The organism is Klebsiella sp. JN_Kp126 (assembly GCF_033843325.1).
GTDB classification, from domain to species: Bacteria; Pseudomonadota; Gammaproteobacteria; order Enterobacterales; family Enterobacteriaceae; genus Klebsiella; species Klebsiella michiganensis.
The window spans coordinates 56,151-223,187 of record NZ_JAWXQV010000040.1 but is presented as its reverse complement, the minus strand read 5'-3'; the positions used below and the strand labels follow the sequence as shown (position 1 = coordinate 223,187).

The following is a 167,037-nucleotide window of genomic DNA, read 5'->3' as shown; positions in this document are numbered from 1 at the left end:
GGCGCGATAAGCGCCTGTCCGGGCTACTCGATCTGCCTCCCTCAGGCACCGGACCCGGAAATCCCGGGTCGCGGCGTAAACACCTTACCCGGGCTACTCCCCGCTGACGGCTGGAAATCCGTAGCCCCGGTAAGCGCAGCGCGACCGGGGAGAACGGCCGCTGATGCTTACCGGCTGCTCTGCAAAAACTGCCTGACGCGCTCGGAATCCGGGTTGGTGAAAAACTTCTCCGGCGGCGCTTTCTCAATCAACAACCCCTTCTCAAGAAACACCACCTCATCCGAGACCTGGCGCGCAAAGTCCATCTCGTGGGTTACCACCACCATCGTGTAGCCCTCGGCGGCCAGCGCCTTCATCACACCCAGCACCTCGTTGACCAGCTCGGGGTCCAGCGCCGACGTCGGCTCATCAAACAGAATCACCTCCGGCGACATCGCCAGCGAACGGGCAATCGCCACCCGCTGCTTCTGTCCGCCGGAGAGCGTAATCGGGTAAACGTCGGCTTTATGCGCCATCCCCACTTTCTCCAGCTGCTGCATGGCGATAGCTTTCGCTTCATCACGCTTCATCCCCTTCACGTGCAGCAGCGCTTCGCTGACGTTCTGCTGCACCGTCAGGTGCGGCCACAGGTTAAAGCTCTGAAATACCATGCCAACCCGCTCGCGGATTTTCGACAGCTGGCGATGGGACATCGCGCGGCCATTATGCTCATCAATTCCCAGCCGCTGGCCGCTGATGCGGATCTCGCCGCGATCCGGCTGTTCCAGCCAGTTCATGCAGCGCAGCAGCGTCGATTTACCCGACCCCGACGAGCCGAGAATGCTCACCACGGTCCCCTTTTCTACCGTCAGGTTGATATCACGCAGAACTTCCACGTTATCAAACTGTTTAGAGACGTTTTTGACGCTTACAGCAGTAGTATCAGACATGACTCATTCCTCTTCTGACTCCCCAGGCGCTCAGGCGTTTAATCAGCAGCTCCAGCAGGATGCTGATCGCCCAGTAGAGCCCAATCGCGACGATAAAAGCGTTAAACGGGATAAAATAGGTGGCCTGCACGCTGTTAGCCGCGGCGGTTATCTCCTGGACGGTGATAATGCTGAGGAAAGCGGTATCTTTCAGGCAGATAATCAGCTGGTTCCCCATCAGCGGGAGCGCGGAAGAGAGAATATTGGGCAGAATAATGCGGCGGAATATTTTGTAGCGCGAAAACCCCTGCGCGACCGCCGCCTCGATATAGCCACCGGAAAATACCCGCCGCTGGCTGCGCAAAATCTCAAAGAAATAGGCGCCGTGGTAGATAATTAAGGCAATTAAGCCGGCGGTCCAGGGCTCCATACTAATACCCACTTGCGGCAGCCCGTAATAGAGCAAATAGGCGAGGATCAAAAAGGGAATCGCCCGCATTAAGCTGACAAAGGCAATAATAAGCCGGTTAAGGGTTTTCTTTTGATATTCGCTTAAATAGCACAGGACAACGCCGATAATTAATCCGGCAATTGCCGCGGTAATAAAAAGTTCAAGGGTGGCGAGTAAACCGGCAATAAAGCTGTCGCGCACCGACCAGATAACGGCCCACTGATTCATAGCACCTCCCGTATTTATCGTGCCAGACGCTTCGCTTTACGCTCGGCCATTCCCTGCAGTTTCAGCAGCAGGCCAATAATCACCACGTACAGCAGACCCGCCGCCAGAATCGGCGAAAGCGGTTCATAGGTGACCGAAGAAATCCGGTTGGTGACGCGCGTCAAATCCACCACGCCAATCACCGCAATGGCCGGACTGCCCTTAATCAGGAACGACATCTCGTTAACCAGCGCGGGCAGGCTTTCAATCCACATCTGCGGCAGCATGATGTAGCGGAAGTAGGCCCAGCGGCGCATCCCGACCGACTCCGCCGCTTCCCGCTGTTCGCGGGGAAAAGTGCGAAAGGCGTTGCGCCAGATTTCGGCGTTAAAGGCCGAAGTATTGAGCGTCAGCGCCACTATCGCTGCGACGTTTTTGTCGAGGTTAATCCCGACGGTCGGCAGAGAAAGAAACAGGAACAGCACCAGCGTGACCAGCGGCGTCGCGCGGGCGAGGCTGATATAGACCACCAGCAGCTGATCGATAACCGGAATGCGCAGCATGCGCACCAGCGCAATCAGCAGGCCAATCACCACCCCAAAGGCAATGGCGATGGCCGAAATCCAGAGGGTCGTCCATGCGCCTTCAATCAGTAACTGCCAGGAAATTGCATCCATGAAGCCCTCCTTCACTCAACGGGCGGCGGTTACCCGCCGCAGAACGCATTACAGACCGGCCAATTTATGGAACTGTTCCGGGCTGGTGATTGGCACGTTCGGAAGATCGTCATAGGTTTCGCCAAACCACTTTTTCTGGAGTTCCGCGAGCTTGCCGGTCTCCTTCATGTGGTTCATAAACTTGGTCATATAGGCCAGCAGCTGCGGCGAGTTTTTCGGGATCGGCCAGGCCATATAGCCCGGGCCGGATACCGCCAGACCTTTGGCGAACACCTTCGGCTTGGCCTTCGCCAGGTCGTTGACCGAGATAACCACGTTAATCACGTAGTCCAGGCGTTTGTTGGCAAGATCGGCGTAAGCTTCCGGGTAGGAGGGATACTCCACCACCGGCCCCAGCTTACCGCCGGTTTTCTCCAGCATCGCTTTCAGTTCCGGCAGCCTTGCCAGCAGCGCGCTGCCCGCCTGCACGCCCACCTTTTTCCCGCTCAGTTCGGCAATGGTGTTCAATGAATTATCGCCCGCGCGTTTGACAAAATAGTGCTGCGCTGACGCCCACGGCGGCGTGAAATCAAAGACCTTGAGACGATCGTCGGTAATTACCGCGCCGGTTAAGGCCATATCGTATTGCCCGGTAGAAACCGCCGCCAGTAATCCGGTCCACGGCAAAATGCTCTGGTCGACGTTGAATTTCGCGTATTTGCGTAATTCATCGAGCATATCTTTGTTGAAGCCATCCGCCTGGCCGTTATTCATAAAGTTAAAAGGCGCGTAATCATCTTCGGTTGCGACTTTCAGGGTGCCGGATTTTTCTATTTCCGGAAGATCCGCGGCGGCTGCGTGATAAGAAAAGGCCATCGCCATGATGGCGCCCAGACAAATTGAACCTAATGATTTTTTCATTAATTCACCCCTAATTAATTCGCCAGACGTGTTCACTCCAGAACATGAAAAGGTTTTGCAAAATATGTGCCGACGGAAGTTCCGGTCCGCGACTGATGAATACGTTTTTACTGTAGGGAGCGTTTTAAATTTCCGGATAGAGCCAGATTCACCGCGCGGATGTGTCAGTCATTCTCAGGGTGGTATGGAATTTGCTCCAGTGTCTGTACTGAGCGTTTGAGTAAGGAGCCTGGCATGATCCGACACCTGTTACACGTTGATTTCGACCCGCGCCGCGGTTTGCAGGAGCAGGTGCGCGAGACGCTGATTAACGCCATTCTGGGCGGCATTTTTTCCGCCGACACGCCGCTCCCCTCCTGCCGCCAGCTGGCCAGCCAGCTGCGGGTCTCGCGCAACACCACGGCGCTGGTTTTTGAAGGGCTGGTTAACGAGGGATACCTCGTGAGTCGCCCGCGCAGCGGTTATTACCTGCATCCGGATTACCAGCACGCCAGCCCCTCTTCGGCGCCGGAAGCTGCACCGCAGGACGAGGGTTCTGCACCACGCTGGGGCACGCGGCTGCAAATCACCCCCAGCCAGCAGGAGTCGATTCTGAAGCCGGCCGGCTGGATGAACTACCGCTATCCGTTTATCTACGGCCAGCCGGATACCCGCCAGTTCCCGCTGGCGACCTGGCGCTCGGCGGCAAACTGGCTGCACGGCGGGGTGCGCGACCCGGAGTGGGTGGTGGATCACATCGATCGCGACGTGCCGATGCTGATTGAGCAGATCCGCACCCGGGTGCTGCCCAAACGCGGCATTGTCGCCTCGCCGGACGAGATTCTGATTACCCTCGGTTCGCAAAACGCGCTGTACCTGCTGACGCGCCTGCTGATGTCATCCAGCACGCGCGTTGGCGTGGAGAATCCCTGCTTTCGCGAGGCTATTAACACCTTTCTGCTTGCCGATACCGATATCGTGCCGCATCCGGTGGATGAACAGGGGATCGTCCTCAACGACGCCCCCTGCGATTACTACTACGTCACTCCCGGACACCAGGTGCCAACCGGGGTGGCGATGAGCAAAGCGCGGCGCGATCAGCTGCTGGAGCATGCCGCTCGCCATGATGCGGTGATTATTGAGGACGATTACGACTCTGAAAGTAACTTTATGCTCAACCCGCTGCCGGCGCTGAAGGCCAGCGATCGCTGCGGAAGAGTGATCTACGTGAGCAGCCTGTCAAAAGCGCTATCGCCGGGCCTGCGGCTGGGCTTTATGGTCGCTGACCCGGATCTGATTGACGAAGCCCGGGCGCTGCGGCGGCTGGTGTATCGTCATCCGCCGACCAATATTCAGTATCAGATGGCCCATTTCCTCGCCCAGGGCCACTATGAAACCCACCTGCGGCGCTACCATTACGACTCTGCCCAGCGCTGGGACCGTCTCAACAACGCGCTACAGCAGCATCTGCCGGAGTGCCGCATCATCCCCGGCAGCGAACACGCCAACGCGTTCTGGCTGGCCACGCCGGAGCAAATCAACACCCAGCAGCTGACCTGGCGCGCCGCCCACGCCGGGGTGCTGATTGAGCCCGGCGCGCGGCATTTTCTCAGCGACGCGCCGCCGGCTAACTTCTTCCGGATGGGGTTCCACGCCATTCACCCTGACGCCATCGAACAGGGCGTGGAGGTACTGCGCGGCCAGCTGGCGCAGATGGGCTGAACGCCGGGCCCCGCGCCCTCACGGTCATGACGACAAATAAGGATGAACGGCGGAAACAATAAGACCGACGGCAAAACACACAAACACGATGCCACCGGTTTTATTCAGCTTAACAAAGGCATTCCCGGACGACATTTTCATTTTTACGCTGTGTGCGAAAAGGCCGTAGAGTGAATGAATGACAACTACCAGAATACAGAAGGTTATCGACAGCACGCTGAACTGCGGAATAAAGGGCTGCTGCGGATGAATAAACTGGGGAAACAGCGCCATAAAAAACACAATGGGTTTGGGATTAAACAACGACACCAGTACTCCCTGACGAAACCGCTGGCTGGCGGAAGGCATCGTTGAATCGGCAGAAGAGAGAGGTTGATTCAGCGCGCGGGGCACCGAGCGAAAGAGCTTTACGCCCAGATAGATCAGATAGGCCGCCCCAACCCCCTTGACTATCAACAGCGTCAGCTGAGAGGTGGTAATCATCACGCCAACGCTGCTGGCAGCAATAATCGATATGACGCCCATCCCCACCGCCACGCCGATAATCCCCGCCATTGCATTACGCAGATTATAATTCAGGGTGTTGGTCAGCGTCAGAAGCACTCCTGGCCCGGGGCTGGCAATGGTCAGGCTGGCAATCAGTATATAAAGGTAGAGCTGCTGCATTGAAAAAGGATCCTGTACAGAACAGGGCGCGGCTCCGCCCCTGAAATGATTAACAACGTCGTATCTTCAGGACGTGCGCTCGCTCAGCGTCAACAGCACAACCGTACTTGATGTGTTTTGTACACTACCGTAACAATTTTATATTGTCATCAAATTTAAAATTAACCCTATAAATCATAATAATAAAAAACAAACATTTATTTTAAGACTATTAACCCGCTATTTACCCCATAAAACGTTACTAATAAGTCACCCTATCGCTCGCCGCCGAAACGCTAGCGATATTGCTCATACTCCACGGCTTCGCGAACCTGGACTAGCGCCGCGCGCAGGCTATCGAAGGGAACAGAGCCGAGGGCGATGCGGATCGCCTGCGGAACGTTCGCTGTAACGCAAAAAGGCTCGGCGGTCGACACGGAAATATGGCGCTCCATCAGCGTTTTCGCCAGCCGATCGGCCCGACTCTCCTCGCCCAGAGGCAGCCAGACAAAATACGAATCCGGATGGCTGACGAAGGGAAGCGCGCCGAGAACCTCGCGGGCAACCCCCTGCCGCCGTCGCGCATCCTGGCGTTTCTGCGCTTCAAAACGCGCCACCGTGCCGTCTTCAATCCAGGCGCAGATCAGCGAACTCACCAGCGAAGGGGTGTTCCACGTGGTGGCCCGTATAGCGCGCTCAATCTCCGGCCGATAGCGGGACGGGCAGACAACCGTCCCCACGCGCAGTCCGGTGGCGACGTTTTTCGAAAAACCGGTGATATAAACCGTGCTTTCCGGCGCATAGCTGGCCACCGGCGGCGGCGGATGGCGAATCAGGCTGGCGTAGGCGGCATCTTCAATAATCAGCAGGTCGTGCTGGCGCGCGAGATCCGCCAGCGCCTGCCGCTGGCGGGCGCTGAGCACCCAGCCCAGCGGATTGTGCAGCGTCGGCATGGTATACACCGCCCGTACGCGCCGCTGCTGGCACAGCACGTGAAGCGCCTGCAGATCCGGCCCGTCCGCGCGGCAGGGGATCGCCGCCAGTTCCAGATGATAGAGCGCGGCCAGGGCTTTAAAGCCCGAGTAGGTTAGCGCATCCACCGCCACCACATCGCCCGGGCGCAGGAGCCCCATCACGGTCACCGCCAGCCCGTGCTGGGCGCCGTTGACGATCAGAACATTTTCCGCGTCAGGCGCAAAACGATTGTCGGTTAAATAGCGGGCGATAATTTCGCGCTCGGAGAGCCGCCCGGCATGAGGCTGGTAGCGCAGATGAGCGTCAATATCCCCCGCCATCGCCAGTCGCCTGAGCGCCTCGCGCAGCGCATCCCCCTGCGCCGGCAGCGAAGGATAGTTGAAGTTGAGATCGACAACATCCCCCGCCAGCGCCTGCTGATCGACGCCGTGGCCCGGCGGGAGCGTGATGTCCCGCACGAAGGTGCCGCGCCCGGTTTCGCCGCTGACCAGCCCCATCGCCTCCAGTTCACGATAAACGCGCGTGGCCGTGGCCAGCGAGATCCGCTCCGCGGCGGCAAGCGTACGATGCGTCGGCAGGCGGGTGCCGGCCGCCAGCTGTCCGCGATGAATCGCCTGCGCGTAGCTGTCGACAATGGTTTTGTATCGGGCTTTCATCGTGAAATGTATCTATGACAATAATTTGATTGTATTAGATTACGCACACTACCATCGCCTGAAACATTGCTCAAGCGGGCACGGCACGGTCAATATAGCGAGGTTAGCATGGTAGATTCAGCGGTTCTCAAAACGGCGCCCGGGCCGTGGTCCGGGTGGTTGAATGGTTTACTGGGCGTCATCATTTTTAGCGGTTCGCTGCCCGCGACCCGTCTGGCGGTGCTCGATATGGACCCGTTCCTGCTGACCTTTCTGCGCGCCTCCATCGCCGGGCTCCTCGCCATCGCGCTGCTGGCAGGCTTTCGCCAGAAACGGCCGCGCGCGTCGCAGCTTGTGCCGCTGGCCATCGTCTCGTCAGGGGTGGTGATCGGCTTTCCGCTGCTCACGGCGCTGGCCCTGCGGCACGTCACGTCAGCGCATTCGATCGTTTTTATCGGGCTATTGCCGCTGATGACGGCCATTTTTGGCGTACTGCGCGGCGGAGAACGTCCGCGCCGCGCTTTCTGGATCTTTTCGGTTATTGGCAGCCTGCTGGTGGTGGGATTCGCCCTGACGCAAAACGCGACGGCGTCGCTCAGCGGCGATCTGCTGATGCTGGCGGCGGTGATCGTCTGCGGCCTCGGCTATGCGGAGGGCGCGAAGCTGACCCGGGAGCTCGGCGGCTGGCAGGTGATTAGCTGGGCGCTGATTATGGCGCTGCCTTTTATGCTGGTGGCCTCGTGGATGACCCGGCCAGCGTCATGGGGCGCTATATCGCCTTCCGCCTGGATCGCGCTCGGCTATGTGTCGCTCTTTAGCATGCTTATCGGCTTTATTTTCTGGTACAAAGGGCTCGCCGCTGGCGGTATCGCCGCCGTCGGCCAGCTCCAGCTATTACAGCCGTTCTTCGGGCTTGGCCTGGCGGCGGCGCTTTTGCACGAAACCGTCAGCCCATTGATGCTGGCCGTGACGCTGGGCGTGATTCTGTGCGTTATCGGTTCGCGCAAATTTGGCAGCTAGCCTGTATTGCCCTTGTAGCCCGGAAATCCCGGGTCGCGGCGTAAACGCCTTACCCGGGCTACCGCCCCGCAGACGGCTGGAAACCCGTAGCCCTTGTAGCCCGGAGGCGGCGCTTGACGCGCCTGTCCGGGCTACCCAATTTGCCTCCCTCAGGCTCCGGGCCCGAAAATCCCGGGTCGCGGCGTAAACGCCTTACCCGGGCTACTGCCCCGCAGGCGGCTGGAAACCCGTAGCCCCGGTAAGCGCAGCGCGACCGGGGAGAGCGGCCGTTTATACCACCCGCGCGTACTGCAGCATCACCTGCAGCAGCACGTTCGCGCCGGCCTCAACGTGCTCCGGCGACGCATACTCAATTTCGTTGTGGCTGATCCCGTCCCTGCAGGGGATAAAAATCATCCCGGTTGGCGCCAGGTAGCTCATATACACCGCGTCGTGCCCGGCGCCGGAGACAATCTCCCGCGCCGGATAGCCCAGCCGCTGCGCGGCGTCGGCGATCGCCGCCTGGCAATCCGGGTGGAACGGCGCCGCCGGATAGTGGCTCACCTCTTTCAGCGCCACCTTCAGGCCGCTCTCCCGCTCAACCACGGCGATAAACGCCCGCAGCTGGCGGTCCATCTCATCCACCAGCGCATCGCTGAGATTACGCATATCAATCGAAAAAGTGACCTCTCCCGGCACCACGTTGCGGCTGTTCGGATAGACCTGCACCCTCCCTACCGTACCGCGCCCCTCGTCGCTGCGCCCGGCGATCGCCACGACCTCCTGCATAATGCGGGTCGCCGCCTGCAGCGCATCCTGACGCAGGCGCATCGGCGTCGGTCCGGCGTGGGACTCCTGGCCGGTCACCACGCAGTCATACCAGCGGATCCCCAGCACGCCCTGCACGATACCGATAGTTTTCGCTTCATCTTCCAGAATCGGCCCCTGTTCAATATGCGCTTCGAAGTAGGCGCCAATCGGATGATCGCCCGGCGTCTGGCTGCCGATATAGCCGATGCGCGCCAGCTCCTCGCCCACGGTTTTACCGTCCGCATCCTGCGCGGCATAGACAGTTTCCAGCGGGAATACCCCAGCAAACACCCCGGAGCCCATCATCACCGGCACAAAGCGCGAGCCCTCTTCGTTGGTCCAGAACACCACTTCAATCGGCGCTTCGGTTTCGATATGCCGATCGTTCAGGGTGCGCACCACCTCCAGCGCCGCCAGCACGCCGTAGTTGCCATCAAATTTGCCGCCGGTGGGCTGGGTATCAATATGGCTGCCGGAGACAATCGGCGGCAGCGCCGGATTACGCCCTTCCCGGCGCATAAAGACGTTGCCGATTTTATCGACGGTGACGCGCATCCCCGCCGCCTGCGCCCAGCTAATCACCAAATCCCGCCCCTGGCGATCGAGATCGGTGAGCGTCAGACGACAGCAGCCGCCCTTCGGCGTGGCGCCGATTTCCGCCAGCGCCATCAGCGACTCCCACAGACGCTCGCCGTTAACCCGGCAGTCGGTGGTTTCGGTCATCGGGGTAAAAAGGACATCACTGCTCATTTCGGTCTCCTTGCATAAACGCGGCGGCCAGCTCGACCAGCAGACGATCGCTGCCGCGCGGGCCTAAAAATGACATCCCCAGCGGCAGACCGCCCGTCTGGGCGACCGGCAGCGTCACCTGCGGACGTTGGGTCATCACGGAAATTAACAGCAGGTCGTGAGACAGGCGCCGGACCGCTTCTATCTCTTCGGCCTGCGCCGTCAGCAGCGGCGCGCCATCGGGAACGGTCGGCATCACCAGGACCGCATCGCCCAGCTGCGCGTCCCACCAGGCGGTAAAACGCTCGCGCAGCTGGCAGGCGGCGTCAAACTGCGCGCGGGTGACCGCTTTGCCCCAGAAAAAGCGCTCGCGGACGTCCGGGCCTAGCTGCAGAGCATAGCGCTCAATGGTTTCGCCCTGCGCCTGCCACGCTTCGTAGCCCTGAATCTGGCGGAAGGCGAGATAAATATCGTCCGCGTCGGGCAGCGGCGCATCGAGCGGCGCTAACGGGCCGAAAAAGCGCGCCAGCCGTTGGCGGACCGGCAGCAGCGCCTGCTGGCTGCGCAGCGGCAGGCGGGAAAACAGCCCATCGTGGCAGGCCAGCCGCACGCCGTCGAAATCCGCGCGTTCATCGTCGAACAGACAAGCGGCGACGGCGGAAAAGACCTCCGGCGAGCGGGCAAAGAAGCCGCAGGTGTCCATGGTGGCGCACAGCGGCTGGCAGCCGTCGAGGGAGAGACGGCCGTGGGTTGGACGCAGACCAAACAGTCCGCAGTAGCTCGCCGGCGTGCGTACCGAACCGCCGGTATCGCTGCCGAGAGCAAAGTCGCACGCCGCGTTCGATACCGCCGACGCCGAGCCGGACGACGATCCGCCGGGTATATGATTCGGCGCGGCGCCGTTGCGCGGGGTTCCGTAATGCACGTTGTGCCCGCTCATCGAATACGCCAGCTCGCTGGTATGGGTTTTGCCGATAAAGCGCGCGCCGTTATCTAACAGCTTTTGCACCACCGGCGCGGTGCGGTTTTTAATCCCGGACAGCGCCAGCAGGTGCGGATTGCCCCCGCCGGTTGGGTAGCCCGCCACGTCGAACAGATCTTTGACCGCAAAGGTTAAGCCGCTCAGCGTCCCGCTGAGCGCATGCGCCACCGGATGCGGCGGATAGGGCATAAAGGCGCGAATGTCGTCCTGCATGATGATTTCCTCCTGGCCTCAGGCGTAAAGCGCCTGGTTTTCAACGGACGGGCTCAGCTCACGCCAGCGATGGCAACTTACCACGTGACGCAGCCCGGCCGGTTCGGTCGTCGGCTGGCTTTGCGCGCAGGCGGGGCGCGCGTGTGGACAGCGTTCGGCAAACGCGCAGCCCGGCGGCAGGCACGAGAGATCCGGCGGCGAGCCGGGAATACAGTGCAGCGCATCGCCCTTTTTCAGCCCCTCTTTCGGCCGGCTGCCCAGCAGCACCTGGGTATAGGGATGGCGCGGACGATACAGAATCTCCTCGATCGACGCCTCCTCCACGATGCGCCCGGCGTACATCACCGCCACCCGGTCGGCGATCTCCACCGCCGCGCCGATATCGTGAGTCACAAATATAATCGACAGATCGCGCTGCTTTTGCTGCTCGCGCAGCAGAATCAGGATCTGGATTTGCACCGTGGCATCGAGGGCGGTGGTCGGCTCATCCGCCAGCAGCAGCTGCGGGTTGCAGGAGAGCGCGAGGGCAATCATCGCCCGCTGGCGCATCCCGCCGGACATCTCGTGCGGGTAAGCATCCAGCCGCCGCTCGGGGCTCGGAATGCGCACCTGACGCAGCGCCTCCAGCGCCCTTTCCCGCGCCGCATGCCGCGACAGGCCTTCATGGCGACGCAGCCCCTCGACAATCTGCTGGCCCACGGTATAGACCGGGTCGAAGGCCAGCAGCGGCTCCTGGAAAATCATCGCGCAGCGCGCGCCGCGGTAGCGCCGCAGCTGCCCGGCGCTCATGTTCAACACATCCTCTTCCCCGACCCTCAGGGTACCGGAAAGCACGCTGCTTTTCGGCGGGTGCAGCCGCATCAGGGCGCGCAGAGTGACGCTTTTCCCGGAGCCAGACTCGCCGATCAGCGCCATCACCTCGCCTTTTTGCACATCAAAGGAGACGCCGTTGACCGCGTTGACCGTCTGACCGTCGCGGCGAAACTCAACCCGCAGGTCGCGGATATGGACGTAGGCTTCATGCGACATGGCTGACCTCCTGAATGGCGATATTTTGATGCCAGGGCGACGCGGGCTGCGCCATCAGGCAGGCGCTCTGGTGCCCCTCGCCGACGCTTTCGAGCGTCGGTTTCACCTCGGCGCACACCGCTCTGGCGTGCGGGCAGCGGGTATGAAAGCGGCAGCCGGAGGGCGGAGAAATCGGGCTGGGCGGATCGCCGCTCAGCGGCGAAGTTAAGGTGCGATTGTGCGGGTCCATCGACGGCATCGAGCTTAATAGCGCCCGGGTATAGGGGTGGGCCGAGGCGGTAAACAGCTGCTCCGCCGGGCCAATCTCCACCACCTCGCCGAGATACATCACCAGAATGCGGTCCGACAGCCAGCGCACCACGTGCAGATCGTGGCTGATAAACACATAGGTCAGCGCCAGCGTCCGCTTCAGCTCCTGCAGCAGCTGCAGCACCTGAGCTTCCACCGACTTATCCAGCGCCGAGACGGCCTCGTCGAGGATCACCAGCCGGGGCTTCATCGCCAGCGCGCGGGCAATATTCACCCGCTGGCGCTGGCCGCCGGAAAGCGCGTGCGGATAACGATGGGCAAAACGTTCCGGCTCAAGGCCGACGTGCGCCAGCAGATAGCGGGCGTACTCGCTGGCCTCTTTGGCGCTGACGCCGTGTACCCGCTGGCCGAACGCAATGCTCTCTTCCATAGTCATGCGCGGGTTGAGCGAGGCGTAGCTATCCTGGAAAACCATCTGCACCTGGCGGCGATACGCTTTCATCGGCAGGCGCGATGAACCCACCTCCAGACCATCGAAGATCAGCTCCCCGCTGTCCTGCTTAAGCAGCTGCATCAGCAGCCGCGCGGTGGTGGATTTACCGCAGCCTGACTCCCCCACCACGCCGAGGGTTTCGCCTTTGATCACCGAAAAACTGACGTCGTCCACCGCCTGCACCACTTCGCGCGCTTTGCCGCCGCCGGCGGGAAAATGTTTCAGCAGATTGTTGACCTTCAGCAGCGGCTGCGCCGGTCCGCCGAGGTCGATATTGATAAAGGGTTGCATCGCTTACTCCTTAATCGCCATTGCCGCACGCAGGCGGTCCGCGAGGATATTGAACGAAATGGAGGTGATAAAAATCATCAGGCCGGGCAGCGCCGCTACCCACGGCTGGGTATAAATCGCCGTACGCAGGGTGTTCAGCATCAGCCCCCATTCCGGCTCCGGCGGGCGAACCCCGAGACCGAGAAAAGAGAGCCCGGAGGCGAGGATCATGCACACCGAAATCAGGCCGGTGGAGAAGACGAAAATCGGCCCCAGCACATTGCCCAGCACCTGGACGCGAATAATGGTGAACGCGCTGGCCCCGGTGGCCCGGGCGGCGTCGATATAGTCCATATGCCGCACCTGCGCGGTGACGCTTTCGGCGATACGCGCCACCTGCGGCACGAACACCAGGGTCAGCGAGAGCAGCGCGTTACCGATGCCCGCCCCCAGCGCGCCGGAGAGCGCGATCGCCAGCAGCACCGAGGGAAAGGCGTAAAACACGTCCACGGTGCGCATAATCAGGGTGTTGGTTTTACCGCCCGCATAGCCGGCGATAATGCCGATCGCCCCGCCGATGAAAAAGGCGAACACCACCGGGACAATCCCCATAAACAGCGACAGCCGGGTGCCGAGAATCAGCCTTGATAGCATATCGCGCCCGAGCTCATCGGAGCCCAGCGGAAAGCCGTCGGCGCCAATCGGTTTGAGGCGTAAAAACATCGATGTTTGATACGGATCTTTCACGATTAGCCAGGGACCGAACAGCGCCAGCGCCAGCAGGATGAGAATGATCGCGCCGACGAATACGCCGCCCGGGTCGCGCAGCAGGCGGCGAAACACGCCGCGCCAGTAGCCTTGTCTGGCAACCGTCGCGGCAGAGACGGTAATGCCTTTGGTCGTCACGGTATCCACCATCGTCAGCTCCTCTTAATTCGCGGATCGAGACTGGTTTGCAGAATATCCACCAGCAGATTGAGCAGGACAAAGAACAGCGCCAGTACCCAGATGGTGCCCTGCAATAGCGGCAGATCGCGCTGGAAGATAGCGGTGTTCAGCAGCAGACCGGTGCCGGGCCAGGAGAAGACGGTTTCCACCAGAATCGAGCCGCCCATCAGATAGCCGACCTGCAGCCCCATCACCGCCAGCGCGGTCGGGGCGGCGTTTTTCACCACGTGCAGAAAGATCCGCGACTCGTTGAGCCCCCGGGCGCGCAGGCCGACGATAAACTCCTGGCTGAGAATGTCCGCCACCTGCGAACGAACGGTGCGGGCGATAATGCCGGTCGGGATCACCGACAGCGTGAAGGCCGGCAGCAGCATAAACTGCAGGTGTTCCCAGTTCCACTGCCAGCCCACCTCGCCGATTGGCCCGCCGCCGGTCGCCGGCAGCAGCGCGAATTTGACGCTAAAAACGATGACCAGCAGCATCCCCAGCCAGTAGTGCGGTACGCTGACGCCAAACACGGATAGCACCGAGGCCAGACGGTCAATAATGCTGTTACGAAAGTAGCCGGCGACAAAACCGAACAGGCTGCCCAGCGCAAACCCGATCGCCGTCGCCAGCAGCGCCAGACGCAGAGAGTAGGTGACCGCCGTCATCACTTCATCGATGACCGGGCGCCCGGTGGCGACCGACATGCCCAGATCGCCGTGCAGCGCCCGCCATAGCCAGTGCACAAACTGCAGCGGCAGCGGTTTATCAAAGCCGTAGGCCTGCATTAAGGTCTGACGCAGCGATTCCGAAGCGTCCGGCGGCATCACCGATACCAGCGGGTCGCCCGGCGCTATCTGCACCAGCATAAAACAGATCACCGCCACCCCGAGCATGGTGGGGACGGCCAGCAGGATGCGATATAGCAGCGTATTGATCATCTCTTGCTCCCGTGTCGATTACTCTTTTTTGCTCACCAGGCTGAGGTCGATAAACCAGCTTTGCGGCTGTACCACACCGGTGACGGCTGGCGATATCGCCCTTGGCCCGACATCGTGGGCGACGAACAGGAACGGCACCTGATCGACCAGCGCGGCGTGCAGTTCACCCGCGGCTTTATCCATTTCAGCCGGGGTAAACGCATGTTTCACCGCCGCCGCCAGCTTTTCGGTTTCCGGGGTCGAGAAGTAGCCCCAGTTGGTCGCCACCGGCGGGAAGGCCTTCGCGGTGGAGAAGCGGATCATGCCGAAATAGGGATCGTTAACCGCGGCGCTGACGTTGATCGCATCGATCCCTTTCGCCGACGGATCTTTCGCCCCGAGACGCCAGTTGGTAAACAGGGTGTTCCATTCGTTGACCTTAATGTCAACGTTAAAGAAGCAGCTTTTCAGGCTCTGCTGGATGTACTCGTTCATCGGCAGCGGCTGCATCTGCCCGGAGCCGGAGGCCGAGGTGGCGACCGTGACGTGCAGCGGTTTCCCGGCGCTATACCCGGCTTCGGTCATCAGCTTACGGGCGGTATCCGGGTCATATTTGATCTGGAAGGTGGGTTTACCGTGCCACGGGCTGCCGGCCTCGTAGACGCCGGTCGCTTCGGTCATATAGCCGCCGAGATAGCTTTTGAGCTCCGCGCGGTTCAGGCACAGGTTGGCGGCTTTGCGCACGCGAATATCTTTCCACGGCGAGCCCTCTTCGAAGGAGAACTGCCACGGCCACAGGTGCGGCTGGGTGTTGGCGTAGATTTTAAAGCCCTGGGCTTTTATCTGATCGACCGCGTCCGGGGCCGGGGCTTCGATCCAGTCCACCTGCTTCGAGAGCAGCGCCGCCGTGCGGGCGTTAGCTTCCGGCAGCGGGATCAGCACCACTTTGTCCACTCGCGGAATGCGATCTTTGTTCCAGTAGTCGGGGTTCTTATCGAGGATCAGTTGCTGGCGAGGAACCAGTTTTTCCATTTTGAACGGACCGCTGCCCACCGCGTGGGCGGCGAACTCGGTCCACGCCTGCTTACTACGCGCGGCGGCATCGCCGGCGTTTGCCGGCACTGCGTCATACAGCTTCTGCCACGCCGTCGGCGAAACGATAAACAGGTTGGTAAGGTTGTAAGGCAGCAGCGCGTCCGGTTCGGAGGTGGTCAGCGCCACGGTGTGGTCGTCAATCTTTTCCGCGCCGGTCAGGGTCGGCATGCGTGAGAGGGTGTTGCCTATCTGGCCCGGGGCATACTGCGGCGCGGCTTTATTCAGCACCTTATCCACGTTCCAGACGATGGCATCGGCGTTGACCGTTGAACCATCGTGAAACTTAACGCCCGGGCGCAGGGTGAAAATCCAGCGGCTTTGATTTTGCGGGTCAACGTGCCACTCGGTCGCCAGCCCCGGCACCAGGCCGCTGGGCTTTTCTCCCTGAGAGAGATCCCATTCAACGAGGGCGTCGTAGAGCGGAATGCCGGTGAAGCGGTTGCCCTCAAAGCCCTGATCGGGCTGTCCGAGGGTCAAAGGGATATCGGCGGCGGTCATGGCGATCCGCAGGGTTGAGGCATTGGCCGGCAAAGAGGCGATCAGCGCCAATGCTCCGCTAACAGCAACGGCGAGATGGCATTTACGCGAAAATATTTTTTTCTTCAGCATCACATTGTCCCTGTTAAATAAAAGTCGCTATTTAACAGGCAAGATACATACCAGTTCTGAACGCGCGGGGAATAAGCGTGAAATGGCTTATAAAATAAGAATGACTTATATCATCTATATGATTTTATTTAAAAAATAGAATAACCTTATCTTTTTGCACCACCGGCGGGAATTCTGTTGCAGGATTGCACCAGCCTTACTTTCTTTTTAAAGGGATAATCACGTGGCGTTATTTTCTATAAATTAAATTCATAATGTCCGGCAGTTCATCAGTTTGAGGCGTTCTCTTCTATACCCGTCATACTTCAAGTTGCATGTGCGTTGGCCGCATTCGTTCACCCCGGTCACTTACCAAAGTAAGCTCCCGGGGATTCGCTCACTTGCCGCGTTACTCGGCCTGCGGCCTCGCCCCTACGGGGCCAGCGCAAGCGCTGTTCAAGGCACAAATGCCTTGTCCTGCAACTCGAATTATTTAGGGTATATACTCCTTTATATAGAGAAAGAGGGAGTCGCCATGCCGTTACCTGATTTTCACCGCTCCGAGCCGTTTACCCTCGGTATCGAGCTGGAGCTTCAGGTCGTCAACCCGCCGGGTTTCGATCTGAGCCAGGACTCTTCCGCGCTGATTGACGAGGTGCAGGGCACGCTGAAAGCGGGCGAGGCCAAGCATGACATTACCGAAAGCATGCTGGAGATCGCCACCGGCGTCTGCCGCGATATCCACCAGGCCACCGCGCAGCTGAGCGCGATTCAACAGGCGGTGCTGCGCGCCGCCTCCCGCCATCATGTGCTGATCTGCGGCGGCGGAACGCATCCGTTTCAAAGCTGGCAGCGCCAGCAGATCAGCGATAACCCGCGCTACCTGAAAACCGTCGAGCACTTTGGTTACCTGGCGAAGCAGGCGACGATCTTCGGCCAGCACGTGCACGTGGGGTGTCAAAACGGCGATGATGCCATCTATCTTCTGCACGGCCTGTCGCGCTTCGTACCGCATTTTATCGCGCTGAATGCGGCATCGCCCTGGCTCGACGGGACCGATAGCGGCTTTGCCTGTTCGCGGCTTAACCTTTTTGCCGCCTATCCCGATAACGGCCCGATGCCGTGGGTGAATAACTGGCAGGCTTTTACCGGTCTGTTTCGCCGTCTTAGCTATACCAGCATGATCGACAGCATGAAGGATCTGCACTGGGATATCCGCCCCAGCCCGCGCTTTGGTACCGTCGAAGTCCGGGTGATGGATACGCCGCTGACGATTGCTCAGGCGGTGAATATCGCCGGGTTTATTCAGATCATCGCCTGCTGGCTGCTGACGGAGCGGCCGTTTAAGCATCAGCCCGAGGATTATCTGCTCTACCCCTTCAACCGCTATCAGGCCTGCCGCTACGGGCTCGATGGGATCAATACCGATGTTAACGGCGGCGAACAACGAACATTGCGCGAAGAAATTTTACAGCTGGCGGATAGGCTGGCCCCCAGCGCCCACAAGCTGAATGCCGGCAGCGCGCTGGAGGCGATTGTGCGCCAGGCGAAGCAGGATCGCAGCGAGCCGCAGCAGATGCGCGAGTTTGTCGCCAACGGCGGTTCATTGATCGGGCTGGTACAAAAGCACTGCGAAATCTGGACGGCGTAGCGGCGATAAAACGCTATACTGCACGCTTTCGTCGTCTGTCTGGAACCTGTCGTGCGCTTTTTCTCTCTTCTGCCGCTGCTGCTGTTATCCCTGCCCGCTTTCGCCAGCGGGAAGTGCTCGCTGACCGACCCGTCGCTGACGCTGCAAAGCTATACCGTTGATCCGCAGCGCGAACGCATCGTGATGTACTGGCAAAAAGAGGACGGCAAAGCCTGGGGATCGCTGCGCGCCCTGCTGGCGGATATCGACCACAACGGACAGGTGCAGATGGCGATGAACGGCGGAATTTATGATAAAGCCTACGCGCCGCTGGGGCTGTATATCGAGAAAGGCAGGCAGCTGACCCCGCTTAACCGCGCTTCCGGCGGCGGCAACTTTTTTATTCGTCCCGGCGGGGTGTTTTATCTGCGCGGGCAAAACGCGGGGATTGTCAGCATTGATAAATTCAGGCCGTCGCCGGCCATCCGCTACGCCGTGCAGTCCGGGCCGATGCTGATTGAAAACGGCAAGATCAACTGGCGGCTGAAGCCGTCCGCCAGCTCGCGCAAGCTGCGTAACGGCGTGGGCATCACCGGCGATGGCAAAGTGGTCTTTATGCTCAGCGCGCGCGAAACCAATTTCTATGATTTTGCCTGCTACGCGCAGTCCAGGCTCAACGTGCGCCAGATGCTCTATCTCGACGGTACCATTTCGAAGATGTACCGGAAAGGCGGCAGCGTGCCGTGGCAGTACCATCCGTTCGTCACCATGATCGCGGTGGAGAGCAGGTAGTCGGCAAAACATCGTCTGCGGGGAGTAGCCCGGGTAAGGCGTTTACGCCGCGACCCGGGATTTCCGGGCCCGGTGCCTGAGGGAGGGAGATTGGGTACCCGGACAGGCGTGGCAGCGCCGCCTCCGGGACGGTGTTGAGGGATTCCGTTCACCATCAAGTCGCAGAAAATGTCTCATCGAGGCACGTGAACGGGTAAAAGGGGAGAAAACCGTCTCCCCCTTTACAATCCCCGCGGTCCCGCAAAGAAATCGGTGCTGCGCACTGCGCTCACCTCCCGGACCTCAGCCTGCGGTCGGCTCAACTCGACATTACTCGTCCCATCCCTGGGACTCGCCCCTACGGGGCCAGCGCAAGCGCTGTTCAAAATTGCTCCAGGCAATTTTGTCGTGTCTCGATTCGCCTCTGTCCGCCATCCCTGGCGGCCAGCCCTTGTCTTCGGTCCTCCGGTTCGCCGATTTCAGCGGGGGCCAGGGCATCGCTGCATGACACGTTGTTTCAGAAACATATCCGCAGCGGCATGAAAATCTCCCGGAGGCGGCGCTGCCGCGCCTGTCCGGGCTACGGATTACCGGTAATCTGCAGCCCGGTAGCCCGGCTAAGCGCAGCGCAAGCCGGGAAGAAGCCACAGCAATACCACGTCGCGGCATATTCCCCGGGTTGCGGCGTAAACGCCTTACCCGGGCTACGGGTTATCGGCAATATGCAGTACTGTAGCCCGGACAGGCGCGGGCCACCTACATCCGGCGATGCCCCCACTCGCGCAGCCGCTGGAACAGCACGTACAGCGAAGGAATAAACAAAATGCCGATTACCGTCGCCACCAGCATGCCGCTGAACACCGTGGTACCGATAATCCGCCGGCTCTGCGCCCCGGCGCCGGTGGCGAGCATCATCGGCACAATCCCGATGATAAAAGAGACCGCCGTCATCATTACCGCGCGGAAGCGGCGGGTCGCCCCTTCGCGGGCGGCATCGACGATCGACATCCCCTCTTCGCGCTTCGCCCGGGCAAACTCGACGATCAAAATCGCGTTTTTCGCCGCCAGCGCGATCAGCAGCACCAGGCCTATCTGCACGTACACATCGTTGGCGTAACCGGCCCACCATAGCCACAGCAGGGACCCACCGATAGCGAACAGCACCGACAGCATCACGCTCGCCGGCAGCGTCCAGCTCTCATACTGGGCGACGAGGAACAGCCACGCCATCGCTACCGCCGCCAGCACAATCCACACCGCCTGGTTACCGGTCTGCTGCTCCTGCCAGGAGATGCCGCTCCAGGCGTAATCATAACCGTGCGGCAGGTTCGCTTGTAAAATCTGCTCCATCACCGCCATTGCCGTCCGGCTGCTGACGCCTTCGGCCGCCGACCCGCTCACCGATACCGACGGGAACTGGTTATACTGCTGAATAAACGGCGCGCCCACCGTCGGCGTAATCGTCACCAGATTACTCAGGCGAACCCGCTCGCCGCTGTCGCTGCGCACGTACAGCTCGCTTATCTGCTCTGCCCGCTCGCGCCACTGCATCTCGTTTTGCATCACCACGTGGTAGACACGATTGTTGATGCTGAAATCGCCGGCGCGGGTGCCGCCAAACGCGGTTTGCAGGCTGCTGAAAATCCTCGCCACCGGTACGTTCAGCCGGGCCGCCTGGTCGCGGTCGACGGTGAGCGTCAGCTGCGGCACGTTGCTGCTCCAGGTGGTAAATACCCGGCTCAGCTGCGGGTACTGATTAGCCGTCCGCAGCACCTGATGCGTCACCTGCTCCAGCTCCGCCGGCGATTGTCCGGCCTGGGCCAGAATGCGTAAATTAAACCCGGAAGCGTTGCCCAGCCCCGGCAGCGTCGGCGGCGCAAAAGTCATGATCGTCGCCTCCGGTAGCCCCATCAGCTGGCCCTGCACCTTTTCCATCACCGCCTCCAGCGGCGGCCGCTGATGCCAGTCCTTCAGCATCACCGAGATAAATCCGCCGTTTGAAGCGCTGGTACCGTTGAGAATATTAAAACCGGAGACCTGAATCACATCCTCAACCGCCGGATTCAACAACAGCAGCTCGCGCGCCTGGGCCATCACCGCTTCGGTACGCTCCAGCGAGGCGGCTTCAGGCAGCTGCACGCTGGCAAAGAAGTAGCCCTGATCTTCCTGCGGCAGAAAACCCTTTGGCATGGTGATAAAGCTAAACACCACCACCCCGGCCGCCGCCATCGTCGCCGCCAGCGCCAGCCAGGGGCGACGATTCATCCTCCCGACCAGACGCCCGTAACCATCGCGCACCGTATCCAGACCGCGGTTAAAACCGCGCCAGATGGCGGCTGGCTGCTGCGGCCGCGGACGCAGCAGCAGCGCGCACAGCGCGGGCGTCAGGGTCAGCGCCACCACGCTCGACAGCGTCACCGCCGTCGATAAGGTCACCGCAAACTGGCGATACAGCTCGCCGACGATCCCCGGCAGCATCGCTACCGGCACAAACACCGCCAGCAGCACCAGAGTTGTGGCGATCACCGGCCCGGCGATTTGCCGCAGCGCCTCGGCGGTCGCGGCGCCGCGATCCAGCCCCTCCGCCATTTTCGTTTCCACGCTCTCCACCACCACGATGGCGTCATCCACCACCATCGTCAGGGCGAGAATAATCGCGAACAGGCTCAGGGTATTGGCGCTGTAGCCCAGCGCATAAAGCACGGCAAAGGTGCCGATAAGCGACACCGGGATCGCCAGCGCGACAATCAGCGTCGCCCGCCAGCTCTGGAGGAACAGCGAAACCACCACCACCACCGCCATAAGGGTCAGCGCCAGAGACACGCCGATCTCTTTGATCGTCGCCGCCACAAAGCGGGTGGTATCAAACTTCACTTCCCAGGTGAGATCCGCCGGGAAACGCGCGTGCAGCCGGGTCAGCTCAGCGCGCACCGCGGTGGCGACCTGCAGGGCGTTGGCGGTGGGCGTCGGATAGATACCGAGATAGGCGGAATCTTTGCCGTTGAGCTGCGCGCCGGAGCTGTAGCTGCGCGCGCCCAGCTCAATGGTCGCCACGTCAGACAGGCGTACCAGCTGGCCGCGTTCGCCGCTGCGAACCACAATTTGCCCGAAGCCGGCGGCGTCGCTGAGTCGCCCGATACCGTTGATGGTCAGCGTCTGCTGCTGGCCGTTAAATACCGGCGGCGTTCCCACCTGCCCCGCCGCGCCCTGTACGTTCTGCTCGCGCAGCGCCTGGGCAATATCGTCGGTTGTGATATTCAGCGCGTTCATGCGGTCGGGGCGCAGCCAGATGCGCATGCTGTAGTCGCGCGCGCCGAACATCTGCACTTCCCCGACGCCGGGTAGACGCGCCAGCGCCTCGCGCACCTGAGTGCTGGCGTAGTTGCTGACAAACAGCGGCGATAGCGTGCCGAGCGGCGAATAGAGACTCACGCCCATCAGCAGGTTCGTCGCCCGCTTACGCACCTGCACGCCGTTCTGCTGCACGTCGGCAGGCAGCTGCGCCACCGCCTGCGACACGCGGTTCTGCACGTCGATCGCGGCTAAATCGGCATCGGTCCCGGCGGCAAAAGTCAGGCTCAGGCTGTAGGTCCCCTCATCGGAACTGGTGGACTCCATATAGAGCATATGATCGACGCCGTTGAGCTGGGTCTCCAGCGGCGCGGCAATGGCTTCCGCCACGTCCGCCGCGCTGGCGCCCGGCCAGCTGGCGCTAACGTTGATGACCGGCGGCGTAATCTGCGGATACTGCTCGACCGGGATCAGCTTCAGCGAGACCGCGCCGACAAAGGTCATCAGCAGGGCAATCACCATCGCAAAGCGCGGGCGACGGATAAAAAATGTGAGCATCGCCTCTCCCTTATTCACTCAGCAGCTGAACGGCCGCGCCGTCACGCAGGCGCTGGGCGCCTTCCGTCACTACGCGCTCCCCCGCTTTCAGACCATCGGCCACCACGAAGCTCTGGCCATGCTGACCGGCGGGCGCTAAACGGCGCATCGTCACGGTGTTGTCCGCCGTCAGTACCCAGCAGTAAAAGCCCAGCGCATCCTGCTGTAGCGCAGAGGCCGGGATCATCGGGCTCTCCTTAAGCTGCTGCGGCCGGAAGAAAACCGTGACGTTGCCGCCCGGCAGCAGACGGTGCTGCGGGTTGGCAAACTCAGCGCGCAGCGCCACGCTGGCGGTGCGGCTATCAATACGGTTATCGACGGAGGTCAGGGCGCCGTCTTCACGCCGCCCATCGACATCCACCTGCGCCAGCCACGCCTGCTTCAGCGCGGCGATATCCGTGTGCTGTCCCGCTTTCGCGAAAAAGGCGGTTTCATCCAGCGAGAACGCCACGCGAATGGGATCAAGCTGGACCACATCGACCAGCACGCCGCTGGCGGGATTCACCAGCCCGCCGACGTGAAAAGGACTATGGCCGACGCGCCCGGTGACCGGCGAGGTAATGCGGGTGTAGCCGAGCGTAATCTGCTGGGCGGCAATGCGCGCCCGGGTCTGCTCGACGGCGGCGGCGGCGACATCGCGCTGCATCTGCGCGGTGTCTACGTCGTTGCGGCTGATTGCGTGGTTATTTTTCAGCTGCTGGTAGCGGCTCAGCTGCTGCTGGGCCTGGCGTAGCGAAGCCTGCGCGCTTTTCAGTTCAGCCTGGGCCAGCGCCAGCGCGGCTTTCGGCTGGGCGTCATCCAGCGTAAACAGCGGATCGCCCTGGTTGACGTACTGCCCATCCTGGAAGTGGCGCTGCACAATCTTTCCTTCGGTGCGGGCGCGAATATCGACGGAGTGAATGGCCTCAACGCGGCCGGAGATTTGCCGTTCATCGGCATGCGGCGCGTGTTCCACGGTGGCAACGCGCACCGGAACGGCCGGCGCGGCGGCGGCGGTGAGCGCGTAGCCTGCCAGGCCGCAGGCCAGCAGGGCGGAGCGGATAATCTTGTTCATGGGGAATTCCTTACGACGATGCGGCGTCCCTCCCCCCTCAGGAGAAGGGACGCCGGGCGGGTCAGACACGCTATGCGGCTTTGCGGAAACGACGGGTCAGGCGCTTCTCAACCTCCACCACCAGGAACATCGCGATACCGATGACCAGCGTGATGAACCAGTAGCGCAGCGGCAGCCCTTCGGTGCCAAACATCGTCTGCATCACCGGTACGTAGATGATGACCAGCTGCATCAGCAGCAGCACGCCGCTCACCAGCCAGATGCCTTTGTTGCGCAGCAGTCCCATGCTCAGCGAGAAGCTGTCGCTGCTGCGGCAGTTAATCATATAAACCCACTGTGCGGTGACCAGCATCTGCAGCAGGACGGTGCGGATAAACTCCGGACTGTGGCCGCGCGGCGCCAGCCAGGCTTCAAGCATAAAGGCGGCGACGGCGATCATGGTGCCGACGAAAGCGACGCGCCAGACGGCGAAGGCGTCCATAACGTGCTGGCCGGTTTTACGCGGCGGCCGGTTCATGGCGTTGCGCTCGGCGGCTTCAAACGCGAGGCCGAAGGAGAGCGTCGCGGAGGTGGCCATGTTCATCCACAGAATCAGCACCGGCGTCAGCGGAATGATGTTCCCCGCCAGCAGGGCGATGATAATCAGCAGCCCCTGCGCCAGGTTGGTCGGCATGATGAACAGAATGGTCTTCTTCAGGTTGTCGTAGACCCGACGCCCCTCTTTGACCGAACTGGCGATGGTGGCAAAGTTGTCGTCGGTCAGGACCATGTCGGCGGCCTCTTTGGTCACCTCGGTGCCTTTAATCCCCATGGCGATCCCGACGTCGGCCTGGCGCAGCGCCGGGGCGTCGTTGACGCCGTCGCCGGTCATGCCAACTACTTCGCCGTTATCCTGCAGCGCTTTTACCAGGCGCAGCTTGTGCTCCGGGCTGGTACGGGCAAAGATATCGTACTCAACCGCGGCTTTCGCCAGCTCGGCGTCGTCCATGTGCTCCAGCTGATAGCCGGTCATCGCCTGGCTGCTGTTGGTGATCCCCAGCATCTGGCCAATGCTCATCGCCGTCTGCGGGTGGTCGCCGGTAATCATCTTCACGCGGATCCCCGCGTTCTGGCAGGCGTGGATAGCGTCAATCGCTTCCGGACGCGGCGGGTCCATCATTCCGGCAATGCCGAGGAAGACCAGTCCTTCGCGCAGATCGTCGTGGGTCAGCGTGGTGCTGCCAACGGTGGCCGGTTTGTAGGCGGCGGCGACCATACGCAGGCCCTGGCGGGCAAAGCGCGCCATCTCCTCTTCCCAGTACTGCGGCTCAAACGGCACCGCCCCCTGCTTGCTCAACTGATGGCGGCACAGGGCAAAAATCACGTCCGGCGCGCCGGTAATCAGCACCTGCTCGACGTCGCCCATTTTCTGGTGGGTCGCCATGTACTTGTACTGCGAGTCGAACGGGATTTTCGCGACCAGGCGGGCATCGACGGGCGCAAGCTGCGCTTTCGCCGCCAGCACCTTCAGCGCGCCTTCGGTCGGCCCGCCGGTAATACCCCACAGGCCGCGCTCGTCCTGAATCATCTGGCTGTCGTTACACAGGTCGATGGTGCGCAAATAGGTTTCCAGCACGCTGCCCGGTTTAATCTGCACCGGCTCGTTGCTGCCTTCCAGGCAGATGTTACCCTGTGGCTCGTAGCTGTCGCCTTCGACGCGGTAGCAGCAGTCGGCGGTGATGATCGCTTTGACGGTCATCTCGTTCATCGTCAGGGTGCCGGTTTTATCCGAGCACACCACGGTCATGGCGCCCAGGGTTTCCACCGTTGGCAGCTTGCGGATAATCGCCCGCTGACGCGCCATCGCCTGTACGCCCAGAGAGAGAATAATCGAGATAATCGCCGGTAAGCCTTCCGGCACGGCGGCCACCGCCAGGCTAATCAGGGAGAGCAGCAGCTCGCCGAGAGGAATATCGCGCAGCGCGAGGCTGAAGACGAACAGCGCGGCCATCATCGCCAGGATGATAACGAAAATCGCCTTACCGAGCTTATCCATCTGCACCAGCAGCGGCGTGCGGTGCTTCTCGATGCCCGCCATCATCTGGTTGATGTGGCCGAGCTCGGTCTCCTGACCGGTTGCGGTCACCACGCCAACGCCGCCGCCGGCGCTGATGGTGGTGCCGGAGAAGAGCATATTGGTACGGTCGCCCAGCGGCAGTTCGCCTTCCAGCGCGTCGGTGGTTTTATCCACTACCGTCGACTCGCCGGTGAGAATCGCCTCTTCGACCCGCAGATTATGGCTCTCAATCAGGCGCATATCGGCAGGCACGCGGTCACCCGCGCGCAGAATCACGATATCGCCCGGCACCAGGTCGCGGGTCGGGATGGTTTCATGCTTGCCGCTGCGCTGCACGCGCGCGTCGCTGGAGAGCATATTGCGGATGCCCTGCAGCGATTTTTCGGCGTTGCTCTCCTGGATATGGCCGATCAGGGCGTTGATCACCGTAACACCAAGGATGACGAGCGTATCGACCCAGTGGCCCATGACCGCGGTGAGCGCGGCGGCGGCCAGCAGGACAAAAATCAGGACGTCGTTAAAGTGGGCAAGGAAGCGCAGCCAGGCCGGCTTGCCTTTTTTCTCCGGCAAGGCGTTGGGGCCGAAGGTCTTCAAACGCTCGGCGGCCTCGGCGGCGCTGAGGCCGTCGACGTGGCTTTTTTTCTGCGCCAGCACCGCATCAACCGTCTGCTGATATGCGCGGCGTGGCGCGACATCCCCTGAGGGGGTGGTATTATTAGTTTTGATCGTTTTGGTCAAAATATATCTCCCTTAAAATTCCGTGAGGCGGAAAGCCTGGAATCATTCCGGGCCAATGAGAAAAATTTCAAACAGGCGGGAGATAATTTGAGCTTGCGCAATATTTACTCTCTCGCCAATACAAAATTTATGGTAAGTTAATTCTATAAAACAACTATTGCAGAATATTAATAAACCAAAACTAAACGAGGTCTACTATGTTTGGAATCTATCGCGGACGCCGTCTGGTGCTGTACATCCTGCTGGCCATTATTATCGCTACACTGGTGGGATATAGCACCTATACTTTTGTAAAAGCGCTGGCTTAATAATGACGTTAATTTACATTGCAATGTAATTAACTTAATCACAAAGATTACCAAAATAATTAACATGGGAATAAGCGAGGGCGTTTAAATATAATATCTGATGCGTATTATAATTACGTACGAAACGATATTGCATTGATTCTCTTTTTACCGGACAATATGTTTTTAACTGATGATTAACAAATAATGAAACATCCGCTAGAAACGCTCCTCAGCGCCGCCGGCATTCTGCTGCTGGCTTTGCTCTCCTGCCTGCTGCTGCCGGCGCCCTCGCTGGGCCTGACGCTGGCGCAGAAGCTGGTTGCGACATTCCATTTGATGGATCTCAACCAGCTTTATACCCTGATCTTTTGCCTGTGGTTTTTAGCGCTGGGCGCGGTTGAATATCTGCTGCTGCGCTGGGTCTGGCGTCGCTGGTTTTCCCTTGAGCGCTAAGCCGGTCAGGTCGCGCATGCCGTTGACCAGCGCTTCGCACCAGGCGGCATAATCGTGGCCGCTGGAGGAGGGATGGAAGCTCACCGTATAACCCTTCTCTTTTAGCACCCGCTCAAATTCAAGCGTATTGGCATAAATGCCGCCGTCCGGCCCGCTGGTTTCGAATTTCCCCGCCTGCAGCCAGAAGCGCACCGGGTAGCGCGGCGACTGCTGGTACTGGCGGGTCAGCCAGCCGGCCTCCTCCCCTTGCGGCGCCCACCAGTATGACCCGGACAGGCTCAATACGATGCCAAACAGCCGGGGGTAGCGCAGCGCTACCCAGGACGCAGCCAGCCCGCCGTAGCTGGAGCCGGCGACCACGGTTTTTTGCCGGCTCAGGCTGAGTCCCTGGCGGTTCAGCCAGGGCAGCAACTCATGGGCCATAAAATCGGCAAAATGCGGATTTGGCGGCAGCTCCTTCGCCCGCCGCGGATGATCGAGGCTATCGATAAACACCACGTTAATCGGCGGCAGCCGGTGGCTGGCGATCAGGGCATCCAGCACGTTGGCGAAGCGGTATTCGTGCTGGTAAGTTTTACCGTCAAAGAGCAGCAGGGTCCAGCGCGCGGGCTGCGGCAACCGCGGGCGATAAATCAGCACTTCCCGCGTATTTTGCAGAAAGTCGCTGCGCAGCTGATGGCGGGTTAAGGTTCCGTAGCGTAGCGGCTGCGCCATACGCTGGGTGGTGCAAAAACGCACGGCGTTGAGGGCCAGCAGAGAGTGGCGATTCCAGCGGTCGTGGGCGGCATTGATGCTGTTCGGGTTGAGCGGGTCAGCCTGGGCGCTGACCAGAATCGCCCGCCGCTGCTCTCGCGCGCTGCCGGTTACCTGCGGCACGTCCGGGGCCAGCTTATACTGCATGAGGGTATCGGCGGGCACCACGTAGCTGCGAAACCAGACGTCAGAATCCCCGAGGCGAAACAGCGGATCGTGATCCCCCGCCGGCGAACCCAAAATAAACACGTTGCGGCTCGCCCCGCGCCACAGGAAAGTTACCCGCTTATGGCCGGCGTCCACCGGTTCCACCATTGGCGTCCCTTCCCGCTCGCGCTCCTGCCAGAAATGCGCCGTTGAACCTCCCGCCGCCAGTTCACGCTTCAGCCGCAGCAGGCGCGGGCTGACCGGATCCAGCGGCTGAATTTTGGCCAGAGCGGTGGTTTCCCGCATCTGCCACTGAAAGCGCCAGCGTGCCCCCTCTTCGCCGTGCAGCACCAGCGAGGAGGCGCGATTTACCGGCAGAGAAAACAGCAGGGTTTGCTCGCCGTCCGCCGGACCGCCCGTCAGCAGCGTGCGCAGACGGCGGTTATTGTCATCCAGCAGTCGGGCATCGGTGACGCCGGAGAGGGTCGCCGCGACGTAGTTCTCGCCTAATGTCGGCAGGTCAAAACAGACCTCGCCGCTGGCGTCGAACTTCCCCTCCAGTTCCCCCTGTAACGAAGGAGATTCGCAGTTCATCGCCGCCGCCGGTAGGGTACTCATGCCAATCAGCAGGCCGCTCCACGCCGTCTTCATTAGCCAATAGTTCCTTGTAAGAATTTGTTAATAACGCTAATGCAAATAATAACTATTTGCAATAACATTAACGCCGTTAATGATAACCGCCGGTCGATTCCCCTCGATGCGGGCGTTTTTTGATGGCGATTCAACCAAGGATAAAAAATAAACATGTTTAAATATAATAAGATAACAGCTTTCTGGGCCGCGGGCGTGGCGGCATCTCTGTTTGGCGGGCCGGCGCTGGCGGCGGAGGAAACGATCGTCGTCACCGCTGGCAGCGGCGAGGATCCTACAGCGCCGCTGAAGGGAATAGTGGCGACAAAAACCCTGTCGGCAACAAAGACCGCTGCGGAGATCGTCAAAACGCCGCAATCGGTATCGGTGGTCACCCGCGATCAAATGCGGGCGCTGGACGTCACCTCGGTTTCCCAGGCGCTGCGCTATAGCGCGGGCGTTTTTACCGAATACCGAGGTTCATCTAACCGCAACGACGAGGTATTCGTACGCGGCTTCAGCTACGTGCCCAAATTCCTCGATGGCCTGAGCTACGGTGCCACCGCCTCGTCACAAACCGGCACTTTCGACCCGTGGCTGCTGGAACGCGTCGAGCTGGTGCGCGGCCCGGCCTCGGTGCTGTTTGGTCAGGTCAACCCCGGCGGGCTGATTAGCATGACCAGCAAACGCCCGACCAACCAGCCGATTCATGAGGTACAGTTCCGTACCGGCAATAACCACCTCGCCGAAGGGGCTTTCGACGTTGGCGGCCCGCTGAGCGATGACGGCCACCTGCTCTATCGCCTGAGCGGGATCGCCCGCACCCAGAATAACCAGATCGATGACTATAAAGAGACGCGGATGGCTATCGCCCCTGCCCTCACCTGGTATCCTGGTGACGCCACGCGCTTTACCCTGTTAACCAGCTATCAGAAAGACCCGGACGCCGGCTACCGTAACTTCCTGCCGCGTTACGGTACCGTGGAAAGCGTCGACGGCAGCTACATTCCTCGCGATTTTAACGTCAGCGATCCCAGCTACAACAAGTCGTGGCGTGAACAAACGATGATTGGCTATGAATTTGAGCACCAGCTCAACGATACCTTTACTCTGCGCCAGAACGCCCGCTACGCCACCATCAAACAGAAGTATCGCTACCTGGTTTATTCCACCAGCGCCGCCAACAGCTCGGTACTCTCCCGCCGCGCCCAGCATGAACAGCGTCAGACCGATGAGTTTGGCATCGATAACCAGCTTGAAGCGCAGTTCGCCAGCGGTCAGGTGGCGCATACGGTGATTGGCGGTGTGGATTACAAAACCAGTAAGGATAAGCAGTACCTTGGTCGGGCCGGCGGCTCGCAGTACGATATCGACTGGCGCAGCCCGACCTACGGGGTTAGCGTCGATGAAAGCGCCTTCAGTCCCGCCACTAATGAACAGCAAAATCTCGACCAGGCTGGGGTGTATGTTCAGGATCAGCTGAGCTGGCGAAACTGGGAACTGTTAGTTTCCGGGCGCTACGACTGGGCGGAAGTACGCACCACCGATTTTACCGACGCCAGCAGCACCCAGCAGAATGATAATAAGCTCACCTGGCGCACCGGCCTGCTGTACGCCTTTGATTCCGGTCTTTCCCCCTATATCAGCTACAGCACCTCCTTCGAACCTAACCTGCAAACCAACCGCGCGCCGGGCGTCGGACCATTCGATCCCAGCGAAGGCAAACAGGTAGAGGTGGGTCTGAAATACCAGCCTGACCCAAACGCGTTAATGACCCTCGCGCTGTACGATCTGACGCAGAGCAACGTCGCGACCTACAACAGCGCGGCCGGGTGGTTTGAAAACAGCGGTAAAGTGCGCTCGAAAGGCGTTGAAGCCGAAGCGCACGCGACGGTCTTCGATAACCTCAATCTGATCGCGTCTTACACCTACACCGACGCGGAAACCGTCAATACCACCGTCGTCGGTACCGAAGGGAAAACGCCGGCACGCATTCCGACCCATATGGCTTCGGCGTTCACCAGCTATACCCTGCCGGACGGCGCGTTAAAAAGCCTGACCGCGGGCGTTGGCGTACGCTATATCGGTACCAGCTACGGCGATGCGAAAAACACGTTTAAGGTACCGGCAGTGGATCTGTACGACGCCATGGTCAGCTATGAGTTAGGCGAGCTGAATTCGAGCCTGAAAGGGGCGAAAGTGCAGTTCAACGTCAACAATCTCGCCAATACCAAATACGTGGCCTCCTGCGCCAGCGATAGCGCCTGCTTCTACGGCATTGGTCGGACGGTGACGGCGACGGTCAACTACGCCTGGTAAAAAAGCGTCCCCCCGGCTTGCCCCGGCGGCCGCTTTTCAGTGCGCGCGGCTGTGATTTTCTTTACGGTAGGCACCCGGCGGCTGATTAAACGTGCGGGTGAAGATGCGGGTAAAGGTTTGCTGCGAGTCAAAACCGTATTTCAGGCAAATATCGTAGACCCGCTGATCGGTATCGCGCAGATCGCGGGCCGCCAGCAGCAGCTTACGCTCGCGGATATAGCGCCCAAGACTCTCCCCTTTATACTGTAAAAACAGTCGTTGCAAATGCCACTTCGAATAACCGGCGTGGCGCGCAATATCGTCAATACGTAGCGGCTGATGCAAATTATCATCAATCCACTCGACGATAGTATCAATGACCTGAGCGGAAATAGTCATATGTCCTCTCTCCTCCTGAACCACTCTCATCGTTAGCGCCACCAGGCGTTAAATGATTGCGTTTTATCGGCGACCCAAACCGGCTCACCCAACATTGGCGTCAGCAGTCGCCACGGTCGCCCTGTGCTGGCCTCCGCCAGCCTTTTGTACGGATCGTCCCATGTGTGTTTTGCCAGCACGAAGCGCCCGGCGTGACCCGGCAGTACCGCGCGTGCATGAACATCGTCAGCGGCTTGCGCCGTCTCTTCCGGCATCATGTGGATGTACTTCCAGTCCTGGTCATACTGACCGTTTTCCATGATCGCCAAATCCACTTCGCCAAACTGTTCGCCGATGGCTTTAAAGTGCGGGCCGTAGCCGCTGTCGCCGCTGTAGTAAATTTTCTGCTGCGGGGTAACGAACATAAAGCTGGCCCACAGGGTCTGGTTGCGCTTGAGGCCGCGGCCGGAAAAGTGGCGCGCGGGCAGGACGTGTACCGTCAGCTCATCGCTCACCTGCAGCGACTGATTCCAGTCCGCCTCGCTGATGATCGCGCTCTCCATTCCCCAGTAGCGCAGGTGCGACCCCACGCCCAGCGGCGTCACCACGCGCTTGACCTTCGGCATCAGAGCTTTGATGGTGGCGTAATCGAGGTGGTCGTAATGATCGTGCGAGATAATCAGCAGGTCGATATCCGGCATGCCCTCTGCGTGCCACGGGTAATCCCCGGCAAAGGCCTTATTGATAAACGAGAACGGCGCGGCATAGTTGCTAAATACGGGATCGATCAGGATGCGTTTGCCCGCCAGCTGCAGATACCAGGAGGAGTGACCGAGCCAGACCATCACGTCCTGCCCTGACGGCAAGCCCGCCAGATCGGTGTTCACCAGCGGCAGCGGCTGGGCCGGTCTGGCATTTTCACGTTTGGCGACCAGAAACTCCCACCACGCGGCCAGCATATTTTTTTGCCCGGTAAAGCCAGGCGTCGGAAGCTGATTGTGAAACTGACCGTCGTGATAGTGCGGCGACTGCTCCACCAGGCTGAGCTGCGCGCCCTGCGGCGCCTGACCAAATCCGGCATTTAACACAAACGGCAAAGTTGTTGCTGACGCTAATAACATGATGGCGACCACGCTGAAAGTGACACGGTTCATATCCTGACCTGGCGAAATCCCCCTTCCTGGAGGTTTTTGTTATAAGGCTTGATTATGAGTGAGTAAGCACTCATTATTAGGAAGAAGCTGAAAGTCGTCAAGACGATTTTCAAATTTTGACAGACAGCGTTGCAGCGCCCATGCCGGGCGTGCTTAGATCGTGGTTTTATTATGAGTGAGGTAAAGTGTAGTGGCTCGTCCTAAGAGTGAAGATAAAAAGCAAGCGTTACTGGAGGCCGCAACCGCCGCCTTTGCCCAATCGGGAATCGCCGCCTCAACCTCCGCCATCGCCCGCAGCGCCGGGGTTGCCGAGGGTACGCTGTTTCGCTACTTTGCCACCAAGGACGATTTGCTCAACGAGCTTTATCTGACCATAAAAGCAGACCTGGTTCAGACAATGATAGCGGGTCTCAACCCGAACGAAACCCGGCCAAAAGAGAACACGCGCAATATCTGGAATAGCTATATCGGCTGGGGCGTACGTAACCCCATGGAGCATAAAGCGATTCGCCGGATGGCGCTGAGTGAACGGATCACCGACGAAACCCGCAACCGCGTCCAGGAGATGTTTCCCGAGCTCAATGAACTGTGCCAGCGCTCAATCAAACCCGTTTTTCAATCCGACGAGTACCGTACCTTCGGCGATGCGTTGTTTCTTTCGCTGGCCGAAACCACCATTGAATACGCCAGCCACGAGCCGGAGCGAGCCGTCCGTTTTGTCGAGCTGGGCTTTGAAGCCATGTGGCAGGCCCTTGCCGAGGACAATAGCTGATGGATCACCGCTCGCTGCATGACAACGCGCATCGTATCGCGCTGGAGCTCCCCTTTACCGAGCACTGCTGGCCGTTTGGCCCGGAGTACGATGTGTTTAAAGTCGGCGGGAAGATTTTTATGCTCACCGCGACGGTACGCGGTCGCGCGCTGGTCAACCTGAAGTGCGATCCGCAAAAATCGCTGCTTCATCAGGCGATTTACCGCAGCATCGAGCCCGGCTATCACATGAACAAAAAGCACTGGATCACCGTGGTTCCCGGCGAGGACATCAGCGTCGAGTTACTAGCGGAGCTGATCGATGATTCGTGGAATCTGATCGTCGATAAACTCAGCAAAAAAGAGCAGCAGCGCCTACGTCCGGGGTGATTTTCAGCGCTGCGCGATAAGTGTTATCGCATTTTTGCCCCTTATCATTTGCCCGCCATCGCTGTACTCTTCCTTCACGAAACGCACCCGCAAGGGGTTGTAAACAGTGAGGAAGAGTATGGATATCGTATCGGTTGCCTTAAAGCGTTACTCCACCAAGGCATTTGACGCCACCAAAAAGCTAACTGCCGAGCAGGCGGAAAACCTGAAAACGCTGCTGCAGTACAGCCCGTCAAGCACCAACTCCCAGCCGTGGCACTTTATCGTTGCCAGCAGCGATGAAGGCAAAGCGCGCGTCGCCAAAGCGGCGAGCGGAACCTACGTGTTTAACGAACGTAAAATTCTCGACGCCTCCCACGTGGTGGTGTTCTGCGCCAAAACCGCGATGGACGACGCCTGGCTTGAGCGCGTGGTCGATCAGGAAGAGGCCGATGGCCGCTTCGCTAACGCCGAAGCCAAAGCGGCAAACCATAAAGGCCGCACCTTCTTCGCCGATATGCACCGCAAAGAGCTGCACGACGACGATCAGTGGATGGCGAAGCAGGTTTATCTCAACGTCGGCAACTTCCTGCTGGGCGTGGCGGCAATGGGCCTGGACGCCGTGCCGATTGAAGGCGTCGATTTCGCGATTCTCGATGCCGAATTCGACCTGAAAGCCCAGGGCTACACCAGCCTGGTGGTGGTGCCGGTCGGCCATCATAGCGTCGAAGACTTCAACGCGACGCTGCCGAAATCACGCCTGCCGCAGGCGACGACCATTACCGAGATTTAATTCCCTTCAGCCGGGAACGCCCGGGTCATGGCGCAGCTGCGCCTCGCCCGGGGCTTTCTTCCCCCCTCTCTTTCCCCCCTCTTTTTCTGCCGTTTGTGCCAGGTTTCCGGCGCTAATAAGCCCGCTTGTGCCAGGAATAACACCTTTAGTGTGAACCAACCTCTTTAATTAATTGATAAATAATATTTTTTATTTCTGGCATGCCCTTTGCTCTTAACAGATACCACTATCTGGATGAAGGAGAAACCGGGTGAAACATATCTATGTGGCCAGCCACGGCCATTTTGCTCGCGGACTGGTGAACAGTTTGTCGCTGCTGATTGGCGACGAACACGGCGTTATCCCGGTCTGCGCCTATGACGAAGATATCGTGACCACCGAACAGCTGGAGCAAACCCTGGAGCATCTCATCGTCCAGGCGAATGGTGATGAAGTGGTGATCTTTACCGACCTGCTTGGCGGCAGTATCAACAATAGCGCCGTGAGCGTCTTGATGCGCCATCGTAACGTTTTCGTGGTCGCCGGCATTAATCTGACTCTGCTGCTGGAGTTTCTGCTGTGCGAAGAAGCCACTACCGAGGCCGCGATTGTCTACGCCACCAGCGCGGCGCGTGAATCCATTGTTTTCATCAACCCTCTAATAACACAACCATCCTCTGACCCACAGGGAGAATCTCATGATTAAACTCGTGCGCATTGATTATCGGCTGCTGCACGGCCAGGTGGTTTTTGCCTGGACCCGAGCGCTGGATATCGACCATATCATCGTCGCTAACGCCAAAGCCGCGGCGGATGCCTTCATTACGATGTCGCTTAACCTGGCCAAGCCGGCGGGCGTCACGCTGGACATCGCCACCGTTGAACAGGCGGCGGAAAAGCTTAACGGCGGCAAGTTGGATCATAAAAAAGTCATGGTGGTCCTTGGCAATACTGCTGAAACCCTCGCGCTGGTGGAAAAAGTCCCGGGAATTAACGCCATTAACTACGGCGGTCTGCCGCAGAAGGAGGGCGCAAGACAATTCGGCAAGGCCATCTATCTGACCGAAGAGGAAATCGCCGATAGCAGAGCGCTGAAAGAAAAAGGCATTCGGCTGGAGATGCGTCAGGTACCCGCCCACTCGGCCGAGCTCCTCAACGAACAAATTTAACTTCGGAGGTCACTATGTTGCTCACCGCAACGTTACTCGGACTGATTGCCGCCCTGGGGATCCTCGATGGCCGCCTGCTTGGGGTATCGATGATCGACCGGCCACTGGTGATGTGCGCCCTCACCGGTCTGGTCTGCGGCAATCTGCATGAGGGGATTCTGATTGGCGCTACGCTGGAGCTTATTTTTCTCGGCAACGTCGCCATCGGCGCCGCGCACCCACCCGATATCGTGACCGGCTCCGTACTGGCGACCGCGTTTTCGATCATGTCCGGCCGCGGTCCAGAGGCTGCGCTCACCATCGCCATCCCCGTCTCAATGCTGGCGCAAACGCTGGGCATTCTGGTACGCGTGGTGAACGCCCGCTTCGGTCATCTGGCGGACCGCTATGCGGCGCAAGGTAATACCCGGATGGTCGGCCTGATGCACCTCGGCGGTCCGACGCTGCTCTATTTTTTAAACGGATTTCTGCCGGTTTTTTTCGCCATCCTGCTCGGCTCTTCGGCGGTTAGCTGGTTCCTTGAGGCGATTCCGCCGGTGATCACCAACGGATTGATCGTCGCCAGTAAGATCCTGCCGGCGCTCGGCTTCGCCCTGCTGATCAGCATGATGCTCAGCAGCAAACTTATGCCGTACCTCGGTCTGGGATTTCTGATAGCGGCCTACACCAAGCTGGATATTATCGCCATCGCACTGTTCGCCGTGGTGTTGGCTTTTATCATCAGCCAGTTTCTTAATCTTAAGCAGCAGGAGAGCTAATCATGAGTGAAATGATGCAGACCCTGTCAGGCGCCACCCAGCCGCAAAGCGATGACGCAAGCCGGGTCACCGCTCGGGATTTACGCAGCGTGTTCTGGCGCTCTTTTACGCTCCAGGGCTCGTGGAACTACGAGCGCCAGCAGCATATGGGCTACGCCTTCGCAATGTCGCCGGCCCTGAAGCGCATCTATCAGGACCCGACGGAACTGGGGCGCGCCCTGCAGCGCCATCTGGTGCTGTTTAACACCACGCCGCACCTCTCCACCTTTATCTTCGGTTTATCGATTGCTATGGAAGAGGAGAATCAGCGCAATCCCGAATTTAATGAAGAATCGATAAACGCGATTAAAACCAGCCTGATGGGGCCGCTGGCGGGTATCGGTGACTCCATATTCTGGGGGTCATTAAAGGTGATTGCCGCCGGGATGGGGATTTATTTCGCCCAGCAGGGCAGCCTCCTGGGACCGATAATGGCGTTGTTAGTTTATAACCTACCTCATCTGCTATGCCGCTGGTATGGGCTGAAGCTCGGCTATCGGGCTGGCACCACCTGGCTGATGCGGATTTACCAAAGCGGCCTCATGGATCGGGTGACCTATATCGCGTCAATCGTTGGCCTGATGGTCGTCGGCGCGATGACCGCCAGTATGATAGATATCACCACCCCGCTCAGCTTCACTGCCGGGCAGACGACTATGAAGGCACAGGAGTTTATCGACAAAATACTTCCTTCGCTACTGCCTCTGCTTTTCACCCTTGGGATGTACAAGCTGATCCGTAAGGGAGTCAACATCAACTGGATCCTGTTAGGCACCATCGCGTTTGGCATGGCGGCCAGCGCGTTAGGCCTGCTTTAAGAAGAGGAATATTACCCATGCACGTAGAAGACTATATGAATGAAACCCCCGCTCGCCTGCTCGCTATGCTAACGCAGACGCGGGCAGATCTCTGGCAAGCGGCGAAAGCGCTGGCGGATCGCGGGATCTCTCGAATCATCCTGACCGGTTCCGGTACGTCTTACCACGGCGCGCTGACCGCGCGGTCGTTTATGCAGCAGTGGTGCGGCATCCCGATCGATGTGTACTGGCCCTTCCTGCTGGACGAGATGGCACTTTCCCTCAGCGACAAAGCGCTGGTCATCGGCATTTCTCAGGGAGGCGGTAGCCTCTCCACTCTCGCCGCAATGGAGCGCGCCCGGGCAGCCGGGCACCTTACCGCTTCCATGGCCGGGGAAGCGCCAGCTGCCATCGACCAGGCGGCAGATTTGGTCCTGACGGTCCCCTGTGGAGAAGAGCGCGCCGGCGCCAAAACCAAAGGTTATCACTGCACCATACTCAACCTGATACTGCTTGCGCTTGCCGTCGCCAGCCGCCAGCAGCGCCTGAGCGATGAGGAGCGCAAGGCGCTACTCGTCCGCATGGAGAGGACGTTTAATCATTTGCCGACGCTCATTGAGGCCTCGCAGGCGTGGGTTCTCAATCACGCCCGGCCGCTTATCGACAGCGCAGATATTCGCCTGACCGGCCCGGCAGGGCTGTTTGGCACCGTTCAGGAAGGCGCGCTAAAGATGCTTGAAACGCTGCGCTGCCCGGTGGCCGGCTATGAATTTGAGGAATTCATCCACGGGATCTATAACGCCTTCGATGAACGTTCAACCCTGATTATGCTCGATCCGCATCCCGATGAGCGCCAGGATCGTCTGGCGGAAATACTGTCTGGTTGGACGCCGCATATTTATCGCATTGGCCCGCATGTTGACAATAACGGTAAAAACATGCCCTTTACGTTTATTAACGATCCAGACTTTGCAATCTTTGAATATATTATTCCATTGCAAATGGTTTGCGCCAGGCTACCGCCAGTGAAGGGTGTCGATCCCGCAATACCTAAGGATCCGCAGTTCCACCAGAAAATGATAAGTAAAAAACTTAATTAAATAATGCCCTGTAATAGTTATCCGCCATGCAGCGGAGGACCCTTTACATCTCAAGGAGATCAATATGTCTATAGCTCAGAAAAACGCCCACCATATTATTCGCGATATTTTAACCAGGCAACGTATTGAACGCGTGTGGTTTGTTGGCTGCGGGGGTTCGTTGACCGGCTTCTGGCCGGGGAAATATTTTCTCGATTGTGAAGCGAAAAAGCTGGCCGTCGGCTATGTGACCAGTAATGAATTTGTCCACGCGACGCCGAAAGCATTAGGGGAAAATAGCGTGGTGATCCTTGCCTCTCAGCAAGGCAACACCGCTGAAACGGTCGAAGCCGCCCGCATCGCGCGTCAAAAAGGCGCGGCTACGATTGGGCTGGTATATACCCCCGGCACGCCGCTGTGCGAACACAGCGATTACACTATCGAATACTGCTGGGCCCGCTATCCCGAAACTGTCGATCCGACACAGCAAAAAGCGGCGTACAGCCTGTGGCTGGCGCTGGAGATCCTGGCGCAAACAGAAGGATACGACCATTACGCTGAGATGGTCAGCGCCTTTGCCAATTTTGAATCCGTGGTGCGCGGCGCTCAGCAGCAGGTGCAAGCGGATGCGCAGCATTTTGCCGAGGCCTGGAAAAGTGAAAATGTCATTTATATGATGGGTAGCGGCCCTTCGTTCGGCGCCGCGCATCAGGAATCCATCTGTATTCTGTTGGAGATGCAATGGATTAACTCCGCCAGCATCCATAGCGGCGAGTATTTCCACGGCCCCTTTGAGATTACCGAACCGGGAACACCGTTCATTTTATTAAAAAGCAGCGGCCGCACCCGTCCGCTGGACGATCGCGCGATCCGCTTTATCGAACGCTATCAGGGAAAACTGCAGATTATTGACGTGGAAAAAGTGGGAATTGATACGCTTAACGCCAGCGTGCGCGAATATTTCTGCGGCCTGCTGCACAACTGCGTTCTTGATGTGTACAACCTGGCGCTGGCCACCGCCCGCAACCATCCTCTGACCACCCGCCGCTATATGTGGAAAGTCGAATATTAATTCGCTAACTCTCTGCCAGCCCCGGCGACCTGCTCCGGGGCTGCGCTGAGGATTACCAGCGAAAATCGTCAATGCGTAATTCAAAAATATCGTGAATATAACCAATTTCCGCTACCGGCAGCGTCACATTATAGAGTATTTTCAGGCGCTGAAACGAGTGGTTCACCATAGCAATAAATTCTCCGTGCTGGCGAGAAAATTGCTCAAGATTTTTATAATGGGTAATTTCATTACGCATTACCAGACGCTCAATCATGCAGCTGAGATGCACATACAGGCTAATAATTAAATTATTATTAAAATTAAAGCTAAGCGTGTTTTGCCACTCTGCAATAATAGTCTCAATATGGCTCATCGTTTTTCCGGCATTCAGTATCGTCAAGGAGTTGACGACGTTATGCAGCGAAAACTCACGAACCATATTTTTATTAATCAGCGCAATTTGCTTCTCATTGAGATAGCCGCTTAAGAGCTGACTGAGATGCCGATGCCCCTGCTCGCCCAGCAGCTCTTCAATACCTACCCATGGCACCCCCGCCAGCTGTGGGTCGTGCGTACCCACAACCGCAATCACTTCATACTGGTGGAGCAACGATATCGCCGTGCGGCTATTTTTTAAGCGCGTATACTCGCAGGCGATAATGTTAATATCAAAGTCGCTGAGCAGGCTCTTCTCCATCAGATTTTTAAATTTAAACGCAGTACCGATTCCGGTAATGCAGGTCACCAGCAGAGCACGCTCTTTTTTTTCTGTCGGCCAGAAGACATCCCAGCGCGACTGATTGAGCGGCACGATCTCTTCGGCAATATGTTCGATATTTTTCCCCAGCGCGATCTCGCTGGCGACGTTCAGCGCCATGCGCGTCGTGACGTTATCCACCACCACCAGCGGGCCGTTAATCACCGACAAAAGCGCATCGGCAATCTCTTTGGTATAGCCCATATCGATAAGCACCATGACTCCGGCTCGGGTATCGGTATGCTGGAGATAATCAACCACGGCGCGGCTGACGTCGCTGAACGCCACCTCCATCGGCATGTCCATCGCCTGGTAGATCTTCTCGCCAATCAGGCGATTGGCGACTCCCGCAATGCTGCTGGCGGTCGAATAGCCGTGGGCGATAATCACCGCTTTCACTTTTCCGCCGCTGGTCGCATCAATCGCATTGCTGACGATAGCGGCAACCGCCAGGCGGTCAAGCGTATCGATGAGCAGATCGTATTTGTTATTGACGACATCCAGTAGTTTCCCCGCGATACGCTGCGCCAGCCCCGCTGAGGACTCCAGCCAGCGCTGCATCACCAGACGCGCGGGCTCGGCAACGCTGCGCGGAGCAAGAGGCAGGCTGGTCAGGTAGCGGCCAGTAAGATAGGCGAATTCTGCATTCAGCTGGAGATCGTAATTGGCGGCGATCGCCTTGCCCACATCCTCAATAAAGCGCAGCCGCTTGTCCTGAAGAGAGACCGCGCTCTCCTGATTCATCAACGCATCGAGATAGAACGTCACGTTTTGATAAATGAGCTTTTCAAAGGTCCTTGCGCTGATATTGTCCTTCCCGAGTTCCTCGCACAGGCTGCAAATATTTTCCGTTAGCCGTTGATACTCATGATGACGACCGGAAAACAAAGGCTGCGCGTCGCCATCGCGGTAAATCATGACCCGTTCGCTATTTTGCTGAAGAGAAAAAGGCGCATCCGCCAGCAACCGGTCGGGCAGTAAACCCGCTTTTATCTGTAAAAGATCGCTATCCCGCTCGCCAAATGTCCAGGCGCTGGCGCAAATATTGCGGATCAAATTCTCTAGTCCGCCGACGTTACCCTCGAGCGTTTCGCGCATCAGCTGGCTGATGATATCGCCGTCCAGCGCCAAATCGTGATGTAATCGCTGCGCTTCACGGCGAAAAAAGTGATGGATAAACGCCAGTCTTTCATACTGTCCACGCTCGGCGATCGGCAGGATTTTGACGATCACTGGAATACGACGAATAAAAGTTGCCAGGAAGTGCTTTTCCAGATCCTCCGTTGAAGCAAAAATCAGCCGTACCGTGGCGCTGCGCTCCTCGCTGCTCTCCCCCAGTCGCCGCCAGCTACCGTTATCCATAAAATGGAACAGTTTCTCCTGTCCTTCGGGGGGCAGACGATGAACCTCATCAATAAACAGTACCCCGCCGTTGCTGGTCTCGATAAGACCGGGGACTGATTTATCCGCACCGGTAAAGGCGCCCTTCGCGTGACCGAATAATTTCGAGGTCAGCAGCTCTGGATTATTCGCGTACTCAGCGCAGTTAAACACGGTAAAAGGCGCATCGGTAGGCAAAACGCCCTGTTCCATCGCATAACGCCAGAGCTGGCGCGCAAGGAAACTTTTCCCCGTGCCGGTGGGACCGCGCAGCAGAAGCGGTAGACCTGCGCCGGGGTAGCTGATGGCGGCCTTACACTGCCGTAAAGCTTCCTGCAGGCTGCCCTGAGCGCCTATCAGCTGCGCCAGACTATCCTGGCGCTCAGCGCACAGGGCCTGAAGGGAAGCGTATTCGCCGTGTCGAACCGCGAGGCGGTGGTGGTCGCGCAGCGCGGCAATGGGTAAAAACAGCACCGGGCGACCATTTACTTTGACCACCCGCTGCTCGCGATGGAGATTATTCAGATGATGGCTGATGATACTGCGTTTTTGCTTCAGGCTATCGGCAATCGCCATCGCATTAAACTCGCCAAGCGCTTCCGCGGTCAGCGGTCGCCCGACGATCCGTTGTTCTAGCTGGCGAAAAATCGACTCCTTATTCATCTTGCGCCCCTGTCAAAAGCGTAAAATTCGCTTATACGACAATTCGCGTAAGACGTCGCTGCCCCCTGCCACACTTCTTAAAAAAGCTTAATTATTCATGGGTTACCGTGCAGCCACGCCAGCGCCCGCTCGCCCGTTTCATCCATCGGCAAATAGACCAGCAGGCGCGAACCGTTGCGCGGGGCCGAGTACCAGTACATCTGCTGCAGGCTGAAGCGTCCGAGCTGCGGATGGTTAAAGTGTTTCACCTGATTCTCCACCCTGCGCACCTCATAGCGCTGATGCCAGAGCGCCTCGAACTCCGCCGACGCGGCGAAAAAGCGCGCCAGCTTATTCTCCCACAGCGGATCGCCGCGGTGCTCCGCCATCGCCGCGCGGAAATAGGAGACAAACGTCGCCAGCACGTCGCGATTCTCGATGCGGCTGCGCCAGGTTTCATTGGTCAGATACAGATAAATGCAGTTGCGATCCTCTTCCGGAATGGTGGCGAAATCGATGCCCATCAGGCGGCAGAAGCTGTCGTTCCACGCCACAATATCAAAGCTCGGCTTCTGAATACTGGCGGGCTGCGGCATCAGGCTATCAAGCATCCGCCGGGTGCCGGGGCTGATGCCTTCGCATACCGTGACCTGCGCGGCTTCCGGCGGCGTCAGTCCGGCCAGGACAAACAGATGTCGGGTCTCCAGCGGGCTGCACTGCAGCGCGTTCGCCACCGACACCAGCACGGCCTCGGACGGATTCACTTCCCGCCCCTGCTCAAGCCAGGTGTACCAGGTGACGCCGACCTCCGCCAGCATCGCCACCTCTTCCCGCCGCAGGCCCGGCGTGCGCCGCCGGCCGACGCGAGGTAACCCCAGGCGCTGCGGATCGAGGCTCTCACGCCGGGCGCGCAGAAACGCCCCCAGCTGTTTACGGCCGTCATCGGGCGCGGCGATCGTCGATTCACGTTGCGGCATGGTCGTCATAAAACCTCCAGCATGGTAGTGCCAATACCAGTATAAGCAGGAACTGGTACCCGTTTAATTTATCGGTGATGCTACGGCCATCCGCTGAATGACGCAATGGAGAGATCCGATGAATTCGTCTGCTGTTTCACCCGGCCGCGCCGGTTTATTCCTTCTGTTGACCGGCCAGATGCTGCCGCTGATCGACACCTCGATCGCCAACGTCGCGCTGGACTCCATCACCCAGTCGCTGAACGCCAGCGCCACCCAGCTGGAGCTGATCGTCGCGCTGTACGGCGTCGCCTTTGCCGTTTGCCTGGCGATGGGCAGCAAGCTTGGCGATAACTATGGCCGCCGCCGTCTGTTTATGTGGGGCGTGGCGATTTTTGGCGTCGCCTCCCTGCTGTGCGGGATGGCGAACTCCATCTCCACGCTGCTGGCGGCGCGCGCGGTCCAGGGCGCCGGCGCGGCCCTGATCGTGCCGCAGATTCTCGCTACGCTGCATATCACCCTCAAAGGCACCGCCCACGCCCGGGCCATCAGCCTCTACGGCGGCATTGGCGGAATCGCCTTTATCGTCGGTCAGATGGGCGGCGGCTGGCTGGTCTCGGCGGATATCGCCGGTTTAGGCTGGCGAAATGCCTTCTTTATTAACGTGCCGATCTGCCTGCTAGTGCTGGCCTTCAGCCCGCGATACGTCCCGGAGACCCGGCGCGAAGCGCATTCGCGCATCGACTGGCAGGGCACCTTCAGCCTTGCGCTAATCCTCTGCTGCCTGCTGTTTCCGATGGCGCTGGGGCCGGAGCTGCATTGGCCGTGGACGCTGCAGCTGATGTTAGCTGCGGTACTGCCGCTGCTGGTCTGGATGCGGGCCAGCGCGCTGAGCAAACAGCAGCGCGGCGAGCAGCCGCTATTGCCGCCTCGCCTGCTGAAGCTCACCAGCATTCGCTTTGGCATGGCCATCGCCCTGCTCTTTTTCAGCGCCTGGTCCGGGTTTATGTTCTGCATGGCGCTGACCATGCAGGCCGGTCTGGGGATGGCGCCGTGGCAGTCCGGCAACAGCTTTATCGCGCTCGGCGTGGCCTACTTCATCTCCGCGCTGTACGCGCCGAAGCTGATTGCCCGCTACAGCATGGGGCGCATTTTGCTGACCGGCCTGTCGGTGCAGATTGTCGGCCTGCTGCTGCTGAGCGCGACCTTTTATCGCCTTGGTATCCACACCACCACCCTGGCGCTGGTCCCCTCCACGGCGCTTATCGGCTACGGGCAGGCGCTGATCGTCAACAGCTTTTACCGTATCGGGATGCGCGATATCAGCGCCTGCGACGCCGGGGCCGGGAGCGCGATTCTCAGCACTCTGCAGCAGGCGACGCTGGGCCTGGGCCCGGCAATTCTCGGGTCGCTATTCTTAACCCTTGCCCAGCGCAGCGGCGGCGACTATCCCCGGGCGCTGATCGATTTCCTGGCGGTGGAAGTGGTGATGATGCTGGTACTGGGCGCCATCGCGCTGTGGCTACGCCATCACCTTAACGTCCGTCCGGCGGTAGCGACCCCATAATTCACAACGGCGTAACCTGCGATTTGCATAATAGACATCCAGCGGTCATGATAACCGCTGGATGTAAAGGAGACGTTATGCAGGAATTCATATCGCAAATCGCCGCATTAGGCATCAAAATTACCCCCACCACCTCACTCATTATTATCTTCGGCATTATTTTTCTGACGGCGATTGTCGTTCATCTTATTCTGCACAAAGTGGTGCTGCGCACCTTCGAAAAGCGGGCGAAGGCCAGTAGCCACCTGTGGCTGCAAATTATTACCCAGAACAAACTGTTTCATCGTCTGGCCTTCACCCTGCAGGGGATTATCGTCAACGTGCAGGCGGTGTTGTGGCTGCAAAAAGGCAGCGAGGCCGCGGAAATACTCACCACCTGCGCGCAGCTGTGGGTGATGATCTACGCGATGCTATCCTTCTTTTCGCTGCTGGACGTGGTGTTCAATTTATCGCAGAAATTCGCCACCGCTTCTCAGCTGCCGCTTAAAGGGATATTTCAGGGTATTAAGCTGGTCTGCGCGATTATTGTCGGCATTCTGGTTATCTCCTTACTGATTGGCCAGTCGCCGGCGATTCTGATTAGCGGACTCGGCGCGATGGCCGCGGTACTGATGCTGGTATTCAAAGATCCTATTCTTGGCCTGGTGGCGGGAATTCAGCTCTCCGCCAACGATATGCTCAAGCTCGGCGACTGGCTGGAGATGCCAAAATATGGCGCCGATGGCGCGGTGATTGACATCGGCCTGACCACGGTGAAGGTACGCAACTGGGATAACACCATCACCACCATTCCAACCTGGTCGCTGGTTTCCGACTCGTTTAAAAACTGGAGCGGTATGTCGGCATCCGGCGGTCGCCGCATTAAGCGCAGCCTGAATATCGATACCACCAGCATTCATTTTCTTGATGAACAGGAGCAGCAGCGCTTAATTCAGGCCAGGCTGCTGAAGCCGTATATGGATTCACGTCATCAGGAAATCAGCCTGTGGAACCAGCAGAACGCCGCCGATCAATCGATATTGAATCAGCGCAGGATGACCAATATCGGCACCTTCCGCGCCTATTTGCAGGAGTATTTGCGTAATCATCCGCGCATCCGCAAAGATATGACGCTAATGGTGCGCCAGCTGGCGCCGGACGCCAGCGGCCTGCCGATTGAGATTTACTGCTTCACCAACACCGTGGTGTGGGCGGAATATGAAAGCATTCAGGCGGATATATTCGATCACGTCTATGCCGTGGTTGACGAATTCGGCCTGCGGATCCATCAGTCCCCTACCGGTAACGACATTCGTTCGCTGGCGGGCGCGGTGTCTCAGTAATATCCTCAGGCACTGGCGCGGGAAATGACGCGCCAGTCCATCATCACCCGCTCGACCGCGGCGTCGGGATTGTCGATTCTTTTCATCAGCAGCGTGACCGCCGTACGGCCAATCTCGCGCGAAGGCTGTTCCACGGTGGTCAGCTGCGGCGATACCACTTCAGCCAGTTCGGTGCCATCAAAACCGACCACCGCAATATCTTCCGGCACCCGCATTCCGGCCTGAGCGATAGCCCGCAGCGCGCCCGCCGCCAGCGAATCAGAGACGGCAAACACCGCGTCCGGCTGCTCTTCCTGCGCCAGCAGCATCTCCATCGCCTGTTTACCGGCCGCGGCGCTCAGATCGCTGGCGTAGATCACCTGTTGATACGCCAGTTCGCGAACGTGCAAAACGCTTTTATAGCCGCGCTCGCGCAGGCGCGAGTAGCGATAGCTGAGATCGTGGTTGATTAAAGCAATGCGTTTACGCCCGCCGTCAACCAGCCGGGAAACGGCGCCCTGCGCCGCGTCGACGTCGTTGATGCCGACGCAGGAGATGCTGCCGTTATCGGCATATTCCGCGCACTGCACCCAGGGCGCGTCGCCGATCATGGTGGTGAGTTCCGGCAGGCTGGAGAGCGCGTTCATGGTGATGATGCCGTCGACCATTTTGCCGGAGAGCAGCTGCAGCCCCGAGGTTGAACGGGCTAAATCCGAACCTGAATTACACAGCAGGATCCGGTAGCCGTTCTTTTCCGCCTCTTCTTCAATGCCCTTGACCACCTCGGCGCAAAAGGGGTTGGCGATATTAGAGACCATCACCAGAATCATATTGCTGCGGGCCGTTCGCAGCTGGCGGGCCAGCAGATTAGGCTGGTAGTTACTCTCTTTGATCGCCTGCAGCACACGTTCGCGATTCTTCGCTTTAACGGTATCGCTGTTATTCAATACCCGCGATACCGTCGCTACCGAGACGCCCGCCAGGCGAGCGATTTTCTGAATTGACATAGAGGCTGCACTTCCCGCATAGACGTTATATTTCGCAGGCTATCATAAATGAGCCCCGCCTGCGCCGTCAGCAGGTTTTGCGATAATCGACGGGATTGATTAGCACGCTAAGGTCGCTATCATGATAGCGCCGGCGTTGTTTCGCGAGAGATGAAACGTACGCCGGCCGTTGAACATCATCGGCATATAACTGGGGTATCTCTTGAACACAATAAAAAATATTCATATCGCGGCGGCAGTGATCGCCGACGGCCAAGGACGCTGTCTTTTAGTACGCAAACGAGGGACTGAGTACTTTATGCAGCCCGGTGGAAAACCTGAAATCGGGGAAGCCCCGGAAGCGGCGCTGATCCGCGAGCTCGAAGAGGAGCTCAACTTCATCGTCTCACCTGAAGAACTGGTCCCGTTAGGCCGCTTCACCGATACGGCGGCAAACGAGCCGGGCCATACGGTCTCGGCGGATATCTTTCAGATAGCCACCAACAGAGCGAGCTTTACACCGACGGCAGAAATAGAAGAAGTTATCTGGTATACGCCGGGCCAGGATCGGCATATTAAGCTTGCTCCTCTTACCGAGAATCACCTGCTTCCTCTGCTGAAAGGGGCGTAAGCGCCCGGGGCGCATCGAAAGTATTGGCTAATTTGTCTGTACATTCACGCTGCCATCGTCCCGGTGGCGCTACGGCGGCCTGCAGGCAGAGCCCGTTCAGGCTGCAGCGCCCCGTCTCCCCGAGAAGCATTTGTCCGCTTCTTCCGGTTAAGATTTAGCACATCCTTCTGATTCGCTCCTTTTCAAGCGCCGGCGCGTTTTAGTTCTTAAAAACGCCCTGTTTTGTACGCCAGATCATATTTCGCCAGACAGTCCTTTCCCCCATAATCCAAAATATCGCAACTTTCCCTTACAAAAAACAGGTGATTACAGAATAAACACCACAAAATAAAACAAACCAGAAACATAAAATCAACAAACAGCGATGAGATAGCATTTTTTTTGACTTTTTGTGCTGTTTTTTTTTAACCAATCCCCACTCATTCAGCGAGAAAATTCCTGGTCACCATGGATAATTCTTAAGGAGCGATCGACATAAAATCCTGCCCCTTAAGATTTTTCTTATTCAGAATAGTAGGTTAGTATCAATCCAGTCAATTTCAGCTCTTAAGAATTTACACATTTTTCATCTATATAACTCTCCAGAAATTAAAGTTGTCACATTTATTAACTAGCCATAATATAGCCACATCATTGAACGATAGGGTAATACAATATAGGGAAATAAATCGACATATGGCTCCGCAGAAATATGAGAAGGTATACTGCATAAGCTGTCAGTATCAGTGCGAAATCTATCCACGACCTACGATAAAATCGATTAACTGCGCTGAAACCCGCTATTGCGTATGGCCCGATAAAAACATCTATTTAAAAAATGGTGTGCATTATTTTTTAATTAACAAGCACTACAACTTCTCTAATTCTGGATATATTTTTGTTGATTTTTCTCGCTACAACATCAGATTATTCACCAATGACAAATGGATTGAATATCTTCTCAAAACAGGATTACGGGTAGTTTTGATTGCCGACAGATTAGCGCAGCCGCTGGCGCTGTACTGGAAACACCGCTGTCAGCAGATAGTTTCGATTATCAATACCAGCGATACCCGAAATGAGATTGAAAAGAAAATACAGCTTTCATTTCTCGGCCAAAAAGATGGACGAGGCTATCGCCAAAAACTCAGCGTTCAAGAGGTATTGGTGCTCGATCTTTTACTCGCAGAGAAGTCGGTTAAAGAGATAGCAAAAGAATTGCAGATGGCAGAAAAAAGGATCTACGCAATCAAGCTCAGCTTGCAGAATAAGATGGGAGGCAGAGGGAAGTTAAACATTATTCTATCTGGATAAAGTCATTATCAGTATTTGTAGCAATAACTCCATAAATGGAACTAACTTAATTATTCTCAGGAAATTTAAAATGAAAAAAATCGTATTAGCGGGTGTTGTAGCTGCGGCTCTTATCTCTACCAACGCAATGGCTAACGTGACCACTTCCGCCACTGCCAGCTGGGATGCAAGCGCAACTAAAGACACCACCAGCGCGCTGGTTGTCACTCCGCTGAAATCCCTGAACTTCCAGTACGCTGAAGGGATTAAAGCGTTTAACTCTCAGAAAGGCGCTTTTGACATCACCATCCAGGGCCAGTCTGGCGCGACCGACTTCACGCTGACCTCTCAGATCGTCAGCAACACCCTGAGCCGTACCACTGATGCCTCTACTCTGGCCGTCGGTGTGAGCTGGAACGGCAACGCGTTGAACAAAACCACCCCGGTAACGATGATTGATACCGCCAACAACATCTCCGCGGGTCTGGATGCGCTGGCTGTCGCTACCGCCTTCGCAGGCGCCGATCGCGTCAGCACTCAGGGTAACTTCGATTTCACTATCGACTCCGCGACTTCTGACGGCAGCACCGCCGCTGAGTTCAAAGATTTAACCGACGGTTACTGGAGCGGCGACGTTCGCGTTCAGTTCAACGCGGAATGGACTATCTAATCAGGTGTAGCCAACACCTGTCCGGTATGACAAGGAGGCTTCGGCCTCCTTATAAGGATGCGCCATGAAACTGAATCCATTATTACTCTCTCTCTTCTTATTCACCGTGACGCCCTCCTCCCATGCAATTAATGTCGGAGACGTCACCTCAATAATGGGGCCGGATGCCTCGACTCTGGCAAAAGAAATCATTAATACCACCGATACGGCGCGTTACGTTAGCGTCAGCGTGGAGCGTATCTCATCGCCTATGGCCGGCGGCAAGGTTATCCCGATGGCGAGCAGATCGGAATTATTATCAACGCCAGCCAGCCTGATATTACCCGGAAATGCCAAAGAGAACTTTCGTTTTTTTTACAAAGGACCTCAGGACAACCAGGAACGTTATTACCGCATATCCTGGACCGATGAGCCGGTGACCGAATTCGAAGCCAGCAAGAAGAAAAAACAGGGTGAGGCAACGACCTCTGCCATTATTGGTACCATTCTGGTGGTCGCGCCGCGTGAAGAAAGATTTGACTATCGTCGCGATAATGACACGGTCACCAATACCGGCAACGCTTCATTCCGCGTTATCTCCTACGGGCCCTGTCGTGATAAAGCGAAGGATGAGGGTCAAGGCTGCCGTGAACGCTATTATGTCATGCCTGGTGTCAGCGTAAAAATAAAGCATACCGATCTCACCAACAAACAAACGCGAATTGGAATATGGCACGGTGAGCAATATATAAATGTAAACTGAGTAACATTATGGATAATCTTGGTTATGTCAAAGGGACGTTGTTCGCTGGGTTATTGATCACGGTAAACCAGGGTTGGGCAGCTAATGCTACAGCGCCAGTGAAAGTCAGTAACTATGTTATTCCTTCGGTATTTGCTAACGCGTTATATCAGGGCATGACGGTCCCTGTTTTTATTCGTTATGAAGGCGATAATAGTACCCAACGCAGCCAGCAAAAAATCGCCGATGCTGTCCTCACAATCAAGGATAATGAGTTTCGCCTGAACCAGATCGCGCTGAGCGATCTCCCTGAGCGAACCGAATTATCACCGCAGATAAAATCGTTGCTCAACGAGATGCAGGACAAAAGCATCGGCGACGGTCAGCGCGTTTATATCAACAAAGACGCCTCACTTTCACTCGATACGCGTTCCTTTTATCTTGAGCTGACGGTTAACCGGGCAGCCATGCAGGCCGCTATTTTGCCGCGTACCAACATGCTTGGGGAATCCACTGCTCAGAATCTCTCGAGCGTGCTGAATTACTCGATGGGGAGCTATTACAACAAATATGAGAATACCGATAACGCCAGCAGCTACCTGACGCTGGACAATACCTGGTCGCTGCGCGAGCACCATCTGAACTTTAACGGTTCCCTCTACGGAATTGGTACCGGCAACCAGCAGGGTAAACTGTATCGCTCGATGTACGAACGTGACTATCAGGGACGCCGCTTCGCCATGGGAATGGTGGATACCTGGAATCTGCAATCGATCGCCAGCATGAGCGCCCTGAACTCCAGCCGCATTTACGGCATCAGCTATGGCAATAAAAGCAGTTCCCAAACGCAAGACAATACGCTTGCTCTGGTGCCCGTAACGGTGTTCCTGCCGGCCGCCGGTGAAGTGCACGTTTACCGTGACGGTAAACTGCTCAGCATTCAAAACTTCTCCATGGGCAGCTACGAACTGGATACGTCGCGCCTGCCGTTTGGCATCTACAACGTTGATATACAGGTGGTCGTTAACGGGCGCGTGGTCAGCAGCCGGACGGCGAACATCAATAAAACGTTCGCCCGGAAATCGAGCGTCACCGGCGATCTCTCGTGGCAAACCTTCGCGGGCAGCCTCGAATACAACAAGATGGACTATCGTCACAACTACAACATCAATTATGGTACACGGAATACGTGGATAGCCGGGATCGCCGCTGCAACCAGCCAACCCTGGCTTTCCGGCGTGAATCTGAAAACCACGCTCTACGGTTTTGACAATAACGGCGTCAATGAAACGGAAGCGAACGTTATTTTCAACAACGCGTTCAGCTTTAACCAGCAGGGGCTGCTCGCTACCGACGGCAGCTGGCAGAGTACCTCCACCTTCAATATGAGTTTACCGGACGGGTACGGCAACCTGTGGGGATCGCGCCAGTACAGTTCCATCGGTAACGCGCTACCGATGCAGCAAAACGACTATGTGACCGTCGGCGCCAACGCGAACCTGCGCAAAATCGCGCCGTTCCTCGGTACGCTGAGCGTCAGCCGAACCAATAACAAATATACCGGGAGCACCTATACCAACGTCGATTACGATCAATCGCTGCTAGCCAATCGCTACGCGACGATTTCTCTGCGCGCCGGTATTCAGAATTATCAGTACAACACCCACGAAAATCTGCGCGATAAGTACGTCAATATTGACGTTTCTATCCCCTTCTCCGCCTGGCTTAGCACCGGCGTGTCCAGCCAGAACGGTAACATGCTGGCGAACGCCACGCTGCGCAAGAGCTTTGACAACAGCGCCATTACTCAGGTGGGAGCATCGGTTTCAAAACAGATTAAACAGAACAAAAATGACGATAGCCGCTATCGCACCGACGATTACGCCGCCAATGGTTACGTCAGCTATGACACCAAATATAACGCCGGCACCGTCTCCGTCAGCCGCTCATCGCAGCACAGTTCAAACTACAGCCTGAGCTCGCAGGGCAGCGTGGCCTGGACGGAAAAAAATATCTATGCCGGAAAAGGCACCCAAACCGCGGGCCTGGTGGTGAATACCCATTTCAGCGGCAAGGGCAGGATGATGGCGCAGATCAACGGCCAGAACTACCCGCTGACCGGCAAAAGCAACTTCATCAGTCTTCCGCCTTACGCGGAATATAAAGTGGAGCTGATGAACGACAAAAATTCGGAAGACAGCGTCGATATCGTGACCGGCCGACGTAACAAAGTCGTGCTCTATCCCGGCAACGTCAGCGTGCTTAACCCGGAAGTCAAACAGCTCGTCACCGTCTTTGGCCGGGTGAAAGACCGTCGCGGCGGTTACTACGCCAACGCCGATATTCATAACCACATTGGTAAAACGCGCACCGACGAACTCGGCGAGTTCGCCATGGACGTCGATAAGCGCTTCCCGGTAATCACCCTGGTCGATAAATTCGGCGGCATCTGCGAAGTGGATCTGGATCTGACAGAGGCGAAAGGCGCCGTATGGGTCGGTGAGATCCCTTGTGAGATCCAACAACAAACGGCATCAGTGACTGGAGATGTTAAGAATGTCTATTAAACCCCAGGCCATCATGCTGCTGGCCGGCTGGCTGCTGGCCGCGCCGGCTATGGCGCTCACCGCTACCAACGACGGGAGCGGCAGCAACACCTATATGTTTATCGACAATGATGTCGATGATGAATATTTCATCACCACCAGCTCCCTCTCCCCGCGCTTCACCGGGGCCAATATCTGGACGAAATATAAAACGAACCAGCGTAGCCTGGGGTATTTGGGCAACTCGGGCTGGAGTTACAGTAACCGCTATTTTGATCTCTGGATCGACAACTCCCCCATTAACCAGCCGTTTCTCGGGCTCCGCTGCATGTCTACTGGCGCAAACTGCCCGGCTTCCGGCTATATCCCTGCGGATGTCCTCGACAAAGACGGTTACTATCACGCGATGTCCGGCAACAGCGTAGCAAACGGGTACTACGGCGCCGGAGTGCTGAGCCAGTCGGCCTATGAGTATTTTCGCAATCAGCCGGTGGGAACCATCGATAGTTTGCAGCTTAATCTCTGCTATATGGACTCCAAAGCCGATTATGACTTTGCTTCCGGCGTTCGCTGTAAAGATCTCCCCAGCGGAGGAAAGTGGGTTTACTATACGATGAACCTCGAAAAGGTGTCGCATCTGACCTTAAACAGTACCGGATCTATGGCGGAAGTGTGGATTGCCAGCGACGGTACGCCAAGCGTTAACCTCGGCTCTGAATTGTGCCAGATGGGCGTAGTCGGGAGCGCTTCCGGGATCATTTGTAAAATGGTGTCTTACAACTTTCAGGAGAGCAAAACCCTCACCACCTCACTTGATTTCCGGATGGTTATCGACACGGCGATGCTGGGATTTTCCCCTTCTTCGTCTGACGTAAAGTACAGCGGTGATGGGGCTAGCTGGACTAATTTCGGTACTGCCATTACCTATAACAAGGTTTTCAAGCCGTCAGGCGAGTACGTCTACGTATTCCTGTCCAACGCCTTTTTCCAAAAAGCCCTCAAGGCAGGAACGGATTTAACCAACAAGAATGAACTGTTTACCTTCTATTTTGATAACTCCGTCACCCCGCAATCGGGTTATTATCAGTTCACGCCTTCCACATTAATTAACATCATCCCGCGGGAATACGGCATCAGCATTGTTGCCAGCGACGGGCGTTCTCATCCCAAAGCATCCGGCAAGATCGGTAGCGAAGAGCCCATCACTTTTGAATATAAAGTCACCACCTCCGCGTCGCGTCAGGCCGACAGTATTACCGCCCAGGTCATCGGCGACTCCATCAACATATATGGTCTGCCGTACTGCCTGTTTACCTCAGCGGACGAGACGCTAAAAGTCCCCATCCCGGCCTACCTCGAATGGACGTCCGCTGCCGGTAAAGCGGTAAAAGTCCGCAACAGCTGCGGCGAAGATCCTGTCGATATGACCAACGCCGCCTGGGTACAGACGGCCTGGAACGCTAACGTCAACGATGGTTTCTTTTTTACCACCACGCTGAAACTGCTGTTTCCGATGGATGACCCGCATTCACAGTTCACCACCGATGGACATGACTGGATGGGGACCGTCAGCGCCACCGGGGATGTAAAAGTGACCGCCACATGGGTCGGCGTCGATCGGGGGGTATGATGCAAAAAATCCTGGCCATCGGATTGTGCGGGCTGTGTGTCCAGCCCGCTTCCGCGGTGTACTTTGATTCCATCATTTATGATATGGATGCCAGTAAAGATTTTATCTCCCGGCCGCTAGTCAACGATACAAAAAGCACTAACTTATATACCATTTCGGCTTACAAAATCTCCCGGCCGGGCAACGGTGATGAAATACCGGTGCCCGGTCAGAGCAAAGACCTGGTCTGGTCGCCGCTGCAGTTCACCGTACAGGCCAAAGGTCAGGAATATTTTAAACTCTATTATCGCGGGCCCAAAGATGACGTTGAGCGATATTATCGGGTGATCTTTAAGGAAACGCCCGTCACGGTTTTCCCCTGGCGCATGGATCAGAAAAAAATGGCGGTTGTCCCTTCGGTGTCGATGAGCACGATTCTCATCGTGCGCCCCCGCAAGACGCGATTCCAGTATGAAATTAACGAAGCCACGGGCACCATTAAAAACACCGGCAACACCTATTTTAGAGTCATTCTGCAGAAAGGCTGCAATGGTGACGATGAAAGTTCAACGCAATTTTATATGCTACCAGGGGAGAGCTGGACAGGCCCCGAAGCGAACAATAGCCACAGGAAATATATTGTCGCATTAGGCCGCTATCATCAGTTAGGAAACGGCTGTTTTATAGATTCGCCGGGTTAAGCGCTGCTAATCCAGAGCGGGTATGGTATGCCTGAAGCGCAGCTCGCGCAGGCGATTGAGTCCGCCGAACTTCTTGCATAAAGAGTATTGAAAGCGGTAGACGCTGCGGGTATCGCACGCCATGATGCGGGCGATATCCTGACTGGAATGCCCGTCTGCCAGCAGGCGCAGCGTCTTCATTTCATGCTCAGTCAGCGACGGGGTGCGCCGACAGCGAAGATTCCGCCCCAGCATGATGCGTTTTATTTTCTTGATTAAGCTGCTCAAGCTATCGTTGACCTCCACCACCGACCATAATAATCCGGAGCGCAGCATCCAAAAATTAGCCATGGGCAGCATGCTTTTATCCGCGAGTAAAATAATCTTCAGACCGGTCTCCTGCAGTTTTTCAGCCCAGCCCTCATGCAGAAAATACAAGATATTGTCGAGGGAGAAGTCCACCACCACCATTCCTTCAGGCAGAAAACAGGTGAGTTCACGAAAAACCAAATCATTGACCGCTCGCTTAAAAAAATAGTTTTTATCCGGCCATACAGAAAACTTCCTCTCTCCGCAAAGGGATCGCTCCATTTTATCTTCCGCTTCAATAGGGCAGTTTAAACCACACGCCATACATTTAATCTCACGGTTACCTGCCGGCATTACATTTACCTCTTGAGTGGCTAAAAAATACTTTCAAAAAAGATACATACGTAATACCAAACATACTATAAACAAAAAAAATTGCTGCTATTATATTTACTGTAAACAAAGAAAAAAAAGACTAATCTATAATTCCAGACCTTAGGGAAAATAACATTAACACATTTCATTAAATATTTTAATAAAACACCCACTGAATTTAACCATATCATATTACATAGAAAAATATATCCCATACTGTAAGCGGGCGTAATATTCATTGTTACTTAATTTATAATCACACGATGAATATTTTTCACAGGCTGCCATTATATGTTGGTTCCTCTCATTTAGCCCCCTTTTACCGCTGCCGGAAATGCTTCCGCCAGCCAGTCGATAAATACGCGTAGCCGGGATGTGACGTGGCGATTTTGCGCATAAACCACGTGAAAGGGATAAGGGGCCGGGCGCCATTTGCTGAGTATTTCCACCAGTGTTCCGTTCGCCAGCGCATTTCTCAACGAATATGAGAAGGTCTGCACAATACCCAGCCCAGCCTCCGCAGCCGCGATATGCGCGTTGCTCTCATTTACGCCAAGGTGATGTTCCGTTTTGATCTCCTGACTGATGCCGTTATCCAGAAAGCGGAACGGGAAGGCTCTTCCGCTGGCGGGAGACAAATAGCTGACCAACCGATGTCCGTTCTTCAGCTCATCGGGATACGCGGGAACACCATAAAGCCTGAAATAGCCCGGCGTAGCGCAGGTCACAATCGTTGCTTCGCCGATTTTGCGTGCGATCAGCGTCGAGTCGTCCAGCGGCCCTCCTCTAATCGCGCAGTCGATATTGCCGCTGATAAGGTCCGAGGGGCTGTCAGCGACCGCCAGATCGATGCGGATATCCGGATAGGTCGTCATAAAATCAGCCAGCAGCGGGATCAGCACGTCGCGAGCGGTGGAGCCGCCTACCGCGACGCGCAGGTGGCCCTTTGGCTTATTGCGGGAAGCGCGAAATGAGGCATCAATCTCGTCCAGCTCTTTCAGAATCCGCACCGCTTTTTCATAGTATTCACGCCCTTCCGGCGTGACGGTAATGCGTCGGGTCGTGCGCTGCAGCAGGCACACGCCCAGATGCGATTCAAGCTGTTGAATGGCTTTACTGAGGGTGGCGTTGGGCATATTCAGGGAGTCTGCGGCCCGGGTAAAACTGTTGGCTTCGACAACGCGCGTAAAAACTTTAAGGGCTGAAAACCGATCCATTATTCATTTTTCCTGATAATAGCCGCTGATTATTCACCGGAGTGAAGAGTGTTTTTCACATTACTCCGTTTTTTGCATCCGTGGCTGACGGTAGAGTGACTCCCGTACTCAGTCGCCAGGTGGTCACGGTAAGTGGATGACTCAATTGGCATATTCATACTTTAGTTAAGGAAGTGCACCATGAGTAAAAAACTTTCGGCAAAAATCGCGTTAGTCACCGGCGGCACCTCGGGCATCGGCCTGGCATCAGCCCGGGAGCTGGCCTCGCAGGGAGCGACGGTCTATATCACCGGTCGCCGTCAGGAAGAGCTTGACGCGGCGGTCGCGTTAATCGGTCCCGCCGCCAGCGGGATCCGCGCCGATGCCTCGGTATTAAGCGACCTCGATAGGGTGTTTTCGACCATTGCCAGCGAATCAGGGCGAGTGGATGTGCTTTTTGCCAATGCGGGCGGCGGCGATATGATGCCGCTGGGCGCCATAACGGAAGAGCACTTCGATCGCATTTTCGCTACCAACGTGCGCGGCGTGCTGTTCACCGTCCAGAAGGCCTTGCCGCTGTTGACCCAGGGGGCTTCCATCATCCTTACCGGCTCGACGGCGGCGGTGAAAGGCACCGCGAACTTCAGCGTGTACAGCGCCAGTAAGGCCGCCGTGCGTAACCTGGCCCGCTCATGGGCGCTGGACCTGAAGGCGCGCGGTATCCGCGTGAATGTGGTCAGCCCGGGGCCCGTCCGTACGCCCGGTCTGGGGGGACTTGTCACGGAAGAGCAGCGTCAGGGGCTCTTCGATATGCTGGCCGCCGACGTCCCGCTGGGCCGCATTGGCGAGCCGGAAGAAGTGGCTAAAACGGTGGCTTTCCTGGCCTCTGACGACGCGAGCTTTATTAACGCCGCTGAAATCTACGTTGATGGCGGGCTGGCGCAGATCTAAAAAATGCTGCCTGAAGACCCTTGGATTCATGGGTCTTCAGGTGCTACCGTACAGGCATAATTAGCCGTTTTGTTCTGTAGCCGAATGATCGGTGTACCTGTTCTAATAATTATGGATGATGATATCAATGAAACTAAAAATAGCGCTTATCGCGCTCGGCTGTTCGCTTGCCGCCCTTTCCGGCTGTACCTCCTCAAAATCTTCCCCGGAACGCCACGCTTACTATTTTGTCTCACACCGCAGCGATTTCGTCGGCGGTAACTTCGTTAGTAACCGTCAGGAAAACTACCGCTTAAATCTGCCGAACTTTACCGACATCTATGCCCGCGGCCAGCAGGACAGAAAGTCGGGGATGAGCGAAAGCGACGCCCGCCGTACCGCCGACGCAATCAGGCAGCAGGTGGCAGAGGGCACAAAAACCCAGCACGCATTTACCGGTAACGTCAGCGATAAATGGGATAACGAAATGGAAAATAAAGACGCCGTGCTGTTCGGTAATGAACTGGCCGGAACGTATCTCGACGGCTATTTTGGCGTGAAATAACCCAGCGGGTGCGCGAAATGCGCACCGCGCCTTCGGCTTACCTTTCCACCTTCACCCAGCGCTGCTGCTGATGGCTTTTCACTATCGCCGCAATGATGTACATCACGTCCGCCCCCTCGTAGAACGAAGCGAAACGCCGTGACGATGCCGGCGGCATCTCACCGGCGCGCACCGCCTGATAAAAGCTCAGCATCATATTTTTAAACGCATCGGGCCAGCCTTCATTATGCCCGCCGGGGAAGTGGGCGCTGGCGGCGGCCTCGCCGAGCATCAGGCTCGGATCGTCGCTCAGCAGCTGGTTTGGCCCCTGGCGATGGCCAATCCACAGCCGCTGCGGCACTTCCTGATCCCAGGCCAGCGAACAGCGGCTGCCGCCGATCTCCACCGTCAGGCCGTTTTTTCTCCCGGCGCTGACCTGCGAAACGATAAAGCTCCCCTTGCTGCCATCGTCGAAGCGAAACAGGACCGACCCCAAATCTTCGGTATCGACGGGCCGCGCTTCATACGCGATATCATCGCGATGCTGGCTGAACGTCGCGTCGCCGGCCACGGGCGCCTGGCGCGTCGGCCAGACGATGGAGAGATCCGCCATCACCTCCACAATGCGTCGGCCGGTCATAAACTGCACCGTATCGCACCAGTGGGAACCAATGTCGGCCATCGCCCGCGAGGCCCCGCCCTGCGCCGAATCCACCCGCCAGTTATAGTCGGTCTCCAGCAGCATCCAGTCCTGCAAATAGCTGCCGTGCACCGCAAACAGCCTCCCGACATCGCCGTTGCGCATCATCGCCGCCGCCTGCTGCACCATGGCAAACTGGCGATAAACAAAGCTGACGCCATGAATCACCCCGGCGCTTTCCGCCAGCGCCACCAGCTCACGGGCCTCCTCCGCGGTCATGCAGAGCGGTTTTTCCGAAAAGACGTGCAGTCCGGCGGAGAGGATCTGTCGGTTAATCCGCGCATGCAGATGGTTCGGCGTACAGTTATGCACCACCTGCAATCCGGGATGCGCCAGCAGCGCCTCAACGCTACCGTAGGCGTGCGCCACGTTGAGCTGGCGCGCCTTCTGCTGCGCCATCTCCAGCGAACCGTCGCACAGCGCCACCACCTCGATGTCGCCCACCCGGCGCAGCGCTTCCAGATGCGCCGGCCCGATAAATCCGGAGCCAATAATGCCGACCTGAATCATTATTCCCCCTCCTTGCCTGTGGCGAAATCATCAAACGCCCGCCCGGAGACCGGGATGATATGGCGGCGGATAAACTCGCTGCCTTCGCGCGCGCCGACCTCCGCGTCCTTCAGGCAGCACTCCCACTCCAGCACCGCCCAGCCGTCAAAATCATACTCGGTGAGCTTGCTGAAAATCGTTTTGAAATCGATCTGCCCATCGCCCAGCGAACGAAAACGCCCCGCCCGCTGCTGCCAGTTCTGATAGCCGCCGTAGACCCCGCTGCGCCCGTCGCGGCGGAATTCGGCATCTTTGACGTGAAAGGCTTTGATTCGCGAATGATAGATATCGATATACGCCAGGTAGTCCATCTGCTGAAGATGAAGGTGGCTGGGGTCATAGAGCATATTGCAGCGCGGATGGTTATCGACCCGCTGCAAGAAACGCTCGAAGGTCACGCCGTCATGCAGGTCTTCGCCGGGATGGATTTCGTAGCAGACATCCACGCCCTGTTCGTCAAAAACGTCCAGCAGCGGTCGCCAGCGCCGGGCCAGTTCATCGAAGGCCTCATCGAGAAGTGGCTGATTATGCGGCGGCCACGGATAAAAATAAGGCCACGCCAGCGCCCCGGAAAAGGTGGCATGCGCCTTCAGCCCCAGACGCGCCGAGGCCACCGCCGCCTGGCGTACTTTTTCTACCGCCCACTGCTGGCGCGCCTGCGGGTTACCGCGCAGCGCGGCGGGCGCAAACGCGTCAAAGGCCGTATCATAAGCCGGATGAACGGCCACCAGCTGCCCCTCAAGATGGGTGGACAGCTCGCCGATCGCCAGGCCCTGTTCCGCCAGGATGCCGCTCACCTCATCGCAGTAGGTCTGGCTCGCGGCGGCGCGTTCAACGTCGAAAATCGCCGGATGGTTACAGGGGATCTGCAGTGCCTGATAGCCCAAACCGGCGGCCCACTGCGCCAGGCCCTCCAGGGTATTAAACGGCGCCTGCGCGCCGATAAACTGCGCCAGGAAAATGCCCGGTCCTTTGATTGTTTTCATACCACCTCCTGAAAAATTAACGCTGCTCTTTCTCGTTGTACTGGAAAGAGAAAAGGAAAATCAGCGCGATAACCGCAGCGGCCACCGCCGGGATCCACCAGAAGGTCACCCACGCCTGCGGTACGCTCTGGCCTGCCACCAGATGGTTGTACAGCGCGCCGGAGATCTGCGACCCCAGCAGCATGCCGATACCGTAGGTGAACATCACGATCATGCTTTGCGCCTGGCCCTTCACTTTTTCACCGGCCACGCGGTCGGTATAGATAAAGCCGACAACAAAGAAAAAGTCATAGCACACGCCGTGCAGCAGGATGCCGAGATAGAGCAGGAAGCGCCCCTCTTCGCTGACCCCCAGCGCAAAGAAGGCGTAGCGCACGAACCACGCCGCCATGCCGATCAGCAGCATGTATTTCACCCCGAGGCGGCGGAACAGCAGCGGGATCACCAGCATAAAGAAAATTTCTGACATCTGACCGAACGACATCGCGGTGCTGACGTCCGCGATGCCGGCATCCGCCAGATAAGAGGCGGTATAGGCGTAGTAGGTCCCCAGCGGAATCGAAATCAGCGTCGCGCAGAGGGAGAAAATCAGGAAGTGGCGCGTTTTAAGCAGCGCGAAAGCGTCGGCGCACAGCAGATCGCGAAACTGGACCGGCGTCCCTTTCGCCGGCGCCGGCGTGTGCGGTAGCGTCAGGCTATAAACGGCCAACGCCGCCGAGCAGAGCGCCGCCAGGGTAAAAATGCCGGTGGTATCGGAGATACCGGTGACGCCGATGAAGATACCGGCGATAATCCAGCCGATGGTGCCGAAGACGCGCACCACCGGAAAGGTTTTATCGACGTTCGCCAGGCTGTGGAAAGCGATGTTGTTGGTCAGCGCCAGCGTCGGCATATAGCACAGGGTGTAGCCGAACAGCAGGCCAATCAGCAGCGCGCCGTTTTGCGCCACCAGCGCCTGCGGGACAAACCACAAAATAACCGCTCCGGCCAGATGCATCACCGCCATCACCTTCTGCGAAGCGAAAAAGCGATCGACCAGCATTCCCAGCACAAATGGCGAGAGAATAGAGGCAATCGGCCCGGCGGAGAAAGCATCGCCGATCAGCAGCGACATCTCGTAGCGGGTCATCACCAGCCCCAGCGTCACCGACCAGCTACCCCAGATAAAGAACTGCATAAACATCATTAACGACAGCCGCGGCACCAGAAAACGGTGGGCTACGCGGGGACTTTCACGACCTTCGGTTGTTGTGACCATTTCGACCGCCCTCAAAAAGTAATCGATTACAAATACGCTCAAATAAAAAGTAATCGATTACAAAAAGAAGATCGCGGGCAAAATACGCTAAGCGCGAAGAAGATCACAATAAAAAGAGATAATGCCCCGCCGGACGACGGGGCGATCGTGCTACGCCGGACGGCGCAGGGTTTTAAAGGCCACAAACAGGAACAGGATCCACACCGGCAGCAGAATCGCCGACAGGCGCATCCCGTCAATGGTGCACATCAGCACCAGGATCAGCCCCAGAAAGGCGATACAGATATAGTTTCCGGCGGGCGACAGCAGCGCTTTAAACTTCGACTCGCGCCCCTTGCGCCGCTGGGCGGCGCGAAACTTGAGGTGCGCCAGGCAGATCATAATCCAGTTCAGCAGCAGCGTTGCTACCACCAGCGCCATCAGCAGGCCGAGGGCTTTCTGCGGCAGCAGATAGTTAAGCAGCACCACCAGCGAGGTGATAATCCCCGAGAGCAGCAGGGAGTTAACCGGCACGCCGCGCTTGCTGACGCGGGCGAGAAACTTCGGCGCATTGCCCTGCACCGACAGACCGAACAGCATCCGGCTATTTGAGTAAACGCCGCTGTTATAAACCGACAGCGACGCTACCAGAATCACGAAGTTCAGCGCGGAAGCCACCACGTTGCTGTCGAGATTATGAAAGATCATCACGAACGGGCTGCTGTCGGATTTGATTTCCACCCACGGATAGAGCGCCAGCAGAACCACCAGCGAACCGATATAAAACAGCAGAATACGGTATACCACCTGGTTAACCGCTTTCGGGATGCTCTTTTCCGGGTTCTGCGCTTCCGCGGCGGTAATGCCGATAAGCTCCAGTCCGCCGAAGGAGAACATGATCACCGCCAGCGACACGATCAGGCCGTGCCAGCCGGTGGCGAAGAAACCGCCGTGTTTCCACAGGTTATCGATTCCCGCCTTGCTGCCGCCGTGTCCGCCGAACAGCATCCACAGGCCAAAGCCGATCATGCCGATAATCGCCAGCACCTTAATCAGCGCGAACCAGAACTCCGCTTCGCCGTACAGGCGCACGTTCACCAGGTTTACGGCGTTGATAATGATGAAGAACGCGGCGGCCCAGATCCACGTCGGCACATCCGGCAGCCAGTACTGCATATATATCCCGGCGGCGGTCAGCTCCGCCATCCCGACCAGCACGAACATCACCCAGTAGTTCCAGCCGGAAAGAAAACCGGCGAACGGGCCCCAGTATTTATAAGCAAAGTGGGCAAAGGAGCCTGAAACCGGTTCTTCGACGACCATTTCGCCCAGCTGGCGCATGATCAGAAAGGCGACGATCCCGGCGACGGCATAGCCGAGCAGTACGGCCGGTCCCGCCATTTGAATCGCCGGCCCGATGCCGAGAAACAGGCCGGTACCGATGGCGCCGCCAAGGGCGATAAGTTGAATATGTCGGTTCTGTAAACCGCGATGAAGCGTCGGGCCGCTTTCCTCTACGGCATCCGACGACGTTGACGCGTCTTTCACGTCGATCCCCTGTGTGTTTATATGAAGGGGCACCTTTTAACACTAAGCCGGGCCGGTCGCAACCCGCAGGAAACGAGCCGCCCTGCCCGCTCCTGCGGTTTTGCCTTAAAATTCGTAGCCGACCGAAACCTTGAACGTGCGCGGTTCGCCGCGGAACAGATAGGTTCCGCTGTCGTCCGCGCCGGACCAGTAGTTCTCATCCGTCACGTTATCGACGCCCGCGCGTACCGTCATCTGATTCTGGTTCTCGTTAAGCGCCAGACGATAGCGCACGCCGAGATCCAGGGTCGTGAAGCTATCAATCTTCTTGCTGTTCGCCTGGTCGGCATACTGCGAACCCGAGTGATTGAGGCGTGCGGTGGCGGTCAGGCCGTCGATAGGTTTGATGTCATACTCTGCGCCAAGCACCGCGTAGAAGCCCGGTACGCCGATGGCTGTTTTACCATCATTGACGCCATCCTTGGTTTTCGACAGTTCGGCTTTCAGCCAGGTCGCGCTGGCGTTAAGGCGCAGGCCGTACAGCGGTTCGCCGAAAACGTTAAATTCCACGCCGCGATTGCGCTGCTCGCCGTTGAGGCCATAGCGTTTCTGGCTATCCAGGAAGGCGGAAGGCATTTTAATTTCAAACAGCGCCAGCGAGCCGCCAATGCGGCCAAAATCCGCCTTCATCCCGACTTCGTTTTGTTTTGAGTGAATAATTCCGACGCTTTCCCCATAGTTAGCGGCGGAGGTTGGCGCATTGCTGCCCGGCTGCAGGGCTTCGGTATGGTTAGCGTATAAAGAGAGAACCTGCCACGGCTTATAGACCACGCCATAGGTCGGCATCCAGCGGCTGTCGTCATACGCATCGCTTTGCAGGCCGGTGACTTTATCGTAGTTGCGCACCACCACTTTTTGATGACGGGCGCCGACGGTGAACAGCAGCGTATCGTCCAGCACGCCGAGGGTGTCGCTCAGCAGCCAGCCCTGGGAACGGGTGCGGCCGCTGGTGAGCGGATCGCCATAGTCGCCGCCGAATGATGCGTTCGCCGGGGGCGCAACCGGACGGGTATCGTAGATATTCACCAGCGGATTATCCGCCGCCTTCGACATCCGCCACGCGGTTTTGTCGTTCTGGGTTTTCGCCGAATAGCCGACGTTGACCTTGTGCGACACAAAACCGGTGGCGAATTCGCCGCGTATCCCGGCCATGCCGCTGGCGGTATCCATATAGCGGTTGGTGTCCAGGCGCCCCGCCGTGGCGTTGCCCGCCCGGTCAATCAGCTTCGAGGCACTATAGAGACCGATTTCATGGGCATGCTGCGCCCCCAGAGCGGCATAGGCGGTCCATTTATCGACAATGTCGTATTCCATTCTCAGCATACCGAACTCATTTTCGATATCGCTGTAAGCCCATTTTTGCGTGTAGTTGTGGGTGTTATCCGGCAGGCGCGGAATAAAATCGACGCCCGAAATGTTGATGCCCATCGGGCTACCGTGGAAGGTTTTTTTCTGATAGCCAAAGTCAAACGAGCTGCGCATCCGTTCGCCGCGATAATCGAGCCCTATGGAGGCCAGCGTGGTTCTGCGCTTATCACTCTCCACCGCCGCCTCGCCTTCGCGGTGCACCAGATTCACCCGCGCGCCGAACTGGTTGTCGTCGCCAAAGCGGCGGCCCAAATCCAGCGTGCCGCCGACCTGAGAATCCGAGGTATAGTCGACGCCCACGCGGGCGGTCGGGGTATCTTCCGCGCGCTTAGGCTCCAGGTTGATCATCCCGCCGACGCCGGAGCTGGCCGCACCGTTAAGCAGAGCGTTGGCGCCTTTAAAAATTTCGACCAGCTCAAGCATGGCGGTATCCACCACCTGACGCGGCACCACGCCCGCCAGCCCGCTCAGGGTCATATCATCGCCGTCAAATTTAAGGCCGCGAATGCGGTAGGTCTCGGCGTAGTTACCGTAGCCCTGCACCGGCTGAACCCCGGCATCGTTGCTGACCACATCGGCGATGGTTTTCGCCTGCTGATCCTCGATAAGCTTCGAGGTATAGCCGATGATGCTAAACGGAACGTCCATCGCGTTTTGTTCGCCGAGCATCCCGAGACGGCCGCCGTTGGCTATCTGACCATCGAGATAGGCGGGCACTATCAAATCGCCGCCGGCTTTAAAATCGCTGGCGGATGCGGCCTGAACGACCATCGTTTCTTCGCTTTTCTGGCGTTCGGCGACGTTTTCCGCCGCCGTTGCCGAATGGGAGATTGCGCCAATGGTTAACGCCAGCAGCGTTTTCCGCAGCGGGAAAGCCGGTGCGGCGCAGCCGCTTAAGTTGGCAGAGACGGCCAGCGCCGGGAGAGTGCGTTTCATAAGATCAGTCCTGAACAAAATCAACGATCCGATAGTGACTCCGCCGCCGAAATTCGCGTTTCCGGTCTTGCGCCTGTGAGCCCCATCCAGTGCCTTCGCCGTTTCCCTGTGAGCCCGCGACGTACGCAGGTTATCTCCTGATAAAACCGCAAACAAGAAGAAGAATGAGAACTATACTCATTATCTTATCGTAATCAAGCCTGGCTTTTGCCGTCTGGAAAAACGTTTCATTTTTCGCTGAAAGGGATTCGCCGCAGAGGTTTGGGCGGAAGGTGAGGAAGCGAGCGCAGCAAAACGCGGAGAGACAAAAGGCCGGAACCCGACAGGCTCCGGCCTCAATCACTACGCGCTGGCGGTATCCAGACGCGCCAGCTGCCCGGCGCTCAGGCTCAGCGCGGCGGCGCGAGCAAAGCTCTCCACCTGAGCGAGGCTGGTGGCGCTGGCGATGGGCGCCGTCACGCCGTCGCGGCTCATCAGCCAGGCCAGCGCGACTTCGGCAGGTTTAGCGCCGCTTTGCTCCGCCACTTCAACCAGGGTATCGACAATACGCAGCCCGCGAGGATTGAGATATTTGCCGATGCCTCCCCCGCGCTGGCTTTGCGCCAGGTCGGACTGCTGGCGGTATTTGCCGGTCAGGAAGCCGGACGCCAGGCTGTAGTAGGTCACCACGCCGATATCGCGGCTGATGCACAGGTCGCAGAGCGCGCCCTCAAAAGCCGAGCGATGATAAAGATTGTATTCCGGCTGCAGCACCTGCCAGGCCGGCAGGCCGCTTTTACGCGACACCTCCAGCGCGCCTGAAAGCTGCTGCGCATCGAGGTTCGAGGCGCCCATGGCGCGGATTTTCCCCGCCTGCTGTAGGGCATGGAAGGCGTCGAGGGTTTCGGCGACCGGCGTTTCCGGGTCCGGCCAGTGGGCGAAATAGAGGTCAATATAATCGGTATTCAGGCGTCGCAGGGAGTCGTCCACCGCCTGCTGGATCCAGGCTTTTTTCAACCCTTTATGACCGGGAAGGCCTAAATCGGAACCCACTTTGGTGAAGAGTTTTACCTTATCGCGCATGCCTGGCCGCGCCTGTAGCCAGCGGCCGATAATGGTTTCAGACTCGCCGCCCTGGTTGCCATCCGCCCAGCGGGAGTAAACATCCGCCGTGTCGATAGCATCGAAGCCGTGGTCTATAAACGCATCAAGAATGGCAAAACTGGTTTTTTCATCGATGGTCCAGCCAAAAACGTTACCGCCAAACACCAGCGGGGCGATGGAAAATCCGGTTTTGCCCAAGGGACGTGTCATCATGCCGTTCACTCCTTATCGCTTATATTCAGTATCCTTCGGAACGCCGTGAGGGCCAGAAAAGGACAATTACGGGATAGTAAGAAAAGGAAGCTTGAAGCGGGCTATCCGTGCCCGCTGAATGCATAACAACATTATGTCCCGGAATAGACGTCAAAGCTAAAATATTTCCCGGCTAACTTTTTATAGGTGCCGTCGGCGAGAATAGTGGCAATCGCGCCGTTTATCTCCTGGCGCAGAGCATCGTCCTCTTTGCGCAGGCCAATCGCCGCGCCGGCGCCGAACAGCTTGTCGTCCTTCAGGTGGCCGCCAACGAAGGCAAAATCTTTACCCTGCGGCTGCTGCAGGAAGCTGTAGTCGGCCATCATCCCGGAAAGCACCGCGCCGTCAATACGCCCGGACTCCAGATCCTGAACCACGCGATCCGCCCCCTGATAGGCGACGATATTGATCCCCGCCGTGCGCCAGTGCTGGTTAACGTAAGTCTCCTGCGCCGAGCCCTGCTCTACGCCGATGGTTTTGCCCTTCAGCTGCTCGACGGTATTCCCGGCCAGGGTGTTTTTACGCGCCACGAGGAACACCGGGCCGTTGTACAGCTTGTCGCTAAAGCCGATCTGCTCTTTACGCTTCTCGGTCATATACATGCCGGAGAGGATCGCGTCGAACTTACGCGCCTTCAGCGCCGGAATAATGCCGTCGAAGTTGCTTTCCACCCACACGCACTTCGCCTGCAGCTGGGCGCAAATCGCGTTGCCGAGGTCAATATCAAAACCCGCCAGCTTACCCTGCGGATCTTTCCATTCAAACGGCGCGAAAGTCGGATCGACGCCAAAGCGAATTTCCTTATTTTCTGCGGCCAGGGCTGAAGTTGAGGCCATCAGCGCGACCCACAGCAGAAGTGATTTTTTCATTATTTACGGACTCCAGAGATCAACGGCAGTGTGTTTCAACTAACCGGGCGAACAGCGTCGCGCCGGTAGAAATAATGTCATCATTAAAGTCATAGCCGGGGTTGTGCACCATACAGCTGCCCTTCCCGCCTTTCTCGCCATTGCCCAGCAGGAAGTGGCAGCCGGGGCGCTGCTGGAGCATAAAGGCGAAATCTTCGCTGGCGTTCATCGGCGAAATGGATTCCAGCACGCCCTCCTCGCCAAAGACGTCCAGCGCCAGCGCTTTGGCGAATTCGGTCTCTTCGACGCTGTTGGTCAGTACCGGATAGGAGTCAAAAACCGCTACCTCGCTGCTGGCGCCGTAGCTTTTGGCGGTAAAATCAGCGAGCTCCTTGATCCGCTTAATCAGCAGGTCGCGAATTTCCGGCTTCATCGCCCGCACGCTCAGCTCCATCACCACGTTCTCAGGGATGACGTTGGAGGCGATACCCGCCTGGAAGGTGCCGACGCTCACCACCGCGGTTTCGCCCGGCGGTACGTTACGCGCAACGATGCTTTGCAGATTCATCACCAGCGCCGCGCCGGTAACAATGGGATCGACGGTGCGCTCGGGATGCGCGCCGTGGCCGCCGTAGCCGGTAATGGTGATTTTTACCGTATCCGCCGAGGCCATAAAATTCCCGGCGTAAAAGCCGATTTTCCCCACCGGCAGGCCCGGCATATTATGCAGGCCGAAGATGCGCTCGCAGGGAAAGCGCTCAAACAGGCCGTCTTTGATCATTAAATCCGCGCCGCCGATCGCTTCTTCCGCGGGCTGGAAAATCAGGTGTACCGTGCCGTTGAACTGGCAGGCCGGCGAGGCGATATATTTCGCCGCCGCCAGCAGAATGGTGGTGTGGCCGTCGTGGCCGCAGGCGTGCATTTTTCCGGCCACGGTGCTGGCCCAGGGGAGATCGGTCGCTTCGAAAATCGGCAGCGCGTCCATGTCGGCGCGCAGGCCGATAGTGCGCGGCGAATCGCCCTTGCTTAACGTTCCTACCACCCCGGTTTTCGCCAGTCCGCGGGTCACCGTATAGCCCCACTCGGTCAGTTTTCCGGCCACCAGCTCGCTGGTATTAAACTCTTCCAGGCTTAATTCCGGATGGGCGTGCAAATAATGACGGATCGCAATCATTTCATCTTCGGTGGCTTTAATTTCAGGAATTACACAGTCGGTCATGCCGGTCTCCGGGATATAGAATCAGGTGCTAAGCTTTAATAACTTAACGTGCTAAGGGTTTATTGCAAGCAGGATTTCTTATTCCGCGCGGGGTTTTCATCTGATTTATTCATAGCGATTTAACGGCGAAGCGGACGAGTTTTACTATCACCTGAACCAGGAAACGTCTTACATTCTCTGCCTTTTATTAATCATGAAGCACAATACTCATTTATAAAGCCTAAATAAGCAGATAAAACATCAAAGAAGAGGCGCAAGGATGATATTTTCAACTTTGCGGTTTTTAAGCGGATTTGATGTGAGAACAGGGGCAGGTGGGCATCGCCCGATAGCGCCAGGCTGGCCGGACTACCGTCCCGCAGACGCGGAAATCGGTAGCGCGAACAGGTGCACAGCACCGCCTCCGGAGGAGGCGGTTGCGAGGTTAAAGCAGAAAAGGTTAGTGGCTCAGCGCGCCGTTAATCAGGATCGACGTAATAATCCCGGTCGCGGCGGCAATCAGCACATAGTTACCGTCAATATAGGACCAGTGTTGTCCGTGCGGCGGTGCCGGTAATCCGCGATCGTTCCAGTCGTTTATCCGGTAATCATTGCCGCGATAATGTTCCGGAGCCGGCTGACCTTTGCGAAAATCATGGCCGTTCCACGCGAAATGGTCCCGCTCATGGCGCTCCTGATGAGGATTGCCCTGCGGCCCCTTGTCACCGCGCGACGGGCCACGGTTATCGTCGTTACCCTGATGATTGTTGGCCTGCGGCCCCTTGCCCGGCCCCTGCTGACGGTTGCCGTCCGGGCCACCGCGGCCGGCGTCTTGCTGCCAGACCTGCTGCTGACCGCGGTTGTTGCCGCCAGGACCATCCGCCCAGGAGACGGAAGTCAAAGCACAAGATAGAATAATCGCCAGTGAAAGAATCTTTTTCATAATACACCTCCTGATATATTTCCTTTGTACCGGGAAAATGTGGAGGAATAGTGAGTAACAATATAACCAGGACAATTCCTGGCTTATACCTTTCATCTTTTAAGGCGCATGTCCTGGCTGGATGCATTCCCCCGTTCACCTGGCGACCGGTGCTCCCGGGGACTTATAAATTCGCCGCCGCAGTGCGGCTAAAAATCCAGGGAGAGAGCATGATAACGTTTTTAAAATATTATCCCGACGCTGAACAAAGCGCACCAAATAACAAAAAAGGCCGCTTTCGCGACCTTTTTTAGAAAATAGCCAGAGATTACTCAGTGACTTTGGTTTTTAGCTCTTCGGCACCCTGCTTGGTTTTATCCCAGCCTTCTTTGCTGACCTCTTTGGTCTTATTCCAGCCTTTTTCGGTGCCTTCTTTGGTCGCGTTCCAGCCCTTCTCAGTCCCTTCTTTGGTCTTATTCCAGGTTTTCTGCGCGCCTTCGCTGACTTCGCTGCCTACGCTGTCGCTTTTGCCTTCTGCCGCGTGTTTGGCTTTCAGCTGCTGCTCTTCACCCTGGTGCTGGGCCTCGTGCAGTTTTTCTTTCGCGGTGTTCGCCCCTTCATGGGCCGCCGCGACGGTATCGTCGGTTGCGTGTGTCGTTGTTGCAGCAAAAACAGGAGCTGCTACCAGAATCGCAGATAACGCAATCATTGCTTTTTTCATAATGTCCTCTCTCGCTAACGAACTTAATGTTATGAGTCGCATTTAGCATGGCACAAGATTTTACCGCCTGGCTTTAGGGATTGTTCTTAAAACTGATTTCGGACTTTTCTATCGACTTTTGGTCTGCCGCGTCCCGCTTCTGAATGCGCGAATAAATTCCAACAAATTTGTTACATTTTAAGTCATTTGCCGTTGATATACTTGCCGTTTATGTTTACACGAGAATAATTCTCAGAATCATTATATTTATAAATTAGCAAACGGAACGCATATTATGGCAAGAAAATCAGTAGGTTCGTTCATCCTTACTGCCCTGATTTCCACTCCTCTCTGTAGCTTTGCCGCGCAATATCCGCTCACCGTCACCGATCTCGACGGCCGCGCGATTACGCTCCAGCATGAGCCACAGCGCATTATCCTGCAGGATGGTCGCGATATTATGGCCATGGCCCTGCTCGACCGCGACAACCCCTTCAGGCGCGTCGTGGCATGGAATAACCTGGCCAGAAAACAGGACATCAATACCTGGAAAATGCTGCAAGAGAAGTGGCCGCAATCCGCTCAGATCCTCGATATGGGCTTTAGCGATAAGGGCAACGTTGACCTTGAGAGCGTCATTTCCCGCCAGCCGGACCTGATGATCGCCCAGCTTCGCGCGAAGCCCGCGCTGGAGGAGAGCGGTGTCATCAGCAAGCTCAGCGCGCTGAATATTCCCGTGCTGTTCGTCGATTATGAAATCAACCCCGGCAAAGACACCGCCCCGAGTATCGATCTGCTGGGGAAAGTCCTTAACCGTGAAGAAAACGCCAAAGCCTATACCGACTATTACCGTCAGCAGCTGGACGCCATCCGCCAGAAAACCGCGAACATCACGCCGAAGGCTAACGTTTTTGTCGAGGCGCTGGCGGGTAATAGCGATGCCTGCTGCTTTACCCACGGCCACAACGGCTGGGGCGGTCTGGTCGAAGCCGTCGGCGCGAACAATATCGGCTCGCAGCTGCTGCCGGGCGCTTCCGGCTTTGTGTCGCTGGAAAAAGTGATTAGCATGAAGCCGGATGCCTATATTATGACCGGTTCAAAACGCGGGAATAGCCAGGTGCTGCCGCTCGGTTTACAGGCCGATCCCCAGGAGGTCAATCGTCAGGCGGAGCGGCTGCTGTCGCGCACCGGCGTGAGCAACATCCCGACGATTGAAGCAAAACGCGCTTACGGCATTTACCACCACTTCTACAACCATCCGTGGAATATCGTCGGTATGGCGTATCTGGCGAAGGATATCTATCCCCAGACCTTCAGCGACCTCAACCCTGACGATAGCTGGCACTACATTGTCCGTCATTTCACCACCCTTCCCGATCTGCCGTTTGTTTTTTCCTGGCAACAAGGTGAGTAATTAGCCATGAGTCTCTCTCCTGAATCCGATATCGTCGCGTTCGGCGTCGATAGCCGTGACGTAATGGCAAACTACCGTCACATTGTGCGCCGCCGCGCCATCATGCTGCTGCTGCTGACGCTGTTGATTGTCGCCTCGCTGCTGCTCGACTTCGTGATGGGACCATCCGGCCTGTCGCTGCAGGCGCTTTGGCAAACCCTTACCGACCCGGCCAGCGCCAGCGCCGGGACGCGGGCGATCGTCTGGGATATCCGCATGCCCTATGCGCTGATGGCGATCGTCGTCGGCCTGGCTCTCGGCCTCGCCGGGGCGGAAATGCAGACCATCCTTAACAATCCGCTGGCGAGCCCGTTTACGCTCGGCGTCTCCTCGGCGGCGGCATTCGGCGCGGCGCTGGCTATCGTGCTGGGGATAGGGATTCCCGGCATTCCCGGCCAGTGGTTTGTCTCGGCCAACGCTTTTATCTTCGCTCTGCTGGCGGCGCTGCTGCTGGACGGCATTACGCGCTGGACCCAGGTCGCCACCTCCGGCGTCATTCTGTTCGGGATCGCGCTGGTGTTTACCTTCAATGCGCTGGTATCGATGCTGCAGTTTGTCGCCAATGAAGATACCCTCCAGGGGCTGGTGTTCTGGACGATGGGCAGCATTGACCGCGCCTCATGGCAAAAGGTGGGGATCCTGCTTGCGATACTGGCGGTCGTCATGCCGCTATCAATGCGCAGCGCGTGGAAGCTGACCGCGCTGCGCCTCGGCGAGGACCGGGCCGTCAGCTTCGGCATCAACGTGCGCCGCCTGCGCCTGACCACCCTGCTGCGCATCAGCGTTCTGTCGGCGATTTCGGTGGCGTTCGTTGGCCCAATCGGTTTTATCGGCCTGGTGGCGCCGCATATCGCCAGGCTGGTTTTCGGCGAAGATCACCGCTTTTACCTGCCGGCCAGCGCGTTAATCGGCGCCCTCGTCCTGTCGCTGGCTTCGGTTGCGGCAAAAAACCTGATTCCCGGCGCAGTGATTCCGGTGGGCATCGTCACCTCGCTGGTGGGGGTGCCTTTTTTCCTGAGCATCATTTTGCGCCATCGGGGGCACGTATGAGCCATGTTGTATCCGGACTGGCGCTGACCCATTTCAGCGCCGGTTATCCCAGACGTCAGGTGATTCGCGACCTGACGGTACCGCGGCTGCAGCGCGGTAAAATCACCGCGCTGCTCGGCCCCAACGGCAGCGGGAAATCCACCCTGATGCGGGCGATGGCCGGGCTGGGGCCGTCCGCGGGCGAGCTGTCGCTGGACGGTGAGAATCTGCTTGCCCTCCCCTTTGCCCGGCGTGCGGAAAAAGTGGTCTACCTGCCGCAGACGCTGCCCGCCGGCGTGCACTTGCGGGTGCTGGAGTCGATTATTGTCGCTCAACGCGCCGCCGGAGGAGCGCACAGCCCGGAAAATCAGGCGCAGGTGATGTCGCTGCTGCGCCAGCTAGGCATTGAACATCTGGCGCTGAGCTACCTCGACCGGCTATCCGGCGGGCAGAAGCAGCTCGTCGGCCTGGCGCAATCGCTTATCCGTCAGCCAGCCCTGCTGCTGCTGGATGAGCCCCTTAGCGCGCTGGATTTAAACTATCAGTTCCACGTGATGGATCTGGTGCGTGAGGAGACGCAGAGGCGCAACATCATCACGCTGGTGGTGGTTCACGACATCAATATCGCCCTGCGCCACGCGGATCACGTGCTGATGTTGAAAGAGGGACAACTGCTGGGGGACGGCGCGCCGGCCGAGGTGATTACCCCGCAGGCTCTGGCGGCGGTTTACGGCGTGCGCGGGCGCATCGAGCCCTGTTCTCAGGGGGTGATGCAGGTGATTATCGACGGTCTGGCGGCGGGGGCTTAAGCGGCTGCGGCGTTGAACATCAAGCCCTGAGATCCCCTCTCTCCAGGGCTTTGCCGGAGGCGGCGCGCTGCGCCTCTCCGGCCTACCGCGTTATGCCGCCATCTCGCCCGCCGCCACCGGAAGCCCCTCCCGCCTGGCCGAATCATCGCTCTTTTGCTAACCAGCTCACGTTTTTATGCCCTGATTGGCACTTTTCCGCCCGTGACGTTCCCCTCATTCTGTCGCTATGCTTTAATGTGCTAAACCGGTTTAATTAAGTTTAGCTATGGAGAATTTTCAACATGAATGCAAAAGTTTGGGTTCTGGGAGACGCGGTAGTGGACCTGCTGCCGGAGAGCGAAGGCCGCCTGCTGCGCTGCCCCGGCGGCGCCCCGGCTAACGTGGCGGTCGGTATCGCCCGCCTTGGCGGCGACAGCGGATTTATCGGCCGCGTCGGCGACGATCCGTTTGGCCGCTTTATGCGCCATACCCTGCAACAGGAGCAGGTCGACGTCAGCCATATGCGCCTCGACGGCCAGCACCGTACCTCCACCGTGGTGGTCGACCTGGACGATCAGGGGGAACGTACCTTTACCTTTATGGTGCGCCCCAGCGCGGACCTGTTCCTGGCGGAAGAAGACCTGCCGCAGTTTACCGCCAACCAGTGGCTGCACGTCTGCTCCATCGCGCTCAGCGCCGAGCCCAGCCGCAGCACCACCTTCTCGGCGATGGAAAGCATCAAACATGCCAGCGGCCGGGTCAGCTTTGACCCCAATATCCGCCCGGACCTCTGGCAGGATCAGGAGCTGCTGCACGCCTGCCTCGATCGCGCCCTGCGCATGGCCAACGTGGTGAAGCTGTCGGAAGAGGAGCTGGTATTCATCAGCGGCAGTGATGATTTAGCCTACGGAATCGCCAGCGTGACCGAACGCTATCAGCCTGAACTGCTGCTGGTGACCCAGGGCAAAGCCGGCGTACTTGCCGCCTTTCAGCAGCAGTTTACCCATTTCAGCGCCAAGCCCGTTGTCAGCGTGGACACCACCGGCGCGGGCGACGCATTTGTCGCCGGACTGCTCGCAAGCCTTGCTGCCAACGGGATGCCGACGGATATCGCTGCGCTGGAACCGACGCTCACGCTGGCGCAAACCTGCGGCGCCCTGGCGACAACGGCGAAAGGCGCCATGACCGCCCTGCCATACCAGCGCGATCTTAATCGCCAGTTTTGATCCTTCAGGCCGCCGCGCGCGGCCCACTTTGTTGCATCCATCACATTTATTAAACCGGTTTAGCAAAATCCATTTCAAAATGTTAAGGGTCATGCTTAACATAGCGCCTAAACCGGTTTAGCAAAAAACAACATTTTACATTTTCCTTTCGGGATGCAACCAGCATGTATAAAAAAAGCACACTCGCCGTCCTTATCGCTTTGCTAACCGGCGCCGCCTCAGCCCACGCGCAAACGGATCTCAGCACGATCGAAGCCCGTTTGATCGCCCTGGAAAAACGCCTGCAGGAGGCGGAAAACCGGGCGCAAACTGCGGAAAACCGCGCCGAGTCGGCGGAGAAACAGGTCCAGCAGCTCACCGCGCAGCAGCAGAAAAATCAGGACACGACGCAGGAAGTGGTTCAACGTACCGCCAAACTCGAGAAGAAGGCCGATGAGAAAAGCGGCTTTGAGTTTCACGGCTACGCCCGCTCCGGCGTGATAATGAATGATTCCGCCGCCAGCACCAAATCCGGCGCCTACATGACGCCAGCGGGGGAAACCGGCGGGGCTATCGGTCGTCTGGGAAACCAGGCCGATACCTATGTTGAAATGAACCTTGAACATAAGCAGGCCCTGGATAATGGCGCGACGACCCGTTTCAAAGTGATGGTCGCCGACGGACAAACCACTTATAACGACTGGACGGCAAGCAGCAGCGATTTGAACGTTCGTCAGGCCTTTGTCGAACTGGGTAACTTGCCCACCTTCACAGGGGCGTTTAAAGGCTCCACCCTGTGGGCCGGGAAACGCTTCGACCGCGACAACTTTGATATTCACTGGATTGACTCTGACGTTGTGTTCCTCGCCGGTACCGGCGGCGGTATTTACGACGTCAGGTGGAACGACAGCATCCGCAGCAACCTCTCGCTTTACGGGCGCAATTTCGGCGATATTGCTGACTCGAGCAACAGCGTGCAGAACTATATCCTCAGCATGAACAACTTCATCGGTCCGGTGCAGGTGATGGTCAGCGGGATGCGGGCAAAAGACAACGACGACCGTCAGGATACCAACGGTAACCCGGTCAAAGGCGATGCGGCAAATACCGGGGTACATACGCTGCTCGGCCTGCACAACGACAGTTTTTACGGTCTGCGTGAAGGCACCAGCAAAACCGCCCTGCTCTACGGTCACGGCCTGGGCGCGGAGGTTAAAGGTATCGGCTCTGACGGCGCGCTACGGTCGGGAGCCAACACCTGGCGCTTCGCCAGCTATGGCACCACCCCGCTCAGCGAAAACTGGTCTATCGCCCCGGCGATCCTGGCGCAAAGCAGTAAAGGCCGTTATGCCGATGGCGACAGCTATCAGTGGGCCACGCTCAACATGCGCCTGATCCAGGAGATCAACCAGAACTTCGCTCTCGCTTACGAAGGCAGCTACCAGTATATGGATCTCAAACCCGAAGGTTATAACGATCGTCATGCGGTAAATGGTAGCTTCTACAAGCTCACCTTCGCCCCGACATTTAAGGTCGGCAGCATCGGTGATTTCTTCAGCCGCCCTGAAATCCGCCTTTACACCTCGTGGATGGACTGGAGCAAAAAACTGAATAATTACGCCAGCGATGACGCGCTGGGCAGCAATGGTTTTACCTCGGGCGGCGAATGGTCGTTCGGTATGCAGATGGAAACCTGGTTCTGACGGTGAATGCCTGACGACAGGCCCCTCCGGGGCGACGACGCGCCTTTCATCGCCCCGGACACAATAACGACGCAGAGACTGCGCCCCCGTTAACGCGGGACGACAACACGAATTTTTTTACGCATTCAGAGGGTACTATGGATTTTGAACAGATTTCCCGCTCGCTGCTTCCGCTTCTGGGAGGCAAGGAAAATATCGCCAGCGCCGCGCACTGCGCCACGCGCCTGCGCCTGGTGCTGGTCGATGACGCGCTGGCAGACCAGCAGGCTATCGGCAAAATTGAAGGGGTTAAGGGCTGTTTCCGCAATGCCGGGCAGATGCAGATTATTTTCGGCACCGGGGTGGTGAATAAAGTCTACGCCGCCTTTATTCAGGCGGCAGGTATAAGCGAATCCAGCAAATCGGAGGCCGCCGACATCGCGGCGAAAAAGCTTAATCCTTTCCAGCGCATCGCGCGCCTGCTGTCGAACATCTTCGTACCGATTATCCCGGCTATCGTCGCCTCCGGCCTGCTGATGGGCCTGCTGGGGATGGTCAAAACCTACGGCTGGGTTGATCCGAGCAACGCCCTCTACATCATGCTGGATATGTGCAGTTCGGCGGCGTTTATCATTCTGCCGATCCTGATTGGCTTTACCGCTGCCCGTGAATTCGGCGGTAACCCCTATCTCGGCGCGACGCTCGGCGGCATTCTGACCCACCCGGCGCTGACTAACGCCTGGGGCGTGGCCGCCGGTTTCCATACCATGAACTTCTTCGGCCTCGAAATCGCCATGATCGGCTATCAGGGGACGGTGTTCCCGGTGCTGCTGGCGGTGTGGTTTATGAGCATCGTTGAGAAGCAGCTGCGCCGCGCGATCCCCGATGCCCTGGACCTGATCCTGACGCCGTTCCTGACGGTGATTATTTCCGGTTTTATCGCCCTGCTGATTATCGGCCCGGCCGGTCGCGCGCTCGGCGACGGCATTTCGTTTGTCCTCAGCACCCTGATTAGCCACGCCGGCTGGCTCGCCGGGCTGCTGTTTGGCGGTCTCTATTCGGTTATCGTCATTACCGGTATTCACCACAGCTTCCACGCCATCGAAGCCGGACTGCTGGGCAACCCGTCCATCGGGGTCAACTTCCTGCTGCCGATCTGGTCCATGGCCAACGTCGCCCAGGGCGGCGCCTGCCTGGCGGTATGGTTTAAAACCAAAGACGTCAAAATCAAAGCCATTGCGCTGCCCTCGGCGTTTTCCGCTATGCTGGGCATCACCGAGGCGGCGATTTTTGGTATCAACTTACGCTTCATGAAGCCGTTTATCGCGGCGCTAATCGGCGGCGCGGCGGGCGGCGCGTGGGTCGTGTCAGTGCACGTCTATATGACCGCAGTCGGCCTGACGGCGATTCCCGGCATGGCCATCGTGCAGGCCAGCTCGCTGCTGAACTACATTATCGGCATGGTCATCGCCTTTGGCGTCGCTTTCGTCGTCTCTCTGCTGCTGAAATACAAAACGGACGCTGAATAATGTCACTACCATCACGTCTGCCTGCGATTTTGCAGGCCGTTATGCAGGGCCAGCCGCGCGCGCTGGCCGATAGCCATTATCCGCGCTGGCACCATGCGCCGGTGACCGGGCTGATGAACGACCCCAACGGCTTTGTCGAGTTTGCCGGGCGCTATCATCTGTTCTACCAGTGGAACCCGCTCGCCTGCGATCATAAGTTCAAGTGCTGGGCGCACTGGAGTTCAGAGGATCTGCTGCGCTGGCGGCATGAGCCTATTGCGCTGATGCCGGATGAAGAGTACGACCGCAACGGCTGCTACTCCGGTAGCGCGGTGGATAACAACGGTACGCTCACCCTGTGCTATACCGGCAACGTGAAGTTTGACGACGGCGGCCGAACCGCGTGGCAGTGCCTGGCGACGGAAAACGCCGACGGTACCTTCCGCAAAATCGGTCCGGTCCTGCCGCTGCCGGAGGGCTATACCGGCCACGTGCGCGACCCGAAGGTCTGGCGGCATAAAGACCGCTGGTACATGGTGCTGGGGGCGCAGGATCGGCAAAAGCGCGGTAAGGTGCTGCTGTTCAGCTCCCCGGACCTTCATCAGTGGCGCAGCGAGGGCGAAATCGCCGGCTACGGCATTAACGGCCTGAGCGACGCGGGCTATATGTGGGAGTGTCCGGATCTGTTTCCGCTCGGCGACCAGCATATTCTGATCTGCTGCCCGCAGGGGATTGCCCGCGAAGAAGAGCGCTTCCTCAATACCTATCCGGCGGTGTGGATGGCCGGTAGTTTCGACGACCATCGCGCCGCGTTCAAACACGGCGAGCTGCACGAGCTGGACGCAGGGTTTGAGTTTTATGCCCCGCAAACCATGCACACCAGCGATGGCCGCCGCCTGCTGGTCGGCTGGATGGGCGTCCCGGACGGTGAAGAGATGCTTCAGCCGACGCTTGCCAGCGGCTGGATCCACCAGATGACCTGCCTGCGCGAGCTGGAATTTATCGACGGCCGGCTCTACCAGCGTCCGCTGCGCGAGCTGACCGCCCTGCGCGGGGAGGCGCACGGCTGGCAGGGGAACGCACTGCCGCTGGCGCCGATGGAAATCGCCCTGCAAACCGCCGGCGACGACGCGCTAAGCCTTGATTTCGGCGGCGCGTTAACCCTGGAGCGCGACGCCAGCGGTATCCGTCTGGCGCGACGCAGCCTCGCCAGCGACGAAATGCACTATCGCTACTGGCGCGGCGAGGTGCGCTCGCTGCGGATTTTCATCGATCGGTCGAGCGTGGAGATTTTCATCAACGACGGCGAGGGGGTGATGAGCAGCCGCTGCTTCCCGGATTATCCGGCGCAGCTGATTTTCTCCGGCAGCGCGCCGGATGCATTCTGCTACTGGCCGCTGCGAACATGCATGATAGAATAAGCGTTTTGCTTTCAGGCTCATGGCGTCGTAATGAAAACCAAACGCGTAACTATTAAAGATATCGCCGAACTGGCGGGCGTTTCCAAAGCGACCGCCAGCCTGGTGCTGAACGGTCGTGGCAAAGAGCTGCGCGTGGCGCAGGAAACGCGCGAGCGCGTGCTGGCGATTGCCCGCGAGCAGCACTATCAGCCGAGCATTCACGCCCGCTCGCTGCGCGATAACCGCAGCCACACCATCGGCCTGGTGGTGCCGGAGATCACCAACTACGGCTTTGCGGTCTTTTCCCATGAGCTGGAGATGCTGTGCCGCGAAGCGGGCGTCCAGCTGCTGATCTCCTGTACCGATGAAAACCCCGGTCAGGAGAGCATGGTGGTCAATAACATGATTGCCCGCCAGGTCGACGGTCTGATCGTCGCCTCCTGTATGCACAACGATGCCGACTACCTGAAGCTCAGCGAACAGCTGCCGGTGGTGCTGTTTGACCGCTGTCCTACTGAAAGCGCGCTGCCGCTGGTGATGACCGATTCGATTACCCCAACGGCGGAGCTGATTTCCCGCATCGCGCCTCAGCATCACGATGAGTTCTGGTTTTTAGGCGGCCAGCCGCGTCTGTCGCCCTCCCGCGATCGCCTGGCCGGGTTTACGCAGGGTCTGACTCAGGCGGGCATTGCGCTGCGCCCGGAGTGGGTGATCAACGGCAACTATCACCCCAGCTCCGGCTATGAGATGTTCGCCGCCCTCTGCGCGCGTCTGGGCCGGCCGCCAAAGGCGCTGTTTACCGCCGCCTGTGGTCTGCTGGAAGGGGTGCTGCGCTATATGAGCCAGCACCATTTGCTGGATTCAGACATCCACCTGGCAAGTTTTGACGATCACTATCTCTACGATTCGCTGTCGCTGCGTATTGATACCGTCCAGCAGGACAACCGCCAGCTGGCCTGGCACTGCTACGATTTAATCAGCCAGCTGATTGACGGCAATACGCCTGAGCCGCTACAGCGCTACCTGCCGGCGACGCTGCAGTTTCGGCATCGGTGATACTACGGAGGTTTAAAAGGTTATCGAAACGCGTTAACGGACTATTTGTCTTGCCGCGTTGAAAATGCAGTGGCACCGGGCGCGTTAAAGCCACGACTTACGTAGTCTCAAAATCTCTTCTGGCGCGCCTTCAAATATGAAAGGATTAAAAAACATCCTTCCCCAGAAGAGTTTTCTGTCCACTTCACTTGCAAACCAGGGGCAGGTACAATTGCGCCTCTGACTAAAGGAAGCTCCGGCACATAAACCGCTATCGCCTCTTTCCGCTCCAGATAACTGCGGCCGTAGTTGAAAATAAACCGACCGTTGTCTCTGCTTAACACTCCGGCGACAACGGGTTCTGTTGCTCCAGGCAGCCAGATCCAGACATACACTTGCTCAAGGCTATTCTCAGAAGTCATCATTTATCACCTTCCTTGAGTGATGAACCGCACGCGGCATTAATGACAGCGTTTTCTCTGCATTAGCAATATGTAACGCCAGAGCAGAACGATCTGGCGTAAACAGCGGCACGCCCACTATTGTCGCCAGTTCAAATACCGCGCCAATCGCACATCCCATATCGCCTTCCTCAGCACGATAAACCAGCCCACGCGACACGCCAGCACGTTCTGCCAGCTCCTCGATAGTGAGTCTGGATTCTATGCGTGCGGTGCGGATCATCATTCCCAGCAACCGTGCTGCATCGCGACTGTAACGAGAGTAGGTTCGGGTTGACGGCTTTGCCATAATGCTTCTCTTGTCTTATTAATAGAACGTAGTTAGCGATTATAACCTGTTTATAGAACACTACAAATGAGCCAACTCAGTCAATCCAAAGAGCTCATGTCCCATAAAAAAAACAGAAATAGCTATTACGCCCCATTAAAAGAACACAATCACGCATCCAGTCCCGCGATCCGCACCAGATGAACGGTGAGCCACAGCAGCTCGTTGCCGCCGAGGGTGATATCGAGCTGGGCTTTGACGTAATCGCGGATTAGCAGCGCGCAGCGGTATGCGTCCGGATACGCCTTAATCACCTGCACCAGCAGAAAACTGTCCCGCGCGCCGTCCAGCTCCCCCTCCTGTAAACGCTGGAGGAAAAACTGCATATGGACCAGAAAGCGCGAGTAGTTAATCGAGTCGGTGTCTATCTGCTGCTTAAAGTGGTACTGCACGAGATTAAAAATATCCTTCAGCATTTTCACCGACTGCATGGTCTGCGCCACGTCGTCGCCCTCGCTCTGGCCGTTTACCAGATGAAAGGCGATATTCCCGGCTTCCTCCTCCGGCAGTTCGATCCCGTACTGCTGGCGAATAATCGTCACCGCCTCGCTGGCGACGCGGAACTGCTGCGGATAAAAACGCCTGACTTCCGGCAGCAGGCGATTTTGAATGGCGATCCCTTTACGGCTGCGCTCGATGGCAAAGGTCAGGTGGTCGGCGAGGGTAAAGAAAATCTGCTCGCGAACCTTGCCGGCGAGCTGCAGATTGGCGCGGGAAATAATCATCGCCGCCATTTCGATGACCTCATCCGGAATGGCGGAGAGCGCCTCAAGATAGCCGCTGCGCGCGCCGAGCGTCTGGGTCACGAACAGCTTCTCTATCTTCTCCGGGGCGATCTCGTCCCCGGGTCTGCTATTGAAACCAATGCCTTTCCCCATGACGATAACCTCCCTGTTATCGTCGTCCATAGAGAGCACGAGGCTATTATTGAGCACCTTCTGAACAATCATCTCTGCGACTCGTCGTGGTTGCCGTTCTGCGCGATGACATCCTTATACCACCAGAAGCTGCGTTTGCGGATCCTTTGCAGGCGCTTCAGGTCATCCTCGCCGCGATCGACATAAATAAAACCGTAGCGCTTGGCGTATCCCTGGTGAGTGCTGACCACGTCAATCGCCGCCCACGGGCAGTAGCCCATCAGCTCAACGCCGTCGGCTATCGCCAGCCGCATTTGCTCGATATGCGCCTGTAAGAAGGCGATGCGATAGTCGTCATTTACCGTCCCGTCATGCTCCAGCTTGTCCGGCGCGCCCATCCCGTTTTCGCTAATCAGAATCGGCAGTCCGTAGCGCTCGCACACTTTACGCAGCGTCAGGCGCAGCCCCACCGGGTCAACAACCCAGCCGTAAGGGGTTTTGCCAACCCACGGATTTTCCGCCGGACGATAAACCCCCTCTTCACCCAGCATAATTTGCTGATCGCCCGCGCGGGGCGCAACGTCGCCGCCGTCGCCCCGGCTGGCGGCAATGGTGGCGGTCGAGTAGTAGTTAATGGCGATAAAGTCCGGCCTCCCTTGCTGCCAAATCAGGGCATCTTCCGGCTGCACCTCCGGCGCAAGGCCGCGATCCTGCATATAGGCCCACGCCAGGGCGTTGTAGCGCCCATGCACCGCAACATCCAAAAAGCTCCAGCAGCGCAGCGTCTCCCAGTTATGCGCGGCGATGGCGTCCTCCGGCTTACAGCTTTCGGCGTACATCGACGTGGTATTTATCGCCGGGCCGATGCGCAGCCCGGGGAACTCACGGTGGCACAGGGCGAAGATCTGCGCCTGGGCCAGCATCATCTGGTGATTCTGCTGGTACAGCGCCTTCTTATCCGGCAGTTCACGATCGGCGGGCACGCCAATCGCGCCGGGATGCAGAATCATGGTGTTCTGTTCGTTGATGGTCAGCCAGAGCGGAACTTTGGCGGCAAATTCGCTGAACAGCAGCCTGGCATAGCGCACGAACGCCTCCCCGGTTTTGCGGTTCAGCCAGCCGCCTTTCCGCTCCAGCGCCCACGGCAGGTCGAAGTGGTAGAGCGTCACGATGGGGGTAATCCCGTGGCGCGTCAGGGCGTCGATCAGGCGGTGATAAAAGGCCAGCCCGCGCGGATTCACCGCGCCGTCGCCGTCCGGTATCACCCGCGACCAGGCCACCGAAAAGCGGTAGGCCTTCAGCCCCATCTGCGCCATCAGCGCTACGTCCTCCTCCACCCGGTGATAGTGGTCGCTGGCGATGCGGAAGTCCGCCGTTCCCGGCGGATGGCTGAGCATGTCGACCACCGACGGCCCTTTACCGTCTTCATTCCACGCGCCCTCAACCTGATAGGCCGAGGTGGAGGCGCCCCATAGAAAACCGTCCGGGAACCGGGCCTGCTGTTGATAAATCATACCTGCGCCTCCTTAGCGGATTGCACCATCAGGGGTTCGCCGTAATCCACCTGCGCGGCGGCGGTGAAGCGCAGAGCGCGCTGCGCGTCGCCGTTGACCACAATCACCGGGGTAATCAGGTCGTATCCGGCCTGTTCGATGGCGGGAATATCAAAGCGGATCAGCGCCTGTCCCGCTTCCACCCTATCACCCACCTTCAGCGTAGAGCTAAAGTGCTGGCCGTTAAGATTGACGGTGTCGATACCGATATGGATCAGCAGCTCAAGACCGCTGTCGCTCTGCAGGCCAACGGCGTGGCAGGAGGGCAGAAACATCATTACCGTGCCGCTAAACGGCGCGCGCAGTACCCCTTCTTCGGGACGAATCGCCAGCCCCTCGCCCAGCAGGCCGCCGGAAAAGACGTCGTCGTTCACGTCGCTGAGCGCCACCACCTGGCCGCGCAGCGGGCTGAAGACTTCCGTCTCCCCCTCGCTTGTCGGGCTGACCGCAGGCTGCGGCGTCTCGCTCACCGCGTCTTGTTCCTCAGGAACGTCTTTAAAAGCGATAAACCAGGTCAGGGTAAAGGTCACCACGATGGAAATCGCGCAGGTCACCAGCGCATGGACGATGTTCATCGGGTTTTCGCCGATAAACGCCGGCAGCGCAGCGAGGCCTGGCGAGACAAACGCGTAGCGCACCAGCCCGCTCACCCCGGCGTAGACCCCGGCGCAGCCGCCGCCGATCATCGCGGCAATCAGCACCCGGCGGAACTTGAGCAGCACCCCGTACAGCGCCGGTTCGGTGATCCCCAGCAGCGCGGTAAAGCCCGACGAAGAGGCCAGCTGGCGCAGGTTGCTATTTTTGGTTTTCAGCGCCACGCACAGCGTCGCCGCCCCCATCGCCACGTTGGATGCCAGCATCCCCGGGCCGTTAATCATCTCGTAACCGCTTTTACTCAGCTGACCGGTGGCGATCGGCGTCATCGCCCAGGCGGTGCCGGTAATGATCAGGAAGGGCTGCAGGGTGCCCATCAGCATCGGGATTAACCAGCTGGCGTGGCGGTCGATAGCGCCCGCCCCGGCGGCGACCAGATCGTTAAGCAAAATGCCCGCCGGGCCGACCACCACCAGCGCCAGCGGCGCGGTAATCAGCAGGATCAGCATCGGCTTAACGAAAAACTTGATAATTGATGGCGACACTTTTTCGGCGAAGCGCTCCACCCACGACATCAGCCACACGGTCAGAATAATCGGCAGCACCGAACCGGCGTAATCGGAAAGCAGGACGTTGATGCCGACAAAATCGACCGCTTTACCGGCCGCCAGCATCTGGCCGATGCCCGGATGCAGCAGCACGCCCGCGAGGGTCATCGCCAGAATCGGATTGCATTCAAACTTCAGCGACGCGCCGTAGGCCAGCAGCACCGGCAGGAAGAAGAAGGCGGCGTCGGCAATAATATTCAGCAGCTGATACGTCGAGCTGGTTTCGCTAATCACCCCCGTGAGCTTGAGAATGGCCAGCAGCGCTTTAATCATCCCCGCGCCGGTAATCGCCGGGATCACCGGGGTAAAGGTGGTCGAAATGACGCTGATAATCCGGGCGACGATGCCGGCCGGCTTCGCGTTTTTATCGCCGCCTGCCGGGCCTTTCTTCTCCGGCAGCGCCTTATTAAGGCGCCGGTAAACCTGCTGCACCTCGTTGCCGATCACAATCTGGAACTGGCCGCCCTTCTCCACCACGCTGATCACGCCGGGGAGGGAGCCAATCTGCGCATCGTTAACCTTTGCGCGGTCGTTGAACTCCATGCGCAGCCGGGTCGCGCAATGGGTGAGCATGCGGATATTTTCCGCACCGCCCACCGCGTGGAGGATTTTGTCTGCTGTTTCGTTATAGTTCATAGTGTTCCCTGGTGTTGGGGCAAAAAAAAAGACCAAAACAGAGACGCTCCCCTTGGCGGGAGAGCATTTCTATTTTGGTCTTGCCTGCTTTCGCAGTAGCACGCCATCATAAAAATGGGTTATTTCGGCGGATTATCTAAGCGCCCCTGCGTAATGACAATGGCGACCGAACAAAAGTGTGAACTGGATTAAGTAAATTCTTACTTAAAATAATTTATGGCCTACGGCGATAGCGGCTGCAGGCCATAAAAAATTAATGCTTTTTGCGGTTGCGGCGCATATCGATAGTCACCGCCGCGACGATAATGATGCCTTTGATAATATCCTGCACGTAGGCGTCGACGCCGACAAAGGTAAACCCGCTTTTAATCAGGCCAAGGATCATCGCGCCGATTAAGGTCCCGGTGATGCGCCCCACCCCGCCCATCAGGCTGCTGCCGCCGATAACCGCCGCGGCGATAGCATCCAGTTCGTAGGACATGCCCATGCTCGACTGCCCGCTGCTGACGCGCGCCGCCAGCACCACGCCAGCGAGGCCGGAGAGCGCCCCGGCGATGGCATAGACGATCACCAGGTATTTATTCACGTTGATACCGGAGACCTTGGCCGACGTCATGTTACCGCCGATAGCGTAAACGTATTTACCGTAGCGGGTATGCTTCAGGGCGATATGGAAGACCGCGGCGACGACGAAGAAAATAATCACCGGCATCGCCCCCTGGCCGATGGCGGTAAAGCTGTCGGATAAGAAGCTGATTGGGTTGCCCTGAGTGTAGTACTGCGCCAGACCGCGCGCCGACACCATCATTCCAAGCGTCGCGATAAACGGCGGGATGCCGGTGCGGGTCACCAGAAAACCGTTGGTTAAGCCGCACAGAAGACCGACGCCGATGCCGGCGCCAATCGGGATAATCGCCGGCATATTGACCAGCGACGGGAACATCGGCGACAGGCTATCGGAGGTTTGCGCGAGGCTTGCCGCCACCACGGCGGCGAGAGCGATCACCGAGCCGGAGGAGAGGTCAATGCCGGTGGTAATAATGACCTGGGTGACACCGACGGCGATAATACCGATAATCGCTACCTGCAAAACAATTAATATCAGGCGATTGGTGTTTAATAAAAAGGACTGGTCGCGGACGTACCAGCCGGCAATTTCAAACGTCAGGGCAATCACCAGCATGACGATAAATATCCCGGTATCTTTCGGCAGCCGGTGGCGTAATTGCCCAAAGAAAGAGGGTTTCTCAGTGATCGGGGTCGCCGTTATTTTCATATTGCTCATTCTCTGTGCCTCAATGGGATGCCAACGACAAAATGGTTTCCTGGTCGGCGTCCTCTTTATTGAGGATGCCGGTAATACGCCCTTCATGCATGACCATCACCCGATCGCTCATCCCGAGAATCTCCGGCAATTCTGAAGAGACCATAATCACCGCCACGCCGCGGTTGGCCAGCTCGCTGATCAGATGGTAAATTTCCGCTTTCGCCCCGACGTCGATTCCGCGCGTCGGCTCATCGAGAATCAATATTTTCGGCTGGGCCAGCAGCCAGCGGGCAATCAGTACCTTCTGCTGATTACCGCCGCTGAGGTTATTAATAATCTGATCCATGGTGGGGGTTTTAATATTCAGGCGGCGGATCTGCTCCATGCAGTCTTCGGCCATTTTGAGGTGCTGAACAAAGCCGGTTTTACCGATATATTCCGGCATTTTGACGATGCTCATATTCTCCAGCACCGACAGCACGAGAAACAGTCCGGACTTTTTGCGGTCTTCCGTCAGCAGCGCCATCCCTTTTTCAATCGCCGTCGAAGGCGAGTCAATCGTGACCGGCACTCCCTCAATCAGCACTTCGCCGCTATCGGCTTTATCCATGCCGAACAGGCTCTCCATCACTTCGCTACGCCCGGCCCCCACCAGCCCCGCCACGCCGAGGATTTCGCCGCGGCGTACGCTAAAGTTGATATCGTGAAAGACCCCCTTGCGCGACAGATTGCGGACGGTCAGCACCTCTTCGCCAATGGCGTTATTGAACTTGGGAAAGAGCTGGGTGAGCTCCCGGCCGACCATCTGGGTGATCAGCGACTGGCGGGTAAACTCGGTGGTATGTTTACTGCCGACCCAGGTGCCATCGCGAAATACGCTGATCTCATCGGTAATCGCGAAAATCTCATCCATTTTATGGCTGATATAAATAATGGCTTTTCCCTGCTGGCGTAAATCGCGAATAATGGTAAACAGATGCGCCACTTCGCTTTCGGTTAACGCCGAGGTCGGCTCATCCATAATCACAATATCCGCGTTCCACGAAACCGCTTTGGCAATTTCCACCATCTGCTGGGAGGCGATACTTAACTCCCCCACCAGCCGGTCGGCGGATAGCCGGATATTGAGTTTATCCAGCAGATCCTGCGTCTGGCGGGCAAGCTGGCGATGATCGACAAAACCGTATTTCATCGGCTCGCGGCCGAGCCAGATATTTTCCGCCACCGTCATATGCGGCACCAGATTCAGCTCCTGGTGGATCATCGAGATCCCGGCGCGCAGCGCGTCCATCGTATCCTGAAACTGGACCGGCTCCCCTTTAACGCGAATCGCGCCCTTATCGGGACGGTAGATCCCGATCAGGCATTTCATCAGCGTGGATTTTCCGGCGCCGTTTTCGCCCATCAGCGCGTGCACCGTCCCCGGGCGCACGCGTAATGAGACGTTGTCGAGCGCCTTCACGCCGGGGAAGAATTTGCTGATCCCTTCGGCTTCAAGTGCAAAAGCGTTCATACTTCACCTCCGTACCCTGAGCGACTATTTCTGGTTGCGATTAACGAACTCAGCCATGTTGTCTTTGGTGATCAGCTGGTAAGGGACATCGATGATCTTTTCCACTTTCTCGCCGTTGGCCAGCTTAATGGCGGCATCCACCGCGCCTTCGCCCTGCCCTTTGGCATCCTGGAAAATCGTGGCGATCATCTTGCCGTTTTTGAGCATTTGCAGGGCATCCGGCGTCCCGTCCACCCCGGCAATCAGGATATGGTTCGGATTTTTACCCAGCGCCTGCAGCGCGCCGATGGCCATTTCATCGTTGTTGGAGGCGATGGCCTGAATGTCTTCGCCGCTGGTCATCCAGTTGCTGACCACGTCAACGGCATCGTTGCGGGTAAATTTCGCGGTCTGCTTCTGCACGATTTTGATATCCGGGTACTTCGCCACCACCTCTTCGACGCCTTTGGTGCGGTCACGGGTCGATTCATTCGCCAGGTCGCCGAGCAGAATGGCGACGTTCCCCTTGCCGTTCATCGCTTTGGCTAACGCTTCCATCTGTAAGCGCCCCGCCAGCACCGAGTCGGAGCCAACGTAGGCCATTTTGTCGGTCAGCTGCGCCTGCGGGCGGCGGTTAACAAAGATCAGCGGAATGCCCGCTTTAGTCGCCTGGTCCATAATCGGTTTGACCGCGTTGGTGTCGACCGGGTTGACGATAATCGCGTCGACGCCCTGGCCAATAAAGTTCTGCACCTGCTGTAGCTGCTGGGAGACGTCGCCTTTGGCATCTTCCACCTGCGCCTTAACGCCATCTTTTTGCATCTCTTTTTGCATTGCGGTGCGCAGAATCGTCAGGAAGTTGTCATCGAATAGCGCCATGGAAACACCGACCGAAATATCTTTCGCCATCACGACCGCTGGCAGCATGCAGGCTATCAAAGAGGCAACAACCGTTTTCTTAATATTCATCGTTGATCCTTTATTTTCAGGTACATCGGTTAGGTAAGGTAAAATGAAAAAATAGTTTCATTAATTGTGCGTTAAGCGCCTGCTTTTCCAGCTTTTTGAAAAAACAGCCCGCGCGCTGGTGCATTTTTTGTTGTTGATCGAAATCACAAAATTCAGTTGTTTTAAAATGGTTTTTTGAAACATTAGTCCATTTATAGCGGAAGAAAAATTCCAGACCATTTATTTCATTAACAACACATATGAAACTTTTATAAGTAAATAACTGAAATGAAAATTTTAAAACTGCGTGTTAACAGAACTTTGACACACATCTAACATTGACGCATAAATGCGCAAAAAATGAGAGGCAGGCGACGGTTTGCCGCGCGGCGCGCCGATAGCGGCAGCGGTTTAAAACGAGACAGGATATAGGGTGTAAAAGGGGATGTCGCCCCGCGGGCGGCGGGCGCTCAGTCGACGTTTTCAGCGCTGTAAAGGATAAATTCGACCTTGCCGTCGCTGAAGAGATGCGGCTGATAGCCGGTTTCCAGATGGCGCAGGGCCAGCTCCACCGCCAGACGGGCATGCTGGCGCGGGTTTTGATCGATCGTCAGCGCCATTCCCCCCAGGGCCAGCTGTTCACGGGTGGTGCTGTAGCGTTCATGGGTCATCCAGCAGCACTCGCCGTAGCGGCGATGGCGAGCCAGCGCCTGCGCCACCTGCGTGTTGCCCAGCCCGGTATTGTAGATGCCCACCACGTCGCGGTTGCGGCGCAGGGCCTCTTCCAGCAGGCGGTCGATTCGCTGTCGGTTGTCCTCCCCCGCCAAAACCTCGCCCAGCAGCAGATGCGGAAAGCGCTGGCTAATCACCTCGCGAAATCCCTGAATCCGTAAGCGATGAGCGCTGAAGTCCTGGCGCCCGCTGAGCATCAGCACTTCTCCAGGCCGGTGCGCCATTAACCCCATCATCATGCCCGCGGTGCGGCCAGCCTGCTGCTGATCGATCCCGACGTGGCAAAGCCTCTGCGCGCCGGGGAGATCGGTGACCAGCGTAATCACCGGCACGTTCGCCTCGCGACACTGGCGCAAGGCGTCATAGACCCGCGGATGTTCGTTGCCAAAGACAATCATCGCATGGCGCTTTTTGCTGCTGCGGATAAGGCTTTTCGCCAGCTTTTCCGGCGCGGACTCCGCCACCAGCGTGCGGTGCAGCGTCAGTCGGCGATAGCCAAGGCTATCCGCCACGTCGGCGAAATCCTGCGTCAGACGGGAGAAAAAGCGCGAATCGTTATCGCTGAGAAACACTTCTATTTGCCACGGGAGACGGCGCTCTTCCGGCAGAATGCGCTTCAGCCCGGCCTCCCGCGCGGCCTGCAGCACCCTGCGCGTGGTTTCCGGCGACACGCCGCCGCGTTCGTTAAGCACCCGGTCAACGGTCGCGACGCCCACGCCAATCCGTTTAGCCAGCGCCTCCAGCGAAATGCTTTTCATCGTCTCGTCTCCCCCATGATGGAAATCCATCAAAACGCGTGTGTCGGTCAGTGTAGCAAACGGATTACTTTGGCAACGCTAAATCCCTCTTTCTGGAGAAAAAAATGACCTGCATTCGTTTTGCATTGTTGGGTAGCGGTTTTATTGGCCAGGTTCACGCCGCCAGCCTCGCTCGGCATGAGCGGACCGTTCTGGCCATGGTGGCCGACGCCGATCCCGAGCGGGCGAAAGCGCTGGCTTCCCGCTACGGCGCGCGGGCGGTAACCGTCGCCGAGGCCATCAATAGCGACGCCATTGACGCGGTACTGATCGCCAGCTCGACGCCTTCACACGCGGCGCTGCTGGAAGCCGCCGCGCGCGCGGGAAAAGCGGTCTACTGCGAAAAACCGATCGATCTTTCGCTGGCCCGCGCCCGCCAGGTCGTCGAGAAAGTGCTGCCGCTCGGGGTACCGGTGACCGTTGGCTTTAACCGCCGCTTCGACACCAGCCACCAGCAGCTGCGCCGGGAGATCGAGGCGGGCGCGATTGGCCAAATCGAACTGGTTCAGATGGTGTGTCGGGCATCGGTTATGCCGCCGCTGGAATATCTGCGCAGCTCCGGCGGCCAGATGCGCGACCAGGCGATTCACTTCTTTGACCTGCTGCGCTTTCTTACCGGTGATGAAGTGACGACCGTCGCCGCGCTGGGGGCTGCGCTGGCGCTGGCGGAAATTGCCGAATTCGACGATGTCGATACCTCTATTGTCATGCTGCGGATGCGCGGCGGCGCGCTGGCGCAGCTGGACAACACCCGGCGCACCGGCCACGGCTACGATGAGCGCATTAGCCTGCTTGGCCCGCAGGGGGTGATAGAGTCCGGCAGTCAGGCAGCGCGCGGCGTCACGCTGTGGCAGGGAGCGCGCTGCATTCAGCCCGGACTCTATCCGGACTGGTTCAGTCGCGTCGAGGGGTCGTACTACGCGCATCTGGATGCTTTTGTCCGCTCGCTAGGCGGAGAAGCGGTGCCGGACCTGCCGGGGCTGCTGGACGGGCTGCGGGCGCAGGCTATCGCCGAAGCCGCCGTGCTTTCCCTGCGGCAAGGGCAGTTTGTCAGCGTCGAACCGCTGGCGTAAAAAAGCCCCGTATGCGGTCGGCATACGGGGCAACGGCGCGCCGTTAACGCTCCTCGTTAAATATCACGCCAATCTGCCGCCGCACTTCGTCCATCACGCTCAGGTTTTCCAACACCCTGGCCAGCGGGCGGATCGGCGAGTCCGTAAGCCCTTGCCCCACGCACCAGGCAAAATGTTCGGCCTGATAAAACAGCTGGTCGTAGCGGTTGCGCGGCTCCTCCCAGCGCAGCACCTGCCCGCCCTGGCTGGCGGCGAGGGTAAAATTCCCCGGCGCGTAGAACTGCCCGTCGAGGGTAAGGGTCGCATCGCGCCCGGCCACCACCGCGCCGCCCGGCGTGTTGCTGAACAGGGTGGTATTGAGCAATCCCTGTAAGCCGTTTTCCCAGTTAAACAGCATCGAAATCTGCCCGTTGACGCCTCTTTGGGCGGGACGCCCGCGGGCGATAATGTCCTGCGGCACGCCGCCGACCATCACGCAGAATGAGGTCAGATAGCTGCCGAGATCCATCATCGGCCCGCCGGCGAGATCGGCATTAAAAATGCGATGATCCGGGGTAAAAAACTCGCCGTGATCGGCGAGCAGCGTGTGCAGATCGCCCAGCACGCCGTCCTCCAGCAGCTGGCGAATCACGTCATACTTCGGCGCGTAGTCGCACCACATCGCCTCCATCGCCAGCGTCCCCTGCTTCATGGCCTCCGCTTTCAGCGCCGCGCCTTCCCGCCGGTTCAGCGCAAACGGCTTTTCAATCAGCACATGTTTGCCCGCCTGCAGCACCCGCAGCCCGTCGGGAAAGTGGTGGTTATGCGGCGTGGCAACGTAAACCGCATCAATATCCGGTCGCGCCAGCATCTCATCCACCTGAGCATAAGCATGCGGGATCCCCCAGCGGGCGGCGAAATCGTCGGCTTTTTGCTGCGTGCGCGAGGAGACGGCAACCACCCGCTGGCGGCTGAGCTCTTTTAACGATTTCACAAAGCGCTCGGCAATCCAGCCGGGGCCAATAATGGCCCAACGCAGCGAGGGGATCGCCGAGGCGGCGGGATGGCGCGGTTTGGGTAACTGTGACGGGAACATAGCGGCTCCTGATTTTATTTTGCCGGGGAAAGACACTATAAGCAGGCGCAGAGGAGGACGAATAACGAATTTATGATGGAATTCCATCATCGACATAGTGCTTGTCAAAAGCGCGGGAGTCGCGGATAGTCCGGGCAGCTCATCACTATCAAGGAGTCTGAGATGTTGAAAAGTTCGTGGCATAAAACCGCCCTGATGGCCGCCGCCGTTCCGCTGCTGCTGGCGAGCGGTTCATTATGGGCCAGTGCCGATGCTATCCAGCAAAAGCTGGCTGATTTAGAAAAACGTTCCGGCGGTCGGCTGGGCGTAGCGCTGATTAACACGGCAGATGATTCGCAAACCCTCTATCGCGGCGATGAACGTTTTGCCATGTGCAGCACCGGTAAAGTGATGGCCGCCGCCGCGGTGTTAAAACAGAGCGAAAGCAATCCAGAGGTGGTGAATAAAAGGCTGGAGATTAAAAAATCGGATTTAGTGGTCTGGAGCCCGATCACCGAAAAACATCTGCAAAGCGGAATGACCCTGGCGGAACTCAGCGCGGCGGCGCTGCAGTACAGCGACAATACCGCGATGAATAAGATGATTAGCTACCTTGGCGGACCGGAAAAGGTGACCGCATTCGCCCAGAGTATCGGGGATGTCACTTTTCGTCTCGATCGTACGGAGCCGGCGCTGAACAGCGCGATTCCCGGCGATAAGCGCGATACCACCACCCCGTTGGCGATGGCCGAAAGCCTGCGCAAGCTGACGCTGGGCAATGCGCTGGGCGAACAGCAGCGCGCCCAGTTAGTGACGTGGCTAAAAGGCAATACTACCGGCGGGCAAAGCATTCGCGCAGGCCTGCCCGCAAGCTGGGCGGTCGGGGATAAAACCGGCGCCGGAGATTACGGCACCACCAACGATATCGCGGTGATCTGGCCGGAAAATCATGCCCCGCTGGTGCTGGTGACCTATTTTACCCAGCCGCAGCAGGATGCGAAAAGCCGCAAAGAGGTGTTAGCCGCGGCGGCAAAAATCGTCACCGAAGGGCTTTAACCCGGGAACAGGCCCCTCTGCAACACTCTGCGCTTTGTTTCCCGGTGGCGCTGCGCTGACCGGGCTACGGGTCCACCGCCGTCTGCGGGCCGGTAGCCCGGACAGATGCGCAGCATCGCCTCCGGGAAATTCAGCCACTCTGCGCTTTGTTTCCCCCGTGGCGCTGCGCTGACCGGGCTACGGGTTCCCCGCCGTCTGCGGGCCGGTAGCCCGGACAGGCGCAGCCCGCCGCCTCCGGGACAACCTGAATAGACAGCAGCCAAATATTAGTCGGTAATTTTAAACGTCAGCGCGTAAGCGCTGGTTTTCCTTTCATCGCGCGCTCCGCCCATCTGATAAACCCGCACCGTATATTTACCGCTGCTCATCAGACGTTGCTCAAAGGTATCACCGCTCAGAGAACCGTTAAAAATCGAATTATTATCAGGAGCGATAACATTGAAATAAGGATGCGGCCGCTGGCTGTTCATATTGATATGCATCATCTGGCCCGCTTTCGCCTCCAGCGTATAGTCGTTAACACCGTCACCGGTCACGGTGCTTTTTATTATCGTGCCGTTGCTACCTTTATCAAAATGAACGGTATGGTTGTTGATATTATCACTTGCCATTGATAACACTGACGTAAATAAATAACTTGCACAGATCACGCCACCAACAATTAATTTTATTTTTTTCATTTAATTAACACCTTATGTTTTTTATGCGCGCTGTTATAGCACATAAGGTGTCCGGAGTAAGCTGATTCGCAATTATTACTCGTCGGAATTAAACACGTCGAAATAAAGGCCCCCCGGTTCAGGGAAACGAGGGGACCTGGTTTTAGCGGGATTTACTTCTGCGGACGCATTGCCGGGAACAGAATCACGTCGCGAATGGTATGGCTGTTGGTAAACAGCATCACCATGCGGTCGATACCGATGCCCAGACCGGCCGTCGGCGGCAGGCCATATTCCAGCGCGGTGACGTAGTCTTCGTCGTAGAACATCGCTTCATCATCCCCCGCCGCTTTGGCGTTGACCTGATCCTGGAAACGCTGGGCCTGGTCTTCCGCGTCGTTCAGCTCGCTAAAGCCGTTGCCGATTTCACGCCCGCCGATAAAGAACTCGAAGCGATCGGTGATTTCCGGGTTCACGTCGTTACGGCGCGCCAGCGGCGAAACCTCCGCCGGATACTCGGTGATAAAGGTTGGCTGGATCAGATGGGCTTCCGCCACTTCGTCGAAAATTTCGGTGACGATACGCCCCAGCCCCCAGCTCTTCTCAACGTGAATACCGATGGATTCCGCCAGCGCTTTTGCCGCCTCGAAGTTATCCAGATCCGCCATCTCGGTTTCCGGACGGTATTTCTTGATCGCTTCGCGCATGGTCAGTTTTTCAAACGGCTTGCCGAAGTCGAACACCTGGTCGCCGTACGGGACTTCGGTTTTCCCCAGCACGGTCTGCGCCAGCGTGCGGAACAGAGATTCGGTCAGTTCGATCAGATCTTTGTAATCCGCATACGCCATATAGAGTTCCATCATGGTGAACTCAGGGTTGTGGCGCACGGAGATCCCTTCGTTACGGAAGTTGCGGTTGATTTCGAACACCCGTTCGAAGCCGCCGACCACCAGCCGTTTCAGATACAGCTCCGGCGCGATGCGCAGATACATATCCAGATCGAGCGCGTTGTGATGGGTGATAAACGGACGCGCGGAGGCGCCGCCGGGGATCACCTGCATCATCGGAGTCTCGACTTCCATAAAGCCGCGCGCGACCATGAACTGACGCATGGTGGCGAGGATCTGCGAACGCACCTTGAAGGTGTGGCGCGACTCTTCGTTGGAGATCAGATCCAGATAGCGCTGACGATAGCGCGCCTCCTGATCCTGCAGGCCGTGAAACTTGTCCGGCAGCGGGCGCAATGCCTTGGTCAGCAGGCGCAGCTCGGTGCAGTGAATGGAGAGTTCGCCGGTCTGGGTTTTAAACAGCTTACCGCGGGCGGCGATGATGTCGCCAAGATCCCATTTCTTAAACTGTTCGTTGTAGACGCCTTCCGCCAGATCGTCGCGCGCGACGTACAGCTGAATGCGGCCGCCGACGTCCTGTAAGGTGACGAAAGAGGCTTTCCCCATAATCCGGCGGGTCATCATGCGGCCAGCCACGGCGACCTCGACGTTCAGAGAGGTGAGCTCGTCGTTTTCCTTACCATCAAATTCCGCATGGAGCTGATCAGAAGTGTGGTCACGGCGAAAATCGTTCGGGAACGCCACGCCCTGCTCACGCAGCGCGGCCAGTTTTTCACGACGGGTTTTCAGTTCATTATTAAGGTCAATTGCCTCATCGGCACCTTGTGCTTGTTGTTCAGACATGTTGGTTCCTCATAACCCTGCTTGCAAACTTGCTTCGATAATTGAACCAGGTCACTCTCCAGCGCGGCCTGTTCCGGCGTCGACGCCAAAGAACAATCTTAAGGAGCCTGGCTTCAATTCCGGCTGATTTCGCTCAGCCATCGCTTCAGTAACAGTTTTTTATCTTCGGCTTCCGCGCCTGCCAGAATATCCTCCTCCTGTTCAGTAAACGGTGCAAGGAGCGGCTTGCCGCTCCACTGTTGGGGTTACCGATCCCCGGCTCGCGGCGTAAACGCCTTAGCCGGGCTACCAGGCAGCACGATTTTGTAGCCCCGGTAAGCCGGACCTGTCGCCAGACGGGGCTAGGCGCCGCCGCCGGGAAGTTCACCGGCGGCCGCGCGGCGTTTGCCGACGCTAAACGCGGCGGCGAAGGCGACGACGACAATCACCGCCACGCAGCCCAGCGTCCATTCGCCCATCTGGGCAAAGAAGTGCTGATACGCGGCAATCGCCGTATCGCTGATCTGCGACTCGGTGGTCTGCTGCGCCACCACTCCCGCCAGCCAGTTGGCTACCGCACCGGTCGCCAGCATATAAATCCCGGTCAGTACTCCGGTGACGCCGGGCATATTGAGGCGGGTGATCTGCGCCATCGCTACCGGGTCGATAAACAGTTCGGCAAAGCCCATCAGCGCCAGGCCGGCCACCATCATGCCCATTGATGCCTGCCCTTCCGCCGCGCCGTGGCGCGCATTAAGCGCCAGCAGCATAAAGCCGCAGCCCATCAGCACCAGGCCAAAGGCGAACTTCAGCCACACGCGCAGCGCCGAGCGGGTCGCGCCTTCCGGCCGCATCAGCCACGCCAGCACGACGCCAGCCGCCATCACCGCCACGGCGTTAACCGACTGGAACAACGCGGTCGGCACCTCAATATTCAGCAGACGACGGTTAACAAAGTGGTCGATGAACAGGCTGATCGAACTCCCGCCCTGCTGCGCCAGAACCCAGAACAGAGTCCCGGTCAGCATCAGCAGAACGATTTGCCACAGCGCGCGGCGATGCTCCGGCGATTTGACCATAATGCGCGCTACCATCTGGGCGGCGAACACGCACACGATCGCCAGCAGATAGCCGGACCAGTTATTCTCCAGCAGCAGCGTGAAAAACACCGGCGCAACGCAGAGCATCACCACCAGCCAGCCCCAGGTCGGCAGCACAAACTTTATCGCCCGCAGCGCCTGTTTATCGACGCCGCGCGCGTGGCGGAAGTAGCGGCTACCGCTGAGGAAAATCATCAGGCCGACAAACATGCCGATTCCCGCCAGCGCAAAGCCGATATGCCAGCCGTACCACTGCGCCGCCAGCCCGCAGGCGATAGGCGCGGCGATGGAGCCGACGTTACCGGCGGCGTACAGCAGCGAAAAACCGCCGTCGCGGCGAGGGTCGTCAACGGCGTAGAGCTCGCCCAGCAGGCAGCTGATGTTGGATTTGAACAGGCCGTAGCCGCAGATAATGATCGCCAGCGCGAGGTACAGGCTCCAGGTGGAATCGGATTCCACGCCCAGCACCACATGGCCAAGCGTCATTAACAGCGCGCCGGCAATCACCGCCGTGCGGTTGCCGAGCAGGCGGTCGGCAAGCCAGCCGCCGAGAATAGGAGTGACGTACACGAGGGAAGCGTAAGCGCTGAACAGGCTGATAGCGTGGCTGTCATCAAAGCCGAGCTGATGGGTGAGGTAGAGGATGAGTAAGGCACGCATGCCGTAAAAGCTGAAATATTCCCAGATTTGGATCGCAACGATGTAATAAATCGCGCGCGGCTGTGAGGGTGTTTTCATGTGTTCTCCTTGCAGCGTGAAAAAGGGAAGTGGCAAGCCACTTCCCTGTTGTGCATCGATTATTTGTTATTTTCTTCTTTCAGCACTTTAACGGTGTAACGACCATCCGCCTGACGATAGGCGCCGTGGATATCGGTTTCGAAGCCCGGATAGTGGGCGCCGATTTCGCACAGCATCTGCAGGAATTCCAGCACCGGACGGCTCTCTTCGGTGATCATTTCACCCGGCATCACCAGCGGCACTCCCGGAGGATACGGCAGGATCATATTGGCGTTGACGCGGCCCACCATCTCTTCGAGATACACCTCTTCGGTCTGACCGTGCAGCTCTTTCTGGAACGCGGCGTACGGCGTGATCATCATGGTCGGCAGCACTTCGAACGCGCGGAACATCAGATCCGGCAGGTTGTGGTGCTCAATCAGTTTATGAATGTTCTGCGCCAGTTCCTGAACGCGCATGTTTTCGTAGAATTCCGGATCTTCACGATACAGCGACGGCAGCATGTTTTTCACCCGCAGGTTCAGGTCGAACGCGCGTTTGAAATCGGTCAGCGCACGCAGCAGGCTCAGCGCTTTGGTTTTGTCGATACCGATACTGAACAGGAACAGCAGGTTGTACGGACCGGTTTTTTCGACCACGATACCGTGCTCGTCGAGATACTTCGCCACGATGCTCGCCGGAATACCGAACTCATCCATGGTGCCGTCTTTCTTCATCCCCGGAGTCAGCAGCGTGACTTTAATCGGGTCGAGATACATGTGCTCGTTATCGATGTTTTTGAAGCCGTGCCACGCGCTGTCGGAGCGCAGCGGCCAGCATTCAGCGCCATCGATATGTTCCGGCTGCCAGACGTCGAAGAACCAGCCGTCGGACTCGCCTTTCAGACGTTTGATCTCTTTACGGAACTTGATTGAACGTTCGATAGAGCCGTCAATCAGGCGCTTACCGGCGTTGCCTTTCATCATCGCCGCCGCGGTTTCCGTCGAGGCCACCACGCCGTAGTGCGGAGAAGTGGTGGTGTGCATCATGTAGGCTTCGTTAAAGGTTTCTTCGTTCACGTCGCCTTTAACGTGAATCATCGAGGCCTGAGAGAACGCCGCCAGCAGTTTGTGCGTGGACTGGGTTTCGTAAATCACTTTCCCTTCGACGCGGCCGCCGCTCATCCCGCATTTGCCTTCATAAATCGGCGAGAAGTTGGTGTAAGGCACCCACGCGGAGTCAAAGTGGATGGATTTCACATCCAGGGTTTTCTTGATGTAGTCCGTGTTGTACAGCAGACCGTCATAGGTGGAGTTGGTGATAACCGCGTGCACCGGCCAGGTCGCGTTCGGGGTTTCTTTCACGCGCTTCGCGATGGTCGCATGCTGGAATTCGCTCTGCGGGATACCGCCGAGGATACCGTAGGCGTTGCGGGTCGGGCGGAAGTAGATTGGCGTAATGTCGCTCATCATCATCAGATGGGTCAGCGATTTATGGCAGTTACGGTCAATCAGCACGGTGCTACCGGCCGGGGCGGAATACATGCCGACAATTTTGTTGGCGGTAGAGGTCCCGTTGGTCACCATGTAGCTGCGTTCCGCGTTGAAGACGCGGGCGATGTACTCTTCCGCTTCTTTGTGCGGGCCGCTGTGGTCCAGCAGAGAGCCGAGTTCAGAAACCGAAATCGAGATATCGGATTTCATGGTATTGGAACCAAAGAAATCGTAGAAGATGCTGCCGACCGGGCTTTTCTGGAACGCGGTACCGCCCATATGGCCTGGGGTACAGAAGGTGTATTTGCCTTCACGCACGTATTTAAACAGCGCTTTGGTCAGCGGCGGCAGAATGGTGTCGATATACTCGTCGGTATTCTGTTTGATTTTGTTGGCAATATCTTCCGCTGCGCCCAGCGCATATTCGAAGAAGCGAACCTGCATCCGCAGATCGTTGAGGCTCACGTCCAGCGTTGAGTAAGTGTTCGCAAAGGCGTACAGCGGCATGTATTCGTTCATTTTGCTGATGTCTTCGCACAGTTCGAGATTGTATTTATCCCAGTCGAAGATCACGCCGCACAGACGCGCATTGTTTTCGATAAGTTTTAATAAGTCTTCACGGTCGTTCGGGTAGACAATACGGAAGTCCAGGCGTTCGAGGGCGCGATGCAGTTCACGGATGGGTTCTTCTTTGAAGTAGACACCCATGTGATTCATGATTGCGATAACGTTCATAGTCAAATCTCCAGATAAAGAAAGCCCCTCCCGCCACGTCGTGACAGGTGATGGAAGGAGCCTCAGGAATAGGGTTGCTGATTAATGCGCGCTGGCGGTGCTGCTATCAGCGGAGTTGTCGTTGTTCTGACGCTGGTGCATTTTGCGACCGTAGAACATCAGGATAATCAGGCTGACGATAAAGGTACCGGCCAGTTCGAAGGAGCTTGCCCCCATCAGGGCGATGAAGCAGAACGCGCAGCCGAGTACGGAGCAAATCAAGCTGACGAAGTTGCGTACATTGATGCCTTCGAAGCGAATCAGGTCAACGCAGGAGTAGAAGTAAGGCAGCATGGTCAGCAGTACCGCGATACCGGTCAGCTCACCGAACAGGTCAGACGCTTTGCCGCCGGTAGAGTTCATCAGGGTAATCAGCACCATCAGCGCGGTCATTTTCACCGCGGCCAGCAGCAGGCCTTTTTTCGGAATACCGTTGCTGTCGAGTTCGCCATACACTTTCGGGAAGTTACCGTCATTGGCGGCACGTACGCCGGCCTGACCCACCAGCATCATCCACGAGCCCAGCGAAGTCAGGCAGGCAAAGGCGGTGAAGGCGGAAACCATCGGCGCAGCCCAGCCGCCGAGAATGGTGGAGGCGCTCACTGCAAACGGCGCACCGGATGCGGCCATCTGAGAGGCAGGATACATACCCGCAATCACCTGGGTCGCGGCGATGTAGACGATACCGGCCATCGCGGTGCCCAGCATGGTGGCCAGCGGCACGGTGCGTTTCGGGTTTTTCACCATCCCGGTACTCACGGCGGCAGATTCTACCCCGACAAAGGCCCACAGGCAGAGCAGGATACTTTTGATTACCGCGTGGCTGTCAGTGGTGCTGGAGGTGTTCCAGTTTGCCTGATAGGTTGCGGCATCAAACCAGTGCCAGCCGACCACCGCGGTCATGACCACCGGAATAAGTACCAGTACCAGGCCAATTGTTGTCAGGCGGCTCACCCAGGTCCCGCCGAGCATATTCACGAAGGTGAATATCCATACGATGGCGATACAGGCAATACCTGCCGGCACCGGGTTATTTAAAATTGGGAAGAATGTTGATAAATAAGAGACGGCGGTAATACCGATTGCCAGGTTACCGATCCAGTTGGCGTGATAATAAAGCACGCCGGTCTGGAAACCGAACGCCGGGGATATTTCACCGGCGTAGGCAATTGGGCCACCCTGCTGCGGATTCTTGGTCGCCAGCCGGGCATAAACATAAGCCAGAGACATTGCGCCAATAATAGAAATCACCCAACCCCAGATGGCAATACCACCGATGCTAGCGAGGTTTGCAGGTAATAATGCAATACCGCTCCCCATCATATTACCGGCGACTACGCCGGTACAGGCAAATAGCCCGATCTTCTTGGCAGAACTCATGTTTGCTTTTCTCCTAAGTTTATTTGGGAGGTACAGATCATGATGATGAACCTTTTATTGACCCGACCAACTGCCAACAAGATTACGGATTAGTACGAGATAAGTCCTAAAGATAAAGTGAAATAACTACAAACATCAGACAAATGATATTTTGACCTTTTTCGCGCAACATATCAGGATGACATGTTGATATCAGGAAAAGGTAAATTTAGATGTTTTTCATTGTGTTACGAGGTCAACTTCGTGTTGAAAAAGTGTTGCATGCGGGACCGGAGTGGTTATAAACCATAACAATCTGGTGGCTCATGAGAAACATAATTTTAACCTCACCACGGCCAAAACCATGACCATGATGAGGGTTTACTTATTCTGAAGCGAGGAAGTTATCGAGATACGGAACCACGCGGGTCACGGAGGTCTGGAATACGGCGTTTTCAATCCAGTAAAATGTATTCTCACCCGGGCGTAAATTAAACGCCGTCAGGTAGGCATCGGCAGCTTCCCGGTTCTGCCCTTTCATTTCGTAGACTTTGCCCAGCAGCACGTAATTCATCCACGACATTTCCAGATCAATCCCGGCATTAATCGCGTCATAGGCTTCATCCACTTTTCCTTTGCCCAGCATATCCACCGTTTTAATCTGATAAAATATTGCCATATCTTTAATCCCCGGCATATTACCCACCCGGGTTATTTCGCTGTAAATATCGGCGAGCTGTTTCTCATCCAGCGGCTGCTGAGAATGGCGCAATACGTCAACCAGCGCCTTTTCCGCCCACGCATAGGTAAAGTCCGGCGACTGCTTATTCACGTCGGCAAGCAGGCTACTGGCTTTGCCCAGCGAATCAACGTCTCCGTTCATTAATAGCTGATGCGCCTGATAGAAATGGGTAAGCGCGATACTTTGCGACGGCTGATACTGCTTTAACATCTCCTGCATCCGCGCCGGCCACGGCTGCTTCAGCGCCTCAGAGAGGCTGCTCAGCAGGTCGTTCTGAATCGAAAGCTGATTGTCGCTGGTGACAAAGTAACGCTTATCCATCATGGTCGAGCCGTCGGCGTTATCCACCACCTTCACCGACATGAAGCACTGCTGTGCGCGATAGTGCCGCTGGTTGACGAACTCAATGGTCAGGGTTTTACCGGAACTGCTCGGCTCATTGATGTTGTAGTTGGTTTTGTCGTGCACCATAAAGGTGGAGAAGGTGTTCAGCGAGGTGGTAATCAGGCTCCCCAGACCGATGGCATAGGAGTGCTGCGATGACCAGTTGTTGCAGGTGTTGCCGCTGAGCAGGTGAATATCGACATCACGCGGGTTAAGCAGCAGCCGGGTTTTCGTGACCGGCGGGCGCGACTGCAGGGTTGACAGGGCCACCAGCGCCACGCAGCTCGCGAGGGCCAGCAGGAACAGACCCCAGACGATAAACGTGGTCAGCCGCTTGCGTTTTTCCGGCTTCGCCACCGGTGTGCTGTCTGGCGCAGACGCATCGGGCTGCGGGGAGGTCAACGGCGCCTCAAACCCGACCGTCGGCGTTTCTGCGGGAATAACCGGCGTCGGCTCCTCCCCCTCTTCGGTACACCAGATCACCGGCACCGTCAGCTTATAGCCGCGTTTGGGTACGGTAGCGATATATTCAAGGCTGCCATCGTCGCCATCTTTCAGCGACTTACGTAGCTCGGAAACGCTTTGCGTGACGACGTGGCTGGTGACAACGTTGCGGGTCCAGACATTATCGATGAGCTCATCCCGACTGAGTACTTCGCCGGGATGACGGGCAAAGAAAACCAGAAGATCGATTAAGCGCGGTTCGAGAGTTAGCTGACGCCCCTTGCGGCTAATTTGGTTAACAGAGGGAGTAACCAGCCATTCTCCAACGCGAACAACAGGTTGTTGCATAAAAAAGAGCCCCAGGACGAAAAGGGAAAGGCGCGATGATACCACATTTACCCTACCTATTAATGATAGGGGTCATGACCATGAACGCAATATATTCCTCTTCGTTTTTGATGACTGGCAAACTTTCATTTGCTAAAGGCGTCTTTTGCCTGAGGGCGATGTTCCCTGGGGCGACAAAAGCGCGCCATTTTTAGCCCTATTTTCCCGAATGTGTGACCTGAGCAAAGCTTAGGCGCGACAATCGTCGCCCATCCGTGGGGATATGCTATTTTTAGCTCGCCCGACAGAGATCGGACCGCCGAACAGATGGCCGAAAACAGTGCCTCACCCGCAGCGTAAGGAATGTCGACGATGAACTACAAATTAGATAAGCAAATTGTGCACAATGACGTGTTAAGAAATAGCTTCATTGACCTGGCGATTAAAACCTTCGATCTCTCCTTTAAAGAGTGGTACCGCAAAGGGTACTGGACCGACGCCTATATTCCCTACGCCCTGGTGAGCAACAATAAAGTGATTGCTAACGCCTCCGCTAATATTATCGATCTGACCTGGCAGGGCGAACCCCGCCGCTATATTCAAATCGGCACCGTGATGACCGATATCGATCATCGTGATAAGGGCCTGGCCGGGCAGCTCGTCAGGGAGATTCTGACGGACTGGCAGGATAAGGCCGACGCCTTTTTCCTGTTTGCTAACCCGACAACCGTTGATTTTTATCCGAAATTTGGCTTCGAGCGCACCGCCGAACATCAATATATTATGCCGGTGGTACCGGCAGCGGGCGACTTCCGCAAGCTCGATATGGACCAGCCGGAAGAGGTTGCGCGATTACAGCGGTACTATCAAAAATCGAATCCGTTTTCACAGCTGCGGGTACAGGATAACTTCGGTTTATTGATGTTCTACTGCTCCGCCTTTATGAAGCACTTCGTCTATTATTCCGACAAAAACCAGGCCATCGCGATTGCGATGCAAAACGGTCCGGCGCTGATCTGTTTTGATATTTTCTGCGACAGCGGACGCTCCCTGTCGGCCATTATTAACGAGCTCGCCGATGAAAATACGTACCAGGCTATCCTCGGCTTTACCCCCAAAGAGAATCGGACCGGCGAGTATGAGAAAATCGAAGGCGAAGATATTCTGTTTATCTACGGACAAAAAGAAAATATCTTCAAAGAGAATAAGCTGATGTTCCCGCTTTTATCCCACGCCTGAGGCTGCGCTTAACGCGTCTACGGCCCGCGACCGGGCCTTATTGCGCCAGTAACCACTGTTCAAACGCCTGTAGCGCCGATTCGTTGACGCCGTTTTCCAGCGGCCTCACCAGGCAAAAGCGCTTGCTCAGGCTGCGGACCTGCGGCCAGGGCGCAGCCAGCGTCCCGTTTTCGAGCGCTTTTTCAACGTACACGTGCGGTACCAGCGCAACGCCCTGCCCGGCCAGCGCGGCGGCTATCGCCATCTCATGCAGATCGTAGCGCACGCCCCGCGCCGGATTATCCAGCGCGATCCCGCACTCTTCAGCATAGCGCTGCCAGGCGTCAGGATTCTGCCGTCGATGAATACGCGGCAGCGCGTTCAGCTGGCTGGCGAGATCTTCTCCCGTAAGTAGCCCGGCGTGGCATACCGGCACCAGTCTCTCTTCAAACAGAAACCGCAAGCGCATTCCTGCCCATGCGGGATGCTCGAAATGAACCGCCGCGTCAAAACCGCTGCCGGTGAGGATAAACGGGTCGGTTCTGACCGCGATATTCAGCGTGATATCCGGATTCCGGCGCTGAAAATCCCCCAGTCGGGGAATGAGCCAGCGGCTGGCAAAGGTCGGCGGCGCGGCGATTTCCAGGCTTCGGCTGCCGTCCGCAGCCCCCATCAAATACTGCGTATCTCGCTCAAGACGCTCCAGCGTCTCGCGGACATGGTGCGCATAGCGCGCGCCGTTGGGGTTCAGCCGCACCCGGCTTCCCGTCCGCTCAAACAGCTTGCAGTTTAACAGCGATTCCAGGCGGGCGATTTGCCGGCTGATCGCGCCTTCGGTAAGCGACAGCTCTTCCGCCGCGCGGGCAAAGTTACCGTGCCTGGCGGCAGCCTCAAAGGCCTGCAGCGAGGTACTGCTGGGGAGTTTTTTTCGCACGAACGCCGCCTCTGCTGAAGGTTTATCAATGACGAAATGTCATTGAGTGGTGAAATAATATCGTTTTATAGCGCTTAGTGCCCAACGTAGCATGATCAAACGTCAATAACATCATTCCATCATGCAGAGGGCAGCCCATGTTATATATCGTTGAGTGCAGCTACGCCGACCCGCAAAGCGAAGCCGGCTGGAACAGGTTTTACAGCGAGGACAAACTGCCTGCGCTGGTGTCCGTCAGCGGATTCCGCGCCTCGCAGCGCTTCAGGGCGCTCTCCTCCGGCTGCCCGGTCTATCTTGCTATTCATACCATCGAGCATGGCGATACGCTCGCCAGTGAAGCGTATCGCCAGAAAGGCGGCGGCAGCTTTTCCCGCTGGCAGGCGCATATTCGCGACTGGCGGCGAAACCTGTATCGCTACGGCGGCGTCTTTCCTGCCGTCGCTGAGGGGGATGTATTGCTACTGAACCCCGAGCCGCTGGACGTCGTTGAGTCGGAACTAGGATATCCGCCGACAAACCTTTCGGCCGCCGGGCTGGATAACAACCCGCCGCAGCGCGTGGCGTACGTTCTGCCGCGCCGGGAGGCCATGCTGCTGGCGGGACGGGAAAACGTCTCGATGTATGAGCCCATGGCCGGTCAGTTGCAAAGCCCGACTGAAATACCGCCCCCATCACGCTAAGAGGTTGATATGCACAAACCCGCTTTTCTCTCCCGCCAGATTGGCGATTTTCAGGTGACGCCCCTCAGCGACGGCAGCATGGCCGCTGGCCTGGCGCTGCTGTCCGGTATTAATATCGACGATGCCGCAGACATTCAGCGCAGCGCGGGCGTCATTGACCCCGGCAATATCGACATTAGTGGCTATCTTATTCGCGGTCGGGGAAGAACGATTCTGGTCGACGCGGGTACGGGAGGCGGCGTGCTGGAAACCAGTCTGCGAGCGGCGGGGAGTGCGCCAGACGACGTGGATACTGTCCTGCTGACCCACGCTCACCCGGATCATATCGGCGGCCTGCTGGATGTCAACGGCGCGCCGCGCTATCGCCACGCCCGTCTTTATCTGCACCCTCTGGAAGCCGAATACTGGCAGGACGACGCCATGCTAAACCGGGCCAATGCGCGGGGGCAGCGCAACTTCACGCTCGCCCGCCGCACCCTGGACGCCTATTCCCGCAGCCTCGGTTTTCTGGATGAGCGCGAGGCCGTCGCGGGTATCCGCCCGCTATGGCTACCCGGGCACACGCCAGGCCATAGCGGGTTTCGCATCGACGCCGCGGCGCAAAGCCTGCTGATCTGGGGCGACATCGTCCATTTTCCGCATATTCAGACCGCCCGACCCGCCGCCGCCGTTGCTTTTGATTGCGATCCCGCGCAGGCCAGAGCGACGCGGGAAGCGATCCTCGCCCAGGCCGTCAGCGAAAACCTGCTGATTGCCGGTATGCACCTTGGCGGGTCGGGATTTGCGCATATCGTACCGACCTCGCACGGCTATCGTATTCAATATTCCGCGCCGTAAAGAGAAAGCGGGCCGGAGGTTAACGCCCTGGCCGCCTTTTCTTATCCAATAACGCTTTATTTTTCACCTGCTGAAAGATTGAACTGACTCGCGTTTATTTTTTGCCATAAATATAAAATGTCATTTTATTTTAAATGAATATGAATTTTGTTTTTACAAGCAATATGACATTAAGGGAAATTTATGCGCAATACCTTTGGACCTTCACGCAGTATCCTGGCGCTGGCTATCGCGCTGGCTGGCCTCGCGGGCGGCTGTAATGACAGCGGCGCCCCACGCGACAATCAGCAGGATGCGCCCGCCTCCGCGCCGCAGAATGTCTTCGTTCCCGCGCTTTCTGCCGATGAAAATAGCCTGGTGCTGGTTTGGGAAAAGCCGGAATCAGAGACGCAGCAGGTGGTGGACTACGCGATTTACCGTCAGGGCGAGCTGCTGGGTCTGGCGCGCGAAAATCAAAACCATTTTTCACCGGCCAAACCCTATATTGATAACTTCTATCAGCGGGTCGCCAGCGACGGCTGGCAGCAGCCAATCGACTTGCGTACCTTTACGGTCACCCACCTGGAGCCGGATACGGAATACGCATTTACGGTACGTGCGGTCTACGCCAATGGCAAAGAGTCGCCGGATAGCGCGGTGATTAAAGCGCGGACCAGCAAAACGCCGCACATCATCGAAGCCAGAACCTTTGGCGCGAAGGGTGACGGCACCACGCTGAATACCCAGGCGCTGCAGCAGGCGATCGATAGCTGCACGGTCTCGCACTATCCTCAGGGCTGTAAGGTGGTGATTTCCGACGGCGAATTCAAAACCGGCGCGCTCTTCCTGCACAGCGATATGACCCTGGAGATTGCCGCTGGCGCCACCCTGCTGGGTTCGGACGATCCGGCCCAGTATCCGCTGGAAAAAGGCTATTACCTCTATCCCTACAGCGATCATCCGCAGCCCCGCCGCCCGCCGTCATTAATTAACGTGCTGGAAGCGGACGATAAGGGCGAGTCTCCGGCCGGGACGTTTCGCAATATTCGCATCGTCGGTCAAGGCACGATTGACGGCAACGGCTGGACCCGGGGCGTCAAAAGCGGCGGCGAGGCCACCATCATCGACGAAATGGGGAACGCGCTGCCGCAATACCGGGCCAGCAGTGCGGCAAAAGTCAGCGCGGACGGCATTCTGGCAAAGCATCAGACCGAAGCGGCTATTGCGGAAGGCATCGAAAGCAATAGCGCCTATAAAAATCGCCGCTCCAGCCTGATGACCCTGCGCGGTGTGCAGAACCTCTATCTTGCCGGGCTGACAATCCGCAACCCCGCGTTCCACGGGGTAATGGCGCTGGAGTCAAAAAATATCACCCTGAATGGCCTGGTCCACCAGACCTTTGACGGCAATAACGCCGACGGCGTCGAGTTCGGCAATAGCCAGAATGCGCTGGTCTTCAACAACTTCTTCGATACCGGAGATGATTGCGTCAATTTCGCCGCCGGGTTTGGTAAAGGCGCGGAAACTTTTCATCAACAGCCGCAAAGCGGGGCGTGGATCTTTAATAACTATTTCCGCAAAGGCCACGGCGCCGTGGTGACCGGTAGCCACACCGGCGCGTGGATCGAAAAAGTTCGCGCCGAGGATAACGTCATGTATATGACCGATGTCGGCCTGCGCATGAAGAGTCGCCCCTACTATGGCGGCGGGGTGCGGGACGTGTTGTTCCGTCATAATGCGATGAAAGATATCGCCAAAGAGCCGTTCGTTTTTACTATCAAATACAGCGCCGACGTGAATGATACGACCCCTGCCGACGAGCCCGCTCAGTTCCGCGACGTTCAGGTGCAGGACGTCACCGTCGATGGTGCTTCGGCTAAGCACAGCATCCTGATTGACGGCATGACGGTAGCCGAAATGGCGGAGTCGTTTGGTATTACCTATTCTCGCGATGCCTATCACCAGAATCTGCGTTTTTCCAACGTCAGCTTCCGTAACACCAAAGCGACCAGTATCTCCTTCCTGCACGACAGTCAGTTTGATGAGGTGACGTTCGCCAATACGCCGCAGGCCTGGGCTTTTTTCGCCGTCAATGACGTGACGCTCGCTGACAGTCTGCATCAGCAGAGCATCACCCGCGGAGAAAAGGACAAACTTATCCTTGAGGGGGCAATGAAGTAATGGCGTTCCCGGCGGCGTAAGGCGCCGGGTTTTATCAGCGCTTCTGGCCTCGACAGATATCTGTCGCTCAGTGGTCCAAAGTAAAGATGCAGGTCATAACCGGCGTATTCAGCGTTCCCCGGACGATATAATTCCATTACATCCCAAATGTGCTCGCCAGCTTAGTGTTCAAGAGCGAGCGCGCAGACATGATCAACATGAGACAGATCGTGGTATAAGTCAGGTAAGGTCATTTTCTGGCGAATAACCATTTTCAAATTAACCTCAATCTTTCCCTTTTTAAGGTCTCTAATCGTAATATTTTCGATAATATTTTTTTGCTGATGAATACGGCTTATCAGCTTTTCAAGGGCCCCTCGTTCATCAAGAACCACCCGTACTTTCACTTTTCCAGGGAACTGATTTTTAGTTTGCAGGAATATAATGAACGGGCTTAATTTTATCGCCAATAAGAACAAACCCGTGGCGAAAAAAGCATGAAAATAAAAACCGGCGCCGCAGGTAATTCCAACCCCGGCTGATGCCCAGACAATGGCCGCCGTCGTCAGGCCTGAAATAGCATCGTCGTGTCGATGCAGAATCACTCCCGCCCCCAGAAAACCGACGCCGCTGATAATCTGGGCCGCCAGGCGCATCGGATCGCTACGAATGTTCATCGAAATTTCAGCATAGTATTCCGCCGACTGTATTGAAACGATGGTTAACACACAGCTGGCGACAGACAAAATGACGCAGGTTTTGAATCCGACAGGTTTCCCTTTCGATTCTCTTTCCAGGCCAATGATGCCTCCCAGAATAAACGCAATGCTGATTTTGACGATGGTCAATAACGGAAACCATCCGTGATCGACGATCGTGGCGGCCAGGTTATTCATATTATTACCTTAATGAAAGATCCGTTATCAATCAGGAATTCGCTTTCTTCAATGCGAGATCCGTTTTGCGTTTTGACAGATCGTCGCGGAAGAAAATCAGGAAGAAGACGCTCACTACCGCGGCCACACCGGCTGAAACTAACCAGAATGTTTCCCATTGCGGTAACGCTTCCGGCCCTTGCTCTGTCACGGTACTGTTAAAAATCTGCCCGCAAACGGTAGAAGCAAACAGCAGCCCGACGCCGTTGGAGACGATAAACCTCAAGCTTTGCGCCTGCGCTTTGATCTCTGGCGCGGCTTTGCGGTCGACATAAATATCGCCGACGGTAAAGAAAAAGTCCCAGCAAAATCCCTGTAACATCAGGCCAATCAGCACAAACATCATGTTGGCATCCAGCGAGGCATGAGCAAACAATAGCGTGCGGATGATCCAGCAAACGGCCCCCAGCATCAGCGTGATTTTAAAGCCGGCTTTTAGTAAGAAGAACGACAGCAGGAACATGAAAATCACTTCGCAGGCAATCCCGATCTGCATCATTGATGCGGCATTATCGAACCCCAGCGCTTTCAAAAAGACCGGAATATAGGCGGAATATGCGGTTTTGGGGATCATTAAGACAAAGATACTCAGCATCAGCACGCTGAAGCTACGATCTTTGAAGAGTGCCAGAGCATCGAGACATAACAGATCGCGCAGCGCAAAAGCGTTTCCTTTTGCTTTTGGCGGCGTATTCGGCAATGTGAAGCAATATAATCCCAGGACGACGCCGGAAGCTGCCGCAATATACCAGGTAACCGTGTTGCCGGAATATCCCATTTCACCAATGATAAAGCCGATTGCCATAAAGCCGAAGGTGCCAAAAACGCGGATGAATGGGAAATATTTAACCCCATTGATATGGCTAAAACTGATACTGTTAGCCAGCGCAGTTGTCGGATAAAACAGCAGACCAACGAGGAAAATCATGGTCAGCGTCATGCCGGTATTTTGTGCTTCAATAAATTGCGGAACAAACAGCAGAACGCCAGCATTGATTAAGTGCAGGATCGCCATGACCTTTTGTGATGCAAAGAAGCGATCGGCCACCATACCAATAAATAACGGTGAAATAATTGTCGCTAATCCGAGCAAGGCATAGGATGAGCCGATTATGGTCGCCATTCCATAGGTACTTAATACCAGCCCCATGGTCATATTCCAGGCACCCTGCATAAAGTACTGTATGAACATCATAATTAACAGGCGTGGTGTTTTATTAAGGTCCATATTGCATATCCTTTATTGGTTAATGCTCAGGTTAAGCCCGTCCCAGGCAACAAGAATGTTCTCTTTATCGCATGCTGCTACTAGCTCATCGTGCAGAAGACCGCCGCTGTGTGAAATATGCGAGACGACAAGCTGACTTGTTTTCTTCAGGCAGCCCAGTTCCGCCAGTCTGTCTCTGGCAGCGAACACCGTTTCCAGACTCATATGGTTATTGGTACGATTTTCTCCATTAAAGCCGTAGGTACACTCCAGAACGGCCAGATCGATTTTTTTTCCTTCCAGCCACTGCCAGGTGAGCTCAGGAAACCAGCCAGAGTCATGACCGTAAAATATTGACTGGCCCTCTTTTTCGATAAACCAGGTATAACAAAGCTCCCATTTAGCATGGTTAGCCAGCAGCGGAGTTATCCGATAACCACGGGTTTCTACGGTGACGAAGGGCACCAGGCAATGAAAGGCAAAGCGCTCTGCGCTATAGCCCGGCAAAACCTCTGCCGCACCGTTAATCGCACGATCGTTCCCAAAGATATTCAGCGGATGGGTAATCTCAAATCCGTAACCCTCCATTCGGCTGAAAAGATCGCCGACGTTGAAATGATCGGGATGAGTATGGGTAAACAGAAGCGACCTGATTTCAGTTGCGTCCATGCCGTCGCGCAGCAGCTGCTGGCTAAATTCCGGTGCGACGTCAATCAACAGTTCATCATCAATAATCGCGGAAGAGTGTGTACGAATGTCTTTTCCCTTACGTATACGGGCTTGCTGACAGTGCTCGCAGCGGCAAAACGGGTTAGGTATCCCTTCAGACGCTGCCGTTCCCAGAAAATGGATCTTCATGATTTCCTCTTATCACTAACAGGTTGCTGTTTTTATCATCAGAAATGTAATCAAAAGTAATTGGAACGTGTCAATTATGGTTCTGCCGTTTAACAGGAACAATGATCTTTTATCCCAGAAGTGATCACCTTCAAAAACTTATTGTATTTATCTTAAATTTCAACAAATTGTAAGCTTTACTACATGGTTACTCGTCTCAAGCCGGAAAAGATTAATATTTTTAATGTCTATAAATCACACAAATTTATTTTGTAACGTTCAAATAACACCGGCAACGATAGTTTTCAGAGGTAGGCCGTGCTAGCATCAACGCATGAGGGTAAGGATTAAAATATGCCGACAATCAAAGACATAGCAAAGCTAGCCGGTGTGTCACACGGCACCGTCTCGAACGTACTTAATGGCAGAGGTAATGTCAGCGTTGAGAAGATTGAAGCGGTTCAACGAGCGGCTAAGGAAGTGGGCTATCAGTTAAATGCGCAGGCGCAATCGTTAAGAGCCAGTAAAAGCCAGGGGGTGGCGCTACTACTGCCAGACATTAATGCGGAGCAGTATTACCAGCTTTACCGGGGCTTACATCAGGTCTGTCAGCCATCATTAAGCGAACCGCTGGATCTTTACCTGACCAACGATCTGCCCAGCCTGGAACTGGAGATTCTGCAAACGCTGGCGGCAAAATCTTACCAGACCATTGTTACCGTCAGCTGCCTGAGCAATAGCCAACCTTATTATGAAATGCTTAAGCTGCCCGCGGAACAGATCCTTTTTGCGTACCGGCAACCTGCCGGAGCTGACAACTATTTCAGCCTCGATTACGTCACTGCGGGTGAACACCTTGCGAGAAGAGCGCTCGCGCAGCGGCCGGGCCATATCGGTATCTTCTGCGAACCACTTGAATATGCTCATAGCGCATGTTTTATGCAGGCGATACAGGAGACCTGCCGGACAGTAAGTCCGCAGACTAAGCTCACCGTTTTATCCTCGCAGGCGGGCGAGTCTAACACCGTAGCGTTTGATTTTTTCCGCGGCGTTCCCCCCGATATTTTCATCACTCAGGATAGTGATAAAACGCGAGCCGTGACGCAGGCAGCCTGGTTTGGTAGCGTGCAGTCCTGTCCGCAGATACTGCAGTTGAGTGATAATCTTCCGGCAGCCTTCGACGGCGTCACAAACTACCAGATGGACTATGGTCGCCTGGGTACCGCCATCGCTTCCCATATTCGCCAGCCTAAAAAACAGGTAACGCATCGAATTCTGACAAATAGCGGATTTTCATTAGATGGCCAATCCGTCCAGCCGCCTGAGACTGAGGCGACGCTGAATATGTTAATTTTGCCCAGTCCCTCAACCGATGCGCTGAAAAAGCTGTTACCTCACTTTTATCGTCAGACCGGTATCAAGGTAAATCTTGCGGTTTATCCTTATGATGAAGTGTTTGAAATTCTTTCCCATCTTCATCTGCATCCGTATTACGATCTCCTGCGCATCGATATGGCCTGTTTTCCCTGGTTTGCAGAAAAAGCGTTATTGCCGCTGGAGTCGATTTCCCCTGCGCTGCCGCAGCTGCTGACTCATTTTTCTGACCAGATTCAACAGCACTTCAGCATGGTGAATGGCACCGCGTGGGCCATCCCCTTTGATGCCAGTATGCAGCTCCTGTTTTACCGACGCGATCTCTTTGAAGATGCGACGATAAAACGGATGTTCTACGAAACGACGGGCAAAGAGTTAACCCTACCCGAAAACTTTGCGCAATTTGATGAGTTAGCGGCTTTCTTCAGTCGCCAGCATCAGCCGGATAACAGGCTGCGCCCGATGGGCACGGCGGTGACCTTAGGCAGCTCAGGGCTTATCGCCACGGAATATCTGCTGCGTTACTACGCGCTCGGCGGACGTCTGGTTCGCGAAGGCGAACCAGTTCAACTGGAGACTTCGCTTGCCGCTACGGCGCTTGAACAATACCTGCAACAGCTCTCCGTCGCCGTGAATCTCTCAGGAGAATGGTGGAGTGACGCCGTTAAGCAGTTTGAGCGAGGCAACCTCGCCATGTTGATCATGTATCTCAATTTGTTCAACGACGTCGCGCATAGCCCTATCGCCCCCACTATCGGCTATGCTTCAGTCCCGGGACAGCTTCCACAGTTGGGAGGCGGATCCATTGGGATGTCCCGCTACAGCAAAAAGAAAAAGCAGGTTGAACAGTTCTTCAACTGGCTTTATTCCGATGAAATTGCGCGTCATCTGGTTCTGCTCGGAGGAAACTGCGCCTGGTCAGGGGTTTGTCACGATCAGAACGTCCTGAACCTCTATCCATGGTTTAATTTATTGAATGAAAAGGGCATGGTCGGGATAAGAGAGTCGCAGGGTACGCAGGGTAAGCCCTTCAACCTGCGCCAGGCAGAAATTATTATCGGCCAGGGCGTGACGAACGCGATAAATGGGATTATGGATGTCTCTCAGGCCGTGGAATACATTAACAGGCGAATAAAAAATGAAACCGGCGCCTGAGGCCAGGAAAACGAGCGTGCCTCTGCCCTTTTTCCAGAGAGTCTGCGTGTTGCTGGACTCTCTGAAACCAGGTTCCAGCGCAAACTATCGTTGAGTTTCCAGCGGAGATAAATATTTATATTTGTTGAGATTGACGCCAGCGTTTAATCATCTCTTGAGTGACTTCTTTCTTATAACAAACTGGCGCATAGCCTCCTGCTTTACTCCAGGTACTGCGCCTGCCGCAGGCACTGCCGTTTCTCGCCCGATTAAACGGACAAGCGCAAACGCCGGGGTAAGAAGCGATAGAAGCCTTAATAATTTGCTGCTTAACTTGATCATCAGTTAATTGCGGTGTTTTAGCAGCAGCAGCGCCGACGATAAAAGTGCACAGCAACACTAACACGGCGGTAACGGGTCGTTTAACGGCCATAATGATTGCTCTTGTGAGAGAGGACAACTCAAATTACGCGGCAGCAAGAAACAGCATATTGATCTTTCTCAATAGTGCCGAATATCTCTGAAAATATTTTTTGGTAACGTCACAAAAAATCGTTATACAGTCGATCTGCCTGCAGCTTGCACGCAGATCCTGTACTAAAAAGTGCCTCAAAGCCATGTGGGCTCGAATCTTATTCCGCGCCTATTCATGGCCTTTAGCTTGAATATATTCGCTAATCGTCATTTTCGAATCGCGAATCCGATCGGAAATTTTACGGAAGCTATCTTTCCATTCTGCAGGTAATTTTTTTATCTGAGCTATCTTACAAGCTACGCTATAAGGAGTGCGCCCAAGCTTTTCAGCCAGCCAGAAGAGATGCTCTCCTATCTCCTCCTCCGGAATAGGCTCTAATACTTCCCGTAGCATGGACTCATCATTATCATTCCAGGGTATGCCAGCGTTTGGAAACCGTGGATCGATAACCTTTTCTTTCTTTTCTCCACTCTTTTTTACCGACGAAGATTTTTGTGAAGACAGTATAGCAACACGTGCTTTCATCGCCCCGATGGCGGCAACAGCCCGGACCAAATCAAGGCGTTCCGTGCGTGTTAACAAATTTTCATCGCAAATTAAATTATTCAGCAAATCAATTGTTTCATTGAGATTATCTTCAGTTATATTCATATACTGTCCTTAGCGGCATGTTCCATGATTGAATGCTATAGCATCCTCATAGTTTCATATATTTCATCCGACCCGGCATATTATGTGATTCAATGGCGAATATACTAACTCAAATATTTTAGACTGTATCTGCCTATATTACTACGCATCCATCAATCAACGAAAGACCTACTGCTGTAGCCAACCGATGCAATTCGCCACCATTAATGAGTTGGTATTATCTCTCATTTGGCTCTGCCGTTCCTTTTATTGGTGGATTGAGGGCACCCCTATTCGCCTGAATGAAATAAGCCCGTAAAAGTCTTCTGCGCCGCCCTGATTCGTTTACACCTGAGTAGGCTTCGATAAAGCCAGTCATAGAAAAAGACTCATTCCAGGGAGTAAAAGGTAAGGGAAGAGGATTTGGCAGAGGATTCTTAACGAAAAAATGGTACGCCCTACAGGGTTCGAACCTGTGACCTACGGCTTAGAAGGCCGTTGCTCTATCCAGCTGAGCTAAGGGCGCATTGAGAAGCGAGCTTCATGATGTGCAATCGCCGGAATTATACGGTCCACGCCTGATGAGTCAATGTATTTTGCCGCGAAACTGCACTTGCCTGTGCAGGCTGGCGGCTTATGCCGCAAAAGCAGTATAAAGTTTATCCAACCTTATGTTTCTGCACGTTAACTTTTCTTCGGCTCCCGGGCTCCTTTTTGCGCCATTCGCAGCGCGGTCAGGGCCGTTTTTCAGCCTCTGCAACACCTAAGAAAGATAAAATCTTAAACGAAGACTGACAGCGGGGCTGGCTTCTGACAAAATATCGCCATCCCCCTTTCGTAAAGATACAGATGGAATCCTCTCTCTGATGGCAGCAAAAATTATTGACGGTAAAACGATTGCGCAGCAGGTACGCTCTGAGGTTGCGGAAAAAGTGAAGGCGCGCGTTGCGGCCGGATTTCGTGCTCCAGGGTTAGCCGTCGTGCTGGTCGGCAGCAACCCGGCATCGCAGATTTATGTCGGCAGCAAGCGCAAAGCGTGTGAAGAGGTAGGCTTCGTCTCCCGCTCGTACGATCTCCCGGAAACCACCAGCGAAGCGGAGCTGCTGGAACTCATCGACACCCTGAATGCGGATAGCGCCATCGACGGCATCCTGGTTCAGCTGCCGCTGCCCGCCGGCATTGATAATGTCAAAGTGCTGGAGCGCATTTCGCCGGACAAAGACGTTGACGGTTTCCACCCGTATAACGTGGGCCGTCTGTGCCAGCGCGCGCCGCGTCTGCGTCCGTGCACGCCGCGTGGGATCGTCACGCTGCTTGAGCGTTACAACATTGATACCTACGGCCTGAACGCGGTGGTCATTGGCGCCTCCAATATTGTCGGACGCCCGATGAGCATGGAGCTGCTGCTGGCAGGCTGCACCACCACCGTCACCCACCGTTTTACCAAAAACCTGCGTCATCACGTCGAAAATGCCGACCTGCTGATCGTGGCTGTCGGTAAACCGGGCTTTATTCCGGGCGAATGGATTAAAGAAGGCGCGATCGTGATCGATGTCGGGATTAACCGCCTGGAAAGCGGCAAAGTGGTTGGCGATGTGGTCTATGAAGATGCCGCCGCGCGCGCGTCGTACATCACGCCGGTTCCCGGCGGCGTCGGCCCGATGACCGTAGCCACCCTCATTCAGAACACGCTGCAGGCGTGCGAAGAGTATCATGACATTCAGGAGGCCTGAGATGGCGAATTTTTCTTTAGGCAAACACCCGCACGTTGAACTGTGCGACCTGCTGAAGCTGGAAGGCTGGAGCGAAAGCGGCGCGCAGGCGAAAATCGCTATTGCCGACGGCCTGGTCAACGTTGACGGCGTGGTGGAAACCCGCAAGCGCTGCAAAATCGTCGCCGGTCAAACGGTGAGCTTTGAAGGTCAGAGCGTTACCGTTACCGAGTAAAACGTTCAGGCGCCGCAACAGGCGCCTGTCCCCCCACCCCGACAGATGATCTCTCGTTTTTCTGCACTTCAGTCAGCGCCACCATCTTCCGATATCACGTCCTGTGTAGCACAGCCGCTCCCCTGGCTGCCTCCGGCAACCTGCACTTCCGCCTGATACCTCTTCTTCCCAACGAACGCTGCAGCCGCTGGCCGGGAACGTACGAAGGCGAAATCAGGACCGCGCTTCTTTTCTTAGCCTGAGTCAGGGCAAAAAAATGCCGGGGATGGCCCCGGCTAAAAAGAGAGAATGAGACTACTTACGGCGCCAGGTGGTGCCCTGCGGGCCATCTTCCAGCACGATGCCCATCTCGTTGAGACGGTCACGCGCGGCATCCGCCGCCGCCCAGTCTTTCGCTTTACGCGCGTCCAGACGCTGCTGGATCAACGACTCAATTTCCGCCACTTCCCCGTCGTCCGCCTGCGCGCCGCTCTGCAGGAAGGCATCCGGCTCCTGTTCCAGCAGCCCCAGCACCGAAGAGAGCTTGCGCATATGCGCCGCCATCGCGTTGGCCGCGGCGGCATCTTCGGTTTTCAGGCGGTTAACCTCACGCGCCATATCGAACAGCACGGAATAGGCTTCCGGAGTATTAAAATCGTCGTCCATCGCTTCGATAAAGCGCGCCTCAAACGCCTCGCCGCCGGCCGGCTCTGCGGTTTTGTCGGTTCCGCGCAGCGCGGTATACAGACGCTCCAGCGCGGAACGCGCCTGCTTTAAGTTCTCTTCACTGTAGTTCAGCTGGCTGCGATAGTGGCCGGACATCAGGAAGTAGCGAATGGTTTCCGCGTCGTAGAACTTCAGCACGTCGCGCACGGTAAAGAAGTTGCCCAGCGATTTTGACATCTTCTCGCGGTCAACCATCACCATTCCGGAGTGCATCCAGTAATTGACGTACTCGCCGTCGTGGGCGCAGGTGGACTGGGCGATTTCGTTTTCATGGTGCGGGAACATCAGATCCGAACCGCCGCCGTGAATATCAAAATGGTTGCCCAGCTGTTTGCAGTTCATCGCTGAACACTCAATGTGCCAGCCTGGACGGCCCGCGCCCCACGGCGACGGCCAGCTTGGCTCGCCCTCTTTCGACATCTTCCACAGCACAAAGTCCATCGGGTTATGCTTGACGTCAACGACATCAACCCGCGCGCCGGCCTGCAGCTGATCGAGATCCTGACGCGACAGCTGACCGTAGTTCGGGTCGGTCGGCACATCGAACATCACGTCGCCGTTGTCGGCGACATACGCGTGGCCTTTGGCGATCAGCTGCTCGGTAATCTCAATGATTTCCGCGATATGGTGGGTGGCCCGCGGCTCCATATCCGGGCGCAGGATATTCAGCGCGTCGAAGTCTTTGTGCATCTCGGCAATCATGCGATCCACCAGCGCAACAAAGCTTTCGCCGTTTTCATTAGCACGCTTAATGATTTTGTCGTCGATATCGGTGATATTGCGCACGTACTTTAGCTTATAGCCCAGGAAACGCAGGTAGCGCGCGACCACATCGAATGAGACGAAGGTACGGCCATGGCCGATGTGACAGAGGTCATAAACGGTAATACCACACACGTACATGCCAACTTCCCCGGCATGGATAGGTTTAAATTCTTCTTTTTGGCGCGTCAGTGTATTAAAAATTTTTAACATCGAAGATTCCGTGTAGACGTGTGTGGATATAAGTCGCGTATTCTAACCTTAATTCAACCCCGAAGCAGCACACATTGCAAGGTGATCCAGCCCCGCGGTTATGCTATAACAGCCCCCTATATCTCACCCGACTCCGGGTGCAGGCACCACAATCATCGGAACAGGATGCAAAAATGGTTACTTTCCACACCAATCATGGCGATATCGTAATCAAGACGTTTGACGACAAAGCGCCGGAAACAGTTAAAAACTTCCTGGACTACTGTCGTGAAGGTTTCTACGACAACACTATTTTCCACCGTGTAATCAACGGTTTTATGATTCAGGGCGGCGGTTTTGAGCCGGGCATGAATCAGAAAACCACCAAATCTCCTATTCAGAACGAAGCGAACAACGGTCTGAAAAACACCCGCGGTACGCTGGCGATGGCCCGTACTCAGGCGCCCCACTCCGCCACCGCGCAGTTCTTCATCAACGTCGCCGATAACGACTTCCTGAACTTCTCCGGCGAAAGCCTGCAGGGTTGGGGCTACTGCGTATTCGCAGAAGTCGTTGAAGGGATGGACGTGGTCGACAAAATCAAAGCGGTCGCCACCGGCCGCAGCGGCATGCACCAGGATGTGCCGAAAGAAGATGTTGTGATCAAAAGCGTCACCGTTAGCGAATAATTCGTGGCGACACTTTTTATTGCGGATTTGCATCTGCAAACGGAAGAACCGGCGATTACCGCCGGTTTTCTGCGCTTTTTACAGGGAGAAGCCCGCAGGGCGGACGCCCTGTATATCCTCGGCGATCTCTTTGAAGCCTGGATCGGCGATGACGATCCTAGCCCGCTGCATCGGCAAATCGCCTCAGCGCTCAAAGCGCTGGCCGATTCCGGCGTCCCCTGCTACTTCCTTCACGGCAACCGCGACTTTCTCGTCGGCAAGCGCTTTGCCCACGAAAGCGCGATGACCCTGCTGCCGGAAGAGAAGCTTCTCGACCTCTACGGGCGCAAGGTGCTGATTATGCACGGCGACACCCTCTGCACCGACGATGCGGGATATCTGGCGTTTCGCGCGAAAGTCCATAATCCCTGGATCCAGCGCCTGTTTCTGGCCCTGCCGCTGTTTATCCGCCGCCGTATCGCCGCCAGAATGCGCGCCGACAGCAAAGCGGCCAACAGCAGCAAGTCGATGGAAATTATGGATGTGAATCCACAGGCGGTCGTTGACGTTATGGAAAAACATCACGTTCAATGGCTGATTCACGGGCATACGCACCGTCCTGCCGTCCATCCGCTAGAAGCCAACGGTCAATCCGCATATCGCGTGGTTCTGGGCGCATGGCATCACGAAGGCTCCATGGTCAAAGTGACGGCCGAAAAGGTCGAACTGATTCAGTTCCCCTTCTGAGTTCCAGCAAGCACTATTCCGAAAAAGCACTTCAGGCAGCAGAATGGCTGTCCTGACGTTTAACCCCAGGTTAATTTTACAGCAAACCACACTCAAGGAACGAGCATGCAAAAATGGAGTCAGCCCCTGATCTGGGGCATGGTTATCGCCGTCATCGGCCCGATTACCGCCAGCTATTTTGGTCTGGTGTTTATCTACTTCGGTTCGCTGACCGTGCTGGGAATCGCAGCGCTACTTTGGATCCTCTATTTTTACGCGATTTATCTGCTTTGTACGCGGCCGCACGATGAGCGCTTTGTGCAAATCTACATGCTGGTCATGAGCATTCTTATGCTGCCCTGGGGAGTGGTGCTGGTTTTTACCTTTTTTGCCAGCGCAAACACCGCCCATAACCGGCGCGTTGCCCCCAGTCACGACGAGACAAAAGAGGGCTAACCATGCGCACGCAACCGTTTTCCTTGCCGGGAGTTCATGCTATTCTCTGTGGCCTCTAAAGCAGTGTGAAACACACCCACAGGAGTTTTAAGACGCATGTCTTCCCGCAATAATTCGGCGCGTATCGCCATCGTGATGGGGTCCAAAAGCGACTGGGCTACCATGCAGTTTACCGCAGAAATCCTTGATGCCCTGAACGTTCCGTACCATGTCGAAGTGGTCTCCGCCCACCGCACGCCCGATAAACTGTTCAGCTTCGCCGAAGGCGCGGAAGAAAACGGTTTTCAGGTGATTATTGCCGGTGCCGGCGGCGCGGCGCACCTGCCGGGCATGATTGCGGCGAAAACGCTGGTGCCGGTGTTAGGCGTGCCGGTTCAGAGCGCGGCGCTGAGCGGCGTAGACAGCCTCTACTCCATCGTCCAGATGCCGCGCGGCATCCCGGTGGGTACGCTGGCCATCGGCAAAGCCGGGGCCGCCAACGCCGCCCTGCTGGCGGCGCAGATCCTCGCCCAGCACGATGCGGAACTGCACCAGCGCCTCAGCGCCTGGCGTCAGGCGCAAACCGATGAAGTGCTGGATAACCCGGATCCGCGGGGTGCGGCATGAAGCAGGTTTGCGTTCTCGGCAACGGTCAGCTAGGCCGGATGCTGCGCCAGGCCGGCGAGCCGCTGGGTATTGCGGTCTGGCCGGTCGGTCTGGAAGCCGACCCGGAAGCGGTGCCGGTACAGCAAAGCGTGATTACCGCAGAGATTGAACGCTGGCCGGAAACAGCGCTGACCCGCGAGCTGGCGCGTCATTCCGCCTTCGTTAACCGCGACGTTTTCCCGATAATCGCCGACCGCCTGACGCAAAAGCAGCTGTTCGATAAGCTAGCGCTCGCCACCGCGCCGTGGCAGCTTCTGGCGGATAAAAGCGAATGGCCTGCGGTATTCGCCCGCCTCGGGGAGCTGGCTATCGTTAAGCGCCGCGTCGGCGGCTACGATGGCCGCGGCCAGTGGCGTTTGCGGGAAAATGAAACCGCGCAGCTGCCGGAGGATAACTACGGCGAGTGTATCGTTGAGCAGGGCATTAACTTCTCCGGCGAGGTGTCGCTGGTCGGCGCTCGCGCCCGGGACGGCAGCACGGTCTTCTATCCTCTGACCCGCAACCTGCATCAGGACGGTATTTTACGCGCCAGCGTCGCTTTTCCGCAGGCCAATGCCCGCCAGCAGGCGCAGGCGGAGCAGATGCTGTCGGCGATCATGCATGAGCTGGGCTACGTTGGCGTGATGGCGATGGAGTGTTTCGTCACCGCTGATGGCCTGCTGATTAACGAACTGGCGCCGCGCGTGCACAACAGCGGCCACTGGACGCAAAACGGCGCCTCCATTAGCCAGTTCGAGCTGCATCTGCGGGCGATTACCGATCTGCCGCTGCCGCCGCCGGTGGTAAACAGCCCGTCGGTGATGATCAACCTGATCGGTACCGATCTGAACTATGACTGGCTGAAGCTGCCGCTGGTGCATCTGCACTGGTACGACAAAGAGGTACGTCCGGGTCGTAAAGTCGGCCACCTGAACCTGACCGACAGCGATACCGACCGCCTGAGCGCGACGCTGGAAGCGCTGAAGCCGCTGCTGCCGCCGGAATATGCCAGCGGTATCTTCTGGGCGCAGGCGCAGCTGGCGTAATCCAGCTCTCCACAGTCCCGGAGGCGGTGCTGCGCACCTGTCCGGGCTACCTCTCTGGCGTACTCCTTCGCCTGAATCCCGGCTTGCGGCGCGCTGCGCCTTAGCCGGGCTACCAGACCAACCATCATTCGCCCCGTAGCCATTCAACCAAATCCATAAACCGCACGAATCCGTAGCCCGGGCAAGGCGCGTCGAGCGCCGCCCCCGGGGAAAGAGCGCAGGATATTTCAGCGTCTGCTTCGCCGCTTGATTTCACCTGTGCATCAGGGCTTAATGCAGGTTCCCGCCAGCCCGGCGAGGGTGTCATCGATACGCGACAGCGCCCCAATCCACGCCCGCTTGCCCCGACGGCGCACATAGCCGCTTACCGCCGCGATTTTCGGCCCCATCGCGCCGTCATCGCGGGCAAAAGACGCCAGCTCTTCCGGCGTCGCTTCGCGGATCGGCCGCTGCATGGGGGTGCCCCAATGTTCATATACCGCATCCGCGTCGGTCAGGATCACCAGGCCATCGGCATCAATCTGCTCCGCCAGCAGCGCGGCAGCGAGGTCTTTATCAATCACCGCCTCTGCGCCCTGCCCGTTCTCAAGCACCGGAATTCCGCCGCCGCCGCAGCAAATCACCGCGTGCCCCTCGCCCAGCAGACGCTCAATCGACTCGCTCTCCTCAATCCTCACCGGTGTCGGCGAGGGAACCACCCGACGCACATATTTACCGTCGCGCTTCATCCTCCAGCCGTACTCATCTTCCAGCCGTTTTTGCAGCTCCGGATCGTAAACCGGACCAATGAACTTCTCCGGCGCTGAAAAGGCCGGATCGTTCGACGCTACCGCAATGCGGGTCATCACCGTCGACACCGGCGGCATTTGTGATTCCTGCGCCAGGCGCTGGGCCAGCATATAGCCAATCATGCCCTGGCTCTCGGCGACCAGCACGTCCAGCGGATAGGGCTCAACGTCGCCGTAGGCCAGATTTTGCAGCGCCAGCAGACCCACCTGCGGCCCGTTGCCGTGCACAATGGCCAGCCGATACGTCTGCGCCAGACGCGCCAGCGCGGGAACCGCGCTATCGATATTGCGGTACTGATTTTCTACGGTCAGCGCTTCCCCGCGCTGTAATAAAGCGTTGCCGCCAAGGGCAACAACCAGCGTTTTCATAAAAAGTCCTTAGATAAGATGTTGCGCCAGCCAGAATCCCAGAAGCGTGTCGGCGCCGGAGGTATGCCCCATTGCCAGCAGGGATTCGACGGCGGGCTCGAGTCGTCGTCCACGTTGCAGGGCGCAGGCAAAATGCATCAGCGGCGAAGCGAAGCGTCCCTCGCTGGCGTAGTGTAAATAGTTGACGCTCACCTGAGTGGTGGCCGCGTACAGATCGCCGGAGGCGCGAAAAAATGCCCTTCCGCCGCAGGGTGACATTCGCCCCGAGCGCCACGCCGCCAGCATCATGCCGATCAGCATGTCGTCCAGGCTGGGCGTCAGGCCCGGCCCCTTGCCCAGCCACAGCCGCCAGTCGACGGCGTTGCCGGCCAGCGCGGAGGCAAAACAGTGGCGAAGCTGGCGCAGCTCGGGATGCTGCCGCAGCTCGATAGCCTGCGACAGCGGCCCGAACAGCCCGGTCTCCTCCCGTCGACTCATCAGCGCTGGCGGGAGATAAGCGCTTACGGATTGACAGCGGAGCCGCAGGGAGCAGCGCCTGCGCGGCGGCATCAGCAAAAGATCGCCGACCTGAATACCGTCATTCCGCGCTATCGGCGACGCCCCCGTCCGCAGCGCCGCGTGTAGCCGGATAAAATCGCGATGACGAACAACCCATCCGCCGGGGCTCACGCCCTGCCCCCGATGATGCAGCGTCAGCAGCGCGCCGCCTGCAACATAGAGGTTAATGGTGCGCCGCCAGAGGCCGCCGGTTCGCCACGGTTGGCGATGATCCGGCGCATCGACGCTGCCTATCAGCGGACGGATCCTCTCCATCGCGCCACCTCAGCTCACGCCCAGTTCGTCCGCCAGCGCTTCCAGCGCCTGCTCGAAACAGGCCAGCGGCGCTCTGACGGTTCCGGCGCCAATCTGGCCGATCCCCGCTTCTTTATGGGCGATCCCGGTGTTAATGAGCGGCGTAATGCCGGTTTCAACCACCCGGCGAATATCCAGTCCCAGACAGGCGCCCTGGAAATCCCAGCCAGGAATCTGCAGCTGCATATTGCGCTCAAGGAAGATTTCCGCCATCTCCTCCGAAACCGATTTTGCCGCCTCCATTCCGCCAGCGCCGACAAAGCGGGTCACCCCCGGCGCCGCGATCATCGCCGCACCGCCGATGCCGAAGGTTTCGGTAATGGCGCTGTCGCCCATATCCGGGTTGGCCTGTTCCTGAGAGAAACCGGTAAAGAACAGCCCCTGCGGCGTATTCACCGGTGCGGTAAACCAGCGGTCGCCCAGTCCGCTAACGCGAATACCGAACATATCGCCGTTACGGGTCATCGCGGTAACGATACTGCCTGCGCGAATTTGCGCCCCGGCATCCATCGCGGATTTACAGTAGGCCATCGCCAGGTTGAGGAAAAACTGATCGGTAATGGCGAGGAAATCCATGACTTCAGCAATCTGCTGTTTGTCGATATTAAGCCGTGCCAGATGCGGCGCCAGCGTACGCATCAGCAGCGCGGAGGTGGCGATATTGCGCTGGTGGAACTCATCGCCCATGGTGATGCCCTGCGCCATCATCGCGGTGAGATCAATGCCGCGCGTCATCTGTTTCAGCGCCGCACTGAGGACGGGCATCAGCACATCGCGCATCCAGCGCAGGCGCTGCTGCACGTCTTCGCCGTAGGCGCCGAAACGCATCACCTTGCCAATGCCTTCGTTCAGGTTGCAATACGCGCGATTGCCTTCGGCGATGTTCTCCACGACCAGCATCGGCATATTCGGCGAAGTAATACCGCCCATCGGCCCTACGGCGTTAACGTGGTGGCAGGGAATAAAGGTAATCTCGCCGTTTTCCAGCATCGCGTGGGCCGTTTTCTCATCCTGCGCCCAGCCTTCGAACAGGCAGGCGCCAATGCAGGCCCCTTTCATCGGACCGGTCATCTCCTGCCAGCGCATCGGCGGCCCGGCGTGGAGCAGCGTTTTGTTCTTGTTCAGCGCTTCAATCAGAGAACCCGCCGGCTGCACATCCAGCCAGTGCGGACGTGCATTACGAATTCGTTCTATTACTGCGTCATTGGCCTGCGCCACTGATGTAAACATAGAGACCTCTTATTGCAAACGTTCTAATAAACGAGCCAGTTTCTTATTTCCCCCGGCGATCGGCGCCCACTGGTAGTGAACAACCGGCGTTCCGGCGGTCTGTAAATCGAGCGCAAAGCTGCGCAGGCCGGCGTTAATCACCGCCACGCCGTCCAACAGGCTGGCGCACGGGGCCGGCGCGGCTTTCCGCGGCGGGCTAATCAGCGCGGCGGCAAGCAAGGTGGCTTCAGGCAGGCTATCGACCACGACGATCCCCGCATCTTCAAGGACTGAAATCTGACGAGAGCGGCACTGCGGATCGCTTTCGGTTCCGGTCACCGTCGCGATAACGTGCAGCGGACTATCGTCGGCCCTGGTCGACCACGCCCGCTGGCATGCTTCGACCAGCGAGCCGGCCGGATCGGCGGTGGCGCCGTAGCCAATCACCACGTCCAGCAGCAGTACGCCAACCTGAATTTCCGCGCCAAGTTCGGCAATCAGCTGGTTGCGCAGGGAGGGATCGATCATCGGATGCGGACGGCCGACGGTGTAAAAATCATCGCCAAGATCGACAACCCGATGGCCCTGCGCGTTGAGCATCATGCCCTGCGGGTGATGCGCATCAGGGGGAATGTTCAGCCGTTCTGCCAGCAATCCTGCAGATTCAGCAGCCAGCGTCCCGCCGGTGTATAAGCCGCGAATCTGCTTGCCCGCCACCGCGGGAAGGCTGGCCTGACGCCGCCCCACTCGCGCCAGCAGGCAGGCCAGACGCCCGGCCTCGTCAAGCGTGCGGGCGAACCAGACGTTTTCATCGCGGGCGATCGGCGGCGCATAGCCGAGAAACAGCGCCACCACCGGTTTCGCGCTGCGCTTCATGGCGGCGATGATCTTCAGACGCACCGCTTCGGCGGGAGGTTTAGAAACAAAGGCCAGCACCTGGCTCTGTGCATCCTGGGTCAGCATTTCCAGCGCCGTTTGCGCGCTGATGCCGCCCACTTCGGCGCTCAGATCGCGGCCGCCGAGACCGATCGCATGGCTGATCCCTTCGCCGCCGAGGACAATCTGCGAGACCAGCTCCTGAATACCGGTGCCGGACGCGCCAATAACGCCGATGTTGCCTTCCGGCGTAACGTTGGCGAAAGCCAGCGGCGTGTCGGCAATCATGGCGGTGCCGCAGTCCGGCCCCATCACCAGCAGCCCTTTGTCACGGGCGCGGGTTTTGAGCGCGATTTCATCTTCCAGCGTGACGTTGTCGGAGAAGATCATGACGTTTTTCTCGCTGCTGAGCGCCTGATGGGCAAGCTCCGCAGCGTACTCCCCGGCAACGGAAATTAAGGCCATATTGGCCTGCGGTAGTTTCTGCGTTGCGCTTTGCCAGCGGCGAACCACGCTCAGGCTCTGACTTTGCCCGCTCCCCTGCGCCAGGGCGGTAAGGGCCTCATCAAGACGGGCGGCGATCATTTGCGTAACCGACGTATCCGCGCAATCGGTGCGGATCGCCACGCAAATGTCATTTGGCGTCGCGCTGGCAAAATCGTCGTGCCAGAACCCAGTCGTTTCCAACAGCGATTTATTTGCCGGTGTGCCCATCATGACTGAAACATCATCGACATTTTCCGACTCGCTCAGCTTGCGTGAAATAATCATTAAGCTGACCGAATCCTGAAAACAGCCCTTTTTAATAAAGGCATGGATCATAATAACTCCCCAATAATTGCACCCATTGCAATTGAATGAGCATGGTTAATCTGCCATCAGGCTAACGGGATAAAATTATCGACGGCGTGACCGGAATCACATGAGAATTATTACAAGATGCTTTCAAATAAAGCCGAAGGCATTAGCCCGAGTTTTTTAATGAATAGATTAACCGGGTCCCTTCTGATAAACCCACGGTGATTATTAAATAAAATCTAACTAACTATTTTTACCAATACAGATCACAATTTAAGTTTATTTTCCCCGTATTTTATTTGGCAGTCAGGCTCTACACCGTCGTTAAAAGGAAGACAGATGAAAGTCAGTCGGGAAACACTTCATCAGCTTATTGCCAATAAGCTGAATACAGCAGGGCTTACTCGCAATCACGCGGATATCATTGCCGATGTACTGGTTTATGCCGATGCCAGAGGTATTCATTCGCACGGCGCGGTTCGCGTTGAATATTATGCGGAACGTATTTCAAAAGGCGGAACCAATCGTCATCCCACCTTCACCTTTGAAAAGAGCGGCCCCTGCAGCGGTATTTTGCATGCCGATAATGCCGCCGGTCAGGTGGCCGCCAAAATGGGCATGGAGCACGCGATAGAATTGGCCAGGGAAAACGGCGTGGCCGTGGTCGGCATCCGGCGTATGGGCCACAGCGGAGCGATCTCTTACTTCACCCGGCAGGCCGCCCGCGCCGGGCTAATCGGGATTTCGCTATGCCAGTCGGACCCGATGGTCGTGCCTTTTGGCGGGGCGGAAATCTATTACGGAACCAACCCGCTGGCCTTTGCCGCGCCCGGCGAGGGTGACGATATTATCACCTTCGACATGGCCACCACGGTGCAGGCCTGGGGAAAAATTCTCGACGCCCGCTCGCGCCATGAAACCATTCCCGATAGCTGGGCAGTGGATAAAAACGGCGCGCCGACCCGCGATCCTTTTGCCGTTCACGCCCTGCTTCCGGCAGCCGGTCCGAAAGGCTACGGCCTGATGATGATGATCGACGTCCTTTCCGGCATTTTGCTCAACCTCCCCTTCGGCCGCCAGGTCAGCTCTATGTACGACAACCTGAGCCAGGGACGCGAGCTGGGCCAGCTGCATATCGTCATCAACCCGGCATTTTTCTCCTCCAGCGCGCTATTCCGCCAGCATATCAGCGACACCATGCGTGAATTAAACGCCATTACGCCAGCGCCCGGATTTAACCAGGTTTATTACCCCGGGCAGAACCTGGATATCAATGAGAAAAACAGCGCCGTCAACGGCATCGAGATCGTTGATGAGATTTATGACTATCTGGTTTCGGACGCTTTATATAACCGCTCTTATGAAACCAATTCCCCGTTTGCCCAATAAATTAAAATACAGGAGTTGCGTATGGCTCATTATTTTCGACAGGCAATAGAAGAGACATTGCCCTGGCTTTCCTCTTTCGGCGCCGACCCGACCGGGGGCATAACCCGCCTGCTCTATTCGCCAGAATGGCTGCAGGCGCAGCAGGCATTCAAACAAAGAATGAGCGAAAGCGGACTGGAAACGCGCTTTGATGAAGTGGGCAACCTCTATGGTCGCCTGCCCGGCACGCGCTTTCCCGATGAGGTTATCCTCAGCGGTTCGCATATTGATAGCGTCGTTAACGGCGGCAATCTTGACGGCCAGTTCGGCGCGCTGGCGGCCTGGCTGGCGGTTCGCTGGCTAAAAGAGACCTACGGGGCGCCACTGCGCACCGTGGAAGTGCTGGCGTTAGCGGAAGAAGAAGGTAGCCGCTTCCCTTACGTCTTCTGGGGCAGCAAAAATATCGTCGGCATCGCTAATCCGGCGGACGTACGCGAAATTAAAGACGCTAAAGGCGTGGCGTTTATCGATGCCATGAAGCAGTGCGGTTTCAGCCTACCCGCCGCTCCGCTGGCGCCGCGCCGGGATATTAAAGCCTTCGTAGAGCTGCATATTGAGCAGGGTCGCGTGCTGGAAACCAATAAGCAGTCTATCGGCGTGGTCAACGCCATAGTCGGACAGCGTCGCTACACCATCACCCTCACCGGCGAGTCTAACCATGCCGGCACGACGCCAATGGGCTACCGTCGCGATACCGTCCATGCCTTTAGCCGTATCTGCTGCGAATCTATCGCCAAAGCAAAAGCCCACGGTGACCCGCTGGTGCTCACCTTCGGTAAAGTCGACCCGCAGCCGAATACCGTCAACGTGGTACCGGGCAAAACCGTCTTCACTATGGACTGCCGCCATACCGATGCTCTGGAGTTAACGGCATTTACTGAGGTCATTGAGGCCGATATGCGGCGGATCTGTCAGGAGATGGATATCGGCATTGAGATCGACCTGTGGATGGATGAGGCTCCGGTTCCCATGGATAAGAAGCTGGTGGCCCAGCTCACCGCGCTTTGTGAAAAAGAGAAGTTGAATTTCCGCGTGATGCACAGCGGCGCGGGACACGACGCGCAGATATTCGCTCCCTGCTTCCCGACCTGCATGATCTTTATGCCGAGCATCAAAGGAATCAGCCATAACCCGGCGGAAAGCACGCATATCGAGGATCTGGCGGAAGGCGTAAAAACGCTCGCCTTAATGTTGCATCAACTGGCCTGGACTGAATAAGGAAACGATCATGGGTTATTTAAATAATGTGCTTGGCTATCGCGATGATTTACTGGCCAGCCGTTCCATCGTGCGCCACGGCAATTACGCGCTGCTGACGCCGGACGGTCTGGTCAAGAACGTTATTCCGGGTTTTGAACATTGCGATGTGACTATTTTGTCAACGCCAAAATTAGGCGCCACCTTTGTTGATTATCTGGTCACGCTGCATGAAAACGGCGGTCATCAAAGCGGTTTTGGCGGCGAAGGCATCGAGACCTTCCTGTATGTGATTAAGGGGAAAATCACCGCCGGGGCGCAGGGTAAATCCTTCGCGCTGACAGAAGGCGGTTATCTTTACTGTCCGCCGGGTGAGCGGATGACTTTTAGTAATAGTCATTCAGCCGATAGTCAGCTCTTCCTCTATAAGCGCCGCTATATTCCAACAGAGGGCCATGCGCCTTATCTGGTCACCGGCAACGTCAGCCAGCTGGAGCGTATTCATTATGAAGGAATGGAAGACGTTATCCTGATCGATTTCCTGCCAAAAGAGCTGGGCTTCGATATGAATATGCATATTCTCTCTTTCGCTCCGGGGGCCAGCCACGGCTACATTGAAACCCACGTCCAGGAGCATGGCGCCTATATTCTCTCCGGCCAGGGAGTGTATAACCTCGACAACAGCTGGGTTCCGGTCAAGCAAGGCGATTATATCTTTATGGGCGCTTACTCTCTGCAGGCGGGATACGGCGTCGGACGGGAAGCGTTCAGCTACATCTATTCGAAAGACTGCAACCGCGACGTTGATATCTGATGGCTGACAAGCGGAAAACGTTACTATTGCCCACGGGCGCGGTGTTCAAAACAGGTTGGTTATCAACCGCATAGAATTCACTTTTTTGTTTAGCTATGTTGGATTTTGCCACGGTGAGAACCGTGGCATTTTTTATTCAGGCAGGCAGCGTCTGGCCAAGCTTGATAGCGCAGGCGATATTGCGTGCGCAGGCGTAAAGATTTTGCTCGCCGCTATCCAGCACCTCGGCCAGCGGCGCCAGCGCGGGAAGAATGCTAAAGACCGCATCAATGCCATGCTGGTGCACCGCTTCGACGCCGTCACCCAGCACGCCGGCGATGCCGATAACCGGGATGCCGTACTTTTTGGCGATCCGCGCCACGCCAACCGGCGCTTTTCCGCCGACGGTTTGCGAATCCATACGCCCTTCGCCGGTGATCACCAGGTCCGCATCGCGCAGCGCCTCCTCCAGATGAACCGCCTCCAGCACAATATCGATGCCCGATTTCAGCGTGGCGTTAAGGAATACGCGAGCCGCCGCGCCCATCCCACCGGCTGCGCCGCCGCCGACCATCGCGGTCACATCCTGACCGGTTGCCGCCAGCAGCACCTGAGCATAGTTTTCTAAACCGCGCTCCAGAACGGCGACCATGCCTGCGCACGCCCCTTTTTGCGGGCCAAAGACCGCCGCCGCGCCACGTTCGCCGAGCAGCGGATTATCCACATCGCAGGCTACGTCAATCCGGCACTCGCGAAGTCGCGGGTCGAGATCGCATAAATCCACGTTGACCAGCCGCTCTAACGCTCCGCCGCCGAGGCCGACGCTCTCGCCGCATTGATCAACAAAGCGTGCTCCCAGCGCCTGAGCCATCCCCATTCCGCCATCCACCGTGGCGCTGCCGCCAATACCGAGAATTATGTGGCGGACGCCGGCGTCCAGCGCATGGCGAATCAGCTCACCGGTGCCGTAGCTGGTGGCCTGCAGGGGGTTGCGTTCGTCGGGAGGAACCAGCATCAGCCCGCTGGCCGCCGCCATCTCAATAAACGCGGTGTGTCCGTCGCCGCTCAGGCCATAGAAGGCGCCGACAAAATCGCCCATCGGCCCCATGACCGGCAGCATCACCATTTTACCCCCAGTGGCCTCAACCATTGCCTCCACCGTCCCCTCGCCGCCGTCGGCGATCGGCAGACAGATGCACTCCGCCTGCGGGAAAATAGAGGTAAAGCCCGCCTTAATCGCCTGGGCACAGCGGCTGGCGCTTACGCTTTCTTTGAAAGAGTCCGGTGCAATAATTATTTTCATGGTTCATCCTTTTTAATGTCATTACTTAATACGATCCCAGGGAATGAGATTTTCCATCACCACCGCCAGCAGCACGCCGATTAATAAGCCGTTGCCTAATAGCGGCCGAATTGTCAGGGGCAGCGTCTGGAGATAGACCGGCGGCAGGCCCATTAAAAAGATGCCGATAAATAACGGCAGCGCCAGCCGGTAGATATTTCGTGCGGTGAAGGTGATTTGTTTACTGAAAGATAAGCTGGAATATAACAACGGAAGATAGGAGACCAGCATGACCGCACTGCTAATCGGCAAAGGCAGCGTGGTAAAAAAGTGGGTCAGCGGCGTAAATAGTCCCACCAGCAGACAGCACAGGCAGCCGATAATAAACGGCTGGCGCGAAGTCTCTCCAGTTTGGGTTAATAAACCTATCGATGAAACAAAAGGCGAAAACGGCACCACGCTGAGCGGAACCGTTATTAAGGTCATCAGGCCGGAGATAATAAAGCTTCGTCGGTAGCGGGTATTGCTGGCGCCCTGCTGGGGATAAAAAACGTCGCTACCGCGAATTGCGCCGTAGGTATTCGTAATATTCACCAGCCCCGCCAGCAGCGCCGTCAAAATAATGCCGGGGCGTAGCTCCCCGCCGTAGCCAAGTGGAAACCACTGCCAGTGAATCGGCCCGGATGCCATCGTGGCGGGCGGAGTGCGAAACAGCAGGTACCAGCCAGCCCAGCCTACGAGGGTGCCAAACAGCAGGGCATAGCGAGCAATGCCGTCCGTAAGAAAAATGATCATCCCCAGCACCAACAGCATCACCGCCAGCGCCAGGCTAAACGGCGCCAGCTGAACGCCCACGTTAGCCTGGGTCGAACTGAAAGGCAGCCCGAGCATGCCTTTAAAAAAGATCGTGGTGAGCTGCGCGCCGAGCAGCAGCATAAAAAAGACCATGACCGTCGGGCTGAAGAGCTTCGCCAGACGGTGACCGATGCCGCTCACGCCGATGATGATGGTGAATATCGCCGACAGAGAGATGCCAACCGCCAGGCTTGACGCAATGCTGGCAAACGGAGTGCCGCGCGCGGCTTCACCGACGGTGACGGTCAGGATAGTGCTCCACCATAGTCCCGTAGGCCCTTCCATAATCGCCCGACGATGGCCCAGCAGCGCCTGCGCCAGGCAGGCCAGCCCGGTGGTGATAAAGCCGTACTGAGTCAGCGTAATCAGCGCGCTGGCGGGCAGCTGAAAAGCAGACTGTAATGTCGGCGGTACCACGACGGTGTTGCAGAAAATAAAGAAGAACCATTGAAATCCCGCCAGGGTGTTTCGTTTATTGAGCGGAAATACCACCATGATTGAATCCTGAAAAAGCGCCTGCCGTTAAACAGGCGCTGAGCATGGAATGGGGCAAGTGATTCCCCGGGTCGCGGCTTACGCCTTATCCGGGCGACAAATCGGCTCGTAGCCCGGAGAAGGCGTTTACGCCGCAAGCCGGGAATTCACCGGATCCCCGTTACTGCTGATGCTTAAGGATAAATTTCCCCTTCGGCGCGTGCGGGAAGCCCTGCTCGATGTCATAGATCACATCGCCGCGCAGGAGGGTTCTGGCGATCCGCGCGCCAATCGTACGGCCGACGTAAGGGCTGACTTTATGGCGATATTCGAGGTCTTCCGCCTGCAGAACGTAGCTGCTGTTCGGCTGAATAAACACCAGGTCGGCGTCTTTGCCCGGCGCGATGCGGCCCTTATGCTTCAGGCCGAAAATATCCGCGGCGTTGGTCGCCATCAGGCGAGCAAACTGCGGCAAAGGCATACCGCGCTTCTGCACCGCTTCATCGAACATGACGTCCATACAGTTTTGCAGACCGGCAATCCCGCCCCAGGCCTGCATGATATTGCCCGCCTTCATTTCCGGCGGGCACGGAGAGTGGTCGGACACCAGGCAGTCGATCTCACCGTTGAATAGCTTTTCCCACAGCCCTTTCTGATTTTCCGCGTCGCGGATCGGCGGAGAGCATTTCGCCAGGGTGCCAATCTTTTCAAACTGTTCGGTATCCAGTACAAAGTAGTGCGGGCAGGATTCGCAGGTGACATCCTGACCTTCCTGACGGGCGCGCGTCACTTCGGCGACCCCTTCCGGGCTGCTGACGTGGCACACGTGCAGGCGGCAACCGGCGACCTTCGCCAGATACAGAACGCGGCGGATCGCCTCAACTTCGGTGAATACCGGACGGGAGGCGACGTAATCATGGGCGGTCACGCGCCCTTCTCTTTTCGCCTCTTCGCCCAGCTCATCGCAGATCAGCGCGTTTTCGCAGTGCACCAGTACCGTCTGCTTCATCTCGGCCAGCTTTTGTACGCCTTTGAAGAACTGCCAGTCGTTAACGTCGCGGAAGTCATTGTCAATCCCGCGATCGCCGCAGGTCGCGACGAAGCATTTGAACCCCACCACGCCCACTTCATCCAGCTCGTGCAGCCGGTCCAGGTTATAGGAGACCAGGCCGCCAAGCTGCGCGGCATCGATGGTCAACTTGCCTTTCGCGGCGTCGAATTTCAGCTCAATGGTCTCTCGATCGACGGTTGCTGGCAGCTGGTTCAGCGGCATTTCGATCATCGTAGTGATGCCGCCTTTTGCCGCCGCGCGGGTGCCCGTTTCGTATCCTTCCCAGTGGGTACGGCCCGGCTCAGAGATGTGCGTATGCGCATCGACCATCCCCGGCGAAACGATCATCCCCGTGGCATCCATGATCTGCTTCGCTTCGCCCAGGTTTTCACCGATAGCGGCAATTTTGCCGTCAGCAACCGCGATATCGATCATCCGGGATTCGTTTTCCAGAATGACGGTGCCGTTTTTAATGATTAAATCAAAAGACATATAAAACTCCTTGTATGTGTACAGACGATTAAGCCGCCATACTTCTGTCTGCAGCCATGTGGACCGCAATATCAATGGCTTTGGCTCTTGAAGCTTCATCCATGAAATAAACTTTCCTGATTATAATAAAATCAATTCACAGCATTGGGGCGCGCCAGGTTATTCGGCTGGGCCCGTTTTTTCAGCAAGGCGTAGGCGGCAAAAGCGACAATAACACCAACAAACCACGACACGCGGGAGAACGGTTCGAGCAGCGGAATGAGTTTTCCGCCGAGCGATAAAACAACCGCCACAATCGTTACCAGGAATGCGGTAACGTTAAATCCATTATCGAAATATTTATAATCTCCAGGCGCGGTGTAAAGTTCATCAAGATTAATTTGCCCGCGCATGACGATAAAATAGTGCGCCATCATTACGCCAATAACCGGACCCAGCATGCCGCCGATAATATCGAGAAAAAGATAAATACTGTCCTGATTTTCCATTAATTTCCAGGGGCAGATCAGCAGGCTAATAATACTGGCAATCAGCACGCCGTTTTTATAGGTCAGTTTCGTGGGAGCAATCGCCGCAATTTGATAGCCCGCAGGAATAATATTACCGGTGGCGTTGGTGGAGATCGTGGTCATTAATATCACCAGCACCGCAAAGAACGAGGCAAACAAGCTGTCCCATTTCTGCACAATATCCAGTACATTCCAGGTATCCATACCGTAATGGATACTGGCGCCGGCGATAATGCATACTCCGGCCACCGCGAACAGAATATAGGCCACCACTAAGCCAAGGGTTTGCCCAACGGCCTGCTCGCGAAACGAACGCGCGTTCTGGGTAAAATCCGAGGCGCTCACCGCCGGCGCGGCCCAGACGGCAACGACCGCATTGATAACGACCAGGAACAGGAAGCCGGTATGCTCCGCTTTCGCCACCCCGGTCGGCAGATAGTCGAGGATCGGACCGATCCCGACCAGCGAGATAGCCCAGATAGCCATGCCACCGAAGACAATGTAGATACAGGGATTGAGGATTGCGGTAAATTTATTGAGAACTTTTCCGCCGCCGAAACCGATCCCCACGTTAATCAGCCAGAAAACCAGAAAGGCGATCATCCCCGGCAACGACAGTCCCAGCAGCTTAAAATCACCGCCGAGCGTCAGAAACTCGGGCCACAGTTTGCCTAATAAGATCAGGAATGCCAGCGAGCCGGCATAGCATTGCAAACCAAACCACATAATTGCCGCAATGCCGCCTCTGAGCAGGCCGGGTAATAATGCTCCACGCACACCGTAGGAGGCTCTTAATATCATTGCAAAGGGGACGCCGTATTTACTTCCGGCAGCACCATTAAACACCATAACCAGGGCAATAATAAAAGCACTCAATATTATCGCCATCATTATACTAAACGTTGACAGCCCGAGAATAAAAAAACCACCCACCATCACATAATTAGGTACGTTGTGTACGGAGCCCATCCATAAGGTAAAATAGTTAAATGTTTTCCAGTTACGCTGCGAGGCTACTTTGGGCAGTAGATCGTCGCTATAACCCCTGGCTTTGTACAGGTCTTGAGTTTGTTCCATAATTCCCTCTTAATACGCATCGGATTACGTTTGTAGGTTTAGCTATGTGGAACAACAAATTTTAATTATTTATTTTTTATTATACTGGGATTGTCTTTGACTGTATTTTGTTCTTACGCAAGGTAATTAGCGCAAACAGTATCGTTCCGGTAATAACTAATCCGGCAGACATCACAAAACTAATTTCTTTTGAACCGGTCAGGTCGGAAATAAAACCGGTGAGCGTCGGTGCGACCACTGCTGAACTCATGCCAAAGAAATTAAACAAGCTAAAGGCGCGGCCTAATGTTTTCGCTGACGCCTGCTCGGAAACGAACGAGATAAGAATCGGGTCAACGGCCATTTTGCCCAGCAGTCCGTACAGCACCAGGCTAATCATCAGCATGGTGGTATTCGGCGAGAGAACGGTAAACATCAGCATGGCCGCGGCGACAATCTCCAGCCCGAGAATCACTTTGACTTTACTGTCGCGGAACTTATCCGAGAGATGGCTGAAGAACAGCGCGCCCGGCACCCCGACCACCGCCACCAGCGCGGATGCAAAACCAATGGCGCCGCCGTCAAAGCCGCGTTCGGTCTGGAGATAAGAAGGCAGCCAGGTGACGATCAGGTAGTAGCCGTAGCAGGTGCAGAAATAGAGAAAGTAGACGCTGCACAGCAGCGGCGAAAACAGCGGCGCCGATTTCTCTTCAGCGACCGGAGCGGCAGCCGCTGCACCAGGCTTATTCTCCGTTACGGCGGGCTCTTTTAGCTTGCGGCGAATCACCAGGGTAAACACGCAGAGCATCACCACCAGGATCGCGGCGACGATAAACAAGACGTTTTGCCACGCCATGTGCATGCTTTTGACCAGAATGCTCGAGCCAATCAGGCCAATCCCCATGCCGATGGCGGAGCCGCTGTTAATGATGGCGTTCGCCAGCGCCCGGCGTTCCTGCGGCACATTGGCCGAGGAGAGCGAATAGGCGGAACTAAAAAACGACGCGCAGCCAGCGCCGGCCAGCAGCGAGCCGATATAAATCAGCGTCAGGTTTCCCGCATTAGCAATACTCAACGTACCAATAATAAACAGCGAGAAACCGCACATCAGCATAATTTTTTGCCCCAGCTTATCGACCAGAATGCCGCAGGGGATCTGCATTCCGCAATAGGCCAGAAAATAGAAGCTGGCAATCGCGCCGATTTCAGCATTACTGACGTTACCTAAGGACGCCTGAATTTCCGGATAAATAGGTGTTAATACGGTACGATAAATCCATATTGCCACCCAGCCCAGACTCATGACCACGACTATTTTCTTCCAATAGTCGACACCCGTTTTATTGATAGTATCCATAAATTCACCCGTGAGGTTTAAAAAACGCTGCCGGAACCGGCAGCATTTTCTTATTACGATATTTTATGATTTGCCATTAATTCCAGCGCCTGAACTAAAGACGAGTGGTCTAATTCACTGCCACCGTTGGCGGCGCAAGTGTTAAATAACTCCTGACAGGTTGCCGTATTCGGTAAATTAAGCGCCAGTGCTTTCGCGCTCTGCAATGCCAGATTAAGATCCTTCTGGTGCAGGGAAATTTTAAAGCCGGGATTAAACGCCCGGTTCAACATTCTTTCGCCATGCACTTCCAGAATACGCGAGGAGGCGAAGCCGCCCATCAGCGCCTGACGCACGCGAGCGGGATCGGCTCCGGCTTTAGACGCGAAAACCAGCGCCTCGGACACTGCTTCAATATTCAGCGCGACGATAATCTGATTGGCGACTTTACAGGTCTGACCGTCGCCATTACCGCCTACGAGGGTGATGTTTTTACCCAGAATATCAAACAGCGGTTTCACGCGGGCAAAGACGTTTTCATCGCCACCGACCATTATTGAGAGCGTGCCTTCACGCGCGCCGATTTCGCCGCCGGATACCGGAGCATCCAGATAATCCGCGCCCAGCTCGCGCACCTGCTGCGCAAACCGCTTGGTTTCAATCGGCGAGATAGAGCTCATATCCACGATGGTTTTCCCCTTCAGCGCCGCTTTGGCGCAGCCGCGCTCGCCAAACAAAACGTCGGCAACCTGTGGGGTATCCGGAACCATGATAAAAATAATCTCCGACTGCGCCGCAACCTGCTCGGCGGTAGCCAGATGCTGCGCGCCTTGCTTAAGCAGGTCGTCAGCAACCGGGCCGATGGTAGTAACGTGCAGAGCGTGGCCTGCCCTGGCAAGTCGGAGCGCCATCGGGGTGCCCATAATACCCAGACCAATAAATCCAAGTTTCATAAGTTTCCTCTCAGAATTTCTGTTTCGATTTACCCGGGCAATAGTTATCCCTTCCTGTTGTCAGGAAATAAAACCCCTGAGTCTGGAATAATAAATACTGCCCAAAGATAAATTAAAAATTAGCGGTAGTGATTAAACCATGTCAAACCCGCTTCGGTGGTGGTCAGCGGTTTATATTCGCAGCCCACCCAGCCGTCATAGCTTGATCTATCAATAAATTTAAAAAGATAATCGTAATTAATTTCACCGGTCCCCGGCTCACCGCGATTCGGATTATCAGCAATCTGTAAATGACCAATACGGTTAGCATAAGTTTGCATCGTATGGGTTAACTCCCCCTCCATCCGCTGCATATGGTAAATATCGTACTGGATTTTCAGATTATCGCTGCCGACCTCATCAATAAGCGCCAGCGCCTGATGAGTGGTATTCAGATAAAAGCCCGGCATATCGAAGTAATTAATCGGTTCGATCAGCAGCAGAATACCTTCCTGCGCCAGCGCGGCAGCGGCAAAACGTAAATTCGCCACCAGCGTGGAACGAATATGATCCTCGCGGTAGCCAGGCGGGGTTTTACCCACCAGGCAGTTGATTTTGCGATTGCCCAGCGCTTTGGCATAGCGGATTGCGGCATCCACGCCTTCGCGGAACTCCGCTTCGCGACCGGGAATACAGGCTATGCCGCGCTCTCCCGTCGCCCAGTCGCCGGCGGGTAAGTTATGTAAGGTATGCTCCAGCCGGTTGTCGCTCAGCTTTTGCTTTAATACCTCGGGCGCATAATCATACGGGAACATAAACTCAACGGCGCGAAAACCGCAGGCCGCCGCTTTCTCAAAACGATCCAGAAAATCATATTCCAGAAATAACATCGAAAGGTTGGCTGAAAAGCGCAACATAGGTTCACCTCATTTATTCATATTTCATAAAGCAGGTTTCGGTTGGCGCATCGATGGCGCTATCGGCAACATCTTCAAACTCCATCACGTTATCCAGCTCGCTACCCATGGAGATATTGGTGACCCGCTCAAGGATCACTTCCACAACAACCGGTACGCGATACTCTTTCATCCAGGCTTTCGCCTGCGCCAGGGCGGGCGCGATATCCTCCGGCTTGAAGACGCGAATCGCTTTACAGCCGAGACCCTCGGCAACCTTGACGTGATCGACGCCGTAGCCATTCACTTCGCTGGAGTTGATGTTTTCGAACGCCAGCTGGACGCAGTAATCCATATCGAACGCGCGCTGCGACTGACGAATCAGGCCCAGATAGGCGTTGTTCACCAGCACGTGGATGTAAGGAATATTGAACTGCGCGCCCACCGCCAGCTCTTCAATCAGGAACTGGAAGTCAAAGTCGCCGGAGATGGCCACCACGTTACGCTCCGGGTCAGCGGTGCAAACGCCCAGCGCGGCAGGAAGCGTCCAGCCCAGCGGCCCGGCCTGGCCGCAGTTGATCCAGTGGCGATCTTTAAACACGTGCAGCATCTGCGCGGCGGCGATTTGCGACAGGCCGATGGTGGTGACGTAGCACACGTCGCGACCAAAGGCTTTATTCATCTCTTCATAAACGCGCTGCGGTTTGACCGGCACGTTATCGAAGTGGGTTTTACGCAGCAGCGTACGCTTGCGCTCCTGACACTCGGCAACCCAGCGCTCGCGACGCGGCAGGCGGCCCTCTTTTTGCATCTGCTGTGCGATATCCACCAGCTGAGCCAGCGCCGCTTTCGCATCGGACACAATGCCTAAATCCGGACACAGCACGCGGCCAATCTGCGTCGGTTCAATATCGATGTGGATGATTTTGCGACCTGCGGTGTACTTCTCAACGGAACCTGTATGACGGTTAGCAAAGCGGTTACCGATGCCGAATACCAGGTCGGAGGCCAGCAGCGTGGCGTTACCGTAGCGATGCGCGGTTTGTAAGCCGACCATCCCGGCCATCAATTCGTGGTCATCCGGGATACAGCCCCAGCCCATCAGCGTTGGGATGACCGGAACTTGCATGATCTCAGCAAATTGCTGCAGCAGCGCTGCGGCATCGGCATTAATCACCCCGCCGCCGGCGACAATCACCGGACGCTCCGCCATCAGCAGCATCGCCAGCGCGCGTTCGATCTGCGGACGAGTCGCCACGGGTTTATAAGCCGGGAGCGGCGCATACAGCTCGGGATCAAATTCGATTTCCGCTACCTGAACATCATAAGGCAGGTCGATCAATACCGGTCCCGGTCTGCCGGAACGCATCAGATGGAAAGCCTGCTGCAGCACGCCCGGTACCAGCGCCGCTTCGCGCACGGTAACCGCCATCTTGGTCACGGGCTTAGCAATGGATTCAATGTCGACCGCCTGGAAATCTTCTTTATGCAGACGCGCGCGCGGCGCCTGGCCGGTGATGCACAAAATAGGAATGGAGTCCGCGGAGGCAGAATAGAGCGCGGTGATCATATCCGTTCCCGCCGGGCCCGATGTCCCCAGGCATACGCCGATATTACCGGCTGCGGCACGCGTATAGCCTTCTGCCATATGGGACGCGCCTTCCACGTGGCGAGCCAGAATATGGCGGATCCCGCCGTGCTTGCGCATCGCGGAGTAGAAAGGGTTAATCGCCGCGCCAGGCACGCCGAATGCGGTGGTAATCCCTTCTTTTTCGAGTACATGCATTGCCGCGTCGACGGCTCTCATTTTTGCCATTTTTTACTACCTCACTATATTGGAAAATTTTTCCAAACTTGAACAAAGCCAAAAAATCCCCGCTCCTCAGAGCGGGTCTGTTCGGCGATCACTCTGCCTGGGGTTTCAGTCCCAGCGCGGTGCTGATATTCCTTGCCGTCTCCCTCACCAGCTCTCCCTGGCTGACAAAACGGTCCGGGGTTAAGCGGGACGCCGGCCCGGAAATCGAAATCGCCGCCACAACGGATCCGACATCATCGTAAACCGCTGAAGCAATACAGTTTAATCCTGTCACGTGCTCCTCCTGGTCAATGCTGTAGCCGCGGTCGCGCGCCTCATCCAGATTTCGCTGCAGGACCGGTAAATCCACGATCGTCGTCGGCGTAAAGCGCTGCAGCCCGGTCTTCACAATCACATCCACCAACTCATCCGGGGACAGCGGGTACAGCAGCGCCTTTCCGGCCCCAGAAGCATGCAGCGGCAGCCGGCTGCCGAGCGGCGCGCACATCCTTACCATCGATTTGCACTCCTGCTGGCCAATCAACACCGCTTCGTTGCCGTTACGAATCGCCACGTTTACCGTTTCCCCTGACATCAGCATCAGCCGCCGCATGAAAGGTCCGCCGACGGATAAAACATCCCGGTTATGGATGTACGCCGAGCCGACATTGAATGCGCCAAGCCCGATGTGCCACCAGCCTAGCTGCGCGTCCTGATAGACAAAATCCGCGCCCTCCAGCACTTTAAGCAGGCGAAAAGTGGTCGATAACGGTAAGTCCAGATTCAGGGAAATATCGCTGACCGACGAGCTGCCGCCGCTCTTTTCAAGGTATTGCAGTATCGCGATCCCTCTCTCCAGCGCCTGTGCGCCTTTTTGCGCGGAAGGCTCCTGCTGGCCCGGCCTTCCCCGCCTTCTCACTTCTGTCATACCTCGATTATCTCCGGCTCAAAACCTGAGCATAAATAGTGTGTAAGCGCCCACATGTTATGCAAGATAATCGACAGCGTCACGTGCAACCTCACGCAAAGCTCAGCTCCACGGTCGGGATCTCCACGACATCGCAGTTATCTTTTCCGCCGCGATCGACGGTTAAAAAATCGGTTTCGCTCTGCCAGGCAAACAGCGGGTGATGCCAGACATTACGATGATAATTTACCCCCTGACGGCCATTGGAGATAAACGCCCGCAGCGTGCTCATGTCCGGCTCATCGCCTCCTGCCGCCACCACCACCACAAAGGCTTCGCCGTTCATCGGCACAAATGCCTGGGTGCCTAGCGGATGACGTTCCAGCTCGGTGACGACAATCGGCAATACCGCCGGCTGGGCCCGATTAATACTGATTAGCGTGCGATCCTGCTGCAGGGTCTCCACCATGGCCAGATCGTGAAAACGCTGCACTTTGCCATCATTAATATGAAAAAAATCCTGCCCTTCCGTTTCGATAACGTCCCCGTAGGGGCGGAATGCTTCGCGCGTCAGCGGCAATACCTCTAGCTTCATTGCAATATCCCTTAGTCATTAAAAACCGTCGCCCTCCTCATACCTTGAGGGTGATAGATGTACCGGTCAATTCATGGCCATCTCAAAGTGGTATCAACTATAAGTTGGAATAATTTTCCAAAACCTGATTTAAGCCACATAATTGAGAAGGTTATTATGAAAAAATACTTAAAAATCATGGGTGAATTATTAAATTACGAGGAACATGGCGATGCTAGACCCCGAAACACTACGTACCTTTGTCAGCGTCGCGGAGACCGGCAGCTTCTCCAGAGCAGCGGAAAAACTCTATAAAACCACCGCCACGATTAGCTATCGCATCAAACTGCTGGAAGATAACACCGGCGTCGCGCTCTTTTCGCGCACCACGCGCAGCGTCCTGCTAACCCCTGCCGGCATGCATCTCCTGGCGCAGGCCAGAGAGTGGCTGGGCTGGATTGACAGCATGCCCGGCGAGCTGCAGCAGATTAACGATGGCGTGGAGCGGCAGGTGAATATTGTGGTGAATAACCTGATGTATGCCCCCCAGGCCATTGCGCGGCTGCTGGCCTGGCTCACCCAGCGTTACCCTTTTACGCAATTTCATTTTTCACGACAAATTTATATGGGCGTCTGGGATACGCTCCTGCACGATGACTTTTCGCTGGCCATCGGCGTCACCGGCACCGAACCGTTAGCGGAGAATATTGCCGTCGCCCCGCTGGGCGAAGTGACCTGGCTGTTCGTGATGTCGCCGCAACATCCGCTCAGCCAGCAAACCGACCCGCTGTCGGAGGCCCAGCTGCGCCGCTATCCTGCGGTCAATATTGAAGACAGCGCGCGGAGATTGACAAAGCGCGTCGCCTGGCGCCTGCCGGGACAAAAAGAGATCGTGGTTCCCGATATCGAAACCAAAGTTGCCGCCCATATCGCTGGCGTCGGCATCGGCTTTTTACCCGAGCCGCTGTGCCAGACGTTTATCGCTCGCGGCGAGCTGGTTTCCCGGCAAATTCCGGCCATGCGCCCCCCCTCTCCGCTGAGCCTCGCCTGGCGTAAAGATCATCATGGAAAAGCGGTGCAGGATATCGCCTCGCTGTTCGGCCATTCGGCCCCGGAAATTCAGGGATTCCTGACGCTATTCAGCGATATACCGTGAAAAATCAATTCAGCAGGGCGCTCACCGCGTACAATAGAGGAATTATCGCGTCGAGCGACGCGTCTGAATGGCTTAACGGTTTAAATGATGGAATTAGTCCCACAGAATATTCGGCAGATTCTCGCCAGCGATACGCCGCTGATTGACGTACGCGCCCCGGTTGAATTCAGGCAAAGCGCCATGCCCGCGGCGATCAACCTGCCGCTGATGAACGATGACGAGCGTGCCGCCGTCGGCACCTGCTATAAGCGTCAGGGGCCGGACGCCGCCCTCGCGCTGGGCCATCAGCTGGTCAACGGCGAGATTCGCGCCCACCGCCTCGCCGCCTGGAAAGAGGCCTGCGCGCGCTATCCCGAGGGCTACCTGTGCTGCGCTCGCGGCGGCCAGCGTTCGCATATCGTCCAGCAATGGCTGAAGGAAGCGGGCGTGGATTACCCGCTGATCGTCGGCGGCTACAAAGCGCTGCGCCAGGCGGCGATACAGCTTACCGAAGAGCTGGTGCAGCGCCCTATCGTGCTGATCGGCGGCTGTACCGGTAACGGTAAAACCCAGTTGGTCGGCGCTCAACCGGACGGTATCGATCTCGAAGGGCTCGCCCATCACCGCGGCTCTTCATTTGGCCGAACCCTGCAGGAGCAGCATCAGCAGGCAACCTTTGAAAATCACCTGGCCGTGGCAATGCTCAAAAAGTCAGGGCAGCAAACGCGCTGGGTGCTGGAGGATGAGGGGCATATGATTGGCGCCAATCACCTGCCGGAGTGCATGCGCCTTCGCATGGCGCAGTCGCCGCTGGCGGTGGTGGAAGATCCGTTCGCTGTCCGTCTTGAACGGCTGCGGGAAGAGTATTTTGCGCGCATGCATCATGATTTCCTGGCGGCCTACGGCGAAGAGCAAGGCTGGCAGGCGTATAGCGAATATCTGCATCATGGTCTGTTCGCAATCCGCCGCCGCCTCGGGTTACAGCGTTTTGCCCAGCTCACCGCCCGGCTTGATGAAGCCCTGCTTGAGCAGCAGCGAACCGCCAGCACCGAAGCCCACTTCAGTTGGCTGGTTCCCCTGCTGAACGAGTATTACGATCCGATGTACCGCTACCAGCTCGGCAAAAAAGCGGAGAAGATTATTTTTCGCGGCAGCTGGCAGGACGTCGCCGCCTGGCTGGCGGAGTAATCACATCCTCTCTTGTCCCGGCTTGCGGCGTAAATGCCTTAGCCGGGCTACGGGTCCGCAGACGGCGGTGAACCTGTAGCCCCGGCAAGCGCAGCGTCACCGGGGAAGTGTCAGCGCTTAGAAGTCGTAGCGCAGACGCACCAGGTTCATATCGCCCAGGTTGTCGGTGCTCGACGTGAAGACGTGTTCATAGTCAACGCGGAAACCATAATCCAGCTGGAAGCTCACGCCGACGCCGTTATCAATCCGCTGATAGTTGCGGCCGTTCACGTACTGCAGGCGGTCGCCCATAAAGTACGGCTGAATAGATTTCACCGCATACTGACCAATCGGGAATTTATAACCGGCAAAGTACTCAATACCCCAGGCATCGCCCGCGAAGTAGTTATGAACATCGGTTTTTTTGGTGGTCAGGAAGTTCTGATACCAGCCGCCGCCGAAGGAGAAGGTCCAGTTATCCGGCGTCCAGCTTAGCGCGGTACCGACAATATTCTGATCGTATGATTTGCTGTCTGAACTGGAGGGGTTACGCATATCGGCGCGGGTATAGTTCCACGCTGCGCCCCAGGTCAAATCCTTCATGATGTGGTAATCGGCGCCGATGGAGCCGCCGCCTTTACGCTTGTAGCGCAGGCCGTTGCCCGGCAGATATTCGCTGTCCTCAAACAGATAAGAGGCGTAAAGATCGACATCGCCAACGGTTTTCTTATATTTCAGCATATTGCGTGAGCGATAGGAGCCATCGTAGTCGCCGTTGATGCCGTTACCCGGCGCCTGGCCTATCATGTCGTAATCCCAGATATCGGTTTTTACCCCGACCACGTCGTAATAAACGCTGTTCTGCTGACCGTAGGTTAACGTCCCCCAGGTATCGCTTTTCAGGCCGGTATAGAGCATACGGCGGCTGGTGTTATTCGCGCCTTCGGCGTAGTGGTTATCCCAGTCGAAAAGCGCCGGAACATTGACGCCCAGCTCGTAGTAGCTGATCCAGCTAATATCATCGAACAGATAGTAGTCGGCGGCGAAGCGGAAACGGGTACCGCCATCGAAACCGTTACGTTTATAAGAGCCTTTGTCTCCGTCGCCGGACATCATGTTGAACTGGGGACGGATGCTCCCGCCGACGGTGAAATTAAGCCGGCTTAACGGATCGCCCGCCTGCGGATCTTGTTTTAAAAGCGTAATTTCCGCCTGGGATGCAAAAGAGGTTAACGCCAGGGCTGCGCCGATCGTTATCGCCAGCGCTTTTATTTTATGTGCCATACTTTTTCCTTGATTAATAAGCAACCTTATATTTGCCAGTTGAATATTAACTGCGATCGAGTATGGCGTGTTGTTGAGTTTTTAATGTTTCGTGCGGTTAAAAATCAGTGACTTACCATTTTGTGCCGTTAAAAAAACTGTGGTTATCTTTTCATCGCCATGTCATTAAAATGGTCTATTACCGCGCAAACATCATCCATGGAGGAAGTATGTCGAAAAAACTACTGCAGCTGCACTTTGCCTTTAACGGTCCCTTCGGCAGCGAGATGTCCCGTCAGCTCGTGGAGCTGGCCGAGTCCATCAATCAGGAGCCGGGTTTTATCTGGAAGGTCTGGACGGAAAGCGAAAAAAATCAGGAGGCGGGCGGGATCTATCTTTTTGCGAATGAAGAAACCGCGCTCGCTTATCTCAACAAGCACACCGCGCGCCTGAAATCTCTCGGCGTAAACGAGGTTATCTGCAAAATTTTCGATGTTAATGAGCCGCTCACCGCGCTGAACCACGGTCATCTGCAATAGCAACGCGCATCCGTACCGGGTAACCCCCCGGGTTGCGGCTGACGCCTTACCCGGGCTACTTTCCCGCATACAGTGACCCCCCCGGGTGGCGGATAACGCCTTACCCGGGCTACATAGCTAACCCTATCCCTGACTAAACTGGCGGAACAGCGCCTTACCTTTCAGCAGACGCAGCCCCAGCCAGCCGCCGCACAGCGACAGCAGTATCGCCCCGCAGAGCGGCAGCATCACCCACAGCCGCCAGTCCGGAGACCACGGGAAGTCAAAGATTTTGCTTTGCAGCAGCGCCAGCGCCACCTCAGCGCCAATCGCCGCCACGACGCCGGACACCACGCCCAGCAGCGCGAACTCCGCCCACAGCGTGGTGCGCAGCAGAGACTTCCCGGCCCCCAGCGTGCGCCAGACCACCAGCTCCTGATAACGCTGACGCATCCCGACCTGTACCTGCGCCAGCAGCAGCAAAACGCCGCAGGCGGTCACCAGAATCACCATCACCTCAAGCGCGCGGCTTACCTGGGTCAGCACCTGGCCAATCTGCTGCAAAATCGCGCCGATATCCAGCAGGCTGACGGTGGGGAATTCGCGGTTGAGCTGCGTGAGCATCCCGTTGCCGTTATCCCAGCGGAAGCTGGTCAGCCAGCTTTGCGGCTGGCCGTCGAGCGCCCCCTGAGGGAAGATAAAGAAGAAGTTCGGCCGCAGGCTCTCCCAGTCGACTTTACGCACGCTGGACACCTTCGCGCTAAAGTCCTGAGTATCCCCGGTAAAGGTCACGCTATCGCCGAGCTTGACGCCCAGACGCTGCGCCAGCCCCTCTTCAATCGACACCTCGCCCGACTTCGGCGGCCAGCTACCGGCAACCAGCGGATTATGATCCGGACGCTCGCGGCTCCAGGTGAGGTTAAGCTCCCGGTTCAGGGCTTCATCTTTATTGCCCTCCGTCACCTGACCGTTAATTTGCGTCAGGCGGGCGCGCACGATGGGGTAGAACTCGGTGGCGCGGGTCTGATGTTCGGCGAGGAAGGTTTTCACCGGCACCACCTGCTCCGGCGCGATGTTAATCAGGAAATAGTTAGGACTTTCCGGCGGCAGCTGCTGCTGCCAGCGGTCAAGCAGATCGCCGCGCAGCACCAGTAGCAGCGCCAGCAGCATAAACGACAGCGAAAAGGCCGCCAGCTGGCTCAGGGTCGACCACGGCTGACGCAGCAGACGGTTCACCGCCAGGCGCAGCGGCAGCGCTTTTAACGTCAAACGCTTCAGTAGCCACAGAACGCCCCATCCCGCCAGGCCGCACAGCAGCGCCAGCACCACGGCGCCCGCCAGCACCGCCCATAGCAGGGGGCTGCCGCCCATCAGCAGCGCCAGCAGGGCTACCACCACCGCGCACACCACTGGAATATAGATCGTCAGCGGCCAGACGTTGGCGACGACATCCTGGCGCAGCACCCGCAGCGGCAGCGTCGCCAGCAGCAGTCTATAAGGACGCAGCCCGACCAGCAGGGAAATCACCACCATCGCGCCGATCGCCCACAGCCACGGCCAGCCGCTCGCCGCCGGCAGCGCCGCCGGGAGCACCGGCTTAAGCATCAGCAGCAGAATATGCTCCAGCCCGACGCCCATCGCCCCGCCGGCAACCACCGCCAGCGCCAGCAGCATCAGCCACTGGCCGACAATCAGCTTGCGCAGCTGCGCCCGCCCGGCGCCGAGGGTTTTAAGGATCGCCACCAGATCGTAACGACTGCGGCAGTAATGACTCATCGCCACCGCCACCGCGGCGACCGCCAGCAGCAGCGTTAACAGCGCCGACAGCAGCAAAAACTGCTGCGAGCGCTCCAGCGATTTACCCAGCGCGCTGTCATCCTGCTCCAGGCCGATCCAGCGATGTTCAGGCCCCAGCTTCGGCAGCAGCCACTTTTCGTAGTCCGCCAGCTGCTGCGGGGTTCCGGCATACTTATAGCGCCAGGAGACGCGGCTCCCGGGCTGCACCGCGCCGGTTTTCGCCACGTCTGCGGTATTCATCATCAGCCGCGGCGCCATCTGGAAGGGGTTAAATCCGGCATCCGGCTCCTGTATCACCTCGCCGGCAATGCGCAGCGTGGCGTCGCCCACGTCGATGGTGTCGCCGGTTTTCAGATTCAGCAGCGCCATTAATCGCGGCGCCAGCAGCACGGTGCCGGCGTGCGGCTTCAGCCCCGGCGGCTGGGTCTGCAGCTGACCATATAGCGGATAGGTGTCGTCAACCGCTTTGACGTCCGCCAGCTGCGGCGTATCGCCGGAAAACGTCATAGTGGCGAAGCTCAGCTGTTCGCCGACGGTTAAACCAAGGCGACGCGCTTCGTCAATCCATGCGCCTGGGACTTCGCGCGAGCTGCGCAGCGTGCGGTCGCCGGCCATAAATTCCCGGCTCTGCTGGCTGAGTCCTTTCTCCATGCGGTCGCTTATCGAGCCCAGCGCCAGCACGCAGGCCACCGCCAGGCTCAGCGCCAGCCAGACGATCAGCAGCGACGGCGAGCGCCATTCGCGCCAGAACCAGCGGGCGATCATGCTTCCTCCCGCAGCTGGCCATCCACCAGCCTCAGCCGTCGGTCGCAGCGCGCCGCCAGCAGCGGGTCGTGGGTGACGAGGATCAGCGTGGTGCCGTGCTCGCGGTTCAGCGAGAACAGCAGGTCGGCGATTTTATCCCCGGTGTGACGGTCGAGGTTGCCGGTGGGTTCATCGGCGAACAGCAGCTCCGGACGGCCGTTAAACGCGCGCGCCAGCGCGACCCGCTGCTGCTCGCCGCCGGAGAGCTGTACCGGCAGGTGATGCAGGCGTTTGCCCAGCCCCAGCTGCTCCAGCAGCGCCCGGGCGCTGCCGCGGCTCTGGCTATCGCTTTCGCCGCGCAGCAGCGCCGGAAGCTCAACGTTTTCCAGCGCATTGAGGGTGGGTATCAGCATAAAAGATTGAAACACAAAGCCGACGTGCTTAGCGCGCAGCTTCGCCCGCGCCTCTTCGTCCATCTGGTGCAGCGGCTGTCCGAGCAGCGAAACCTCCCCGCTGCTGCCGTCGTCCAGCCCGGCGAGGATCGCCAGCAGCGTCGATTTACCGGACCCCGACTCGCCAATCAGGGCGATGGTCTGCCCCTGTTTGACAACCAGCTCAACTCCGGTAAGGATGGAAAGCTGATGCTCACCCTGACCGACGGATTTCTTAAGACGATGAACTTCAAGTATGTTTTCCGCTGGCATTTGCCTTTCCTGTTTCTGGTCCTGTTTACCTGCCGCGCGATGGCGGCCGACACGCTGTTGGTTCTCGGCGACAGTCTGAGCGCCGGTTATCGCATGGCGGGCAATACCGCCTGGCCTGCGCTGCTTAACGATAAGTGGCAGACCAAAACGCCGGTGGTTAACGCCAGCATCAGCGGCGATACCTCGCAGCAGGGGCTGGCAAGGCTGCCGGCTCTGCTTAAGCAGCATCAGCCGCGCTGGGTGCTGGTAGAGCTGGGCGGTAACGACGGGCTGCGCGGTTTCCCGCCGCAGCAGACGGAGCAGACGCTGCGTACCATTATTGCGCATATCAAAGCGGCGAACGCCCAGCCGCTGCTGATGCAAATTCGCCTGCCCGCCAACTATGGCCGCCGTTATAATGAAGCCTTTAGCGCAATTTATCCGGCACTGGCCAAAGAGTTTGATATTCCTCTGCTGCCCTTTTTTATGGAAGAGGTTTATCTGAAACCGCAGTGGATGCAGGACGATGGAATTCACCCTAATCGCGACGCCCAGCCGTTTATCGCCGACTGGATGGCGACGCGTTTGGCTCCCTTAGTTAATCATGACTCCTGATAACAGCGAGTCATTTGCAGGTAAAGTTATGCAAAAATCGGTTTTAGTTACAGGATGTTCCAGCGGAATTGGTCTTGAAAGCGCCCTTGATTTAAAGCGCCAGGGCTTTAACGTGCTGGCCGCCTGCCGCAAAGCGGAAGATGTCGCACGGATGCAGGAGCTGGGGCTGACCGGTGTGTTGCTGGATCTTGACGATCCGCAGAGCGTTGAACGCGCCGCCGCCGAGGTGATTGCCCTGACCGACAACCGCCTGTACGGCCTGTTTAACAACGCGGGCTACGGCGTCTACGGCCCGCTGCCGACCATCAGCCGCCAGCAGATGGAGCAGCAGTTTTCCGCCAACTTTTTCGGCGTCCATCAGCTAACGATGCTGCTGCTTCCGGCGATGGAGCCGCACGGCGAAGGGCGTATTGTGATGACCTCATCGGTGATGGGAATTATCTCCAGCCCCGGCCGCGGCGCCTATGCCGCCAGCAAATTCGCGCTGGAAGCCTGGTCAGACGCGCTGCGCATGGAGCTGCGCCACAGCGGAATTAAGGTCATCCTGATTGAGCCGGGCCCGATCCACACCCGCTTCACCAACAACGTCAACCAGACCCAGACCGATAAGCCGGTGGAAAACCCCGGCATCGCCGCCCGCTTTACTCTCGGGCCGGAAGCGGTGGTGGAAAAAGTGCGCCATGCTTTTGTCAGCGATAAACCGAAGCTGCGCTACCGGGTCACTCTGGTGGCGCATGCGGTCGCCCTGCTGAAACGCCTGCTGCCGACCCGCGCGATGGACAAAATTATCCAGGGCTAAGTTGAAGCGCCTGCCGTCGCCCCCATATATCTATACAAATATCGATTAAAGAGACTTGCTCATGTCCGCACAGAATATTGTCAATATTACCGAAGCTAACCTACACCAGACGCTACAGCAGTCCGCGACAACGCCGGTGCTGTTCTATTTCTGGTCCGCGCGCAGCCAACATTGCGAGCAGTTGACGCCGGTACTGGAGAGCCTCGCCGCCCAGTACAACGGCCTGTTTACCCTCGCTAAAGTTGACTGCGATGCCGAACAAATGCTGGCTTCGCAGTTTGGCCTGCGCGCAATCCCTACGGTTTACCTGTTCCAGAACGGTCAGCCGGTCGACGGCTTCGAAGGCCCGCAGCCGGAAGAAGCGGTGCGCGCGCTGCTGGATAAGTTCCTGCCGCGCGAAGAGGAGCTCAAAGCGCAGCAGGCGCTGGCGCTGATGGAGGAAGAGAACTACGCCGAAGCGCTGCCGCTGCTGAAAGACGCCTGGCAACTGTCGAACCAGGAGAGCCAGATTGGCCTGCTGCTGGCGGAAACGCTGATTGCCCTCCACCGTTCCGATGAAGCGGAAACGGTGCTGAAAACCGTGCCGCTGCAGGATCAGGATACCCGCTATCAGGGACTGGTGGCGCAGATCGAGCTGCTGAAAAAAGCCGCCGACACGCCGGAAATTCAGCAGCTGCAGCAGCAGGTAGAGCAGAACCCGGAAGACGCGGCGCTGGCCTCCCAGCTGGCATTACAGCTGCATCAGGTGGGGCGTAACGAAGAGGCGCTGGCGCTGCTGTTCAGCCATCTGCAAAAAGATTTAGGCGCCGGAAACGGCGAGGTTCGCAAGCTGCTGCAGGAGATCCTCTCCGCCCTCGGCACCGGCGACGCGCTGGCCGCGAAGTACCGCCGCCAGCTCTACTCTCTGCTTTATTAATCGTAAATAACCCGGCTCGCGCTGCGCTTAGCCGGGCTACAGGTTCTCCGCCGTCAGCGGGACGGTAGCCCGGGCAGGCGCGTTCAGCGCCGCCTCCGGGGAAAAAACTTACGCGCGTTTTTTCAGCTGCGTCACCACCAGCTGATGGCGAGCATTAAAGAACTTCAGGTAGGTCAGATACCCGGCGATAATCGTTGACAGGCTGGCGGTCGACAGCAGCATAAACGTCACCATAATCTGGTACTTAATCGCTTTTACCGGATCAATCCCGGCGAAAATCAGCCCCGACATCATCCCCGGCAGGCTCACCAGCCCCACCGTTTTCGCCGAATCTACCGTCGGGATCAGCGCGGCGCGAATGCTATCGCGGATAAGCCTTGCGGAAGCCATCTTCGGCGTCGCGCCCAGGCTCAGCTTCTCCTGGATCTGCTGCTGCTCGCTGCTGAAGCGCTGCCCCATGTTGTTGTAGCACAGCCCGACCGCCACCATCGCGTTACCGGCCACCATCCCGGCAATCGGAATCACCTGCATCGGCACAAACGCAATCGATCCGGAAAAAACCAGCACCGCCAGGGTTAACCCGGCGCCGGTGGTTATCGCGATAAACGAAGAAACAAAGGCTTTATCGATATATTTGCTGCGCTTTTTCGCATTCCACGCCGCGTTAAAGCAGATAAACAGCACCATCAGCAGCGTCAGCACGGCGTGATTAACGTTAAAGATATATTTCAGCACATAGCCGACGATAATCAGTTGCACAATCGCCCGGCAGATACTCCAGATAATATCTTTTTCCAGCGCCAGCTTTTCCCGGTAGCTGACCACGATCGCCACCAGCACCAGAACCATGGAGAGCGCCAGCGATTCGTTAGTAATATTATGCCCGTTCATTTTTTTTCTCCTCCTGCGCTTTTCCGCCGGCAGGCTTTAGGGTAATCACTTCATCCGCATGGGCAATTTCATTGCTATCGTGAGTGACCCACAGAACGGCGATATTTTTTTCGGTCGTGTAGCGATGGATAATCTCATTCACGTTTTTTTTATTGCTCTCGTCCAGCGCGCTGGTAATTTCATCGAGCAGCAGCACCTGCGGTAAAAACTGCAGATTGCGAATCAACGAAACTCGCTGCTTTTCCCCGCCCGAAAGTTCATTGATTGACTTTTCCAGCGTATTCTCCGCCAGCCCGAAGCGCAGCAGATCGGCGACCAGCGCGTTGGGATCCGGCTGTTGATGACGGATCTGCCACGGGAAGACCAGGTTGTCATACACTGAATCGCCGAACAGCGCCGGGGTTTGCGCGCAGTAGGAAACCTGCTGACGATAGGTTTCCGGCGTTAAGTCATTAATGTTTTTACCGGCGAAGAAAATGCTTCCCGCGGTGGGGCTCAGCAGCGAAGCGATTATTTTTAATAACGTGCTTTTTCCGCAGCCGGAAGGGCCGGTAATCAGCTTAAATTCCCCTGCCCTGAGCTGAAAACTCATCTCATTAAGGATGGTCACTCCATCGGCCTGAAAACCCACATTGTCCAGGCGCAAAATAGCGTTACTTTCGGTCATTATTATTCCCAGTTTTTCGACAACGCCTCTAGTTTACTCCACTTTTCTTTCACCCGGATGCGCGGAAAGATATACTCTGGTTAAACGCGCGCCACTCTCCCGGCGCATCAACAGGCAACAAGACAGGAGGTTTTTGATGCTGATTTTTATCCCCATTCTTATTTTCGTCGCGCTGGTTATCGTCGGAGCGGCGGTAAAAATCGTTCCTCAGGGCTACCAGTGGACGGTAGAGCGCTTTGGCCGCTATACGCAAACGCTGCAGCCCGGGATGAGCCTGGTGGTGCCCTTTATGGATCGTATCGGGCGCAAAATTAATATGATGGAGCAGGTGCTCGATATCCCTTCGCAGGAGGTGATTTCGCGCGATAACGCCAACGTCACCATTGATGCGGTGTGCTTTATTCAGGTTATCGACGCGCCGAAAGCCGCCTATGAAGTCAGCAACCTCGAGCTGGCGATTATCAACCTGACCATGACCAACATTCGTACCGTGCTGGGCTCCATGGAGCTGGACGAAATGCTCTCCCAGCGCGACAGCATCAACACCCGCCTGCTGCATATTGTCGATGAAGCGACCAACCCGTGGGGCATCAAAATCACCCGCGTTGAGATCCGCGACGTACGCCCGCCGGCGGAGCTTATCGCCTCAATGAACGCCCAGATGAAAGCCGAGCGCACCAAGCGCGCCTATATTCTTGAGGCCGAAGGGATACGTCAGGCGGAAATTTTAAAAGCCGAGGGCGAGAAGCAGTCGCAGATCCTCAAAGCCGAAGGCGAGCGTCAGTCGGCGTTTTTACAGGCAGAGGCGCGCGAACGTTCCGCGGAAGCGGAAGCGCGCGCTACGCAGATGGTCTCATCCGCTATCGCTTCCGGCGACATTCAGGCCATCAACTACTTTGTCGCGCAGAAATATACCGATGCGCTGCAGCAAATTGGCGCGGCCAACAACAGCAAAGTGGTGCTGATGCCGCTCGATGCCAGCAGCCTGATGGGCTCCATCGCCGGGATCGGCGAGCTGCTTAAAGAAGGCGCTGGCGCGCAGAAAAAATCATGATCGCGCTGATTCTCGCCCACCCGCATATTTTCTGGCTCAGCCTCGGCGGGCTGCTGCTGGCGGCGGAAATGCTCGGCGGCAACGGTTATCTGCTGTGGAGCGGCATTGCCGGCGTCGTAACCGGGCTGCTGGTCTGGATGCTGCCGTTGAGCTGGGAGTGGCAGGGTACGCTGTTTGCCGTCCTGACTCTGCTGGCGGCCTGGCTGTGGTCGCGCTGGCTGCGTAACCGCGTTAAGCGCCAGAAGCCGGCGGACGCTCAGCTTAATCAGCGCGGGCAGCAGCTGCTTGGCCGCCGCTTTACGCTGGAAACGGCGCTGGTTAACGGCCGCGGACACGTCCGCGTGGGCGACAGTTCATGGCCGGTTATTGCCGATGACGACCTCGCGGCGGGCAGCAAGGTTGAAGTGGTCGCCGTCGAGGGGATTACGCTGCGGATCAGGGAGCTCCCTAACGGCCGCTAGGCCTGCGCCTTGCGGTGACAGCAGCCTGAGAGATTATCGATGATCGGGCAATCCGCGCTGTCATCGCCGGGGCAGGAGTCCGCCAGCGCCAGCAGCTGCGTACGCATGCCCTGCAGCTCGCTGATATGCCGCTCAATTTCCGCGACTTTCTCCAGCGTCCGGCGTTTCACGTCGGCGCTGTGCCGCGAGGGATCGTTGAACAGGAATATCAGCTCGCGACACTCTTCCAGATTAAACCCCACCTGGCGCGCCTGGCGCAGCAGGGTCAGTTCATCCAGATGCTGCTGGCTGTAGCTGCGGTAGCCGTTTTCGCTACGCAGCGGCGGCGTCACCAGCCCCTTCTCCTCGTAAAAACGGATCGCTTTGCTGGTTAAACCGGTCTTTTTCGCCACATCGCTAATATTCATCTTTCCCCCTTGACCTTCCCCTTGCTGGAAGGTTTAACCTTGTTAATACTCGATGAAAGAGTGTGTTCGGTCAATCATTAACCGGAAATTTATTCAGGAGTTATGTATGTCTACCACTATCGACCTCGCGCTTGATGGCCTCTCCTGCGGTCACTGCGTTAAACGGGTGAAAGAGAGTCTGGAGCAGCGTCCCGACGTTGAGCAGGCGGAAGTCACCGTTACCGAAGCCCACGTCACGGGCAGCGCCAGCGCGGAAGCGCTGATTGAGACCATTAAACAGGCCGGATACGGCGCGGAGCTCAGCCACCCAAAGGCTAAACCGCTGGCAGAATCATCAATCCTGCCGGAAGCGCTGACAGCGGCCACCTCTGAGCTTCCGGCAGCCCGTGACGAAGATGACAGCCAGCAGCTGTTAATCAACGGCATGAGCTGCGCCAGCTGCGTATCCCGGGTACAACACGCGCTCGCCGCGGTGCCTGGCGTCTCGCAGGCGCGGGTCAACCTGGCGGAACGCACTGCGCTGGTGATGGGCAGCGCGTCCGCCGCAGAATTAGTCCAGGCCGTAGAGAAAGCGGGCTACGGCGCGGAAGCTATCGAAGACGACCTCGAACGCCGCGAGCGCCAGCAGGAAACCGCCGTCGCCACAATGAAGCGCTTCCGCTGGCAGGCTATCGTCGCCCTGCTGGTCGGTATCCCGGTCATGGGCTGGGGAATGATCGGCGACAATATGATGGTCAGCGATGATAACCGCTCCCTGTGGCTGGCTATCGGTGTTGTCACCCTGGCGGTGATGGTCTTTGCCGGCGGCCATTTCTACCGCAGCGCGTGGAAAAGCCTGAAAAACGGCACCGCGACCATGGATACTCTGGTAGCGCTGGGTACCGGCGTCGCCTGGCTCTATTCAATGAGCGTCAACCTGTGGCCGCAGTGGTTTCCGATGGAAGCCCGCCACCTTTATTATGAAGCCAGCGCGATGATTATCGGTCTGATTAACCTGGGCCATATGCTGGAAGCCCGCGCGCGCCAGCGCTCTTCGAAAGCGCTGGAAAAACTGCTCGATTTAACCCCGCCGTCAGCGAAGGTGGTCACCGACGAAGGCGAAAAAGATCTGCCGCTGGCTGAGGTTCAGGCGGGAATGATCCTGCGTCTGACCACCGGCGATCGCGTACCGGTCGACGGCGTCATTAGCCAGGGCGAAGCCTGGTTCGATGAAGCGATGCTCACCGGCGAGCCGGTGCCGCAGCAAAAAGGCGACGGTGACGCCGTTCATGCCGGGACCGTAGTGCAGGACGGCAGCGTACTGTTTACCGCCAGCGCCGTCGGCAGTCAAACCACCCTGGCGCGCATTATCCGCATGGTGCGCCAGGCGCAGAGCAGTAAACCTGAAATCGGCCAGCTGGCGGACAAAATCTCCGCCGTGTTCGTCCCGGCGGTTGTGGCGATAGCCCTGTTCAGCGCCGCGATCTGGTACTTTTTTGGCCCGGCGCCGCAAATTGTCTATACCCTGGTGATCGCCACCACGGTGCTGATTATCGCCTGTCCGTGCGCCCTGGGGCTGGCAACGCCGATGTCGATTATCTCCGGCGTGGGCCGCGCGGCGGAGTACGGCGTACTGGTGCGCGACGCCGATGCGCTGCAGCGCGCCAGCACTCTCGATACGCTGGTCTTTGATAAAACCGGTACCCTGACCGAGGGTAAACCGCAGGTGGTGGCGATAAAAACCTTTACCGCCATGGATGAGTCCACCGCTCTGCGTCTGGCGGCGTCTCTGGAGCAAGGTTCCAGCCACCCGCTGGCGCGCGCCATTCTCGACAAAGCCGCGGACCAACGCCTGCCTGCGGTAGAAAACTTCCGCACGCTGCGCGGGCTGGGGGTCAGCGGCGAAGCCGAAGGCCGCCGTCTGCTGCTCGGCAACCAGGCGCTGCTTAATGAGCACAAGATTGCAACGGCTGAAATAGAAGACGACATGACCGCCCAGGCGTCACAGGGTGCCACGCCGGTGCTGCTGGCGGTAGATGGTCAGGCGGCGGCGCTGTTCGCCATCCGCGATCCGCTGCGCGAAGATAGCGTGGCGGCATTAGCCAGGCTGCACCGCCAGGGCTATCGTCTGGTGATGCTGACCGGAGATAACCCCACCACCGCCAAAGCTATCGCCAAAGAGGCGGGCATTGATGAGGTGATTGCCGGGGTGCTGCCGGACGGGAAAGCCGATGCGATTAAGCGCCTGCAAAGCGAAGGGCATCAGGTGGCGATGATCGGCGACGGTATCAACGATGCGCCCGCGCTGGCGCAGGCCGATGTGGGGATCGCCATGGGCGGCGGCAGCGATGTCGCCATTGAGACGGCGGCGATTACCCTGATGCGCCATAGCCTGAACGGCGTTGCCGATGCGCTGGACATCGCCAAAGCCACGCTGCGTAATATGAAGCAGAACCTGCTGGGGGCATTTGTTTATAACTCGCTGGGCATTCCGATTGCCGCCGGGATCCTGTGGCCGCTGACCGGCACGCTGCTCAACCCGGTGGTGGCGGGCGCGGCCATGGCGCTCTCTTCGATTACCGTTGTGAGCAACGCCAACCGCCTGCTGCGCTATAAGCCGAAAGAGTAGATGTTGTATCCCATACGCGCTAGCATGAAGCCTTCACTTCATGGAGCACGTATGGGCCTGTTAAACCGAATAAAAATGCTGTGGCAAGCCGCCGTCGGCTCGTCTTATTCCTGGCCCGCGCTGGATATCACCCTGCCCGGCGAGCGCTATCTGCACCTGGTCGGCAGTATTCATATGGGCACCCGCGACATGTCGCCGCCGCCCGCCCGGCTGTTAAAAAAGATCCGCCAGGCCGATGCGCTGATTGTGGAAGCGGATATTAGCGGCAGCGAAACGCCATTCAGCAACCTCCCCTCCTGTCCGCCGCTGGCGGAACGCCTGAGCCCATCCCAGCTTGCTGAACTGCAAGATCGTGCGGGAGAAATGGGGCTGTCCATCGCGCTGTTCGACAGCCAGCCGCTGTGGCAGGTGGCGATGGTATTGCAGGCGACTCAGGCGCAAAAACTGGGGCTCAGGGCGGATTACGGCATTGATTATCAGCTATTGATGGCGGCGCGCGAGAGCCATATCCGCGTGATGGAGCTGGAGGGGGCCGATAGACAGATAGCGCTGCTGCGGGATCTGCCCGACGGCGGCCTGGCGCTGCTGGAGGATACCCTCACCCACTGGCGCACGAATGCGCGTCTGCTGCAGGTGATGATCGGCTGGTGGCTGGAGCAGCCGCCGTCAACGGGCGCAACCTCGCTGCCGACAACGTTTAGCCAGTCGCTGTATGATGTGCTGATGCATCAGCGCAATCTCGCCTGGCGCGAAACGCTGCTGGCGCTGCCGCCGGGGCGCTACGTGGTTGCCGTAGGGGCGCTTCATTTGTACGGGGAAGGAAATCTGCCGGACATGCTGACGTAAAAAAATGGCCAATATTGCTATTGGCCCGTCAAAGAGGAATTTCATCATTATTATTATTCCGGGGTTCGCGCCCCGGATCGTCTGATTGTCGCTCAAAGTGACCATCACTGCCAATACTATTGCGCAAGATGATACTATTTTTTAGACAGCCGTCGGGCGTATGCTTATGTCACATTAAATCGGTTGGTAAGAAGGATAACGATGACTCCCGCCGTAAAATTACTCGAAAAAAACAAAATTAGTTTTCACATTCACAGCTACGATCACGATCCGAACGAAACCAATTTTGGCGATGAGGTGGTGCGTAAGCTGGGGCTCAACGCGGACCAGGTCTATAAAACGCTGCTGGTCGCCGTCAACGGCGACATGAAGCATCTGGCCGTAGCGGTGACGCCGGTAGCGGGTCAGCTGGATTTGAAAAAGGTGGCGAAGGCTTTAGGCGCTAAGAAAGTCGATATGGCAGACCCGATGGTCGCACAGCGGGTCACCGGCTATCTGGTGGGCGGGATCAGCCCGCTTGGACAGAAAAAACGCCTGCCGACGGTGATTGACGCACCGGCCCAGTCGTTTGCCACCATCTATATTTCCGGCGGCAAACGCGGGCTGGATATTGAGCTGGCGGCCAGCGATCTGGCGAAGATCCTTGAGGCAAAATTCGCCGATATCGCGCGTCGCGATTAATTGACGGTTTTTCGTCAGAGGACACTCCCGGAGGCGGCGCTGACGCGCCTTGTCCGGGCTACCAAATCCAAAACCGCTTAGACCTGAAGCCCCGGTGAGCGCAGCGCCACCGGGGAGTCGCTCGGACGTTACTGCCAGCTCACCTCGCCTTTCGGCTCATAGGCCGCCGCGTCCAGCGGTGAGTTTTTCTGGATATACTCTTTCAGCACTTCGGCATCGATAAAGCCGGTATTCACATAGCCGGGCCTGGTATCGATATGCGGGTAGCCGTCGCCGCCGGTGGCGTTAAAGCTCAGGGTCGCCATACGGTAGGTCTTCGCCGGATCGACCGGTTCGCCTTTGATGGTCAAATTATTAAGCTTACCGTCTTTGGCCACAAAACCGACGTTGGCAAACTGCGGATAGGCGCCAGAATCGGGCTTCATCTGCGCCACGGCGGTCAGATACTCCGTCACTTCCTTACCGCTCATATCGACATACACCAGCACGTTGCCGAAAGGCTGTACCTTCATCACGTCTTTATAGGTGATATCGCCCGCTTCAATCGAATCACGCACTCCGCCGCCGCTCATCACAGCGAAATCGGCATTGCTGCGCGCCATTTGCGCCGCCAGCAGCAGACGTCCCATATTGGTTTGCACAAAACGCACTTTGCTGCGATCGCCCTCCAGGTGCGCGTTTACGCTACCGATTTTGACCTGCAGCTGCGCTTTGCCCTTATTCTGGAACGGCGTCAGCAGGGAGAGCATCTGCGGATTTTCGGCGATTTGCGGCGTATAGAGCACGCGCTCGCTCTCGCCGTTGTCGTAAGTGACCTTTTTCTTCAGGTTGACCGGGATCAGCTGATAGTGCACCAGCTTCATTTCGCCGTTGCGGAATTCGAAGTCGGCGCGGCCCACATATTTGCCCCACTCATGGGCCTGGACGATCCAGATACCGTTCTGCTTGTCCGGCGCGCACGGGCTGCCCGGAACGTAATCCACCTGTTTTTTATTCTCAGAGGCCATGCATACCGGGTCCTGCGAGTGGCCGCCGACGATCATCGCCAGCGAACCTGCCGGCAGGCTGCGCGCCATCTCGACGTCGCCCGGCGCATTCGAGCCGTGGGCGCCGTTGTCATAATGGCCCATGTGGGTGGTGGCCAGAATGACGTCCGGTTTTTCATTCTGCTGCAGCTCCTGGATAACGAGTTTGGCCTCTTCCGCCGGTTTGCGGAACTCGATATCCGTAAAAAACTCAGGGTTACCAATTTTGGCCGTATCGTCGGTCGTCAGGCCGATAACCGCAATATTCAGCCCGCCGCGTTTGAACAGCGCCCACGGCTTAAACAGACGCTCGCCGGTGCTTTTCTGGTAAATATTGGCGGAGAGGAACGGGAACTTCGCCCATTTTTCCTGCTGACGCAGTACGCTAAGGGGATTATCAAACTCGTGATTGCCTACCGCCATCGCATCATAGCCAATCAGGTTCATCCCGCGAAAATCGGGTTCCGCGTCCTGTAAGTCGGATTCCGGCACGCCGGTGTTGATATCGCCGCCGGATAACAGCAGCACGCTGCCGCCCTCTGCCGCCACCTCTTTGCGAATGCCGTCCACCAGCGTTTTTTGTGCCGACAGCCCGTATTCGCCGTAGTCGCTGCGCCAGAAGTGGCCATGATGATCGTTAGTATGCAGGATGGTAATTTTATAGGTTTTATCCTGCTCATAGGCCTGCGCAGACAGGCTCCCCAGCGATAACGCCGTGAATAGCGCCAGCGCAACGCCTTGCTTCATAAAGTGCATATTTCTCTCCCTGACGAAATGACAAGTGCCGAAAGTATAGCGAGTTAGCCGATTAGACAAATATGTTTTCAGAATTGCGACTTCCTTCAAACCTTAGGGGCAGGTATGTTAGGCAGATAATAATTCCACCTGCATCCTCTATAAAAAATACTTAAGCGAACCTATGGCAATGAATCAGACCGCACAACCCTTATCCGGCCCTGCTGCTGCGCCGCAAAAAGCACGCACCTCGTTTCGCATTCTCGGCGCTATCAGCCTCTCGCATTTGCTAAACGATATGATCCAATCGCTTATTCTGGCTATCTACCCGCTGCTGCAGGCCGAGTTTTCGCTGACCTTTGTGCAGATAGGGATGATTACCCTAACCTTCCAGTTGGCCTCCTCGCTGCTGCAGCCGGTCGTGGGCTATCTGACCGACAAACACCCGATGCCGTGGTCGCTACCGATAGGCATGTGCTTTACCTTAAGCGGTCTGGTGCTGCTGGCGATTTCCGGGAGCTTCGGGATGGTTCTGCTGGCTGCCGCGCTGGTCGGTACCGGCTCTTCGGTCTTTCACCCGGAGTCTTCACGCGTGGCGCGAATGGCCTCCGGCGGTCGCCATGGCCTGGCGCAGTCGATATTCCAGGTCGGCGGCAACTTTGGCAGTTCGTTAGGCCCGCTGCTTGCGGCCCTGATTATCGCGCCCTACGGCAAAGGTAACGTTGGCTGGTTTGTCCTGGCGGCGCTGCTGGCGATCGTCGTGCTGGCGCAGATCAGCCGCTGGTATGCCGCTCAGCACCGTATGAACAAAGGTAAACCCAAAGCGGTCATTGTCAATCCATTGCCGAAAAACAAAGTCATTCTGGCGGTTAGCATTCTTTTGCTGCTGATTTTCTCAAAATACTTCTATATGGCGAGCATCAGCAGCTATTACACCTTTTATCTGATGCAAAAGTTTGGATTATCGGTGCAAAACGCGCAGTTTCATCTGTTTGCTTTCCTTTTTGCCGTCGCGGCGGGAACGGTGATTGGCGGGCCTGTAGGCGATAAGATTGGGCGCAAATATGTTATTTGGGGGTCTATCCTTGGCGTAGCGCCGTTTACTCTTGTTTTACCCTACGCATCGCTGGAATGGACCGGCATTTTAACGGTGATAATTGGTTTTATCCTCGCGTCGGCTTTTTCCGCCATTCTGGTCTACGCTCAGGAGCTGTTGCCGGGGCGGATCGGCATGGTTTCTGGTTTGTTCTTCGGATTCGCTTTTGGCATGGGTGGCCTTGGCGCCGCGGTTCTGGGGCTGTTAGCTGACCATACCAGTATCGAGCTGGTCTATAAAATCTGCGCTTTCCTGCCTCTTATCGGCATCCTGACGATATTTCTGCCTAACAACCACCAAAAGTCCTGATTCTTCGGCAGCCAAAGTGTAACTTTGGCTGCCGCAATCCCTTACTCCACCAGCATTACCCCGTATAAGCTGCTGCCATTTTGCGGTCCGTGCTTTTTTGCATGCCAATTCCATCTTTTTGCAAAATTCAACGATTATTCATAAACAAAACCGCTGAAATTGTCATAAACTATTATTCGGTTTTTTGGTTTTATACCCTAAATAATTCAAGTTGCAGGAAGGCGGCGACGCAGGGAATCCCCTGGAGCTTACTGAAGTAAGTGACTGGGGTGAGCGAGGAAAGCCAACGCCCATGCAAATTGAAGTATGACGGGTATATGCCGAAAATGGATCAGCTCACCACTGCAAGGAGACGGAATGCACCACGCAACACCGCTGATCACCACCATTGTCGGCGGCCTTGTGCTCGCCTTTATTCTCGGCATGATTGCCAATAAGCTACGTATTTCTCCTCTGGTGGGATATTTATTAGCGGGCGTGCTGGCCGGACCTTTTACCCCAGGTTTCGTTGCTGATACCAAGCTGGCGCCGGAGCTGGCCGAGCTTGGCGTGATCCTGCTGATGTTCGGCGTGGGTCTGCATTTCTCCTTAAAAGATTTGATGGCGGTCAAGGCCATCGCTATTCCGGGGGCTATCGCCCAGATCGCCGTGGCAACGCTGTTGGGTATGGCGCTCTCTGCCATGCTGGGCTGGTCGTTAATGACCGGGATCGTTTTTGGTCTGTGTCTTTCTACCGCCAGTACCGTGGTGCTGCTGCGCGCGCTGGAAGAACGACAGCTTATTGATAGCCAGCGGGGGCAAATCGCCATCGGCTGGCTGATTGTGGAAGATCTGGTGATGGTGCTGACGCTGGTGCTGCTGCCGGCGGTCGCCAGCATGACGGAGAAAGGCGACGTTGGCCTGGCTACCCTGGCCCTCGATATGGGCATTACCATCGGTAAAGTCGTTGCCTTTATCGCCATTATGATGCTGGTCGGCCGCCGCCTGGTGCCGTGGATTATGTCACGCAGCGCGGCAACCGGCTCGCGCGAGCTGTTTACGCTGTCGGTTCTGGCGTTAGCGCTCGGCATCGCCTTCGGCGCCGTTGAGCTGTTTGACGTCTCCTTCGCCCTCGGCGCCTTTTTCGCCGGTATGGTGCTCAATGAATCCGAGCTCAGCCATCGCGCGGCCCACGATACCCTGCCGCTGCGCGACGCCTTCGCCGTACTGTTCTTTGTTTCCGTGGGAATGCTGTTTGACCCGATGATCCTGCTCGATCAGCCGCTGGCGGTGCTGGCGACGCTGGTCATCATTATTTTCGGTAAATCGGCTGCCGCCTTCTTCCTGGTACGAATGTTCGGCCACTCGCCGCGCACCGCGCTGACCATTGCCGCCAGCCTGGCGCAAATCGGTGAATTTGCTTTTATTCTCGCAGGACTAGGAATGGCGCTGGGTCTGCTGCCGCAGGCCGGGCAAAACCTGGTGCTTGCCGGCGCCATTATCTCCATCATGCTCAACCCGGTCCTGTTTACCCTGCTGGAAAAATATCTCGATAAAACGGAGACGCTGGACGAACAGACGCTGGAAGAAGTGATTGAAGATGAGAAACAGATCCCCGTCGATATCTGTAACCACGCGCTGCTGGTCGGTTTCGGTCGCGTCGGGAGCCTGCTCGGTGAAAAACTGATGGCGCAGGGCGTGCCGCTGGTGGTTATCGAAACCTCGCGTACCCGCGTTGACGAACTGCGCGCACGCGGTATTCGCGCGGTATTAGGCAACGCCGCCAATGAAGAGATTATGAATCTGGCGCATCTTGACTGCGCCCGCTGGCTGCTGCTGACCATCCCTAACGGCTATGAAGCCGGGGAAATCGTGGCTTCCGCGCGCGAGAAGTGCCCGAATATCGAGATCATCGCGCGCGCCCACTACGACGATGAAGTGGAGTATATCGTTGAACGCGGCGCCAACCAGGTGGTGATGGGCGAGCGGGAAATCGCCCGCGCCATGCTGCAGCTGCTCGAAACGCCGCCAGCAGGCGAGCTTATTACCGGTTAATGCTTCCGGCCCCGACTTCTCGGGGCCGGCTTTACTTACCGGCTTAGCGATCCCAGTAGGCCTCTTCCAGGCTATCTTCACGCTCCGGCAGGCCGCGGGTCAGACGCGGCGAGTGCTGGTTCAGCACCTGATAGCTCACGCGGTTAGCGTATTTACACACCTGCGCCAGCGAGGAATAGGTCAGCCACTTGCACTTGTGCTTGCTGGAGTTCGGCACGTTGTTGCGATGATAGTTATTGGCGGTGATATCATGCAGCAGCGCCGCCAGCGCGCCGTCGCCCGCGCCGTTGGTATTCATGATCTTCTCCGGCCCGCCCATATAGGGTGCGATATGCGAATAAATACGCAGCGGATTTTCGCAATCCTGATGGCGCATCGCGCGGCTGAATTCATACTGGTTAAACTCGGCAATCGCGCCCGGCAGCAGCGGATGCTGCGTTTTGCGCTTAGCCTCATCCTCGGTAAAACTGGCCATATACAGCCCGGCAGGCC

General features: G+C 57.1%; 142 protein-coding genes, 1 tRNA gene and 1 pseudogene (1 of these 144 cut by a window edge). 64 read left to right on the top strand and 80 right to left on the bottom strand.

From position 1 onward, the window contains the following. Positions 1-167 precede the first annotated feature (167 nt). Genes SIK97_RS02030 through SIK97_RS02015 form a run of 4 tightly spaced genes read right to left on the bottom strand, consistent with a single transcriptional unit; the run spans position 168 to position 3,143 of the window. On the bottom strand, positions 168-929 hold the full coding sequence (locus SIK97_RS02030; RefSeq protein WP_014228328.1) for an amino acid ABC transporter ATP-binding protein: 762 nt from the start codon (positions 927-929) through the stop codon (positions 168-170). Continuing rightward, positions 922-1,587 carry an amino acid ABC transporter permease gene (locus SIK97_RS02025; protein ID WP_009653202.1) on the bottom strand — a complete coding sequence of 222 codons (666 nt, stop codon included), beginning with the start codon at positions 1,585-1,587 and terminating at the stop codon, positions 922-924. The genes SIK97_RS02030 and SIK97_RS02025 overlap by 8 nt, the downstream gene beginning before the upstream one ends. A 14-nt stretch (positions 1,588-1,601) precedes the next feature. Continuing rightward, positions 1,602-2,243: an amino acid ABC transporter permease gene (locus tag SIK97_RS02020; protein ID WP_004100025.1), complete on the bottom strand. Its 642-nt coding sequence runs from the start codon at positions 2,241-2,243 to the stop codon at positions 1,602-1,604. Positions 2,244-2,291: 48 nt separating this feature from the next. Further along, positions 2,292-3,143, bottom strand: coding sequence for a transporter substrate-binding domain-containing protein (locus SIK97_RS02015; protein ID WP_004848610.1), 852 nt, complete (start codon positions 3,141-3,143; stop codon positions 2,292-2,294). Positions 3,144-3,377: 234 nt separating this feature from the next. Between SIK97_RS02015 and SIK97_RS02010 the strand changes: the two genes are divergently transcribed. Beyond that, a complete protein-coding gene (locus SIK97_RS02010) occupies positions 3,378-4,844 on the top strand; it encodes a PLP-dependent aminotransferase family protein (RefSeq protein ID WP_014228326.1) in 1,467 nt (488 codons plus the stop codon). Positions 4,845-4,868: 24 nt separating this feature from the next. Here the strand turns inward: SIK97_RS02010 and SIK97_RS02005 are convergent, their stop codons facing one another. Further along, positions 4,869-5,510, bottom strand: coding sequence for a LysE family translocator (locus SIK97_RS02005; protein ID WP_057173644.1), 642 nt, complete (start codon positions 5,508-5,510; stop codon positions 4,869-4,871). A gap of 275 nt (positions 5,511-5,785) precedes the next feature. Beyond that, positions 5,786-7,120 (bottom strand): PLP-dependent aminotransferase family protein, encoded by a 1,335-nt coding sequence (locus tag SIK97_RS02000; protein WP_032748610.1) that lies wholly within the window; start codon positions 7,118-7,120, stop codon positions 5,786-5,788. A 108-nt stretch (positions 7,121-7,228) separates the two neighbouring features. Here SIK97_RS02000 and SIK97_RS01995 point away from each other — a divergent pair, with 108 nt between their 5' ends. After that, positions 7,229-8,119 carry a DMT family transporter gene (locus SIK97_RS01995; protein WP_032748607.1) on the top strand — a complete coding sequence of 297 codons (891 nt, stop codon included), beginning with the start codon at positions 7,229-7,231 and terminating at the stop codon, positions 8,117-8,119. 270 nt (positions 8,120-8,389) lie between these two features. On the opposite strand, the gene SIK97_RS01990 is transcribed toward SIK97_RS01995, so the two are convergent. Genes SIK97_RS01990 through SIK97_RS01960 form a run of 7 tightly spaced genes read right to left on the bottom strand, consistent with a single transcriptional unit; the run spans position 8,390 to position 16,430 of the window. After that, a complete protein-coding gene (locus SIK97_RS01990) occupies positions 8,390-9,658 on the bottom strand; it encodes a Zn-dependent hydrolase (RefSeq protein WP_047724268.1) in 1,269 nt (422 codons plus the stop codon). Further along, positions 9,648-10,832, bottom strand: a complete 1,185-nt coding sequence (locus tag SIK97_RS01985) for an amidase (protein WP_049069801.1) — start codon at positions 10,830-10,832, stop codon at positions 9,648-9,650. Before SIK97_RS01985 ends, SIK97_RS01990 begins: the two co-directional genes overlap by 11 nt. 18 nt (positions 10,833-10,850) lie before the next feature. Continuing rightward, on the bottom strand, positions 10,851-11,861 hold the full coding sequence (locus SIK97_RS01980; protein WP_049069799.1) for an ABC transporter ATP-binding protein: 1,011 nt from the start codon (positions 11,859-11,861) through the stop codon (positions 10,851-10,853). Next, positions 11,851-12,894 (bottom strand): ABC transporter ATP-binding protein, encoded by a 1,044-nt coding sequence (locus tag SIK97_RS01975; protein WP_004848592.1) that lies wholly within the window; start codon positions 12,892-12,894, stop codon positions 11,851-11,853. Before SIK97_RS01975 ends, SIK97_RS01980 begins: the two co-directional genes overlap by 11 nt. A 3-nt stretch (positions 12,895-12,897) precedes the next feature. Continuing rightward, positions 12,898-13,791, bottom strand: coding sequence for an ABC transporter permease (locus SIK97_RS01970; RefSeq protein ID WP_014228319.1), 894 nt, complete (start codon positions 13,789-13,791; stop codon positions 12,898-12,900). 2 nt (positions 13,792-13,793) lie between these two features. Beyond that, positions 13,794-14,747, bottom strand: a complete 954-nt coding sequence (locus SIK97_RS01965) for an ABC transporter permease (protein WP_004848587.1) — start codon at positions 14,745-14,747, stop codon at positions 13,794-13,796. Positions 14,748-14,765: 18 nt separating this feature from the next. Further along, positions 14,766-16,430 carry an ABC transporter substrate-binding protein gene (locus tag SIK97_RS01960; RefSeq protein WP_014228317.1) on the bottom strand — a complete coding sequence of 555 codons (1,665 nt, stop codon included), beginning with the start codon at positions 16,428-16,430 and terminating at the stop codon, positions 14,766-14,768. 514 nt (positions 16,431-16,944) lie between these two features. On the opposite strand from SIK97_RS01960, the gene SIK97_RS01955 reads away from it, so the two are divergent. Together SIK97_RS01955 and SIK97_RS01950 are read left to right on the top strand one after the other, a co-directional pair. After that, a complete protein-coding gene (locus SIK97_RS01955; protein WP_049069797.1) occupies positions 16,945-18,060 on the top strand; it encodes a YbdK family carboxylate-amine ligase in 1,116 nt (371 codons plus the stop codon). 51 nt (positions 18,061-18,111) lie between these two features. Beyond that, positions 18,112-18,831 carry a phosphodiester glycosidase family protein gene (locus SIK97_RS01950; protein WP_048263535.1) on the top strand — a complete coding sequence of 240 codons (720 nt, stop codon included), beginning with the start codon at positions 18,112-18,114 and terminating at the stop codon, positions 18,829-18,831. Between the two features lie 735 nt (positions 18,832-19,566). On the opposite strand, the gene SIK97_RS01945 is transcribed toward SIK97_RS01950, so the two are convergent. The 3 genes from SIK97_RS01945 to SIK97_RS01935 form a co-directional block, all read right to left on the bottom strand. Continuing rightward, on the bottom strand, positions 19,567-22,659 hold the full coding sequence (locus SIK97_RS01945; protein WP_057173924.1) for an efflux RND transporter permease subunit: 3,093 nt from the start codon (positions 22,657-22,659) through the stop codon (positions 19,567-19,569). A gap of 10 nt (positions 22,660-22,669) precedes the next feature. Continuing rightward, positions 22,670-23,752 (bottom strand): efflux RND transporter periplasmic adaptor subunit, encoded by a 1,083-nt coding sequence (locus SIK97_RS01940; RefSeq protein WP_057173923.1) that lies wholly within the window; start codon positions 23,750-23,752, stop codon positions 22,670-22,672. Between the two features lie 70 nt (positions 23,753-23,822). Beyond that, entirely contained in the window at positions 23,823-26,546 is a 2,724-nt protein-coding gene (locus SIK97_RS01935) for a cation-transporting P-type ATPase (RefSeq protein ID WP_049101453.1), read from the bottom strand. A gap of 494 nt (positions 26,547-27,040) precedes the next feature. On the opposite strand from SIK97_RS01935, the gene SIK97_RS01930 reads away from it, so the two are divergent. Next, entirely contained in the window at positions 27,041-27,289 is a 249-nt protein-coding gene (locus tag SIK97_RS01930; RefSeq protein ID WP_004848573.1) for a DUF1158 domain-containing protein, read from the top strand. Here SIK97_RS01930 and SIK97_RS01925 read toward each other — a convergent pair. Further along, positions 27,218-28,840, bottom strand: coding sequence for an alpha/beta hydrolase-fold protein (locus SIK97_RS01925; protein WP_057173922.1), 1,623 nt, complete (start codon positions 28,838-28,840; stop codon positions 27,218-27,220). The genes SIK97_RS01930 and SIK97_RS01925 overlap by 72 nt on opposite strands. Before the next feature lie 153 nt (positions 28,841-28,993). Between SIK97_RS01925 and SIK97_RS01920 the strand changes: the two genes are divergently transcribed. Further along, positions 28,994-31,138 (top strand): TonB-dependent siderophore receptor, encoded by a 2,145-nt coding sequence (locus SIK97_RS01920; RefSeq protein ID WP_057173921.1) that lies wholly within the window; start codon positions 28,994-28,996, stop codon positions 31,136-31,138. Positions 31,139-31,174: 36 nt separating this feature from the next. Here the strand turns inward: SIK97_RS01920 and SIK97_RS01915 are convergent, their stop codons facing one another. Both SIK97_RS01915 and SIK97_RS01910 read right to left on the bottom strand, forming a co-directional pair. Then, positions 31,175-31,516, bottom strand: a complete 342-nt coding sequence (locus SIK97_RS01915; RefSeq protein WP_004848570.1) for a RamA family antibiotic efflux transcriptional regulator — start codon at positions 31,514-31,516, stop codon at positions 31,175-31,177. Between the two features lie 32 nt (positions 31,517-31,548). Beyond that, positions 31,549-32,649, bottom strand: a complete 1,101-nt coding sequence (locus SIK97_RS01910) for an MBL fold metallo-hydrolase (RefSeq protein WP_032748584.1) — start codon at positions 32,647-32,649, stop codon at positions 31,549-31,551. A 190-nt stretch (positions 32,650-32,839) separates the two neighbouring features. On the opposite strand from SIK97_RS01910, the gene SIK97_RS01905 reads away from it, so the two are divergent. The 9 genes from SIK97_RS01905 to SIK97_RS01865 all read left to right on the top strand — a co-directional run bounded on the left by SIK97_RS01905 (position 32,840) and on the right by SIK97_RS01865 (position 39,454). Continuing rightward, positions 32,840-33,421: a TetR/AcrR family transcriptional regulator gene (locus SIK97_RS01905; protein ID WP_004848568.1), complete on the top strand. Its 582-nt coding sequence runs from the start codon at positions 32,840-32,842 to the stop codon at positions 33,419-33,421. Further along, entirely contained in the window at positions 33,421-33,789 is a 369-nt protein-coding gene (locus tag SIK97_RS01900; RefSeq protein ID WP_032694574.1) for an MmcQ/YjbR family DNA-binding protein, read from the top strand. The genes SIK97_RS01905 and SIK97_RS01900 overlap by 1 nt, the downstream gene beginning before the upstream one ends. 118 nt (positions 33,790-33,907) lie before the next feature. Further along, on the top strand, positions 33,908-34,561 hold the full coding sequence (gene nfsB, locus SIK97_RS01895; RefSeq protein WP_032748582.1) for an oxygen-insensitive NAD(P)H nitroreductase: 654 nt from the start codon (positions 33,908-33,910) through the stop codon (positions 34,559-34,561). Positions 34,562-34,811: 250 nt separating this feature from the next. Next, complete coding sequence (locus tag SIK97_RS01890) at positions 34,812-35,246, top strand: PTS sugar transporter subunit IIA (RefSeq protein WP_004130212.1); 435 nt, start codon at positions 34,812-34,814, stop codon at positions 35,244-35,246. Beyond that, the gene (locus SIK97_RS01885) at positions 35,239-35,709 is read left to right on the top strand and encodes a PTS sugar transporter subunit IIB (protein ID WP_032748581.1); all 471 of its coding nucleotides are present in this window, start codon (positions 35,239-35,241) and stop codon (positions 35,707-35,709) included. The genes SIK97_RS01890 and SIK97_RS01885 overlap by 8 nt, the downstream gene beginning before the upstream one ends. A gap of 14 nt (positions 35,710-35,723) precedes the next feature. Then, positions 35,724-36,467 (top strand): PTS mannose/fructose/sorbose/N-acetylgalactosamine transporter subunit IIC, encoded by a 744-nt coding sequence (locus SIK97_RS01880; protein WP_004099986.1) that lies wholly within the window; start codon positions 35,724-35,726, stop codon positions 36,465-36,467. Positions 36,468-36,469: 2 nt separating this feature from the next. Then, positions 36,470-37,324, top strand: a complete 855-nt coding sequence (locus tag SIK97_RS01875; RefSeq protein WP_032748580.1) for a PTS system mannose/fructose/sorbose family transporter subunit IID — start codon at positions 36,470-36,472, stop codon at positions 37,322-37,324. A gap of 17 nt (positions 37,325-37,341) precedes the next feature. Beyond that, complete coding sequence (locus SIK97_RS01870; RefSeq protein WP_032748578.1) at positions 37,342-38,403, top strand: SIS domain-containing protein; 1,062 nt, start codon at positions 37,342-37,344, stop codon at positions 38,401-38,403. A 64-nt stretch (positions 38,404-38,467) separates the two neighbouring features. Continuing rightward, entirely contained in the window at positions 38,468-39,454 is a 987-nt protein-coding gene (locus SIK97_RS01865) for an SIS domain-containing protein (protein ID WP_032748576.1), read from the top strand. Between the two features lie 52 nt (positions 39,455-39,506). On the opposite strand, the gene SIK97_RS01860 is transcribed toward SIK97_RS01865, so the two are convergent. Together SIK97_RS01860 and SIK97_RS01855 are read right to left on the bottom strand one after the other, a co-directional pair. After that, positions 39,507-42,236, bottom strand: coding sequence for a sigma 54-interacting transcriptional regulator (locus SIK97_RS01860; RefSeq protein ID WP_032748574.1), 2,730 nt, complete (start codon positions 42,234-42,236; stop codon positions 39,507-39,509). Positions 42,237-42,331: 95 nt separating this feature from the next. Further along, a complete protein-coding gene (locus SIK97_RS01855; protein WP_069684235.1) occupies positions 42,332-43,201 on the bottom strand; it encodes a helix-turn-helix transcriptional regulator in 870 nt (289 codons plus the stop codon). 109 nt (positions 43,202-43,310) lie between these two features. On the opposite strand from SIK97_RS01855, the gene SIK97_RS01850 reads away from it, so the two are divergent. Both SIK97_RS01850 and SIK97_RS01845 read left to right on the top strand, forming a co-directional pair. Beyond that, positions 43,311-44,738: an MFS transporter gene (locus SIK97_RS01850; RefSeq protein ID WP_014228284.1), complete on the top strand. Its 1,428-nt coding sequence runs from the start codon at positions 43,311-43,313 to the stop codon at positions 44,736-44,738. 77 nt (positions 44,739-44,815) lie between these two features. After that, positions 44,816-46,060, top strand: a complete 1,245-nt coding sequence (locus SIK97_RS01845; RefSeq protein ID WP_014837733.1) for a mechanosensitive ion channel family protein — start codon at positions 44,816-44,818, stop codon at positions 46,058-46,060. A 5-nt stretch (positions 46,061-46,065) separates the two neighbouring features. Here the strand turns inward: SIK97_RS01845 and SIK97_RS01840 are convergent, their stop codons facing one another. Next, a complete protein-coding gene (locus tag SIK97_RS01840) occupies positions 46,066-47,046 on the bottom strand; it encodes a LacI family DNA-binding transcriptional regulator (RefSeq protein ID WP_049069467.1) in 981 nt (326 codons plus the stop codon). Positions 47,047-47,257: 211 nt separating this feature from the next. Here SIK97_RS01840 and SIK97_RS01835 point away from each other — a divergent pair, with 211 nt between their 5' ends. The 7 genes from SIK97_RS01835 to SIK97_RS01805 all read left to right on the top strand — a co-directional run bounded on the left by SIK97_RS01835 (position 47,258) and on the right by SIK97_RS01805 (position 55,175). Continuing rightward, entirely contained in the window at positions 47,258-47,656 is a 399-nt protein-coding gene (locus SIK97_RS01835; RefSeq protein ID WP_025107080.1) for an NUDIX hydrolase, read from the top strand. 675 nt (positions 47,657-48,331) lie between these two features. Then, positions 48,332-48,949 (top strand): LuxR C-terminal-related transcriptional regulator, encoded by a 618-nt coding sequence (locus SIK97_RS01830; protein WP_032748570.1) that lies wholly within the window; start codon positions 48,332-48,334, stop codon positions 48,947-48,949. A 70-nt stretch (positions 48,950-49,019) separates the two neighbouring features. Continuing rightward, a complete protein-coding gene (ecpA, locus tag SIK97_RS01825) occupies positions 49,020-49,598 on the top strand; it encodes a common pilus major fimbrillin subunit EcpA (protein WP_032748569.1) in 579 nt (192 codons plus the stop codon). Between the two features lie 64 nt (positions 49,599-49,662). Further along, complete coding sequence (locus SIK97_RS01820) at positions 49,663-50,340, top strand: hypothetical protein (protein ID WP_032748568.1); 678 nt, start codon at positions 49,663-49,665, stop codon at positions 50,338-50,340. Between the two features lie 8 nt (positions 50,341-50,348). Further along, positions 50,349-52,886 carry a TcfC E-set like domain-containing protein gene (locus SIK97_RS01815; RefSeq protein ID WP_047724274.1) on the top strand — a complete coding sequence of 846 codons (2,538 nt, stop codon included), beginning with the start codon at positions 50,349-50,351 and terminating at the stop codon, positions 52,884-52,886. Further along, entirely contained in the window at positions 52,876-54,495 is a 1,620-nt protein-coding gene (locus SIK97_RS01810) for a hypothetical protein (RefSeq protein WP_032748565.1), read from the top strand. Before SIK97_RS01815 ends, SIK97_RS01810 begins: the two co-directional genes overlap by 11 nt. Beyond that, positions 54,492-55,175, top strand: a complete 684-nt coding sequence (locus tag SIK97_RS01805) for a fimbria/pilus periplasmic chaperone (protein ID WP_032694585.1) — start codon at positions 54,492-54,494, stop codon at positions 55,173-55,175. The genes SIK97_RS01810 and SIK97_RS01805 overlap by 4 nt, the downstream gene beginning before the upstream one ends. A 6-nt stretch (positions 55,176-55,181) precedes the next feature. Here the strand turns inward: SIK97_RS01805 and SIK97_RS01800 are convergent. Further along, positions 55,182-55,881: pseudogene (locus tag SIK97_RS01800) on the bottom strand (helix-turn-helix transcriptional regulator). Between the two features lie 265 nt (positions 55,882-56,146). Further along, positions 56,147-57,055, bottom strand: a complete 909-nt coding sequence (locus SIK97_RS01795) for a LysR family transcriptional regulator (protein WP_032748562.1) — start codon at positions 57,053-57,055, stop codon at positions 56,147-56,149. A 180-nt stretch (positions 57,056-57,235) separates the two neighbouring features. Between SIK97_RS01795 and SIK97_RS01790 the strand changes: the two genes are divergently transcribed. Further along, the gene (locus SIK97_RS01790) at positions 57,236-57,985 is read left to right on the top strand and encodes an SDR family NAD(P)-dependent oxidoreductase (protein ID WP_057173769.1); all 750 of its coding nucleotides are present in this window, start codon (positions 57,236-57,238) and stop codon (positions 57,983-57,985) included. 127 nt (positions 57,986-58,112) lie between these two features. After that, entirely contained in the window at positions 58,113-58,529 is a 417-nt protein-coding gene (locus SIK97_RS01785) for an Exc2 family lipoprotein (protein WP_032748557.1), read from the top strand. A gap of 37 nt (positions 58,530-58,566) precedes the next feature. On the opposite strand, the gene SIK97_RS01780 is transcribed toward SIK97_RS01785, so the two are convergent. The 10 genes from SIK97_RS01780 to SIK97_RS01735 form a co-directional block, all read right to left on the bottom strand. Further along, positions 58,567-59,718 carry a Gfo/Idh/MocA family protein gene (locus tag SIK97_RS01780; protein ID WP_032748554.1) on the bottom strand — a complete coding sequence of 384 codons (1,152 nt, stop codon included), beginning with the start codon at positions 59,716-59,718 and terminating at the stop codon, positions 58,567-58,569. Beyond that, complete coding sequence (locus SIK97_RS01775) at positions 59,718-60,743, bottom strand: sugar phosphate isomerase/epimerase family protein (protein ID WP_032748551.1); 1,026 nt, start codon at positions 60,741-60,743, stop codon at positions 59,718-59,720. The genes SIK97_RS01780 and SIK97_RS01775 overlap by 1 nt, the downstream gene beginning before the upstream one ends. Before the next feature lie 16 nt (positions 60,744-60,759). Further along, positions 60,760-62,001, bottom strand: coding sequence for an MFS transporter (locus tag SIK97_RS01770; RefSeq protein WP_014228269.1), 1,242 nt, complete (start codon positions 61,999-62,001; stop codon positions 60,760-60,762). 150 nt (positions 62,002-62,151) lie between these two features. Then, a complete protein-coding gene (gene pheP / locus SIK97_RS01765) occupies positions 62,152-63,528 on the bottom strand; it encodes a phenylalanine transporter (RefSeq protein ID WP_032748549.1) in 1,377 nt (458 codons plus the stop codon). A gap of 105 nt (positions 63,529-63,633) precedes the next feature. Further along, positions 63,634-65,871, bottom strand: a complete 2,238-nt coding sequence (locus SIK97_RS01760; protein WP_077270602.1) for a TonB-dependent receptor — start codon at positions 65,869-65,871, stop codon at positions 63,634-63,636. Positions 65,872-66,213: 342 nt separating this feature from the next. Then, positions 66,214-67,167 (bottom strand): aldo/keto reductase, encoded by a 954-nt coding sequence (locus SIK97_RS01755; RefSeq protein ID WP_014228266.1) that lies wholly within the window; start codon positions 67,165-67,167, stop codon positions 66,214-66,216. A gap of 131 nt (positions 67,168-67,298) precedes the next feature. Then, positions 67,299-68,075 (bottom strand): ABC transporter substrate-binding protein, encoded by a 777-nt coding sequence (locus SIK97_RS01750; protein WP_004848539.1) that lies wholly within the window; start codon positions 68,073-68,075, stop codon positions 67,299-67,301. A 19-nt stretch (positions 68,076-68,094) separates the two neighbouring features. After that, positions 68,095-69,273, bottom strand: a complete 1,179-nt coding sequence (locus SIK97_RS01745; protein ID WP_057173768.1) for a M20 aminoacylase family protein — start codon at positions 69,271-69,273, stop codon at positions 68,095-68,097. Positions 69,274-69,712: 439 nt separating this feature from the next. Next, complete coding sequence (locus SIK97_RS01740) at positions 69,713-70,195, bottom strand: RcnB family protein (RefSeq protein ID WP_057173767.1); 483 nt, start codon at positions 70,193-70,195, stop codon at positions 69,713-69,715. Positions 70,196-70,502: 307 nt separating this feature from the next. Further along, positions 70,503-70,895 carry a hypothetical protein gene (locus tag SIK97_RS01735; RefSeq protein WP_004130158.1) on the bottom strand — a complete coding sequence of 131 codons (393 nt, stop codon included), beginning with the start codon at positions 70,893-70,895 and terminating at the stop codon, positions 70,503-70,505. A 274-nt stretch (positions 70,896-71,169) separates the two neighbouring features. On the opposite strand from SIK97_RS01735, the gene SIK97_RS01730 reads away from it, so the two are divergent. From SIK97_RS01730 to SIK97_RS01695, 8 genes are all read left to right on the top strand, one after another. Beyond that, positions 71,170-72,288, top strand: coding sequence for an ABC transporter substrate-binding protein (locus tag SIK97_RS01730; protein WP_009654147.1), 1,119 nt, complete (start codon positions 71,170-71,172; stop codon positions 72,286-72,288). A 6-nt stretch (positions 72,289-72,294) separates the two neighbouring features. Next, on the top strand, positions 72,295-73,377 hold the full coding sequence (locus SIK97_RS01725) for a FecCD family ABC transporter permease (protein WP_032748538.1): 1,083 nt from the start codon (positions 72,295-72,297) through the stop codon (positions 73,375-73,377). Beyond that, on the top strand, positions 73,374-74,165 hold the full coding sequence (locus SIK97_RS01720) for an ABC transporter ATP-binding protein (protein WP_025107094.1): 792 nt from the start codon (positions 73,374-73,376) through the stop codon (positions 74,163-74,165). The genes SIK97_RS01725 and SIK97_RS01720 overlap by 4 nt, the downstream gene beginning before the upstream one ends. Before the next feature lie 281 nt (positions 74,166-74,446). Beyond that, positions 74,447-75,370 (top strand): aminoimidazole riboside kinase, encoded by a 924-nt coding sequence (locus SIK97_RS01715; protein WP_057173766.1) that lies wholly within the window; start codon positions 74,447-74,449, stop codon positions 75,368-75,370. A gap of 164 nt (positions 75,371-75,534) precedes the next feature. Continuing rightward, positions 75,535-77,052, top strand: coding sequence for a carbohydrate porin (locus SIK97_RS01710; RefSeq protein WP_032748535.1), 1,518 nt, complete (start codon positions 75,535-75,537; stop codon positions 77,050-77,052). A gap of 137 nt (positions 77,053-77,189) precedes the next feature. Then, complete coding sequence (locus SIK97_RS01705; RefSeq protein WP_014837718.1) at positions 77,190-78,560, top strand: sucrose-specific PTS transporter subunit IIBC; 1,371 nt, start codon at positions 77,190-77,192, stop codon at positions 78,558-78,560. Further along, on the top strand, positions 78,560-79,960 hold the full coding sequence (locus tag SIK97_RS01700; RefSeq protein ID WP_032748534.1) for a sucrose-6-phosphate hydrolase: 1,401 nt from the start codon (positions 78,560-78,562) through the stop codon (positions 79,958-79,960). The genes SIK97_RS01705 and SIK97_RS01700 overlap by 1 nt, the downstream gene beginning before the upstream one ends. A 30-nt stretch (positions 79,961-79,990) precedes the next feature. Further along, positions 79,991-80,995, top strand: coding sequence for a LacI family DNA-binding transcriptional regulator (locus tag SIK97_RS01695; RefSeq protein WP_004848520.1), 1,005 nt, complete (start codon positions 79,991-79,993; stop codon positions 80,993-80,995). A 107-nt stretch (positions 80,996-81,102) separates the two neighbouring features. Here the strand turns inward: SIK97_RS01695 and SIK97_RS01690 are convergent, their stop codons facing one another. The 9 genes from SIK97_RS01690 to SIK97_RS01650 all read right to left on the bottom strand — a co-directional run bounded on the left by SIK97_RS01690 (position 81,103) and on the right by SIK97_RS01650 (position 91,208). Further along, positions 81,103-81,399, bottom strand: a complete 297-nt coding sequence (locus SIK97_RS01690) for a hypothetical protein (RefSeq protein ID WP_032748533.1) — start codon at positions 81,397-81,399, stop codon at positions 81,103-81,105. After that, positions 81,386-81,724, bottom strand: a complete 339-nt coding sequence (locus SIK97_RS01685) for a helix-turn-helix domain-containing protein (protein WP_032694593.1) — start codon at positions 81,722-81,724, stop codon at positions 81,386-81,388. Before SIK97_RS01685 ends, SIK97_RS01690 begins: the two co-directional genes overlap by 14 nt. 149 nt (positions 81,725-81,873) lie before the next feature. Beyond that, a complete protein-coding gene (locus SIK97_RS01680) occupies positions 81,874-82,713 on the bottom strand; it encodes a PRD domain-containing protein (RefSeq protein ID WP_032719584.1) in 840 nt (279 codons plus the stop codon). After that, positions 82,710-84,134, bottom strand: a complete 1,425-nt coding sequence (locus SIK97_RS01675) for a glycoside hydrolase family 1 protein (RefSeq protein ID WP_069684236.1) — start codon at positions 84,132-84,134, stop codon at positions 82,710-82,712. Before SIK97_RS01675 ends, SIK97_RS01680 begins: the two co-directional genes overlap by 4 nt. Beyond that, entirely contained in the window at positions 84,131-86,011 is a 1,881-nt protein-coding gene (locus tag SIK97_RS01670; protein ID WP_057174061.1) for a beta-glucoside-specific PTS transporter subunit IIABC, read from the bottom strand. Before SIK97_RS01670 ends, SIK97_RS01675 begins: the two co-directional genes overlap by 4 nt. Positions 86,012-86,264: 253 nt before the next feature. After that, the gene (locus SIK97_RS01665; RefSeq protein WP_170873311.1) at positions 86,265-87,287 is read right to left on the bottom strand and encodes an ABC transporter permease; all 1,023 of its coding nucleotides are present in this window, start codon (positions 87,285-87,287) and stop codon (positions 86,265-86,267) included. Between the two features lie 19 nt (positions 87,288-87,306). Then, a complete protein-coding gene (locus tag SIK97_RS01660) occupies positions 87,307-88,791 on the bottom strand; it encodes a sugar ABC transporter ATP-binding protein (RefSeq protein WP_004848509.1) in 1,485 nt (494 codons plus the stop codon). Positions 88,792-88,815: 24 nt separating this feature from the next. After that, complete coding sequence (locus SIK97_RS01655; protein ID WP_004848507.1) at positions 88,816-89,739, bottom strand: sugar ABC transporter substrate-binding protein; 924 nt, start codon at positions 89,737-89,739, stop codon at positions 88,816-88,818. Between the two features lie 449 nt (positions 89,740-90,188). Next, positions 90,189-91,208, bottom strand: a complete 1,020-nt coding sequence (locus tag SIK97_RS01650; protein ID WP_057174062.1) for a LacI family DNA-binding transcriptional regulator — start codon at positions 91,206-91,208, stop codon at positions 90,189-90,191. A gap of 104 nt (positions 91,209-91,312) precedes the next feature. Between SIK97_RS01650 and SIK97_RS01645 the strand changes: the two genes are divergently transcribed. Further along, entirely contained in the window at positions 91,313-92,320 is a 1,008-nt protein-coding gene (locus SIK97_RS01645) for a Gfo/Idh/MocA family oxidoreductase (protein ID WP_057174063.1), read from the top strand. Between the two features lie 43 nt (positions 92,321-92,363). Here SIK97_RS01645 and SIK97_RS01640 read toward each other — a convergent pair whose 3' ends face one another. Further along, the gene (locus SIK97_RS01640; protein WP_047724278.1) at positions 92,364-93,395 is read right to left on the bottom strand and encodes a Gfo/Idh/MocA family protein; all 1,032 of its coding nucleotides are present in this window, start codon (positions 93,393-93,395) and stop codon (positions 92,364-92,366) included. A gap of 162 nt (positions 93,396-93,557) precedes the next feature. On the opposite strand from SIK97_RS01640, the gene SIK97_RS01635 reads away from it, so the two are divergent. After that, the gene (locus SIK97_RS01635; protein ID WP_057174064.1) at positions 93,558-94,430 is read left to right on the top strand and encodes an extended-spectrum class A beta-lactamase OXY-1-12; all 873 of its coding nucleotides are present in this window, start codon (positions 93,558-93,560) and stop codon (positions 94,428-94,430) included. A gap of 266 nt (positions 94,431-94,696) precedes the next feature. On the opposite strand, the gene SIK97_RS01630 is transcribed toward SIK97_RS01635, so the two are convergent. The 6 genes from SIK97_RS01630 to cadC all read right to left on the bottom strand — a co-directional run bounded on the left by SIK97_RS01630 (position 94,697) and on the right by cadC (position 104,120). After that, a complete protein-coding gene (locus tag SIK97_RS01630) occupies positions 94,697-95,110 on the bottom strand; it encodes a hypothetical protein (protein ID WP_014228246.1) in 414 nt (137 codons plus the stop codon). A 152-nt stretch (positions 95,111-95,262) separates the two neighbouring features. Further along, positions 95,263-96,780 carry a lysine--tRNA ligase gene (gene lysS / locus SIK97_RS01625; protein ID WP_004848495.1) on the bottom strand — a complete coding sequence of 506 codons (1,518 nt, stop codon included), beginning with the start codon at positions 96,778-96,780 and terminating at the stop codon, positions 95,263-95,265. A 341-nt stretch (positions 96,781-97,121) separates the two neighbouring features. Next, complete coding sequence (dtpD, locus tag SIK97_RS01620) at positions 97,122-98,597, bottom strand: dipeptide permease DtpD (protein ID WP_047724279.1); 1,476 nt, start codon at positions 98,595-98,597, stop codon at positions 97,122-97,124. Between the two features lie 59 nt (positions 98,598-98,656). Then, positions 98,657-100,804 (bottom strand): lysine decarboxylase CadA, encoded by a 2,148-nt coding sequence (gene cadA, locus SIK97_RS01615; protein ID WP_004848492.1) that lies wholly within the window; start codon positions 100,802-100,804, stop codon positions 98,657-98,659. A gap of 81 nt (positions 100,805-100,885) precedes the next feature. Next, a complete protein-coding gene (gene cadB / locus SIK97_RS01610) occupies positions 100,886-102,223 on the bottom strand; it encodes a cadaverine/lysine antiporter (protein WP_004848490.1) in 1,338 nt (445 codons plus the stop codon). Between the two features lie 364 nt (positions 102,224-102,587). Beyond that, positions 102,588-104,120, bottom strand: coding sequence for a lysine decarboxylation/transport transcriptional activator CadC (cadC, locus tag SIK97_RS01605; RefSeq protein WP_057174065.1), 1,533 nt, complete (start codon positions 104,118-104,120; stop codon positions 102,588-102,590). Positions 104,121-104,471: 351 nt separating this feature from the next. Between cadC and SIK97_RS01600 the strand changes: the two genes are divergently transcribed. Beyond that, a complete protein-coding gene (locus SIK97_RS01600) occupies positions 104,472-105,338 on the top strand; it encodes a GNAT family N-acetyltransferase (protein WP_224225848.1) in 867 nt (288 codons plus the stop codon). A 37-nt stretch (positions 105,339-105,375) separates the two neighbouring features. Here SIK97_RS01600 and SIK97_RS01595 read toward each other — a convergent pair whose 3' ends face one another. Then, a complete protein-coding gene (locus SIK97_RS01595) occupies positions 105,376-106,251 on the bottom strand; it encodes a LysR substrate-binding domain-containing protein (RefSeq protein ID WP_319610922.1) in 876 nt (291 codons plus the stop codon). A 137-nt stretch (positions 106,252-106,388) separates the two neighbouring features. Between SIK97_RS01595 and SIK97_RS01590 the strand changes: the two genes are divergently transcribed. The 3 genes from SIK97_RS01590 (at position 106,389) to SIK97_RS01580 (ending at position 109,928) form a co-directional block, all read left to right on the top strand. Further along, positions 106,389-106,931 carry a hypothetical protein gene (locus SIK97_RS01590; RefSeq protein WP_057174067.1) on the top strand — a complete coding sequence of 181 codons (543 nt, stop codon included), beginning with the start codon at positions 106,389-106,391 and terminating at the stop codon, positions 106,929-106,931. 9 nt (positions 106,932-106,940) lie between these two features. Next, positions 106,941-107,768 carry an MBL fold metallo-hydrolase gene (locus SIK97_RS01585; RefSeq protein WP_057174068.1) on the top strand — a complete coding sequence of 276 codons (828 nt, stop codon included), beginning with the start codon at positions 106,941-106,943 and terminating at the stop codon, positions 107,766-107,768. A gap of 183 nt (positions 107,769-107,951) precedes the next feature. Further along, positions 107,952-109,928 carry a glycosyl hydrolase family 28 protein gene (locus SIK97_RS01580; protein WP_057174069.1) on the top strand — a complete coding sequence of 659 codons (1,977 nt, stop codon included), beginning with the start codon at positions 107,952-107,954 and terminating at the stop codon, positions 109,926-109,928. A 161-nt stretch (positions 109,929-110,089) separates the two neighbouring features. Here SIK97_RS01580 and SIK97_RS01575 read toward each other — a convergent pair whose 3' ends face one another. Genes SIK97_RS01575 through SIK97_RS01565 form a run of 3 tightly spaced genes read right to left on the bottom strand, consistent with a single transcriptional unit; the run spans position 110,090 to position 112,907 of the window. Continuing rightward, positions 110,090-110,803 (bottom strand): MgtC/SapB family protein, encoded by a 714-nt coding sequence (locus tag SIK97_RS01575; protein WP_025107119.1) that lies wholly within the window; start codon positions 110,801-110,803, stop codon positions 110,090-110,092. 31 nt (positions 110,804-110,834) lie between these two features. Further along, the gene (locus SIK97_RS01570; protein WP_049103102.1) at positions 110,835-112,070 is read right to left on the bottom strand and encodes an MFS transporter; all 1,236 of its coding nucleotides are present in this window, start codon (positions 112,068-112,070) and stop codon (positions 110,835-110,837) included. 12 nt (positions 112,071-112,082) lie between these two features. After that, complete coding sequence (locus SIK97_RS01565) at positions 112,083-112,907, bottom strand: MBL fold metallo-hydrolase (RefSeq protein WP_032748501.1); 825 nt, start codon at positions 112,905-112,907, stop codon at positions 112,083-112,085. Between the two features lie 333 nt (positions 112,908-113,240). Between SIK97_RS01565 and SIK97_RS01560 the strand changes: the two genes are divergently transcribed. After that, a complete protein-coding gene (locus SIK97_RS01560; RefSeq protein ID WP_032748498.1) occupies positions 113,241-115,415 on the top strand; it encodes an extracellular solute-binding protein in 2,175 nt (724 codons plus the stop codon). Between the two features lie 115 nt (positions 115,416-115,530). On the opposite strand, the gene SIK97_RS01555 is transcribed toward SIK97_RS01560, so the two are convergent. The 3 genes from SIK97_RS01555 to SIK97_RS01545 form a co-directional block, all read right to left on the bottom strand. Next, a complete protein-coding gene (locus tag SIK97_RS01555; RefSeq protein ID WP_071957426.1) occupies positions 115,531-115,827 on the bottom strand; it encodes a hypothetical protein in 297 nt (98 codons plus the stop codon). Positions 115,828-116,037: 210 nt separating this feature from the next. Continuing rightward, positions 116,038-116,520, bottom strand: coding sequence for a hypothetical protein (locus SIK97_RS01550; protein ID WP_032748496.1), 483 nt, complete (start codon positions 116,518-116,520; stop codon positions 116,038-116,040). A gap of 428 nt (positions 116,521-116,948) precedes the next feature. Beyond that, a tRNA-Arg gene (locus tag SIK97_RS01545) sits at positions 116,949-117,025 on the bottom strand. A 340-nt stretch (positions 117,026-117,365) separates the two neighbouring features. Here SIK97_RS01545 and folD point away from each other — a divergent pair. Further along, entirely contained in the window at positions 117,366-118,232 is an 867-nt protein-coding gene (gene folD, locus SIK97_RS01540; protein WP_004099791.1) for a bifunctional methylenetetrahydrofolate dehydrogenase/methenyltetrahydrofolate cyclohydrolase FolD, read from the top strand. A 1-nt stretch (position 118,233) separates the two neighbouring features. After that, positions 118,234-118,446 (top strand): ribosome-associated protein YbcJ, encoded by a 213-nt coding sequence (ybcJ, locus tag SIK97_RS01535; RefSeq protein ID WP_025107125.1) that lies wholly within the window; start codon positions 118,234-118,236, stop codon positions 118,444-118,446. A 294-nt stretch (positions 118,447-118,740) separates the two neighbouring features. On the opposite strand, the gene cysS is transcribed toward ybcJ, so the two are convergent. Next, on the bottom strand, positions 118,741-120,126 hold the full coding sequence (gene cysS, locus SIK97_RS01530) for a cysteine--tRNA ligase (RefSeq protein WP_004848430.1): 1,386 nt from the start codon (positions 120,124-120,126) through the stop codon (positions 118,741-118,743). A gap of 173 nt (positions 120,127-120,299) precedes the next feature. Between cysS and ppiB the strand changes: the two genes are divergently transcribed. From ppiB to purK, 5 genes are all read left to right on the top strand, one after another. Then, positions 120,300-120,794: a peptidylprolyl isomerase B gene (gene ppiB / locus SIK97_RS01525; RefSeq protein ID WP_004099775.1), complete on the top strand. Its 495-nt coding sequence runs from the start codon at positions 120,300-120,302 to the stop codon at positions 120,792-120,794. 3 nt (positions 120,795-120,797) lie between these two features. Then, complete coding sequence (gene lpxH / locus SIK97_RS01520; protein WP_032748376.1) at positions 120,798-121,520, top strand: UDP-2,3-diacylglucosamine diphosphatase; 723 nt, start codon at positions 120,798-120,800, stop codon at positions 121,518-121,520. Positions 121,521-121,625: 105 nt separating this feature from the next. Then, positions 121,626-121,955, top strand: a complete 330-nt coding sequence (locus SIK97_RS01515) for a hypothetical protein (protein ID WP_032748374.1) — start codon at positions 121,626-121,628, stop codon at positions 121,953-121,955. Positions 121,956-122,051: 96 nt separating this feature from the next. After that, entirely contained in the window at positions 122,052-122,561 is a 510-nt protein-coding gene (gene purE / locus SIK97_RS01510; RefSeq protein WP_004848424.1) for a 5-(carboxyamino)imidazole ribonucleotide mutase, read from the top strand. Next, on the top strand, positions 122,558-123,625 hold the full coding sequence (purK, locus tag SIK97_RS01505; RefSeq protein ID WP_014228235.1) for a 5-(carboxyamino)imidazole ribonucleotide synthase: 1,068 nt from the start codon (positions 122,558-122,560) through the stop codon (positions 123,623-123,625). The genes purE and purK overlap by 4 nt, the downstream gene beginning before the upstream one ends. A 263-nt stretch (positions 123,626-123,888) precedes the next feature. On the opposite strand, the gene SIK97_RS01500 is transcribed toward purK, so the two are convergent. Genes SIK97_RS01500 through SIK97_RS01485 form a run of 4 tightly spaced genes read right to left on the bottom strand, consistent with a single transcriptional unit; the run spans position 123,889 to position 128,541 of the window. Then, on the bottom strand, positions 123,889-124,782 hold the full coding sequence (locus tag SIK97_RS01500) for a carbamate kinase (protein ID WP_032748371.1): 894 nt from the start codon (positions 124,780-124,782) through the stop codon (positions 123,889-123,891). Positions 124,783-124,791: 9 nt separating this feature from the next. Then, positions 124,792-125,595 carry a DUF2877 domain-containing protein gene (locus SIK97_RS01495; RefSeq protein ID WP_047724293.1) on the bottom strand — a complete coding sequence of 268 codons (804 nt, stop codon included), beginning with the start codon at positions 125,593-125,595 and terminating at the stop codon, positions 124,792-124,794. 9 nt (positions 125,596-125,604) lie between these two features. After that, a complete protein-coding gene (locus SIK97_RS01490) occupies positions 125,605-126,864 on the bottom strand; it encodes a DUF1116 domain-containing protein (RefSeq protein WP_032748367.1) in 1,260 nt (419 codons plus the stop codon). A 9-nt stretch (positions 126,865-126,873) separates the two neighbouring features. Then, a complete protein-coding gene (locus SIK97_RS01485) occupies positions 126,874-128,541 on the bottom strand; it encodes an acyl-CoA synthetase FdrA (RefSeq protein ID WP_032748365.1) in 1,668 nt (555 codons plus the stop codon). Between the two features lie 315 nt (positions 128,542-128,856). Here SIK97_RS01485 and allD point away from each other — a divergent pair, with 315 nt between their 5' ends. Genes allD through allE form a run of 3 tightly spaced genes read left to right on the top strand, consistent with a single transcriptional unit; the run spans position 128,857 to position 131,956 of the window. Next, a complete protein-coding gene (allD, locus tag SIK97_RS01480; protein WP_032748364.1) occupies positions 128,857-129,906 on the top strand; it encodes an ureidoglycolate dehydrogenase in 1,050 nt (349 codons plus the stop codon). 21 nt (positions 129,907-129,927) lie between these two features. Next, positions 129,928-131,163 carry an allantoate deiminase gene (allC, locus tag SIK97_RS01475; protein WP_032748363.1) on the top strand — a complete coding sequence of 412 codons (1,236 nt, stop codon included), beginning with the start codon at positions 129,928-129,930 and terminating at the stop codon, positions 131,161-131,163. Between the two features lie 10 nt (positions 131,164-131,173). Then, the gene (gene allE, locus SIK97_RS01470) at positions 131,174-131,956 is read left to right on the top strand and encodes a (S)-ureidoglycine aminohydrolase (protein ID WP_032748362.1); all 783 of its coding nucleotides are present in this window, start codon (positions 131,174-131,176) and stop codon (positions 131,954-131,956) included. Between the two features lie 136 nt (positions 131,957-132,092). Here the strand turns inward: allE and glxK are convergent, their stop codons facing one another. From glxK to allA, 10 genes are all read right to left on the bottom strand, one after another. Next, positions 132,093-133,238: a glycerate 3-kinase gene (glxK, locus tag SIK97_RS01465; RefSeq protein ID WP_032748359.1), complete on the bottom strand. Its 1,146-nt coding sequence runs from the start codon at positions 133,236-133,238 to the stop codon at positions 132,093-132,095. Positions 133,239-133,259: 21 nt separating this feature from the next. Continuing rightward, positions 133,260-134,567, bottom strand: coding sequence for a uracil/xanthine transporter (locus SIK97_RS01460; RefSeq protein WP_047724295.1), 1,308 nt, complete (start codon positions 134,565-134,567; stop codon positions 133,260-133,262). 160 nt (positions 134,568-134,727) lie between these two features. After that, the gene (allB, locus tag SIK97_RS01455; RefSeq protein ID WP_032748354.1) at positions 134,728-136,089 is read right to left on the bottom strand and encodes an allantoinase AllB; all 1,362 of its coding nucleotides are present in this window, start codon (positions 136,087-136,089) and stop codon (positions 134,728-134,730) included. 131 nt (positions 136,090-136,220) lie between these two features. Continuing rightward, entirely contained in the window at positions 136,221-137,675 is a 1,455-nt protein-coding gene (locus tag SIK97_RS01450; RefSeq protein WP_047724296.1) for an allantoin transporter, read from the bottom strand. Positions 137,676-137,754: 79 nt separating this feature from the next. Continuing rightward, positions 137,755-139,011, bottom strand: coding sequence for an MFS transporter (locus tag SIK97_RS01445; protein ID WP_032748352.1), 1,257 nt, complete (start codon positions 139,009-139,011; stop codon positions 137,755-137,757). A gap of 53 nt (positions 139,012-139,064) precedes the next feature. Continuing rightward, positions 139,065-139,943 carry a 2-hydroxy-3-oxopropionate reductase gene (gene glxR, locus SIK97_RS01440; RefSeq protein WP_047724297.1) on the bottom strand — a complete coding sequence of 293 codons (879 nt, stop codon included), beginning with the start codon at positions 139,941-139,943 and terminating at the stop codon, positions 139,065-139,067. Positions 139,944-140,062: 119 nt separating this feature from the next. Further along, on the bottom strand, positions 140,063-140,839 hold the full coding sequence (hyi, locus tag SIK97_RS01435) for a hydroxypyruvate isomerase (protein WP_032748346.1): 777 nt from the start codon (positions 140,837-140,839) through the stop codon (positions 140,063-140,065). 13 nt (positions 140,840-140,852) lie between these two features. Next, positions 140,853-142,634, bottom strand: coding sequence for a glyoxylate carboligase (gene gcl / locus SIK97_RS01430; RefSeq protein ID WP_032748342.1), 1,782 nt, complete (start codon positions 142,632-142,634; stop codon positions 140,853-140,855). Positions 142,635-142,722: 88 nt separating this feature from the next. Continuing rightward, entirely contained in the window at positions 142,723-143,541 is an 819-nt protein-coding gene (gene allR / locus SIK97_RS01425; protein WP_032748339.1) for an HTH-type transcriptional repressor AllR, read from the bottom strand. Between the two features lie 91 nt (positions 143,542-143,632). Then, positions 143,633-144,115 (bottom strand): ureidoglycolate lyase, encoded by a 483-nt coding sequence (gene allA, locus SIK97_RS01420; RefSeq protein WP_032748336.1) that lies wholly within the window; start codon positions 144,113-144,115, stop codon positions 143,633-143,635. Between the two features lie 211 nt (positions 144,116-144,326). Between allA and allS the strand changes: the two genes are divergently transcribed. After that, entirely contained in the window at positions 144,327-145,250 is a 924-nt protein-coding gene (gene allS, locus SIK97_RS01415; RefSeq protein ID WP_057173781.1) for an HTH-type transcriptional activator AllS, read from the top strand. 87 nt (positions 145,251-145,337) lie between these two features. After that, positions 145,338-146,417 (top strand): tRNA 2-selenouridine(34) synthase MnmH, encoded by a 1,080-nt coding sequence (gene mnmH, locus SIK97_RS01410; protein ID WP_032748330.1) that lies wholly within the window; start codon positions 145,338-145,340, stop codon positions 146,415-146,417. A gap of 117 nt (positions 146,418-146,534) precedes the next feature. Here the strand turns inward: mnmH and SIK97_RS01405 are convergent, their stop codons facing one another. Then, positions 146,535-147,680, bottom strand: coding sequence for a porin (locus SIK97_RS01405; protein ID WP_032748329.1), 1,146 nt, complete (start codon positions 147,678-147,680; stop codon positions 146,535-146,537). A gap of 209 nt (positions 147,681-147,889) precedes the next feature. Between SIK97_RS01405 and SIK97_RS01400 the strand changes: the two genes are divergently transcribed. After that, on the top strand, positions 147,890-148,198 hold the full coding sequence (locus SIK97_RS01400; protein ID WP_014228233.1) for a monooxygenase: 309 nt from the start codon (positions 147,890-147,892) through the stop codon (positions 148,196-148,198). 123 nt (positions 148,199-148,321) lie between these two features. Here the strand turns inward: SIK97_RS01400 and ybbP are convergent, their stop codons facing one another. Beyond that, positions 148,322-150,739, bottom strand: coding sequence for a putative ABC transporter permease subunit YbbP (gene ybbP, locus SIK97_RS01395; RefSeq protein ID WP_032748326.1), 2,418 nt, complete (start codon positions 150,737-150,739; stop codon positions 148,322-148,324). Then, positions 150,736-151,422, bottom strand: a complete 687-nt coding sequence (gene ybbA / locus SIK97_RS01390) for a putative ABC transporter ATP-binding protein YbbA (protein ID WP_014228231.1) — start codon at positions 151,420-151,422, stop codon at positions 150,736-150,738. Before ybbA ends, ybbP begins: the two co-directional genes overlap by 4 nt. On the opposite strand from ybbA, the gene tesA reads away from it, so the two are divergent. The 3 genes from tesA to SIK97_RS01375 all read left to right on the top strand — a co-directional run bounded on the left by tesA (position 151,393) and on the right by SIK97_RS01375 (position 153,731). After that, positions 151,393-152,016, top strand: a complete 624-nt coding sequence (gene tesA, locus SIK97_RS01385; protein ID WP_032748323.1) for a multifunctional acyl-CoA thioesterase I/protease I/lysophospholipase L1 — start codon at positions 151,393-151,395, stop codon at positions 152,014-152,016. The genes ybbA and tesA overlap by 30 nt on opposite strands. Then, on the top strand, positions 152,006-152,815 hold the full coding sequence (locus tag SIK97_RS01380) for an SDR family oxidoreductase (protein ID WP_162557615.1): 810 nt from the start codon (positions 152,006-152,008) through the stop codon (positions 152,813-152,815). Before tesA ends, SIK97_RS01380 begins: the two co-directional genes overlap by 11 nt. Positions 152,816-152,876: 61 nt before the next feature. Further along, complete coding sequence (locus SIK97_RS01375) at positions 152,877-153,731, top strand: co-chaperone YbbN (RefSeq protein ID WP_014228228.1); 855 nt, start codon at positions 152,877-152,879, stop codon at positions 153,729-153,731. 108 nt (positions 153,732-153,839) lie between these two features. Here SIK97_RS01375 and fetB read toward each other — a convergent pair whose 3' ends face one another. Both fetB and fetA read right to left on the bottom strand, forming a co-directional pair. Continuing rightward, positions 153,840-154,622, bottom strand: coding sequence for an iron efflux ABC transporter permease subunit FetB (gene fetB, locus SIK97_RS01370; RefSeq protein WP_004129987.1), 783 nt, complete (start codon positions 154,620-154,622; stop codon positions 153,840-153,842). Further along, positions 154,609-155,289 carry an iron efflux ABC transporter ATP-binding subunit FetA gene (gene fetA / locus SIK97_RS01365; RefSeq protein WP_004848402.1) on the bottom strand — a complete coding sequence of 227 codons (681 nt, stop codon included), beginning with the start codon at positions 155,287-155,289 and terminating at the stop codon, positions 154,609-154,611. Before fetA ends, fetB begins: the two co-directional genes overlap by 14 nt. Positions 155,290-155,425: 136 nt before the next feature. On the opposite strand from fetA, the gene SIK97_RS01360 reads away from it, so the two are divergent. Both SIK97_RS01360 and SIK97_RS01355 read left to right on the top strand, forming a co-directional pair. Next, the gene (locus SIK97_RS01360; protein ID WP_004129981.1) at positions 155,426-156,343 is read left to right on the top strand and encodes an SPFH domain-containing protein; all 918 of its coding nucleotides are present in this window, start codon (positions 155,426-155,428) and stop codon (positions 156,341-156,343) included. After that, on the top strand, positions 156,340-156,804 hold the full coding sequence (locus SIK97_RS01355; RefSeq protein ID WP_032748316.1) for an NfeD family protein: 465 nt from the start codon (positions 156,340-156,342) through the stop codon (positions 156,802-156,804). Before SIK97_RS01360 ends, SIK97_RS01355 begins: the two co-directional genes overlap by 4 nt. Here SIK97_RS01355 and cueR read toward each other — a convergent pair. Then, positions 156,801-157,211, bottom strand: coding sequence for a Cu(I)-responsive transcriptional regulator (gene cueR, locus SIK97_RS01350; RefSeq protein WP_014228223.1), 411 nt, complete (start codon positions 157,209-157,211; stop codon positions 156,801-156,803). The two genes, SIK97_RS01355 and cueR, sit on opposite strands and share 4 nt — an antisense overlap. 106 nt (positions 157,212-157,317) lie before the next feature. Here cueR and copA point away from each other — a divergent pair, with 106 nt between their 5' ends. From copA to ybaK, 3 genes are all read left to right on the top strand, one after another. After that, complete coding sequence (gene copA / locus SIK97_RS01345) at positions 157,318-159,819, top strand: copper-exporting P-type ATPase CopA (protein ID WP_032748314.1); 2,502 nt, start codon at positions 157,318-157,320, stop codon at positions 159,817-159,819. A gap of 51 nt (positions 159,820-159,870) precedes the next feature. After that, complete coding sequence (locus SIK97_RS01340) at positions 159,871-160,665, top strand: TraB/GumN family protein (RefSeq protein WP_032748312.1); 795 nt, start codon at positions 159,871-159,873, stop codon at positions 160,663-160,665. 201 nt (positions 160,666-160,866) lie between these two features. After that, the gene (ybaK, locus tag SIK97_RS01335) at positions 160,867-161,346 is read left to right on the top strand and encodes a Cys-tRNA(Pro)/Cys-tRNA(Cys) deacylase YbaK (protein WP_014228216.1); all 480 of its coding nucleotides are present in this window, start codon (positions 160,867-160,869) and stop codon (positions 161,344-161,346) included. A gap of 128 nt (positions 161,347-161,474) precedes the next feature. On the opposite strand, the gene ushA is transcribed toward ybaK, so the two are convergent. Further along, a complete protein-coding gene (ushA, locus tag SIK97_RS01330; RefSeq protein ID WP_014228215.1) occupies positions 161,475-163,127 on the bottom strand; it encodes a bifunctional UDP-sugar hydrolase/5'-nucleotidase UshA in 1,653 nt (550 codons plus the stop codon). A 163-nt stretch (positions 163,128-163,290) separates the two neighbouring features. Here ushA and SIK97_RS01325 point away from each other — a divergent pair, with 163 nt between their 5' ends. Both SIK97_RS01325 and ybaL read left to right on the top strand, forming a co-directional pair. After that, the gene (locus tag SIK97_RS01325) at positions 163,291-164,511 is read left to right on the top strand and encodes an MFS transporter (protein ID WP_004848370.1); all 1,221 of its coding nucleotides are present in this window, start codon (positions 163,291-163,293) and stop codon (positions 164,509-164,511) included. Between the two features lie 357 nt (positions 164,512-164,868). After that, positions 164,869-166,545, top strand: a complete 1,677-nt coding sequence (gene ybaL, locus SIK97_RS01320; protein WP_032748305.1) for a YbaL family putative K(+) efflux transporter — start codon at positions 164,869-164,871, stop codon at positions 166,543-166,545. 43 nt (positions 166,546-166,588) lie between these two features. On the opposite strand, the gene SIK97_RS01315 is transcribed toward ybaL, so the two are convergent. Further along, positions 166,589-167,037 carry the 3' portion of an inosine/guanosine kinase gene (locus tag SIK97_RS01315; protein ID WP_004137947.1) on the bottom strand. It continues 856 nt past the right edge of the window, so only the last 449 of its 1,305 coding nucleotides appear in the window; its start codon lies beyond the right edge, outside the window — the gene reads right to left on this strand; its stop codon occupies positions 166,589-166,591.

What these genes read in the sequence shown, in the direction of transcription:
- SIK97_RS02030 (WP_014228328.1), bottom strand. Translation starts at nt 929, where the DNA reads ATGTCTGATACTACTGCTGTAAGCGTCAAAAACGTCTCTAAACAGTTT.
- SIK97_RS02025 (WP_009653202.1), bottom strand. Translation starts at nt 1,587, where the DNA reads ATGAATCAGTGGGCCGTTATCTGGTCGGTGCGCGACAGCTTTATTGCC.
- SIK97_RS02020 (WP_004100025.1), bottom strand. Translation starts at nt 2,243, where the DNA reads ATGGATGCAATTTCCTGGCAGTTACTGATTGAAGGCGCATGGACGACC.
- SIK97_RS02015 (WP_004848610.1), bottom strand. Translation starts at nt 3,143, where the DNA reads ATGAAAAAATCATTAGGTTCAATTTGTCTGGGCGCCATCATGGCGATG.
- SIK97_RS02010 (WP_014228326.1), top strand. Translation starts at nt 3,378, where the DNA reads ATGATCCGACACCTGTTACACGTTGATTTCGACCCGCGCCGCGGTTTG.
- SIK97_RS02005 (WP_057173644.1), bottom strand. Translation starts at nt 5,510, where the DNA reads ATGCAGCAGCTCTACCTTTATATACTGATTGCCAGCCTGACCATTGCC.
- SIK97_RS02000 (WP_032748610.1), bottom strand. Translation starts at nt 7,120, where the DNA reads ATGAAAGCCCGATACAAAACCATTGTCGACAGCTACGCGCAGGCGATT.
- SIK97_RS01995 (WP_032748607.1), top strand. Translation starts at nt 7,229, where the DNA reads ATGGTAGATTCAGCGGTTCTCAAAACGGCGCCCGGGCCGTGGTCCGGG.
- SIK97_RS01990 (WP_047724268.1), bottom strand. Translation starts at nt 9,658, where the DNA reads ATGAGCAGTGATGTCCTTTTTACCCCGATGACCGAAACCACCGACTGC.
- SIK97_RS01985 (WP_049069801.1), bottom strand. Translation starts at nt 10,832, where the DNA reads ATGCAGGACGACATTCGCGCCTTTATGCCCTATCCGCCGCATCCGGTG.
- SIK97_RS01980 (WP_049069799.1), bottom strand. Translation starts at nt 11,861, where the DNA reads ATGTCGCATGAAGCCTACGTCCATATCCGCGACCTGCGGGTTGAGTTT.
- SIK97_RS01975 (WP_004848592.1), bottom strand. Translation starts at nt 12,894, where the DNA reads ATGCAACCCTTTATCAATATCGACCTCGGCGGACCGGCGCAGCCGCTG.
- SIK97_RS01970 (WP_014228319.1), bottom strand. Translation starts at nt 13,791, where the DNA reads ATGGTGGATACCGTGACGACCAAAGGCATTACCGTCTCTGCCGCGACG.
- SIK97_RS01965 (WP_004848587.1), bottom strand. Translation starts at nt 14,747, where the DNA reads ATGATCAATACGCTGCTATATCGCATCCTGCTGGCCGTCCCCACCATG.
- SIK97_RS01960 (WP_014228317.1), bottom strand. Translation starts at nt 16,430, where the DNA reads ATGCTGAAGAAAAAAATATTTTCGCGTAAATGCCATCTCGCCGTTGCT.
- SIK97_RS01955 (WP_049069797.1), top strand. Translation starts at nt 16,945, where the DNA reads ATGCCGTTACCTGATTTTCACCGCTCCGAGCCGTTTACCCTCGGTATC.
- SIK97_RS01945 (WP_057173924.1), bottom strand. Translation starts at nt 22,659, where the DNA reads ATGCTCACATTTTTTATCCGTCGCCCGCGCTTTGCGATGGTGATTGCC.
- SIK97_RS01940 (WP_057173923.1), bottom strand. Translation starts at nt 23,752, where the DNA reads ATGAACAAGATTATCCGCTCCGCCCTGCTGGCCTGCGGCCTGGCAGGC.
- SIK97_RS01930 (WP_004848573.1), top strand. Translation starts at nt 27,041, where the DNA reads ATGAAACATCCGCTAGAAACGCTCCTCAGCGCCGCCGGCATTCTGCTG.
- SIK97_RS01925 (WP_057173922.1), bottom strand. Translation starts at nt 28,840, where the DNA reads ATGAAGACGGCGTGGAGCGGCCTGCTGATTGGCATGAGTACCCTACCG.
- SIK97_RS01920 (WP_057173921.1), top strand. Translation starts at nt 28,994, where the DNA reads ATGTTTAAATATAATAAGATAACAGCTTTCTGGGCCGCGGGCGTGGCG.
- SIK97_RS01915 (WP_004848570.1), bottom strand. Translation starts at nt 31,516, where the DNA reads ATGACTATTTCCGCTCAGGTCATTGATACTATCGTCGAGTGGATTGAT.
- SIK97_RS01910 (WP_032748584.1), bottom strand. Translation starts at nt 32,649, where the DNA reads ATGAACCGTGTCACTTTCAGCGTGGTCGCCATCATGTTATTAGCGTCA.
- SIK97_RS01900 (WP_032694574.1), top strand. Translation starts at nt 33,421, where the DNA reads ATGGATCACCGCTCGCTGCATGACAACGCGCATCGTATCGCGCTGGAG.
- nfsB (WP_032748582.1), top strand. Translation starts at nt 33,908, where the DNA reads ATGGATATCGTATCGGTTGCCTTAAAGCGTTACTCCACCAAGGCATTT.
- SIK97_RS01885 (WP_032748581.1), top strand. Translation starts at nt 35,239, where the DNA reads ATGATTAAACTCGTGCGCATTGATTATCGGCTGCTGCACGGCCAGGTG.
- SIK97_RS01880 (WP_004099986.1), top strand. Translation starts at nt 35,724, where the DNA reads ATGTTGCTCACCGCAACGTTACTCGGACTGATTGCCGCCCTGGGGATC.
- SIK97_RS01875 (WP_032748580.1), top strand. Translation starts at nt 36,470, where the DNA reads ATGAGTGAAATGATGCAGACCCTGTCAGGCGCCACCCAGCCGCAAAGC.
- SIK97_RS01870 (WP_032748578.1), top strand. Translation starts at nt 37,342, where the DNA reads ATGCACGTAGAAGACTATATGAATGAAACCCCCGCTCGCCTGCTCGCT.
- SIK97_RS01865 (WP_032748576.1), top strand. Translation starts at nt 38,468, where the DNA reads ATGTCTATAGCTCAGAAAAACGCCCACCATATTATTCGCGATATTTTA.
- SIK97_RS01860 (WP_032748574.1), bottom strand. Translation starts at nt 42,236, where the DNA reads ATGAATAAGGAGTCGATTTTTCGCCAGCTAGAACAACGGATCGTCGGG.
- SIK97_RS01855 (WP_069684235.1), bottom strand. Translation starts at nt 43,201, where the DNA reads ATGACGACCATGCCGCAACGTGAATCGACGATCGCCGCGCCCGATGAC.
- SIK97_RS01850 (WP_014228284.1), top strand. Translation starts at nt 43,311, where the DNA reads ATGAATTCGTCTGCTGTTTCACCCGGCCGCGCCGGTTTATTCCTTCTG.
- SIK97_RS01845 (WP_014837733.1), top strand. Translation starts at nt 44,816, where the DNA reads ATGCAGGAATTCATATCGCAAATCGCCGCATTAGGCATCAAAATTACC.
- SIK97_RS01840 (WP_049069467.1), bottom strand. Translation starts at nt 47,046, where the DNA reads ATGTCAATTCAGAAAATCGCTCGCCTGGCGGGCGTCTCGGTAGCGACG.
- SIK97_RS01830 (WP_032748570.1), top strand. Translation starts at nt 48,332, where the DNA reads ATGGCTCCGCAGAAATATGAGAAGGTATACTGCATAAGCTGTCAGTAT.
- ecpA (WP_032748569.1), top strand. Translation starts at nt 49,020, where the DNA reads ATGAAAAAAATCGTATTAGCGGGTGTTGTAGCTGCGGCTCTTATCTCT.
- SIK97_RS01820 (WP_032748568.1), top strand. Translation starts at nt 49,663, where the DNA reads ATGAAACTGAATCCATTATTACTCTCTCTCTTCTTATTCACCGTGACG.
- SIK97_RS01815 (WP_047724274.1), top strand. Translation starts at nt 50,349, where the DNA reads ATGGATAATCTTGGTTATGTCAAAGGGACGTTGTTCGCTGGGTTATTG.
- SIK97_RS01810 (WP_032748565.1), top strand. Translation starts at nt 52,876, where the DNA reads ATGTCTATTAAACCCCAGGCCATCATGCTGCTGGCCGGCTGGCTGCTG.
- SIK97_RS01805 (WP_032694585.1), top strand. Translation starts at nt 54,492, where the DNA reads ATGATGCAAAAAATCCTGGCCATCGGATTGTGCGGGCTGTGTGTCCAG.
- SIK97_RS01795 (WP_032748562.1), bottom strand. Translation starts at nt 57,055, where the DNA reads ATGGATCGGTTTTCAGCCCTTAAAGTTTTTACGCGCGTTGTCGAAGCC.
- SIK97_RS01790 (WP_057173769.1), top strand. Translation starts at nt 57,236, where the DNA reads ATGAGTAAAAAACTTTCGGCAAAAATCGCGTTAGTCACCGGCGGCACC.
- SIK97_RS01785 (WP_032748557.1), top strand. Translation starts at nt 58,113, where the DNA reads ATGAAACTAAAAATAGCGCTTATCGCGCTCGGCTGTTCGCTTGCCGCC.
- SIK97_RS01780 (WP_032748554.1), bottom strand. Translation starts at nt 59,718, where the DNA reads ATGATTCAGGTCGGCATTATTGGCTCCGGATTTATCGGGCCGGCGCAT.
- SIK97_RS01775 (WP_032748551.1), bottom strand. Translation starts at nt 60,743, where the DNA reads ATGAAAACAATCAAAGGACCGGGCATTTTCCTGGCGCAGTTTATCGGC.
- SIK97_RS01770 (WP_014228269.1), bottom strand. Translation starts at nt 62,001, where the DNA reads ATGGTCACAACAACCGAAGGTCGTGAAAGTCCCCGCGTAGCCCACCGT.
- SIK97_RS01760 (WP_077270602.1), bottom strand. Translation starts at nt 65,871, where the DNA reads ATGAAACGCACTCTCCCGGCGCTGGCCGTCTCTGCCAACTTAAGCGGC.
- SIK97_RS01755 (WP_014228266.1), bottom strand. Translation starts at nt 67,167, where the DNA reads ATGATGACACGTCCCTTGGGCAAAACCGGATTTTCCATCGCCCCGCTG.
- SIK97_RS01750 (WP_004848539.1), bottom strand. Translation starts at nt 68,075, where the DNA reads ATGAAAAAATCACTTCTGCTGTGGGTCGCGCTGATGGCCTCAACTTCA.
- SIK97_RS01745 (WP_057173768.1), bottom strand. Translation starts at nt 69,273, where the DNA reads ATGACCGACTGTGTAATTCCTGAAATTAAAGCCACCGAAGATGAAATG.
- SIK97_RS01740 (WP_057173767.1), bottom strand. Translation starts at nt 70,195, where the DNA reads ATGAAAAAGATTCTTTCACTGGCGATTATTCTATCTTGTGCTTTGACT.
- SIK97_RS01735 (WP_004130158.1), bottom strand. Translation starts at nt 70,895, where the DNA reads ATGAAAAAAGCAATGATTGCGTTATCTGCGATTCTGGTAGCAGCTCCT.
- SIK97_RS01730 (WP_009654147.1), top strand. Translation starts at nt 71,170, where the DNA reads ATGGCAAGAAAATCAGTAGGTTCGTTCATCCTTACTGCCCTGATTTCC.
- SIK97_RS01725 (WP_032748538.1), top strand. Translation starts at nt 72,295, where the DNA reads ATGAGTCTCTCTCCTGAATCCGATATCGTCGCGTTCGGCGTCGATAGC.
- SIK97_RS01720 (WP_025107094.1), top strand. Translation starts at nt 73,374, where the DNA reads ATGAGCCATGTTGTATCCGGACTGGCGCTGACCCATTTCAGCGCCGGT.
- SIK97_RS01715 (WP_057173766.1), top strand. Translation starts at nt 74,447, where the DNA reads ATGAATGCAAAAGTTTGGGTTCTGGGAGACGCGGTAGTGGACCTGCTG.
- SIK97_RS01710 (WP_032748535.1), top strand. Translation starts at nt 75,535, where the DNA reads ATGTATAAAAAAAGCACACTCGCCGTCCTTATCGCTTTGCTAACCGGC.
- SIK97_RS01705 (WP_014837718.1), top strand. Translation starts at nt 77,190, where the DNA reads ATGGATTTTGAACAGATTTCCCGCTCGCTGCTTCCGCTTCTGGGAGGC.
- SIK97_RS01700 (WP_032748534.1), top strand. Translation starts at nt 78,560, where the DNA reads ATGTCACTACCATCACGTCTGCCTGCGATTTTGCAGGCCGTTATGCAG.
- SIK97_RS01695 (WP_004848520.1), top strand. Translation starts at nt 79,991, where the DNA reads ATGAAAACCAAACGCGTAACTATTAAAGATATCGCCGAACTGGCGGGC.
- SIK97_RS01690 (WP_032748533.1), bottom strand. Translation starts at nt 81,399, where the DNA reads ATGATGACTTCTGAGAATAGCCTTGAGCAAGTGTATGTCTGGATCTGG.
- SIK97_RS01685 (WP_032694593.1), bottom strand. Translation starts at nt 81,724, where the DNA reads ATGGCAAAGCCGTCAACCCGAACCTACTCTCGTTACAGTCGCGATGCA.
- SIK97_RS01680 (WP_032719584.1), bottom strand. Translation starts at nt 82,713, where the DNA reads ATGATTGTTCAGAAGGTGCTCAATAATAGCCTCGTGCTCTCTATGGAC.
- SIK97_RS01675 (WP_069684236.1), bottom strand. Translation starts at nt 84,134, where the DNA reads ATGATTTATCAACAGCAGGCCCGGTTCCCGGACGGTTTTCTATGGGGC.
- SIK97_RS01670 (WP_057174061.1), bottom strand. Translation starts at nt 86,011, where the DNA reads ATGAACTATAACGAAACAGCAGACAAAATCCTCCACGCGGTGGGCGGT.
- SIK97_RS01665 (WP_170873311.1), bottom strand. Translation starts at nt 87,287, where the DNA reads ATGAAAATAACGGCGACCCCGATCACTGAGAAACCCTCTTTCTTTGGG.
- SIK97_RS01660 (WP_004848509.1), bottom strand. Translation starts at nt 88,791, where the DNA reads ATGAACGCTTTTGCACTTGAAGCCGAAGGGATCAGCAAATTCTTCCCC.
- SIK97_RS01655 (WP_004848507.1), bottom strand. Translation starts at nt 89,739, where the DNA reads ATGAATATTAAGAAAACGGTTGTTGCCTCTTTGATAGCCTGCATGCTG.
- SIK97_RS01650 (WP_057174062.1), bottom strand. Translation starts at nt 91,208, where the DNA reads ATGAAAAGCATTTCGCTGGAGGCGCTGGCTAAACGGATTGGCGTGGGC.
- SIK97_RS01645 (WP_057174063.1), top strand. Translation starts at nt 91,313, where the DNA reads ATGACCTGCATTCGTTTTGCATTGTTGGGTAGCGGTTTTATTGGCCAG.
- SIK97_RS01640 (WP_047724278.1), bottom strand. Translation starts at nt 93,395, where the DNA reads ATGTTCCCGTCACAGTTACCCAAACCGCGCCATCCCGCCGCCTCGGCG.
- SIK97_RS01635 (WP_057174064.1), top strand. Translation starts at nt 93,558, where the DNA reads ATGTTGAAAAGTTCGTGGCATAAAACCGCCCTGATGGCCGCCGCCGTT.
- SIK97_RS01630 (WP_014228246.1), bottom strand. Translation starts at nt 95,110, where the DNA reads ATGAAAAAAATAAAATTAATTGTTGGTGGCGTGATCTGTGCAAGTTAT.
- lysS (WP_004848495.1), bottom strand. Translation starts at nt 96,780, where the DNA reads ATGTCTGAACAACAAGCACAAGGTGCCGATGAGGCAATTGACCTTAAT.
- dtpD (WP_047724279.1), bottom strand. Translation starts at nt 98,597, where the DNA reads ATGAAAACACCCTCACAGCCGCGCGCGATTTATTACATCGTTGCGATC.
- cadA (WP_004848492.1), bottom strand. Translation starts at nt 100,804, where the DNA reads ATGAACGTTATCGCAATCATGAATCACATGGGTGTCTACTTCAAAGAA.
- cadB (WP_004848490.1), bottom strand. Translation starts at nt 102,223, where the DNA reads ATGAGTTCTGCCAAGAAGATCGGGCTATTTGCCTGTACCGGCGTAGTC.
- cadC (WP_057174065.1), bottom strand. Translation starts at nt 104,120, where the DNA reads ATGCAACAACCTGTTGTTCGCGTTGGAGAATGGCTGGTTACTCCCTCT.
- SIK97_RS01600 (WP_224225848.1), top strand. Translation starts at nt 104,472, where the DNA reads ATGAACTACAAATTAGATAAGCAAATTGTGCACAATGACGTGTTAAGA.
- SIK97_RS01590 (WP_057174067.1), top strand. Translation starts at nt 106,389, where the DNA reads ATGTTATATATCGTTGAGTGCAGCTACGCCGACCCGCAAAGCGAAGCC.
- SIK97_RS01585 (WP_057174068.1), top strand. Translation starts at nt 106,941, where the DNA reads ATGCACAAACCCGCTTTTCTCTCCCGCCAGATTGGCGATTTTCAGGTG.
- SIK97_RS01580 (WP_057174069.1), top strand. Translation starts at nt 107,952, where the DNA reads ATGCGCAATACCTTTGGACCTTCACGCAGTATCCTGGCGCTGGCTATC.
- SIK97_RS01575 (WP_025107119.1), bottom strand. Translation starts at nt 110,803, where the DNA reads ATGAATAACCTGGCCGCCACGATCGTCGATCACGGATGGTTTCCGTTA.
- SIK97_RS01570 (WP_049103102.1), bottom strand. Translation starts at nt 112,070, where the DNA reads ATGGACCTTAATAAAACACCACGCCTGTTAATTATGATGTTCATACAG.
- SIK97_RS01565 (WP_032748501.1), bottom strand. Translation starts at nt 112,907, where the DNA reads ATGAAGATCCATTTTCTGGGAACGGCAGCGTCTGAAGGGATACCTAAC.
- SIK97_RS01560 (WP_032748498.1), top strand. Translation starts at nt 113,241, where the DNA reads ATGCCGACAATCAAAGACATAGCAAAGCTAGCCGGTGTGTCACACGGC.
- SIK97_RS01555 (WP_071957426.1), bottom strand. Translation starts at nt 115,827, where the DNA reads ATGGCCGTTAAACGACCCGTTACCGCCGTGTTAGTGTTGCTGTGCACT.
- SIK97_RS01550 (WP_032748496.1), bottom strand. Translation starts at nt 116,520, where the DNA reads ATGAATATAACTGAAGATAATCTCAATGAAACAATTGATTTGCTGAAT.
- folD (WP_004099791.1), top strand. Translation starts at nt 117,366, where the DNA reads ATGGCAGCAAAAATTATTGACGGTAAAACGATTGCGCAGCAGGTACGC.
- ybcJ (WP_025107125.1), top strand. Translation starts at nt 118,234, where the DNA reads ATGGCGAATTTTTCTTTAGGCAAACACCCGCACGTTGAACTGTGCGAC.
- cysS (WP_004848430.1), bottom strand. Translation starts at nt 120,126, where the DNA reads ATGTTAAAAATTTTTAATACACTGACGCGCCAAAAAGAAGAATTTAAA.
- ppiB (WP_004099775.1), top strand. Translation starts at nt 120,300, where the DNA reads ATGGTTACTTTCCACACCAATCATGGCGATATCGTAATCAAGACGTTT.
- SIK97_RS01515 (WP_032748374.1), top strand. Translation starts at nt 121,626, where the DNA reads ATGCAAAAATGGAGTCAGCCCCTGATCTGGGGCATGGTTATCGCCGTC.
- purE (WP_004848424.1), top strand. Translation starts at nt 122,052, where the DNA reads ATGTCTTCCCGCAATAATTCGGCGCGTATCGCCATCGTGATGGGGTCC.
- purK (WP_014228235.1), top strand. Translation starts at nt 122,558, where the DNA reads ATGAAGCAGGTTTGCGTTCTCGGCAACGGTCAGCTAGGCCGGATGCTG.
- SIK97_RS01500 (WP_032748371.1), bottom strand. Translation starts at nt 124,782, where the DNA reads ATGAAAACGCTGGTTGTTGCCCTTGGCGGCAACGCTTTATTACAGCGC.
- SIK97_RS01495 (WP_047724293.1), bottom strand. Translation starts at nt 125,595, where the DNA reads ATGGAGAGGATCCGTCCGCTGATAGGCAGCGTCGATGCGCCGGATCAT.
- SIK97_RS01490 (WP_032748367.1), bottom strand. Translation starts at nt 126,864, where the DNA reads ATGTTTACATCAGTGGCGCAGGCCAATGACGCAGTAATAGAACGAATT.
- SIK97_RS01485 (WP_032748365.1), bottom strand. Translation starts at nt 128,541, where the DNA reads ATGATCCATGCCTTTATTAAAAAGGGCTGTTTTCAGGATTCGGTCAGC.
- allD (WP_032748364.1), top strand. Translation starts at nt 128,857, where the DNA reads ATGAAAGTCAGTCGGGAAACACTTCATCAGCTTATTGCCAATAAGCTG.
- allC (WP_032748363.1), top strand. Translation starts at nt 129,928, where the DNA reads ATGGCTCATTATTTTCGACAGGCAATAGAAGAGACATTGCCCTGGCTT.
- allE (WP_032748362.1), top strand. Translation starts at nt 131,174, where the DNA reads ATGGGTTATTTAAATAATGTGCTTGGCTATCGCGATGATTTACTGGCC.
- glxK (WP_032748359.1), bottom strand. Translation starts at nt 133,238, where the DNA reads ATGAAAATAATTATTGCACCGGACTCTTTCAAAGAAAGCGTAAGCGCC.
- SIK97_RS01460 (WP_047724295.1), bottom strand. Translation starts at nt 134,567, where the DNA reads ATGGTGGTATTTCCGCTCAATAAACGAAACACCCTGGCGGGATTTCAA.
- allB (WP_032748354.1), bottom strand. Translation starts at nt 136,089, where the DNA reads ATGTCTTTTGATTTAATCATTAAAAACGGCACCGTCATTCTGGAAAAC.
- SIK97_RS01450 (WP_047724296.1), bottom strand. Translation starts at nt 137,675, where the DNA reads ATGGAACAAACTCAAGACCTGTACAAAGCCAGGGGTTATAGCGACGAT.
- SIK97_RS01445 (WP_032748352.1), bottom strand. Translation starts at nt 139,011, where the DNA reads ATGGATACTATCAATAAAACGGGTGTCGACTATTGGAAGAAAATAGTC.
- glxR (WP_047724297.1), bottom strand. Translation starts at nt 139,943, where the DNA reads ATGAAACTTGGATTTATTGGTCTGGGTATTATGGGCACCCCGATGGCG.
- hyi (WP_032748346.1), bottom strand. Translation starts at nt 140,839, where the DNA reads ATGTTGCGCTTTTCAGCCAACCTTTCGATGTTATTTCTGGAATATGAT.
- gcl (WP_032748342.1), bottom strand. Translation starts at nt 142,634, where the DNA reads ATGGCAAAAATGAGAGCCGTCGACGCGGCAATGCATGTACTCGAAAAA.
- allR (WP_032748339.1), bottom strand. Translation starts at nt 143,541, where the DNA reads ATGACAGAAGTGAGAAGGCGGGGAAGGCCGGGCCAGCAGGAGCCTTCC.
- allA (WP_032748336.1), bottom strand. Translation starts at nt 144,115, where the DNA reads ATGAAGCTAGAGGTATTGCCGCTGACGCGCGAAGCATTCCGCCCCTAC.
- allS (WP_057173781.1), top strand. Translation starts at nt 144,327, where the DNA reads ATGCTAGACCCCGAAACACTACGTACCTTTGTCAGCGTCGCGGAGACC.
- mnmH (WP_032748330.1), top strand. Translation starts at nt 145,338, where the DNA reads ATGGAATTAGTCCCACAGAATATTCGGCAGATTCTCGCCAGCGATACG.
- SIK97_RS01405 (WP_032748329.1), bottom strand. Translation starts at nt 147,680, where the DNA reads ATGGCACATAAAATAAAAGCGCTGGCGATAACGATCGGCGCAGCCCTG.
- SIK97_RS01400 (WP_014228233.1), top strand. Translation starts at nt 147,890, where the DNA reads ATGTCGAAAAAACTACTGCAGCTGCACTTTGCCTTTAACGGTCCCTTC.
- ybbP (WP_032748326.1), bottom strand. Translation starts at nt 150,739, where the DNA reads ATGATCGCCCGCTGGTTCTGGCGCGAATGGCGCTCGCCGTCGCTGCTG.
- tesA (WP_032748323.1), top strand. Translation starts at nt 151,393, where the DNA reads ATGAACTTCAAGTATGTTTTCCGCTGGCATTTGCCTTTCCTGTTTCTG.
- ybbA (WP_014228231.1), bottom strand. Translation starts at nt 151,422, where the DNA reads ATGCCAGCGGAAAACATACTTGAAGTTCATCGTCTTAAGAAATCCGTC.
- SIK97_RS01380 (WP_162557615.1), top strand. Translation starts at nt 152,006, where the DNA reads ATGACTCCTGATAACAGCGAGTCATTTGCAGGTAAAGTTATGCAAAAA.
- SIK97_RS01375 (WP_014228228.1), top strand. Translation starts at nt 152,877, where the DNA reads ATGTCCGCACAGAATATTGTCAATATTACCGAAGCTAACCTACACCAG.
- fetB (WP_004129987.1), bottom strand. Translation starts at nt 154,622, where the DNA reads ATGAACGGGCATAATATTACTAACGAATCGCTGGCGCTCTCCATGGTT.
- fetA (WP_004848402.1), bottom strand. Translation starts at nt 155,289, where the DNA reads ATGACCGAAAGTAACGCTATTTTGCGCCTGGACAATGTGGGTTTTCAG.
- SIK97_RS01360 (WP_004129981.1), top strand. Translation starts at nt 155,426, where the DNA reads ATGCTGATTTTTATCCCCATTCTTATTTTCGTCGCGCTGGTTATCGTC.
- SIK97_RS01355 (WP_032748316.1), top strand. Translation starts at nt 156,340, where the DNA reads ATGATCGCGCTGATTCTCGCCCACCCGCATATTTTCTGGCTCAGCCTC.
- cueR (WP_014228223.1), bottom strand. Translation starts at nt 157,211, where the DNA reads ATGAATATTAGCGATGTGGCGAAAAAGACCGGTTTAACCAGCAAAGCG.
- copA (WP_032748314.1), top strand. Translation starts at nt 157,318, where the DNA reads ATGTCTACCACTATCGACCTCGCGCTTGATGGCCTCTCCTGCGGTCAC.
- SIK97_RS01340 (WP_032748312.1), top strand. Translation starts at nt 159,871, where the DNA reads ATGGGCCTGTTAAACCGAATAAAAATGCTGTGGCAAGCCGCCGTCGGC.
- ybaK (WP_014228216.1), top strand. Translation starts at nt 160,867, where the DNA reads ATGACTCCCGCCGTAAAATTACTCGAAAAAAACAAAATTAGTTTTCAC.
- ushA (WP_014228215.1), bottom strand. Translation starts at nt 163,127, where the DNA reads ATGCACTTTATGAAGCAAGGCGTTGCGCTGGCGCTATTCACGGCGTTA.
- SIK97_RS01325 (WP_004848370.1), top strand. Translation starts at nt 163,291, where the DNA reads ATGGCAATGAATCAGACCGCACAACCCTTATCCGGCCCTGCTGCTGCG.
- ybaL (WP_032748305.1), top strand. Translation starts at nt 164,869, where the DNA reads ATGCACCACGCAACACCGCTGATCACCACCATTGTCGGCGGCCTTGTG.